We start from the raw sequence: 230686 nt of genomic DNA, 5'->3' as shown, positions 1-230686 counted from the left end.
TGTTCCTTTCTCTCTGTAAGAATGGTCATTAATTGAGCTATTGTTCTCTTAGTAATTCCTATTAAGCTGGTATTTCTAAGAGCTCCTTGAGATAGTTGGAATCTATACTCAACTAACTTAATTTTCAATTTAAATAGCATCTCCTTTAGCTTTTCAGTTTCTAAAGCTCTTAGTTCTGTAAGCATTATCTAGGAAGTTCCTTGAATATAACCTCTGTTTTTATAGGAAGCTTAGCTCCCGCCTTATAAAAGGTACTGGAAACTGTCTCTCTATCTAATCCCTCTACCTCAAATAAGATAGTTCCTATCTTAACTGTAGCTACATAGTGATCTGGAGCTCCCTTTCCTGAACCCATCCGAACTTCTAGAGGTTTTTTAGTTAAAGAAAGATGTGGAAAGACTCTAATTCACATTTTGCCGGTCTTACCAAGTCTCTTGGAGATAGCAATTCTAGCAGCCTCTAATTGTCTTTCAGTGATTCAAGCTCCTTCTAGGGCTCTTAATCCAGCAGAACCAAATGAAAGATATTTATTTCCCTTAGCTTTTCCTTCGTAGCTTACTTTATGTGGCTTTCTCCACTTAGTTTTCTTTGGGTGCATAGTCTAGACAATCTAAGTTAGTTTATATTTTCCAGCATTAATTTCTTCAAACAAGTCATCTACAACATCTGTAGTTCCTGCAGGTCAGTACTCTCTCCCTTCCATCATAGCCTCTACTTCTTCAAGAGTGAAACTCCAACCATACTCTTCTAATCTATCCTTTATTGCTCTTCTTAGTTGAGAGTGTTCCTTATCCCCTTTCTGAATCAATCTATAACCATCATCTGAGCTAAACATCTTAATTTCCCTGAGAAATTAGATATCTACCAGTTTCATCTCTATATACTCTTACTTTTTCTGGCATAGGAGTAAAGTAATTTCCGAAGTATAGCCCTCTATTAATTCATACCTTAACTCCTAGTACTCCGTAAGTAGTTCTAGCTATCTTATAGTAGTACTCTATATTAGCTCTTAGAGTAGAACAAGGTATTTCTCCCTCTGTACAACTCTCAGATCTAGCCATATCAGCCCCATTAATTCTCCCAGAGATTTTAATTCTGATACCTCTAGCCCCAGAGAACATAGCTTTCTTAATAGTTCTCTTCATAGTTAATCTAATAGGAGCTCTGTCTTCTAGTTGTTCAACTACTTCATTCGCAATAACTATTGCACTAACTCCGGGATTCTTTAACTCTAAGAACTCTAGTATGATCTCTCACTTTCTATAAGTTAGTTTTCTCAGTAATCTCTCTAGTCTTTCCTTTTCTTCTGGTAGGTTATAGAGTCCTATTTCTATTAAGTGAGCTGTGACTCTTATAGTTCAAACTCCATTTGGATCTATAAATCTATCTATCTCTACTTGAGCTAGTACTCCATCTCTGCATTCTTTTTCTATGAACTTCCTTATCTTTTCATCTTCTAGTATTCACTTAGCTGCACTCTTTTTATCTGGAGCATTTCATCTAGAGTTTCAGTTCTTATTGAAACCTAGTCTTACTGAGTTTGGATTACACTTTTGACCCATAGCTAAATACCTCCTTTTTCTTCTTCCTTCATATACTCTTCTATCTTTTTAGTACTTAATTCAGCTCCCTCTTTTACTTTAGCTGAAGAGACTTTATCCTTCTTAGGAGTCTTACTCTTTCCTTTAGTTTCTTCTACTAAGGTTACAGAGAGATTAGTTAGTCTTCGAACTCTTAAGTCTGTTCTTCCCTTTGCTCTATAAAAGGTTCTCTTTAACATAGTACCTTTAGTGGCAGTACATTCTTCTACTCTAAGACTATCTCCACTCATAGCAAAGTTATTAACTGCATTAGCAGCAGCTTCTAGTAATAACTTAAATAGCATCTTTGTAACCTTTTGCTTATCTATAGAGTGAAGTATCTTATAGGCTTCTGCTAAAGGTTTTCTATGTATTAGTCTGCAAACATGTATTGCCTTAGAAGGAGAAACTCTTAGATTTCTATGTCTGACTTTTACTTGTTGTTGCATAACTATTTCTTAGTCTTAGCTAGAGTGTGTTGTTTAAAGACTCTAGTGGGCGCAAACTCTCCTAATTTATGTCCCAACATATATTCATTGCATTGAACTGGTACAAAGTTTCTACCATTGTGAACTAAGAAAGTAAGAGATAGAAACTCTGGATAGATAGCACTATTTCTTGATCAAGTCTTAATTGCTTTCTTTTTTTCTTGTTGTTGCATCTTAATAGCTTTCTTAAGTAAGCTAGGAGAAACATATAACCCTTTCTTAGAGCTTCTACTCATTATTTCTTAGCATTTCTAGACTGAACAATAAATCTATTAGAGTATCTCTTTTTTGATCTAGTCTTAACTCCTAAGTGTCTCTTTCCCCAAGGAGTTCTAGGAGCATCTCTACCAATAGAACATCTTCCTTCTCCTCCCCCATGTATGTGATCATTAGGGTTCATTGCTACACCTCTAACAGTCGGTCTAACTCCTAGCTTTCTATTAGAACCTGCTTTTCCTAGTCTTACTAAGTTGTGATCAATAGCTGAGAGTTGTCCAAGAGTAGCTCTTGCTTCATTAATAACCTTTCTTATTTCCTTAGAAGGTAACTTAATAATGGTATATTTACCAGTTAAGTCTTTTCCTAGTATTTGAGCTTGAGCTCCTGCAGATCTAACCATCTTACCCCCTTCTCCGGGTTTTATCTCTACATTGTGTACCATCATACCTTCAGGGATTATACCTATAGGCATAGAGTCTCCTATCTTTAAGCTAGTTCTACTATTGCTAGATAGAACTCTATCCCCTTCTTTAATACCTTCTGGAGCTAATATATATCTCTTTTCTCCATCTGCATAGTGAACTAAAGAGATAAAGCAAGTTCTATTGGGATCATACTCAACTGTAGCTACTCTACCTAATATATCTAACTTATCTCTCTTTAGATCTATGATTCTGTACTTTCTTTTGTTCTCTCCCCCTCTGTGTCTTACAGTAATCTTTCCTGTATTATTTCTTCCTCCATGTTTCTTTAGTGGAGTTAATAAAGGTTTATATGGCTTATAGTTTGGAGTTAAACACTTGTTGTAGTCAATAGTTAAGATAACTCTTTTTCCTGAGCTTCTTGGAATTGTTTGCTTGATGGGCATTTTATTATTTTGCTTCCTTTTTTAATGCCTCAACTAAGTGTTTGTAGCAGTTTTCTAGATTGTTTATATTTACTCGACCTTGACTATCAGATGACACACTTTCTGCGTTCGCTTCAAATGCTGGCTCAAAGAAACCAAATCCACAGTAGTCGTTATCTTTCTTCTTTAAAAATTCTTTTCATTGTTGTTTTAGTCTTTCAAGCACCTGCCCTTTAACATATTTGGTTTCTTTCGGTTCCTCTCCATCTGACTCTTCATCTTGCTTAAATTCCTTTACATTCATAAAGTCACAGGTCTCTTGACTTAGTAAGCAAGTCTCTCCAAAACCTATTGTTTCGTTCTTTTCTTTAACAAGAGCTGGCGCAGGTAATTGAGTTGCAATTAAATAGGGACCAGAACCAATAGAGCCTCCAAGCAGTAAAGAAGAAACTATTTTCTTAATCATTTCTTAGTTAGTTTAAGAATTATTCTTTAGGCTCTTCTGCCTTCTCTTCAACTACTGGTTGTTCTTCTTCAATCTTTTCTTCTTTGATTTCCTCAACAACAGTTTCTTCTTTGTCCTCTACCTTGATTTCTTCTTCTACTATTGTTTCAGTTTCCCCTTCAGTCTTAACTTCTTCAACAGATTCTTCCACTACTTCTTTAATTTCTTCTTGAACATCAACACTCTTAGGTTCTGAAGATTGAGCTTCAGCTTCCTTCATAGCCTCCTCCAGTTCTTTTTCTAGTAATTCTGTATCTCCCTCTAGTGATCTCTTTAGATTCAAGAAGTCCTCTCTTAAGAGTGATACATAAGCTATCTTCTTAGCTTTAGTAAAGTTCTTTCTACTCTTTTGAGTCATTCTTGCAGGCTTAGGCTTCTTTACTAAGGTATTAACTGCTAAAGCTTTTACTCCAAAGAAAGATTGAAAGGCTTTCTTAATCATTACCTTATTAGCCTTTCTATCTACTAAGAAAGTCAAAACAAACTTATTAGTAGAGGGAGAACCTCTCTTCTTATTTAGATAGGGTTCTCTTATTACGTCTATTAACTCCATTTGGAGAGATAGTTTTCTCTAAAAGATTGAAATCCATCACTGCTAAAAGCTATTAGATCAGCTTTCATTAGTTGTCTAATAGATAAAGCAGAGACTCTTGCAACCTCTAAGTTATTAATATTTCTAGCTCCTAGAGCTAGTTGTTCTGTTTTATCTTTAACTAATAACAATAACTTTTTAGACTTAAATTTCTCTATCTTTTTAGAAGTACCTACTGAGGAGAAAAATGAATAAACAATCTTTGTTTTATTTTCTGGATGGCTCTCTAATTTCTTTTCTGAGATAGCTATTACCTTACTGTTGTTGAATGCATCTGTTCAACAAGATCTAACAGCTAAAGCTTTAACTCTTTTATTTACCTTTTTGTAGTGGTTGACATTATTTCTAGGTCCAAAGGTGGTACCACCACCTACAAACTGTGGATTTCTTCTAGAACCTTGTCTAGCTCTACCAGTATGTTTTTGTCTATAAGGTTTCTTACCGCCACCAGAGACTTCCCCTTTAGTCTTGGTGTGTGGTCTAGCTAATCTACTGGAAGAGGCTTCACTTACAACTGTTTGAAAGATTGCATCTGGATAGTAGAACTCTGCACTTCAAGTAGATACAAGTTCTGAAAGAGCAAGTGATTGATCTACTGAACCATCCAGTAGATAGATATCAACTGAGGGAGTTGTAGACATTATTTAGTGTTCTTAACTAATAGCTTCTCTGGAACTATAGCTTTTGCTTTGTGTAGAGATCTAACTCTCACTAAAGATTTCTTTCTTCCGGGTATAGATCCTTTAATAGCTATTAGAGATTTCTCTGTATCTATATAGAGAATTCTTAGATTTCTTATAGTGCAAGTTTCATTACCCATATGTCCTGACATCTTCTTTCCTTTTCACACTTTTTGCGGAGATCTACCTCCTCTCCCTGTTTCTAGAGATCCTTGGAATCTGTGGGGATAACCTGCTCCGTGAGTCTTTGGGCTAGTGGCAAAGTTCCATCTCTTAATTGCTCCAGTGAAACCCATACCTCTAGAAATTCCCTGTACCTTAATCTTTTCTCCCTCTTGAAAAAGATTTTGGAACTCTACAAACTCTCCTACCTTATATTCTTTTTCTCCATCTCACTTAAGTTCAGTAATCTTTCTTCTTAGTGGAAGAGAGTGTTTTGTGAATTGACCCTGTACTGGTTTAATTAACTTTTTAGCTGGACACTCTTCTCCTACTCCAACTACTAAAGAGTTGTATCCGAATTTATCTTTAGTCTTTATCTCTAAAACCTGTAAAGCTACAGGTTTTAAGAAAGTTACAGGTAAGTTACTTCCAGACTCACTAAAGATACTACTCATCCCAATCTTTTGACATATAACTTCTCTGTACATTGTCTATTCAACTAACTACTAATTAAAGAGAGTCTTAAGTCTAGAGAGGCTGGAAGACTCATTCTTTGAAAGTAAGAGAATAGTCTATTGTCATACTCAGAGATCAAAATAAGTCTTCTGTGTTCTTTCTTTTGAAAGTGTTCCATAGAAGGCTTATTAACGTGTGGAGACTTTAAGACTGTATACAACTTAGTCTTAGTAGGTAAAGGAATAGGACCTTTAATAGTAGAGTCATACTTTAAAGCTAACTCTACTATCTTCTTTACTCATTGATCTAATAGTCTGTAGTCAAAAGAGATTAGTTTGATCTTTAGAGTAGTAGGCATAAAGTATTATTGAAATTGGTAGCTAAGCCGGATTAGTTTAGTGGTAAAACGGCTCAATGGTAATGAGCTGAGAAGTGTTCGATTCACTTATTCGGCACCAATATATCTCTTGTAAGACTCTTAAAGAACTAGGATGGCAATTTAAATTCCACACTAGCCCCCACAGCTTCAAACTTAGCTTTTAGTTCATCAAATTGTGAAGCAGGAATATCTGCTTTCACTAATCCAGGTGCACTATCAACTATCTTCTTAGCTTCCATTAGTCCTAAAGCGGTTAACTCTCTAACTAACTTAATAACTCCAATCTTGTTACCTCCTGCAGAAACTAAGTGTAGGTCTTTATTTACATCTGCTTTGTCTTCAGCTGAATCATCTGACTTAGCAGTTGCTGGTCCTGCAGAGAAATTAGCTGCACTAACCTTAAATTCACTTTCTAGACCTCTAATTAATTCATTTAGTTCTAATACAGTAAACCCCTTAATTTGTTCTATTAAGTTTTGAGTTTTTTCAGTTAGATTAGACTTACTTTCTTCTGACATACAAATAAAAAGTTAATACTGAAAATAAATTTTATTGTTTCTCGGAGATACTCTTCAATAAGAATAACAAAGAAAGTATAGGAGAAAGCAGTAAATAGGCTAATTTAGCATATGCATCTTCTTTCTCTGATCAAGAAGGAAGATACTCTTTTTGTTCTTCAGTTAGTAGTTGCTTATCACAATAAACAACTCCTATTTTTAGTAACTTGTATTTCCTAACTAACTCTCCAAATAGCTTTAAAGGAGCAATCTTCTCTGAATTAACTATTAAGACTAGATTCTGTCCACTTAACTTAATAGGAGAGTCAACAACAGTACTAAGTGCTCTTCTTAGTACATTATTGGAGACAAACTTAATCTCTCCATCAAACTTCTTTACCTCTTTTCTTAGTCAGTGGGAAGATTTGACTCCTAGTGTGCTGTAGTTAAGACTTGCAAAGGAGTTAGAAGACTTTAACTTTTGAGAAAGCTCTTTTACTTGCTCAGACTTAATAGAGTGATATTTTCTAACACTCATGGTTTAAATATTTATGGGATACTGAGGGTTAACCTTAACCCTTTATATAGATATTTGAGTGAAGTGGTAGGTAGCTTCTTAACTAACTATCTTATTGTAGTTTAGTTAAGTGAGAGGAAAGTCCATGCTTGCATAGTCTGAGATGACTGTAGTGTTTGTGTAAGTACATAAAAAATAAAACTTAACGGCTAGTAATAGACTAGTTGATGGCGGAGAACCTTTCTAAATAAGTGAATAACTTACAAGAGTAATTCTCTGTAAAGTGCCACAGAGACGAGCTCTATAGAAATATAGAGTGTGAAACGAGGCAAACCCCTCAAGCAAGAAACCTAAATATTGGTAAGGGAACTTGAGCTAAGGAAGTGAACGAAGCTTAGGAATCAAATTGATTAGATTAATTACCTACTTTTATCTAACTCTAGATAAAAACAGAACATGGCTTATTATTTTGCTCAATTATCTTGGGTTGGAGTTAGCTCTTTAGTATCCTAACTATTTATTAAAGAAATACTTTTGGAATAAAGTCATCTCTTCAACTAAGTCCTACATCTCCTCCAATCTTTATTGAACATGGTTTTCTGCTATCATTCGTATCACAGTTTTCTAAAGTAAGTGGGATGTTTTTTAGTTCTTTCGATACACCTTTAGAGGAGCTTGATGAAATTGCTTGTGCTTGTCCTTCTGTAACTTTAAAGACGAGAGGTTTGCAAGTAAGAGTCTCGTATAAGCTACTGCTACTATCTGTTCCTACTTCTAGCCTGCTGTTTCCGCTGGGATCAAAAACTGTTAATTTATATGTTTTTTGATTTGAGGTACTAATGTCACTTAAATTAATTAGGCCGGCTGCCCCTTCTCTTGTGTTTTCGTCGCCTCAAAATTCTATTTGCTGACTATCTCGTAAATGACTTACACCATTTTTGAGTTTCAGATAAATAGATATCTCTGAACCAGAAGCTCTACAGGTAAATAAAGGAAAAGTTGGATTAGTGCTTACTCTTCAAATATCCCGAGTATCCCCCCCCCGCAAGAGAAGATAGAGAGACTAAGCCACCTATTCCCGCTGTACTGGCTAATCCAAGAAATAATTTAGGAATCAACATATTATCTAACTATTTACTTGAATTCTAGAAAAATAAGCATATATTTAAAGTTTTCAGTTGTTATATAGTTACTAATTCTTGTAAGTATTAATTAAATTTTTTTGCTATCTAATACTCTAAAGAATTACTTTTGGTTTAAAGTCATCTGCCCATTCCAAGCCAACTTGATCACCAACCTTTATTGAGCATTCTTTTTTGTTATCTTTTGAGCAACCTTCTTCTAAAGTAAGTGAAATATCTTTTAGTTCTTTTAATATACCTTGAGAGGCGCTTCCATGAATTGTTGTTGCTCGCCCTTCTATAACTTTAAAAACATTAGTATCGCATCAAAGAGTCTCGCCTAAGCCACTACTGCCATCTCCCCCTACTTCTAACTGACTTTTTCCACGAGATTTAAAAACTGTTAATTTATATGTTTTTTGGCTTGAAGGGCTAGTCTCACTTAAGTTGATTGGGCCGATTTTTCCATCACCTCAAAATTCTACCTGCTTATTGTCTTGTAATTGACCTATGCCTTCCTTAAGTTTTAGGGAAACAGATATTTTAGAACCAGAGAGGCTACAAGTAAATAGTGGAAAAGATGTTTGAGAATTTACTCTTCAGACATTGCGGGCGTCGCCCCCCCCGCAATAGAAGATAGTGAGACTACACCCCCAATCCCTGCCGAACCAACTAATCCAAGAAATAATTTAGGAATCAACATATTATCTAACTATTTACTTGAATTCTAGAAAAGTACTATATATCTCTTTTTGGGTTAAATAATTACTTTTGGTTGGAAATCATCTTTTCACTTAAGTCCAACATCACTACCGATATTTATAGAACATTCTTTTCTGCCGTTTTTATCGCAATCATTTAGATTCATTTTGATTTGATCAAAATTCTTTGATCAGGATGTAGAATTGCTACCCGAAACTCGACTCATTTCTCCTGTAACTTTAAAAACATTGGTACTACATCAGATTACCGTGCCATAGTCGCTACTATTCTCTTTTACTTCTAAATTACTGCTTCCCGAAGAAAAAACACTTAATTTGTATTTTTTTGTATTTGAAGATCCAGCAACTCTTGAGCTTATTGTTTGTTCTTCTGAGTTATTTTCGCGCCCAACAAGGATAATCTCGCCGTTATTCGATAACTTGAGCGGACTTTCTTTATTTTTTAATTCCAGTGAAATTCAAACCTTTACTGAACCTTGCTTACAGGTAAATAAAGGAAAAGTTGGATTAGTGCTTACTCTTCAAATATCCCGAGTATCCCCCCCGCGACGGAAGATAATGAGACCAAACCACTTATTCCGGTTACGCTAACTAATCCAAGAAATAATTTAGGAATCAACATATTATCTAACTATTTACTTGAATTCTAGAGAAGTCTAAATATATATTTAGTGCTTATGGGCTGTAATTCAGTAACTAATTCTCTGCAACTAAATAATCACCTTTGGCTTAAAGTCATCTCTTCAGCTAAACCCGGAACTCCCTTCGATTTTTATTGAACACTCTTGCTTTTTGCCTTCTCCTCGCGGAGCACAACTTTCAAGAGTTAAAGAGATACTTTCAAATGTTTTAGGAGAATTGTTAGAGGAGTCGGAAGTGTCAGATGTTACTTTAAAGGAGGTAGGGTAACATCAAAGATCTGTACCATATTTTTTATTAATTTCAAAATTATCTGTTGTTAATTTGCCATTACCACTTCCGTCCTTAAAAACAGTTAATTTGTATGGTTGTGTGTTGTCTGCACCTGAAGAACTACCATATAAACTAATTTCTTCGCCGGTGTATTTTTCGCTACCGTGGAATTTTATTTTCTTACCATTTGTGGGTGGAGTCAATGGAGTTTCTTCAAATTTCAGGGAAATTAATATCTGACTTTTGTAGTTACTACAAGAAAACAGGGGGAAAGGGGAGTTTGAAGAGTCTACTTTTCAAACTGTTGGATCGCCCCCCCCAGACACAGAAGAAGACACAGAAACTACACCGCCTATTCCTACTGCACTAGCAAGTCCAGTAAAAAGTACTCTTGCAACTAGCATAAATTATTGGAAACTTATTTCTCTATTCTAAATAAGCTTTCTATCTACCGCTTGCTTTACTAAAAGTTAGTTGTTTTTCTAATTCAGGGTTTCATTGAAGTCCAACATCTGAATTAATAGTTATTTTGCAACCTTCATTGGTAAGATCATCATTGCAATCTTTTGCTTCTAATGTAATCTTTGAAACACTATTAGTTCATTCTGTTCCACTCGTATATGTTGGTTTAGTAACTCTCCATTTATTGCCTTCACAAGGCGCATCATGTTGACTATATAAATGTCCTTCAGCTCCAGATAATGTTTCTAATTTTGTTGCACCAGTGGAATATACTTGCAACTGTCAAAATTTATCGTAGTTGTTTGACCCTACCAGTTCATTCCAATCAAGCTCTTTATTGTTTTTAAAATCTCAACCCCTTAAATAAAGTCTCTCTTTCTTCTTTTTTGTCGCCCCCTCTTCTTTTTTAAAAGCTAGTCCGAGTTGATAATGATTGCCTCCACCTCTACAGGTAAATAAAGGAAAGACATCGTTCTCTCCTATTTCTCAAAAAGAGATTGGCTTAAGAGAATTGTTTATTACAGGCATAGAGGCAGAGTAAATACAACTGCCTATTAATCCAGCAGTACCTGCAAAAAGTAACTTTAGACCTAACAAAAGAAATTTAAATAATTCACAATAGTTAAATAATTACTTTTGGTTTAAAGTCATTTTTTCACTCTAGATCAACTCCACTTCCGATATTTATAGAACATTCTTTCCTTCCACTTTTATCCTCACAGCCAACTAAAGAAAGTGAAATTGCCTTAAATTCTTTTTCTCATTGCTGTTCGCCTCCATAATCTTGAAATTTGGTTACATGAAAAACATTTCTATCGCAAATAAGATTTCCACCATATTTGTGGCTATATTCTCAATTTCCTGTTTCATCCAACCTAACTGTTCCTGTTCCAAAAATAGTTAATCTAAATGGCGCTACTCCAGCTTGGTCATCATCATGTAAACTAATCTCTTCTTTGCTATTTTCGTTATGGCCCTTAAAAACAATTTCTTTTCTCTCGCTTAAATCATGTGTATTTTCCTTAAAAGCTAAAGAAACCTTTATATTATGACTATTGTTTGAACAAGTGAATAAAGGAAAAGAATCTTTAGATTTAACTATTCAAACTGTTGGATCGCCCCCCCCGCTATAAGAGAAGATAGAGGAACTAAACCACCTATTCCTACTGAACTAGCAATTCCAGTAAAAAGTACTCTTGCTATGAACATTATTTTTCAATTTTAGGTGTATTAATTACTAAATTCGAGAAGAGCAAAAGATTTCTTTAGGCTTTAATGGTACCCCTCACTTTAACTTAACTCCTTCTTTAATTTGAATTTCGCAACTCTCTCCGACTATTCCCTTTTCACAACCCTTTAACTCAAACTCTATATTCTTAATTGCTTTTTCTCATAATATTCCCGTTCTATCTCAAGAGCTGTCTTTCTCAGTAACTTGCAATTCACCTAGATTGCAATAAGCATCTTCAGAGCCATACAAATTTCCTTCCGCCCCAGTAAGTGTTGAGATCTTTATTTTGTCGCTGAACACTTGAAGTTGTCATTGATAGTTTGGAGTTCCTTCTATCTTTTCTTGAAAGTTCATTTTTTCACCTTTCTTGACATCATAACCTTCTAAGAATACTTTGTGTTCAGGTTTTCCTGAAGATTGAGGAGTACTTTTTAATACCAAATAAAAACGATACTTTTCTTGTTTGTTGTGTGAACAGCTAAATAATGGATATTCATATTCAACTGTTTTTGTTAAGTTCTCTTGATCCTTAAGAAAAGTACATCCTTTTTTGGAAGAAAGGGCTACAGCTCCACTTAATGCAACTCCAAGAGTAAATAAAGAAGCGAGCTTAAATCCTACAAGCATTTTTTTAACCTTTGGATTTTATGAGCTACTGTAACTGTTATTGGAGCTCTCTGCAACTAAATAATTACTTTTGGTTTAAAGTCATTTGCTCACTCCAAGCCAACTTGATCACCAATCTTTATTGAACACCCTCTTCTTCCATTTCCATCGCAATCACTTAGAGTCAGCTTGATTTGATCAAATCCATTCTCTCATGCCTGAGAAATTCCTGATGTTATTGTCTCTTTTGTAACTTTAAAAACATTGGTATCACACCAGAGAGTCTCACTTAAGCTACTGCCTCTATCTGTTTTTACTTCTAACTTGCTTCTTCCAGATGTTTTAAAAATAGTTAACTTATATTCTTTTAAATTTGTAGTTGCAGAACTACTTAAATTAACTGAATTTATTGTTTCTCCTTCTGCGTTTCCGTCGCCTCAAAATTCTACCTGCTTATTGTCTTGTAATTGACCTATGCCTTCCTTAAGTTTTAGGGAAACAGATATTTTAGAACCAGAGAGGCTACAAGTAAATAGTGGAAAAGATGTTTGAGAATTTACTCTTCAGATATTGCGATCGTCTCCCCCCCCTGCAATCGAAGACAAGGAGACTAAACCACCTATTCCCGCTGTACTGGCTAATCCAAGAAATAATTTAGGAATCAACATCCCTATTTAACTGTTTATTTGAATTCTAGAAAAGTACTATATATCTTTAGTGTTTGTGGACTTTAATTCAGTAACTGCTTCTCTGAAATTAAATAATTGCTTTTGGTGTAAATTCTGTTTTTCACTTCAATCCAACTTGATCTCCAATATTTATTAGACATTCTTTGCTTCCATCTTTATCAACACAATCACCTAAAGTAAGTGCGATATCTTTGAATTCTTTTTCCCATTGCTTATCGCTAAGTTCATGCCCGTAATTTCCGTTGTACTTGGTAACTTCAAAAATATTTGGTTTACAAGACAGCCCACTTGAGGGAAGTTGATAGCTATCCATTCCTGATCCTGCGTCAACCAACTTTACAGTACCTGTTCCATAAATGATTAATTTAACGGGAGCTAAATTTGCTTGTTCTGTGTCATATAGACCAAATGATTTTCGTTGAATCTCATCATAGCCTTCAAAAATAATCTTTTTATTATTTGTTCCTGCGGAATTGTTTTCGAACTTTAAAGAAATCTTTATCTTATGACTACCGCTATCGCTTGAACAAGTAAATAAAGGAAAAGAATCTCTAGAATTAACTATTCAGGCTGTTGGATCATCTCCCTTCGCCGTAAGAGAAGATAATGGCACCAGACTACCTATCCCTACTGAACTTGCTAAACCAAGGAAAAAAACCTTTGGAATAAGCATATCTACCTGTAACGATTAATTTGAACTAAATAATTACTCTTGGCTTAAATTCTTCTTTTCACTTAAGACCAACATCTCCTCCAAACACAATAGAACATTCTTGTCTTCCATTTTTACTGTCACATTGACCTAAAGTCAAATTGATTTTTTCAAATCCTTTTGATCATTGTTTATCTTCCCCAAAATTTTGGTTGTAAGTTTCAACCTTAAACACATTTCCTTCACAATAAAGATCTCCGCCATATTTGTAACTGTCCATTCCCGATCCTGCTTCAGTTAACTTGCTTGTGCCAGATTGAAAAATGATTAATTCAAATGGTGATAATCCAGCAAAATCTCTATCATACAACTCAACTGATCTTTTATTCTTTTCGTCATATCCCTTAAAAACAATTTCTTTTCCAGTTGTTAAATTGTTTTTGCCGCCCTTGGGAGTTAAAGAGATCTTTATATTATGACTATTGTTTGAACAAGTGAATAAAGGAAAAGAATCTCTAGAATTAACTATTCAGGCTGTTGGATCGCCCCCCCCACAAGAGAAGATAGAGGAACTAAACCACCTATTCCTACTGAACTAGCAATTCCAGTAAAAAGTACTCTTGCAATGAACATTGTTTTCTAATATTCTAAAAACCTATTTATTAGAAAACAATTCCTTATATAACTCTGAATAATGTCTTATAGGTTTTAGTCGGATCTTACTTAGTATCTCTTCTGGAATATCTTCTAGATGTCTTTCACTTTCTTTTGGATAAAAGATAGTATCCACTCCCCCTCTAACAGCAGAGATAACTTTTTCCTTAAGCCCTCCTATTGGTAATACCTTACCTCTAAGAGTCATCTCCCCAGTCATAGCTATATTGCTTGGAATAGGTACCTTTCTAAAGGCAGACAAAATAGCTGTAGTAATGGTAATACCTGCTGAAGGACCATCTTTTGGAACTCCTCCAGTTGGTACATGTAAGTTGATATCTATATCAGATCACTTAGTGTCTCCTAACTTAAATTCACTTTCATTGGCTTTTATGTAAGAGAGTGCAACACTAGCGGATTCTTTCATAGTATCTCTTAGATTTCCAGTAAGTATTAAGTTACCTTTTCCAGAGTAGTAATTAATTTCTACAGGAAGAAGATCTCCCCCATATTCTGTATAGGCCATTCCATTAACCACTCCAGGTATTGAGAGTTCGTCCTTAACTGTGTGTTCATATTTTTCCTTTGAAAGATACTCTCTAACTACCTCAACTTCAACCTTCAATTCCTTTAACTCTTTATCTAACTCTTGTCTTTGAATGAACTTTCTAGCTATTTGAGATAAACACTGTCTTAGATTTCTAACTCCAGCCTCTCTTGTATATCTCTGAATGATGTAGGTAATTGCTTCATCTGAGAAGATAAGCTCCTCTTCCTTTAATCCATGTTCTTCTAATACCTCATTAATTAGTCCATTCTTTGCAATAGCTAATTTCTCTTTTTCTGTGTAGGAGGTTAGTCTAATAATCTCTAATCTATCTAACAAAGCCTCAGGGATATTATCTTCATAGTTAGCTGTAGCTATGAACATAATCTTTGAGAGATCTACCTCTTCTTCTATGTAGTTATCTACAAACTTATCGTTTTGCTTAGGATCTAATACCTCTAGTAAGGCTGATAGAGGATCTCCATGTCCACTACTTACTATCTTGTCTATCTCATCAAGTATTAATACAGGATTATTTACCTTTGCTTGCTTTAATCCCTTAATAATTCTTCCAGGCATAGCTCCAATATAAGTTTTTCTGTGACCTCTTATCTCAGCTTCATCACTTAAACCTCCTAGTGAGATCTTTACACACTCTCTCTTAAGTCCTTTAGCTATAGATTGAGCTAAAGAGGTCTTACCTACTCCTGGAGGTCCAGATAAGCAAATAATTGTTCCATGAAGATTCTTAGTTTTCTTCTGTACAGCCACAAACTCTAATATTCTCTCTTTAGCTTTATCTAATCCATAGTGGTTCTTATCCAATTCTTTTTGAACTTTTGAGATAACCTTTTGGTCTTTAGAGCTCTTATCTCAAGGAAGAGAGATTAGTCAAGTTAAGTAAGTGTGAGTAATCAAACTTTCATTGGAGGAAATAACACTTGAATACTCTAATTTCTTTATCTCTTCCTTTACTCTCTCTTTAATGTGTTCTGGGGCTTTCTCTTTCTTTAATCAATCTCTGAACTTTTGTAGCTCTCCATCTCTAGAGATACCTTCTCCTAACTCTTCCTTAATAACCTTTATTCTCTCTCTAAGATAGAACTCTCTCTGTTGCTTAGAGATATTTCTATTTACCTTCTTAGAGATAGAGCTATTAATTTCATCTTTCTCTGCCTCTGATAAATATTCATAATCTAGCATCAGAGTTATTCTTCTGGAAACACTTAACTCTTCTAGTCACTTTTGCTTAATCTCTACTCCATCTCTTTCTCCTTGTGGTCAAAAACTACATAATTTATCTATTAACTTACAACAGGAGTCTTTATTAGATCCTTCTGTTTTTTCTGCTGTAAATAGTTGTTTGATCTCTTCGTAATCACTTCCTTTTACATCAAACAGCTCTTCAAAGTACTTAAATAGTTGTTCTATATCTGATTTGTTTTTCAGGAAAGAGGTATTTCTTTCCTTAAGTAATTCATAGTTAGCAAATCACATAGAACCAAGTATTTCATATCCTGTTTTTCTGGTGATCTTTGGGTGATCAATCTTTACTCTTTGAAGCCCCTCTACCTTAACTGTTAAAGAACCATCTTTGTGTTCTTTAAGCACACTAACCTTTGAAAGTGTTCCAACTCTATATAGATCTACTGGTAAGGGGAAATCAATATCATAGTCTTTTTGTGCTAGTATTATTAGCTCTCCCTTACATTCAGAGAGTGAATACTTAATAGAAGCTAGAGAACATTCTCTACCAACCTCAATAACACTCTTGGTAAAGGGGAATACTACTAGATTTCTAGAAATTAAAAGTGGTAAGGCATTGTTGAATGCTTGTAGATTGGAACTATCAGTCATTAACAGCTGTCTTGTAAGAACTTTCTACTCATTTTAGCAGATTAAGGCTTTGATTGCTAAAAATCTAAGCAGAAATTGTGAACACTCAGTGCTCCTTTAAAATTAAGGAACAAAAGACAAAATTTTAAGTTTAATTCTGAAAAATAAAATTAAAAGTGGTGTTCTGTTTATTTAATTAGTGACTTTTTGCTTGTCACAATTGAAAAACTAAGTTTAATCGATTGAAAATAAAATAAATCTTTCTCTCTAATGAATACAGAAGTTAGAGCATTCTCTAAGAGAAAAAAGAGTAGAGTAAATATTATTCTCACTCAATTACCTAAATCAGAAAGCAAACAAGAACATGAATTACTTATATATACCAAGAGAGATGGAGAATACAAGATAAGTAGTCCTGTGGATTACTTTAAAAATGAATACCTTACTCCTATTCTCTTAAGTCCTTTCTCATTCCTTCCTGCTAGATTACTAGGAGAAAAGTATTCTGTAAAGGCATTTCCTAAGGGTGGAGGGAATAGTGCACAAGCTCAAGCTATTGTATTAGCTATTGCTAGAGCTCTATTAAAGTACTATCCTGAAATGAGAAGCTCTCTTAAGAAAGCAAAGTTACTAACTCAAGATCACAGAGTTAAGGAAAGAAAGAAAATAGGTAAATACAAAGCTAGAAGATCTCCTCAATTCACTAAGAGATAATGTCTGCAAATACCAAATACACTCCAAAGGTTGGTTTTGGTACTGAGTCTCTGAGAATTATTGAGATATTAGCTCCTTATCTAAAAGCTGCTAATGAACACAACTATGACTTTGTGGACTGCGGTTGAAAGTATGGTAATGAAGCTATTATTGGGCTAGCACTTAAGAGTCTAAAAAGATCAGAAAGTAAGTTTGAATTTATTCCCTACTTTCAATCTAAGGTTTGACCTTCTCAATTCACTGGAGGAATTATTAAATCTCTTAAGTTCTCTTTAAGCAAAATAGGTGCAGACACTATTATGCATACTTATTTCCTACACAGACCTTCTAATAATATGGAGCAGAACCTATCTGCTTACAAACAACTAGTTTCCTGTAAGAATAACTCTTTAACCAAGAGAATAGGGTTGTGTAACTTTGATAAAGATATGATTGTTTGGTTTCACCAACAAACTGGGGTATTGCCAGATGTTGTTCAATATGAGTGTTCTGTGAACAATATGAGATGAGACAGAATTCACTATTGTAAAGAAAACAATATTGAGTTACATGGACACACTCCTTTTGGTAACTATGCTAAGAATGAAAAGAATACTGTATTACTAGATATGGCGAAAAAGTATGAAGTCTCTCTTAAGACCTTATTAGCTGCTTATCTAGTGAATCATGAGATCACTCCTATTGTTGTTCCTAGCTCTGAAGAAGAAATAGGAGAGCTAATTAAAGCTAGAGACATTAAATTAGATAAGAAAGACTTAGAGACTCTAGATAAATTGAATGAATATGATAGTCAGACATCTGAGTCATTTGTGTTTGAATAATCTTTAACCTTAAATAATGAGTAAGAAAATGGAATTATGTTTTGAGATTAAGAACAAACAATATCTTTGTAATATAGGAGATAAGATAGTGTCTGATTTTCTTAGAGATACTAATGTAGGTGATGAACTTAGTTTCTCTAATGTATTACTCTATAAAAAGAAAATAGGGAAGCCTTATATTCCTAACTTAGAAGTTAAATGTAAGGTAATAAAACAAATTAAAAATAAGAAGTTACACATCTTGCATTTAATTTCTCAGAAGAGACATAGAAAGAGAATGGGATTCAGAGCAAAACATACTTTACTTGAGATTACTGAAGTAAAGAAACTTTCTTAGTTCTTTAAATAAAAGTATCTATGTTACTCAAAAAAGAAGACAAGGCGGTTCCAACTAAAGGTAATCCAATCTATAGATATTTCTTTTCTGGTACCTTCGTAGAAAGAATTGATGACAAGAATAGAGTAACTATCCCTTTAGCTTGAAGACACTTACTGGGAGATAGAGTAATTATTACTAAGAATGAAGTGGGTTGTTTGGTTATGTGAACTCCAGGTTTCTTTCAGTGATTTTCTAGTAATAGAGTAGAGAATTGCGCCACTGAGAAAGAAAGACAAATAGTTAAGAGATTATTTATTGGAGCTGCAAGAACTTTTGAAATAGACCCAAAATCCAGAATAACTATCTCAGAAGATTTGCTATCTATGTTAGCTCTAAAGGATCAATTCCTATATCTTGTAGGTACTGGAGACTATATAGAGATTTGATCTAAGAGATTATTTGAGAGTTGAAAGGCAAAGCAAATGCCTAAGGATACAAAACCAGAGGAGCTTTAGTTAAGTCTTTATTTCCTACTCCTTCAGGAGTGGGAATGAGACTACCTTAGAGAGATTGACTGAAAAGGAGGTTGTTCACTTTCCTGTCTTAAAGGAAGAGGTTTTAACTCACTGAGTAAGTTCTAAGTCAGGGTTCTATATAGACTGTACTTTTGGGCAAGGAGGTCACTCAAAGGCTTTATTGGAATTACTTGACTCTAAAGGCTCTTTACTAGGAATTGATATAGATCCTAGTTGTGTTGAATGCGGTTCAGAACTAGAAGGGAGAGACTCTAGATTCAAGTTTGAGAATATTAACTACAGCTCTCTGTATAGTTATTGAGTAAAAAATAAACTTCCTAAAGTCTCTGGAATACTCTTAGATCTAGGATTTTCAACTGCACAACTACAAGATCCTAGTAGATCTTTTAGCTATAATTCCACCTCCTCTTCTTTAGAGCTCAGATATGGTCTAGATGGAAAGAGTGTCTATGAAATACTAAATGAATATCCAGAACACAAACTCAACTGAATATTCAAACACTACGGGAATCTCAGAGAATCTAAAGATTTAGCTCAAGCAATACTCAAAGAGAGAAAGAAAGAGCCTATTACTAATATCGAACAATTAAAGGCAATTATTACTAATAACAGGCTCTTTCAGAAAACTAGATATAACAAGAACCAAATTAAGTTACTCTTTCAAGCTTTGAGAATAGAAGCTAATAATGAGTTAGATAACTTAAAGCAAACTCTAGAAAAAGTAAAGGATATTCTAGAGGTAGGTGGAAAACTCCTCATTATTACCTTTCAATCTCTAGAGGATGAACTGATAGAAGACTGAAAGAGAAAGTATTCTTATCCAATTAAGATTCCTGACTTAGGGGAGACTATCCCTCCCTTATTTCAATTACATCCAGACTCTCCAATTCTTCCTAGTAGAGAGGAAATAGAACTTAACTGAGCCTCTAGAAGTTCTAAGTTATGAGTCTTTACTAAGTTGAGGGAATAACTAAAAATTCATCTTTTTTCCATTTTTCACTAATAAAAGGGGTGAGAAAGTTATTAATTTATGAGATTGGGAAAAGGAGAAGAGTTGGAAGAGAATTTTCTTGTCACACAAATTCCTCCTTTACTTCCTGAAAAAGGAGAAAAGACAGTCAATGATTGCTTTAAAGAAGAGATCAAAAAAGCAGATAGGGTTGAAATATTTGTTGCTTATTGTTCCGGAGATTCCATCACAGAAATAAATGAATGAGTAGAGTCCGGGGATATTAAAAGTATTTGTTTAATTCTGGGAGTGTACTTCTTTATTGGATTCCGAAAATCGCTGTATACATTGGTTATACAAATTCACACAAAGTGACAAAAGATGGGGTTGGGGGAAATAAGGCTGGTGGATTTTTTTCCACATCACGGAAAACTTTATTGTTTTTATAAAGATGGGAAAATCTTTTCTTCAATAATAGGTTCAGCTAACTTAAGTTTTTTAATTACAAAGAAAATGAAAAAACCTAGACAATATGAAATTGGGCAACTAACTAAAGAGCCCCGTTTACTAAGAAATCATAAAAACCACATAAAACAGCTGCAGTCAGATAGGTTATCAAAAACTGTATCTTTTTTAGAGAGATATAAAATTGTCAACACCATCGAGGAAATGAACCGAGAGGGAAAGAAAGTTACAAAAACTAAAATTACCTACACAAAAAATTACTAGAGATGATAAATCTTGAGGAACTAGAAAAATCTGAGATTTTAAGAACTATTACTATTCCTTTAGTTGTCCCAACAGAACAAGAAATGGCTGACAACGCTAATTTAGATTTATCCTTCTCACCTCTAAATGCTTGTTACAGCAAACCAATCATTAATGAAAAGACTGGAAAAAAACAAAGTTGATGGGAAGTGAAATTTACCATAGAGGGAGAAAAAAATTTGCCCTCTAGAAAAAATTGGTTTTATTTAGTTGCTGGTGAAGGACGATTAGAAAAAGCTTGCTTTTCAGGAAGAGGAAAGAAAGTTAAGTGGCTAAATACTTTTACAAATGAAATCGTGATAGGCAATTGAATCAAAGATATACTAGCTGGATGAGACTTAATAGAAGAATTTTGATATCCATATGAAGATACAAGAAAAACTGGAGTAATTACTAAAGAAATGTTAGAGATCTACGGCAGAGAAGAAATATATCTTAAGAAAACTGCTAAGAAACTCAAAGATGAAAAAGGGATTGAAAGAGATGTGTGAATAGTTTCTTTTCCTTGCTATCTTTTTGATCCTTAGATAGATATTTCCAGTATCTGTAACTTTTCCAATTCTTCTAAATAAGCTAATTACTTCTAATTCAATCTCGAGATAGAGATTGGAAAGTTTGAAAAACTCAAATAATTAATGTTTGTTATTTAACTTTCTTTTCTTCACTTATTTAGTTTTTTCACCTATATACACTTAAAATCCTTAGAAATTATCACAGATTATTTTCCTTTCTAAGGGTTGTTCAGAGCTCTAACTTTAGGTAAAGGATTAATTACTTTAGGTAGTCTAGGCGGCCCTTCTTTCTTATTTAGTTCTAATTACTTAACGCTCGGGGGGGGCAGTCAGATAGATTAATAGAAGTAACAAATAACGAAGTAGGGACTAACTGACAAACAGGTTACATTTCTCCAGTTTTCAATTCCAGATGATTATCCAATGCATTTGACAAACCAACTAATTATTCATATGGTTATGTAGCAAGAGCGAAAGAAACAAACTACTTCGATCACACAGAAAAAAGCAAGAGAGTAAAGAGAAACTTAAAAGATGCAGAAGGAGAGCTTAGATTAGTTGAACAAGTGGGAGATAGACAATTTTCAAAAGAGACTGATACGCAATCACGTAATGGTTTAACTCCCAAAAAATTCCTTTTAATGGGAGTCAATGTAAACACTAAAGATGTTGAAGTTACAGGTCTAGTTTCTTTAGTGAAAGATAAGCATAGGGGAATAAAAGCTAAATGCACAGACGATCATGGTCCAACCACAATACAAAATGGTTACTGTGACGATAAAGTTTTTTTTAAGGAGTTTGAATCTTTAGAGAATCAACCGGGCCTTATTGAAACTGAATTAAAAAACAAAGAAGATAAACGAGTTGCAGTTTTAGGTTTTGAAAGAGGTCTGACATTAACTGCTACTTTCGGAAAAAGACAAATAAATGATGGCAAAAATGTAACCAAATTATCGAGAAGTGCTCCAATAAAAGTGTGAAATAGTAAAACAAGCAAACATGAAAATCTTTACACTGGGAAACCCAGAAGTGACAACAGACCTTATGTGGTAGTTCATGATTTTATGTTTATGAATGGAACGTTAAAGAGTAAGTGAGAAGAGATGGCAAACAAAGGTAAAAATTTCAAAAGCTTAATAGAGTTAGGGGCGACCAATCAAGGCAAGGAATCAAAAGTCCCTCTAAACAAGAACAGACAATACTATCTCTGAGATCCTAGCTATACAGAGATAAAAGAGGGGACATTAAAGACTAAAGAAGGTCACAAACTACCTTGAAATGTGAGCTTCTCTCTTCCCTACACTATCAGCCTAATTAAGTAACAACTACTTTAATCTTTCTAAATTTCCTTATCAATTAATCTACATTTCTTTCCCTTTCTCTCTCGTTTATTCTTAAATAGATATATTTAATAAGTAGTTTCCATAATGTCTGTAGGTATTCTGGCTTTAAAAGTTGGGGTGGTTGCGACAGTTACTGGAGTTTCTGTAGCTACTCCAATTCTTCTGAAGAGAAGTTCTGGGGTTTCTTCTGAGCCAGTTACAAGTAATGTTGTTTCTGATACTGGTTCTGAGAGAGAGGGTGCAGGGGTTCAAAGAGTGCAAGCTACTGAAGAAACTTTAAGTCGATCTTCTTCATTGACAGGTGAAACCTCTAATCCTTCTGTAGTAGTAACTGAAAGTTTTGATAAAAAGTGCTTTATTATTCCTGCGAGATCCAGTGATGGTGTTGAATTATTAACTTGCTATGAAGACAAAAAAATTAGAGAAGATGCTGACTCTAATGAAGAGGAATATGACAGTATCTTTCATATATATGACAAAAGCAAACCAAGTAATCCTGTAGAGATAGATAAAAGTCTTTTGTGAAATCCGACAGCTAAACAGCTTACTGCCAGCTTAACTCAAAAATCTGATTACTCATCTGAATATACCTTTACAGCTACTGGGGATGAATGGGGTGGAATTTCAAATGATTCGATAAATTTATTAACTCCGAGGGAATGTGCAGTCTTTCAAGTGGGCTCTGATACTTCAAAATATGTACTCACTTGCGGAAATGATTCTTCTGCTGATGAGACCAAGGGGATTCCTTTAACCGCTTGACAAAAAGGTTTCAGTAAATAGTTAGTTATTCTAGGAACTTAATTAGTTAAAAGAAGTCTTAAAGGTTCGTTATTTTTTTGAATTATTTAAAACTCTTAAGAATGCTTTTGGATTTGAATTTTTAGAGGAAGTCTTACAAGTAATTTCTTTGCTTTCTCCGTCTTCTACATTACCTCATTCAACTTGACAATTTTGTTTCAAGCTAAATCCACTGTAATTATTTCAAGTTGCTAGATATGCTCTATAAGTTTCCTTTGTTTTTTGAGTGTTGTTATTAAAGAGAGTGAATGTAACTTTTCCCGCGGAATCTATGGAATAAACAAGCTCATCTACTTCCTTATGAGGTATTTCTTTTAAGTCATATAGATAAAACACAGCTTGGCTTGAATTCTTATCAACCGGACAAACAATTAATTTTGCTTTTGCGCCTTCTCCCTCTCTTGAGACGCCATCAGAGTCAATGGCAGTCAACTCTTGTTGAAACTCTCTACAGAATTTTTCGTAATCGCTTATAGAAGAATACTTAATTGTTTCAGATGTGCTTGAAGTAGATAAAATTGTTGGGACAGCCACAACAGTAGATGCCGCTCCAGCCACTAAAATACCAGCACCTAATTTAGCTAAAGTGGTTACTAGCACTTATTTTTTAGTAACTTCTCTGCTACACAGGTTTTCATCATAAGAAAACTCCAAGAAAGATCCATATTTAGAAGGGCTATATTCTTTACTATTTACCCACTCAGTTCCACCGTTGCCATCATTAATTAGAAACTTAAGATTTTCTCTTTGACACTCATCAAATGCTAAATCTTTTTCTATTTGTTCTTTTGGGGTGGCCTCTCTTTCTACTTGATTAGTGTTTCTTGTGGTCTGTAGTCTAGATTGAGAGGCGGCTTGTTCTAAAGAGTTTTGAGATACAACAGCCCCCCCCCGATACCCCCTGAGTGAGAAGTATTGGTAAAGCTATTGTCGTTCCGACTGTTAACGCACCAAAACAAGATTTTGTAAGAAAGATGGAAAACATTATTTAACTAAGTGACTCCATATTATTCTTACAAATTAATTGTTGTTGATAATCAAGCTTTTGGTAAATATTAAAAACTCTATTTAATAATTCTCTTTGATTATTGATTTATATCACTTGGAAAAGTACTTTGTAAGAGAGTTAACCTAAGTTACTAGTTTTTGTGGCGTTTATTGAGGGTTTTGAATGTCCCCTGAAAAAACAATAAGTTTTTACTGTCTTGAGGCTTGGTTAGTAAATTTAAATTCACGTCATATAAGAGGCGGCTGCCCTTCTCCCAAAGAACACTGTATGTGTGATTGATTACCATAAGCACCTAAATTTCAACTTGTTAATTCAGTTTTTTGACAAAATTTTTCATTTTTATCTTTTAGCAAGAAAGTTGCAAAAGGGACTTCTTCTCCTTCCTTATTAACTCAAGGAATTTTCTCAATATCTCTATTCCCTCTCATGGTGACTCTGTTTTCGAAAAAACCAAAGTTTTTTCAAAATAACTTAATAGTTATTACTCCATCCCCATAAACACTCATTTGCACTGTGCTGATGGGGAAGATATGATCACTAAATTCTTTAGAGTTGTAGTAGTAAAAATCAAAATCATCTTCAATCGCTACACTCTGTCCTACTGTACTACTTGATTGTTTTTTTAAACAAGTCAGTACATATGCCGAGGTTCCTCTCGATCGTTGCGTGTTAGAGGCTTCATCTTCCTTCTCAACCTCATTTCCTGAAATAACCTGAAAACACTGTATACCTTCTTTACTTAAATTGGTAGTTGTCTTAGAAAGAGTTCTGTGAAGATTTTGAACCAAGGGGGGGGGCAACGAAGTAGGACATACTACTCACAGTAGGTACCATAGCGGCTGCGCTACCAAAGAGCATATAAGCTATAGTTGCCACAGGTTATTTAAAGATTAATTATTCTAGATCTATTTATCAAATGTACTGCTTGTTTAAGTAAGTGCAGGTCAAGTTTCTTGTTGACCGCTCTGTTCTCCTCAAACACAAACCAAAGATTTTGCTTGTGAACCCTGAAAAGTAGAAAGTTTGGTTGTTTTGCAGAAACCAGTTAGATCAAAAATCTTTCCTCCTTCTTTTACTCATGGATTACTTTCCAGAGTTCATCTATTTACTTTCAAAGCGGCACGACCACCAAATAAGAATTTGACAGAAAAATCCCTTTCTGAGTTTCTTAGATCTTCATCTATAGGTTTAACTTCCAAAGTTTTCACCAAAGAAATTGATGTACTGGGGGTAGCGGAATACAAATAGAAGTGAAGTGTTGAATTATCCGATTTTCAACCGCAAGCGAGCAACTTATTGTTAGTAACTCTAGCGTCAAGCGCGACATAGCAATCTCTTGTTGCTTTTAATTGAGCAATATCCCTAATCCAGAGGGGGGGGCCAATAAAGTAAGCAATGCTTCCACCTCAAGGTCCAAGAGAGGCCATACTTCCTATCATCATCAACTTATATAACATTTCTTACTCTTTTGGAGAAAGGAGAAAGGCCGTTAAACTCTTGTCTTTTATTTTCTTCAAAAAGAATTCTTATTTTTTGTAATTAGACTAAGTGTGCATATTCATTTTCACCACTTTAATCCTTACACAATTAAGCAAAAAAGAATCTAAACTTTAATTGATTTTTTTATGTTTTTAAAGTCAATATCTTTTTTGACTTTTTCTGGAATAAGTATTGCAGGACTTGTATCTCCCGTATCTTATCTCTCATATACTGGAACTTTCTTTAAAAAGATGTGAAGAAGAGATCTTAGTTTAAAAACTCCTGTACTTAAGTGCAAGAATGGAACTCAGAAAAGTCTAGGCTTTTATCTGCACTTGAGTGACTCGGGAGGGGGCATGGATAAATCTGATAATTCAATTCTTTTAAAGATTGTTGGAGGGGAAAAAGGGGAAAAGGTATTAAGTAAAGAGAAAAATAAATTTTTTATCGAATACAACAAAGATGGAGCTGGAAAGATGTATCTGAAACCAAAAGGAAGTTCAGGAACAACTTCCTTTGTTGGCTTAGAATGCACCGAATCAATCATTTCGAGTCTTGCAAATGAAACTGAAACTGGTGATATTTGAATTAATGAGGACAGTATTTATGGTATGTTTACTGAACAAAGTAAAGGAAACTGCAAAAGAGGGATTGGGAGAATTGAATGTGATATTGAACTAAAAGAAAATAGCAATCTCAAGTGAAACACAAATGAAAAACCTAAAGTAATATATACGGCTTTCTAAAGTTATTAAGAAAACATATTTTTATTTAGTTGTGGGGTACTGGGCGAAGAAAATATTAATCTTAGAAATATAGACGGAGACAAAGATCTTCGCGGAATTAACAATCAAAAACTCTTAACTTGATAGGTTTAGGTGCAAAGTTTCTTGTAACTTCTATTGTTGGGGCTGGTAGTGTAGTTGGGTGAGCTTCTTTTTCTACTCCAAACTGAGACCCTCCAAATATATGAAGAATAAAGTCTGGCAGTAAGTTCTATTTATCTTCTTGTTTTAATAATCCATACGACAGAGACGGTCAAACAACTTATTCAGATTTATGAATCTATCTAACTGTTAAGGACTCAGTAAGTGATATACAAGAAAATGCCGAGCTTGAATTGCGGGCCCAAGGATATTTTAAAAAAATGAAAGGAACGAAACTTCATGTTCCTACACAATACACCGACAAGAGTTTGCAAGGTTCGGTAAGAGGCACAGGAGGAACTTCGACCGATTATGAAATAAGAAAGCAAACTCGAATTCAACTAGGAGAAACTGGTGGGGGCGAGGACAGTGAAATATTTGGATCTAACATAGATTGTCACAGTAAAATTTTTGATTTGTCTGGTAGTGAAGATGGAATGATAACACTTCCATTAAACAAAGTTACTTTTAAATTAGAAAGTGATGTTGATGGTCAATTAAAAAATAAATACACAAGTAAGGGTCAAAAAGTTTATTCAATAAAAATAGAAACTCAGGGAGGCACTAATAAATTACAGTGAGCAAATGGCTTTAAACCTATAGTGATTATTTAGGGTCTAATTAACTGTTACTTATTTAATTGAAAATTAGTTAATTCAATAAAGCCATTTCAAGATTTTGGAGAGTTGGTACTGCAAGAAAGTATCATTCCTTGATCTGCTGTCCCAGTATTACAGTTATTATAGAAATCTAGATTTTCTGGGCTGTTCTTTAGTTGCTCACTTAAAAGAGTCAAAGTCTTAGTTTCTTCTTCTCCATCTAAAGTAATGGTTATTTGTTTATTTGTTGGGCCTGATATTTGTTTGATTTTTGTGAAAGCTTTGTTGTTATCTGAATTACTGGAATCATACAAATAGTATTTGTCTTGGTTAGCGCAAACTAAAAACTTAAGGAAATCTTGAGGAGTTATTGGAATTTCTCAACACTCACCTCTACTTGCCATTCCTTGCACACTTAAATCTTCATAATTTACTACTGGTGTTGTTGTTGGTGTTGAAGTTAAAGGAGTTTGAGTTGTTGTAGAAGAAGATTTTCTTGCATTCAGAGCTAAAGGAGTAGCAATGGCAGTTCCTGTAACTACAACTACAGAAACAACTTTAGCTAGGAGAGTGAGAAAAGACACTCTTGATTTTGAGTTACTTTATGTCCTACTCTAAAGTAAAAGGAGTCTAACTAAAAGATTGAAAATCGATAAACAGAGTGACTATTTTCTTTTCCTTCTCATCCTTGTAATACACATCTAAGATCATTTCCTCCTGCCCCTTTAGAACTAATTGTGCATTGCTTACTTAGATTCACATTGCTGAAATGCTTTCATCCACTACCAACAGCTACTTTTCAATCTTTTCTTGATCCATCTTCCAAAGTTAATTCCAACTTAGCAGTTTTTGAACTATCAACACCTTCTTCTACGTAATTAACTCTTGAAACTTTCTTTACAAAACCATCTTCAGCTCTAGAAACAAAATCATTTCTTGCACTTACATACTTAAATTCCACTTCTCCTTTGCTATTTTCATTGCAAGCATAAAGAGCATTTAGTCAATATTCTGGATTTTCAGGATTTTGAAGTAATTTGCAATTAGCAACTTGACCTAAAGCCTTACTAATTTTTTGATGAGAAGCTTCTCTAGCTCTTACTTCAAATAAAGCATTTCCAAAATTAGAAATTGTCTTTCCAAAAGTAGAACCAAGCTCTTGTGCGATACTTCCTTCTTTTCTTTCTATAGCAGTGTTGGTTTGTTGAGAAAGTGCAATAGGAGCGACAACACCTCCTCCAACTGCACCAATTCCTAATAGTGCTTTAAGAAGGAAAACCATATCTTTTTATTTGAGTAGTTGATTTAAATTATACATTCTTTTCCTTAACCAACCTGTTCTGAAGTGAAAGTTAACTCAGAATTTATTTTTCAAGGCAATATTGAATTACTTTCTGTGTACATCTTTTTACCTTTTATTTTTGTCTTAGTTGGATCTCATATATAGTAGTTTCTGTTTGAAGAAAGAGGAATATCAATTACTTTTCCACATTCTTTACTACTACTTTTTGCTTTGCAATAAGAGGCTGGTCTTTCTTTTCCTCCCAGAATAGTCCCATATTTTTCATATCTATATCTTCAATCGTCCTTTAGTGTTTCTCGGATGAACTTTAAGTCGTGAACTACAAAAAATCCAGCAGTGCCATTTTTATCAAGTCTTGTCCAAGCCTTTTTCTTTTTACTGTTAGTTGAATTTATATACAGATAGCCAGTTCTAGACCATTTTCTGGTTTGTTTACTTGTACCAATTCCCTTAGATCCTCAAATAATACCTAAATTTCCACTTTTTAGATTTAGTCCCATATATGTAACAGCCTCATCAGTGATTGGATTTTTTAATTTAGTTCCTATAAATTTAGGTCTTTCTTCAGAACTCTTATAAGTTTTAAAAATACTATTATCACACCATCCATTTTGAATTGCTCCTTTCTCTTCTTCTATTCCGCATTTTTCTTTAATACCTAGGTGTTTGTATTGAATTAAACTAACTAGGCCAGTCAATTCAACTTCTCCTGTTCTTCTATTACTTCCTATAAGAACAAACTTTTTAGGAGTTAATCCAATTTGTTCCTCTGCTTCAGTTGATTTAATAATTCCTTCACTCCCTACCTTTTCTATTAATCAAAGCTTTCCCTCGGGATCTTTAGGACTTAAATCTTTGACTCTCTTGTTATCTTTAGTAAAGCTTGCACCAGAATCAACTGCTCTTACAACATACCCATAAGAATACTTAGTTTGTTTTTCAAATGCCCCCCCCAGTCATCCTGAGTCAAATGATGGAAGAATAAACCCTTTACCTCAATCATTTCACTCCTCAGTTACAGAGATTTGTATCTTTCTAGCTACATCCAATAGAGAATCTATGGGAGTGAAGAATGAACAAATACCTCCTAAACTACCAGTAGCTACTAATCCTTTTCCTACACTTATTGGACCCTTTAATAAACCAATCAATATTTGACCTTACTAACAATAAATCCCCTTTCCCCTAATATTCTTATTAATTTGTTATTTTATTTTTCAATAATTTCTATTTATTAATAGAAATTGGGTTTCTTTACTAAGTTCTTTCTATTACCTTCTTCAGCTTCATTAGTAATACCAGTATCTGTAGTAACTACTAATACTAACTTAAGTAATGAATTAGTATTAGCTACTTATCAGTCTTATATCCTAGACACTATTGCTGATGAAGCTTACAACGATTACAACTTAAAAACCATTTATTTCGAGAATGACAAGGAAGTATTCAATGGTTTTGCCTCTGGAGCCTTTGATTTAGCTGTTTTAAGCTCTTCTACTCTCGAAGAAGCTATAGATAAGGGGTTAGTGCGTCAAATTGATTGAAAGAGATTTAATGGTGAAGTCAAAAGTAAATTAGGTCTGAATGTAGAAAATCGAGTCGGGCAAGAAAACGGACAATTAGTTACAAAGCTGGGGGAACTATATTCCCCAGTAATTAAGGAATTCTTTAGTAAAAACAACAAACTAGCAACACACGGAGTTCCATACTTTTTAAGTTATTTAGCTTTTGCATATAGCGGGGATAAAAAGTTAGGGAATGGAGATGGCGCGTCTGAAGAAAGTAACAGCACGACAATGAAACCCATGGGCTGAAAAGAGTTAATTCAAAAAATAACTCAAGACGAAAGATTTAAAACACAAGGCGACAGACCCAGACTAGGAATGGTCGAGGATGAATTAACTCTTTTTTCTCTTTCTAAATTAAGTAGTCAAGACAGTCAAGAAGGGGAAGTGACAGAAATAACAAATTTATTCAAAGATAAAGAAAATAAGAAATCAGAAAAAGAGTTCTTTGATTCTTTCATGAAAATAAATGCTGCTGGGATTAAAAAGGGAGGGGAAATGGGCTCTAGACCTATATTCTTCAGTCCCGATTCAGTTGTACTTTCTGATGCATTAAATGACGGAACTTTAAATGGGGTTTTCTTTTACAATGGAGATGCACTATATGCTCATACACTAACACAAGAGGATTCTGAGGATGAAGATGAAAAAGAAGAGGAGGAAGAAGAGAGTGATAGCGAAGAAAAACAAATCCATATTGTTCCACTAAATCCAGCTCTTTGATTGCTAGATAGTATTGCTATCTCTGCAAAGGCGAGCGAAGAGAAGCTTGACACAATATATAAATTCCTTGAAAAAATATCTTTCGGAGATTTAGACAAATTAAACGAACTGCAAGTACAAAAGACATTAGAGGCTGATGATGAGGAGGGGCAAGAGGAGGAACGGGAAGTTCCACGAGAAGAAGCTAAAAATAAAAAAGCTGGATGACTAATTAAAAACTACAAGGAGATTTTGTATACTCCCGCACTAAAAACTTTCAATCAATGAATTAAAGGAAAATTGCGAACCAGTGAAGGTGGAGGGGGCGGTGGTTCTAGTTCAAACGGTGAAGAATTCTACAAAAAAGAAAAAGAATTCCTCTATGGTAATCCGGACATAGAAGAATGCTTAGAGAAGCAAACACAAACAAGAGTTAAAAGATCACCTGAAAGTCAACAATGTAATATCTCCATAGTCTTTGAAAGAGGACTATCAGATGCTCAAAACTTAAATCTAACTATGGCTTTCGAGAGATGAAAGAATGGTTTCTAGGTCATAGAAAAACTAATACTGGGAATTGAATGTACTTGTGATGATAGCTCAATAGCTATCTATTCAGTTACTCAGAAAAGAATACTAGGAGAAGCTCACTATTCTTCCAGTAAAGAACACACACAATATGGAGGAATAGTTCCAGAAATAGCTGCAAGAGCTCACCAAAAACACCTAGTAAGACTCATAGAGGCTTGTTTAATAAAGACCAAACTACAACTCTCAGATATTAGTCATATAGCCTATTCTGCTCTTCCAGGTCTAGATTCTTCTCTTTTGGTAGGAAAGATGATAGCCACTACTTTAGCTATCTCTTTGAAAAAAGAATTAGTGCCTATAGATCACTTAGAGGCACATGTATTCTCTATAGGGCTAAGTAGAGAGATAAAGTTTCCTTCTTTAGCGCTATTGATCTCTGGAAAAAACACTATTATCTTTCTTCTAAGAGACAAAGAGAATATAGAGGAGTTAGAGAGAAGTCAAGATTGTGCTGTAGGAGAGGCCTTTGACAAAATAGCTAGGATAATGGGTTTTGAATATCCAGGGGGGCCTCAACTAGAGAAATACTATAGAAAGGAATTAAATCTAGAAGGTTTTTATCTAACTAATAGAAGTAGAAATATCTCCAAGCTGAGTTTGAACTTTTCAGGACTAATTACTTCTGCCTCTAGGATCTGAAAAAAATTAGAGGGAATTCCTTCTTACTCTCTAGAAGAAAAGAAAGAGATCTTAAGTACTTCTTTTCAAGAAGAGACACTACTTATTCTCTACTTGAAACTAAAGTATTGAGCTAAAAAATACAAAATATCAGAGATATATTGTTCTGGGGGAGTTAGTAGGAACTTAGTATTAAAAGAGCATTTAACTAATAAATTATCCTCAGAGGGAATAAAGCTTTATTTTGTGGATGAAAGATACTCTGAAGATAATGGGGCTATGATAGCCTATAGGGCTAGCTTATTAATTTAATGCCTAAGTTACTAAGAAGTGCAGAAACAGTAGGTAGAGGACATCCAGATAAGATAGCTGATTTAATAGCAGATAGTATCTTAGATGCACTTATAGAGAAACTAGGAAGAGAAAAGACAAGACTCTCTGCGGAGGTATTAGTAAGTAATAAGAAAGTATTAATTGCTGGAGAGGGTAGTTCTCATTCAGAAGTTAGTTTCGAAGAGATAGCTAAAAAGATACTTTATCTATCTGGATATGAACCAGATAAGTTTGAGATACTACTGGACTACAAAGAGCAATCTAAAGAGCTTTCTCAATTAGTTACTGGTTGTAACTTTAGTAATGACCAAGGGATAGTCTTTGGTTTTGCTACCAAGGAATCCAAAGAGTTACTCCCTTTAGAACATCTATTAGTTAAGAAATTAGCTCTAAAAACATTAGAGCTAAGAGAAGATGAAACTCTCTGATGAGCCAAAGAAGACTTTAAGGTTTTAGCTCAACTAGAGCTAACTTATAGTGATACAGATAGATTCCAATCTGCAAGACTTAATACACTAGTTTTCTCTATTCAACACTTAGATTTAGTTCCACAATCACAAATAGAAACAGAACTAAAGTTAAGAGTTATCTTCCCAATACTAGAAGAACTAAATATCTCTTATGACTCCAATACCGCTTGACTTATTAATCCTTCAGGTAGTTTTCTTATTGGAGGATTAGAGGCTGATAGTGGTCTAACTAATAGAAAACAAATAGCTGATTCTTTTGGTCCAGTAGCTCACCATGGTGGTGGAGGGCTTAGTGGAAAAGATCTAACTAAGATAGACAGACTAGGAGCATACTATGCTCGTTGAGTGACAAAGAATATTGTTGCTGTGGGATTAGCACAAGAATTAGAGCTGAAGATTGTGTATGCAATTGGTCAACCAGAAGCACTGTCTTATACACTAACTCACTCCAAAGGGCTTAAATTTAAACCAGAAAAGCTAACTGATTTAATTCAGTCTTGCTTCCCAACCAAAGTTAAAGAGATCTTTAATTACTTCAATTCATTTGAGTTCTCTTTTTCGGAGTTAGCAGAAAAGTCCCACTTCGGACTCAATACTGACTTACCTTGAGAGCAATTAAATAGAGCAAAAGAGCTTTATGACTGAATTAGAAATACTTAAAGAACTAGAGCTTAAGTTCAAAGAGTCTTCCTCTAGAGAGGAACTAGACTCTGTATTCAAAGCCTGAAGAGCTCAACACACTCTTCCAATAAGAGAGCAAATAAAGAAAACTAACTCTAAAGAAGAAAAGAAAGAGTTAGGATTAAAGCTCAAAGAGTTAACAGAAAAGTCACAAACACTCTATGAGGCTAGAAAGCTAGATTTTTCTAGCTGAAATACTCCCTTCTTTGAGGTTAGAGGGGGAGAAGAAACAACTGAGTTTAAAGCTAACTATTCTTCTAGAAACTTACTCTCTGAAGTCTTTGAAAGTGTCTACCAATTCCTAGAAAGTAATAACTTTTATTTTTTTGAAACCAGTGAAATAGTTCAAGTAAAAGAGAACTTTGATCGTTTATTAATTCCAGAGTCACATCCAGCAAGAGCAGAAAGCGATAGTTACTTTCTCTCTAAAGCTCAATCAGGTTCTTGATTTCATAGATATAGATTCTTAAGTTCTGAACCTTTAATGCTTAGAACTCACACAACTACTAGTACCTTAAAGCTACTAAGAAAATACAAGAGTAAAAAGTTCTTAGGAGCCTCTATGGGAAATGTATACAGAAAAGAAGATAATGACTCTACACACTTATCTCAATTCAACCAACTAGATTTAGTGTGAGTAGATAAGAAGTTAGATCTAACTAATCTAAGAGAGTTAATAGAGAAGCTTATAAGCTCTCTATTGTTTGGGAAAGACTCTGAGATTAAATCTAACTACAGACTAAGACCTTCTTATTTCCCTTTTACCTCTCCCTCTTATGAAGTGGATCTAGAGTGTAACTGCAAAAAGTCTAAGGATTGTTCTCTTTGTAAAGGTACTGGTTGAATAGAACTCTTAGGGTGTGGTTTTTTAAGACAAGAGATCTTAGATAAAACACACTCTAGTTATGTTGCAATAGCTTTAGGAATAGGAATAGAGAGATTAACTATCCTAAAGTATGGAGTTAAAGATGTTAGAGAGTTATATAGAAATAATCTCTCTAATTTAGTAACTCCTATGTCTTAGTGCTTCTCTCCGATAGTCTCTTACACTTCTTTCTTCCTGACTTAAAAAAAGCTAATCTAGAAGAATTAGAGGCTTATTTAACTAGTATTCAACTAGAGATAGTTGAAAGTTGAGAGTCTCCAATAAAGTCTCCACATCCCATAAAGGTATTAAGTGCTTCTCTTGCAGATGAACAGAAATATAGATATGAATTGTGTAGTCTCAGAACGGGCAATATCTTTTATACCTACTCCAATCTATCTGAGCTAGATATAAACAAAGTTGTTTTTATCTCTAAACAGTCAATACCAGATGGCTCTGTTATTGAAGATAGAGAATTTCTTGCTTTCTCAGATATCTTTAGGGAGAAAGGTTCTAGATCCCCGAAAGTAACTCCTATCTCTATTGACTCTACAGACCCTCACTTCAAAGAGTGATTGGAATTCAATTTCTTTTTCCCAACTAAGTTCTATAGATTAAAGCAAATATATAAATATTGTGATTTTTCTACTAGTTGAGCAGTTTCACAAGAACTATCTTTGCCAGCTAATATAGTTCCTAAGAAATTTGAGAATCAAACAATAGAAGAGCTATTTCCAGAGAGCTCTTCTAGTAACCTATTAGTCTCTATATTCCTGCAAGTTCTACAACTAAAAACAGCTCCTTCTTATAAAGAGAAGCTCACTCTCTTGCTACCTTACTTATTCGGAGAGTATCAAAATTACATCTTTACCCCTGCAGGCTCTAAGCCTAGATCAAAATTAACTACTCAAATTAAGCTAAGAAAGCTATTACCTATCTTTTCTGAACTAAAAGAAGACTGAGAAGAAAAGGTAGTTAAGAGACTCTCTCAATCTCATTTCACTCTTAAACTTTCAAGTTTTTCAGTCAAAAAAAAAGATGAGTGAGAGGTATTTTGACCTCCTTGATACTCTACAAACACTCTTCCTCCAATCTCTGAATTATTAGTTAAGTTGATTCCTCTAGATCAATCCCCTAAAAAACTAGGTTCTAGTAGTTCAGATAATTCTTTAAGGGAATGTAATTCAGTTGAGCTAGCTTCAGAAACAAGACAACTAACTAAGTTACTAACTCAATTAAGAACTTACTTAAGAGAGAAAGGGTTTGTTGAATGTAACTCTGTTAAGTTCACAGAAAGAGAGTCAAACTTCAAAAGTCCTTCTATAGTACTAACTAGTAATAAAGAAGTTAGCTTAAGAGATAACTTACATCTCTCTTTAACTAAGGTACTACTAGAAAACCTAAATCAATCTAATGAGTTATATCCAATATTTGAACTCTCTTATTGCCCTTGAACTAGTGTTTGAAAGTTAGGTTTAGCTGTAATAACTAACTTTGTAAAAAAAGAGGAGAATTCTTATAACCTCTTTTCTCTAAAGAAATTAGTTTCAGAGTTAGTCTCTCAGTTGTTAGGTAAGGAAATCACATTCAAGGAAATACCTTTAGAGGAGAGATATATGCCTAGCTGAAAGGCTTCAAAGATATATAGCTTAGTTCATATCTTTGAAACTCAAGAGATAAATGTGGGAGAATTCTTAGTCTTTAGAGATGAACAATTGGAGTTAAGAAAAAAAGAATTACTTTCTTTAAACTTAAATATTTGGATAGAAAAGACTGAAAAATAAAATTGAGTTCTGTGAGGAGTTATGCCAATTAATAAGGAGTTACTAGAGTTATCAATTAAAGAATGTTATTCAAATTTCTTAGACTATCTCAGATTAGTTAATAGCTTCATAAAGAGCTCTCTCTCTTTTTGGGAAGGAGAATTGGAGTGAGATGATATAGAGAAAATAGAAGCTAAATCTAATAACTATTACTGCAAGCACTTATTAGATTTAGAGTGACACTGTACTAAAAACACACCATCTAATACCAAACTCAGATTCTTTCTAGCTGTATTACTTTCTATTAAGGATTTAGAGAGATGTTGTGATTATCTCTATTCAATCTCAAAGATAGCACTCCAAGATGAAGAAAAGAAATTAAAAGATATTGTTTTGAATTCAGAGCTTTGAAAGTTAATACTTAGTTACTTTCAAAATATCTATTTTTTATTTAGAGACTCTGAGGGGAAGATACACCAAGAAGTCTTTCAAAAGATACTAGTTGAAAAGGCTGACTTACAAGAAAAGATATTCTCTCTTTCTAAACAACTAAATAAAGAATTACTTTATGTGTGAGGAAGTAATGTTCTTCAAAGTGTTACAACTAAACCAATGAGTGACTTAGCTCAATTGGAATTAATGGAAGAATTACTAACTACTTCTAAGCTATTGCAACACATAATAGTGAAGACAGATAGATTTTTGGATCATGCATTCAATATAGTAGAAAACTTTTACTATATTAAGAATCAAGAGATACAGTTAAATTGCAATAACTTATCTTTATTAGGAGAAAGAGTTATAGAGTAGAGTAACTTAGCTGAAATATAACAACTATCTAGGAACTAAATTAAAAGCACCCTTCGCGGTTGCTTTTGAGCAAAATAATGTTCCAGTTGCACTGCAATCTAATAAAAGAGTGCAGGAAACCTTTACAAGAGTTGTTTTCTTGAAATCACAACTATTCAATAAGTGCAGTGAAATAGTTCTAGATATAGCTGAGAGATACAAGAGTCTCTTTTGAATCACAGAAGATACTCATCAGAAGATACTTAACTTTATTGAAGAACCTTTAGATACTAATCCTGCAACCTTAGTAGGTTACAAGAGAAAGGAGTATAAGAGATATCAAAAGTTCTTAACTAAGAAACACAAGCCTTCAAAACCTCTTGTAACTCCTTTGATTCCCAGTATCTTTCTTCCTAAATCAAGTACCTTTAACTATCAAGAGATTATTGACTACTTCAAAGGAATATATGATTCAGAAAATAACTAGAAGCTCTTATTCTTTCTCAGTTAGTTCACAAACTCTTTAAACACTCAGGGAGTTGTTGTGCAGGCTGTCAATGTAAGAGATGAGAAGAGCTAAAACCACTTAGTTATGATGACTGAAATGAGAAAGAAAATAAAGAATTCAAACAACTAAAAAAGAACTTTACTAAGCAAACTGTTAGTAGAGTTTCTAAGTTAAATAAAGCTCACAAAGGTTCTATTGTGAGCGAGAATAGACCTAACTATGTTATTGAGTGCAAAAACTTAGAAAAGTGATATGTAAATACAAAGACCGGAGAATATACCAGAGTACTTAAGAATCTCAATCTAAGTGTTAAATATGGAGAGTTAGTAGTTATTCTGGGAGAATCTGGTTCTGGAAAGACTACTTTACTAAATATTCTTTCCGGAATGGAAAGAGCTTCTAATGGAGAGTCTATAGTCTTTTCTCACTCTTTAATAACTATGGATCAACAACAAATGACTTGATTTAGAGCTAAGTATCTCTCTATTATCTTCCAGAACTATGCCTTAATTCCTGAACTAACTGTTAGAGAGAATATACAAGTTGGTCAAAGAATTCAAACCAATGTTAGAAAGAGACTAGATATAGACCAAATAGCAGAACATCTAAAGATTTCTGCTCAACTCTCTAAGGTACCAAAAGCTCTTTCTGGGGGACAACAACAAAGAGTATCTATTGCTAGAGCTCTAGCAAAAAACCCAGAACTAATCTTTGCTGATGAGCCTACAGGAGCTGTTGATGCTGATACTTGTAGAGACATTCTGAATATCTTTGTAGATATCAATAAGAGATATGGAACAACTATCTTATTGATTACTCACAATAGATTAATTGCAAAGATAGCACATAAGGTAATAAGAATAGATAAGGGAATGATAGTCTCTACAGTCTCTCAAATGCCTATGCATCCTAATCAAATAGACTGACACAGTTAGATGTTTTTTAGTACTAGAGTTCAGTTATTTGGAAGAAGAACCTTTGAGAATAGAAAGTCTAGACCAATAAGAGAGGTTAGAGTTCCTAATCAAGCAGCTCTAGTAGATTCACTAAAGCAGTTTGAGTTAAAGAGAGCTAGATTTAGAAGTGACTTTCCTCTTAAGTACTGGCTCACTAACTACAACTTTCTAATTAATGTTTTCTTTTGGTCTTTCTTTATATGAGGCTTTTGAATTGTGACTTCTATGTTATTTCCAACTAGCTCAGTACCTATAGTCCATCCACACAGTCTAGTAATTATTTTTGAGACAGCCTTTTCATATGTATTTAGAAGACACAATCTACCTTCTATTAGCAATAGCTATAAATTAGAACAACCTGGATGACACAATGATGCCTATTACTTTATCTCTTTAGCTGTATTCCTTTTAGTACTAGGTATTTATCTCTTATTTATTCTGAAGGATTTCTTTGTTGAAATTGAGAGCATGTTGTCCAGAAACAGAATAGGAATACTTATGGAAAAAAATAAGAGATTTATGAAAAGAACTTACAAGCTTGCATTTTTGCAATTAGCTAATATAGCTTGAACTTCTTTTGCCTCTGTAATGATCTTTGGTAAAGGGTTTTATGGGAATACAACTGAAAATATTAAAGCTTATCACTTGTTATTTGGGGAGAGTAGTCCAAAACAAGAAGGGAAAACAGAAAGTCTTCCATTCACCCCTCAAGGTCATATAACCTTTTGATTCAATCTTCTTTCTTTCTTTGCTTCTATTTGGATTTATAGAAGATATCTAAAGGAGTTCTTTGCAGGAAATCCTTTTATCCTACCTTGTTTAAGAAATATCTTTATACAACTTCAAGCCTCTTTGAAAGCTGTTCAGCCTGCAAAACAAAAGCTTCAAAAGAGAAGAACAAAACCACAAAAGATCTCTAAGAAAGAATTAGAGAAGCTAGAAAAAGAGAATGAAAATCTTCCATTCATTCACTTAAAGGATGTAAATAAGAAATTCGGGAATTTCTTAGCTCTAAAGGATATCAACCTAAGTATTAATAAGGGTGAATTTATCTCTATTCTTGGTCCCTCTGGATCAGGAAAGACCACTCTTATTAACTTATTGGCTGGGATTGATATCCCAACTTCAGGCTCTATGGTAATAGATAAATGTAATACTTCATTCTTTTCAGATCATGAGCTGACAGCCTTCAGAAGAGAAAAGATAGGATATATCTTTCAAAACTATGCTTTAATTCCTTATCTAACGGCTAGAGGGAATATAGAACTTTCTACAGCTCTAAGAGAAAAAATGAAGAATTTTAGAGAGACTCTAGTCTCTTTATTCAAAAGATTTAAGTCTTTTAGAGTAAAGGGATGTAACTACCTAACTGCTATTAAAGAAGTCATTAAGACTATCTTTTTAGCTCCAGATTGTAGTGATATCTCTTATTTACTTAATATCTTTGGATTACTCCCTCATGAAAATAAATATCCTAATCAACTATCTGGGGGACAACAACAAAGAGTATCTATTGCTAGATCTTTAATTAAAAGACCTTCTATTCTCTTTGCAGATGAGGCCACTGGAGCCCTAGACCATGCCACTGCTAAGATCATTCTTCAATTCTTTAAGTTAATTAATAAGTATGCAAAGACCACAATCATTATGATTACTCACAACCCAGCAATAGCAACTATTACTGATAGAGTAATAAGAATTGATTCAGGAAGAATAGTTGAAGACTACAGAAATCCTAATCCTGTTGATATAGAGAGCCTAACTAACCTTTAAGACAATATCTTTAATATCTCCTGTGCAATCTCTCTAATAACTGGAACAGCTACAAAGTTACCAAATTGTTTATAGGCTTGAGTATCACTAACAGGAATTAAGAAGTTAGAAGGAAATCCCTGTAGATTAGCAGCTTCTCTAGGTGTTAACTTTCTTGGATTCTTTCCTTCTTGTTTAATGAGTATCTCACTCCCATCTTTGTAATACCTAGCAGAGATAGTATTGGTATATTCACTATCTACATCAAATAAAGAGAAGCCAAACCTTTACCTTCTAAAGTATTCTTTTTCTTTCTCTCTTTTGTGGGACTCCAAAGTCTTTGGAATTAAAGAGAAAGACATAAGTGTGATAGTTTAAGTCTTCTAGGTGTTGAATAATGGTCTTTAGTGTTTGACCTTTATTGTGATTTCTTAAATTCTTTACATTCTCTAGTAAAAAAGCCTTAGGCTTTTTATCTCTTAGTGCTCTTACTATCTCAAAGAAGATAGAACCTCTTTGATCTTGAAAGCCTTGTTTTTGACCAGCTTGACTAAATGCTTGACAGGGGAATCCTGCTACTAGGATATCGTGATTAGGAATTACAGAAGAGTCAATGTTTTGAATATCTCCACTTGGCTCTTCTCCAAAGTTTGCAAAATAAGTCTATTTTGCAAATTTATCTATTTCACTACTAAATACTGTTTGACATTGACCTGTTAAGTGAAAGCCTAGTCTAGTTTCCTCTATCCCAGCAAACAAATCAATAATTTTGTATTTAGCTTTTGGATTGTTGGGGAATGGAGGAAAGGTGGTGGAGAAAAGAGGGCTGAAAAGCGGGAAGTTAGTGATGAAGTGGTAAATTGGGAAAAATGGATGAAAAGGCAATATGGAATTGAGATTGGATATTTAATTAAAAATGCTGGAGTGTTAGGTTTTACTCAAACAGAAAGTGGGACAGTAAAGTGTAGTGATGTAGAACACTACTTCCCTATAGATTTTGCGCAACTTCCTATCCCGTGTATTAAAGATTTAAGGAAAAACTAACTATTGCTTATCTAAGTTCCAAGAATACAAAACTAATCAACATAATTTACTTGGACTGACTCATCAATTTCTATCTTGTCTGCTGAATAAGCAATAAGTGGTTTTTTACTTAATTGTTGTGCTGCAAAAACACCAGCAAAGCCAGATATTATCATAGGGAAAAAATACTTAATAGGTAACATCATAAGCTTTAGTAAAAGTTTAAGAGTACTTTACAAAACTATTTAGTTGTGAAATCAAAGATCATAGAGGAGAGCGGTCCTTCTTTGGGTCCAGTACACTTAAACATCTTCTTTTGGGTTGAAGTAGTAACTAACTTACACTCAGCATCTTGTTTTTGTTTTGTGGGTGGAGGAAGATCTAAAGAGTAAGGACTCCAATCCTTTACTTCTCTTTTCCGTCTCACTTTTCCCCTAGATTCTCCAAACAACTCTTTTTCTATCTTTGCTTGTAATACTTTTGTGTAATCTTTAGTTTCTCTCTTTTTTCTCATTGGATTAGAGTTAATGTTTGATTCCATTGGATTCAAATAAAAAGATACTTTTAAGTCTGAAGAGTTAGAGAAATAGTTATTAATTAATGTAGAAATAACTGGTGCAATAGTGGATACTAAAGCCGTTAAGAGACTAACTAATTTCTTGACTGAGAATGACATATCAATACACTAAACAACTTATACATATCTAATTGCTAATCTAGACTCCAAATATTTTAATTATTTGAGTCTAGGGGGTTAAGAGAGGGAGAGAGTTGTTGGTCTGTGGAAATCATGTTTATTTATTTTTTGGGTGAAAGGTTCTTGTCCGCTTGGAGGGCAAGTTAGGGTGTAAGAATCATTGGAGCCTTTTGTGAAATTACAACTCATTTTTGGAACAAATGATTGATTTTTTCAGCCACTCAATCAATCGGGAATTTCAATAAGAAGTGATAGTTTTCCGTTGTTTCCATCCTTGAATTGAATTATTACATTTCTACTTCCTTTATAAGACATGCTTGTAACTTGGTTTACTCTTTTTGCTGTCTTTGGTTTGTTGCTTCAGTTGTAATGGAATCAGAAGGCCGCTGGATTAGATGAAGCGAGATCAGCACAAACATATAATGCTGGTCTAGTTAAGGTCATTCTTTTTCCATTTACTGCAAAGCAACCTACTTCTACTTGATGAGAATCTAACCCTAATTCTTGCTTAACAATTTCTGCCATCTCTTCCATTTGATTATTTGATGGCTGTACTGGCTTAACTACTTCGGGGGGGGCTTTTCTAACTCAAGACTTAAAGTTAATTGTTTCGTTATGAAAAGCAAATGATAGTGGTACAGTAGAAGCTACTCCTAATCCAGAGAAACCTTTAACAAGAATAGAAATAAGAGACAAGGCTAAAATCCTAAATTTTTACTGAAATTTTAAGTATCGGTTTCTCTATATAAATCAGTTGGAATAGTTATTTCAATATTTAACTTACCAAAGTTTGTTTAAGGATTCTTTTTTCTTAAAAAAGAAACTAAAAACTATTCAATAATCTCAGTTACTGTTCCAGCTCCTATAGTCTTACCTCCTTCTCTAATTGAGAACTTAAATCCTTGTTCAACAGCTACAGCACTAATTAAAGAAACAATAATTGGAGAGTGGTCTCCCGGAAGAACCATTTCAACTCCTTCTGGTAGTGAAATCTCTCCAGTAACATCAGTGGTTCTGAAATAGAACTGAGGCTTGTATCCTTGTCCGAAAGCAGTATGTCTTCCCCCTTCTTCTTTCTTCAAGGCATAAACTTCTGCTTTGAACTTGGAGTGGGGAGTAATAGATTTAGGCTTTGCAAGAACTTGACCTCTAGTTACTTCATTCTTTTCCACCCCTCTAAGTAGAATACCAGCATTGTCTCCTGGTAGTACTTCTTCTAGTGGCTTTCTAAACATTTCAATTCCAGTTACAACTGCTTTAGAGGTATCTCCAAATCCAACTATCTCAACTTCTTCACCTACCTTTAACTTACCTCTTTCACATCTACCAGTAACTACAGTTCCTCTACCAGTAATGGTTAGAACATCTTCTATTGAGAGTAAGAATGGCTTATCAATATCTCTGGTTGGAACTGGAATATAAGTATCTAGTTGGTCTAGTAAAGCTTGAATTCCCTTTTCAAATTCAGCATCTCCTTCAAGAGCTTTAAGAGCTGATCCTCTAATAACAGGAGTATTGTCTCCATCGTAGTCATAAGAAGTTAATAGTTCTTTGATTTCCATTTCAACAAGATCTAACATTTCTGGGTCTGTGAAGGTATCACATTTGTTTAAGAAAACAACTATCTTTTGAACACCTACTTGCTTTGCTAAAAGAATGTGTTCTCTTGTTTGAGGCATGGGTCCATCAGTTGCAGAAACAACAAGAATAGCGCCATCTACTTGTGCAGCTCCAATAATCATGTTCTTAATGTAGTCAGAGTGACCTGGACAGTCAACGTGAGCATAGTGTCTTGTTTTTGTTTCATACTCTACGTGAGTAGTGTTAATGGTGATTCCTCTTTCTCTTTCCTCTGGAGCTCTGTCAATAGAGGCATAGTCTCTAGCTTCTCCAAGTCCTAACTTTGCACAATAAGTACAGATAGCTGCAGTTAATGTAGTCTTACCATGGTCAATGTGACCAATAGTACCTACATTAATGTGTTCCTTTTCTCTACTGAACTTAACTTTTGACATAAGACTAACTGGTTAGACTCTTAATTTCAATTAAGTATTTTATTTAAATTGTCTGAGTTTCTTTTTTTAACTCTGAAGTCCTTTATTGATCGGGATTGCGGGGGAAAAGATTTTAAGTTTTCAGGCAATTAATTAGGGAGACAAAAATATTAGAAGATTATTTGTCTTTGTGAAAAAATATAGTTAAAAGTTACTGTCATGCTAGGTGCTAAGTTTCTTTTAATTACTACTATTGGTGGTGTCGGTAGTGTAATAGGCTGTACTTCTCTTTCTGGTCAAGATTGAGATCCTCCGCACTTGTGAAGAATAGGAACTAATAATAAGTTCTACCTATCCAACTGTTTCAATAATCCGACAGACAAACAAAATAAATGAGTTAAATCAGATTTACGAATTTATTTAACTGTTAAAGAGTCGATAAATGATGGTATAAAACAAGATACCAAACTTGAATTATGGGCTGAAGGGTATGGTGGTAAAAAAATTGAAAAAGGAGAAATTATCAACTATGCAAGATATGGTGATAAGAGTTTGCAAAACACATTAAGTGGGGAAGATGCGCGTTTAGGCACTTCAACAGGCCATGACTCCTCTGAGTATGCATTTTGAAAATGATCAGTAGGAATTGTGCTAGGCGAAGCTAGTGCAGGAGAGGACAGTCAATTTTTTGGAGACACCATACAGTGTAAAAAACAATTTTTTGATTTGAGTGAATTGCGACAGGATGAACATTATAGATTAGATAAAGTGACTTTTAAATTAACAAAGGATGAGGGGAGCGAAAATGCTGAATTAAAAGAAAAATACAAGGGTCGCGAAATTTATTCAATAAAAATAGAAACTAGCGAATCAGGCAAAAAGCCGATAAAGTGAGCAGATAACTTTAAACCTTTAGTAATTATTTAAGGTTTATTAACTGTTATCAGTCTTTAACTTAATAGATTTAGTTTCACTCTTAAGAATTATTAAAGCCTTAAAGATTATTTGTCTTTGTGAAAAAATATAGTTAAAAGTTACTGTCATGCTAGGTGCTAAGTTTCTTTTAATTACTGCTGTTGGTGGTGTTGGTAGTGTAATAGGCTGTACTTCTCTTTCTGGTCAAGATTGAGATCCTGAATATGTGTGAAGAGTGGGATCTAAAAGGGAGTTCTATTTAACTACTTGCACACAAAGAAGAGAAGATGACCAAAAGGGGGCAGGAAACAGATGAATTTACTCAGATTTGCATGTTTACTTGACATTTGATGAAAATGTCCCTCAAGCAAAAAACAACGTCAAACTTAAATTAATTGGCAAGGGGAATTATCAAAAATTCGTTGGTACAAATCCTGAGACTTCAATAACATATAAAAACTCTGAAGATTTACACCAAACAATTGAAAATGAAAATAAAGACTCCCGATTCTCTTTAACAGTCAGCGCAAGCTCTGGAAATAGTTGACTAGGAGAGGCAGGGGGTGGTGAAGAGTCTAGCTCTTGGGGGCTCATTATAAGGTGTGATATCAACAGAAAGATATTTACATTTAGTGATTTGACTGGGACACAAAAATCCGCACATCTCTCACAAATTACTTTTTCTTTGGATAACTGCGATACAAAAAATTACAAGGGAATTAAAGGTTGCTCAATAAAAATTGAAGATAAAGTGATTAGCGAGGCAGTGGGGCATAACACAGGCTTAAAGTGAGCTGAAGGATTTAATCCTTTAGTAATTATTTAAGGTTTATTAACTGTTATAGTCTTTGACTTAATGGATTTAGTTTCCGCGCTTAGGAATTATTAATCCGATTACCTAGATTTTTTTAAAGCCTTAAATTTAAGTTATTTTCCATTAACAGCAAACATTATTAAGATAGCCACAATTAATCCATAAATTGCTACTGATTCACAAACAGCAGCTCCTACTATAAATTGTTTGAAAATCAAGGCCTCTACTTCTGGGTTTCTAGCCAGTGACTCTACAGCCTTTCCTCCGATATACCCCTGAGCTAAAGCGGCACCTAAACCAGCAAGTATTGCAACTCCCGAACCAATCCCTTTTCCAATATATTTATGCATATCATCTTCAAACAAAATCAATGAACTGCCCCCCCCAATTTGAAGTAAACCACTAATAAAGTCTTTCAAGCTCATTAGCTAAATCTAATTATTTATTTGAATTCTTTGTTTCAGTAGTCTCTAATAGATTTAAAGGGTTAATGAACAAAACTAATTGATTTTATTTTTGATCTAGCATTCAATAAGCTTTAATGGTTGTAAATCTTAGAGTCTTTCTTGTCAAAATCTTTTTTAGAAAGTAACCTGACAAGTTAAATAATCTAAATAAACGACTAATAAATATTGTTTTCTTTGGTTGGAGGTTCAATTCACAAAACCAAAATAGCTTATGGTTGTGTGTTGTTATTAGGTTCAGCATCGGTTGCTGGAGTTGCTGTAGGGGATAGTAAGGGAAATTGATTTAATTCATTAAGTCAAAAGATTTCAGGAGTTTTTGCTGGGGGGGGGCAGTGGATCTGCTGGTTCTACTGTTTCAGATCGAGAAAATGGACTTGTGGTGGCTTGAAAATGAGTTGCTGAAACAGGAAAAAGTGTTTTTGATTTAGCTATTAAACCGACTGCAGTAGCTTTCACGCGAATTCACAAAACTTATACAAACTGATGAACTGGTCTAAAGACTTTCTTTGGTTCTTTAGTTAATCGGGAAATTTACACAATGTTGTTTCAAAATCTTCACACCAAGATTTACAATACGCTTTCTTTCTTTTTGGCGGGAGGACAAAACAGAAAAACTTTTATAGATTTGTTTAAATCGGACAAAATACAAAATACTCTAAAGGCTGGGAAGTTTCTATTGAGAACAGAAAAAGTAAAAGGGCTTGAAGTGGAACAAAATGTATTTAACTTTCTACTTTTTAACTGACTAGAAAATCCGACAAAAGTTACAGGTAAGTTTCAAAGATTATCTGACTATGTTAATAGAATTAATGGCAAGAGTTGAGGTAGTAATGGTGGAAGTGGTGGGGGCGGAGGAGGCTCTGGAAGTTCATCTAGTTCAGGAAATGGAATCTATACATTAACTACTAATACCGTTAAGGAATATCTAGACGTTCAAGGGGACACATTAGAAAAAATATGATTATTCTTCTTGTATTGAAAAGTTAAGTCAACAATTGAAAATAAAGGAAAATCTAGCACAACTTCATGATCTTCTCTCTTGAATTTTTTTGACCGGGGGGGGGCGCACGCTAGCCTAGAGAGATAGTTTGGCTAACCCATTCTTGCAATTGATATAAAGAACAAACTGAGAACTAAAAGAAAAGGAATAAAAAGAAAAACTTAAATTAAAAACTTTATTTATATTAGTTAGTGCAAATACTAGAAAGTCCTCTTCTTAAAAACAGAATTGCACTTGGTTGTATAGGTTTACTGGGATTATCTACTTTTTCAGGATTAATTCATACCTCAGTAAGTAGTGGTTTTTCTGAACAACTTTCACAGCTCTTTAGTAGATTTGGAGCTAGAGATACGGTCGCTCAAGCTGGTCCTACGGGAACTGAAGGAAAAATCTCTCCTATCCAATGAGTAACCGAACAAAGCAAAGAGGCATGAAGTGGATACATAACTCCATTTGTTAAAAATGCTTACGCGTGAGCGAAAGACAAAGATAAAAGGAATTCGGTCTGAGGAGTCCTTAAACAGTTCTGAAATTATAAGTTTTTTAAAGGAGTGATTTCTAATTCTCCTTGAATAATTGCAGGTTGAATGAGCATTATTGCAGATGGGCAGGCAAGATCAAAACTTGCTTTAGCCTGAAAATACTCATTAGGTTTCTTTGATCATGTAACTAAAAATACAGGCTTGAAAGATTTTTCTTCATATTTTGGATCAATTTTTGCAGAATTGTTATTTATGCCTGCTCGTGCAATCAAAAACTTTAAAGAAAGGGAACAATTAAAAACACAACAAGATCCGTGCTCTAACCCCAGTTCTTTTCGAAAAGAAGGAGAAACCTCTATATGTATAAGTGTTCGATCTAAGCTGGCAGAAGAATAATGAAACTTTTTAACTAAATCTACTTTTCCGTTGATTAACTTTACTAATAATTAAGGGCCCTTCCAGTTATTAAAGATTATTTAATTTCGTATCTTGCATCTATTTGAGACTTAGGGACAAGTCTTCCGCCCCCCTCCTTCAGCTTACATTTATCCCAATTAATACCTCATTTATTTGTGTTAGTTTCTTGTTTTGTTGCTTCAAAAACACAACTAGAGACGTAGATGGTATCTATTCCTGCTGAATATGAATTTCTAGCTTGATAGTGGTTAAGACCTTTTAATGCAATGGTTTTACTTTCATCTTTTCTGATGTGTTCTGGAAAATGATGTCAATTACAACTTGGAATTGTTCCAGCGTGTTCATATCCTTGAATTTTGTATTGTGGAAGACTAGCTTGTCTATTTGATACTTCCTTTAATACATAGAACTTTCCATCTTGTTTTGGACTACATAATATATCTCCTTCCTTTAACTTGTAACCATCAAAACTAATATTTGCGTCTTTAAAGGTAACAGGCTTACCAACTTGCCCCGCCCCCTTGAAGAAACTATCATAAGCGAAGCTCAGTTCTGAGCCAGTGTTACTTGTTTTTGCCATTACAAATCTCGGATTACTTGCCTTACCGCCACCAGATACGGAAGTAGAAGGGAGTAAGAAATAAAGAGTACCTACTACTGGACCACCAACTAATACAGCAGAACCGGTAAATGTAACTAACTTAGCTACCGCCCCTCCCCGCATAGTTTATTTTTTGAAAAAACTATTTATTTAATTTAATTGTTTTCTTTTAATTTAGTTCTCTCTGTTACAGGTTTTGGTTAAGCATTGCAAAACACAGGACTTTTCTTAAATTCTTCTTTTCAATCAAACTTGCTACTTTGAGATAGTGATATGTTGCCTCCACTAACACTAAGTTTCATTTTTGTTCCCAATAAGTAATGTCCTGCACATCCAGCAATACCTTCTCTGCTCTTCTTTAGTTGTAATTGAGTAGTTTGACAAAGAACGGATACTGTATGTCATTTTTGTCACTTATTTCCACTCTTCAAAACTCTTATCGAAGTTTTTTCCTTTTTGTGATCATTGTTATCTTGAAATATTTCTATTGCTCAATCTTGTCAATGGTTTGTACCAGAATTGTTCGATCCTTCTCATTTTGTTTCTTTAGTTTTGTTATCCACTACCTTCAGAAAAGGAACATTTTGATTTCTAGAATCAGAGCCATTCTTAATAGCTAAAAATACTGAGTAATCTCTTTCTCAATCAGCGCATTTCAATATTGGCTCTGCAACACTTAACTTTTCTCTCAGCAGAACATCTGAGCTCATTGGATAGCATCGAACTCTAAAAGCGAAATAAGCGTGTGGAGAAACTATTCCAACTAAAGTAACTATTCCAATTGCTAAAGCAGACTTTAGTCCTAACAGCACTGTTGTTTTGTTTGTAAATGCAAATCGAATATATTACTTAGATTCTTTGATATCTAATTTATTCTTGTCACAAATCTAAACAGCTCTATTGCATTGACCAGAAGTATAGATTGCTTCTTTTACAGTTCATTCAGAGCTAGGATACTCTGCACTTCCTCTTTCAGTTAACAAAATAATCTTCTCTTCTCCGCGACTATTCTGCACTTTTACTTTTAAATTTCGATCTAAACAATTATCAAATTGATTATCTTTTTGTAACTGTGTTGAAGGGGTAGCAACTCTAGAACCTTCTGCGGGAGCATTAGAACCTTCTTGATTAGTTAATTTGTTGTTTTGTTGCTTCAGAGAATAAGGAATCACTAAAGCGGAAACAGTCGCGGTGGCGACAAAAGGAAAGATTCCCGTTACTAATGTTTTGAATAATGGAAATAACATATCAAATTGACTTTAAGGGATTGCAAAGAATTTAACAATCATTTATCACTTTTTTCATTTATTGTTTCGCGAATTCAGTCAATTTAAAATTCTTGGAATTTGTAACTTTTCTAAACCTTGTTTGGATTATTAAGAAATTCAATTCTTGGGAAGGGGTTAACAATTACAGGTAGCTTAGGAGGTATTTTTTCATTCTTTGGACTTAATAAAAATTCAGAAAGAATATTTGAAGTAACTTCGAAAGTTACAAACACAGATTGAAGTGCTGGTCTTGTTACTCCACTATTTAATTCTTCGTGGCTGGGGGGGGCTTTGAAAAAAAGACTGAATACTCTTTTGGTTATATTGCAAGAGTTAAAAACACAAATTTTTTCAAAGAAGATAAATCTTTAAGTAGAGTAAAGAGAGGTTTAGAGGGCGAAAAACAAGAAGATCCAGAAGGCCAACTATTTTTAGTAGAAAAAGTAGGCAATAAGACAATTATTGGAGATTCAACTAACAACAAAGAACAAAAGGGGTTAACTCCGAAAAAGTTTTTGCTTATAGGAAGCAATAGACAAACTAAAGAAGTTGAAGTAACAGGCTTAGTTAGCTTAATTCAACATAAGCACAATGGAATAAACGTAAAATGCACAATCAAAAATGACGAAAGCAGGACCATTCAAAATGGTCACTGTGACCAAGCACTCTTCAAAGAATATAGTGGTGAAGAGGGAAACACTCCTCCCACATTTATAAAGACAGGATTGAAAAGTAAAGATGGAACAAGAGATGTATCAATTATTGGTCTATCTCAAGAAAAAGGTACATTAGGAATTGTTTGGGGATCTCGTTTGCAAAAAAAGAGTTCTAATGGCGATTCCGGAACTGCAAAATGATCCAGAACGGGATTTTTATATGGGAATAAGTCTCGAGGGTCAGGATCAACAACAAAACAACGTATATGAACTTCTTTAGGCAATACCACAACCGCAAAAGGATTCTTTGTGGTTCACGATCTAGTTTTCAGTGAAACAGGTCTAAATAGAGAATGAAGAAGAAAGTATGAGGCAAATGGAACTATTCTCGGATCAGAAGCGAAGGTTGCGAGTTGTAAAAAAACTAGTTCGCAACAAAACGGTTGTTTAAAAGTAGTAGATATTCCTCTTTCTTCCGGCAGAGACTATTACATTTGAGATCCTTCTAAAACACAAATAAAGAATGGAGAATTTGTTACAGATGATGGAATAAAGTTACCTTTTAAATTGAAGTTCGACACTAATTGAAATTCCTTACTAATCAAATAATTCTTGATTTTGAAAAAGAGATAAAATCTAGATTATTAATTTATAGATATTAGATATGTTGTTTATTGTTAAAGCTTTATTAGGAGCTGCAACTATTGGGGGAGGGGTTGTTCTTCCAGTTGCAATGTCACAATCTGGTTCCTCTAAAAATCTACAAGAAAGTGCAAGAGAATCTGCACAAGCACTTGGTGGAACTATTAATAGACTGGTTGGTTCATTAGTAGAAACTGGAAGAAGAGAACGAGCTAAGTATCAAGAAAATAGTAATTTCTCAGCAGTATTTAAGGAATTAGATGATAAGAATTGTCAATTAGTTCAAAATCCTGCAGGTTCAAGAGATGACTTCCATGCATTATATGCTTGCAAGAAAAATAAGAAAGATAAAAATGAAAAGACTAGTTTTTACTACCTAGGCGCGAGAGATTCTGTAAAAGAAATGGGAAGAGGTTCTCTTAAAGAAATTACTACTGCTGAATATAGTGATGATGGGCAAGTGTTTTTTAACTTTAAAGATGGTAGTGGCAGAATCTCTATAAGTGTTGCAAAGGGTGAAGAAAAAGGTGGATGAACTTACTTTAATAATGTAAATCTTTCTGACAAGTGTCAAATTGAAACCAAAATGCTAGGTGGAGATGATCTTAGATGTGAATTAGTTGACAGCAGTAACAACAAGGCTTTCTACTACAACTTTGCAATTTTTTAATTAGTTTTTTAAGTAATTAAATTAATAGTTTTTAAGTAGCTTTTTAATATTTTGACGGCAGGATTGAAGATTCTGATTTCTTCTCTTGGGGTTGTTGGCGTTGGTGGTGCTGTAGCTACCCCTTTAACTCTTTGACAAACTGGATATTTAACAATTGAGGGAAGTAACAGTACAGTTACAACATCTTCTCAAGAAAGTAGTTCATTAGCTTCACCTGTCTCCTCTCCGCGAGAAGGTAATTGTGTAATAGTAGATGAAGAATCAGTAAAAGATATTCTTACTGGCTTATCAAAACAAGAAAACAGTTACATTGCGATTTCCTGTAACAAGACCGGTGAAAAACTAAATAATTGAACAGGTTTCTTTCCGAGCAATATGCTAGTTGATGAATTTACAAGTGGTGCGAATATTTCTATTACAACGGAAACACTAAATGCAGACGATGTAGAAGGAGGTCTTGTGGGGGAGGCTAATTATAGAACTACCTTCAAAGGATATTCATTTACTGAGGAGACTGTCATTGGTGATTGAGGAGACGAAGTTAAAACAATAGGTCAAAAAGCTCTAACAGTTGTTAAAGTGGTGAAAAAAGATAAGGAATGTGGTCCTTTCTACCTTTTATTCAATAATCAAGTAAGTAAATAATTACCTTTCTTTAAAAAGAACAGAAATTAATTATCGATCCCTAAAGTTTTGATTATTTGTAATCAAGCGAAAAGGGGAAAGATATCAATCAAACATCTCTGTCAATTCCCTTTTCATCTTTATGTGTCTTAGTAGTTTTCTTAAGGTATATTGTTTCTCCGCCATAATCTTCTAAGACTTCTTTAGTGACTATTCCATATTTCTCTTTATCTTCATACGGATATCAATACTCTTCAACTAAGTCCAAGTCAACCAATTTAGTTTTGATTCAGCCACCAATCATTCCTATATTTTGAAAAGTATTCAACCACTTAACTTGCTTCCCTCTACCAGAAAAACAAGCTTTACCTAATCATCCATTGTCTGTCATTAAATAGAATCAATTTTTCCTAGAGAGCAAATCTACTTCTCCTTCGATAGTTAATCTAACTTCAAACCAACTTTGCTTCTTTCCAGTCTTTTCATCGATAATTGGCTTGCTATAACAAGCGTTCAGAGGGGAGAAAGATAAATCTAAATCTTCATTGTCAGTAATTTCTTGCTCTGTCAGCACAATCAGAGGAATAGTAATAGTTCTTAAAACTTCAGATTGCTTTAATTCTTCAAGATTTATCATGGTTTTAGTAATTTTTGGTGTAAGTAATTTTAGTTTTTTTGACTATTCTCTTTTCTTTATCTACCTCTTCTATAACAACAACATTTTTATACCCTTCTAGAAAAGTCATATTCTTTGAGAATCTATCTGATCTCAACTTTTCCACATGTCTTTGATGGCGTTTCAAAGAAGAGGGCTTGTTAATTAGCTCCCCTGATTCATGTTGTCTAGGCTTTTGCTTTTTATTATTTTTGGTTAAGAAGCTTAAGTTAGGAGATCCAATTATTGTCGCAAAGATTCCCCCATCTTTATAAAAACAATAAAGTTTGTCGTGATATTTAAAAAAATCCACTAGTCTTATTTCTCCTACTCTTTTCTTTTGTCACTTTGTGTGAATTTGCATAACCAATTTATAAAACGTCGCTTGAAGACCAATAAAGTAATACATTCCAAGAATTAAACAAATTTATTTAATATTTCCTTTCTTTACTAATCTGTCTATTTCTTGTAGAGAGTTGTAGCCACAATATGCCACAAACATCTCAACTCTATCTATTTTTGCCATTTCCTCTCTAAAACATTCATCAATCGCTCTTTCCCCTTCTTCCGCAAACTCACTGTCAATATAAGTAACTAGAAAAGTATTTTCTTCCACAGAGAATAACTCCCCCCCCCGAACAAATAATTCTTTATATGTCTATTAACTAAAAATGACAAAAATAATGAATTTTTAATTTTTTATTACTTAGAAACCACAATAAAAACCCCATGTAACAGCTAAAAATAGTTAATCTAAACTTTCCACTCAACATTTTTGTAATCTCATAAGTTTCTGAATAATCTGTTCATTACTTTTTTGTAACTCAAAAATAGGCTCACAGAAATTATTGAATTTATCTATAAGGGTTTGCGTAGGAAACTGAATAGGATATTCAAGTAATGCACTTCTTCTAATGGTTTCAGTTTTTGTAGAGGCTGTACATTTTCTCAATAAAACTTCAACATTTTGTTTCAGAGAATAAAAAAGAAAAGGAAGTCCAACATTTTCTTTTGGCTTAAGTCCCATGATTTCTCCGGTGAAACACAATTTTGCTGAATTAATGGTGATGTTTTTAATTTGTTGTTCGTGTGCGTGATGTATGAAAATGATGTGCCCCCCCCGATCAAAGTACATCGCCCCTTCTTAAATCCTTCTTCAGTTAATTGTTCTTCGGATGAATTAACAAATTTATATTCTTGAGAGATATCTCCAACTTTTAATCAAGGAATTCCTCCCTCTTTACAAAAATAAAGCTCCTCCAATCACCTGTTTGATCTAGGAGGTCTTCCCCCTCGAATGATTGTGAACAGCTCACCAAAACTCTTAATCTCACAATCCTTTAAATCATCAAACAATATATGGAAGTAAGCTTTCATCTTTCTTTCAAGTAATTCATTAATTCTTTTCTTAACTTCTATATATTTAGTTACTGTTTGATATCTATCAACTATTCTCTCCTGAACCTTTATGTCTGGAAATAAAAAAGAAAATTTGACAAAATCCTTTCAGGCCAACTCACCTCTGATGCCTCCGAAACAGCGATATAAAAGCTTTAAATCTGTGACAGTCTTTTTAAAAATAAGCATTAAATAGTGATTATTCAACAGAGAGCTGGTGACTCGAAAGACGTGATATTGCGAAGATACAGCAACTCTTTCTTTTCCCTCATACAAAAAAATAGCTAATTTTTTTGTTTTTTCAATATCCATCAAACGAACTACAAAATCACCAACTTCAATAATTTGACAAATTTTTAAATTGGTGTTTCTACCCTGCAACGGAGAAGGAATGACTGCTCTATCTGCGCTGACCCCCACCAATTTAGTAACTTCTAAATTCTTATTCTTTCTGGAAACTAAAGTAACAAAATCTCCTAAAACACCAGCAATCTTTTCCGATCCCATTTAAAAAATACGTTTACAGTTACCTACTTAAAATTTTCAGAATTTAATATCAAATACTTGTGATTAGTTTGCTCAAGGGGCCAATCACTCTCGGTAAAGGATTAACCATTACTGGAAGTCTAGGAGGTGTTTTTTCATTCTTTGGGTTGAAGGGGGATGCAGAAAGAGAGTGGCAATTCAATTCAACTGTTTCAGGTGTTAATTGAGAAAGTGGATTGGTTACACCTCTCTTTAACTCTAGATGGCTGGGGGGGGCTTTGAAAAAAATACTGAATACTCTTTTGGTTATATTGCAAGAGTTAAAGGAACAGATTTTTTTAAAGAAGACAAATCTTCAAGTAAAGTAAAGAGAGGTTTAGAGGACAAAAAACAAGAAGATCCGGAAGGTCAACTATTTTTAGTAGAAAAAGTAGGCAGTAGGACAATTATTGGAGATTCAGCCAACAAAGAACAAAAGGGATTAACTCCGAAAAAGTTTCTTCTTGTAGGAAGTAATAAGGATTCTCGAGAAATAGAGGTTACTGGGTTGGTAAGTTTAGTTCAGTTTGGGCACAATGGTATCAATACAAAATGTAGCAAAAAAGAAGAAGCCGGTGCAATTCTTGATGGTTCTTGCGACAAAGTCTTTTTCAAGTCATACGGCGAAGAAAATCCCCCTTCTTTTATAAAGAAAAGGTTAGTCAAAGAAGATAGTAATTCAAGTGCTTCAATTATGCAACTGACTCCGAAAGGCAAAAGTCTAGGTGTGGTTTGAGGGCAAAAAAAAGAAGCGACAAATGGTAATGAAAATAAATGATCTAGAACTGGTTATCTATATTTATCTGGCAAAGAGGGCGCTGGGGAGGTGGTTAGAAAAGTTTGAACTGACATAGAAAAATCTAAAAATGTTAAAGGATTCTTCGTTGTTCACGATCTAATCTTCAGCAAAAATGGAATGGGAGGGGAATGGACGAAAGAACAAGAAAGATGAGGAACTATCTTGGTGAAGGGAGTTAAAAAGAGAGAAGAATTGACAGGCAACAATAAACAGAAAGATATTAGAGCTCTTAAGGGGCAGAGTGTAGGAGAAAAAGTGATAGATATTCCTTTATCCTCTAACAGAAATTACTACATTTGAGACCCCTCAAAAACACAAATAAAGAATGGAGAATTTGTTACAGATGATGGAATAAAGTTACCTTTTAAGTTGAGTGTTAATACTACTTGAAATTCTTTATTAGTTAAATAACACTCAGTTAAGGAACGGAGATAGAAGGGTTTTAAGTTTCTTTTCTAGATAGATATAAATTCAGTTACTTTATTTTGAAATTTTTTTAGCCCCCCCTAATTAACTCTGTTTATTCCCTACCATCTAGAAACATTGAAGCTTCTATTGAAAACTGCAATTATCAATCTCTTAAAGATAATGAATATTCCTAATCCCAGAACACATAGGATAATAGTGCTGATGATCTTATTTCTCTTATTCAACCTGAATACCTTTTCTTTCAGTTCTGGGTGCATATTTGACTCATCAGTCTTAAATACACTCAAAGATCTCTTAATTAGTTGTCTACTTAAGAAGTTAGAAACAAAGATAATTACTAGTCCAAATACAAATACACCAAGGGTTACCCTAAGTGCTTTGTCTTCTTTACCATCATTTCATTCAAACAATTTCTTATAAAGGTTCTCTCATACTACTTTTCAACCTTCTGATCCTGTACCCCCAAATCCTTTAACTAAATATGTATAAACCGCTGCAATCACTGCAAGTCCAGAGATAGTAAAGCCCGTTCAGTAACAATTAATTCTTCAGCCGAATAGAGAGAAAATACTTTGACAAAGTCCCGGAGTTAAAGTGGAAGGATGTCTCCCAGATTGACAAAGTTCACACTCCCACTTGACTTGTTTTCTCTTCTTTACTAATCTACCTACATTGGTTACACAACCTCAAAGGAGTGCACCTAGACCAGTTGTGGTAGGAATTTGAGCTCATAAACTTCCACCTTTAATGGTTGCAGGAAATTTCATATCTACTATTCAAGAACCACCATTCTGATCCTTTCATATCCCATAAATAGTGTTGAAAGTGAACCATGCAAATCCCATAAGAAATAGTTGGGCAAATATTATAGAGAAAGTTAAATTTCTCTTTAGCTTTAAGTAATACTTCTTTAAGTCATTGTGACTAGCTCTTAAAGTAATTGGAGGTCCAGCATATGCCTCTGAATTGTAAGTCTCAGTGACAGGTAAAGAGAAACTCTGAGTATCTAAAGGAATAGGTTGCAAGGAAGCTTGAACTAACATAGAAAATTAATAATTTAATTTCACAGTTAGTATTAACTTATTAAACTTTATTTTTCTATCAGTAATACCTTTAATTAAATCTTTTACTTTATCAAACTTAGAGAAATAAAGAGAATTTGTTTCTTTAGAAAGATAACTTACTAATAATATCCATGTTCAAGTTCAAAGCCACAAGGAAAGATAATTAACCAAACATCTCTTTCAATTCCGTTTTCATCTTTTTTAGTTTGAATAGTTTTCTTGAGGTATATTTGATCTCCACCATAACGTTCTAATACTTCTTTAGTAATTATTCCGGTTCCATCTTCATCCTCGTTAGGGGTTCAAAACCCCTCAATCAATTCTCATTCAACTAATATGGTTTTGATTCAATCACCTATTGCATCTGCATCTTCAAAAGTATTTAGCCACTTAACTTGCTTACCTCTACCCGAAAAGCAAGCTTTGTACATGCGTCCACAGCATGTCACTAAATAAAACCAATCTTTTCTGGCAGGAAGATTGTTTTCACCTTCTATGGTTAATCTAACTTCCCATCAACTTTGCTGTTTACCATTTTTTTCATTAATTGCAGGCTTACTATAGCAAGCATTTAAGGGCGAAAAGGATAGATCTAATTTTTTGTCAAGAATTTCTTCCTCTGTTGGGACAATTAAAGGAAAAACAATAGTTCGAAGAATTTCAGATTTTTCTAATCTTTCTAATTCTTCAAGATTTATCATCGAGCTAGTAATTTTTTAGTGTAAGTGATTTTAGTTATCTCCTTTGCCTTTCCATTGACAATGATTTCCTTAGTATCAATAGATTTATATTGTTCTAAATCAGCTACATTTTTTGAGAATCTATATGATTTCAATTTCTTTATATGTTTTTGATAATTCATAAGTCAAGAATGCTCATGAACTAGTTGTGCTATCTCATATTGTCTTGGTTTTTTCAAAAAACTTAAATTAGGAGAACCTATTATTGCCGAAAAGAGCCGATCATTCTTATAAAAGCAATAAAGCTTTCCATGGTGTGGAAAATAATTTACTAACCTTTTTTCCCCTATTCCCTTCTTCTTTCACTCGTCATTCATTTTCACAACCACTGTATGCAATTTCGGATTCAACCCAATAAAGTAGTACATTCCAAGAATTAAACAAATGTTTTGAATTTTCTCTTTCTTCACCGAGTCATCCACTTCTTGAAGGGAATCACCTGCACAAAAAGCTACAGATATTTCCACTCTATCTGCTTTTGCCATTTCTTCCCTAAAACATTCATTAATTGCTTTCTCTCCCTCTTCCGAAAATAAAGGAGAAATGTCAGTTACAAGAAAACCTTCCTGACCACTTCTTTTCTTCAAGGCCATAACTCAAACTTATGTCTTATACATTTATTGACAAAAAATGACAAAAAGTATGAATTTTTATTAAGAATTAGTTGGGAGAGTTTAAGTCTGTGTTAAAAGTCCTAAACAAAAATAACTAAAAAATTTAACAAGTATTTAAAATTTCTATCTGAGTGTTTCTAGCAATTAGAGATTTTTCTCTCCTTGCTGAGACTAGTTATGTGCACTGATCTTAACTAATACAACTATTTAAGATGTGCTAGATATTTGACAATTTCTAGGAAATAACAAGACCGAGTAAGAAAACAGAAGTAAGTAAACAAAAGATTCTTAGTTAAATTACTAAGGGCTAGTAACGGATTCCTTGGAAATGATAGGCGATGAAGGACGTGCTAATCTGCGATAAGTATCGGGTAGTCGATAAGAGACCTTGATCCGGTAATCTCCGAATGTAGAAATACAGTAGAAACTAATCTTTCTACTATTATTACCTGAATCCATAGGGTAATAAGGCGAACTTGGCGAAGTGAAACATCTCAGTAGCCAAAGGAAAAGAAAACGAAGTGATTCCCTCAGTAGTGGTGAGCGGAAGGGGAAGAGGCTAAACCAGCACAATAGAATTGAGCTGGGGTTGTAGGACCTTATACGGTATCTCCGCGCATAGCAGAAATTTATTGGAATGTAGTGCTATAAAGGGTGAAAGCCCCGTATGCGAAATGCAAGGAGAACCAAAGGTATCCTGAGTAGGGCGGGACATGTGAACCCTGTTTGAATCTGCCCGGACCATCGGGTAAGCCTAAATACTAATCATTTACCGATAGTGAACAAGTACTGTGAAGGAAAGGTGAAAAGAACCCAGATATGGGAGTGAAATAGAACATGAAATTACTAGCCTACAAAGTGTCAGAGCGCGATTAAAGCGTAATGGCGTGCGTTTTGAAGTATGAGCCGGAGAGTTATTGCAAGTTGCAAAGTTAAACTGTGGAACAGTGGAGCTGGAGCGAAAGCGAGTCTTAATAGGGCGTTTTAGTAGGTTGCAATAGACCCGAAAGGGGACGAGCTAGCCATGAGCAGGTTGAAATTTGAATAACATCAGATGAAGGACTGAACCGACTGTCGTTGAAATGATAGCGGATGACTTGTGGCTAGAGGTGAAATTCCAATCGAGTTCCCTGATAGCTGGTTTTTGTCGATATAGTTTTAGGACTAGCGTCAAGTAAATTTGCAGTTGGAGGTAAAGCACTGAATCTATAAGGGCGGTTCGCGCTGTACCAAATAGAATCAAACTCTGAATTCCAGCTGTCTTACCTTGGCAGTGAGACTATTTGGGATAAGCTTTATAGTCGTGAGGGAAAGAGCCCAGACCAACAAATAAGGTCCCTAAATTAAGCTAAGTGGAAAAGGAAGTCAAAATTCATAAACAACTAGGATGTTGGCTTAGAAGCAGCCATCATTTAAAGAGTGCGTAACAGCTCACTAGTCTAGTTTTTTGGCGCCGCAAGTACAACGGGTCTAAGCTTAATACCGAATTTTTGGATTTTTGAACTAGAAGTTCATTAATGGTAGACAAATGTTGTATAGGGATTGAAGCCTGAGCGTGAGCACGGGTGGACTCTATACAAGTAAGAATTCCGGCGTGAGTAACGAATGAAAGTGAGAATCTTTTTAGCCGATTGATCAAGGTTTCTGGGGCTAGGTTCGTCCTCCTCAGGTTAGTCGATCCTAAGGTGAGGCCGAAAGGCGTAGCTGATGGACAATGGGTTAATATTCCCATACTACCTTGTATATTCGATGGGTTGACAGAATAGGTTAAACTGGGAGGATTATTGGATTTCCTTTTAAGATTTCGAGCTTGTTGGGCATGAAAATCAACTCAACACAAGAGTGAGAATCGAATACGATCTCAGTCAGCGATGGCTGAGAGAGCCAGACTTAATCACGTTCTCCAGAAAAGACTCTAGGAATATATACAAGGTACTCGTACCGATAACGAACACACGTGATCAAGGAGAATATCCTAAGGCTAGCGAGCTAACTACAGTTAAGGAACTCTGCAAAATAACTCTGTAACTTCGGGAGAAAGAGTGCCCTCATGGAATGAGGGTCACAGTAAAGAATGAGGGCGGACTGTTTAACAAAAACACAGCTATATGCAAAATTCAAACATGAAGTATATGTGGCGACACCTGCCCGGTGCCAGAAGGTCAAAGAAGGAGGTCAGGCTAGCTTGCTAGCTGAAGCTTTTAACTTAAGCCCTGGTGAACGGCGGCCGTAACTATAACGGTCCTAAGGTAGCGAAATTCCTTGTCAGGTAAATTCTGTCCCGCTTGAATGGTGTAACCAGCTCTTAACTGTCTCGACTGTAGGCTCGGTGAAATCCTGGTGAGAGTGAAGACACTCTCTTGCCGCTATGGGACGGAAAGACCCTATGAAGCTTTACTGTAACTTGATATTGTGAAGATTTGTTGTTATTAGAGAATATGTGGGAGGCTGGGAAGATGGCGCGCTAGCGCTGTTGGAGCCAACAGTGGAATACCACAATTTCAATAAGTTTTTACTTACATATCTCCGTGTATCCGGAGTATGGACAGTGTTAGGTGGGCAGTTTGACTGGGGCGGTTGCCTCCTAAAAAGTAACGGAGGCGCGCAAAGGTACACTTAGTACGCATGGAAATCGTACAGTAAGGGTAATACTATATGTGTGCTTGATTGTGAGACAGACAAGTCGACCAAGTAAGAAATTAGGCTATAGTGATCCGGTGGTTCTGAATGGAAGGGCCATCGCTCAACGGATAAAAGCTACTCTAGGGATAACAGGGTAATAATCTCCAAGAGTTCATATCGACGAGATTGTTTGCTACCTCGATGTCGACTCATCTTATCCTGGGGGTGAAGCAGCTCCCAAGGGTTCGGCTGTTCGCCGATTAAAAAGATACGTGAGTTGGGTTCAAACCGTCGTGAGACAGGTTGGTCCCTATCTGTAGTGGCTGTAGGAAAGTTGAGGGGATTCATTCCTAGTACGAGAGGACCGGAATGAACACACCGCTGTTGTATCAGTTGTCACGCCAGTGGCATTGCTGAATAGATAAGTGTGGATTAGATAAACGCTGAAAGCATCTAAGTGTGAAACTAGCCTCAAAAAACTTTCCCGTCCGCGCTGAAAGTGCGGGCATAAACATGGTAGAAGACTACTACCTTGATAGGCTACAAGTGTAAGTACAGTAATGTATTCAGCTAAGTAGTACTAATTATGTGAAAGATTTAGTTAGAATCTTTTGTTTAAAGGATTTACTTTTGATTAGGTTTTGTTATTCCTAAAATTGTTCCTTGCGCAGTCAGGATACTATGGTGGAAATACTTATTCCCATCCCGAACATAACAGTCAAGCACTATAGGCTCTTATAGGCCTCTAGAAGAGAGCCTACTTGAGTTGACTGCGCTACTTTACTGAACTTCTTTCTCCTTTTAGATAGAAATAAATAGTTTTAAAAAGAGGGGCTAAAGCCACACAGCTATTACCGCTTGAGCTAGATACATTAGCTATGTCTAGGTGAATAAAGTCTTTGTTATCTCTAAATTCAGCAAGGAATGTTGCTGCTCGAGAGGCTCCTCCAACTCCTGTTGTTGCAGAGTTCTTTAGTTCTGCAATGCTACTCTTTAGTTTTTCTAGGTAGTACTTATCTAATGGGAGTCTTCAAACATGTTCACCTGTATAGTCAGCAAGAAAATTAAATCTTTTTCAGTTCTCTTCTGAACTAGATCATGCTCCTGCATATTTCTTTCCTAGTGCATATCCTACAGCCCCTGTAAGAGTTGCAACAGTAATAATTTCAGAAGCTTCTAGATCTTTTGCAGCATAAGAGATTGCCTCTGCCAACAACAACCTACCTTCCGCATCAGTATTAGAGATCTCAATGAACTTACCTCCATAAGATTGAATAACGCTGTCTACCTTAATAGAGTCAGAACCTATTAGATTTTCTGAGATAGGCAATACAGCTATTACTTCGTGCTTATCTGAGAACTTATTTTTAGCTAAAGCGAAGAAAATGGCTGCAACCAATCCTGCCCCAGTCATATCAAATTTCATTCCAACCATATTTCCACCAGTCTTAATACTTAATCCACCAGTATCAAAACAAATGCCTTTACCAATAATTACTATTCTCTTTCTGTCTTTCTTTTTTTCTCTCCTCTCCTTACTTTCTCTGAGAGTGACTAAATAAGAGTTTCTCTTGTTTTGTCCTACTGCACAGGTTAAATTGAAACCTTTTAGATTAAGTTCATCTCAATTAAGTACTTCATAGTCTATATTTAGCTCTCTTGAGCAAGAGATAATCTCAGCAACAAACTTTTCCGCATCAAGGATATTAGGTGGTAGTTCACTTCAATCTTTGATCTGATTCTCACAACTCAAGATATTAGTGATTTCTTTTGATGCACTCTTTAAGCCAATTAATTGAATCTGTCTGCAAGTTTTTTTTGGTTTTTGTTTTTTTGCATGCAGATATTTCTTAGGAGTTCTAAGAATTGAATCAATTAATCCTCTTAGACAAAGTTCAAGCTCAAAAGACTTTAGTCCTGTCTTCGTGGCCTCTACAAAAGAAAGATAGTCAATATCCCAAGAATAAGCAGACTCCAAACAACCTCTTAAGGCTGGTAGAAACTCTTTGGTCTTAACTTTTTTGGGATCTACAAAAAATTGTGCACTTGCATTTTCATAATCTATTCGATAATCTAAATGTTTTATCTCACAGTCGATGATTTTTGAGGCAACTAGTCTAAAAACTCTTGTATCTTTCTTAGGTTGAACTACCAAGGTTACAGAAACGCCCCTCCCGATTAATTTAAGTCTATTGCAGACTAATTGAGATTGATTTTAAGAACTTTAGGGGCTAATAAGCTATTTAATTGCTCTGGTCATAAAAACAAAGTTACTAGACTCTCTTTTGACTCCCCAAATATCTTCTTCTGAATCTTTCCCCAAGTATTTAACTTTGCATTAATTGCTCTTGATTGTAATAAGCCATTAGAAAGATCTAACTCGAAGCAATAGTCTTTTCCTTCTTCTCTTACTATCTCTGTCTTTTTTATCTTTCTAGAGATTCAGTCTAGCTTAAAAAGATTCTCTTTTCAAAGATAGTTGTGTTCCTCTCACCACTCAACTCAAGTCTTGCTATTCTTGTCAAAAAAGACTACCTGACTCTCTGGTAGCTCTCTAGAGATTAATTCAGAGAACTCAGAAAAAGAGAATCAAAAGTGAGAATGCTTAGCTAACTCAAAATTAGGAGTTGCAAGTGAAGAATAAATCAAGTTACTCTTTATCTCTTTTTCCGAACACTCCAAAATCTCTCTTAGTACTTGATAGTTAGAGTTATTTTTCGGGAATAAATATATGGTTGGATCAATAACTAAGTAATTGAGCTCTAATTGAAATTCCAATAACTTATTCAAGAAATCCTGTATCTTTGCACTTCTTAAGCTAGAGTTACTCTCTTCAAACCATACTTCTAGACTGTAAACAGAATTACCTTCTAAAACCTCTTTAATCTCTGGTAGGCTATTTAACTGAGTTAGATTGGAGTATCTCTTTTTTCTCTTTGGGGCTAAGTAATCTAATCCGAAAATAAAAGAGTTATTAGAACAGTGAATAACAAATATTTGATTATTAAAGAAACCAAATCTAGATATAAGCTCTAATGCTCTTCTTTCAAGAAAGTGTTCCTTCTCTCTCTTAGTTGTAGTTAGGTTGTATACACAAGAGCCAGAGTTGGAAATTAAATAACCTAGATTTAATTTCTGTTCTCTTATACAACTACTAGCTAGCTCTAAAGAGTTGTGAGTAAACAAAAATAAGTTATTGTAAATACTTAATTCTTTGAATAAGCTAAAGAGTTTAGTTAACTCTTGTTCTGAGTAGTCTTGTTTGAGTTGAAAGAAATCTAACTCAAAAGCTATTATTTTTTCTTGTTCAAGTCCCACAAATTAAAGTTGAGCTTCAGAATTTAACTCTTTAAGGTAATCAATAAACTCTTGGAGCTTAAAGTGCTTAGGCTCTTTAATTCCTAATTGTCTAACTTGAAGACTCTCAAGTGATTGGGCTTCCTTCTCTCCAATTAGTATTTGGAAGGGAATCTTAGCCTTACTAGAAAGTAATAACTTCTTAGTAAATCTCTCTTTTCCTAGTACTACTTGAGCTCTAAATCCTTCTTTTGAGAGTTTCTCTGAGAGTGCTTGAGAGGCTACTTCGAACTTCTCAACATCTATAGGAATAATTGAGATTTGAGTAGGACAGAGTCAAAAAGGTAACTTACCTTGATATCTCTCAATTAGATAGGCAATAAATCTCTCTAGAGTGCCAATTAGTCCTAAGTGAATAATTCAAGGATTTAGAGAATCTAACTCAAACTCTAATCTCTTAGTCATAAAGCAATCTAGTTGTAGAGTCGAGATTGTGTAGGTTTGATTTTGCTTATCTACAGCATTAAAGTCAATCTTTGGACCATAGAAAGCTGCATCTCCAGCTCTTTTAACTAGTAGACTAGAGAGATTATTCTCTTTAGCTCAACTGTTGGTTGAATTGAATAACAAACTCTCTACTTGTTCTCATTCTTCTTCTCCAGAGATGTACTTATTTTGTGTAGCCTTAGTTGCTAAGACTATCTCTTTTAGTTCAATCTCAAACTTCTTTAGTAACTTTCAGATTCAAGAGAGTACTTTAGGAATTAACTCTCCAGCTTGCTCTGGGAGTAAAAAGATATGAGTATCTATTAATTCCATAGCTCTAACTCTCTTTAAACCTAGTAACCCGCCAGAGTATTCATCTCTGTGTAACAAAGAGTTTTCTCCCATAAAGTAAGGTAGTTGAGACTTACTAGTAATTAGTTCTTTGGCTAGTAGGATGTGGTGTGGACAAGTCATAGGTCTTAGTATTAACTCCTCTTCATCTTTCTTTATCTCTGAGAAGATATTCTCAGAGTAAAGAGGTAAGTGACCAGTCTTAAGAAATAATTCTTTCTTGGCTAATACAGGGGTTTTAACTAGTTGGATTCCACAGACCTCTCTCTGGAAGGCATTTATATAGTTTCTTATTAACTCTTTAAGTCTGTAACCTTGTGGCCCTCAAGAGAGAAAGCCTGGAGCAGTATTAGAGAAAAACCAATCTTGCTCTGTTCCGAAAGTTCGATGATCGAAACTTTCTTCTTTTTCTTTCTTCCCTTCTATGTCTTGCAAGTGTAGGTGTAAGAAATTCTACTCTGCACCCCATATAGTTCTTGTCCTAGTCTTTCATATTCACTTAATCACTTCTTAAAGATTTGGTGAATTCTTCTGTAATCAGCGGCAATTAAGAAGTTGACAGAGAGAGACTTTAATAACTCTAGATTAGAAAGAGAATCTCCAGCGGATAAGAAATTGAAATAATCTGAAAGAGCTTTCTCTCTTTCTGACTCATTCATTATTCTTTCTGCTAACAATACAGAAGTTAACATCCCTACTGCATATTTGTATACATAGAGTATTCCACTATAAAAGTGAGGAATAGAGAATATTCTATAGAGTGACTTTCTTCTTAATTCAGGATGTTCAGTTGGACTTTCTCCCACATAACTCTTAACTATCTCAGAGTATGCTTGTGCAGACTCTTCTAGCTCTCAATATTGATTCTTGGCTATTCTCTCATTAAAGTTATATTCTCACTCACTGTAACCTAGTTGTACTGAAGAAGTACTTACAAAGGTACTTAGTAAATGATCTAGGATATAGAACTGTTTGAACTTATCTCCTTCTTTCTTGTATTTCTCTAGTAAGTGATATTGAACTAGTATCTCATTCAAGATAGAAGGAATCTCTGCAACAAAGATAGTAGGAGAGTAGTAATAGGTATCTGTCTTATCTATTTCAATATCATGAACTGCATGTCCTAGTTCATGTGCAACAGTTAATAGATCATCAAAGTAACCATTGTAGTTAAGTAAGACATACTTCCCTTTTAATCTATATGCTCCTCCAGTAAAGTAAGCTCCGCTTATCTTATGTGGCGGGTTAGGCATTCAATCTATTCAATTACTGTTGAACATTAGATTTAAAGAGTCAATATATCTAGGGCCTAGTACCTTCAAAGCAGTTAAGACTATGTTCTTAGTCTCTTCTATCTCGAAAGTGAGTTGTTTTCCAGAAGGAGCTTTTAACTCTAGATAACCATCTCACTCTTGAAACTTATCTAGATTTCAAACTTTCTCTATTACTGCTCTTCTGATATTTCTGAACTTTTGTATATCAGGTTGAAATTCTTTCATATATTTATAAAGATTGAGTAATAACTTATTAGGAACTTCATCTGCATATAAAGCACTTTCTGTATATCCATCTTTAAAAGAGATATTCTTAGAACCTATATTTCAAGCAAGGAATTGGTAATACAGTAGTTTATGTAGACTTTCTTTCTTTTGATCTAAAAACTCTACATAACTAGTAAATAGGTTCTTTCTGAAGATTGAATCTTCTTTTTTCATGTGTTTAATGTATTCTGCATAATTCCCTATAGTAAAGGTATTTCCCTCTGAATCAGGAATATCTTTTAGTAAGAAATCTTTTTCTGAGAGAATATTGAATATCTCATAGAAGGCTGAGGAGAGGGGGGCTTTGGTAGCTTCATACTTAGCTACTATAGCTGGTAGTCTTCTAGATTGATATCTAAAGAGGGATTCATACTCTCTTTTTAAATGGGCAAACTTAGGATCTGAGTAGAAAGAGAGAATTGTCTTTTTATTTTGAATTGCATAGTTTTGAAAGCTTGAAAGTGCTTGACTAAAGGGGATTGTTTTGTATACAAACTCTTGTTCTTTTATGAATCACTCTGGATTAGTTAAGTCAGTGTTTTTGTTATTGCTTAGATAACTTCCTATTCTGCTGGAGACAATATCTAACTCTCTAAATAGTCTGTGGAACTCTATTAATTCATTTAGGTTCTTAAAGAGATCTGCAGAATATTTTTTGAGAATTTCAGCTTGAAGTCTCTCCAGCTCACTAGTTCATTCTTCTAAACTCTTTCCCTCTAATGCCTCATTTAGATCTCATTTCATAGTACCCATACTTAATTTACTTTAGAAACAAATTTATAAGTCAAGATTTTCAATAGTTGAGTGTGTAACTATTGATTGAAAAAGAAACTTAATTTTTTCTATATATAGAAACACAAGCCTTTATTCATGCGGGTATCGTAATTCAAATTTTCAAAAAATGAAATCGTAAAAAAACTTAAAAAATTAAGGTTTTATTTATCTAAACTCACAGAAACATTTTCTTGTAATCTTGTTCATTTTCCGTCTTCTTTTTCCTCATATCCAATTCCCTTATTTTTTACTTCAAATTTACACTTTTCCCCCCTCACTTCCCCTTTAAATCATCTTCATTTACCTCTTTTATTCCCTTCTGTCCCTACCACCAAACCTCAGCAATTATTGTCCTTTTTTCCCAATCATATGTGTTTTTGTGCATCTCCATTAATCTTTTTTCACTGCCAATTACCATCAAACTCCATTTTCAGCCCTCCTGTTCTCCATTTTTTATCACTACTGTTTCTTGTCCCCGCAATTCCAACAATTTGTGTTAGTTGAGTATCTTGCGCTTTTTTGTATAATTCTTTTCCTCACCCAGCCTTTACATTTACAGACCTACTCTCTTTGCCCCCCCCCCGCACAATTCACTTAAACTTCCTATTCCAATCCCACTTCCGCTAGCAATCATTGCAATTACTTTCCCTAAAACATCCCCCCTTAAACCCCACATTCTACCTAAGTTTCTCTATATTTTAGTTCTCTATAAGCTGAATTATGTCTCTCCTATTGACCGCTTTTCAAGCAACAATTAGGACTCATGCGTTTTTTTTTGGGGGGGGTGAAATAATTTACAAAATTAATTTCGCGAAAGGAAGAGAAAGAGATATTTGATCAATAGATTTTCCTTGAGATCTATGCTTTTCGAAAGAACTGCATGAAAGAATTCGAGAGTCGCACGATAGTTCTCTTTTCTTCCCGCTCTTATTTCCGGAAGGGCAGATACGATTAGTCAAGCTTGAGAAAAAATGATTTAGGGGGCTATAAATTCGCAAAAGTAGAAATAACTCCAAATTCAGAGAATTTTTTTAATTCTGGCTGTCAAAAACACAGTTAAGTTGCTAATTATTTATTGAAGTTTTAAATAATGAATTTATTAATTAGAAATTTTCTATATAAATGCACACATTTATTCATGCAGTCATCGTAATTCAAATTTTCAAAAAAGTGAAATTCCCAAAAAAACTTAAAAAATAAGGTTTTATTTCAAGAGCTCCCTAGTTCAAGAAGGTCTACTTACATTCTCCCAATCGATTTCACTTCCTTTCCCGTTTCCGATTGTAGTTTCGCTAATTATTACTTGATTTAGTTTGATTCCTATAACTTCAGAGATATTATCACTAATTTTTAGTTCTTGCTTGTTGTAACCCTTTCCTGGGGACCTTCCCTTTCTCCCTTTCTGCTCGTTTAGTTTATTCTTTCCCAGAACTTTGATATCTAAAGGGAAATATCTTATTTCTGAATTATTAGAATTATTGCAAACTTCACCCCCTAACTCTCAACCTAAAATTCCAGCATTTCTATAAACGATGGGCCCCGCATATTCTTGTCCCGTCTGATTTTTAGCCAAACTATTAACATCACTTCCTTTCCCGTTCATGCCTCCCCTTATTCCTCGTTCTCCAAAAGCCGAACCGCCCCTTCTAATAAAAAACCCGCTACTCATCTTCTCTTTTAATTTCCTCAACTCATCTTCATCAAAAACGTCTCCTTTGCCATTTCCATCTCCTCATTCCTTAAGATCTTTTATTCCACTTTTTCACACATCCGCCACATCTCTTCAACAGCTTTCACTTAGCTGCCAAGACCTTTTACTTTGATGATGTGTAACAACACTTCTAATAACCGGAATCAAATAAACGGACTCTTGACTTTTTGCAATAATTAACCAAACATTCTTAATCTCATCTTCCCTAACTTCTTCCATTTTTAAATTCTTTAAATCACTCAAACCCAAATTAACTTTGTATAAACCAAGTGCACTCTTAACTGAACTATTTCTCTTCAACTCTTGTGCGTCTTGTGTGAATTCTTTCTTAAAAAATAATTTATAAAGTGTTCCCCTGTTCCTTGTTTCTACTTTTTTCCACTCTTCAATCTCTAATCCTTGTCACTTATTTCTATCGACTACTAAACCACTGCTAGCTTCTCCACTTAATTCTTTTTCTTCGTCTCCATCATTAATCTTCAGTGTTCATTTAATCTTTCTTGTTTTTTCGGAAATGGAATCTTCTGGGAAACCGAAATAAAAAAATGAACCTCCGCCACCACTCGAAAGAATTAAAATTTTCTTTAGGAGTTGGGGGCTATTTTCTAGTAATTTTGAAAAAAACAAACCCAATACAACTCTCCCTAAAGATTTTAAATAACTCTACCTATTTCCGATAAACACTATTAACCGCCTCAATTAATACTCAACCTGAGACAATATGAATTCAATATAAACATCCCCCGGTTCCTCCGCAAAATCCCCCTACATTCAAATAACTCCAACACCCTCGGAAACATACTCCCGACCCTTCTCTCCCAGAACTTTGATATCTAACGAGAAATATCTTATTTCCTTATTCTTTAATGTTTATTGAATTTTTGTTTTTCCGGGGGGGGCGAAGAATAAGAAGGGTTAAGGGAAAAGGTTACAACGAGCAAGAACCAAAAATTAGTTATAGTATCTCTGAAATTATAGGTGTCTAAATAAGCCCAAACAGGTTTAGAAGCTTAAAGACTAAAGGCTTATTGTTGTAATTCTGAAGAAATAGTTGTGCTAAGTGTGACTCCCCATCTTAGAGCAATTTCTTCTTTGTCTCCTATGCCTTCGTGTGTTATTACCGCTTTATTCATATCTATTATTAGTACCCTAGCATTTCCATTTATATCTTTTGCTTCTCATTTGTGCTTGTATCATACCGTTCCTCTAACATTTCCTCCTCCGATTTTCTCCCATTCATTCTTCCCGAAGGAAACAACATCTAATACTTTGTATTTTTTATTCTCAAGAGTTAATTTTCCAAAAGACTCATAAACATTTTTTAAATTTCCTGTTCTATCAATTTCACATTTCCACCCCCGCCCCTGAGTCTTAAGTTGATGTTTAACTTCTCTCTCTATTTCTAATCTTTCAATTTTCTCTCTAAGTATTTTCTTCGTTTCGCTCGCGGTAATCTCGTTTCAATCTGATGTTTCAAGGTTTTGCTCGATCTTCCCAAGATTTCCTTTTACATTTCCTTCTTCAATTGCGGCAATTCAGTGTAACGACCTATCAGTTTGAACAATTATGAGCTTGACTCCATTCAATTTATCTCCAAGTAATGCTTGGCTACTTTCTCATTTGGGACTGTAACCTCCATTTTTAACTTTCAATTTCATTAGCCCCACAGATCCCTGAATCTTATCCCTTCCATCTTGTATATTTCCATCTTTCTGACCTTCTCCGCCTACAAATATGAGTTTGTAAATCGGTTCCAATTTATCTAATGATTCATTACAAATTGTTGATAAATCTACACCTTGATATAAGTATTTATTTCTGTTTTCATATTTATATTCTTGTTCCTCTCATCCAAAAGTTCAATCAACCTTTCTATTTTTTAAAGGTTTTACAAATGGTTTTCCATAGTAGATGAGAGGGCCTGCACTTCCCCCGATAATGGAAAAAATGGTTCCTAATAACTTAAAAAATGCCATAAAAGTTAATATCTCTCATGAACTGTTTATTTGTAACTCAATTATTCAATTACTATCGGATTAAATCCTTCTGCTCACTTTAAGTCTTTAGAGTGACATGCACCAACTGTATCATCAGACTTAATTTTTATTGAGCAACCCTTAACCCCTCTGTAATGTCTTTGGCCATTACAGTCTCCTAAAGAAAAGCTAATTTTTGAGAGGTGTGAATCTTTTTGATCTGAGACGCCTGCATCTTCAAAGTTTGCAAATGTAAATAGTCTTTTGTCACACCTCATCAAAAGGCCTCATCGACTAGAGTCTTCACCACCTCCAGTCTCTCCCAATCAATTATTTTTACTTGTTCTGCCAACAGATAATGTGAATCAGGTTTGTTTAGAGTCGATTGTTTTATGCAAATCTGCTTTGGTTTCATATTGCTTGTCATAGATGGGTCGTGTGTTCTGGAAACTTTGATAATGCCCTTCACCCACTAATTGAAGTTCTGCTCCCTCTGTAACTTTTGAAACACCTCCCTTTTTAAATGTCAAGTAAACAGATAAATCAGAATAAATCCATTTTTTGTCTCCCTCGTCGTCTTTTTCCTTTCTCTGTCTACAGGTAAATAAATAGAATCTATCTTTTGCCCCCGCCCTTCAAACATGTTCAGGATCTCATTCTAAGGAAGAAAGAGATGTGAAACTGACAATGCCGGTGCCCCCTCCCAAGATCGCTAAAACAAACTTTAAGAAAAGCATAAAAGCAGAATATTAGCTGATTTTAATTTTTATATCCTGTCTGACAGGGCTTTTAAGAGTTTTAAAAAACTAAAAATCTTATCTCTCTAATGTCGTAGCAATAGTAGGTTTAATAGAAGAGTTTCACTTTATTTGACTTCCCTTTCCATCTTTGATTCCTTCATTGTCTATTGTTGCCTCACTCAATTTCATGATTAAGGCATTTTTAGGTGCTTGTTTTGCCCAGAATCAACTCTTACCACTAAGAACTTTCTTTGTGCTTTTTTGAAATCTAGATTGCCCAAGATACTTATCCAGATTCATTTCTCCTCAAATAACTCAATCTAGAACTTTAAAAGGCCAAGGAGATCCATTGACAATTAAATTTCCATAATTTTGGAATAATTGGTTATTGCTATCAATCTTTTGTTTTGAACACTGTTTGCTTTCATCTCGCTTCACTCAAAACCCTACAATTTCTCTACTTACACTCACTCTTTGTCCAACAACTTCTGTGTTTTCCTTTAGAGACCCAGTCCAACTTTTTCCCTTGTCTTTCACATTTAAAGGTTGTCTGTCAGAAACTCCTGCATGACCTCCAGTAGAACTTTCTGTTTCCACAACTAACAAAAAGTGAATAGAGTTCTCAAACTCTAAGGCAATAAGTCCAAATTTATCTAAGTCTGAGCCATTTATAACTTCTCCCTGAGAGCCATTCTTATATACTCTAAAGGCTCCTGTAATCTGATAATCCTTTGAATTACTACTCTTAACTCTCCCAGATTTAAGCATTAATTCATATCCATTTCCAACAACAGATGTATTGGTTACACATACTCCTGAAGTTGGCATTCCTTGATAGTATTTCTTTCCTTTAGTTGCTTCTTTGTTGTTTTCAGTCTTGTATTCAACAGTTAATAAAACATCTCTGTTTTTCTCTGAATCAAGAGGTGATCCAAAAAGAAAACAAGAACTACCTCCTGTTCCAATAAAAGCTAATAGTTTTCCTAAAAGAGATGATTTCAAGGAGCCTTAAAGACTACCTCCTCTAAACCCTAAATTTAAAAAATATTAATTGCGAGGAAGAAAAATATCTAAGTAGGCTTTATTTGAACTGAATTGACACTGAAAGGATATTCCTTCCTCCCCTCACCTACAACTCTTATTTGGATCTATAAAGTTATCTTCTAATTCCTTAAATTCTTCCGGAAACTCTCTTATTCTTGCCTTTTGTTCTCCAAAAAACTTAACTACTAATTCCTCAGTTGTATTGTCATAATTCAATCTTTGGAGTGGAGTGAAAAGAATAGAAGAAGGAGTCTCTTTATTTCTTTCTTCATATCTAAACCTAGCATAAAAGAAAAGAGGACTTTTATCACCCCTAGAGCTTGGTTTACAAATAAATATTGTCTCAGGAGAGTCACTAAAGGAAATACATTCTCTTTGTAAGTGTTGTTTTCGGAGAGGGATACTCTTTTCTTTTTGTGACTTAATTTTTTCTTTCGGGAGGTAAGGTGTTGTTTTGAAACTATTTTGTAAAAAAGGAATAAAAGCAAAGGGGATTAGAGCTGGAAGAATAATTAGTCTTTTAAGTGTCACTCATTAATAATAGTTATCTTTGAACTTGAACCGCAGAATCTAATTGTTCTTGTGCCTTACCTTTCAAATGATTTCATATTTTGTTTTTAGTTTCCTCTGAGAGTCCAAACTTATATACAGGAAAAGAAATACAACCTGTTCCTACTGCTACCCCAAGAGCAATTAAGAACTTAAAGAGAAAAGACATCTACTCAAACACTCAACTCTTTTCTCCCTTTCCTAAATAATTAAGTATTTGAAATTCAAATAATTGTGAATATCTTTGATCTTCTCCTTGTCCTCCCCTCACACTATGACTGTTGCTTTTCTTAAGTAGGAGTCAATCCTTTAATAGAGGAGTTTCTCCTTGAGTTATCTTCATTACCTTTAGATTATCTGACTTAGAGCCAGTAATTAAGTTAAATGACTTACTCTCATCTAACTTAATTGATTGAATAAAGGATTTAGGTACTAATATCTGTCAGTCATACTCTTGTTCTTTATAACAATGAATTATCTGGAAAAAAGGTGAGTTAGGTATTATGTTCTCCAAGTGTTGTTTGTCAAATTTCTTAATTTGACAATCTCAAGCTCTTTCATCAGCTAACTCTGTTTTTTTCTCACTCTTCCTTAATCCCTTATCAATAAAATAGGATAATGGAGCTATCCCTCCAGCTCCAATAACTAAGAAGTAGATTAAGTTCTTTAAAGCCAAAACTAACTAAGTTGTTTTAAGGCCTTCTCTAGTCTCTCCTTAGACTTCTCTGGTCCTAATAAGAAAAAGATAGAGAAGAGTGGAAGACCTTCAGCTTCTCCAGTCAAAACTAGTCTCAAGTTGGTATAAAAGTCATGTTTCTTTATCTCTAGTTTTGCACAAAGTATCTTTAAGAACTTTTGTATCTCCTTCTCTTCTTTAAAGTCTTCAGGACTTGTTTCACTTAAGCACTCTAAAGTCTTTTGAATTAAAGAGGTAACTCCCTCAAAACTCTTTAACTGATCTATAACCTCTTTAGTTAGATAGTTAGTTGAGTAAAAAGCACTAGCTAACTCATCTAAGAAAGAGGCATACTTAACTCTTGATCTGAATCTAATTGCAAACTCTGTCTTTTGTTCTTTAGTTAACTGATAGTCTTTCAGTTCACCCTTAAAGAAAGGTAGTACAAAGTTCAGATATTGATGTAAATCTAATTGATTCAAATAAGACTGACTCATTCACTCTAACTTCTTGAAATCAAAAGTAGAGGGAGAGCCACTTAAACCACTAGTAGAAAAGTGTTCTATTGCTTCTTTTAACTTAAAGAATTCTCTCTCTCCTTCTGATCATCCTAGTGTCAATAAGTAATTAAGTATTGCCTCTGGATAATATCCTTGATTCAAGAAATAATCCACAAAATATCTATCTGAATCTTCATCTCTCTTAGAGATCTTTCTACCTGCCTCAGAGAGAATTAAGGAGAGATGTCCAAATCTAGGAAGTGAGTCTCCCCAGCCAAAAGCTTCATATAAAGCTATTTGGTAAGGAGTATTAGAGATGTGTTCTTCTCCCCTGAAAACATCTGTTATCTTCATCTCATAATCATCAACTACAACAGCAAAGTTATAGGTAGGTAATCCACTACTCCTCATTAGAATAATGTCTCCTAATGCAGTAGCAGAGATGAACATCTTTCCCCTCACATAGTCTGTTCAACTATATACCTTTGACTGATCTACCTTTAACCTGACACAGTGAGAAAGTCCTTGTTCCAACTTCTCCTTTATCTCTTCCTTAGATAAGTTGCGACACTTACCAGAATAAAAGTGAGTCTTTGTTTCTTCTGAGTTATCCCCCTCACAAAAACATCTATAGGCCTTACCAGCCTTTAATAGCTGGTTTATTCTATATATGTATCTATCTAGTCTCTCAGACTGAAGATAAGGCCCAACATCTCCGGGCGATTCTGGAGATTCATCGGGAGTGACAGACATAGAAACTAAACTATCTCAGATCTTCTTAACTTGTTCTTCTTGATGTCTTTCCCTATCTGTATCTTCTATTCGTAAGATGAATCCTCCATTGTGTTGCTTGGCAAATAAATAATTAATAAGAGCTGTTCTTAATCCACCAATGTGTAAAGAGCCAGTTGGTGATGGAGCAAATCTAGTTCTTACTACTCTTTGGTTCTCTTCAGCCATTAGTACCTAAATAATCTTTTAATGTTATCGACCATAGAACTTAAGATAGATGATTCTAGGTGAGAGAACTATAACCTCTGAAAATACATTAAACTGGTCCTTCCACACTACACTAAGTTACTAGTTATTAAGGAATTAAGACTTAAGAAGATACTAGTTAATAACCAAACTAGTTTTTTTCAATACAAGTTACAGCTAGGGGATGTTATCTCTATTATTCCCGTTTCAGAGAGAGAAAATACTAATCCTAAACCAATACTAAAGAGCTCTAAACCAGACTCAATAGAAGAACAGATTGTATTTGAGAACTCAGAGCTATTAGTTCTAGCTAAGAAAGCTGGTCAAATAGTTCAACCTTCTTCTAAACTAAGTTGTTATTCACTGGAAGAGCTATTGCAACTCTATCTAAGCTCTAAAGAGAAAGTTAGCTCTGGTCTAGAATACCCTGCCAAGTTCATTCACAGAATTGATCATCCAGTTTCAGGACTTCTTATAGGAGCGAAGACTGCAACCTCTCATAACCTATTAAGTAATTCACTTAAACACAGAGAGCTTAAGAAGGTCTACAGAGCAATAGTATTTGGCTCTTTTCCCCAAGAGTTTCTAAGACTAAGAAATTGAATAGTTGATAAACATTCAAAGGTAAAGGTACTGAAAGAACCAACTAATGAGTCCAAATTAGCTATTCTAGAGATCAAAAGACTAAAAAAGAATTCTAAGTATAGCTATTTAGAGCTCAATTTAGTTACTGGAAGAAAGAATCAAATAAGAGCTCAATTAGCTGATCTAGGTTTTCCTATACTAGGAGACAGGAAATATTACTCTGAACTCTTTAAGTCATCTATTAAGCTATCTGAGATTAAAAAACTACCTTTTAACTCTAAAGAAATAGCTCTTGTTTCCTATAAGGTAATCTTTCCAGATTCTCTCTTAAAAGAGTTAAAGCTATCTACTAACAGCATTACCTTACCTCCTAAAAAGAATGTATTAGAACAACATCTAACTAGATTTTTCTAATAACATACTTGTCTAGTCTACTTAATATCTCAGTTACTTTATTCTCTTTCTTTAACTCCAGAAAGTCAAGTGTTTTGGGCTTAAACTCTTCTTTTTTAACCCCAACCTTTTCAATAATCTCAGCAGCTTTTCCTCAAAGCTTATTCATATGTTGTCTCCCTCCAAATCAACTTAGTATGCTCTCTTTAGAACAAACTAACTGAAAATAACCAATTACTAGGAGAGAGAATATACAACCAAATACAGGAAAACAAAGAGCATAGCAAGATAGTCTAAGCTCTCTTAGATTTGTTTGTCAAGAGAGATTAATAGTAGATAGATTGAACACTAAAGAGATAAAGGAGACTATTAGTGTTCCTAGATTAATAAAGATAAAGGCAGTCTCTCCTGAGTTGTGTGCTCTCCTGAAACCATCAAATAGTCCTTTAGTGACATAGTTTTGTCAAACCTTCGGGCTCATAAAGTAGAATATCTTTTCTGCTCAATTTGCATCTTTAATCTGAGCTGATAAGTGAATTGCAGATAGTCCAACTATATATAGGAGAAAAGAGCCTATAGAGAGATAAAGAGAGGCTCCAAATAACCAACTAAGCTTTACCTTAGTTTTTTCAAGATCTATAGATTCCTTTTCCCCCTCCAGAGAGGAGAGAGAAACTAAAAAGAAATCTCTAAATCAAGTCCCGAATTGTCTCAATATTGTCTTTTAGTATCTTTGCAGAATTTTCTAACTTACTTCTTTCTTTGTCTTTTAGAGGGATTGATACTATTTGTTCTATTCCCTCAGAACCAACAATAGTAGGAAGACTAATAGCTACTTCAGATAGACCATATTCTCCGTGTAGTACTGAGCTAACTGGAAGTATTTCTTTAGTGTTGTATATAACTGCTTGTAGTATCTTAGTCATGGCTACTCCTATACCATAGTGAGTTGCTCTCTTTCTGCTAATGATTTCATAAGCCTTTCTGTAAACAACCTTTTCCAGTTTTTCTTCATAGTCAGAACAGCAGAAAGGAGAGTTAGGATAGTGAACTTCTTCACATCTATTAATACTTAGTCCAGATACTTTCATTTGTGAGAAAGTAACTAAAGAGCTATCTCCATGTTCACCTAGTACAAAAGCTCCTTCTAGACTAGCAGGAGCAATATCTAATGCTTTTATTACCTCTACCTTTAGTCTATTGGTATCTAGAACTGTTCCAGAACCAATAACTTTCTTATCTTCAAAACCTGTTACTTGTTTGTATACATAAGTAAGAACATCAACCGGATTAGAACAAATAAGAGTTATTCCGGAGAATCCAGAATTCTTAACTTGTTCTGCAATTCCCTTCATAATAACTGCATTATCTCTAATCATTTGTAATCTGGTTTCTCCTTCTTTTTGTGCTCTTCCTGCAGTAATTACTATGTATTGATAGTTCTTTAACTCTGAATAACTCTTAATTACATTAATTCTCGGTCTAAATGCAAAGTGCGGAATAGCATCTTCTAGATCCAATGCTTGTCCAGTAGCAAATTCAACATTGTAGTCTAGTAAGCCATACTCAGAAGCTAATCCTTGGTGAATAGCGGAATATAGGAAAGAGGAACCTACTGCTCCACAACCAATAACTGCTATCTTAGTAGTTTCCATTTTCTAAATTATTTTAGAGTTTTTCTATTACCTTAACTCTCTTCTTATTTCCCTTAAAGCTTTGATAACTAACTATTCCAGAGATCTTGGCATAGAGTGTATGATCTTTTCCGAATCCCACATTCTCTCCTGGATGAATCTTGAATCCCCTTTGTCTATAAATGATTTGTCCAGCTTTTGCAAACTGACCATCACTTAATTTGGCTCCTAAAAATTTAGGAGCTGAATCTCTCCCGTTCTTAGTAGATCCTACCCCCTTCTTTGAAGCCATAAAAATATCTAAATTTATATTAATTATTAGCTAAATGTCCCTCAAGTTATTTGATACTCTCTCTCAAACTAATAAATATCTTCCAGAAAAACAACTTATTTCCATATATGTGTGTGGTCCCACTCTCTATAACTACTTACATCTAGGAAATCTAAGACCTATAGTTATCTTTGATTTCTTGATTAGATATCTGAGATATAAGGAGTTAGATTACAAATATGTTCAAAATCTAACAGATATTGATGAAAAGATATTCATTAGCTCTCAAGAAAAGGAGATAACTGCTTCAGAGCTAACTTCTCAGTTTTCTCTCTCTTTTTTCAATATCTACAAAAAACTCAACTTAATACAACCTGATCTATTACCTAGAGTAAGTGAACACTTATCAGAAATTAAGTGAATTATTAGTAGTCTTATCTCTAGAAATCAAGCCTATTGAGATAAGTCTTCTCAAACAGTTAAGTTCTTGCAACCCCCAAAAGATAAGAGTCTTAACTACTTCACTTCTTATGAAGAAGAGCTATCAGAAGAGACTAACTTTGCTCTCTGAAAAGAGAATGTAAATAGCAAAGAAGACTATGAATCCCCTTGATTTAGGGGAATACCGGGTTGACACATAGAATGTTTTGCTATGTTACACAAATACTTTGAGTTACCTATAACCATTCACGGAGGGGGAGTAGATCTTAAGTTCCCTCACCACGAGAATGTAAATCTATTGAGTAGAACTGCTTGCAATTGTGAAATTGCAGATATATGAGTTCATATAGGGCAAGTACTTAATGAAGAGGGGAAACTATCTAAATCCTCTAACTTTAGTTGAAAGGTAGAGGAATGTGCTAGTCTTTACTCTTGAGAGCTCTTAAGATATTTGTTCTTAAAGGCTAGATATAACAAACCACAGACTATTACTAAAGCTAATTTAGATAATTACTGAGCTGAGTGAAAGAGTTTTATTAGTGCTTTAAATTACGCACAGATAATTCTCTCAAGAGAGGGTTTGGCAGAAGAGTTTCACCAAGATATTCAAGAGCTAGATGAGAGATTTATCTCTTGCTTAGAAAATGATCTCAATCTTCCTGAGGTTTTATCTTGTTTAGAGAATTGAAAGCAACTTCTTTTAAATGCAATCAAGTCACAAAAAAACAGTGAGATTGCTTTATATAGAAAAACACTAAGCTTTCACCTGAGTTGATTGGGATTTACCTTTCCTAAGCTCTCTCAGACAGAACTAAATGAAGCTAAAACTTGATTTGATTTAGTTGAATCAAAGGAATATCAACAAGCAGATTTAATTAGATCTAAGTTACAAGAAAAACTAATAATTCCTTAGTTGATTGAGAAAAAGTTAGTACTTAATGGGAGAAAGAGTGTCTTAGAGCTTTTAAGTAATGAATCTTTAAGAGAGTTAATACAAAATATCTATCTCTCTTCTTCTCAACAACAAATCATCTCTGAGTGTCAAAGACTCTCAGTACCTTACTCCATCAAACCAAAGAATTGGCTCAAGAATCTACAAAAAGAGATGAATTCAAAATACAGTGATGTATTTGCCTCTCTTAAATCCAAAGAGCAACTAACTTTTTCAGAGATACTAGAAGAGCTCTCTAGAACTGATTCACCTGAGTGTATTGTGATGTTAGATAAATTACAAGATCCCTATAACTTTGGAGCTATCATAAGAACCTGTGTAGCTTGCGGAATTAAATACATAATTTATTCCTCCACTAATAATGTCAGACTAAATAGCTCAGTCTTAAAAACCTCTCAAGGTTATGCACTTAAGTTGAACTTAGTGATGGTTCCTAATTTAGCTAATGCTTTAGAGAAACTCAAAAAACTAGGTTTTTGAAGTTATGGGGCTTCTTTAAGTTCTGACTCTAAGACATACTATAAAGCTGAATTCAGTTCTAGAAGTGTTATCTTGATGGGCAATGAAGGAGATGGTATCTCTAAACTCTTAGAGTCTTTAGTTGACTGAAAGATAAAAATACCTCTAGAGAATAATGTAGATTCCTTAAATGTCTCTGTAGCTACAGGAATACTACTTTATGAATGAATAAGACAGAGAGCTAGCTAGAGAGTTCTACTTCTTTACACTCTCCATCCTCTGTTTCAGTTTTCTCTTGTTTAGTTACAACATTTTGAGCATCTTCTCCCATTCTTGTATCTGTCTGAATACTAATTTCTGTAACTGTTGTTACTTTGCCTTTGGAACAAGTAGAGCTACTGTGTCTGGTTTTAGTAACAGTATGTTCTTTAATCTCTTCAGAATACTTTATTAAAGCAGGAATAGAAGCACCTCCTGCAATAACAGTTCCTCCTGTTAATAGATAAGCAACTGTTTTCCAAGGAAATGTACTCATTACTTAATTACTTTAGATTTTTTTTGCTAAGCCTTAGAAACCATTTTTTCATCTCTCGAAAGCCATAGTTAGATTTAAGTTTTGAGCATCTGATAGTCCTCCTTCAAAGACTATGGAGATATTACATTGTTGTTCTCCAGTGTCTCGTTTTTTTCTACTTTTAGATTTCTTTTCCAAACAATCTTCTATATCTGGGTTACCATAGAGAAACTCCATTTCTTTTTTGTAGAAATCTTCGGAGCCGGAAGAGCTAGAACCACTTCCACCGCCCCCCCCACCTTCACTGGATGGCAATTTTCCTTTAATTCATTGATTGAAAGTTTTTAGTGCAGGAGTATACATGATCTCGTTGTAATTGTCAATTAATCAACCTGTTGTTTGTTCCTCCTCTCCCTCTTCTTCTTCTGTCTCTTTGGCTCCTTCGCCTTCTTCATCTTCCGCCAACACTTTTTCCCTTTTCAATGTTTGCAATTTGTCTAAATTGTCAAAAGATATTTTTTCAAGAAATTCATATATTTTTGTAAGTTTTTCTTCACTTACTTTTGCAGAAATAGCAATGCTATCTAATAGCCAAAGAGCTGGATTGAGAGGAACAATATTGATTTGTTTTTCATCATCACCCTCTTCCTGACCTTCTTCTTGTCCCTCCTCCATTTTTAATTCTTCTAGCAGCGTATGAGCATATAGCGCATCCCCGTTGTAAAAGAAAATACCATTTAGCTCTCCTTTACTTAAGGCATTAGAAAGTACAACTGAATCGGGACTGAAGAACACAGGTCTAGAGCCCATTTGATCCCCCTTTTTAATTCCAGCAGCATTTATTTTCATGAAGGAATCGAAAAAATCTTTTTCTGATTTCTTATTTTCTTTATCTTTGAATAAATTTGTTATTTCTGTCACTTCCCCTCCTTGACTGTCTTGACTACTTAATTTAGAAAGAGAAAAAAGAGTTAATTCATCTTCTACCATTCCTAGTTTGGGTCTGTCATCAACTGTTTTAAAGCGTTTATCTTCAGTTATTTTTTGAATTAACTCTTTTCAGCCCATGGGCTTCATTGTTGTGCTGCCACTTTCTCCATCAGACACGCCATCTCCATCCCCTAACTCTTTCTTCCCGCTATATGCAAAAGCTAAATAACTTAAGAAATAGGGAACTCCGTGTGTTGCTAGTTTGCTGTTTTTAGTGAAGAATTCCTTAATTACTGGGGAATATAATTCTCCAAGTTTGTTAGCTACTTGTGAGCCATCAGTCCCATGACCATTGATTCCTTTCAACTGAGACCTGACTGAACCATTAAAACTCATTCAATCAATTTGACGTACTAAACCCTTATCTATAGCTTCTTCGAGAGTAGAAGAACTTAAAACAGCTAAATCAAAGGCTCCAGAGGCAAAGCCATTAAATACTTCTTTGTCATTCTCGAAATAAATGGTTTTTAAGTTGTAATCGTTGTAAGCTTCATCAGCAATACTATCTAGGATATAAGACTGATAAGTAGCTAATACTAATTCATTACTTAAGTTAGTATTAGTGGTTACTACAGATACTGGTATTACTAATGAAGCTGAAGAAGGTAATAGAAAGAACTTAGTAAAGAAACCCAATTTCTATTAATAAATAGAAATTATTGAAAAATAAAATAACAAATTAATAAGAATATTAGGGGAAAGGGGATTTATTTTTAGTAAGGTCAAGTATTGATTGGTTTATTAAAGGGTTCAATAAACATAGGAAAAGGATTAGTAACTACTGGTAGTTTAGGAGGCATTTGCTCTTTCTTCACTCCTATAGATTCTCTATTGGATGTAGCTAGAAAGATACAAATTACTTCTACAGCGGAATGGAATGATTGAGGTAAAGGATTTATTACCCCAACCTTTAACTCTCGTTGGCTCGGGGGGGGCTTTGAAAAACCAACTACATACTCTTTTAGCTATATTGCAAGACTATCTAGTGAAAATCCACAAAATAAATCTGTAGCTAAAAGAGCAAAGAGAAGCTTAAGTTCGAGCGAAGCTGAGGGGGAGTTTAGGTTAGTAGAAAAAGTAGGAGATACAGGAATAATAAGAAAATCAGAAGCTAATGGTCATAATGGACTAACTCCCAAGAAATTCTTATTAGTCGGGGTCAATAATACTAATAAAGAAGTAGAGGTATGAGGTTTGGTGTCTTTCGTACAACAGGATCATGGAGGAATAAAAGTTAAATGCAAAATAACTGAAAAAGATGGAGCCATACAGAATGGATATTGTGATAAAGAATTCTTCAAGGCAAATGAAAACACTAGTTCAATGCCAGGTTTTATTAAGTCAGAACTTAAAGATACAACTGGAACTAAAACAGTTGGAATTAAGGGATTAAAGGGAAGTCTTGGAATTATTTTTGGTTCCAGAAAAAACAATAACTCTTGAAGATGATCTAGAAGTGGTTACTTATATGGAAAGAAAAACGGAGAGGATAAAAAACTAAAAGTATTCTCAAAAACCTCTGACAAAGCGAGTGGGTTTTATGTAGTTCATGACTTGATTTTTAAAGAAGGTATTTTGACGGGAAATTGAAGACAAAAACATTTAACCTATGGAACTATACTAGAAGGAACAGCTACGGTGGCCAAGAAATGCAAATCTAGTAGTAATGGTTGTGGAAAAGTAGTTGATATTCCCCTATCTACTCGTAGAAGTTATTACATATGAGATCCTTCCAAGACCAAAATAAAACAAGAAAAGATAGTTACAGAAGAAGGAACAATACTACCTTGAAAGATGAATTTTGAATCAACCTTTAATTCCGTTTTGATTGGTTAAGTAAAAAGAATGTATAATTTAAATCAACTACTCAAATAAAAAGATATGGTTTTCCTTCTTAAGGCACTATTAGGAATTAGTGCAATCGGAGGAGGTGTTGTTGCTCCTGTTGCGCTTTCTCGACAAACTAATGCTGTTATAGAAAGAAGAGAAGGAAGTATCGCACAAAAACTTGGTTCTACTCTTGGAAAGACAATTTCTAATTTTGGAAATACTTTATTTGAAGTAAGAGCTAGAGAAGCTTCTCATCAAAAAATTAGTAAGGCTTTAGGACAAGTGGCTAATTGCAAATTACTTCAAAATCCTGAAAATCCAGAATATTGACTAAATGCTCTTTATGCTTGCAATGAAAATAGCAAAGGGGAAGTGGAATTTAAGTATGTAAGTGCAAGAAATAATTTTGTTTCTAGAGCTGAAGATGGTTTTGTAAAGAAAGTTTCAACAGTTAATTACGTAGAAGAAGGTGTTGATACTTCAAAAACTGCTAAGTTGGAATTAACTTTTGAAAATGGTTCAAGAAAAGATTGAAAAGTAGCTGTTGGTAGTGGATGAAAGCATTTCAGCAATGTGAATCTAAGTGAGCAATGCACAATTAGTTCTAAAGGGGCAGGAGGAAATGATCTTAGATGTGTATTGCAAGGATGAGAAGGAAATAACAGCAGTCACTCTGTTTATCGATTTTCAATCTTTTAATTAGAGACTCCTTTCACTTTAGAGTAAGATAAGAAGCAATTCAGAATTAAGAGTGTCTTTAAAATCGTTTCCTATCTTTTAAACGCTTAATTGGCCAGTAACAGTCAATAGACCTTAAAGAATTACTATAGGTTCAAACTCTTTTCACTTTAGTCACGTATTATTTCCAACTTTAATTTCTGTTGAACAACTTCTAACTCCATTCTCGGTACATTAACCAAAGACCAATTCAAAAAATTTCTCTATTTTCTTGAGTCACCTTTAAGATTGTTGAAAAAATTATTTTTTTAGTATTTATAAGACCAAATTGATTTAATCAATTTATTTTGTTAATGAATAAGTATTTATCGATTAAAAATAAAAGTAATTCACAACAATAAAGTATTGATTAAAAAACTATTATTGTTAATATTTACAACATCAACTATTTCTACAGGTATTTATTTTGGAACTAAAAAATCCAACAATTTAACTTCCCACTCTCTTCCCGAACGAGAAAGTACAGGGCCAAATTTAATTAAAGATTCTAAAAAATATTGTAGGGTTCTTTTAAGTAGTGAAAATTTTGTCTATGAAGTTTTATTGTGTTTTGACTTTGATAAAGCAAATAGCTTAAACAAAAGTACTTACGATTTAGAACATAGAAATATGGAACAATATACTGGTGCACTTTTTCTATTAGATAAGACATATGAAAGATATTTAATAAGTAAAATCGATGGTTTATCTTCTGAAAGAAAAGTCAAAGGCTATAAGGAATATCAATTGCGAGAAACTAGTTGAAAAGCATTTCGTTATAAAAAACAAATTGCAATGGAACTAACTTGAGAAGCGAAAAGAGAGCTAGTTGGTAATTCATTTACTATTAAAGCTCGCCCATATTTCTCGCAAGAAATAGAAGAAGGGTTTTTATTCCCTTCAGATAATACTGATACTATGCAGTATATGTTCCAAAGCAATGATTATGCAATATTTTCTGATCGAGACTTAATAACCGGATCTTTAACAAAAAATCCATGAGGCGCTTATGGCGAAAGTAAAAAAAGTTTTAAAATTGTTGCACCTCTTGTTACAGACCCCTATGACACTCGATTAACCGAACACAAACAAAAATCTAAATATCAAATTATTTCAGAAAGCCTTTGAGCTAGTGACAGTTTCTCTTGCGACCCGCCAGCGCAACAAGAAAAAATTGTACTTTCTTGTCACTAAGACACTAATTCATCGTTATTTTCAGTAATAAATTTTTTTAAATAAAACAAGCAAAAAACGGTATAAATAAAAATTAATTTTTTAATAAAAACTTTTTATTAGATCAATCAGTAAATATTAGTTAATCAGTTAATTAATTCAATAGTTTTTGAAATTTTTATTTAAGTAATATACTGGTTCAAGTAGGTTTTTTCACACTTCCCCACTTCACTTCCTTCCCTGAATCTCTACCGATTCCAGTTTCTGTAATTACAACTTGGTCTAACTTAACTGCCACAATCTCAGAAATCTTTTCATTAACTTGAACTTCTTGTATTAATTTTTTCTTGCCCTTATTTGTTTCTTCTAATTTATTTGATTCGCCCACAACCTTAATATCTAGCGGAAAAAAGTCTTCTACTTTAGAATTCCATTCTTCCACTTCTCCTGTAACAGCTGTTCAACCCCAAACTAGCTGTGGCATTCTTCTTGTTGTTCCTTTCTTCCCTAAAACTATACCTGCATTGTTATAAAGAATGTTTAATTGCGCTTCTTGATGTAACTCAATCGAATGACTCATGCCCGTTTCTTTGCCCTTTTTTCAAAAATCTAAGTATTCCTCTACTACTTCCCCTCCCCCAACTCCTTTTATAGTGTTTCTTCCACCTCTCACTACAGCAAACCCCTCCTTTAATGATTGCTTAAGTACCTCATCTTCTAACTGTGAATTTCCGATTCAATCGTCAATTGATTTAACTCCTTCTTTCCAAATTTTTGTTTCGTTGCGACTACCATCACAAAACACAGAAGGCATTAAATATATTGACTTTGTTTCCTCTCCCTTCGCGATGATTAATCAAATTTTTTCTGCCTCTTCTTTACTTATTTCTTCAAGCTTTATTTGTGATTCACTTTCTCCTTTTGAACTAATCTTTGCTAATGTAATAGCTCCTTTTATGCCTTTACCATTGTTTTCTTCCCCCTCATTTTGTATTACTTCGCTCTTGAAAAATAACTTATAAATATTTGTGTCTTTGGAATTAGTTAGTACTTTTCCTAATTCTTCTTGTGTATTTAATCCCTGTCATTTTCTTATTTCGTCAGTAGAAAAATAATTGTCAGACTCTTTAGTTAATTCTTTTTTTGTTATCTCCCCCCCCCGCTCAATTTAATAATCACTTAAATTTTCTGTTTTCTCTTGTGATAGTGTCAGATGGAACTCTAAAATAGATTAAGGGACTTCCTCCTGTTGCCAAAGCAATAAATAGCTTTATTAAGTTTGGGTCTGCAAACATAAACTAAAAAGCCTTAACTCTTACTAACTAATTATTACTATTGGTTGAAAGTTATCTGCTCACTTTAAATTTTTGTTGTGACCCGCTGCTGTAGTATCGTCATCAACAATTGTTATTGAACAGCCTTTAACTCCCTTGTAATTTTTTTCTTCACATTGGTCTAATTGAAATTTCACTCTTGATAGCTCTGCAGATTTCACTGTTTTTTGTCCTTCGTGTGCAAATGTAAATAAATTTTTATCGCAATACATCTGAAGACCTCATGTGCTAGATTCTTCACCTGCACCACCCTCTCCTAATCAATTTTTTCCAGTTTCTTCTCCAACCGATAAAGAGAATCGATTGTCTTTTTGTTGATTGCTAATTTTTTGTTGTAAATCTTCTTCTGCATATTTATAGATTGAGTTATTTCAAGGTTTTACATCTTGGAATTTTTGATGATATCCTTTGCCCATTAATTTAAGTTCAGTGTTGTTTGCGGCTGTTGAACCTTCTTGAAAAACTAAATAAATTGATAAGTCTGAGTAAATTCATTTTGCTCCCGAATGATCACCTTCTTCTCTTCTACTTCTACAGGTAGTTAAATAAAATTCCTTTTTATTTTTTATTCTTCAAACGTGCGCAGGATCTCAATTCGGAGCAGAAAAAGCAGCTCAGCCAACTACACTACCAAAACCCACAATAGGGGTTAAGAGAAACTTTGCACCTAGACCTATCACTTTAAGAGGTTATTAATTCCGAAAGATCTTTCTTCTCTTTCTATATTTTTACCCAACTACGCCGAAAGAGAGCTAAATTCCATAATTTGAACATTTTGTTCAGAAAGTGTTTTTATTCATCCAAGCAGGAATTTGAATTATTTTTAAATAAGTTTGAAATCTAATTAGATAAGAATAGTCCTTTACTTCGAATAAACATAATCTTTTGTCATTTACCTGATGATTAAATCATGGATCCATAATTTCTTGACAAATTTTCCTTCGTAACTGATTTCCTGGTGCTGACCACACATAAAGCCAACTAACTTCCTTCTCACAACCCTCAATAATTATTGGTGATTTTTCAATTTGGCTCTCATTCACAATTGTTTTCTCTTCGTTCGACTCTAATTTCGCCATATTTGGCCACCCATCTCGCTCGCCTTTAATTGATGCAGTTAGCTTTCCATTGTGCACCAAAGCACTTTTAATTACATTCTTTAATTTCACCCCTTCTCCGAGTGATTGACTTGCTGCACACTCCGGAAAAGCTTTCTCATTCCTACTTTCTGAGCTATCACACTTGTAACCAACTTCTCCTTCCCCAGTAATTAAATCCACAATGATTTTGAAGATGTTTTTCTCTGCTAACCCTCTCAATTTACTTTCTTCGCCCCACAAGTATTTTTTCAAGTAGTTGAATCCAACATCTTCAACATTCCCGAGCAATCTAACTAGCTTCAAGTTTGGATTATTGAATAACTGACCGTAATTTCAACTTTCTGTTTTTAATTGTTCTTCTGTTTTTCCGAGCATTTTTTTCAAACCTACTATGTTAATAGTCAAATCTACTAATTTTTGTGACCCAGTAGTTCCGAAATTTTTTACTCACCAATCTCTTCCGTTGTACAGTCCAAAGATATCTTCCTCTAACTCTTTATTTCTTTTAGTTCAAACCTTTTGAATTCCCTCTACATCCTTATCTTCTATAAACTTTCCAGCTTCTTGAATTTTCTCTCAATAGCTCTTTTCTGACTGAGAAGACTTCTCTTTTGCTTTTTCTAAATCATCTAATATAGCACTATTTCTTCTTGGGCCGAACCAACTATTACTATGAGTTACTTTCTTTCCACCTCACAGCTCTCTCTCGGCTTGAGAGTGTTTTTTGCTTTCAATGACCTTGTGCTTCCCTGCCCGTCTCCAGCCCCCAACAAAGAGAATATCTTCGTTTACTCCCTCACTTTTCCATCTATGGGATCCTAGAGCTGTGTAATTTAAATCTTGAACTAATCCTGCTTTTTTATTTATGTCTTTACTTACCGCTTGTTTTACCTGTAAGGAACTCTTAGTCTTAAAAAGTAAAGAATCTTTATCTTCTTCTACTTGAATGCCCCCCCCTGAGTGACTAAATCAACCTCCTATTCCTCCACCTAAACCGCTAAAAGCAACTAGCTCTAGCAGTAACTTTTTTCAGATCATTTAAATAAATTATTCACTTAAATACCGTAATTAGAGCACTTGGTTCAGAAAGTGTTCTTATTCATTCAAGCTGGAATATCAACTACTTTTAGATAGGTTTGTAATCTCAGGTAGTATTTATGGTCAGTTATCTCCATTAAACAAAGCCTTTTATCTGGAACTACATCTCCGAATCAGGGTCTGATAATTAAGTCACAAACTTCTCTTCTTATCTCTCTGCCACTATCAGTTAAATATTCATATCATGCTGCCTGTAACTCACACTTCTCTTCAATTAAAGCGGAAGATTCAACACTATCCATTGTGTTCATTTTTTTCCATTCCCCTGCATTCGCCGAGATCTGTTCGTGCCATCTTCATTTCTGTGTAATTTGTTCCGTTTTGGCTTTAGATACATATCTTCCTATATGTGTTACTGCAGCTTTCATAACTCTTTTGACCTTAGCTCCCTCCAACCTCGAACCATCATCACACTCCTTAAAGAATTTGCTTTTTATGTCAGTCTCTGAACTTGAACAGTCAAAACCATATTCTGTTCCGGCAATAAGGCCTAAAGCTACTTTGGCAATGTTTTTCTCTTTAAGTTGTTTGACTGAACTAGCCTCTGGTCATGCAACCTTCTTTAAGTAGTTAAAGGCAGTCCCTTCAACATCACCAATCAATCTAACTACAGCTAGTTTTGGATTTTGAAATATCTTTCCATAACTTCACTTTTGATCTCTTAGTTGATCTTCTGTTTTTCCTAGCATATCTTTAATTTTTGAGAGATCAAACTCCAGATCTACTAACTCTCTATCTTTCTTTTTTCCAAACTTATCTGCCCATCAATCTCAACCATGATATAGACCAAAGATATCTTCTTCTAACTCTTTACCTCTTCTTTCTCAAAATTCCTGTAATCCATCTAAATCTCTTTGATCTATATATCCACCTGAATCTTTTATTCTTGGCCAATAACTCAAATTTTTATGTGTTTCTTTAACTTGCTCTATCTCTTCTAACTCTTGAGTGACTTTTCTGGGACCAAATCAACCCATACTCGGGCTAATTTCAAGCCCACCATATAAATCTCTTATTGCCTGAGAGTGAGTTTCAGAAGAAATTAATTTATGAGCTCCAGCTTTATCTCATCCTTCAACAAAAAGAAATTCTTCTCCAACACCTTCACTCTTTCATCTTCAGGATCTAAGTGAGGTTTTATCTAGTGATTTAGTCTTTTGCTTTACTTCCTTAGATCTTGGCTCTTTTTTCTTTATTCCTGTATTAGCTCCAAAGAAAATAGATTCATCACTTGTTCCTTCTTGTATGCCCCCCCCTGAGTGACTAAATCAACTTCCTATTCCTCCACTAAAGCCTCCTAAAGCTGTTAGTTCTAAAAATAATTTCTTTCAAATCACTTATGGAAGTGTCTCTTCAGAAAATTAAAGAAATTTAATTAACTTTAACTATCTATTAGTTCCTTCTAGTAATTCAGGTATTAATCCAGTTCCTGCAGGAATTAAGTTACCAACAATTATGTTTTCCTTCAGAGATACTAAATCGTCTACTTGAGCTCTTACTGAGGCATCAATCAAGATCTTCTTAGTGTCTTGGAATGAAGCAGCAGCTAAGAAGGAGTTGGACTTAGCAGGTACTTCTTCTAGTCCTAGTAATATTGGGAATGCAATAGGAGCTTTCTTCTTATCTAATAGAAGTTTGGTTGTTTCTTTGTAGTAATCACTTACATCTATTACTTCCCCAACACTCCACTTAGAGTCTCCTTCATAGTTAACTCTTCACTTTGAGGTTAATTGACTAACAATTAACTCTATGTACTTGTCAGAGATATCAATACCTTGTAGTCAGTAAACCTCTAGTATTTGTTCAACCATGTAGTCTCTAACTCTATCTAGTCCTGCAACTTCTAGTAACTTCTTCAAATCTACATTTCCTTCAGTTAGTCTATCCCCAAAGGAGATAGTGTCTCCTTCTTTTACTAATAGAGGCATATCTAGCTCTACTTCATATAGTCTTGTAGAGTATTGGTTTTGAACCTTAATTATCTTCTTGTCTTCTTTGTTTGTGATTGAGGAAACAGTTCCACTAATTTCACTTAGAGTTGCTGACTCTCAACGACCTGGTGCAACTATATCAAACAATTGTTTTAGTCTTTCGAAACCTTGAGCAATATTTTGTTCCCCTGCAACCCCACCAAGGTGGAAGGTTCTCATAGTTAGCTGAGTAGCTGGTTCCCCGACTGACTGAGCGGCAATAATTCCAATAGCTGTTCCAATCTCTATAGGTTTCTTAGTGGTTAGGTGATAACCGAAACACTTTTGACACACTCCTTGTTTTTGTAGACAGTGGAATGCACTTCTAATTTCTAGAGAGGTAAATCCAGCTTCAACTATCTTCTTAGCTATCTCTGCAGTAATGAACTCTCCGGCAGGACAAATCAGAGTTCCATCTACTGGAGAAACTACATCCTTAAATGCAACTCTATACTTAATTCTTTCCTCAAAAGACTTAACTTCCTTATTAGACTTACCTGTTCTAATTGCCTTAACTACCAAGCCTTTGTGAGCCTTACAGTCTAGAGACTTAACAATAACTTCTTGTGAGGTGTCTACTAGTTTTCTGGTCATATATCCAGATTTTGCAGTCTTAACCGCGGTGTCTGCCATACTCTTTCTAGAACCATAAGAGGAGTTAAAGTACTCAATCATATTCAATCCCTCTACGAATGAGTGTTTAATAGGTACTTCAATTATGTCTTTAATAATCTTTGAGTCTGTAACTTGACCATAGTTATAGGATCTGTTCATTAACCCTCTCATACCTGACAGCTGTACGAAGTTAGATAAGCTTCCTCTTGCTCCAGATCTTTCCATAATTGCCATCGGATTATCTTTGTAATCCTCTCCTCTGAATCATTCTTTAACTTTTTCAGATACTTGATCCTTTACATCTGATCACAAGGAAATAACTCTCTTATATCTTTCATCTTCTGTAATCATTCCTAATTCACAGTATTCCTTTTGAGCTCTAACCTTTTCTTCTGTTTGTTCTATTAATTCAGCTTTGTAGGAATCAGTAAATCTAGGGATATCAAATGGAGAGATAGTAATACATGACTTAGTTGAGAACTCAAATCCAAGACTCTTAATTCAGTCTAGAACTACAGAAGTTTCATCTATTGTGTATCTTTCATAGACTTCTTCAATTACTGTTTGAATTACTCTCTTACTGAATGGAGCTTTCTCTGGTTTGCTTGCAATAATTTCTCTGTAGTTTTCAGTGGTATCTAGAATATCTTCCTCTTGCAAGAAGTTCTTGGAGGAGTCATTGATATATCTGTAGTCTTTAGGAAGAATAGAGTTAAAGATTATCTTTCCTGCAGTAGTAATTAGTAATCCTTCTTTAGGTCACTTCTTATCTGGGAATACAGAAGTTGGAATAGCAATTAATGCATTCAGATTCAACTCTCCTGAGTCATATAGATATCTAGTTTCTTCAGCAGAAGAGGCTAGTCTTCCTTCTCCCTTAACTCCCTTTCTGCTATTAGTTAGGTAGTAAAGACCCAAAATCATGTCTTGAGAAGGCATTAAGATTGCTTGACCATTCTTTGGAGCTAATACATGTCAGTGAGAAAGCAAGATTTGTCTTGCTTCTTTAACTGCTTCATCTGAGAGTGGTAAGTGCACTGCCATTTGGTCACCGTCAAAGTCTGCATTGAAAGCTGTAGTTACTAGAGGGTGAAGACAAATAGCCTTTCCTTCTACTATTACAGGTTCAAAGGCTTGAATACCCAAGCTGTGAAGAGTAGGTGCTCTGTTTAGTAATACAGGTCTTTCTTGTATTACTTTGTGAACTATTGGTCACAGTATGTCTTCTTGGTTATCAATTATTTGTTCAGCTAACTTAATGTTTTGAGCAATTTGAGTTCTTAGACCTGTAGTTTCATCTATATAGCTTCTAATTAACTCTCTAATAATGAATGGTTTGAAGAGCTTCAGAACTATTAGAATAGGTAGTCCAACTTGATGAAGTTTTAGTTCAGGACCTACAACTACTACAGATCTACCTGAGTAGTCAACTCTCTTACCTAATAGGTTTTGTCTGAATAGACCTTGCTTACCTTTTAGGTGATCAGTTAGAGACTTAAGTAGGTGCTTATCTTTAGCTACTAATGGCTTCTTTCTACTTGCATTGTCGATTAAAGAGTCTACAGCTTCTTGTAACATTCTCTTTTCATTGTTAGCGATGATAGAAGTAACATTCAAGCTCAGTATCTTCTTCAATCTTTCATTTCTAATAATGATTCTTCTATAGAAGATATTTAGGTCACTAGTTGTAAATCTACCAGCTTCTAGTTGAACAATAGGTCTTAGGTTAGGAGGAAGAACTAATAAATTCTTTAGAATCATTCATTCAGGTTTGTTTCCAGAAGCCTTAAATCATCTAACAACCTCTAATCTAACTAAGAGTCTCTTGGTCTTTACATCTGAATGATTAAGTCCATCTTTCTTCAATTGTTTTTGAATTGAGTGCTCTAGAGAGTCTAGATCTACCTTCTTAAGTAGTTCATATATTGCTTCAGCTCCAGTACCTATCTTGATACCGCTGTATTTGTATACAAACTCAAATACATCAAATAGAGAGAATGGAAGGTTAGAGGAAGAAAGAGCTTTGTAATAGGCTTTACCTTGTTGATAAGCAAGTGACTCTTTTCCTTCTGGATCCTTCTTCTCTATATCTGCACAAATTAATCTAATAAGCTTTCTTAGCTTAACTAGAGACTTTAGTGGGCTTGCTTGATCAGATACATTAACAATCTCTAATTTCTTAAATAATCCTTGGTGATCAAATCCAATGTCATTTACCTCAGTAACTATGTAGTTAACGAAGTAAACTACTTCTTCAACACTCTTGTACTTAATCTCCAGTATCAAAGAGATCTTGGATGGAAGAGGTAACTCTTTGATCATTCAGATGTGAGCAATAGGACAAGCTAAAGCAATATGTCCCATTCATTCTCTTCTAACTATTGATTCTGTGATGCAAACTCCACACTTTTCACAGTACTTACCTCTATATCTAACTCTCTTGTACTTACCACAGAAACACTCATAGTCTCTTACTGGGCCGAAGATAGCTTCACAGAATAATCCACCTTTTTCTGGCTTGAAGGTTTTATAGTTAATGGTTTCTGCAGACTTAACCTCTCCTCTAGAAAGTGAAAGTAGGTATTCAGGTGAGGTAATACTTACTTGAATTCCATTAATAGTTAGATCTTCATCTTCTTGTGAGCCTGCACTAAAGTTCTCTCATCTTCTGTTCTTTTCACTATCTTCTTTCTTATTAGCTTGATTGCTTCAAGTTAAGAATTGAATCTTTTCATTTAACTTAGTTCTCTTAGCTAAGTAGTTATCAAAGCTAATTAATTGTTTCTTAGGTCCATATTGAACATTCACTCTTAGTCCTAGAGCTTGTAACTTCTTAACTAGTAACTTAAAGGATTCAGAGATTCCCGGAGTTGGAAGCATTTGACCCTTAATAACTGAGTAATAAATAAGATTTCTTGCTTGAATGTCATCAGACTTAAGAGTTAGTAACTCTCTTAGGTTGTAAGCGGCACCATAAGCTTCCATAGCTCAAACCTCCATTTCCCCAAATCTTTGACCCCCATTTTGACACTTACCACCTAATGGTTGTTGAGTGATCTTGGAGTAAGGCCCAACTGCTCTGGCATAAATCTTGTCATCGACCATGTGATCCAATTTCAACATATAGATAACTCCAACTGAGATAGGATCTTTGAACTTTTCTCCAGTTCTTCCATCATATAGAGTGAATCTACCGTTATGTGAAGAGTGGTCAATTCCTGCATCTTTCATAATCTCAATTAAGTCAGTGTTCTTGCATCCAGCAAAGATAGGAGTTAATACCTTAATTTCTAGCTCGTCATATCTAAATCCAGACTTAGATAGTATGATTGAGAAGTCTAATTGAGTTAGCTTTTCCTTAGCATCCGCAAGACTCTTAATTCCCTTTTCTTGTAGATAACTTTCAAGAACTCTTTCTAGAGAGTAAAGAGAGGATCTAGATCTAGAGAATAGAGTAGCTACTTGATCTAACTTCTTCTCAAAATAAGCAGTTAGTAACTTATTGAATACTAGCTTTCTAGCTGAGAAAGCAAGATAGCTCTCTAATATCTGTCCAATATTCATTCTTGAAGGAACACCCAAAGGATTCAAGAGAATATCCACAGGAGTTCCATCTTCTAGATAAGGCATATCTTCTACTGGAGCAACCTTTGAAACAATACCCTTATTTCCATGTCTACCTACCATCTTGTCTCCAATTTGGATATTTCTCTTAGAGGTGACATAAACCTTAATGGTCTCTAGAACATCATCTCCTAGTCTGTCTCCCTTGAATGTGGAGTATCTTAGTATTTTGGTTACTATTCCTTCAGCTCCTGCAGGTAGTCTTAGTGAGCTATCCTTTACACTCTTCGCTTTTTCAGCAAAGATTGCTTGTAATAGTTTTTCTTCTGCACTAACTTCTCCAGTGGCCTTTGGAGAAGTCTTACCTACTAAGATATCTCCTTCCTTAACTGCAGCCCCTATTAGTACAATTCCATCTTCATCTAGATATTTCTTTTCTTCAGGGGCACAACCTGGAATAAATCTAGTAATCTCTTCATCTCCTATCTTGGTTCTCATACAGTCAATGGTGTATTCCTGAATGTGTAATGAGGTATATACATTCTCTTGAACTAATCTAGAGGAAAGAATGATAGCGTCCTCATAGTTGTATCCATATCAAGTAGTGAATGCAACTAAGATGTTTTGTCCAAGAGCTAACTCTCCATTTTGAATTGCATGTCCATCAACTAAGATCTCTCCTTTCTTTACCTTTCTACTATCTCTAGGGACTATTAGTTGGTTTCTACAGGTATTTTGATTAGTTCTTCCAAACTTTTGAAGTTGATAAGTCTTTTCTGTAACCTCAGTACCTGTGTACTTAACAACTAACTTAGAGCTGTCTAAGTAAGTAATCTCTCCATCTTCTTCTGCGAATATAACAATACCTGAGTCTCTCGCTATTCTGCTTTCAGCACCTGTAGCAACAATAGGAGATCTAGGAGATAACAGAGGTACAGCTTGTCTTTGCATATTTGCTCCCATTAATACTCTGTTGGCATCATCGTGTTCCAAGAAAGGAATTAGAGAGGCAGAGATAGAAGTTATTTGAGAGCAATCTACATCAATGAAGTGAACATCTTCAGGAGAGACAGACTCCACTTCTTCATTTCTTCTTACAGTTACTGGCCCAATTAACTCTGCATCTTTAGTTCTAGGAGTTGTAGCTTCTGCAATATAGAAGTTTCTCTCTTGGATAGAGTTCAGTCAGATTAACTCTTTAGTTATCTTTCCATCCTTTACCTTGTAGTAAGGAGTATTAAGGAATCCATATTCATCCACTCTAGCTAAAGCGGCTAGGGCCATGATCAATCCAATATTCATACCTTCTGGAGTTTCAATAGGACACACTCTTCCGTAGTAGGAATAGTGAACGTCTCTAATATTTAGGTTTGGGTCTTCTCTCTTAATTCCCCCTGGACCCATAGCAGAGATCTTTCTCTTATTGGTTATTTCAGAAAGAGTATTTTGTTGGTCTAGGAATTGAACTAATTGGTGAGAGTTAAAGAACTCTTTAATAACTATTTGGAAGGGTTTTGTATTGATAATTGTGCTTAAAGAGAAGTAGTCTTCTAGCTCTCCATCCTTTAAAGAGAGATAGTTCATCTTTGCTTCCAAGCTGTTCATCTTGTCTATTGAGAACTTTTGTATTCTCGCTAGAGCCAATACAATTCTGTTTTCTAGTAACTCATCTACTAGCTTTAGTCTCTTATTTCCTAGGTTTTCTATGTCATCGTATTCTCCAACCTTGTGTTTCAGTTGAATGATGTAAGAAAGTATTGCAAGTACATCTGATTGATTAAAGGGAGTTGAGTCTGGAAGATAAGGTGTTCCTATTACTTGAACTACAGCAGAATCAATTCCTGAAACATAGATTGAAACTTTTTCATATTGAATTTCATCAAACTCTTTATATCTTCCCTTAAAGTCTTCAAATACCTTAACTGGCTTAATACTTTCTCTAATCTTTAACTTATTTGCAATAGCAGCCTCTCTAAAGGCAGTTAAGTTTTCAAAGTCCATAAAGGTATCTTTTTTGAACCAAACCTTTCCATCATTTCCATAAATATCTTCAGCAAGATATCTATTCTTCATTCTTTCTCATACTGAAAGTTTGTGATTCAGTTTGTATCTCCCTGCAGGTAGTATTCCATAGTAGTACTTATCAAAGAGATAGGATCACAGTAACTCTTGGAAAGAGGTAATCTCTCTTCTAGCAACCTCTGGACTAATAGATAGAGAGGCAGTAATACTTCTAGCTGCTAGCTCTATATATATCTTTTCTAGTAACTCTTTCTTCTTTGCTTTATTAGTTGATCTTTCTGACTCATAGTATTCAACACAGAGAGCATAAAGAGTTTGTTTGATCCAACCTTTAGATGTTTCTCTTAGCTTTTGGGTATTTTTAGCCAAAGAAAGTTCATTAATAATTGAGGAGAAAATAGGATCTGCCTTTAACTCATCTGCATTAAAGACTTCTTGTTCTAGAGAAGATAGAACTTCAGTTTGATCTGCAAAGAGTGTTTGAATCATCTCTTGAGTGAAACCAAAGGCTTTAAGGAATACAGTAACTGGTAGAGAGATTGCATTATTACCAGAAGTATTTCTAGCTAGTAACTTAATGGAAGGCTTTCCAGACTTATCGTTAGGTAAGTGAAAGAGTATTAAAGCTCCTTTAACTGGAAGTAACTCACAAACTATTCCTTCTAGAGTTCTCTTTCTAGAGTTAGAAAGTCTTATTTGAGCTTTATTAAGAACATATAGTCCTGGGGATCTAACTATTTGGCTAATTACGAACTTTTCAGTTCCGTTAATAATGAAGTTGCAAGCAGAAGAGAATATAGGCATATGTCCAAAGAAGAGTTGAGAGACCTTTCCTTCTGATCCCTCTTGATGAAAGTTAGAAATTAGTCTTAGCTTTAAATAGAGAGCAACTTGATAGCTAGAAGATCTATTTATAGCTTCTTCTTCGGATTGATTAATCTCTTTAGCAACAATTCCCTCTAGAAGTATCTTTATATTTCCAGAAGAAGAAACAATTGGGAAGTACTTAGAAACTAATTCTTCTAGTCCTGTCTTTAAGAATTTGTTATAGGCTCCTATTTGAATTCCCCTTAGATTCGGAGGAGTGAAATCCCCCGAGGAGAATTTAGAAAAGTCTATCCGTGTGACAAGTGAGTTAACATCCTTGAATTTGTAATTCAACTAGAGAGTTACTAATTTAAGATCTTTTGACTTGTATACTCCAAACAAATTATTTGATCCTGAGTAACCGCAAAGATTTAAGAAGGCTCTAGCACAATCTTCAAGAGATTCATCTGTAGAACCCACTAAAGCAATCTTATATATACCTCTATTTAGAGCACTGCACTTTAACTCAAAATCTTGTTCAGCTTCTAGGTAATTAGTCTTTCTATAAAAGACTACAAATGGGAAAGGTAATTTCAAAGAAGATAGTTGATTCAACTCTTCTTCTAGTAGTTCATCTGCAAACAAGAAACAGGAAACAACTGAATTAAATTTATCACTTTCTAGAAATAATTGATTACCTAAACTATAAAGTCTGTCAGATTTATTGTCTTTAGTGAAGTATTTAAAGAGTTTCTCATAATTAACTTTCTTTTCTGCAGCCTTAATAATCTCAGACATAGTTGAAAGAGCAATTAGGGGGAATAGTCCTTGAGCAGTTTCTCCAGACAACATAGTGCAGTCAGAAGTTAATTCTGCAGCTCTATAAACATCTGATACTTCTGCTCTAGTAGGAACTACAGTTCTTTCTAGAGAGTCAAGCATTTGAGTAGCAACAATTGCTGGCTTCTTTTCCTTAGCTGTTTTTCTCAATATCTCTTTAGTTCAAAAGGGAACATTGTAGTAAGGACTTTCTAGAGCAAGATCTCCTCTGGCAATCATAATTCCATCAGACTCAGAGATAACTGAATCTATATTCTTTAGGCATTGAGTAGTTTCTATCTTAGAGATAATTAATGGTTTATCCTTTCCTTCTCCATTATCTTGAACTAACTTCTTAACTTCTAAAATGTCTTCTAACTTATTAACAAAAGAAAGAGCTATAAATTGAAAGCCTTGTTCTAGAGAGAATAGAATATCTTCTTTATCTTTGTCACTAACGAAAGGAAGAGAGTAATCAGCATTTGGTAGATTAACTCTCTTATTGGCTTTTAGATAGTGATCATTCTCTGCAATAGCCTCTACAATTCCAGAGTCTACATCTACTGATTGAATCAAGAAAGAAAGCTTTCCATCATCAACTAAGATCTTTTCTCCAACAGAGCAGTCAAGAGCCATATTGTACTTAGAAGTAGAGTCTGTAACTGAAAAACAGGTTTGATCTCCTGTTTTCTTATCTTTACAATAGACTCTTACAACATCTCCTCTCTTATATAGTTGACCTTTATCTTTGTCCAACATCTCTCATACTCTAATCTCGGGACCTTTAGTGTCAGCTAACTCAGCAATAGGGAATAAGAATCTAGTTTTATAAGGTGAATTTCCATCTTCATCTATTCTGTTGAATACTCTATAGAACTCAGTTTTAGCTTCTCTTCAAAGTTGTAATCTAAATAATCTCTCTTCATTGTTAGAGTGAGAGAAATTAAATCTGATACAAGTTAAGCCCTTAAAAAATAACTCAGTAAATAGATTAAGTACTTCTAGATATTCTGGATTAGACTTATTTCTCTCTGAGTTAGTTTGTAACTTAAGAGTAATTGCAGGTCCAATAGTTGCAACTATCTTTGTACAACCTAACTTAAAGATAGGCATACTAGAATCTATCCTTGGATTCAATTAAAGAGATTCTATCTCCTTTACTTTTATCAACAACTTCTGATAGTTTAGTTCTATAGAAATTATCTCCATCAAAACCTATAGCTACATCAAACTCTCTGGCCTCAAAAGAGTTAAAAGCTTCTCTTCCAAAAGAAGAAGCAACAAACATCTCTCAAGTGGTTGGAGTAGCTCCTCTTTGAGTGTGTCCCAAAGAACAACCTCTAACTGTAAATCCAAGATCTTCCTCTAACTTCTTTGTTAACTCAGACATAGAAGGTAGTTGAGAAACTCCCAAAACCTTTTCAACTACAACAATCACTAATCCCTTATTGCCTCTAAATTCTCTAATCTTTCTAACCTTCTCTCTTAGCTCTTCATAACTAGGTACATTTTGTTGAGTAATAACTAACTCCACTAAAGGAGAGGAATAAGAGGCAAATACTCCTAAATCAGAGCAATCTCTCCCCATAACCTCAACAATGGTTAATTGTGAATGTGAGTTCGCAGTGTATCAAATTTTCTTAATTGCTTGTCCTATTTCTTCTAGGGCTGAAAAGAAACCAATGGTGTATTTAGTTGAACTGACATCATTATCAATAGTTGCAGGAAGAAGAATAACTGGAAGTCCTAATTGAGAGATTAACTTAGATCCTTCATAGGAGCCATTTCCTCCCAATACCACTAAAGCTTCAACTCCTTGATCTTTAAGAGCCTTTACTCCTTCTGCTCTTAACTCAGGAGAAGCTCTGAACTGAGAAGATCTACTAGAACCTATTACAGTTCCTGCATTGTAAGTTCTTCCTCTCAAGCAATTAAGTTTGTATGGGATATATCTCTTTTCAATTAAGCCTTGATAACCATTCTCTATATATACAACTTCATAGCCCTTAGAAAGAGCTAATTCACTAAAGGAATAAAGGGCACTGTTCATTCCTGGAGAATCTCCTCCAGAAGTTAAAACAGCTACCTTTCTCACCTAACTAGTTAGACAAAGAATTGATTGAATTTCAGTTTCTATACCTTTACCTCTGCTTTATCTTGCTTGTCGGGAGATACAGCTTTCTTTGCAGATGCTAACTGTTCTGGAGTTATTTCTTCAGTCTTAACTTCTCCTGATTCATTCACTAGATATCTCTTAGGTTTGAATAGTTCAGTGTTATTGAAATCTAGACTGAACAAGCTGTAAAGACCATAGAAAGTTGAACTAGAGGTAGTCAATTCTATTTCTATTTCAGCTAATCTGTTGTACTTAGCTGTTCTTTCAGATCTTGAGAATGAACCAGTCTTAATTTGTCCTGCAGAAGTACCTACTGCTATATCTGCAATAGTAGTGTCTTCAGTTTCTCCTGATCTGTGAGATACTATGCAAGATCATCCAGCACCTTTAGCTAATTGCATAGTCTTAAGAGTTTCAGTTAAGGTACCAATTTGGTTTACCTTAATCAAAACAGCATTTGAAAGTCCCTTTTCAATTCCCATTTGAGTTAATTCTGGGTTAGTACAGTAAAGGTCATCCCCAACAATTTGAACTTGTTTTCCTATCTTCTTTTGTAGAAGTGAGAAACCTTCAAAGTCTCCTTCTGCTAATGGGTCTTCTATAGAAATAATTGGATATTTATTTACTAGTTCAACATAGTAATCAACCATTTGTTCACTAGTTCTAGTTCCAGCTTCACTAGACAACAATCCAGCCTTAATTGCTTTCTTGAATCTATATAGCTTAGTTTCTCTGTCATATAGCTCACTAGCTGCACAGTCTAGTGCAATAGCAACATGTCCATGAACAACTCCAGGTCTATATCCTGCCTTTTCAATAGAAACCAAAAGAGCATTCAAAGCTTCTTCAGTTGAGTTCAGGTTAGGTGCAAATCCCCCTTCATCACCTTTAGCTGTACTCAAACCTTTTTCTTTTAGGTACTTAGCTAGAGAGTGGAAACACTCTGCAGATATTCTTATAGCTTCATGCATAGAAGAAGCTCCAACTGGAACTATCATAAATTCTTGGAAGTCTAGAGTATTGTCTGAGTGAGCTCCACCATTAATTACATTCACCATCGGTAGAGGAAGAGTGAACTTACTAATTCCTACATTTCCAGCAAGTTCAGAAACATATTGGTAGTAAGGAATTCCTTTTGCCTTTGCAATTGCCTTGGAGATAGAAAGTGAAACAGCAAGTATGCTATTTGCACCATACTTAGACTTATTGTCTGTTCCATCTAGATCAATTAGGAATTGGTCTAGTTCAGCTTGATTTGCTGGGTTTACATTGTTTTCAATTAGTGAAGGTCCTAGAACATAGTTAATGTAGTGAACAGCTTTCTTAACTCCTTTCCCTCCAAATCTAGAAGGATCTTCATCTCTTAGTTCTAGGGCTTCTCTAGCTCCAGTTGAAGCTCCTGAAGGAACTAGAACTTTTGCTGTATAGGACTTCTTACCTACAAACTTACCTTTAGAAACTTTTGCAATGCAAGCAACTGTAGGATTACCTCTAGAGTCAATTAGTTCGTATGCAAATAGATTTTCTATATTGAAACTCATTAGGACTTATTAGCTGGAACTTCTCTTACCTCAAAGTGGCTTCCAAAAGCATTCATAATTCTTTCAGTAATCATTTGTTCTAGTAGATTTTCCTTTACAGAAGACATCTTCTCTGGATCAGTAAGGTATTCTCTTATAGACTTACCTGTTTGTCTATAGTGGTTTTCAAGCACTTCTTTAGCCAACTCATCAGTAACTACCAATTCTCAGTCTCTAGCTAGATCTTGGAAGATCAACTGCTTAAAGATAGTAATTTTTGCGTGACTCTTTAACTGTTCCTCATTAAAGTTTACATTAGTTTGCTTTAAACTCTCTTCTCTTTCAGCTATTTCAGAGTCATCAAAGTCCACTGTGTAAGCTGAAGAAATCTCATCCATAGCAGCATTAAAGAGATTGTCTCTCATAATCATTTGTCTCTTTTCTTGTTCTATTTCTTCTTCTGTGATATTTGGTCTATTTCTCTTTAAATTTTCCGCAAACTCTTTAATTACTGCTTCATTAAAGTAAAGTCTTTCTATTCTGAGGATCTTCCCCCATTTAACTGGTTTTTTTGAAACTATTTTTGATCTTAGTTGAAGTGTAAGAAGGCTCTCGCTCACTCTAAGCTCTTTCTAAAGTATTATCTTTTATTATTCCGTTTATTAATTTTAAATATTCAGAGTGAAATTCCTTTAATTCCTTCAAACTTCTATTCATTCTTTCCTCTACCTTTGGATAGTCAATCTTAGGTATAGTGTTTAGTTGAATTAAAGATTCATATTCCACTTTGTCTCTCTGTAGATTCACATTTCTAAAGATATTTGAATAACTATCAAGTAAGTTAGCACACTTTTCATAGAACTTGCCTTCTGGAGAGAACTCTTTGAGAGAAGAACCTATTCTCCTTAGATACTCAAGATTCAGTTTGAGCTTCAAATATTCTTGCATTCAACCTTCTTCCCCCTCCCTCCAACTATTGATATAAGGTGAATATTCATAATAGAGCTTTACAAAGTACTCTCTAGAGGCTGAGTTGAATTCAGCATTGTATTTAGCTCAAAAGTATTGATTCTCTCTCAATAAATCACAACAGATAGTGTTGCATTCATCTCTTAGCTCCTCAACTATTGCATTCACATCAGTAGTTACCTTCTCTTCTAAGTTCACTAATATTTGCTCCTTTTCAGCCACTATCTCTTCTAGTCTTTTCTTTTCTTGTTCAAACTTTTTAACTAAAACCTCAACAGACTTATTCTTTAAGTTCTTAAGAGCTGTATATCTTCTCTCAGAGTGATTCAAATTGAAACAATGTTGTCCTTCCATACTCTCTATCTCTGAGTCAAAAGAGCTTATAAGTGGAACTAATACCTTGGAGTATTTCACTTTTAACTCTTGTAATTGTCACTCTAATCTCTCTTTTTCTAGAGCAAAGATTATCTCTAATTCAGACGGCTCTAAGGGAGTTTGCTTAGTCTTGAGATATCCTTTAGCTTCAGAGAGTTTAGTGAACACTATATTGATTAAGTTAAGATAGTTTTCTTTTAAGTAGGTAATTAATTTCTCTAACTCAAAACTAAAGAAAGTTTGATATTTAACTACTCTAGTTTTGTAGAAATTAACTATCGCAGAACACTCTCTAAGACTTAAGAGATATTGTCTCTTTAGCTCACTACAGTTATTCTCTAAGGCACTTAATTGATAGTTAATTGTGTTAGAGGCTTGTAATTTAAGGAATTGAGCTTCATACATTCTAGATTCCAATTTCTTTTGAATGAATAGTCTGAAGTTAAGCAACTTATTGGAAGGAAGAGAAAAATGTCTCATAATGTCATAGTATTCTTCCACCAAATCTTCTCTTAGTTTTTCTAACTCAGTTAAGAATTCTTCTCTGGATTGCTCAATAATGGTGTGAAGATCTACATATTTTTGAGTTAGAAAGTAGATTAGTTTTTTATTCTCAGCTCCAATAACAGTATTTCTGAGTTCAAAATTGACATCTAAGAGTCTTAGGTAACACTCAAAGGCATCTTCTTCTATCTTTTTTAAAGCTGCAATATTCAGCTTTAAAGTAGAGACTGGTAGTTCTAGCAAGCCCTCTTTTCTCTTGTCATAGTAGTAAAGAAGTTGCTTTAAGAAGTTAATTTGTTCTTCTCCTTCTTTTAGCTCAACTACATCTTTTTGATTAATGAAGCTAATGTGTCTCTTTAGATCTATAGAAGAATTAATTTTTGCTTGTTTTAAGAGCTCATAGATATGAGAAATATTACTTCCATATCTATTCTTTAGCTTTTCAGCTATCTCTACAATCTTTAGAGCAATAAAGGATTTAGCTTCAGATCTAAGAAGGTAGTAAGAGAATAGCTTATAGAGAGCAAATATTCTTTTGCTTTGTCTAGGGGCTTCTGAGGTAAGTCCTAACTCACTAGTTAACTTAGCTTTGTAAAGCTCTGCTGGGGTAGGTTCGTGAGTAGGTGGATTAAAAAAAGGTGTGCTTTTACTTTCTCTTACTTCTGTGTGAGACACTTTATTTAGTACTTGGAGCCTCTAATATCTCAACTATATTTGCATCAATTAAAGAGAATTTAGAAACTCTCTTTTTCTTAAATTGAGGCTCTAACTCTTCAAACTTGACATAGTTACCAGACTTTGCTCCATTTAAGTTCTTTTTGTGAACAAAGTGAGAAGACTTCTTGTATTTTTCATCACCCTTTTTTACAGTAATGAAACCATTACCTTGTTCATTTATATCTAGATAACCATATCCGAATCTACCACTAGGTTTGTAATCTAGATAGTCTATATATCACTTTCCAAATTGATTCTCTCCTATGAGATATCTTTGCTTTAGGGAATTAAGAGCTTTAAAAAATAGCTCTTCAGAAATAAATTCTTTGGGATGGTGAAATCTAACATATCTGAAGAACTTGGACTTTAAAACATCAGAAGGTACTGGCTTTGGATCTACTATCAATAACTTGATAACTATATCTTCTATGTGCTTGTCAGATAAGTTAGTTGTATGACTCTCTTGTTCTGTCATTAATTACTAGTTCTATAAGCGGAATAACACTTCTTTTAATTTAAAGCAAAGTTATATTCCTATCGCTGAAAAATTAATGTTATGACTTACTCTTGTCTGATTCAACTTCAACTTCTTTAGCTCCATCTTCAGAACCAGCTTGAGCTTTGCTTTCAGCTTCTTTCTTGTAAACATCTTGCATAATTTGTTGACTCATATCTCTTATTTGTGACATCTTTTCCTTTAATTCATCAATCTTTCTCTCTTGAATTAAAGTTCTAAATTCTTCAATTGTTTTTGTGGCACTTTCCTTTTGTTCAGGAGAGATTAACTCAGATTTTTCTTCAGTTTGCTTTTGAAGCATAGAGATCCAAGATTCAGCTTCATTAATAACCTCTATTTCTTCTTTAGCCTTCTTGTCCTTTTCTAGGTTTTCTTCCGCTTCTTTAATGATCTTGTTTATTTCTTCTTCAGTTAAGCCTGAAGATTGGTTAATGGTTATATTGTTGCTTTTTCCTGTACCTTTATCTTCAGCCTTTACAGTAAGTATTCCATTTGCATCAATTGAAAAAGAAACTTCAATTTGTGGAACTCCTTTAGGTGCAAGTTGAATATCTCCTAAGGTGAAGGTTCCTAGAGATTTATTATCTCTCGCTAAAGGTCTTTCTCCTTGCACTACATGAATATCTACTGCAGGTTGATTATCTACAGCTGTAGAAAAGATTTGCTTCTTTTCGATAGGCACTGTACTATTTCTTGGAATTAAAGGAGTAGCGACACCACCTAAAGTTTCAATACTCAAAGTCAAAGGAGTTACATCCAGCAGCAGAATATCTTTAATATCTCCAGCTAAGATACCAGCTTGAACTGAAGCTCCTAAGGCCACAACCTCATCAGGATTAATAGATAGGTTTGGTTTTTTCTTAGTTAATCTTTCAACTAATCCTTGAACTGCTGGCATTCTGGTTGAACCCCCAACCAAAAGAACTTCATCAATTTGGTTTAACTCAATCTTTGATTCTCTAATTGCATCCAGAACAGGCTTTTCAGTTCTATCTAGTAAATCTTTAGTTAATAACTCAAATTGTGATCTAGAGAGAGTTAAGTCAACATTTAGAGGCTCTCCATTAATCATTGTTAAGAAAGGCAACATAATTTGAGTTTGTTGAACTGAAGAAAGTTCAATCTTTGCCTTTTCTGCAGACTCTTTCAATCTTTGCATTACTAAGTTATCTTTTGAAAGATCTACATTGTTTTCCTTCTTGATAGTTTCAAGTAATCAATTAATAATTCTTTTGTCTCAGTCATCACCACCTAAGTTGTTGTCCCCAGAAGTAGCTAATACTTGGAAGGTACCATCTGATACATCCAACATAGAAACATCAAAAGTACCACCCCCTAGGTCATAAACTAATATCTTTTGTTCTTTATCTTTCTTATCTAGTCCATAAGCCAAGGCCGCTGCAGTAGGTTCATTAACAATTCTTACTACATCTAACTTTGCAATCTTTCCAGCATTCTTGGTGGATTGTCTTTGAGAGTCATTGAAGTAAGCAGGAACAGTAATAACTGCTTTACTTACTGGAGAACCTATTCTCTTTTCCGCATAGTCTTTTATGTATGAAAGAATGTAAGCAGAGATTTCTTCTGGACTATAAGACTTACCTTGTGCCTCTACTTTTTCATTAGTACCAATAAGTCTCTTGATGGAGATAATAGTGTTTTTGTTTGTAACCATTTGTCTTTTGGCGCTATCTCCAACAATAATTTGTTCACCTTTGAAAGAAACAACAGAGGGGACTGTTCTCTTTCCTTCCGGAGTTTCTAGAACTTTAGGTTGACCTCCTTCTATAACAGCAACACAAGAGTTAGTTGTACCTAGGTCAATACCTAGAATTATTTCCTTCTTAGACATATTCAAGAACTATTTTAGCACATTAAACCTTAGAGTGCTAAAAAACTTACTGTATAGACTTATTTCTTTCTTGAAAATAAATTAAAGGATATAAATCTAGCTTAAAAATTTATCTAGAAAATGATTAAGAGATACCAACTCTCTGAACTGGAACCTCTATTTTCTGAAGAGGCTAAATATAAGAGATGAAGTCTCTTGGAGAGAGAAGTTCTCTATGCCCTCAAGAACAATAACATTCTCAATCTTGATGAAGGAAAAATCAAAGAGTTAGAGAAATCTTGATCTTCAGTAGAGATCAATGAAGAAGAAGTGCAAGCTGAAGAAGAAAATACTAAACACGACTTTGTTGCCTTTTTAAACGTACTAGAAAAGAAACTGTGTTCTTCTCCTATCTTCAAATATCTTCACTATGGTCTAACTAGCTCTGACATTATTGATAGCGCTACATCTCTATTTCTCAGAGAGGCCAATAACAAGTTAGTTAAGTGAATAGAAGAGTTACAAACTACTCTATTTGAGCTCTCTACTAGATACTTATATGTTCCTCAGATAGGTAGAACACATGGAAGACACGCAGAACCTATCTCTTTTGGGCACAAATTTGCTATTTGTTACCAAGAGTTAGAAAATGCACTAGAACAACTCTATCTGGCAAGAAGAAATATAGAGGTAATAACTATTAAAGGGGCAACTGGCTCTTTTGCTCATATAAGTAGTGAGATACAAGAAAATTTAGCTCACAGACTAGGATTATTTACTATCCTTGGAACCACTCAAGCTTTACCTAGAAATAGACATTCTGCTTACCTATTTGCTCTATCTCAATTAGGAAAGATAATTAACACTCTAGCTATTAATCTAAGAACTCTAGCAAGAGAAGAGATATCTGAAATATCTCTTATTCCTTCTAAATCTCAAGTTGGCTCTTCTGCTATGCCCCACAAGACCAATCCAGTAACTCTTGAGAATATCTCTGGTCTTACTAGATGATTAACTAGCTTATCTGATCTTGCTAACCAGAATATAGAGTTGTGAGATGAAAGAGATATCTCTCATTCATCTAATGAAAGAGCTAGTCTAATGGATGCACCTACTCTTTTGGGAAATATAGTCTTGAAAATGAATGACTTCCTAAAGAAATTAAGAATAGATGAGTCAAGACTAAAGGAGAATCTTGATTTAACTAAGGGCTTAATTCACTCTCAAATAGTCTCATTGGCTTTGCTAGAAGATCCAAATGTTGGCTCTAGACAAGAGGCTAGAGGTATTATCTCCCAGATGACACAAGATATTAGAGCTGGAAAGGCTAATTCCCTACAGTCAGCTCTTTCTGACTCTAATTACAAAGATTCAAAGGCTTTATCTACCTTATCTAAGGTTGAAAACTTAAATCACTATCTTCAATACTTTCCTAGACTACACCAACAAATATTCAAGAAAGAAGATAAGTTAGGAGACTTATTTAACAAATATGAGATAGACAATACAACTTATTACCTAGCTCAAAGACTTAATTGAAGATATAGCTCACAGTCATTTAAGAGTGATGAAAAAGTTATTGTTGTTTCTCTCTTAAAAGAAATTTCTAGCTTTAATGGGAGACTTCTTTCTCTCTTAACCTTTCCATTAACTGTTGTATTTGTGCCTTATTCTGATGAAAGTTTCTTTTTGAAATTTGAAGAATCTAAGGCTTATAAAAAAGTATTGGAGCTCTCTAAAAGTTACTCAAAGATACTGGTAGTGAAGGAAAGAATAGAAGGAAGAAAGATACTTGAGAACTTATACAGTAAGTTAGAGAAGATAGAAGGTATTGAAGAAATAAAAAGTGTCTCTCTATTTCTTGAACTTGCTAGCTCAACAGAAAAGTCTATCTTTAGCTCTGAATATTACAAACCTACATCTGCACTACTAGATTTTTCAAGTAGTGAAACAGATATGGAAACTAGAGAGTTTAACTTTAAGAATTGAACCCCTGAAAGTAAAGTTCAACTAGTAAATTGGTTTGGTTTCTTAGTGACTGACAATGAAGGATTAAATTTAAATCAGAATATCAGCCCTCTGTAATTACCTTTAGTTAATTAATTGAGTTTTCCAGACCTTAAGAATTTTTTAGGAGAATTAGTTACTAACCTAGCTGGGGGGGGGCTCTGAATTATTTTTATTTAACAATCATCAAAAGGTGATTGGGCAAGGTATTGGTGCGGGAGTTGCAATATTAGCCGGTTTAGGAGCGGCTTTAGCACAAGGTTACATTGGTGGCAAAGCAGTTGAATCGCTCGCGAGAAACCCAGAAGTTGAAGCTTTGATATTCAAGCAATTTATAGTAGGAGCTGCTGTATGTGAGTCAGTTGCTATCTATGGATTAATTGTTGCAATATTGATAATGTTTGCCATTAAATAACTTCTAAGACACTCACTTAACACTTAAAGAAAAAGTCTTATTGAGCATAAAAATAATTGAGAATGCTCCTGAAGTTATTTGGGTTTGCAACTATTTGTAAATGAGTAGGGAGGAAGAGCAAATGAAAACAACCAGAAAAACAAAAAACACAAGAGATAAAGAAATATCTAAAGATTGAATATGGCTTGAATGAATGATTCTTGCTGTGGAATGGAATACTCAGGTGATTTAAATTTTTAAAGCTTTTTCAAAGGTTTTTTTGTGTACAGGCTAGTGTAACTCTACCTATTGGGATTTGTATGTCTCCTTCTACTTCTTGATGAGGGTATGGTTTTTTTGGAGCAGGAACTTTTGTAACTTATCTAATCTATTACTTTTACTTTGCAAAATCTAAAAAACTATTGAAGTATCAATCCAAGGTAAAAGAAAGCTTACATCTTCAAAAATGCAAATCTACTGTTAAGTGAGCTTTACTTATTAATCTTTTTCCTTTGGTTTCTATTTTTAGATATAAACCTTTTGAGTCTATAAACTACTCTCTTTCGGATTTAGTAGATACAGTAACCTTAGAACACATGAATCCTGTTCTATTTGCAAAAAAACTAACTAAGTTAAATAAAAAACCAGAGGAGTTGCAAGGTTTATCTGTAGATTTAGAGGAATTTCAGCAACCTATTGACTTGATTTAAAGGCACATAAGATTAATTATTAAATGGTCACAATGCGGGGGGGGGCAATTAGATATTTAGATGTATTCCTTACCTGTTTTTCAAAGGTTACTTGTAGTATTGAATGAACAACTATATAAAGGAATTGGTGCTGGTATCGCTATACTTGCGGGGCTTGGGGCCGCTATTGCACAAGGTTATATTGGTGGCAAAGCAGTTGAGTCCTTAGCGAGAAATCCTGAAGTTGAAGCTTTGATATTCAAGCAATTTATAGTAGGAGCTGCTGTATGTGAATCAGTAGCTATCTATGGATTAATTGTTGCAATTTTGATAATGTTCGCCTTGCAAGTGCCATCAGATCAAAACTAATAAATAAAATCAGATTTAATTTCAAGAGCCCTTTAAAGGCTTTATTGGCCACACAATAAGCCCACTAAATAACTAATTAATGGGTATTAAAGAATTATTAAGTGAATTAACTCTAGCTGGGGGGGGGCAATCTCTTTTTTTTAAAAAATGGTGAGGAAGTGATGGGGAGAGGTATCGGGGCTGGAGTGGCTATTCTGGCGGGCTTAGGGGCGGCATTGGCTCAAGGATTTATTGGTGGAAAGGCAGTAGAGTCTTTGGCAAGAAACCCAGAAGTTGAAGCTTTGATATTCAAGCAATTCATAGTCGGAGCCGCTGTATGTGAGTCTGTAGCTATCTATGGATTAATAGTTGCTATCTTAATAATGTTTGCTCAACTCAAATAGTTATTTTTAAATTAAAGGTTTTTAGATTATTTATTAATTAATGGGTCTGAAAGATTTATTAAATGAGTTACTTGGGGGGGGATATTCTTTTTATTTACTTCAAGGACAGGAGAAATATATTGGTAAAGGAATTGGTGCGGGAGTTGCAATATTAGCCGGTTTAGGGGCGGCTTTAGCTCAGGGATATATCGGGGGTAAAGCAGTTGAGTCCTTGGCAAGAAATCCTGAGGTTGAAGCTCTAATTTTTAAGCAATTCATAGTTGGAGCTGCTGTATGTGAGTCAGTTGCTATCTATGGATTAATTGTTGCGATATTGATAATGTTTGCTGTTAATGGTTAATTAGTTGCTTGTTGATCCAAAGCTTATTTTTGGGACAGTTGCGGCGGTTGGGATCACTGTGCCTTGGTATTTTATTTTGAAAAAGCAATGTTCTCTAGAACGGACCTCATATTTCTTTAAAGCTTCTATTGATGCGAACGAATCCATATTAGAGTGCTCAGGTAATGGGAAAAGTTATTCAGTATTTTTAGTTAATAAGGATAGTTCTTTAGGCCGTCCAGAAAATAACTCTTTTTCTTTTAAAGTTGTGGACAACAATGAAAACAAAGTAAAGTGAGGTCCTGATGTTAACTCCAATGACAAATGGGAAGATTGGGGTGTACAGATAGTTAAAAAGAGTGGGGAAGTTGGAAATGATAAAGTGGGCATGAAAGTTCCAAAAATAGGAAAATCGTTTGCCAACTGATCGAGGGCGGAAATTCCTTGTCAAAAAAGTTTGTTGAAATTAAAGAAGAGTGATTGTGCCGGTAGTTTTTTTACAGCAAATAAAACTCAATTTACTGTTTCTCCTGATTTAAAAGTTATAAGTATTCAAAATGAAAAATTTGATTGAGAAGAAAGATTTAAGCCCAAACAAATTTTTTGTTCTAGATAAGAAAGGGAATTTAATGGCTTTTGATGAAAAAACTTATACAGTTGTTAAATTATCAAGTTACAAAAAAATTAGTAGTAAAGTGATAAATCTTGAAGAGTTAAAGCAATCAGAGGTTCTAAGAACCATCACTATTCCTTTGGTAGTTCCTTCAGAGTAAGAAATAATTGATGATATTAATTTAGATTTATATAACTCACCTTTAAATGCCTGCTATAGCAAGCCTGTAATTAATGAAAAAGATGGTAAGAAACAAAGTTGACGGGATGTAAAGTTGACAGTTGAGGGGGAGGAAAACTTAACCAAAAGAAAAAATTGTTCTGTTTAATAACAGACAATGGACGCTTTGGAAAAGCTTGCTTTTCGGGAAGAGGAAAGAAGATTAAGTGACTAAATACTTTTAAAGATGAAGACATGATAGATGGCTGAATCAAAAACAGATTAATAGGATGTGATTTGATTGAAGAGTTCTGATATTCATATGAGGATACAGAGAAATTTGGAGTAGTTACTAAATAGGTTTGGGAAGATTATGGTTGTGACAAGATATATCTAAAGAAAACTACTAAGACACATAAAGATTAAAAGGGGATTGAAAGGGATGTTTGGTTAATTTCTTTTCCTCTTTCACTCACTAATTCTTAGTGAATTTCTTTTTATTGAAGGGTTAATAGTTAAAAAGTTGTTGCCCCCTTAAATCATCAAGTTTATTTTTCGAAATAATAGAAAAGTGTCGAAGGGAAGTTTAGATTAAAAAAAGAAATTAACAACTACTAAATTAACTCTTTAAGAAACTAATTAAAGATTGCAAAATTGTAGAAAAAGGTCTTACTGCTATTTTTATCTACTAATTCACATCTAAGATCATCTCCCTCTAACATCTTGGTTTCGATTCGACACTTTTCAGAAAGATTTACATTATTGAAATAAGTTCATCCTCCTTTTCTCGGCCTTTTGCAATGCTTATATAGATTCTGTTATTACTATCTTTCAAGCCAAAAATTACTTGTCCATCATTTCTATATTCAGCAGTAGTAATTTCTTTAAGAGATTCTCTTCCCATCTCTTTTACAGAATCCCTCGCGCCTAGGTAGTAAAAACTAGTTTTTTCATTTTTATCTTTCTTATTTTTCTTGCAAGCATATAGAGCATGGAAGTCATCCTTTGAACCTGCAGGATTTTGAACTAATTGACAATTCTTATAATCTAATTCCTTAATACTTCTGAAAAATTACTGTTTTCTTGATACTTAGCTCGCCCTCTTCTTCCAGTTTCTACAAATGAACCAACAAGTCTATTAATGGTTCCAACAATAGCTTGTGCAGATTCTCTTGCGTGTTTTTGCAGATCTTTAGAAGAACAAGATTGTGACATATCGCGACAGGAAGAACAACTCCACCCCCTATAGTTACAACTCCTAATAGCGTTTTAACAATAAACAACATATCTCTTTTTTAAATTGTTGATAAAAATTCTAGATTTTTATCCACAATAAAGAATTATTTGAGAAGTAAAGAGTTTCAATTAGCTTCAAATTTCAGCTTAAAAGGTAGTTTGATTCCTTCTGTGGTTACAAACTCACCATTCTTTATTTGTGTCTTAGAGGGGTCTCAAATGTAATAGTCTCTACTAGAAGAAAGGGGAATATCTACTACCTTTAAACAACCTTTTTGTGACGGACTAGATTTTTTACAACTCGCAACTTTCGTTTCTGATCCAAGAATAGTCCCATGTGTTTCATACTTTCTTTTTCACATTCCATTTAGACCTGTCTTGCTGAAGATTAGATCGTGCACTACAAAAAAAACCTTTAGCTTTTGTGTCGTTCCCTAAAGAAGTTCATATGCGTTGTTTGGTCGCTGGCCCTGTTTCTTTCTTTTCTCCATATAAAAATCCTGTTCTGGATCATCTTGCAGTTCCGGAATCGCCACTAGAATTCTTTTTTTGCAAGCGAGATCCCCAAACAATTCCCAATGTTCCTTTTTCTCGAGATAGACCAATAATTGATACTTCTCTCGCCCCATCTTTACTTTTCAATCCTGTTTTTATAAATGTGGGAGGCGTGTTTTCCCCCTCTCTACTATATTCTTTGAAAAGCGCTTGGTCACAGTGACCATTTTGAATGGTCCTGCTTTCGTCATTCTTGATTTTGCAATGTTTATCTATTCCTCCATGTTTATTTTGAATTAAGCTAACTAAACCTGTTACTTCAACTTCTTTAGTGTTTCTATTACTTCCTATAAGTAGAAACTTTTTTGGAGTTAATCCTTTTTGTTCTTTATTGGTGGAATCTCCAATAATTGTCTTATTGCCTACTTTTTCTACTAAAAATAGTTGACCCTCTGCTTCTTGTTGTTGTCTGTTCTCTAAACCTCTTCTTAACCTCTTTAGAGCCTTATCTTCTTTGAAAAAGTCTGTTCCATTAACTCTTGCAATATAACCAAAAGAGTATTCTGTTTTCTCTTCAAAGCCCCCCCCAGCCACGAAGAATTAAAGAAGGGGGTAACAAGGCCAGTCTTTCAGTCAGTGTTTGTGACTGTTGAAGCTACTTGAAATACTCTTTCTGAATCTTTATTAAATCCAAAGAATGAAAAAATGCCTAATAAACTGCCGGTGGCAACTAATCCTTTACTTATGGTGATTGGACTTTTAAGCAATCTAGTTAAAACAGCTAAATATTAAATTCTGGAAATTTTAAAGTTATGTCTTTCTTCTCTTAGGTATTCAGGGATTGAAAAAGTCTACTCTTTTGCAAAATAAAGTACCTAATAATTAATGTTTAAGTTGGATTTATATAAAGAAAAAACATTAAATTAATACATCCATGTTATCTTTTTTGGTTAAAGTCGGTGGTGCAATATTAGCAACAGGTGCAACTATTTCTATTCCTTTAGTAATTATTTATGGAAAAGAAAATTCTAATTTTGAGACAAAAAGATTTAAAGAAGGTCAAAAATGTTTTGAAATGGGAATAGAAAAGAATATAGAGGAATCAAAGCTTGTTATATGTGCAGATGCTAAATACTATCTCTATGGTCAAGATAAGGAATTTAAAGAAATTAAAAGTATTAAAAGAACAGACGCAGACAAGCAAATAACAGTTACTTTAGGAGAGATAAAAAACTCTAAAACCTTAACCCTGTCTGACAGTCAATGGAATAGTCTTTCAAGTGGTTTAAATCTGCAAAGAAGTTGTAATTTAACGGGAATAGATGGCGAGCAACCTTTCTTATCCTGTTCTCTTTCTTCTCGAAGAAAATGAGAAGCAACTATTAAATTAACTTCTTTAAATTACCTATCAGGTATCTCTTCTTAAATCCCGATATGTTATTTCCATTATTTAAGACATTGACAATTGGAATCTTTTCTATTGCAACAATTGCGACTGCTTTCGTTTTAGTAATTTCTCGATCTCCGCGATAACAAGATAGCAAATTAAATAATCAAACAAGTTCTAATGTTTCTATTGGGGGTTCTAGAGTAACTACATCTTCAACACAGTTACAAAGAGATAGTCAATTTGATAGTTGTTTGGATCAAAACTTAAAAGTGAAAATACAAAATAGTCGGTAAGAGGGAAGAATTATTTTGCTAACTGAAAAAGGAAGTTCAAAATATCCTAGCTCAGAATGAACTGTAAAAGAAGCAATCTATACTTCTGGTCAGTGCAATAGAGCTGTTTAACTGCATTAGGAGGGTAAATAATATTTCCGAATACCTAATAAAATCTCTGTTACATTTCCAGCAGAATAAAAAGTTGTTGCGAGATGCGCAAGACATTACTCTTGAAAGTAAAAATTTCTCACTATCTTAAGGTAGTAAGTTTGATTGAAAAAAGAATTTAAACAAAGTCCTGTGTTCTGTACCAATTAACCAAAACCGGTGACTTAGAGGGCTAAATTAAAAGAAAACAATTAAATTAAATAAATAGTTTTTTCAAAAAATAAACTATGCGGGGAGGGGCTGTAGCTAAGTTAGCTACATTTACCGGTTCTGCTGTATTAGTCGGCGGTCCAGTTGCAGGTACACTTTATTTCTTACTTCCCTCTACTTCCGTTTCTGGCAGTGGAAGGGCAAATAATCCTAGATTTGTAATGGCGAGAGTTAAAGAAACTGATCCAGAATTAAGTTTTGCTTATGATAGTTTCTTCAAAGGGGGCGGGGCAGCAGTTGGCAAGCCAGTTCCCTTTAAAGATGCAAATATTAGTTTTGATGGTTACAAGCTAAAAGAAGGAGATATATTATGTAGTCCGCAACAAAACGGAAAGTTCTACATGTTAGAGGAAGTAACTGGTAGAGGAAAAGCTGTTTCCACTTACAAAATTAAGGGGTATGATCACTCAGGAACGATTACAAGATGTAATTTACATGATTTTCCGGCTCACATCAGAAAAGATGAAAGTAAAACCATTGAATTAAAGGGGCTTAGAAACTACCAAGCTAGAAATTCATATTCAGCTGGAATAGATACCATCTACGTCTCTAGTTGTTCTTTTGAGTTAAAGAAAAAAGATAATCAATTTAGTTCAGACGCAAATTGAGGTATTGCTTGAAATCATTGCAAACAAAATGAGTATGGAAAAAATCCTTGAGATTTTGTCCCAACGACGCAATTAGGAGTAAATTATGAAATTAAATAGTTTTTTTAAATAACGGAAAGGATTTTTAATTTAGTTACATTACTAGTAGTTCAGATTAGTAATAACTAAAGAAAAAATGGCGGGTTAGTTAAGAAGTTTTTTCTTACTCAGGAGTAGAGCTAACACTTATACATATAGAAGTTTCTCCGGGCTTTCGACTGGTGTTTGTTTCTGAACATGGTTCTTGTCCCCCTCTTCGCTCTTCTCTTCCTTTAAATTTCTTGATTGCTCGTGCAGGCATGAATAATAATTCCGCAAAAATTTCTCCGAAATGTGAAGAGAAAGATTTAAGAGTTTCTCTTTTAGTTACAAAATCAAAGAAAGCTAATACATATTTTCAGGATGAGAAAAGTTTTGTTCTCGTCTCTCCGTTTGTCAATATGTATACCCAATCAGAAATTATTCAAGGCGACCTAGACATCACTCCTTTAAAAAACTTATAGTTTCAGAACTGCTTTAAAACTCCTCAAACTGAGTCTCTTTTGTCTTTTTCCTTAACTCATGTATAGGCTGTTTTTGCGAAAGGAGTTATATATTCACTTCAGACTTCTTGACTTTGCTTGCTCACTCATTGGGCTGGAGAAATTTTTCCTCCTGTTCCCTGTTCCTGAGCAGACACACTTTGCCCTCTTGCCCCAAATCTACTAAAGAGACTTGCTAGTGTTGAAGAAAAGCCGCTACTTACTGAAGTGTGAATTAATCCTGAAAAAGTAGATAGTCCCAATAAACCTATACAACCAAGTGCAATTCTGTTTTTGAGAAGAGGACTTTCTAGTATTCTCATTACTAATTAATCCAAATAAAACCTTTTTAATTTTCTTTTTTATTCTCTTTCTGTTGGTACTTGTCTGTGTCTTATATCACTGAAAAAGAATAAGTTAGATGTTTCTCGTACTAATGCCCCCCCCCCAACACAAAGAATTCATAAGTTTATTTTTTAACTTCAAAAAAGATTACCAAAAAGAGAGAATAGAGTTCTAGATTCTTTAAAGTTCTTTCCAGTTTTTATTTTGGCTGCAACTTCCAGCATTCATCCAGATATTCATCAATCATCTAAAGTATCCTTCAAATCTAAATATTCTCTCAAAGTGTCCTTTTCTAAGGTGTAGACTGTTTCTTCAGGTTTTGTACTGCTTGTACTACCGCTTGATGTTGAGTTCTGGCTTGCATTCTTGATTGCACTTGTTTGACTGGCGATCCTATCAGATAACTTTTTAAATTTCTTTGTGACCTTCTCTGGTTCATTTAGTCAATTGAAAAGAAGATAGTTAAATACATCTTGACCTGCTTTAAATTTTCCTTTCCACTCTGGATCGCTTGTGCCTAACAAAAACTTCCCAACCTTAAGTGTGTTTTGTAACGACTCTGTCTTAAACAAATCTATAAATGTTTGTCTGCTTTGTCCTCCAGACAAAAAGAAAGAAAGTGTGTTGTAAATCTTGGTGTGAAATTTCTCAAAGAACAATGTATACATTTCCCTCTTAACCAGAGAGCTAAAGAAAGTCTTTAGACCAGTTCACCAGTTTGTATAAGTTTGGGGAATTTGTGTAAAAGCCTGTGCGGCTGGCTTAATAGCTCAATCAAAGACACTCTGTCCTGCCTGTGAAACTCATCCTCAAGCCGCGACAAGCCCATTTGTTTGCCCCGAAGAAGAACTTGAAGATCCACTTCCACCGCCCCCCCCAGAAAAAATTTCTTGAAATTTAGTACCTATTGAGTTAAACCAACTTCCTTTGTTATCTCCTACAGCTACTCCAGCGACTGAAGCTGAACCTAATAACAACAAACAACCATAAGCTACTTTGGTTTTATGAATCGAGCCCCCTGTTAAAGAAAACAATGCTTGTAGTTGGTTGTTTGCTTAGATTAACTAACTTTTAAGATTTCAAGACTTACTTTTTAGGTAGGTATTCAAGTTAGGATTGTGTCTTAATAGTTGAGACTTGTAAGAGATTGCTTGATTTTCAGTTCCAGTTAGTAAGTCAAATCCTGGAAGAATAATCTTTCCTTTTTCATCAACCACTCAACTAGCTCTTAAAGGTTCAACAAACCCAAAGTTGAAGGATTCATTGTACATTCTGTAAAGACCCAACAGCTCTCCATGTTGATTTAGTACCATAGAACCTGAAGCTCCTCTGCCTAAGAAGGTGTTGTCTATTAGGTAGTTGTATCCCCAACCATTCAATTGCTTACCATTTCACATAATCTTTGAGTCATTAGTGATACTGTCTACCTTGTTTATATCTGCGTGTCCAGGTATTACTTGACCTCTACTGTTTAGTAAGTTGTATGTGATTAAGTCATCATTTCCTCTAACTTTCTTAAAGTAAGTCAACTTACTATTAGTTAGTTCAGTATCGTAGTTAGGGTAATAGTAGTCATAATGACTTCATCTATTTTGTTGTATAAGCTTCAGCTTCGCATTGATATTGAATGACAAGTTATCTGAAACTGAACCTGGATAACCACCAATATAGTATCTATCTTCTGAGTTTGCTAACTCATGTGCATCATAGGTACTCATTAACTCAGGAGCAAAGAAATCAACTGCTGGTCTTTGTCTTTCTACCTTTGTCTTGTAATACTTGTCATATGTTCCATTAGTCATAATTCTTGCTTGATCTTCATTAGCGAAATCTACCTCCATAACACCAAAGTCCTTGAAGTAACTCTCTTTACTATTTTTGTGACCAGAAACTGTATATCTTGGTCCTAGGAAATCTATAGCTGCATAGACTAACTTCGGATTGGAGATAGTTGTGGTGTATATAGTTTGTCTTTCAGAAAGATTTCAGTAACTATAAGAGTTTCTGAAACTATTAACTCTTGTTGTGTCTTGAGGATAGATATTTCTGTCATATTCATCCTTTTCGGTGTATAGTTGCAGTTCTGACTTGTTATTAAGAATTGCATCTTCACAACTATTTAGATATCTACCATAGCTTGCAAGTCTAAGGTTACTTAGATATTCACTAGCTATAGGTAGGCTTACGTTATAAGGATTGCTCTTGAATCTAAACATATTAATTACGTGTAGATTAGTTGCAATAAATCACTTAGTTGGATATTTGCCATCTTTTGGCATTTCAAAGTCTAGTAATCAGCCAGTTCCAGCAGAACAAGGCATTCCTAGCTTCAAAGTATGATCCTTTATTACCTTGTATACAGAGGCTCTATCTCCAAATCCGTTGTAGTAAAGAGTATTTAACTTATCTCTAACTTTTGCATTAGCTTTAAAGCCTACGTGATAGCTATTTCTATAGCTATTAGCTATGTCCTTTCTAGTTAGATACTCATCTGATTTAGAGATAGCTGATCAAGAGTTGTAAACCTTATTCTTTTTTAGAAAGTCTTTATTAGGCAAAAACATCTTGTCAGCAAAGTAAAAGAAACCATCATCTACATAATTACCTGCTAACTTTCAATAGATTTGATGACCTCCTAATCCAACCCCTAATACTAAAAGTACTTTTAGTCCATTAAGTACTGAGGAAGTAAGAAAAGCCACAGCTTAAAAAGAACTAAAGATTAAATAATAACTGAAATCTTATTTTAATTATCTTATGGTGCCAATAAATAAGGTAATAGTAATTAATAATAACTAGTTTATGTCCTTTTCTTGACCAAGATTATTTGGTTTTTCTCTACCTATTCTTGCACTAGGCTCTCCAATTGCAATCACAATACCTAAGCAACTGTTTTCTGAGACTCCCTCAATATATCACTACTTCTTTAGAGTACCTTTTGCTAATGGAGATAATCACAAGCAAGATCAAAAACTCTCTGAAGATAGTAATAGACTAGCTGGTTACTACAAGAAATACCTAAATCACCAAACTCACATAAACAAACTCTCTGATTTTGGTACTTCTTCAATGGAGGGTAGTAGTCAACCTAATCTCTTCATTCAAGTACAGAGAAAAGAAAACATCAAGAATAGAGAGTGAGAGTGACTACAAACAGTTAAGTTCAATCAACTAACTGTTGATAGATGAATTGAAAAAAATCCTAATGATACAGAGATAATAAGTGATTCAGATCTATTTAAAGAATTAATAAAGGTAGAACATTTATTGCAAGAAAATGCAAAGCTAACTAGAAATGCTCTAAACCAAGATGCTATTGATATCTATTTCAAGACTGCTTATATAGATAAAGATGAAATAAGAAAGTTAGTCTATGTACCTACAAGTAAAACCAGTCAAAAGAGCTGGTTCGTCTGATTAGATAAAGAATTACTTAGACTAAAGCTAAACTTTGGATTTCATATTTGATTCTTTAACCAACCAGAGCTAACTAAATATGGTTTTGTAAAGAGTTACTTTAATACAAGAGAAAAGAGTCAACGCAAAGAACAATTAACTGCTCTCTATGAATCTCTATCACAAGATGAAAAAGACTTCTTTGAGCTTTATTTCCAAACCTGAGTAAATAAAGGAACTAATAAAGACTATGAGAGAGCAACATTGAAACCAATGGAGCTTGAATCTAAAGATCTAAATATTGCTTATCACTGACTATCAGATAAATCCAAGAGTCTAGGTCTATTTAAAGGTCACTTAGTTCAAGTGTTAAAGGGGGGAGACAAAGAAGCCTTCGAGTCTTTCTTTCCTAACCACATTAACTATGCAGGAGGTCCAGATGCTCTTTATGAACTAAAGGGAAATAATGAATATCAATCAAATGTCAAACTAACCATTACTCCTAATAAACAAATAGATAAAGACTGGAATGTACCAATCATGCTGGACTGAATTAAACATTACAGTGTAAAAAATTTCACTCTAAGAACACAAGATGACCTAAAAGATCAATGACCAGCTCTATTATTAGATTCCAAAGATTCTTCTAATAGTTTCCCTGTAATAAGAAGTAACTATCTATCTCAACCCATTTCTACTTAATGCTTTAGGTAGAAAAACTCCAAGATGGATAGTTATCTATCCCTTGTAGCCTTTTTCTTTTTTCTATTTGCGGTAGTTACTTATAAGTACAGACTTCCGGGACTTTTCTCTTGTCTCTTTCTAACTATAGGTTGTGGTTCTATATATAGTATCTTCTTACTTTCTGGCCTAACAAGAGATAAGTCAACTTTATTCGCCCTCTTAGCTCTTTTATTCTTTTCAATCTCTAACTCTCTACATTTCTTTAGCTGAATTAAGAGATATCTAAGAACCAATAACTATACAGTGAGAATGGCTATCTATCTAGCTAATAAGAAACACAATGTCTATCTTTATGAGCTAGCTCTTATGCTCTTAATTCCTTCTTCTTTATTTATCTTCTTACTACCTCCATCACTAAAAGAGATGGGAATAGTACTAGCTCTAGGAGCTTTATTTATATTTGCCGTTTGATTCCTATTCTCTAATTTCTATCTCCCTAGACTAGGTTATCTAGGAGAAAAGAAACAATCCTATTTATTTTCTGACTATGTAGCTGAGGCAGATAAAGAAAGAGCTACACTAACCTATTCAAACCTAATAAGAGAGTTAAGATCCGCGGGAAAACAGTCTACTCTCAAAGACGAAATAAAGAAGAGAAAAGCAAGTATAGCCCCATTAGACTTCGCTCCTCTTGTCTTTCTTCTAGGAACTATTGGTTTCATACTTTGACTCTCTAAGTGTGGTCTTAACTACCCTAGTTTTTTTAAAAACAATAAGTTACTTTCTTTTGATAAAGGAGTTCAAGAAAAAATAAAAAGCTCTATGGATGGCCTGAAAGAACAAATTAAAGAACTAAAAAATAATGTTTCTGAAACTGTCAAAGGTAAGTTAGCCTCTTCTTCTAGTTGATTTCACTACTTAATACCAGAAAGTGTGGATATCTCAAAGATACTTGCAGCCTTTAAAGGTGAAAATGGAAAAACAACTTTAGGAGACAAAACAAATTGACATATTCAGGAGACAGAGGCCTTTTCGGTCATGCCTTCCCTAGAAAAGACTATTAGCTTAATATTCTTTTCTTTAATTCCTTTAACTATTTACAACCTATTTAGATTTGGAACTTCTAGTGCTATCTCTTTGACTCTCTCGACTGTATTATTCCTAGGGTCTGGTTATTTATCTCTTTTATCTGGTTATTTCTTAAAAGTACCAGAGTTATTCCCTCAATTAATTCTCGCCACTTTCTTTGTTCTTTTGGGCTTTTGAACTATGACAATACTAAATGCCAAAGAAGAGTCAAAGTACTCTCAATCAGAAGAAAAAGATAGAAGATTAGTATTCCAATATCAAGCTAGAGGTATTAAAGCAGAATTAAAGAGAGAGATAGGATTCTACTCTTTGGCTTTCTCGGGAGTTGCTATTTTCGCTCTTGCCGCTCCAGAATATGACTTAGTGTATGCTTTTGTTTTCTTTCTCTTCTTAGTACTTTGTATCTCTCTATTCTTTGTTCCTATGACAACCTGTTTGTGATCTAACTTAAGACTACTAAAGGATAGATACTACTATCACCTAGTTGGTTTCTTTGTAAGAGAGAAGAATAGATTGCAAGAATATGGAACAGAAGAAGAGAATGTAATGGGAATTAATTACTAATGGGAGCTATAGTTTCGAAATTCTTGTAATTTAAATCATTCTTCATGAGCGGCTGGAGAGTCTGAGGAATAAGGTAAGGCGGGAGCAATTTTAGGAGGTTCTGGAGTATTTGCACTTGCTCCTCCTCAATATCTCTGCAGTATGTCCAGTATTAAGTTCAATATACTGGTGACAGTTAAAACTCCTGTGGAAAGGCTCATGGCTGTAATTCCTCCTTGAGTTTCTTGTTTTTCGAGAGTGGTTAGCTTTTTCATCTAAACCAATCAAGGTAATCCAAAGTTAATTGAATTTCTTGATGGATAAGGGGTTAGTTTCAAAGAAGGTCTATAGGCCTCTGAGGCATAAGCAAAGAAATCTCTTTTATTGCTTTGATAGTTATTGGAACCATAAGAGGAATATCCACCTCTATAAGGGAAAGAAAAATTATTGGTTGGTCTCTTAGTAGAAAGAGAGATTATTCCCTCAATAATCATTCAGATGCTTGGAATAGATGAAAGAGCTACAAGTGACAAGTTAGAAGTATTTCACTTAAATTTGTTGCTGGTTGTTTTTGAAACTCCTTTTTTAGCGAAACCAGCTAGTATTTCTTGCTTTTCTGCTAGAGATAACTTTTCCATTCTCGAGAATTGACTAACTGGTTCACTATATTTATTAGTCGATTTTCTAAAAAAGGATGAAAAAGACTATAAATATCACATATATTTCCCTTCATAGATGTACTTTAGATGCTTGAATAGATCGTATCTAAAGACAGCAGCTGCACTGGAATTTTCTGCTTCAGCGTGTTGTAGTGTTTTTATTTGTTCCCCTGACTTCTTCTTTTCTTCTTCTATCTCTTCTATCTTGTCTGAACCATATACAAAAGGAGTCCCATCTTTGTAAATGATGATGGTAGGAATTCCTGAGATCTTACTTCCAAAGTAATAGGTTAGGAGAGAATGTAACTTTCTGAAAGATACAGCAGACTTATCATTTCTCATATTGTCTCCTTTTATTCTTCCTTGATTAGTTAAGGTATTTGGTCACTTGTTTCAGGGAATGGTATATAGTTCATCATTATTTCTAATTCCCATTTCTGGTACCTCATCGCTGAAAAAGATGAATTCTATTTTTTTTAGTCCATCAGGATTGTTTTTATTTTCGTGTTTAGCTAGTGAGTAAGTCTCGAAGAAGATTCCATTCTTATAAATATTCTTTAAATCAGCTCCTAATCAGGTCTTTGGAGATTCATTTTCGCTGTAAAGCATATTGTTACAGTTTGGACAGGCCTCGGATCCAAAATAAAGTACATAATTTCCATGATTGTATTTTTTAGTTCCTCTAATTAGTTCTGAATTGGAGGCTTCCTTTACTTCTGGAAATTTCTCAAACTTGGATTGATCACAGGTGTAAGTTCCATTACTGCTATTATTTTCATCATTACAAGTTCGACTGTTACCTGAACTAGCTTGCTGTAAAGCCTGTTGATCTACAACTGCATACTTTGCTGGCTCAGGATTAAATTTTCTAAATAAATATTCTTCATATCTATCTCCAGTAACTAATACTGGTACAGCAATAGTTCCTCCACCTAATGCACTACCACCTACAATAGTTAAGAGTTTTGCTTTTTTAAAAAGAATGGAAAGAAGTCAATGCATAATAAATAAAATTAAGGACTTTTTTATTTTTTAATACTTTTTAAAATCAGTTAGAAAAATATGAGTAACAACATAGTTGAATGTTTCATTGAAATTTCTAAACATTCAAATATCAAATATGAACTAACTGAGAATAAGTTAAAGCTAGATAGAGTATTATTTGGCTCTTTGGTATATCCGCATAACTATGGATTTATAGTTAATACTCTTTCAGAAGATAATGACCCTTTAGATGTTCTTTTGATCTCTAACTTTTCTTTAACTCCAGGTACTTATGCAGAAGGAAGAGTGTTAGGAGCTCTAGAGATGGTAGATGCTGGAGAAGAAGATTTAAAGATAATAGCAGTTATGGATAAAGATCCTAGACTAGCTCATATCAACTCTTTATCTGAGTTACCTAACTTCTGATTCGAAGAATTAAAGAACTTCTTTGAAGAGTACAAGAAACTAGAAAAGAAAGAAGTGAAGATAGGTAATCTAGTTCCTTTGAGTGAAGCTCTTGAATTTATTAATAAGGCGAGAGATAAATACAACTCTAAACTTTAAATACTGGCACACCCAATAGGACTTGAACCCATACTCTCTTGATCCGAAGTCAAGTGCTTTATCCAATTAAGCTATAGGTGCAGAGCTTAATGACTTCTTCAAAGAAAACCTTATTTCCTGATCCCTTCTCCTTTGTTCAGGAGGATCTGGATGAATTCTTTGGAAAAATCAATAATGAATTTAACCTCTCTCTCAAGACAGCCTTGAGAGAATTTACAGAATATCATACCCACAAATGCAATTACACTGGATTTATCTCTGATCCAAAAGATCTAACTATCTATTATCAATTCAACTTTGATCCAAATAAAAATCTAGCTACCTTAGAGAAGTGTTTCTTTGTCTCTCCTGAAGCAAGACACATACTAACACATAACTATCTATTGGAGTTAGATTCTTATACCAAATCCAACATAAAAAAATATGTAAATAAGGTGAAATCAGCTAATGTAGGTAGAGAGTTATTTGGCTATGAAGATAAGTTCAAGGGATTAACCTTCTTTGCTGATTTCAATAGACTAGAAAAACATCAAGCAAAAAAGATGTTACTTGACTACTCTTACTTAAGAGATAAGAATCAACAATTATTAATTCTTAGAAATCTAAATAACAACTATGACTATGATGTCCTAAAAGAAGTGGTAGTTAAGTTTGATCTTTCTTTCCTTAAAGAGTGTTCATTCTTTGAGAATGAAAGATATGCTAGCTTTAAGCAAATACTTCCTCCTAACTTAATTATTGAGTTACCAATAGCTCTAGATTATGAGTTGAATCTTATACCAGAGAAGTTAAAGAAAGAACAACTAATAGACTTAAATTCTCTTAAGATGGATATTTCTTAATGCCAGAGGTAAAGAGTCTAACTAGTCAAGAGGAACTACAAGAGCTTTTACAAGGCTCTCACGATCTCTTGTTAGACTTCTATGCTGACTTCTGTCCCCCTTGCAGACAACTAATGCCTATATTGTTTAGTCTTTCTCTGCAAGAGAAATATCAAGATATTAAGTTCATTAAGATTGATGTTTCTAGTTTTCCCAAACTAGCCAGAAAGTATGAAGTCTCTTCCATTCCTACCCTGATACTTATCTCTAAAGATAGTGTTAAGCCTATTGAGAAGCGTGTGGGGTTCATGAATATAGATGAACTGAGTTCTTTACTAGATAGTTACTTTTTTTAGCTAAATATGGCCAATGGCCATATAAATAGCGAAAAGATTCTGCTTTATGCGGGGATTACTCTAGCTGCTTTTCTAGTTCTACTCTTTGTAAAAAAGATCTTCTTTAGGTTTTGGCTACAACAGAACTTCTTGATGTTTCCAAGCCTAAACATAAACACTATCTCAAGCATTGCAATGATTATTGCAACAAATACTGCAATAATCTTCACTATTACCTTTTTGACCCATAACTTACTAGGAATAGTCTTTCAGATCTATCCAGGTAGTAGGTTATTAATTGAAACTATTCTGATCAAGATAGGGGGCGGTTTATATGGTCCTGTTATTGGTATTTTGATTGGACTATTAACAGACCTATTAACTGTGGTCTTAACCTCTTCAGTCTTTAACTATGGTTACTTGTTGGCTGCTGTATTTAATGGATTCTTAGGTGGCTTTATATATATGTTTGGAGAGAGCGTTTCTAAGAAGAGATGAAAGAATGGACAAAATGCTATTTGCGTAGTTGCTTTAACTGCGCTTACAGCAACTGCTTATTACTTTTTCCATAAGGCTACATTCATTGATGGAAGTTCTGTTTCCTTAAATATCTTCTCCAAATCTCTTGAGTTCCCTAAATTATTTTTCACTGGCTTTTTGGGTGTTATAGGAGGTCTTTTATTGTTGGGTATGATAGCTTGTCTTTGTCTTTCTTCTGATAAGTTATTTCCTTCTTTATCAGAAAAGGCTGAGAAGTGAGGTGTTATTTTGAGACTAACAATACTAAACTTTCTAGCCTATGTATTAGTAGATATAATTACACTTCCTTTATTTGATATAAAGATCTCTACCTTGCCTTTTGAACAATTCTTTATTATGAGAAATTTCTTCCTAATACCTTCTGTGGTGTTTTCTTCCTTGATTATTTGAAAAATATTTAAGTTAAATAAAAAGCTGCAGTTTACAACCATTAAAGATAAGTTGCCCCTACCAAAGAAGAAAAAGGCCCCTAAATTCTGTGCTAAATTGCATCCAAATTTAATTTTTTAATCCAAATTGGCTTAATTTGCTAATAAATGTATAAAAATTATTTGCTTTGAGTAAAGTAGAGAAGTTTTTAATAGAGAATAGGTTCATATATCCCTCTAGCTCCATTTATGGAGGGATGGAAAATAGTTGAGACTATGGTCACTTAGGAGTTCTTCTAAAGGAAAACCTAAAGAAAGCTTGAATCAAACACTTTGTAAGTACTCAAAAGAATACTTTGTTGTATGACGGAAACATACTAACTAATAAAGAGATCTGAGAGGCGACAGGTCATATCAAACATTTTGAAAGACAATTAGTAGAGTGCAAAGATTGCAATACTAGATTTGAAGAAATAACTGAGTCTTGTTCTTCCTGTGGATCTAAGAACTTAACTGAACCAAAGAGTTTCAATCAAGTATTTAAGGTAGATAACTTCTACTTAAGACCTGAAACAGCACAAACAATCTTTGTTAATGCAAAGTTGATCTCTCTGAGTCCTAGATTGAAATTTCCTTTCAAAGTGGCTCAAATGGGTAAAGCCTTTAGAAATGAGGTCACAACTGGTAGAACTATCTTCAGAACTAAAGAGTTTGAACAATTAGAGTTAGAGGAATTTACCTTTCCAGAAGAAAACGAAAAGGCTCTACAGTCCCAAAAGGAACAAATAACTTCTTTCTTGATTTATCAGCTGGGATTCTCTCCTGACTCTTTCCACTTCAAAACTATAGAAGGGGATGAACTCCCCCACTACTCTAAGAAAAACTTAGATCTCTACTACAAGTTTGAATTTGGCGAGGAAGAGCTCTGGGGAATAGCTAATAGAGGAGAGTTTGATCTAGATTCTCACCAAAGACACTCTAAAACTAAGCTTCACATTCAAGCCAACAATAATCAAACTACCTTATTACCACACATAGTAGAACACTCAGTTGGACTAAATAGATTGATGTTGGCAACAATTACTGAGTTTCTACAAACTAGAGATAACAGGGCTTGAGAGATATTGGCCCTTCCTTTCTCTTTAGCTCCATTTAAATTTGCTGTTTTACCTCTGAGTGCACAACAAGAAATGGGGGCTCATAGATTAAATCAATGGCTCCAAAGATTTCCTATTACCTCCATTATCTCTAGTGGGGGTTCAATAGGTAAGAGATATAGAGAACAAGATCAATGAGGAACTCCATATTGTTTAACAGTTGATTATGAGAGTGGTTCATTCCAAGGTGAGAATTTCTCTTTCACTATTAGAGATAGAGATTCTGGTATACAAACAAGAATTAATCTAGATACATTGAAGAGCTACATCTTAAGAAGTCTGGGACTAGAACAACTATTAGAAAGATAGGTGGCAGACAGGAGTCAGATAAGTATTAAGGGAGTTATAGAACACTATTTAAAGCTTGAAAAGAAAGGGAGAAACTATTGAGCTTTGTGTCCCTTTCACGAAGATAGCAGGGCCTCTCTATCTATCTCAGAAGAAAAAAATATATTCAAGTGTTTTGCCTGTGGTGTTGCTGGAGATGCAGTTTCTTTCATTATGAGAAAAGAGAAGGCTAACTTTCACAATGCTTTGTTGCAAGCTCACAAAATACTGAAACTACCAATGGAAAATGTGATTGATCCAAGAATTTCTCACGAATTACAACAGAGAAATCAACTACTTAAATTCAATGAGTTTGTCTCGCAGTTCTATGAGAAACATTTGCATTCCGACTCTGGTAAGCAAGCTTTAGCTTACTTAACTCAGGAAAGAAAGCTAACTCTTGAGTTAATTAAGAAATTCAGAATAGGTTATGCTCCTGCTGGGAAAGAGTTGTTACTTGCCCTAGAGAGAGTAAAGAAGGCAGATAAAGAATATCAATTCATTGACAATGAATTTCTCTTAAGAACTGGAATATTTTCTCAAGAAAGGGGGAAGAAAGATTCTGTTCTGCCTTTATTTCATGACAGAATAGTTATTCCGGTTTTTTCTCTAACCAATGAATTAATTGGTTTTAGCTCTAGAGTTGCTCCCAGCTCTAAAAGTGAGATTAAGTACATGCACTCTAAAGAGACTATTTTGTTTAGAAAAGCACAATTGCTGTACAACATGCCTGCTTTAGAGGGAATAAATAGCTCTTCAGACATCTATCTCTTTGAGGGTTGTTTTGATCTTTATTCTTTGTTATTGGTAAATCCCGAATATAAAGCTGTTGCTTTAATGGGTAGGGAGCTTAGTGCAGATACTCTTGCCTTAATACAAAAGCATGGAATAAAAAAGATAGTCTTGTTACTTGACACTGACAGAGCTGGAATTAGTGCTTCGCTCAAGATCATTCAGCAACTATTGAAAGTAGGAATAACACCTTATTCTTTAGGGATTGACTTTCAAGGCTCTAAGGACTTTTCAGAACTTTATTGCTCTAATCCCAACTTAACTCTCTCTGATCCTATCTACTTCGTAGATTGAATAAAAGCTAGCTGAAAGAGTTCAATAAATCAATCAAGTCCAGAGACAGAATTACTTTCTCTGAATCAAGTAGTGAATGCTCTTCTGAATTCTTTATTTTTGGGAGATCCTGCAAGAGCCTTTCAACTTCAACCTAATTTAGATGCTCAATTTGCTATTAGCACTTTGAATTCTATATTTAGTCTCTATGGGCTGGTTAGTATGTCCCAGAGGGAACAGGAATTAATTTCTGCTAAACAAAAGAGCTATCTAGAGGCAATAAATTTATATGTCTTAGCTCAAAGTGAGAATTCACCAAGAAGAATTCCTTATCCCCCAAAAGAGAAAGGTAAGCCAACAACTATTATTTCTGATTACTCAACTATCTTAGCCTTGTGAACCGCTCTGCTTAAGTGCAAGAAGATACATGAAATGCTCAAAAGGCAACTAAAGGATTGACAATCTACTTCCTTAGAGAACTACTATGAACTATTTCAGTGAATACTTCTACCTGAAGAAAAGCTTTTTTTAACTCAATTGCAAGAGAATCTCTCTGCAATATCTAAACATGTTTTTTTTCCTAAGAATGTTCAGACTCCAGAAATCTCTTTTGAGAAGGTATGAGACTTCTTTGAACTCTACTACTCTTTAATTCACTTACTACTAGATAAATCAGAAGAATATCTAAAGTCTGATAATCTAACCAGCCTATCTATTAAGTTAGATTGACTAAAGAAGATAGAGAATGATAGAGAGTCACTTCGCGATAAAAGTTCAGTGATTTTTAACAAACTTTTGGAGCTAGAAAAAAAATAAATTCCGCTTTTTTGAAAAATTTGCTAATTAATGAATAACAAGAATGTATTACTTAAAGGGTAAAGTTGTTGAACTCCAAAGAGACTACATTATCGTTGAGTCTCAAAGCATTGGATACAAAATACATTTTTTAAATACTTCAGTTCTTAAGGAAGGAGAAGAACGCTTAATCTATATCTTTCAGGAGTCTAGATTAGATCCAAATGGTCAGTTAAATACTCAACTGTTTGGATTCTTAACAAAACAAGATTATGAAATCTTTAGATTCTTAATTTCTATTAAAGGTATTGGTTCTAAAACAGCTCAGAAGATCCTAACCAATAACTGACAAAATATCTTAGCTCTCGCTGAACAAGAAGAAAGTATTGAGCTAGCTAGTCTTAAGGGGCTGAACTTAAAACTTGCTAATTCTCTAATAACTACTCTTAGAAGTTCAAAAAACATTAAACAGAATTTCTTGAAATTACCAGCCTCAGAAACAACTAATGGAATTTGAGATGAGAAACAAATAATTTCATCTTTAACTGAGATAGGCTACAAGTGAAAAGAAATTAGAAAAACTATAGAACTAATTAAGCCTAGAAAGGATGAGTTTGTTGATCTGAACTCAATAATTAGTGAATGTTTAAAGACTATCTCAAGAGAAACAAATTGCATGTAATGATTGATTCAGAAACTCTAAAGGCTAGACCTAGCTTTCTCAGTGAATTTATTGGTAAAGCTGAGATTGTCAAGAGTCTGAAGATAGGTATTTCAATCTCTAAGAAATTAAATAAACCTTTAGAACATATTCTCTTTTATGGGCCTCCGGGAGTAGGAAAGACCTCTTTAGCGCAAATAATTGCTAATGAGCTAAAGGTAAATATAAAGATAGTTCCGGCCATTAATATTCAAACTCTGCCAGATCTAATTGGGGTACTCAATAACTTAAGAGACTTTGATGTTCTATTTATAGATGAAATTCACAGCTTAAAGCAAGAATATGCTGAAATGTTGTATTCTGCCCTAGAAGATAATGTCTTAGATCTATTGGTTGGAAAGAACTACAACTCTAAGGCTATAAGAATGCAACTACCTAGATTTACTCTTATTGCAGCTACTACCAATCTAGGAGCTTTACCAAAGGCTCTAGAAGAGAGATTTGGATATGTTTTCTTTATTGATTGCTATGAAGATTGAGAGATTGTGGCTCTTATTAAGTCTCTCTTGAAACAATGAGAGTTGACTCTCTCGGAAGAAGAGATAAATGTTATTGCAAATAATTCAAGGGGAATTCCTAGAAATGTCAAGAGAATACTTAGAAGAGTTGTTGACTACAAAACAATTAATAATTCTTGTGAGATTCAAGAAATTATTAAAGAGTGTGGTTTTATATTTCGAGGACTTACAGAAGTTGATCTGAAATATCTAATGTTCTTGAGTAAGGCTGAAAAAGAAACAGCCGGAATCAAAACCATTATTCAGGGAACTAATATAGATGAACAAACAATTATTAAGAAGATAGAGCCCTATCTAGTCTTTAAAGGTTATATAAATAAAGGATCGAAGGGAAGAGTCTTAACTTTGAAGGGTCAAAAGTTAATTAAAGAATTTAAGAAATTTAAAAAGGAGAAGAAGGGATAGAAAGGGAGATTTAGGGGGATAAATTTATATTTAAGTTTCCTTCTCGGGCTAAGGAAGAATGCCTGAAGGAAATAATGATAATTCCTTTTATCTCAATTGGAAAATGATCATTTATGACTTATATCGGCGTCTAAGAAATGAGAATCCAAATATGGAGGCGGATTATTTTGTTGATATTTGTAAAATAGGGGCTTTAAAGAGATGGGAAGCCAGTCAGGAGAAGTATGCAGAAAACTCTTATAGGCATTTCTTAGAAAGAACCAATAATCAAGATTTTCCGTTTCCAAAAGGAGTTAGAAAATTCTTTCAAAATGATGAAATTTTCACAACCAATACGCCATCTATTGCACAAATCAAATACATTTTTAAACATTTGCCTAATTTGCCAAGTAAGTTTGTTGAACTACTAGACAAATTTTTGGAGAAAAAAATTTCAATTGAAAAGGAAGAAGTGCGAAAAGAATTGATTCATTTATTTGGAACTTATTACGAATTTGTAATTGAATATCTAGATCAAATTAGGGAAAGAAAAATAGACTACAGACTCAACAACAAAACCAGAATTGAATTTTTAACAACGCTTTTTCTGGCCGAAAGGGAAATTACTTTGGAGTCGAGAGTTGTGAATGAGGTTGAGGGGGTAATTTGCTCTCCGAGTTGACATCATAAGGAAATTAATTATCGACAAGTTTTGTTCTTTTGTGTTCGAGCTAACTTAAGCATGAATGCCTTTGGCGGGGCACAAAAAAGAAGAGAAGTGCTAAAGGAATTATCTAAATTGGCAGAAACTAGACTTAATTGCTGTTACTTAATCACGCTAGAAGGGAGAATACCTAAGAAGTTTTTAAGAGCTTGTAAGGAAAACAATATTCAATTAGTAACTACTAAATCTATTAAGTTTGTTTGTTATTCAGAGAATGAAGAAGTAATAACTTTTGAAAAATTTCTAAACATTTGTGAAAGGAATAATGAATATTGAAAAGATTACCAATACTCTGATAAAGAAAGAAGACTATTAGAAACATGATTCCAAGCTCGTATTGATCATTATCTTTATTTTCCGTTACCAAGGAACTTATATCAAAAACAACTATGAGGGAAGTTGGAAGATGATGGGAAGTGTAAAGCGATTGCAGAAATTATTGATGGGGAGTAGTTAACAATTCGTGATTTGTTTGCTTAATTTGTGAAGAATAAATTAATAATTAAAAACCATCGAATTTGTCACAAAAGTTATCAAATTCTTGAAAATCTCTGCAAGAATTTATAAAGGATTGGCATGCCCGCAAAGGTCTCAACACCATTAAGTTAGCCTGCGAATTATTTGAAAAGTTGTATACAGAAGAATATCAAAAACAAAGTTTTTTAAAAACAGCCAGCGAATTTATTGAAAATTTCTGAAAACAATTAGATAGTGAATTCGAAAACAAATGCTTAATTGTCTTTAAAAAAGATTGTTATAACTTTGTTGAACAATTATTGAAGAAAAGGCAAGAAAGGCTTGCAGGGGGAGAAAAATTAAACGAAGAAGAAATTAAATGATTTTTTAAGTCCTTATCGCTATTACATATATAGAGAATTAGAAAATCTAAGGGGCGAGTGGGTTAGGTGAAAGTGACAAACCATACTTTGGGTTTTCAAGATAATGGGAGAAAAAGAAAAATTTTTAATTACTGATCATTATTTTCATCACATTAAGAGCTTTAAAGGGGTCCATTATTTGATTTCACCAAGTCACGTTCATTATTTAGCAAGAAGAAAGGAAGCAATTTTTTTATATATAAGAATTAGCCTTAGCAATTGAGAAGAATTTGTTAAGGATTTGCTACGAGACCATAAGCCTAAAACAGATGTGTTTTATGTTTTTACCAGAGATTGCTTTATTCCGGAATCTGTATTGCAAGACTGTGAGAATTATCGCATAAAGTTGGTGACAACTGCCGAAAGAAAGCAGGCAAAATATGCTGGGGATCCAATAGTAATTACTTTAGAAAAATTCTTTCAAATATGCAAGAAAAAATATCTTGATTGAAAGGATTATCGTTTCACTGTAACAGAAAAGGAATATCTCAATACTTTATTTTGGGAAAAATTTGAAAAATTTAGAGAATTTCCTATCTTGAAAAACTGGTACTGAGAGCAAATAAGCAATCTACGAGATTCAATTAATACAAAAAATAGTATTTAAGTTCATCTTTAGATTTCCAATAATTCTCTTTCCTGAAGCCATACTCTAACTTAGTTTATTCCCTACCATCTAGAAACATTGAAGCTTCTATTGAAAACTGCAATTATCAATCTCTTAAAGATAATGAATATTCCTAATCCAAGAACACATAGGATAATGGTACTGATTATCTTATCTCTCTTATTTAATCTGAATACCTTTTCTTTCAGTTCTGGGTGCATATTAGACTCATCAGTCTTGAATACACTCAAAGATCTCTTAATTAGTTGTCTACTTAGGAAATTAGAAATGAAGATAATTACTAATCCAAATAGAAATACAGCAAGAATTACTCTAAGAGCTTTGTCTTCTCCTTCTCCTTCTCACTCAAACATTTTTGAAGTCAAATTCTCTCATTTAACTTTTCAACTTTCTCCACTAGAACCTCTAAACCCCTTAGTCAAATATGTATAAACAGCCGCAATAACTGCAAGTCCGGAAATAGTAAAACCTGTTCAGTAGCAATTAATTCTTCATCCGAATAAAGAAAAAATACTTTGACAAAGTCCTGGAGTTAAAGTGGAAGGATGTCTTCCGGACTGACAAAGTTCACACTCCCACTTAACTTGTTTTCTTTTCTTTACTAATCTCCCTACATTAGTTACACAACCTCAAAGAAGTGCTCCAAAGCCGACAGTGGAGGGAATCTGTGCTCATAATTCTCCTTTTTTGATCTCTTGTGGGAACTTTATCTCTACAAGTCAACTTGATCCATTTTTTTCTTTTCATATCTGATAAATAGTGTTGAAAGTAAACCAAGCAAATCCCATAAGAAATAGTTGGGCAATTAATATAGAGAAAGTTAAATTTCTCTTTAGCTTTAAGTAATACTTCTTTAAGTCGTTGTAATTAGCCTTTAAGGAAGTTGCGGGGGGGGCCACATAAGTATCTGAATGATAAGTCTCGTTGGCTTGTAAAGAGAAACTTTGAGTATCTAAAGAGGCTGTTATCACAGAGGTCTAATAGTCACTAAAGTCATTTAAGATATCTTTTTTAAACCCAACGTATATGAAGTTTTTCAAATTTAATTTCACAATTAGTCTCAACTTATTGAATCAGTAATATCTTTGATTAATCCTTTACTTTATCAATCTTAGATGTGAGTTAAAAGAGGAAAGACAGGGAAATTCTAATTATTCATTATCAAGAGAAAAGGGAAAAGATATCAATCAAACATCCCTTTCAACCCCTCTTTCATCTTTATGTTTCTTAGTAGTTTTCTTTAGATATATCTTGTCTCCACCATAACTTCTCAAAACTTCTTTAGTAACCACTCCATATTTTTTTGTATCTTCATCTGGAGAAGAAAACTCGTCAATTAACTCCCGTCCTACCAATCTAACTTTGATTCAGCCACCTATCATATCTGAATTTTTAAAAGTATTCAACCACTTAACTCTCTTTCCTCTACCAGAAAAACAAGCTTTATCTAACCATCCATTATCAGTTATTAAGTAAAATCAATCTTTTCTGGAAGGTAAATTATCTTCTCCCTCAACAATTAACCTTACCTCAAATCAACTGTGTCCTTGTCCGTCAATTACTGGCTTACTATAGCAAGCATTTAAGGGCGAAAAAGATAAATCCAAATTGGCATTGTCAATAATTTCTTGTTCAGATGGCACAACCAGAGGAATTGTGATGGTTCTCAGGGCTTCGGAATTTTTCAACTCATCAAGATTTATCATCAAGAAAATAATTTTTTGGTGTAAGTAATTTTAGTTTTTTGAATTATCTTTCCTCACCTATTCAACTCCTCTTCAACAACAACAGATTTGTATTGTTCTAGATCAACTATATTTTTGGAAAAATTATTTGACTTCAATTTAGCTATGTGCCTTCGATAACGTCTCAAAGAAGAGGGCTTGTGAATTAGTTCTCCTAACTCATATTGTCTGGATGTTTTTCTTTCTTGTGTAATTAAAAAACTTAAGTTAGGTGAGCCTATTATTGCCGAAAAGAGATGGTCATTTTTATAAAAACAATAAAGTTTGTCGTGATGTGGAAAATAATCCACCAGTCTTATCTCTCCCATCCCCTTACTTCTTCACTTTTCATTAATTTCAATCGCAAGAAGATATAGATCTTCCCAAAGCCCAATAAATCAATGCATTCCAAAAATTACACAAATGTATTTAATATTTCCTTTCTCCACCAATCTGTCTATTTCTTTTAGTGAGTTGTAACCACAATATGCCACAGATATCTCCACTCTATCTGCTTTTGCCATTTCCTCTCTAAAACATTCATTAATGGTTCTCTCTCCTTCTTCTGAAAATAAAGGAGAAATATAAGTAACTAGAAAAGTATTTTCCTCCACAGCCAACAATTTTTTGTACATTTATTAGCGCAAAATGACAAAAAGGATGAATTTTTAAATTTTTTTATTGCTCAGAAGCCGCAATAAAAGCCCTCTGTAACAGTTAAAAAAGTTAATCTAAACTTTCAACTCAACACTTTTGTAATCTCAAAAATTTCTGAATAATTTGTTCATTGCTTTTTTGCAATTCAAAGATAGGTTCACAGAAGTTTTTGAATTGATCTATTAATTCTTTATTTTTTGGTATTTTGACTTTGAAAGCTTGAAACCTTCCCAAATCAAAAGCTGTAGTTGCCGTCGACATGTTAATTAATCTTTGTAGAATTCAAATATTTTCCTTGACCAAAAAATAAATAAAAGTTATGGGCAGACTACATTGATGCCCCCCCCGCAAGGAAGATTATTAGACAAAGCTCAAAAATTACTATTGATTGTTAAATAACAGGAATTCACATAAATATTCCCTAGTTGTTTGCTACTAGCGTTGTGTATAAAAATCAAGTCATTCGGAGAGACCATTGAACAATTACCTCTCTTAAAGCCTTGTTCTGTTAACTGTTCTGCAGTATTTCTGACAAACTTAAATTCTTTTTTCGTTATATCTCTGACTTGCAAAAAAGGTATTCCGCCTTCTTGGCAGTAATAAAGTTCTTCTAGTCATCTGTTAGATCTGGGAGGTCTTCCTCCTCGAATAATTGTGAACAACTCGCCAAAACTTCTCATTTCATAATCCTGTAAATCATCAAACAATATATGGAAGTAAGCTTTCATCTTTGTTTCAAGTAGCTCATTAATTCTTTTCTTAACTTCTATATATTTAGTTACTGTTTGATATTTATTGACAATCTTTTCTTGAAGTTCAAGAGAAGGAACAGAAATAGGTAATTTAATAAAGTCTTTTCAAGCTAATGCGCCCCTGATGCCTCCGAAACAGTTATATACAAACTCTAAATCTGTGACAGTCTTTTTAAAAATAAGCATTAAATAGTGATTATTCAACAGAGGGCTGGTGACTCGAAAAACATGATATTGAGAAGATACAATGGCTCTTTTTTCGTCTTCATGAAGCGCAATTGCTAGTTTTCTTGTCATCTCTACATTAAATAATCTGGCCACAAAGTCTCCTTTTTCAATAATTTGACAGATTTTTAAATTAGTTTTTCTCTTGTCATATGAAGATAAAACAATCTTTTTTTCTACAGTCACTCCAACTAACTTAGTGACTTCTAAATTCTTATTCTTTCTTGAGACTAAAGTGATGTAATCCCCTAGTTTTCCTTTCTCGGTCCCCACTACCCCCTAAGTAACTGAACTTGAGATTCTCTCTTTTCTCTCTTAAATAAGGAATAACCAAGAAATACTAAGAAAGCTATTAGTAGAGAAATAGCTCCAAAGCACATTGATCAAGCCTTAACACCTTTTTTCATGGTATAGAGTTGAGTAGTTAAGGTAGTTACTCTACCTTTAACTAAGTTAGTAATTATGAAATCATCCATTGAAAGAATGACTAAGACTAAAGAGCAAAAAAGAAGAGTTCCCTTTATTTGAGGGAATACTATCTTAAATAAAGTTTCAAATTCCCCACAATTCAGATCTTTTCCAGCCAACAATAACTTTTTATTTAACTTCTCTAACCTAGGATAAATAAGAATAATTCCATAGGGAACTAAAAAAGCTATATGAGAAAGAACTATGGTTGCGAAACCAAAGTTTGCTCCCAAAGGCAGAACAACAGCCATAAATAGCAACATGAAAGACAACCCTTGTATTAACTCTGGAGAAGAAATAGATAAGTTAGACAGGTTATAAACAATTGACTTATATCTCCCTCCCCTCTTCCACAATAAGAAAGCAGTTAATAAAGAAATCCAAAGAGCGGGAGCTAATGCACTAATAGCTATAGAACAAGAGTTTCTTAAGCTACTCCAGAAGAAATCATTATTCGCTCCTGTCTTGAAGAACTGAGAGTAGTTGTCCAAAGAAAACTTATCTCAAACTCCTCAAAGGTCAGTATCTACTTCTTCTTTGTCACCAGGCTTAACAAAAGATAAAAAGATAATTACTACTCAAGGCAGGTAGATAGCAAAGAAAAAGAGAATGGTTGATCCTTTTTTTGAAAACTGAATCCACTTAAAGCCATCTATAGGAAGAAATCTAAGAGAATACAGCAATTTAGATTGGATTTAAAGCAACTAATTGCATACTTTTTTGCTTGATATTTTCTCTCTTCGCCCTTAAATACAGTCAATTCTTAACTCTCTTAGTTTGGTAACCTACAAATTTATAGAAAGAGACTCAAAAAACCACAAAGAATACAGAGATAGTAAATAAGAGACTAACGAGAAATACAATGAAGGGTTTTGCCCCTTCAGCTCAGATGTTGTTAGAAAGACTAGTAATTACTTCCCCGACCATTCTAGTTCCTTGATCATGATTCAAAAACTCAGAGATAAAGGTAGTAAATAAAGAAGGAAGAAAGAATAATATTGATGAGCTTAAAAAAGTTGTCTTAGATCAAGGCAATAAAAGGTGAATAATCTCCCCTCAAGAAGTCTGACCCAAATCTCTAATAGCTCTTCTCTGAGCAACAGGAATAGAAAAGAAAGTATTTATGAAGTTGTAAGTAACTAATGGTAATGAAAGATAAACCAATCCAACTATGGTGTATTGAATACCATAAGTACTATTCTGACTTCCATTAAAAAAGTCAAAACAACTCTTTAACCCTATTAACTTAATAAAGTAATTAGTTACTAAAGGTAAGCAGAGAAGAAGAAGTAATCTCTTTCTTCACTTACTGCTAAATGAAGATCAAATTAAGAAAGCAAGTACAAAGCTAAGAAATAAGGTAACTACTAAAGCGACAGAAGCTGCCATTGTACTAATTCCAAAAGAAAAAAAGATATTAGAGGTTAAGGGAGCTTGTTGAATATCTGATAGAGATCTAAAGCTGTGAGTGCACATCAATACAGCAGGTAGTACAAGGGTTAAAAGAATGAATACTATAAATGGAACAAATAAGCCATCAATCTTCTTTAGCTTGAAAGAAGTCCAGTTAAGTATTAATTTCATTTCTCATCTCTCTCTATCTTGATTAAGTGCACATCTATAGGGTCTCAGAGTAGATCTATCTCTTCTCCCTTTTTGACTTGATTAAAGCTTTCTACTAAGAGAGTGATTTCTCGGAAGTTGCACTGTAGTTCCCATAATTGACCTTTATATATAGCATCTATTACCTTTACTGAGATAAATCCTTGTCCTAATGGAACAACATCATAGTCTTCTGGTCTAATCATTACCTTCACTCTTTCATGTGTACTAAATCCAGTAATGTTCTCAATTTGGAAAATAGAACCATTAACTTCTACCTCTTGCGGGGATAGATAAATCCCCTCAAAGATATTGGATTTACCTATAAAGTTAGCAACTCATTCATTACTAGGGGTGTCATAAACATCTGAAGGAGTTCCAAATTGTTCTACCTTTCCCTTATGCAATACCACTACCTTGTCAGAAAGAAGCAAAGCTTCTTTTTGATCGTGAGTAATTAAGAGAAAGGTCAATTTAAGTCTTTGATGTAATTTCTTTAACTCTATCTGCATCTTTTCTCTCATATCTTTGTCAATAGCTGATAGCGGTTCATCTAGTAGCACTATTTGTGGCTCCATAATAAGAGCTCTAGCTAGAGCTACTTTTTGCTTAGTACCTCCAGAAAGAGTATCTATAGCTGATTGTTCATAACCAGTAAGTCCTACTAGAGAAACTAACTTATTAACCTTTTCTGCTATTTCAGCAGAGCTAAAAGCTCTTGCTAGATATTTGTAACTAAGTTCTTGTTCTTTGAGTATGGGGAAATACTCTCATCAAGATTTTCAATATTCTAGATCTAGTAGCTTAGTCTTAATAATTCCTAGATAGAAAATAACTAGTTTTTGATATAGAGATTTATTCTTTCTTGAGAGCTCTTGATCCTCTCTTAGACCTAATTTATGAACTCACTTCTTAAGTAAGTCAGTGTATTTAGCAGTTTCTAGAATAACTTTCTCTAAATTTGAGTAACTCTTAAATTTAGCTTTCAGTAAGAGTCTCTCCATTTTTTCTTTCTTATGCCGGGGAGGGTTCTCTAAGATCTTCTTTTGTTTCTTAAGTCCAAAGGCTATATTCTCAAAGACATTTAAGTGAGGGAATAAGACATAATCCTGAAAGACTGTAGCTGTAGGTCTTTGGTTAGGAGGAATATCTTTTATATCTATACCTGAAAGTAAGATCTTTCCTTTGTCAGGCTTAATAAAGCCTGCAATTAGGTTAAGAATGGTTGTCTTTCCTGAGCCAGAGGGACCAATAATAGTAACAAAAGAACCTTTCTCGATTGTTAGATTGAAGTTCTGAAGTATGTACTTTCCTCTAGAGTCATATTTCTTTGAAACTGAAGAGAGTTGAAGAAGAGGGGCTCCCTTCTCCTGCATTCTCTGCTACAAAAACATAAAGTTATTTGAGTTCACCCAAATCCCCATTTAAGAGGATTTTTTAATGAACTATAGCTTCATTAGTTGGCTCCTCAGGTGCTTCTGGGGTTTTAGGTAACTCTATTTGACTCTTAAGACTTTCTTCATAGTTTCTTAGATCTTCTTGATAAAGATTAGTTTCTTTTTCAACTTGATCTATTTTTGTTTGAGTCTTTCTGTCATATTCATTGAATCTAGTGATTTGGGCATTCATTCTCTTTATATCTTCTTGTTTTAGAGTAATATCTGCAAGATATTTCTCTAATCTCTCATTAATTCTTTCTAGATATTGAATTAATTGTTTAGTTAGAGATTTATAGAGTAGGGTTTGATTATCAAGTAGATAAGATATTCTGTCTTGTATTCTGAAAGCGGTTACAAAGTCCTCTGGAGTGTGAGTGTCTTGTAACTTAACTAATAATCCAAAGTACTTAGAGTGAGTTTCTGCAAGTTGATTAATTAGTTCTGGTTCAGCAAGAGGGAAGTCTTTGAGAGCATAAGTGTGTTTTGTTCTTTCATCTTTTTTGTAACTCTCTTCTTGTACTCTTGAGAGTCTCTTGTGTTCTGCATCTTCTAATTCTTTTTCTGCATCTCTCTTAGCAGGTTTTGTATCTGGGAAGAGTTTGTTTAGCTCTTGATTGCTACTTATAGAAAGAGATTTAACAAGAGATTTAATGTCTGGAATGAACTTATCTCTGGTTTCTTTAGTACTCTTGCTGAAATCCAGTTTCTTTCTTTGTGGAGTAGGTTTAGCTGGAGCTTTAGGTACTGGTTTGGCAGGAGGAGGTACAGGCTTTGCCGGTTCAACCTTTTTTTCAGGAGCTTTAGGTGGAGTAACTGGTTTTAGTGCTTCTTTTTTTGGTTGTGGAGTGGGAGCTTTTGCAGCAGGAGGCTCTACTTTCTTTGGCTCAACAGCTTTAGGGGGTTCTACTTTTTTTACAGGTGGTTTGGCCGGTACAACTGTCTTTGCTTTAGGTGGAACAGCACTAGCTGGCTTAGCTTGTTCTGGTTTAGCTTTGACCTTCTCTTTCTTGGGTTGAGGAGACTCTACTTGTTCAAAGGTAGTTACTAAATCTCTAGTGGAGACAGTGTAATCTGCTTCATTGAACTCTATTCCTCAAAGAGCTCAATTTTCAAACTTATAGTCTCTCTCAGTAAAAGAATCTGTTTTAGGAGTAGTATTGATCTCTACCATTCTTCTTTAGGTCTATTTAATCTTTTAGCTCTAATACTAGAGTTTAGAGGTCTGGTTTCATTAAATACTCTTTCTCAAAATAGTCTAGAGAATGTAAAGGTAAAGTTCTTGCATTTATCAAACAATACATCTCTTTCAAAACAAGGACAAATCCCTGATAAATCTCAAGCTGTACTGTCTTGAATAAAGAAACAACTAAAGAGTTTCTTTAATAGTTTTCTCTTTATCTTGAATCTAGTATTAGGTTCATTAGTATTCTCTATTCTTGTTCAAACTAACTTAGTTTGAGTCTCTGAACCTTCCTCTATCTTTTCTTCTGCCTTGTCTAAAATAGTTTCTTTTTCAGTTTCCATTTACTAATAAATTAAAAGAATTTAGAACTCTTTATCTATTTGATTTAATAGCTCAGTAGAGCTAAATAGCTCAGAAACAGGTAGTTGAGAGAAGCCTTTTTCAGCAAATTCTCTCTTGGCATCTTCAGCAAACTGTTGAGCATAACTATCAATAGTAGCTTCAATTAACTCTAATTCTTCTCCTATTTTTCAAGGAGTTAATCCTTCACAACCATAGATAGGTCTGTCTTTAGAACCACTCACTAACTCAGTGATATCTACTTCTGTTAGTGGGAAGGTGTATTCTGGCTCTTCTCAAGTAGTTATAAGTGTTTTCTTATATCTCTCTCTGTATTTATCGAAGAAAAGAGTTATTAAAGGTTTGTAGTAATAGAATCACTTTTCCTCTGGATCTTGTCACTGAATATTTTGCTTAGTTAAAGTCTTTGGATCTAGGGGACTAAAGAGAGCTTTTGTTCTCTCTTCAGGAATATATCTAGAGATAGATCATCTCTTAGTTAAAGAAGTGAATTTCTTAACTCACTTAGGAGTGTCTTTTAGTGGAACTGAACTAGTTTTTGAGAAATCCTCAGAGTGAAAGAAAGCGAGAAACATAGAAGGTAAACAACGATCTAGAGGTATCTTGAATTCAGAAGATATTCCTCTTAAAGCATTGTGGAAAGTGGTATCAAACTCTAGTACAGTTGACTTAAGCTCTTCTATCTTTTCTCATGTCTTAGCTGACAACTCTTCATACTTTCTGGTGAGCTCTAAGTTATCTAATTCAGTTATGAGATTTTCTTCCTCTTGCTTTTTTCTATTACTTAGTGCTTCTTGTTTTAGCTCTAAGGGATTAAGTAGTTTTTTATATTGCTCTTGTCAACTATCTTCATATTTCTTGGTGGACTTATATCTCTCTAGATAGGTATCTAGCTTAGAGTAAGTGAGAAGAGAATGTTCTATCTCCTCTTCTATCTTTTTTAAGGAAGAGGAATAGAAATAAGAAGGTGAAGAGAAAAAAGATTTATCTCAGATCTTCCCTCAATTTGAATGTTTAGGGCTTAAGAGAAAGTCTTTTAAGACCTGTTCTATAGATCAGCTTTCTTTGGTTAAAGCAGGAGTTAATCTAGTTAAGCCTTCTTTGCTATCTTTAGAGTTAAGAGCTCAAGATTGATTAACTAACTCTTTTCTTTCTCTTAAGAACAGAGAATTCTTTTCAAATATTCAATGGTTACTTAACTCAGATCTGGGCATATTCCCAGATCCAAATTCCTTTACAGCCTCTCTAGTTTGGATTTAATTTTGAATATTGAACCAAAACCTCTAAACCTAATAAAAACATATCTCCTAGAGTTTGCTCTCTTTCTTGTCACTTCAGAGAAGACCATCCTGTATCAGTTCTAGTTTCATTTACAACAGTCAAGATAGTTAATGCTTTCTTCTTTAAATATCTTGAGTTAACTTCTAGTGCGTAGCTTTCCATTTCTACAGTGTCACAACCAGTATGTTCTCCTAATTCCATATGTGATAGGGGAATATAGAAGTTATCTTGAGATCAGTTAGTGGTGCTTTGCAAAGAAATATTTAAGTCTTTAGCGCACTTGTGTGCCAATTCAACTAATTGTGGATCCACTTGAACCGTTTCTCCTTTTCTATGCGGTATATGCAATAGCTCTCCATAATTAGAGTTAGTTCTTATCTTTTCTACCACAACTATGTCTCTAATTCTGGTTTTTTGATTTAGTCCTCCACAAGAACCTAATCTAATAACAAAGTCTGCATCGTAAAACATAGGAGCCATTAATTCATAGCTATATATACCCATTGAGCCTTGTCCCATTCCGTGACCCATAAAGGTAATTTCTACTCCCTTATAAGTTCCTGTATAGCAATAGATACCTCTAACTTGACTTAATAGTTTGCGGTTTTCAAGATACATCTCTGCAAATAGTTTGCATCTTTCTGGATCCCCTGTAACTATTACTAACTTTGCTATTGAACCCTTTGGTGCTGAGTTATGAACTGTTGCCATCTCTGAAATTACTTCTTAAGGATTATAAAAGTTAATTAGCAAGTAATAGAGATTCTCCTGTCATCTCTGCAGGCTTTTCTATTGACAATAGTTCTAGGATAGTAGGAGAAACATCTCCTAACTTTCCTCCATTCTTTAGTACCACTTCTTTATTGCAAACAATAAAAGGAACTGGAGAGAGTGTGTGAGCAGTATGTGGTTCTCCCTTTTCATCTCTCATAATGTCTGCATTTCCATGGTCTGCCATAACTACTAAGGTATATCCCTTTTCCTTAGTTAATTGATATATCTTTCCTAATACTAGATCTACTGCAGAACAAGCTTTAACAGTAGCTTCAAAATCTCCAGAGTGACCCACCATATCTGGATTAGCCAGATTAACTACTACTAAGTCGTAGTCAGTAGTCTTTACCTTACTTTCTATTTCTTCATATAACTGGTGAATAGACATCTCAGGAGCTTTATCGTAAGTACCTACTTTTGGAGAAGGAACTATAACTCTATCTGTTCTCTCAAATTTCTTTTCTACTCCTCCATCAAAGAAGTAAGTGACATGAGGATATTTTTCACTCTCAGCAGCTCTTAATTGTGCTTTTCCAACACTATTAATTACCTCTCCTAAAGTGTTCTCTAGCTTAATAGCTGGAAAGAATACTCCAGTTGCTGAAACACCTTCATAGTCCACCATAGTATATAAAGATAAATTCTTAGGAGTTAACTCAGACTTATAGGAATACAGTTTCTCTGAAGGAACTAATAAGTGAGAGATTTGCTTTGCTCTATCAGGTCTGAAATTCAGAAATACTACAACATCTCCTCCATTTAATTCTCCGGAAGAAAGATATTCTTCTGAGATCGCAGGGATTATGAATTCATCAGTAGTTCCTTTTTCATATTCAGAGTTCACATATTCCCTTGCATCTTTAAAAGAAACAAGCTCTCCATCTTTAACAAGTACCTTTAATACCTTCTCCAATCTATCTCAGTTTTTATCTCTATCCATTGCATAGTATCTTCCTGAAATAGAAGCCAAAACAGCTCCTGATTCCTTTATCTTTTCTTCTATTTCCTCTAAATCAGTTAGAAATTGCTTAGGAGCTACATCTCTTCCATCTCCAAAAAGGTGTACAAAAGGTTTAACTCCAGAAGCCTTTGCTACCTCTAGAAAAGCATATAAGTGACTAATGTGAGAGTGAACTCCTCCTCTGGAAGCAAGAATCATCACGTGAAGATTTGACTTAAGACCTTCAAATACCTTTTGAACATTCTCTAGATGTTCAAACTCTCCTAACTTAATAGCTTGGTTGATTCTATAGAGTCCTGTTTCTACTACTCTACCAGCCCCTATATTTAAGTGACCTACTTCTGAATTTCCCATTTGACCATCCGGCAATCCAACAGCTTCTCCGCAAGCAGTTAAAGAAGTTAAAGGATATTCCTTATTTAAGTAGTCAAAGTTCTTCGTATCTGCGTGAGCTATTGCATTTCATTCTTGTTCTTCTCTTACTCCTCAACCATCTAATATAGTTAGAAATACCTTTGCCATCTATCTATTCATTGCCATCTCTCACAGACTGTCAATATTTAGTGAAGCACTACCTACTAGTATTCCATCGCAAGTTGAGAGTGCCAAGAAAGACTTATAGTTAGTTTTTGAAACTGATCCTCCATACAGTAATGGAACCTTTCTTCCAGGCTCTCCTCACATTTCCATAACTAAAGACTTTATTTCTTCTAGTTGCTTTTCTACTAATTCAGGGGGCATAGCAGAACCAGATCCTATTGCACTCAAAGGTTCAAAAGCAATAGAAAGCTTATCTAGATTAGCAGAGTTAATAAAGAATAATTCTTTCTTTATCTCTGTTAAAGGAGATTTACCACAACAATAAACAACATTAAATCCATTTAGTATTGCTATTCTTACCTTTTCAGAGATAATCTCTGCTGTTTGACCTAGCGCTCTACATTCAGAGTGACCAATTAAAGTAGATCTAACATTTATGGAACTCAGTTGAGGAGCAGAAATTGAAGAGGTGTAAGCACCTTTTTCTAGGTGGTGTACATCTTGAGCCAATAATTGAATAGCTGATTCCAGTTGTTCAGCTGTCTTTTCTAGATAGATATAAGGTACAGCTAAACCTAAGCTATGTTCAGGTGTTTCATTTTGGAATTTCTTTTTTAATTCCAAAAAGTAGTAGTTGAGTTCATGTCTCATGAAGTTCATCTTTAGATTTCCAATAATTCTCTTTCCTGAAGCCATACTCTAACTTAGTTTATTCCCTACCACCTAGAAACATTGAAACTTCTATTGAAAACTGCAATTATTAATCTCTTAAAGATAATGAATATTCCTAATCCAAGAACACAAAGGATAATGGTGCTGATTATCTTATCTCTCTTATTTAATCTGAATACCTTTTCTTTCAGCTCTGGGTGCATATTAGATTCATCAGTCTTAAATACACTCAAAGATCTCTTAATTAGTTGTCTACTTAGGAAATTAGAAATGAAGATAATTACTAATCCAAATAGAAATACAGCAAGAATTACTCTAAGAGCTTTGTCTTCTTCTTTTCCGTCCCACTTAAACATTTCTTGAGTTCATTTTGTAAACTCGACTTTTCACCCGTTAGGCTCATTTCTAAACCCCTTAGTCAAATATGTATAAACAGCCGCAATAACTGCAAGTCCGGAAATAGTAAAACCTGTTCAGTAGCAGTTAATTCTTCAACCGAAGAGAGAAAAAATACTTTGACATAGTCCTGGAGTTAAAGAAGAAGGATGTCTTCCAGACTGACAAAGTTCACACTCTCACTTAACTTGCTTTCTCTTCTTAACTAATCTCCCTACATTAGTTACACAACCCCAAAGAAGTGCTCCAAGACCAACAGTGAAGGGAATCTTAGCTCAATTTCCCCCGACTCAGATACTTTTTTCAAATTTCATATCAACTAACCAAGAAGAAGAAGAAGAAGAAGAAGAAGAAGATCAAATCTTGTAACAAGCATTGAAGGTAAACCATGCAAATCCCATAAGAAATAGTTGGGCAAATATTATAGAGAAAGTTAAATTTCTCTTTAGCTTTAGATAGTACTTCTTTAAGTCGTTGTGACTAGCCTTTAAGGTAATTGCGGGGGGGGCCACATAAGTATCTGAATAAGTCTCGCTGACTGGTAAAGAGAAACCTTGAGTATCTAAAGGGATAGGCTGTAAGGCGGTTGCAAGCAAAGAGGTCTAATAATTACTTTTCTATGGAGTTGAGATCATTCAAGATATCTTTTTTAAATCCATCGTATATAAAGTTTTCTGGATTTAATTTCATAGTTAGTCTCAACTTATTGAACTTTGCTTCTCTATCAGTAATGTCCTTAATTAAACCTTCCACTTTATCAAACTTAGAGGAATAAAGGGAATCTACTTCTTCTCTTTTAGCTTCATTTAAGTTAGACAACATACGAGCTAAAGAAATTATTTGATAGTCTATTTGAGCCATCTGAACAGCAAAATTTCTATCTAATAATCTTTGAGAATCTAGTAATAAGGAAACAGAACTCTTTATTTTTAGTATTTCTTGTTGAAAAGTCATATTCTCACTATACAAAGCTAAGAATTGTCTGTATTCCTTAGATTTAGGTAAATGTTCTTGAGTTAAGTTATTAGGTAATAAATTATTAGTTCTTACTACATAAAGTAATTGATCCATGCTTCTTTCTAATTTAGAGCTCTTTAACTTTAGTTCAAATAGTTCTTCCAATTGATCTAATAGCTTGTTTTTTATTTCTGAAGACAAGATGTCATAAAGAGAAAGAATATTACTTTTTTGTAACTTCAAACCATTTAATAACTTTTCTATATTAGGTACCTCATCTATCTTAGAGAGATATAAGATGGTTTGAGTTATCTTTTCCTCTAAAGGTAATCTATCTGAATAACAACTTTCTGCGTTAAAGCTAGGATCCTCTAGTGGATTGAAATTAGATAATCTATTGTTCAAAGTAAAGTTAAATTCCTACTTAAAAAGCCTTACAAGCCGACAAAAATTGAATTTAATTTTATTAGTTGTGGCTAGAAATCAGGGTCTTAAAGAAGGAGTGGGGAAGCTTTAATTTAGACTCTTGCTTTAGTCTTTTTTTACCCTGAGCTTGCTTTTCTCATAATTTCTTCTTTCTAGTAATATCTCCCCCATAACACTTAGCTGCTACAGCTTTACCTATTGCCTTAAGAGTCTCTCTAGCAATAATCTTTCCATCTATTTTGGCCTGCAAAGCTAGTTCATATAGTTGAGCTGATAGACTACTTTTTAGTTTCAAGAGTATATCTCTGGCTTTAGTACTAGCCTCACCTCTCTCAGATAAGAAGCTTAACTCTGGATACTCTAGATTATTAATGCATATAGTTACCTTTACTAAGGCAAGAGGAACATAGTCAGCTAGAGAGTAACTGTAATCTATATATCCCTTAGTAATGGCAAACAAAGCATGTATTAGTGAAGAATTAAGTTCTGATAAAGGAAGAAAATATTGAGTTTCTACCTCTTTATCAGTTCTATTAATAGCTAGTAAACTAGCTGATCTTTTGGTAGAGATATAGCCCATAAACTCTTTTTCACAACTAGCAGGAAAAGAAAGATCTAGTTGAATATAAGGTTCTAGATATTGTGAGACAGTAGTTCTTTCTGGTAGATCTAGTGCAGAAGAGAAAAAAATCTCTCCTCCTTGTTTTAGTTCTGCTTTGTATTCAATAGTTGCTGGGCCACTGACTAACTGTAGTCTGTATTCTTTTTCCAGTCTAGAAACTAATACTTCTAGATGTAAAGGACCTAAAGCCCCTATATTAGCTCCAAATCCCAAAGCCGAAGACTTAACAAAGTTATAGGAAAAAGAAGTATCTGAGAGTTTCAAAGAAGAGAGACTATTAATAAACAGTTCTCTTTGAGCTTCTTCATATGGAGCTATGAAACTAAAAATCATAGCCTTAAAGGAGCTCATACTACTAGTCTCAGGCAGCAATTCAAGTTGATCCTTGGGGGGTGCTGGATAGTTACATATGTGTTCTCCTGACTCTAATTGCAAGTCTTTCGATAGAAAGAGATATATTCTTCCTACCTCTCCAGCAGAGATACTCTCTGCTTTTTCTACTTTAGGAACTAAGAACTCTATTCCCTTAACTCTGGTTTTTACCTTAGCTTTAACTAGATAGATCTCTTCACCTACAGATAGCTTTCCTGAGAATACTCTGATAGTTAAGATGGTCCCTCTTTGGTTACTGTATTCTGCTTCAAATACCAAGGCACAGAGCTTATTCTCTTGAATAAAGGGGATATTTAACTGAGAAAGATATCTGTGGTTTGATGGATCTGGAATAGTCTCTACAAGATAGTCAAGTAATTCTTTAACTCCTTGTCCAGTTTTGGCGGAGATGTATTTAAACTCTTCTTCTTTAAACCCAAAGGGTTCCTTCCCTAAGCTCTCAATTATCTGTGCAGTTTGAGCTTTAGTAACTAAAGGAGAGTCAATCTTATTAAGTACAGGAATAATCTTTAGATTCTCTCTTTTAGCTTTCTTAAATAATGAGATTGTTTGAGCTTGTACTCCCTTAGTAAGATCTACTAGCAATAAAGCTGACTCAGATACTTTTAGACTTCTAAATACTTCTGCAGAGAAATCTATATGTCCTGGAGTATCTATTAGATTGAGGTAACAATCCTTTCAACTTAACCTAATAGAAGCTAACTTAATAGTTATTCCTTTTTCTTTCTCTAATTCCATACTGTCTAGAAAGCAGCTGGAGATGGAGGAATGAGATAGACCTAAACAATGCTCTATTATTCTGTCAGATAGAGTTGACTTCCCGTGATCTATGTGTGCAATAATGCAGAAATTCTTTATTCTCTTAATAACTAAAAGGGATCTTTATTCTTTTTGATTCTTTTAGGCATCTTAGTAGTTCTCTCTAGTCTCTTATATATTCATCAAGAATAAGAACCTACGGAGAGACTCAGATAAGGTCATTCTCACACTAATACCTCTATTCCAAAGTGTGGAAACTTCTCTCAATCTATTAGAAAAGAGTGCATTATCTTTAGATGTCAACTCTTAGCTTTGCATTTAAAGGCCAATACATTCTTTCATCCCCCCAATACCTCTAGAAATAAGGCATATCTTTCTCCTTCTGGTTCAGACACATTGAAGGGAGAAACCTTTCATCTAAGAAAGGATGTTTTCTTAGCAAATCACTTATAGAACCTAACTACATGTCTTCAAACAAAGAAGTTAAATATCTTTCAGACAATGGTACAAGGTAAAAGAATGAATACATTGAATAAAGAAACAACAACACTCTTAATTGCATATACGAATCCAAGAATTCGTAATTGAAATAACTTAAATCTTTTAAGTATTCTTCTTTTAGTGGCTTTGAGTCTTAGAGCTAATCTCTTAAAAAACTTCATAACTTTTAACTATAGTTATTGAAATGCATATGGAAAATTATTCTATTTAAAGAATTATTTTTAAGTTATTAAGCCAAAGGGTAAAAGAGAAAGGTAAGGGAGTTGATTATTTCTAAGATGAATGATAAAAGTAGTTAAGTAATAGTAACAGATAAGAAGTTAATAGATATTAAAGAGAGGTTTGTAAAGATTTCTAGGAATTGTTAATTATTAAAAAGTTAAAGAGTTAGTTACGAAGGAACAATTACTATAGGATTAAAGTTTTTTGCTCACGTTACTTTTTGGCTCCCGCGGTTAGAATCTTCTATTTCTATTGAAAAAACTGTATAGCCCTTATAAGTATTATTGTTCCTGTCAGTTTTTAATGTAAAAGTGACTTTATTTAAATCAAGTTCTGTACTAGTTGATGTAATATCTCCCGATATATCAAAAACATTATTTTTACAATCTATATCTTCACCGAATCTTTCAGAGTCTGTTCCGCCACCAGTTTCCCCCAACTGAACCTTACCTGATGGAAATTTTCTTATTCTATAATCAGTTGTTTGGCCTCCATCACCACTTAATGTTGAATGCAAATTCTTTTTATAATTTTGAGTTTCAGTAACTACGCCATTGTTTATTTTTTTATAATGTCCTTCACCCCATAATTCAAGTTGGGTATTTTCTTCTATAGCGCCTTCTGAGCTTTTTCTAATTAAATAGATTGAAAAATCTGAGTAAGTTCATTTTATTCTGTTGCCATATGGGTTATTGAAACAAGAAGATAAATAGAACTTGTTATTCTTGGTTATTCTTCATAGATCTTTAGGATCTCAATCTATTGAAGAGAGGGAGGAGGCGCCACTTAAAGCGACAATGCTTCCCCCGATAGGAATAAAAAGAAGTTTTAGAGCTAGCATACAGACAGCCTATTAATTAAATTTAATTTTTTCTAGAAATGCAAATAAATTATTTGAGATATTAATTTGTCTTTACGCCCATTAATTTATTGTCGAAAGGTGCCGATCATCTTTATAAAAACAATAAAGTTTCCTGTGTTACTGAAAAGAATCTGTTAATCTTATTTCTACGGTTCTACTTTTTCTCCAGTTAACTAATAACTTAAATAATTGGATTTACCTAAATACTAAAAATTAAAAATTACAGATAAATAAAAAAGAAGTTTTAATTTATTCGTCATCAAGGAAAAAAGGGAAAGAAATAAATCAAACATCTCTTTCAATTCCCTTTTCATCTTTGTGTTTCTTAGTAGTTTTCTTTAGATATACCTTGTCTCCGCCATAATCATCTAGTGTTTCTTTAGTAATTACTCCAGATTTTTCCTTATCCTCATATGGATATCCATACTCTTCAATTAATTCACACTCTGCCAATCTAACTTTGATTCAGCCACCTATCATAATTTCATTTTTAAAAGTATTCAACCATTTAACTCGCTTTCCCCTGCCCGAAAAGCAAGCTTTTTCTAATCATCCACTATCAGTCATTAAATAAAACCAATCTTTCTTAGAAGGTAAATTATCTTCACCTTCAACAGTTAATCTCACTTCAAGCCAACTTTGCTTTTTTCCAGTTTTTTCATTAATGATTGGCTTACTATAACAAGCATTTAAGGGTGAGAATGATAAATCTAAATCAGCATTATCAGTAATTTCTTGTTCTGTTGGAACAATCAAAGGGATAGTAATGGTTCTTAAACCTTCTGATTGTTCTAATTGCTCTAATTCCTCAAAAGTGATCATGCTTTAGTAATTTTTGGTGTAAGTAATTTTAGTTTTTTTGACTATTTCATTTTTTTCATCTACCTCTTCTTTAACAACAACATTTTTATACCTTTCTAGAAAAGTCATATTTTTTGAAAATCTATCTGATTTCAACTTCTCCATGTACTCTTTATGACGTTTCAATGAAGAGGGTTTGTCAATTAATTCTCCTAATTCATGTTGTCTGGGTTTTCGATTTTTATTATTTTTGATTAAGAAGCTTAAATTGGGCGATCCAATTATTGTGGAAGAGATCTTTCCATCTTTATAAAAACAATAAATTTTGTCGTGATGTTTAAAAAAATCCACTAGTCTTATTTCTCCTACTCCTTTCTTTTGTCACTTTGTGTGAATTTGCATAACCAATTTATAAAACGTGTCCTGAAGACCAATAAAGTAGTACATTCCAAGAATTAAACAAATGTATTTAATATTTCCTTTCTTGACTAATCTGTCCATTTCTTTTAGTGAGTTGTAACCGCAATATGCCACAGATATCTCCACTCCATCTGCTTTTGCCATTTCTTTTCTAAAACATTCATTAATGGTTCTCTCTCCTTTTTCCGAAAATAAAGGAGAAATATAAGTAACTAGAAAAGTATTGTCCTCCATGGCCAACAATTGTTTATACATTTATTAGCGAAAAATGACAAAAAGGATGAATTTTTAAATTTTTTTATTACTCAGAAACCGAAATAAAGCTCTCTGTAACAGTTAAAAAAACAGTTAATCTAAACTTTCAACTCAACATTTTTGTAATCTCAAAAATTTTTGAATAATTTGTTCATTACTTTTTTGTAACTCAAAGATAGGTTCACAGAAATTATTGAATTTATCTATTAATTCTTTATTTTTTGGTATTTTGACTTTGAAAGCTTTAAATCTTTCCATACTAAAAGAGATTGAAGAAGTTGAGCTTGCAGTCTTCTTTTTTAATGTGACAATATTTTCCTGAACCAAAAAATAAGCAAAAGTTATAGGCAGTCTATATTGATGCCCCCCCCAACAAGTAGATTATTTGATAAAGTTCAAAAGCTTTCATTAATTGTTAAGTTATGCGAAATAATGTAGACATTTCCTGCCCTTTCTCTACCAGCACTACGAATGAAAATTAAATCTTTTGGAGTAATCAATTTACAACCCTCTTTTTTAAATCCTTCTTGCGTTAATTGCTCAGAAGTATGATTAACAAATTTGTATTCTGATATGTCTTCTACTTTTAGCCATGGAATCCCTCCCTCTTTACAAAAATAAAGTTCTTTTAAATATTTATTGAATTTCGGCGGCTGACCCCCTCGAATAATTGTGAACAGCTCTCCAAAACTTTTCATTTCATAATCCTTTAAATCATCAAACAATATATGGAAGTAAGCTTTCATCTTTCGCTCAAGTAATTCATTAATTCTTTTCTTGACTTCTATATATTTAGTTACTGTTTGATATTTGTTGACAATCTTTTCTTGAACCTCCAAGTTTGGAGCAACAATCGGAAATCTAAAAAAGCTCTCAAAAGATAAAGTCTCTCTAACAGTGCCTGTAGAGGCGTATCTAGCAATCTTGTCAATTCAAGATTGTTTAAAAAACAACTCTAAATAAAGACAATTCAATAGATCGGGTTTAATTACTTGAAAGACCATATAAGTAGTTGAGATTTGGATCTGTTCTCAACTGCTATTAAAAGCTAGTGAAAGTTTGTCTCCATTTCTAGAAGTGACTGGAGCGTAAGCAAACTGACCTTTCTTTACTAGTTGAAAGGGAACTACTATTCCATCTAAATTTGCAATATTAGTTTCTATAAATTTCTTGTCAACACTTAATCCCTTAACAGGTATTTCTTTGTTGTAAGGTATTACTTCTTTGACTCTTTCTATGTAATCTCCTAAAACACCAACAGTCTTTTCTGATCTCATCGACAAGTCTTTTTGGACAACCTTCTACTTCAAATTTTCAGAATTTAATCTCTAATTTTTAGATAGTTTTTACAAGTATCAATAATTTTTAATAAAGAATTAACTATTACTGGTAATTTGAAAGTCTTATTTATATTGAGTTTCAGTTGTGCAGGGGGGGAGAGAGCTTGTACGATCTAACTAAAAAATAAGTTCTTTAAAAACAATCAAACAATAAGTTAGTAACTAAATTAGCTAATTACTATCGGTTTAAACTCTTGTCTTCACTCTAATCCTTTATTGGATTCAATTTTTATTTGACACTCAAGGCGACCACTAGTTTTATTGTTTGCGCAGTTACTTAAAAAAAACTTGACATTTTTTAGGTGTTGCTCTGTTTGAGTGGTGTCTGGTCTTGAAAATGCAAACAAAGTTTTATTGCAATCAATTTCATCTCCGTATACATAACTATCATGTCCACCACCTAACTCCGATAGTCTAGTTTTGTTGGATGTGGTGAAAATGGTTAATACATATCTGGACTCGTCTCCAGTACCAACGCCACCTTCATGCAAATTTTCTTCTCTGCTCTTAAAGTTATGTTTGATTTGAGTCCCTCAGCTAGAAATAACAGAACCTATACCTTGTAATTCCAATTGCACATCGTCTTTTAAATTATGTCTATCACCATCATTTTTAAATTTCAAAGTAACTAATAATTCTGACTCAATTCATTGTGATTTTTCTGTTCTAGTGTCTATGTGTTTACAAGTAAATAAAGGAAAGTTAGATTTACTACTTGCTCTTCAAGTGTTTGGGAGATCTCAATCTAAGGAAGAAAAAGAAGAAACACCACTTAAAGCGACAATGCTTCCCCCGATAGGAATAAAAAGAAGTTTTAGAGCCAACATACAAACAGCCTATTAATTAAATTTTGCTTTGTTTTTTACAGAGAGTGATGTGTTGGGTTAGCGAGAATTCCTTCAACTTGTGACTTTAATTGACTCTCTTCTTTAAATAATTGAGTTAGTTGCTGAGCTAAATCTATTATCTCTGCATTTCAGTCATGAGTATTCTCTGGAGCTTTAAAGGGAATATAGGTGTTTGGAAATAAAGAATATTCTGGGCTAATACTCTTTAACTCTTCTAGAGAGATACTCTTGCAGAATCCATCTTTATCTTCATATTTCTCTGAATAGTTTTCATATCTCCAAGAGTGAAAGGTTTTAGTTATTAAAGCTATATCTTCTTCTGTAAATTCCACGAAGCTTTTTTCATACACAGAACCTAATTCTCTTGCATCTACAAAGAGTATTTGATTAGTTCTATCTCTTAACTTTCTATCTTCCTTTAACTCTCTGGCTTTTTTATTTCTATTAATTATTCAGAGAGTTACTGCAATATCTGTGTTATAGAAAGTCTTTCTGGGTAAGGTAATAATTGCTTCTATCAGATCACTTTCTATTAGCTTTTTTCTAATCTTTTCCTCTTTGCCTGTCGCATCTAAAGATTTATTAGCTAGTAGAACTCCTGCTACACCATTTTGAGAGAGCTTATCTAATATATGCAGTATCCAAGCATAATTGGCGTTAGATGCTGGTGGAACATCATATCCCACTCATCTAGGATCATCAACTAGACTATTTTCTTCTCTTCACTTACTTCAGTTAAAAGGTGGATTAGATAAGACATAATCAACCTTTACAGTTGGATGTTGATCATGTTTCAGGGTGCATTTTGGCTCTCCTAATTCTGCATCTATTATTCCTCTCATTGCAAGATTCATTTTGCAAAGACCATACGTGGACTTAGATAATTCTTGTCCATATATGCTTATCTTTTGTTTCCCAAATTGAATATTCTTAACCATCTCTGTAGTTTGAACAAACATACCTCCAGAACCACAACAAGGATCATAGATATTTCCTTCAAAAGGTTCTATTAAGGAAACCATCAACTTAACAATTGATTGTGGAGTATAGAACTCACTATTTCCATCTCCTTTAATAGCGAACTTATTTAATAAGTATTGATAGGCTTTACCTAAAAAGTCTCCTTCTCCAGCACTATCAGTATTAACAATTACATCCATTAATGACTTCACATTAATAGGATCTAGTCCTATATCTTTAGAGGTAAAGCAGTCTTTTTTAAATACATCCTTGAATGTTTTAAGATTGGCCTCCTCTATATATGCAAAAGCTTGATCTAAATTAACTAATATATTTCCCTCTTTTTCTCTTACCTCTTCCCATCTAGATTCTTTGTGGAGATAGGGAACTCCTTCTCCGGTATAGAAAGTTGGGTTGTCAATATGTCTAGACCCTATAGTTTCTTCTATTACCTTTCTTCTTTCGTGAAACTTATCATCCAAGTACTTTAAGAAGAAAAGGTATAGTACTGGTAATTTGTAGTTAATACTATCTGCTGAACCTCTAAGAGCTACAATTTCTTCTCACATTTGATCAAAGACTTGATTAATGGCTTTCTTATCAGTGGACATATTACTTATTGACAAAATTCCCTAAAATTTTAAAATTACTGAGCTAGTTATGGTTATTACAGGTTTATTGAAACAATTCTTAATTGCCGGTACCACTTTAGGAGTTACTGGTGGAATAACTGGAGGAATTGTTGCAGGAACCAGAACCTCATCCAGTTCAGTAGAACAATCTAAATCAGAGCCAGCAAAAACTACAGTAACTAAAAACTGTAAGGTTCTTCTAACTAGTCAAAATCAAACACAAAAAATTATTATTTGTCCTGATTCTGGCGAGGTAAAAGAGTCGATAGATCAAGAAATTTGATATCTATTTAAAGAAAATAACGAGTTACAAGAAATAGATGGATTAAGTACTTCTAACGAAAGTCGAAAATTGCCAGAAGATAACTCAAAATCTCACTGAGCTCAAAAGAAATGAAGAGGTTATAAGGGAGCTGAAGGAATTCAAGGAACTCAACCGAACTTTGTAGGAGAAGAAGATTTTGTCTTCAATACTTCAGGTTGAAGTGATCAATTCTCTTACTATGGAGCTTTACAGACCCCTTATAACTCCAAGTGCAAAGGAGATACTGGTAGTTCTATTTGCTCAAGTATTGAGCTATCAAAAAATACATTAGTTCTTTATTCAAGAAGCAGTGTTAATGCTGATAAAACAACTCCAATCTGCTTGGAACAACTAAGTGATTCTCCAGAAAAGTGAAAAAGTTGTGATTCTTCTTTAGGACATTAATAAGAGTTTTTCTTTACTGAGAAACTAGATCCTGTAGTTAGAACATTTAGTTCAGAAAGTATTCTTATTCATTCAAGTTGGAATTTGAATTACTTGTAGATAAGTCTGAAATCTTAGGTGGTAAGAAAAGTTGTCTACTTCTATTAGGCAAAGTCTTTTATCGTTTACTCGGTCTCCAAATCAAGGTCTGATGATTCTGTCGCAGACTTCTCGCCTTACAGGATTAGTTGTGTCACTTCAAGACATATACCAAGCAACCGCATCTTCGCATTTCTCATCCAATAATCCCGTACTAGAAACATTTTCCATATTTAATATTTGGGATTTATCTCTTGTTTTTAAGTTTTCTTGCGTGTTCCAGCCAGGACCACCTCCATGTTTTGGCACTCAAAAACCACCGCTATTTTGATAAGTGGATTTCAGCACTTTCTTAACTCTTCAACCTTCTTGACTCCTTTTATCTGATTGACACTCTCCAAAATATTTACTTTGATGAGATGTTTGAGAGCCACAAGTGAAACCAGTTTCTTCTCCGCCAGTAAGAAGAGCGAAGATTGCTGGGAGAATGTTTTTTTCTTTGAGATTCTTGACTGAATCGGCATTAGGCCAAACATATTTTTTAAGGTAATTGAAGGCTATTACTTCAACATCACCAGCCAGTCTAGCTAGTGCTAATTTAGGATTTTTAAAGAGTTTGCCATAATTTCAAGGATTATCTCTGAGTTCATTTTCAGATTTACCTAGCATCTCTTTGAGTTTTGAAAGATCAAATTCAAGATCCACTTTGCCATTCTTTTGTCCGAATCTCTCTGCTCACCAGTCTCATCCGTGATATAGCCCAAAGATATCTTCTTCTAGCCCTTTATCTCTTTTTTCTCAGAACTTTTGTAATTCAATGAGATCTTGTTGGGTTATAAACTCACCAGATCGTTGTATCTCAGTTCAATAATTTTTTTGACTTGTTTTAGTTGCTTCCTTAACCTTTTCTAAGTTATCTAGCTCTAAACTAGTTTTTCTTGGTCCGAACCAGCTATTGCTGTAAGTTACCTTTTTTCCACCCCACAATTCTCTCTCAGCTTGAGAATGTTTTTTGCTTTCAATAGTTCTATGTTTGCCTGCATGATCCCAGCCCTTAACAAAGAGAATATCTTCACTCACCCCTTCACTTTGTCATCTATAAATCCCTAAAGTGGTGTAGTCTAGTTCTTTGACTAAACCTGCTTTTTGATTTATGTCTTTACTTACTGTTTGTTTTACCTGTAAGGAACTCTTAGTCTTAAAAAGTAAAGAATCCTTATCTTCTTCTACTTCAATGCCCCCCCCGAGCGACTAAATCAACCTCCTATTCCTCCTCCAAAACCACTGAAAGCAACTAGTTCTAGTAGTAACTTTTTTCAGATCATTTAAATAAATTATTCACTTAAATCCCGTAATTTGAACACTTAGTTCAGAAGGTATTCTTATTCATTCAAGTTGGAATATTTATTACTTTTAGATAGGTTTGCAATCTAAGCAGGTAAGAATGGTCTTTTACTTCTATCAAACATAATCTTTTGTCTCTTACCGTATGCTCAAATCAAGGATCCATAATTTCTTGGCAAATTTTTCTTCGGATCTGATTTCCAGCCACTCTTCACATATAAAGCCAACTTACTTGTTTCTCGCAACCTTCAACAACTATTGACGAATTTTCAATTTGGTTCTCATTTACAAATTGTCGTTCTTCTCCTGAACTTAATGTCTCCATGTTCCTCCACCCGCCTTGTCTGCTTCAGACAGGCACAGGTAGTTTTCCACTGCTCTCTCAAGAACTTTTAATGACTTTCTTGAGTGTCACTCCATTTTCAAATTTTTTACTTTCCCCGCACTCTGGGAAAATCTTCTCATTGCCTCCAGTCTCACACTTGTAACCAACTTTTCCTTCCCCAGTGATTAAATCCTCAATGATTTTTAAGATGTTTTTCTCTTCTAATACCTTTAATCGCGGTTCCTCTCCCCACAAATATTTTTTCAAATAGTTAAATCCAACTTCCTCAACATTCCCAAGAGCTCTAACTATTCTGATCTTGGCATTATTAAATAACTCTCCATACTCTCATCTTCCCGTTTTTAATTCTTCTTCTGTTTTCCCGAGAATCTTTTTCAAACCTTCTATATTAATGGTCAAATCTACCAATTGTTCTTTTCCAGTGGTTCCAAAATTTTTTGCTCACCAACCTCTTCCGTTGTACAACCCAAAAAGATCTTCCTCAAAATACCGATCTCTTCTAGTTCAAAAATCCTGAATTCCCTTTATATCCTTCTCTTCAATAAACTTTCCTGCATCTTGTATTCTTTCTCAATGACTCTTTTCAGATGTTGAAAACTTCTCTCGAGTCTCTTCCAAACTTTCTAATATAGCGCTATTTTGTCTAGGTCCAAATCAACTGTTGCTATAAGTTACTTTCTTTCCTCCTCATAACTCCCTCTCTGCTTGGGAGTGTTTTTTACTGTCAATAACTTTGTGCCTTCCTGCACCCCCTCATCCTTGAACAAAGAGAATATCTTCGCTTACTCCCTCACTTTGTCACCTGTAAACTCCCAGAGCTGGATTTTTTAACTCTTTTACTAAACCTGAACTTTTATTTATATCCTTACTTACCGCTTGTTTTACCTGTAAGGAACTCTTAGTCTTAAAAAGTAAAGAATCCTTATCTTCTTCTACTTCAATGCCCCCCCCCGAGCGACTAAATCAACCTCCTATTCCTCCGCCAAAACCACTGAAAGCAACTAGTTCTAGTAGTAACTTTTTTCAGATCATCTAAATACGGAACATATATTAAAAAGGTAACTCAGAGCCAGAACTCAAACTATAGTGGCCTTCCAGAAACCCTTGATCAATTACTACAACCTCATCTAGATATTCTCTTATCTGTTCTATATCATGATGAATCATGATAATAGTTACACCTTTATTAGTTTGCAGGAATTTCAAGTAGTCTAGTACCATCAACCTACTCTTTATATCTAAGAAGTTAAGAGGTTCATCCAAGACAATAATGCTAGTTCCTTGAGCAATAGCTCTCGCTATTATTGCTTTTTGTCTATTACCTCCAGATAAAGAATGTAGGGGCTTTCCGGCCTCTTTCTCTAGCCCTAATTCTTTAATAATGGTGTAAATTCTTTTCTTTTTCTCTTCTTTAGAGAGTTTGGAACCTATTAACCCTTCACTAGGTGCAAATCCTATTGAAATGAAATCAACTAAAGAGATATCTTGATACATAATAGAGTGCTGAGGAATGTAAGCTACATTCCTAGCAAAAGACTTGACAGAGATATCTTGTAAGTTCTTTCCTATTCAATACACTTGACCCTCATAACTAGACAGTAAGTTAACAATTATCTTGGCTATAGTGCTCTTTCCAGAACCATTTCTTCCTACTATAGCAACGAATCTTTGAGACATCAAACTCAAGTTAATAGAGCTAAGTAACTTATCTTTCTCTTGGCTAGAGAGATATTTAGCTCATTGTCTAGAAAGTTGTTCTCTCTTTGAAAAGAGCTTGTAGGCTCTAAATACTAGAGAAGAAAAAGCTTTATAGGAGAAGGAGAGATTAGAGATTACTAGTAATTTTTTAGAGCTAGAAAGAGAAATATCGGGAAAGGCAGACTTTAGGAAAGGGGTCTTGAAGCTACTTAATAATGGATTGTTATCTGTTTCTTCTCAAGTCTTAATGGGTAGAGAAGAAATGGCATATTTCATTAAGACCAATCCCGCTGGATTTAATAACCCTTCTACTCAAAACCAAAACTTAAAGCTCTTGCTGACATTTAGGTTAGAGTGAGAGATCTTAGAAAGAAAGGAGAGCTTAAGACAAAAGAATAATCCAATAACTACTGCAAAGAAGATCTTTCATCTCTCTAAAAAGCCAAAAGAAGGTAGTTGTAAGTTACTTAAGAAGTAAAGAGAGAGTCAAACTCCAAGTAAACCAATAATGGTTCAGTGAGCTACAGTAGCCCACTTGAGACTTAATTTAAATGATATACCTTTTCAGTTGTTCCAGAGAAGAGAGAAATAGAGCTTAATAGCCAAGTAAGGAGGCATTTATTATTCTCTCTCACTTTTGCTCTGAAAGCTCAAGATCATATAGCTTATTTAAGAACTGAGACTCTAATACCTTATTAGTTTCAGAGAATCTCCTAACCACTCCATCTTTAATAGCAATTATCTTGGAAGATAATTGTGCTATCTCTGCAAAATTGTGTAGGTTAGCAATAACAATCTTTCTAGAGTCTTTTAACTCTTTAAAGAAAGAGATTAAAAAGAGTCTATTTTCTGTATCTAAGTGAGTTGTAGGTTCATCTAGAAGAATAAGCTCTGCATCTTTGACCATAATACTTGCCAGTATTACCTTTTGTCTTTGTCCTCCGGATAGCTCACCCATTCTAGAGTATCTAAAGTCTTCTAGACCACACTTCTTCATTGCCTCTAATACCTTTAAGTGATCTTCAGGAGTAGCTCTCTGAGTTCTCTTGAGAAAGATAAATCTTGAATAAAGAAGGAAATCATATACAGGAGTGTCTGGTTGTAACTCCAACTCTTGGGGGATATAAACAACTTTCTTTCAGAAATCCTTTCTAGAAATAGACTTAAGATGCTTTCCTCCTAGTACTATCTTTCCTCTACCACCCTCTAATATTCCCCCTATATTCTTTAACAAGGTAGTTTTTCCTGCTCCATTAGGCCCTATTATTGCATAGAACTCATTCTTTTGTAGTCTTAAATTAACTTCCTTTAGTATTTGGTAATTCCCTTGTGCGAAGCTAAAGTTAGATAAGACAATACCTCTATTAGGTCCAAGTAGTTGGTAACTATCTTCTTGTGCCTTCTTAGCTTTCTTTAGTAACTTATCTCTAATTAACCAACCTACTAAGTTAGTACATAAGTAGTAGAGAGTTCGCTTAATCTTTTCTTTTCTCTTTAGTTGTTTATCTAGAACTATCGCAACTAGTGAAGAGAGTAGAGAGAGTGTGAAAATAGCCTCTACTACTACTCCAATAACTCCTAGTTCTACTCAACTATTAAAGCTAAAGAACTTGGTTTTGAAGGATTGGAAATTCTTTGAAATGTCTTGATTTTGCGTTTGAACTGTCGCGGGAACATTCTCTGGAGTAACAAAATCCTTTCAACTTAATTTCTTAAAGAAAGTAACCATTCAATTCCTAATATTTGGGAGATAAGTCTCAGATGTTCACATCATCGCCCCAAAAGAATTGGTTGCTGGAACTTCATTAACTAATTTCCCAGCTTCAGAACTCAATCTAATTTGAGCTAGTAACTCCCTCAAAAAAGAAACACTTCCTGAGGAGTAGATCAAGCTCCAAGGGCCATAAGTAGGATAGCTACTAGACTCTTCTTTGGTTTTCACAAACTCATCTCCCTTTATCTCCTCAAACTTAGTAGATATCTGACTATTAATGTGATTAATTCCAATTCCAGAGGCTATACAGCCTAAGGTACAGATAGAAAGGGCTAGGAACTTCACTATAGGTTTTTATTCTTAAGTAATAAGAACAAAAATATTGGAGTTATTAGGGCTGTAGAGAATATTCCAATAGGAACATTCTGAGAGAGATTTACGGAGAAGAAAGTAGCCAAGACAACCAATAAAGCTCCAATAATAAAACTAGCTATTACATTGGAAGAGGCTTTATTTCCAAATAAGAACTTAGAAATATGTGGAGCTATTATTCCCAACAAAGAAATAGTTCCAACTAAAGCACTCTCTATTCCTGCCAATAAAGCAATAGCAGTAAAGAGAATAATTCTTAACTTCTTTACTTGGATACCCTGAGAAGTTGCATAATCCTCTCCTATCTCCATCAACTCTAACTCTCTTCTAAATACTCATATTGCTATTGCAATAACTGCAATAAGTAAGAAAGAAACTATAGTAGTTATTCTTCACTCCGGAAAGAGAGAGACTTCACTAATATTTGGAAACTTTCCATAGCTATAGTTAGAGATCTCAACAAATATTTGTTGAGCATTCTCTTTGTTACTCTTGATGAAGCTAAGAATAGAAACACTAATAGCCTCACAGAGAAACTGAAAGGCAATGCCAGAAATTACAAATGACTTAGAAGTTTTCTTTTTCTTAGTTAGTCAATAGACTATTGCCGTACCGGCTAAGGAAGCTAGTAAAGAGATTATTGGTAATACAGCTTTTAAGAATGGAAGGGAAGTTTTCTCTCCATCAAAACTTAGATATATAAAGATACTTATGGCAATAATGTTTAGAGAGCCTATTCCCAAAAGAGAGATATCTGCTAAAGGATTTTTGGTTAACTTCTGTAGCATTAATCCTGCAACCCCCAAAGCACCTCCACTGAATATTGCCAAGAAATACTGTCATAACCTAGGATTTAAGGCCTTGTAAGAGAAGTCATATCTCCAGTTAAAGGTAAAGAGAGTACAAAAAGAAGCAGATAGTAGAACAAGTGTTAAACATATTCATTTAGAGGGCTCATTTTGGGCCCTTATTTGCAGAGTATTAGCTCTGCTCAATTAGGCTGAGTAGAAAGAAAGGAAAAGAGAGTTCACTACTTTTTGTTCAAAAAGAGAAGAAAAGTGGCTCCTAAAGCAACTATTAAGTTAGAGCTAGAGATATAAGGAAGAAAAGAGTTAATAGTTATTGCTGAAAGCAATAAACAAATAGAGACCATGCAGGAAACAGGAATGATGCTCTCATACTTTCTTGTTCCTAGTACCTTTCTAGCTATATGGGTACTAATAAGACCTAGAAAGGCTATATTCCCGACTAAGTTAATAGTTAAGGTATTACAACACAAGATAATCAGATAGCCAAAAAACTGTAATAGCTTTATATTTACTCCCAGAGAGTGAGCTTGGTCAAAACCTAACTCTGCTAGATTTAAATTCTTTGCCAATAATCTCACTGAAAAGAGTAGAACTATTGCAATTGGAAAGGCTATTTGAATAAGAGAGAATTGATGGGGAAATAACTCATAAATGTTTTCAGCCCCTCCAATAGCTAAGGCGAATGAGGTCGTCAAAGACACCGCACTGTATTCCTTAATTAAGTGAATAGCTGTTCTGAAAAAGATATTCAGTACTAACCCAAAGAGTATTAGCGTTGCACAGAGATTGTGTCTCTCTCATGCAGGCTTTCTATTAAAGAGAAAGAGAATTAAAGAAAAAACAATAAAGGAAAAGAAGAAAGAGACTACAAAGTGAGTTCAGTAGAAATTCCCAATACTAGAACCTAAAAAAGCCTTTAAGGCAATTAAGCCAAAGGCAGCTCCATCCATCATTCCTAAGGTGGAACTGTCAGCTAGTGGGTTCTGTAATAAGGATTGAGAGATATTTCCTGAGATAGCTAAAAGAGTTGCTGCAATCAGAGAGGCAAGAATAATTCAGACAATTTTTTGGTAAGGTAGGAAAGATAATTCTTTTGTTGCCTCTCCTCCCTTAGCGGGAGCTCTAAATCCAAATAAAGGAGAAAGGAGTTGCTCTAGCTCTCCGCTTTCAGCTTTTCTATAGAGATTGAAGAATATGAGGGAGAGTGCGAAAAGGGAGAGAGTGGCTAGTAAAAACTTTTTATTAGAGAAAAGAGAGCTTAAGGGGATATCCTTGGGATTAGTGTTTGAAGAAAAATTGAAGTTATATATATAGTTAGCAGGCCTATTATAGGCCTGAATACTACTAGACATATTCTTGAATTTGGCTAATTAATTCCTCTACTTGAGATTCAGGAAGGAAATTAAAAAGAGTTACTTCAGTTGCCCCTAAAGATTCAAGAGTTCAAGTAATAATCTTTTTGAATTCTTCTTCTCTTGCTGAAGTTTGACTAACTCCTACTAGTATTAATCTCTTGGATTGAAATATTCGTCTAGAAGAAAGACTACATCAATCTAAGACATTCTTGAAAAAACCAGAAAAGTTGTAGTTGTACTGAGGAAATACAAGTATTAAGCTCTTTGTCTCTTGTATCTTCTCAACTAACCAATTAATGGTTGGGGGGAACTCACTGCTTGCAATTATTTCATTATTGAGTAAGGGAATCTCATCTGAAGAATTGAGATAAAAAGTGGGGATAGAAAGGCCTTCAGAGAGCTGTTTTGCTAAAGTGAGACTCTTGGACTCTTGACTATTACTTCCACAGACTATTAGCCCCTTGCTCTTCAAGGTAATTAAGTAAGGTGATTAATAACATTAGCTACCGCTAACCCATATTTATTAGTGGTATTGAAGTTAATGAGAGTGTTGTCATAGTTGAAGGTTGTGTGTTCAGGAGAGAAATCGACTGCAACCCCAAAACCACATTTTTCAATCATCATCAAATCATTGTGTTCATTCCCAATAGCACAACACTCTTCTAGCTCTCAACCTTCTATCTCATTAATTCTCTGAATAGCAAAGAATTTATTTACCTTTCTATCTATTACCTCTAAGAGTCAATCTCCATGAATAGAAACATAAAACTCAGAAAACTGAGTTTCAATTAAGATTCTCAACTTTGAGGAGTTCTTATGAAAGGTAAAGAATAATACCTTTTGAATACCTTCTCAACCATTCTTATAGTTCTCAGGAGTATTGAACTTAATAGTGGCATTGTATTTCTTTGCAAACTTTCTTGCAAATACTCTTGAGATCCAATTATTTTCTACAAATAATTGATTAGAAGAATCAACTATGAAATAGACCAGAAAGTAGTGTCTTCTCAGGAAACTAAGTAATTTAAGTAATTGAGAACACTTAAAGGTTTGAGTGTGTATTATCTTTCCTTCTCTGTTGTCAAAGAGTAACCCACCATTTAAACAGATAAGATAAGGTATTTTGTAACCACCTAACCTATTCTCTAATCAATTAGAGATAGATTTAGTTCTTGCAAGATTTCTACCGGTAGCTAATATGAAGTGGTTACTGGAATTCTCTAGAAAGACACTTAAGGTAGAGAGAGTATAGGTCTTTACTTTCTTTCAAGAATGTTTCTTGGGGGATAAGAGTGTTCCGTCTAGATCTGAATAGACCACTTTTATCTCTGGTGTCATACTACTTTTCTGCATTAAAAGCTAGTTATATCTAACTAAGAACTAACTAAAACTATCTATTTACTTTTCTACCAACCCTAGCTCTTTATTGAATATCCCAACCAGTTCAGAGAGACTTCTTTCAATAGAGTCATTTAAGACTTTGTATTGAAATTGGGAGATTTCCTCCATTTCTTTTTCTCCCTTCTCTAGTCTAGTTCTAATTTCTTGATCTTCCTCTGTTTCTCTCCCCTCCAGTCTAGTCTTTAGGTTATCCATAGATGGAGGATAGATGAAGATAGAGACAAAACCATTGAGTTTGCTCTTCAATTGATTGAAACCATCAGTTTCAATCTCTAGGATAACATTCTTTCCTTCATTTATTAAATTTTCTAAAGTTTGTGAGTGAGTTCCATAATATTGACCAAAGAAATAAGCATGTTCTAAGAAATCATCATTCTTAATTAATTCTTCAAACTTTTCTTTAGTTATGAAGTAATAGTCTTTACCATCTTCTTCTCCATCTCTAGGAGCTCTAGTGGTATGAGAAACATTAATGGCTAAGTTAAACTTTTGAATCTTAACTAATTCTGATAACAGTGTCTTTTTCCCTACACCACTAGGTCCACAAACAATAAATATCTTGTTATTGCTTTGTTGCAAGTAGAAAGCTTAGAGAATTAGAGCTATTTTAAGACTTTTATATTTAATTTAAAAAATCTTCCAGCCTTTCCTGCTTGTCTAGCCTCAAAAAAACTCTCAGACTCCCTCAAACTGACTTTCCAATGAAAGCTAATTTAGTTGAGAATCAAGCCAAGTACTCAAGTTTTTGACTAGAACAAAAAGTTTATGAAAAGAGACTACAAAAAAACTCCAATAAACCTTTATTTCTAGTTATTGATGGTCCGCCTTATGCCAATGGAGCTATACATATGGGACATGCACTTAACAAGATACTTAAAGATTTTGTTGTTAGGTGAAAGAATATCTCTGGTTTTCAGAGCCCTTTTCTACCGGGTTGAGATGTGCATGGTCTTCCAATAGAACACAAAGTAGAGTCAGAAAACAAAGACTTCAAGAATCTTTCTTTAGTAGAAAGAAGAGAAAAAGCCTTTAGTTATGCTAAGTCTCAATTGAAACTCCAACTCTCTCAACTAGAGAATCTACATTTAGTTCATCCCCTAAATAATTACTACTCAACATCTGATTCAGAGTTCATTAAGAGAGAATACTCTCTTTTTGAAAAGCTGTGAGAAAAAGGACTAATTGCGAGAGAATACAAGCCAGTCGCTTGGTCTTATTCCTCTCAAACTGCTTTAGCAGAGTCAGAGATTGAATATGAAGAGGAAGAATGTGAAAGTATCTACTTCTCTTGAGAGATTGTTGAATCTAATAACTTTCAATTACTAGGTTCAAAGATAATACTTTGAACTACAACTCCTTACAGTCTAGAAAGCAATTTAGCAATTGCTTTACATCCAGAGTTAAGGTATTGTCTAGCCAAAAAAAATGGATTTAACTACATAGCTTCTGAGAGTTTCTTTCTTAGAGAGAATGACTTTGAGTTAATTAAGGAACTCTCCGCAGAAGAACTACTAACAGCTAAATATCTAAATAACCTAACTGGAGAGGTTAATCCCATCTTCTCTGCGAGCTTTGTGCTAGAGAACACAGGAAGTGGTTTTGTTCACTTGGCTCCGGGGCTTGGACCAGAAGACTATTTAGTCTGTAAGAAACACAATCTTTCTCCCTATTGTTCTATAGATCAAAGAGGTTATTTCAATAAAGAAGTTAAGTTCTCTGAATTAGCTGAAAAGTTCTACAAAGATGCCTCTAAGATAGTTATTTCTTTCTTAGAGAAAAATAACTCTTTAATAGCTATTAAGAAGATAAGACACAAAGTAGGTAAAGATTGAAGAACTAAAAAACCAACTCTCTATAGAGCTACAGAACAGTGATTTCTTAACTTAAAAGATTTAAAGAGTCAGTTAACTCAAGCCTTTGAAAAAGAGACTTTCTCAAATCCAGAGTGATTATTTGGGAAATTAAGAGAAACCGTTCTCTCTAGAGAAGAATGATGTCTTTCTAGACAGAGAGCATGAGGACTTCCTATCCCAGTCATCTTTAAGAATGGAAAAGAGTTTGGGGGATTAGAGCAACTAAAAAAGAATATCTCTATTCTCTTGGAAGAAGGAGTTGACAGTTGGTATAAAAAGCCTATCTCTTACTTTGTAGGGGAACAAGAAGGGCTAGAGAGCTTTAGTAAATCCTTTGATGTCTTAGATGTTTGATTTGACTCTGGCTCTGTATTCACTAAAGATGAAGAGTTAAAAGAAGCTTCAATAGTTTATCTAGAGGGAGGGGATCAACTCAGAGGTTGATTTAACTCCTCTTCTATTCTTTCAGTCGCTAGTAGTTCTTCTTTACCCTTTACTCACTTAGTCTCTCATGGTTTTGTCTTAGATGCTTCCAAAGAAAAAATGTCCAAGTCTAAAGGGAATGTAGTAAATCCTGTTCAACTAATTAATAAATATGGTTCAGATATTTTTAGACTCTGAATTGCTAGTGTCAATTACTCTAAAGACATTAGCTTTAGTGAAGAAAAAATTAAAGCCACTCAACAAGAATACAGAAAGATCAGAAATATATTATTTAGATTCTCTTTGAGTGTTATTGGTAAAAAGAGCTGAAAAGAGATTGAGCTACTTAAACAAACTTGACACTTTCCAGAACACGAATATATCTACAATACCTTCACACAACTACTGAATAACTCTGAGAAAGCCTTAGATTCTCTTCTCTTCAGAAAAGTTACTAATTACTTCAGAGACTTTATAGAGCTTTACTCTAGTTGATATCTAGAGATAGTTAAACCGGCTTTGTATGCTAGAGACTCTAAAGATTTATACAGAGAAGAGGCGATTGAGGTAATCTCTGTAGTTTTTAAGTTTTCAAGCTTATTGCTTTCAGTAATTATTCCTCAAACCTCTGAAGAGGCCTATCAGAAAATGGAAGGCATAGAGTCTTCTATTCTCCTAGAAGAGTGAAGGGGAGTTGAATCTGAGGGCTTTGACTCCGAGAGATGAGAATATTTCTTTGAGCTAAGGGAAAGAGTGCTTAAAGAATGAGATAGTCAAATGGGAAATAAATCCTCTGGAGAGAAGTTACAACTCTTGAGAGAACAAAAACTATTTTTACCTAAGTCAAAAATCAAATACTTCAATATAGAAGACTTAACTAGATTGTTATTAGTAGCTGAGTTGGAAGAAACAGAGGGGAGCGAGATCTCTTTTGGTCCAACTACTAAGAGAGTGTGTGAAAGATGTTGTAAATATTGAAAGGAAAGAGAGCTAACTTCAGAATTTTTTGAGGAAAAAGAACATTTACTTTGCAGTTTCTGCGCCATCGCTCTTCAAGAATATAGGAAAGAGAATGAAAGAGCAAGTGAGATAGCAAAGCACTAAGACTCAATCTCAAGAAAGATTTCACTTCTCATATTTCAGATTCAGAATGTAATTACCTTTGCTATTCGTGTAAAAGGCAACTAAAAAGAGAAGGTTAAGTACAAGAGCCAAGCCTAACCAACAACTCAAAGAGGTTTGAGTATTAGTATCTGTACTTAATTGAGAGAGTATTCAACCACCTTGTATTGACTGAGTTAAAGAGGGCAAGAAGAGATTAAATAGAGCAGAGCCAAATATTCCTGCACTAGCTAGTCCAAAGTGTCTGGACTTAAACAAAAAGAAGAAAGAAGAGAACTCAGGAAAAGAGGTTACAAGACTTAATATGGTTCCTAGTCCTATATTTCTAGGAATACTAAAACTCTTTTCAAACTTAGTAACAATATTGAAATTAAGAAAAGAAAGACCAGAGAAACAGATAAATATAAGTCCAAAGACACCTAAGAACTTATTCTTACTTAATTTGTCAAATATATTGGAGTAACTCTTTATTTCTTCTTTTTCTTTTTTGGAAAAGACTAGGTAACAAATTCAAACTAAGCAGAATAAGAAGGGAAGTGGACTAATCTGTCCAATATTCAGCTTGGTTGAGAAGGTAGGAAAAGAGACAGCAACTAAGAGAAGAGCTAGTTCAAAGGTAAAAAGAAATCACAAGAGTGTTTTCTTGTGAAAGGTAGAGCCAATAAAGCTTTGATACTCTTCTGAGGTGAATCTTTTTTTCTTAGTTAGGTGATAGAGTGCAATTCCTAATCCAGCAAGAAAGATTATCTGAATTAAACTAGCTCCAGTCAGGTTATAGAAAGAGTCAATGGAATACTTGAATTTGGAATCAGCTCTATCATAAAACCCAGCAGTAATAGCATTTATAACTTCTGGGAAAGAGGTACCAGTAGCTAGTAAGCTAGAACCTACAAATCTTTCAGATAGTTGAAATCTATTAAGAACACCCTTAATAGATTCAGAGAATAAAAAAGATAGTGTAAGTACTCCTGCACTAGTTACTAAAAAGGAAAAGAATAGTAAATAAGGATTCTCTAAAAGAGACGAGGCCAGTTTAAGGTATTATGGCGGGGGTGGCAGGACTCGAACCCACAACACGCAGTTTTGAAGACTGCTGTTCTGCCATTGAACTACACCCCCAATAAGGGAGATTCCCAACTAATTTAAATGCTAAATATACTGGCGGAATAGAGAGGATTCAAACCTCCGCATAGAGAAAGACTCTATCTAACAGCTCTCCAAGCTGCCCTCTTAAATCACTTGAGTACTATTCCAGACTCACTATTTTATGTTAAGACTCTCTAAAGCCCTTTCACCACTTATATCAAGAGAGTAATTTAGAGACTCCAAGTTGACCATAATCTGAACAACCTGAGAAACCATATTTAACTAAGTAGTTATCTAATACAAGTAGAAGAGGTCAGAATTCCCTTCTACTTTTGAATAGGGTAGAGGCAATTAGTTTGTGTCCTCCCCCGCCAAATTGAGTAGCTATCTTATCTATCTGTAATTTCTTAGATCTAAGAGAACACTTTCACTTCTTAAGTAACTTATCTTGAATAAAGATCACTCAGATCTCTATTCCAGCTATATTCTCTAGATTAGAGATAGCAGAGACATAGTCTTTAATAGAGTATTTCTTTAGTAACTTAGCACTAACTATAGAGAAAGCTAGTCCATTAGGAGTTACCTTTATATTCCTAACTACTTCTTGATCAAATAGCTTTTTATTTAAGCTATTTTCAGAAATTAGCTCATTAATTGCCTTTCTCTTAATACCTTTACTTAAGAGCTTTCAGAGATAGTAAAAGGTTGAGGGAGAAATATGAGCCTTTAAGTGATTAGTGTCTGTGAGAATGCCTGCATAGAGATATTGAGCCATTTGAGTAGTAAAGGTATAGCCATAGTTGGTTTCAAAGAAGAGCAGTAACTCAACTAACATCTCTGCAGTTGAGGAATATAAGTGATTAATAAATTCCAGTTGAGCAAAAGAGTCTATCTTTGGGTGATGGTCTAGAATAACTAACTCTTGGCAGAAGACATGTTTTTGAGTTAAGATTCTCCCTTCATTAGGAGTGTCTAAAACTATTCCAAGACTTTGCTTTAGTTCTGATAACTCTAACTTAGTTTTGATCTCTTTATTTCAGTCAAATAGGCTTTTTTCATTAGGGGCTAAGCTTTCAGGAATAATTCAAGCAATAACTTCTTTTGAGGGGAAGTTAAGAGTTATTCAGTGGTAGAGAGTGAAAACAGAAGCATAGGCATCAAAGTCTGGTTTTAGATGTAAGAAAAGAGAAATATATTGGTATTGTTGGAGCTTTTGGAGAAATCTCTCTCCAAACTCTTTTAATACCTTACTATTACTTTTTTCTTCTATGGATTGAGTAATAGTTAAAGAGCAGGAAAACCAAATCTAATTCAATTTAAGTCTTGAGGGGACAAGATAGGGCTGACTCCACCCATAATGTATTTGTGATATCACTCAGTAGCATAGTTGATGACTGGCTCAAAAGACTTTAAGTCAATTTTCATTTCATCTAAAACAATCATCTGTGGATTCTCTTTACTTCACTCTTCTTTTGCATAGGGATCAAAACTCTCTGGTTTTAAGTAGTGATTCTTATTTAAGAAGGCAATGCAGAAATAACCTTTCTCTATCCCCCTCAGATAAAGATACAGAGCTAATTGGTATTGATACTCTTCTGGTATTTTTAATTCTCTATTTTCTAAAGAGAATCACTTGTGTATATTCCCTTTAAGCTCTTTGATTATTGGCTTACCAAAACTATCTCTAACTAGTCTTAGCTCATTGTCTTCAAAGGTATAACAGTATTTATCTAAGGGAGTGGTTTTGATTTCTAGAATTGACTTAACTGTTTCTCCCGCAAACTCTTCACCGTCTGGTATACCTCCAAATACCTCTGCATCGGGAAAGAGATCATACCCCACTTCCTTACTGTTATATGAAACAAATCTCTTATTTAACTCTTTTTCTGCATACTTAAGTAAGGTTTTTTCTATAACCACTCCTGCTTCTGCAAAGAAGGGTTCAATCTCTGTTTCTACAAAACCTAATATCTCACATCAGCACTGAAAAGGAGATTTATATTTATTCCTACCTATCACAGCTGCCATTCTAGAACCAGTAATCTTTCTTCTATATCTAGAAGATTTCTGTCTTCCTAGCTTAGTTAGATATATTTGGTTATTTGCAAAGTAGAAGTCCTCTGGATAGGAATAGTTCTTGAATCTCATTAAGAAGACTTGAAGGTAATTAGATTAATTACCTTTCTTGGAATAACTACATATTTTTCTAATTTATTTTCCTTTAAGAGTTGAGGGTATTCTGGTAGGGAACTAAAGTGATTAAATAGCTCTTGTTCTGTTTTGAGCGAAGAAGGGAGTTGAATCATTAATTTATGTTTTCCATTAAGTTGAATTGAGTAGTTAAGAGTTTCTTCTTCAAAAGAAGTTGAAAAGCTTGGTCAACTAGAGTTAAAGAGAGAGGTTTCTTGTTTCAATAGCTCTCTTCAAAGCTCTTCTGCGATACAAGGAGCAACAAGGCTGAGGGATTGAATAAAAAGGGAGTGTTCTAGTCAGTTCTTATTTAAAGCTTTCTGTAGGTATTTAAAGAAAACCATTAACTCTGAGACTAGAACATTGAACTTAAAGGCTTGAATGCTGTATTCAAGCTTGGATAAGAAAGTAACGAGCTCTTTAGTAGGACTAGATTTTTTGGGGTTCAGAGAATCTTTAACTTCTGAAAAATATCTATAGAGTTTTTCAATTCACTGTTGAAAGACTGGAAGTTGTCTACTATCCCAATATTGTGTTAGCTCTAAAGGTCCAAGAAAAGCAACACTGAGTCTAATTACATCTCCACCAAACTCTTGGAGTAGAGAGGAAATGGAAACAAAGTTGTTTTTAGACTTTGACATCTTCTTTCCATTCTCTCCTAGTATCATTCCTTGATTTTTGAGGGTATAGAAAGGCTCATCTCCAGCCTCAATTTGTAATCCTAGGGTGGAATACAAAACTTTGTATCAAAACCTAGCATAGAGTAAGTGCATAGTTGCATGCTCTTGACCTCCTATATAGAGATCTACAGGCATTCATCTCTCTATTCTTCTCTTAGCTTCAGAGCTATCTAAAGGAAGATAACCTTCCTTTTGCTTTATTAGATAAGCTAGATAATACCAAGAGGAAGCAGCTCAGTTGGGCATAGTATTTGCATCTCTTCTGAAACCTTCTTTTTCAAAGAGTCACTCCTCATAGTACTCTAAAGGTGTTGTTTTCTCAGAAGTTTTAGTAGTTATTGGTTTATATTCTGGGAGCTTTAGAGGTAAGCTCTCTTCTATATAGAAGTTATTTTCTGAGTCATAGTAGATAGGGATTGGTTCTCCTCAGTATCTTTGTCTAGAAAAGACTCAGTCTTGTAACTTAAATCTCTTGACTTTAGGAAGTAACTTTCAATTGAAGAATGAAGGAAGTCTTTTATTTCCAATGAGCTCTTCATAAATTGGCTCTAAGGGATTACCAGAAGTGAGCTTGGAAACAGAGAACTTGAATGGAAGTTTCTGGAGAGTTTTAGAGTCGCTGTAGTAGAAAAGTATCTCTCCATCTTTGGGCTCTTGTTCTAGTTCTAATAAGCTATAAATCTCAGACTCTTTATCTATTAGAAAACCAGAAATGGATCTGATTTTGTCTAGCTCTGACTCATAGTGATAGAAGACTCTATCTTTGATCTTTAGTTCAAGTTGATAGACTTCCTGCTCTCCTATTCACTCTGACTGAATAGTTTTGATCTTTTCTGGTCAGTGAAGATGAGCTAAAGAGGCATTAAGTTCTTCTGCATATTCAGTAATCTTTAAGACTCACTGGGTTAATTTCCTCTTTTGAACTAAGTGATCTCCTCTTTCAGAATAGAAAAGACCATCTTCTCCCTGATAGATCTCTTCATTTGCTAGTACAGTTTGTAGTTCATCAACTCAATTAACCTCTCTCTTCTCTAGGCTCGCTAAGCCTCGCTTATATAGTTGGATGAATATTCACTGAGTTTGTTTGTAGTATTCCGGATCTGTACTATTTATCTCTAGCTCTGGGTCATAACTAAAAAAGAGAGCATTTAACTCTCTTCTGAAGTTATTGATATTTTGTTGAGTGAACTCTTGTGGTGGTTTTTTATTTAGATTTGCAAATTGTTCTGCTGGAAGACCGAAAGCATCTCAACCTATTGGATGTAGTACAGAGAATCCCTTCATCTTTTTATATCTAGCAATAATGTCTGTTGCTAGATAACCTTTTACGTGACCAACATGTAACCCTGCCCCGGAAGGATAGGGAAACATATCTAGTATGTAGTATTTGGGTTTAGTTAGATCATCTTTGAAGGCATAAGTTTGTTCTTGAGATCATCTTTGAATTCATTTGGCTTCTATTTGGGCGAAAAAAGGGCTTTTTTCTTCTGGAGAAAGAACAGTAGGATCTGCTAGTTTAGTAATGAGTGCTTAAAGAGATGACATAGAACAACTACCATGAGAGTTCTTTGGGAAGGCAATTACATCTCTAATGCTCTGTAGATCAAGCAATTCTTTTATCAGTCTCTCTCAACCGATAGCAATTCCTAAGTGGGGAGGAACTCCAAATTCTAGGGCTTGAAGAAATCAACCAAAGTCTTTTTCAATTGATTCATCTGAGTAATCTAATAATTTAAATATCTCTCTTTGGAGTTGTGGGTCTGTAATTCTCATAGAGCCAGAAGCAATCTCTGCCCCATTGAGAACTAAGTCATAGCCAGTAGATTTCCAGCTGAAGATATCTTCAGAAGTCTTAATAGGCAGGGTAAAGGGGTGGTGAGAGGTTACTAGTTCACCTTCTTTATTTCTTTCAAAGTAATGTCAATCAGTGATTCAAACAAATCTATAAGGTTTACTTTCATCTCACTTAACCAAACCTAACCTAAATAACTCATTTCTTAAAGAGCCAAAGAGATAAATAGACTTTTTATCTACTTTTTCTGAACTCTTTCTATAGAACACAAAAGAGTTAGGTTGTAATTCTAGAGAATTAACAAACTCATCTATTAAATCTTCTAATTCCCCTTCTAGTTCATCTTCACCTTTGAATATGTATTGAAACTTATTGCCTAACAAGGTAGAAAGTTGAGCCACTTCTGCTTTAGTTGCTGGCAAGACTATATAGTAGATTGAAATACTTTTAGAGTTTCACTTTTGAATGACTAAGGGATTTCTTAGATCTGGTTTGTCTGTTCCATAGTTAGACAAAGCCTCTTGAAAGCTCATTAATTGAAAATCCTTTGGTTCTAATTGAACTCTTAGGAGTTTATTAATTAAGAGTATCAATAGATTTTCAATAAGCTCGAATAGCTTTTGAGGGGTTGAGAAAGAGAGCTCAATATCTAGTTGAGTGAACTCATATTGTCTGTCTTCCCTTAATTTTTCAGCTCTGAAATTTCTAGAAAACTGAAAGTAAGACTCAAAGCCAGAGATCATTAGTAATTGTTTATAGAGTTGGGGAGACTGAGCTAAAGTAAAGCTCTCTTTAACTTGATCACTAACTAAAGTGGAGAAGGTGGCTGCTCCTTCTTTAGTTGGAAAAGAAAGAATGGGTGTATTAATCTCAGTGAAATTCAGTGAATTGAGATATTCAGTAACTAATAGTTTTGATTTAGAGTAGAAAGCCAGATTATATTGAAGAGACTTTCTTCTGAGATCTAGATATCTATAACGCATTCTGTATTTCTCTTCACTAACCCTTTCTTCAACTAGATCAATAGGAATAGCTTTAGCTTTAGAAAGTAACTCTAGTCTTTCTCCTTCTATCTCTAACTGTTGTCTTTCTTCTAGGAACTTAGTTGTTCCTTCAACTAGTACTACACTTTCTCTAGTTATTGAGCTAGGATCTAACTTATCTAGAGAGAAATTAACTGAGATGGAGCCGCTGCAGTCTCTAAGAACTAATACAGTTAAGTTCTTGAATTTCTTAATTCTCTGAATAAATCCAGCAAGTATTACTCTTTCTTGACCTCGTCCAGAAAGACTAGAAATTAAAACTCTTTCAGAAAACACCTAAGTCATTAATTTATTTAGCTCTTTAACTAATTCTTCTGGATTCTCTAACTCAAATGAGCTTTGAGACTTTTGATTCTGTTCCTTAAGTATTACCTTATTTTCACTTTGTTCCTTTGCTCCATAAATTAAAAGTCACTTAATATTTAGTCTCTCAGAGAATCTAAAGTGAGACTTAAGCTCTTGTAACTCTCAATTAGATTCAAGTTCTATTCCACTATCTCTTAATTTCTTAGCTAATCTAAGTATTCTAGGCTCTACTTCGGAAAGTAAGTTACAAAAGTAAACCCTTTTGTCTAACTTCTTTGGTCAATTAAATCCACTTTCTTCTAGTGTGTTTAATAGTCTTTCAATTCCAATTGCTAATCCAACACAAGGAATATCTTTTAGTCCAAACTTATTAAATAATTCATCATATCTCCCTCCCCCAGCAATTCCTAATCCTTTGTAATTTCACTCAAATACAGTTCCAGTATAGTAATCTAACCCTCTAACTAAGCTTTCATCTCAGTGATAGTTAAGGCCTAATTCACTTAAAAGAGTCTTTATCTTAGAGCTCTTTTCTCTCTCTTCTTCACTAAGAAATTGTTCTATCTTAGGTGCTTTTTGAACTATCTCCAGAGAAGAGTCTCTCTCGTCATCCAATATTCTTATTGGATTAGTCTTTATTCTCTTTAGAGAGTTGGAACTTAAACCTTCATTGTTCTCAGAGAAATAAGCAGTAAGTGCCTTAGTTCACTTAGACCTAGTTTCTTTATTAGAGAGATAGTTAACTCTTAGTTTGAGACTATCTAGCTGGAATTTCTCTCTAAACAAAGAGTCAAGCATATAAATTAACTCAACTTCGTAGACTCAAGAACTAGCCTTTATTATCTCTAATCCAAATTGTGTGAACTCTCTGAATCTTTGTTTCTGTGGTCTTTCATGTCTAAAGCACTGGGAGGAATAAAAAAACTTAAGAGGAGTTGGATTAGAAAAAAGTAATTTCCCAGAAGTAACCGCTCTTGCGACTGAAGCAGTTTCTTCGGGCTTTAAGGCTAGACTTTCATCTCTTAGGAAGAACAACTCTTTTTTGAGTATTTCATTCTCAGGCGCTGATTGATCAATATACAAAGAGCTATTCTCGAATGTAGGAGTTTGAATCTTACTAAATCCTAAAGAGCTTGCTCAAGAACTTAATTCCTTAACTAAACCCTCTCTCTTATTTAGCTCTTCAGAGAATAAAGTTCTTGTTCCTCTAGGCTCTTTTATCACTTAGCTCTGAAGTAGATCCCGCTAATCAGAGGTTGTTAATCAATAATTACTCTAGGAATAAATTCTTTTCACTCTAATTGTTCAGAGGGGGAAGAGCCTTTTGTTAATTCAACTTTTATTGAACATTCTTTAGTTCCTTTGCGCTCACTGCCATCCTTGCAGTTATCTAAAGAAAATTTGAATTCATTTAATCCTTTCTCTTTTCTTCCGCTTCCGGAAAATTGGAATAACTTATCGGGACATCTTATGTAAGAGCCAAACGTTTCATTCTCTTCACCTCCGCCTACCTCTCCTAGTCTGGTGACTCTTCCTTCTCCATCAATTCCATCGTCGTTAATTCAATTAAATCTACCTTGTGTACCAAAACTTCCTCTTACTAATTCCTGTAAGCTTTCAGCTCTTCATGTGGGTGGTTGTGTAACTTTTGCTCCATCACCTCTCCAATGATATCCTTCTCCCCATAATTCAAGCTTGGTATTTGTATCTATATTGTCTGTAACTTTGTCTTTGATCGTTAAGTAGATTCATAAATCTGATGCAACTCAGTTTCCCGACTTTTCTCCTCTATAACTACAAAGAGATAAATAGAACTTGTTGTTACTCTTTATTCTTCACACATTTTTAGGATCTCAATTTGGAATAGAAAGAGAAGTGTAACCAACTAGACCACTAACACCACTAATAACAGAAGTTAAGAGAATCTTTGTACCTAACATAAAAACGTTATTAATTTAAATCTCATGCTCTTAGCACTATTCCTATATCTAATAGTTTTGCTCAATAGTTTTTTCAATTAGAGCTAAGAATAACTTCTCTGGATCATTTGGTCTTGAGTTGAACTCTGGATGATATTGAACTCCTATAAAGAAAGGATGGTTCTTAAGCTCAATAGCCTCAACAATCTCACCTTCTGAGGCTGAGAATATTAACTCAGAATCTGAAGCTAATTTCTCTTTAGCTAACTCTAGATTCAAAACATATTTATTTCTGTGTCTTGTTACTTTTTCAGAGATTTCATAAATTTGAGCTATTTTGCTTGCTGGATCAAAAGTAATAGTTCTATTTCCTAATCTCATCTCTTGCTTTTCACTTCAAGAGGTAAAGATAGGACAAGAGGTGTTTGGGTTCAACTCAACACTATCAGCCTCTAGACCCAAAACATTTCTAAAGTATTCAATTACAGCTAATTGCATTCCAAAACAAATACCTAAGAAAGGAATCTTTTTCTCTCTTGCATACTTAATAGCTAAGAAGATACCGTTTAGTGACTTATTTCCAAATCCGGGAGGAACACAAATGGCTTGAAATCCTTCTAGTTGCTCTTCTGAAGTTAATTCAGCAGACTGAATTAACTCAATAGAAAGCTCTGCAGATAGTTTGTATCCTGCAAACTTAAGTGACTGAATTATAGAGTAGTAAGACTCAGGAGAGTTAGAGTACTTCCCTACAATAGCAACTCTTAGTTGATATTTCTTGGGGGCTTTAATTTGTTCATTGAAGTCAATTCACTCTTTGAGATATTGTTTCCCTTTTTCTACATCTCTGGAAACAGAATCTAGCTTGAGAATAGGAGAGATCTTCTCAAATAACTTCTCAGTTTGATAGAGTTGTAGGGGAATCTCATATATATCTAGGAGATAAGGGGCTGAGAGAATATTTTCTTCTGGAATTGCAGGAAAGTTAAAGCTTATCTTAGAGAGCTCAGCCTCACTAATCTCTTTATCTCCCTTAAGTATCAGTAGATCTGGAACTATTCCTAGTTGCGCTAGTAGAGCAAGTGAGTGTTGAATAGGTTTTGTTTTCTTCTCATTATTGTGACTTAAGTGAAGTAAAGGGGCTAAGTGAACAAAAGTTAGTTCATCTCCCTTTCTCTTTTTCATTTGAGAAGCTGCAAGTATAAAAGGCTTTTGTTCTAGATCAAATACAGTACCTCCTAACTCAATTAAGAGAATCTCAGTACCAGATTCTCTAAAGTGTTCTAGGGTTAAGAGAATCTCATTGACTAAGTGTGGGGCTACCTGAACAGTCTTGCCATCATATTCCCCTCTTCTTTCTTTATCCAGTAGTCTTTGGAATATTTTTCCTGTGGTGTAACAGGAATGAGAATCTAGCTCTATTCCTAAGAATCTCTCATAGTGACCTAGATCTAAGTCTGTTTCCTCTCCGTCTTTAGTAACAAAGACTTCTCCGTGTTGTAAGGGAGAAAGAAATTTAGAGTTGTAGTTTAAATATGGATCAAACTTAAGAACATTGCACTTATATCCCTCAAACTGTAAGACTTTACCAATTGAAGAGAGAATGACTCCTTTTCCTAAGGAAGAATAAACCCCTCCAGTGAGAAAGATAATTTTCATCTCTATTTAGATTAAATTAATTGATTTTGAGATTGTTTTGTCGCCTCTTCTGTGGCTCTTAAATCTTGTAAATTGTCATTCTTCAACTCTGATTCTTATTAATTAATTTTGAGACTTAATTTATTGGTGTATTATTTTTCCGTAAGTTCAGTGAAATCTGATTCTCTGGCCACATTTAAATCCAATATCTTCAAGTAATCTGAGTAGTTATTTATCTTTATTAGGTCAGTAGTATTTTTTAGATAGGATTTATTCACAAATTTAGTTAGGGTTGGTGATCAATAAACCTCTCTTGAGTTAGCTAATCTTGTTTCAAGACTTAAATTAGCTTTATCAGGAAAGTAAACTAACTCAGATTCAGAATCTAACAAAATTACTGGATTAGTATAGCAATTAGATTGAACTTCTTTATTCTTTCCTATTTGCTCTCTTGGTAATTTTGTTCAATTAACGAATTTATCGTAAACATCTCATTCTTGTCACCAAAAGGTAGTTCAAGCTTTGCATTGATCACTTTCTCTTGTTTGTTTGATGTGACTAGACAAAACGGTAAAGTTATTCCTTAAGACAATAAAGGAAGCTGAATCATTGTTTCATAGACCCAGATCTTTAGGTAATTGTTTGAAACACATACAATCCGAATCTCACTGAACTATCTTGAAATAATAGTTGTCATATTTCACAACAATAGTTAATGGATTAACTTTGTCGTTAATTGATGCATTTGCATAAAAGCTTGAGAGATACTCTTGGGGTGAAATAGGTTTTGGTTCTATCTTGTCTCTTCTTGGTTGAGAGACTTGTTTAATTTCTCTTCGAACTCTCTTCCTATCGCTACTTTCTACTCTTAAATAATTACTAGGTTGTGAAGCAGAAAACCTGAAGGCTGTTGGAGTAACTTCGATTCGACTGTCTGAAAGAATTGATGAATTCGACTTAACCTTAACTAGATTTGATTTTTCTCTTTGTTTATTCTGCCGGGGGGGGGCACTAAATCCTGTAGAAGATAGATAGAAAGGAGATAGGGTAATAGCCCCTAAGAGGCCGAATACACTGACTACTAATGGTGTGATCAAACTATCCTAAATTTAAAGTTCCATTTTCCTTTTAGTAAATATTCGTAGTGTAATTACATATCCTAAGTGTCTCTCCCTTTATCCCTCCGGACTTTTTAATTTGTTTAATAATCTCCTCTACTCTTAATTTAGTTTTCAATCTCTCTATATTATGTAAGGTGGTTTGGGGAATTCTAGTGCTTCAATAGTTGAGTCTCTTGGAACTAACTTCTCAACCTCCTGGAACCTTAACTATCTTGTAGTCTTCTTTATCTGGAAGGAGTTCATCAGAGTATTCTATATAGTCATCTTCAATAACTCCCTTGGGCTTAAAACAAGGTAGTTGAGAGACTTTCTTTAAGTCTTTGGTTAATTGGTTGTAAATGTGTTTAAGCTCTGAGTTTTTTCAAGAGCAAGGAGTTAGTTCTTTATCTTGAGGGATGAGTTGAGAGTTTTCAGAGACAAAGATGGTTCTATAGGAATAAAAACCTAGTCTCCTGAGAGTTTTATCTAGCTGCTTTTGTTCTTGTTTTCAATTCTCACTTGGATATTCTATGGCTAGTAAAAGAGTCTTACAAAGTTCTAACTCTTTTAGATAGAAGTGTTTAATTGGCTCTTTTTCAAAGATAGCAAAAGGGAAAGAACAAAAGATAATTTGATCTTTCTCGGAAGTAAGTTCTTGTAATTTCTCAATTAATTCTTTAGAGAGGCTCTCTCCGGATAAAGAGATAATTCCCACATAATTAACTTCTTCTTTTATTAGTAAGAGATTGAGTTTCTCCCCCTCTTCTCCTAGTTCATAAAGTCAAGGGGCTTGAAATTGAGCATTCTTGAAGGAAGAATTACCTTTTCCCCCTCTTCCGCCCTTACAAATAAGAAGCTTTGCTTCTTTTTTCTTAAGTGGTAACTTTCTTATTTTTCTGTCTAGATCGTATATCTCTGTGTTTTCAGGTATTTTCAGATAGATATCTGAACCGGCACTACCTGATTTGTTGTCTTTTTGTCCATTAGACCCATTTGGTGCTTTTTTCTCTGCATTCTTTAGGTGAGAGAAATCAGAGTACTTAGAGTCAACTACTAGATAAATATTTCCACCATCTCCCCCATTACCACCTGCAGGACCTAATCTTGAGTTGTATCTAGTCTTAGCTCAAGAGATAATTCCATCTCCTCCTCTACCAGCCTTTAACTCTAACCTAATATAGTTCACTATTTTTTAGTCATATCTAACTTGAGATTCACTATTCCCCAACCACCTCATATTTGAGCTACTTGAAACATTAAGAAGGTGCAAAGTGCAACTGCAAACAATACACCTGCCAAAAAAGTACAAGCCAATAAGAAATAGTGAAAGTACTTCGTTTGATAAAGATAGTTGATATTAATGAAGTAGAGTATCCCTAGAACTATATAGGGAAATACTACTGCTATACAAGAAATAGAGCAAATAACAACAATTGAGCTAATTCAATCTGCGAAGAACTTAGTATGGTGACTTAAATAGTAGTGACTATCTCAGTTGTGTAGAAATAACCTTGCTACTAAAAGAAAGAGTGAGAGTCCAAGCAGAATTCCTGCACTCTTTAACTCAAACTTCTTTAATTTAGCGAAGTTACCTGGGGCTTTAATGAGTATCTCCATAAAGCTATTGAACTCACTTCAAGCAGTCTTTATAGATTTCTTGTAGTTAGCTAAATAGGTATAGAAATATCTATAGTCAGCACCTAAGAATGGAATATTCATTCTCATTAACTCTCCTCTCTTTCTGACTCTTAAACTAAAGATTTCAGCTAACTTCTTTAGAAATTCTTTTCTCTTGTGATAGCCTTGAATGACCTTTTCAATACTTGCTGTGATAGCTGTATCAGGACTTTCTTGTTCAAGTCTGGCTCGTAATTCTGGAGCAGGAGCTGGATTATTTCTAAAGAATTCTTCTCTAGAACTAACAAAGATATCAGAAATTGAGACTCTATTACTTCCTTGAGCTTCTTGGTTTTTATAGAGGAATAACTTAGCTAACTCATTGTCTTCTATTTGTTCTAGTGTTCTCTTTTCCTCTTCCATTAGCTAGAACTCAAAGAACTATTAATTAATTCTTCAACTCTTTTAGCCTTTTGAATAAATAGATCTTCTCTGAAACTAAGTTTTAGGTGTGGAGGGAGATTTAACTTGTGAACTAACTGCCTCTTAAAAAAAGGAGTGAGTTTCTCTAATTTAGCAAATATATCTTGTTTCGGATAATCCTTTTTGAGTAACTCTAACTCAATAAAAACAGTTATATTAGTTAGATTCTTACTAAGTCTTATGTGGTTAATTCCTATAAAAGAATAGAACTGTTCATCTAACTCTTCCAGTCAGATTCTTTTTAAGACCACATAGATTTCTTTTGAAAGTCTTTCATTTAGGATAGACATTTCATTAGAGCTTTCTTTCTATAACTTCATAACTCTCTATAACATCATCAATCTCTATATTGTTTCAGTTATTTAGCACAATACCACATTCTTTTCCTTCTTCGGCTACTTTAATCTCAAAGTTTTCTGTCTTGAAGGACTTAATAGTTGTCTTAGTAAGGAGGTTTCCCTCCCTAATTAGCTTGATTTTATTTTCTATCTTTATAGAACCATAAATGACTGAACAACCTGCAATAGTACCAATCTTTGAGTGAGTTCAGAGTCTAATAACCTTACATCTACCAACAACTTTTTCAACTCTCTCAATAATCCTATTTTTCTCTATGTGTTCTTCTATTCTCTCTTCTAGCTCATAAACAGATCTAATAGACCAAATAGGAATATTTAAGAACTCTATTTGTGGTTCTAACTTCTTAGGTATCTTTTGCTCAAAGTTAATAATTATTGCCTTCTTAACTGTAGCTTCTTTTAAGTCAGCTTCAGTTAACTCCCCTGAACCTATAGAGAGTATTGAATATTTGAACTTAGAGAGAAAGGACTTAATAGCTTCAGAAGAGCCTAAAACCTTACTTTTAATAATGAAAGAAAAGTGAGTTGGGTTATCTGACTCTGCAATAGAGAGAGCATCTTTGAAGTCATAACCTTCTTGTAACTTTTTAGTTTGAGTTTGGTAGTGCTCTTGCGCTTCGTTCTTATTTGCGAAAGAAAAGAATCTAGTTCCTGGGATTGGTAATTGATCAAAGCCTGCAATAGTTGCTGGAGTTGCTGGAACTAACTTAGTTATCTTTTCCTTCTTCTCTCCTTGAATAGTTTTGAGCTTGCAGAAGAGCTTTTCTCCTGCTATATAGTCTCCAGAGTTTAGAGTACCTCTAATAGTGATAATCTCAGCAACAGGACCTAATCCCTTTTCTATTCGAGATTCCAAGATTATTCCTATAGCTGGAGGACTCAAGGTTGTGCAGTAATTCTCAACCTCTGAGATAACTGTAATTGTCTCTAGTAGTTCTGGAATACCTAATCCTGATCTAGCAGAACCTTTAACTAGAATAACCTCTCCTCCATATTCTTCTAGTTCTACTCCCTCTTGAGTTAGAGATTCCTTAAGTGCACCTAGGGCAGATTCACCTCTATCAATCTTGTTAACAAAAATGATTAGCTTTAAGTTATTTTGCTTAAAGTATTTAATTACCTCTTTTGTTTGGGATTGAACTCCATCTTCTATGGAGATAACTAGAACAATAATGTCTGCAATAACTCCACCTAGCTCTCTCAGCTTTTGAAAGATCTCGTGACCCGGAGTATCTAAAAAGGTAATGAGATTGTCTTGGAACTTAACTTGATAAGAAGAGATATGTTGAGTGATATTGGAATACTCATGTTCTGCAACATTAGTCTTTCTTATTTGGTCTAGTAAGGTAGTTTTTCCGTGGTTTACATGACCCATTACTGCAACCACTGGATATTTCTTAACTCACTCTTCTTCTGCTCCTTCTTTAGCTAAAAGCTCTTCTGAGTAGAGATTCTTTCTTTGAGCCTGCTCTGCTTTTAAGAACTTAAGTCCAAATTCTTCACAAAGCTCTCTGCAATATCTTTCATCTAATCAAGAGTTAATCTTCATCTCAACCCCCCTGAGAAAGAAATATTTAATGATTTCAACAACAGGTATTTGAGTTTGACTAGCAAAGAACTTAACTGAAACTGCCCTGTTATTGTATTGAAAGCTATCCATTAACTAAAGAAAAGTAAGATATTAAGCTAGCTATTTCTTAGAGTTTGTTTCTTCTTCAAATTTGAATTTATGGAATTTATATAGTCTTCCTGAAACATCTGAGGTCTTAGAGTCTCAATTTTCATCTATAGGTGTATATTCAATTCTTTCTGCTTTTGCTTCTTGAATAGTCTTCAAGAATATCTTTCAACCAGTAAGCATTGAAACAAGCTTTACATTAATACCTCTTCTACCAATAGCTAGTAGTAAGTTCTCTAGGGTAGTAATAAGAAGAATGGAGTTTTCTTCTTCCCCTTCTACCTTATCTAGTACCTTGTAACCAAGTATTTGTGCTCCTGCAAATCCATTAACAATATTTCTTATTGGATCTTCATTTCAGAGAATTACATCTATTCTCTCATTTAAGAGTTGAGAGGAAACAATCTTTAGTCTATTACCTTTAGGGCCTATACAACAACCTACAGGGTCTATATTGTTATTCTTGGTACTAACTAATAACTTACTCTTAATACCAGAAACTCTAGAGATTGCCTTAATCTCTACTAGACCATCATGAATTTCTGAGATGTGTTTTTTCATTAGATACTTAACTATCTCTGGACTAGTTCTGGATAGTAAGATAGGGTGTTGCCCTGAAGCCTCTTCCAATACATCTTTAATTTGGAATTGATAGATCTTTCCTGGAACTAGACTCTCATATATTCTGTAACCAGCATTTGAGAGAGTTTGAACAAAGTCAATTCTGTGTACTACCCCCCTAGTACTATCTAGTTCATTATTTGGATCAATTAGAGAGACTATAGCTTCTTTAGGGAGTTTTTCTTTGGTTTCAAAGACTTTTTCAACCATTCCCTCAAAGACCTCTCCCTTTCTCTCTATTCACTTGTCATATATCTTTTTGTTAGCAGTTTCTAAAGTTAGTTTTTGAAACTGAAAGAGAATATTTTTTACTATTCTGGTATCTAGTTGGTTTAAGTGAATATCTTCTAGATAGATATCTCCTTCTTTATATTCTTTTTTTTCCTTAGTGGTTAATGCTGAAGTGGGAATAAAACAACCAGAGTCTTCCATCCCTTCTCCATAAAAGTATTTTTCACTGACTACTTTGAGCTCTCTTCACAGTTTTATGTAACACTTTTCTAGGTCAATCTCTATCTTTAACTTACTATCTGCATTCTCTCTCTCAAATACAGTCTTAAAGGCTTCTTCTAAGAATGAAGCAATCTTAGAAGTACTAAGAGAATATTGAACAGATAGCTTAGAAACAGCATCTAAGAAATGTTTGTGATTAATTGCTACTCTCTCCTTTGCCATTTAATTAATCATTAACTATTTTTAATTTCTTGCCCGAAACTCTTTCTAAGAAATTATGAACCAATTGCTCTTTATTTTTACTATAGAGTACATCAAAAGAGACGCAGAACTCATATATAGATAGATAGATAATGGTTGCTAGTCCAAAGACCATTGTTCCAGCTAGAGCGCCATATATACAACCTTCTTTTTGGGTTTTAAAAGCGATTAATCAAAGAATTAGGTAAAGACTAAAGAGTATAAAAGCACAAACTAAACCAGATTGAAAGTATTTCATTCTAGTTGGTTTAATGCATTCCCTGCAGGGAGCATTCTCCTTAAAAGACTTGTATACATATGCAAAGAAAGCGGTTAAGAAGATTGGTGCACTAATGCTTAGAGTGGCTCAAGAGCCTGTTTGGTGATAATTCGAAAGTGATGATTTCGCTTTCAAAGCAATTACAACCGCCAGAGTAATAGCTGGACCAAAAATACTAAATAGTAAGTAGTATCAGTATTTATGTTTTCAGCGAAGAACTAATTGTTGTGGCTTAGAGGTTTCAGATTGTTGTTCTTCTGGTTGTTGAATTTCTTAAGGTAGTTATCTAATAAGGCATGAACCAACTTGTAGTCATCTTCACCATACTTTTTAGCTAACTCTACTGCTTGGTGAATTAAGACTGCGGGAGCTGTCTTAAATACTTCATATTCAGTAAATATAGCTAAGAGAACAGCAAGTATGCTGAGATTAAGTCTATCAACATCTCAACCAGACTTTAATAATTGATTAATTTCAGAGAGATATATCTCTTTTTGTTCAATATATCTTTGGTATATCTTTCTCTCAAAACCACTTTCTAAATACTTAGTACTATTTGAGTTTAAAGAGCTTAGTACTAAGTTAGAATAGATAGCCTCACAAATAGAAATACGCTTTCTATGTCTGGAGAGTTTTTTTGCCTCTCCCACAGAGACACTTAAGTAGATCTTTGAGTAGAAGAGTTAAGAATCTCTAGATGCTCTGGAAGAGTAATAAGACTATCTTCTTTGTAGGCAATTAGAGTTTCTTGCCCTACAGCCTCTGCAATAGCATCACAAAGTAAGTTAGCTAATAGATATACAGACTTAGGGGAGTAATTGTTAGCAGGAATAGAGAAATTAATTAGATCTGGATTGTTATTACTATTAACTATTCCTACTACTGGAATGTTCATTTTGTGAGCCTCTTGAATAGGAATTAGATCATTAATAGGATTAAAGACTATTAATACATTGGGTAACTTAGTTAAACCTTTGATACCATCGTAGTTCTTTTCTATCTTGGCTTTCTTTTTCTTCAATTGAGAGATTTCTTTCTTAGTTAATTGTTGATTTATATTGTCTTGTTCTAGCATCTCATCTAGTTGAGAGAGTATCTTTAGAGTTTTGTTTACTTGCTTAAAGTTAGTTAACAAACCTCCTAGTCATCTTTGAGTTATATAGAAGGCATTGACTCTTCTAGCGGACTCTTTAACTATCTCAGAGATCACTTTATTCTTGGAGCAAACAAACATTATTTCTAGTCCAGATCTAGAAAGATCAAAGAGATAAGAGTAAACATTCTTGAGGTGTTCGGAGGTCCTTTCTAGATTTATTACATGTCTTCTTTTGTATCCTTCCTTTATTAAGTAAGGAGACATCTTAGGATTTCAAAGTCTAGTATTAGCCCCTAAGTGAAGATCAAATTCCACCATTTTTTCTAGTGAAACTAATTCCTTCTCTTCCATAGAAAAGTCCCGTCCAATAAGAGTTCTAGACCAATTTTATATTCAAACTTAAATTAGTATGTCCGACACTCCCGGTTATGTTGCCCTAGGTTTAGTTTGTTTCTTAGCTGTATATGTCAGTACTCACTTATTTCTAAAGAGTAGAGAGGAAAGAAGAGCTAAAGAGAGCAAAGACTCAGAACTAAACCAGAAGATTGATAGTCTCTTAAAAATCATTGATGAATATAAGAGTAGAGAATCAGAGCTATTAATTAAACATGAGGGAGATAGACAAAAACTCCAACTATTAGAAGAAGAGAAACAAAAACAACTAGATCAAGTTGAAGAAGAAAATCAAGAGCTTAAACGATTACAAGAAGAAAACCAAAATCTATTAATTGAATCTGAAGGTAATAAACAGAGAATCCAACAGTTAGAACTAGAACTTCAGAGGCAACTCTCAGAGCTCTCTAGTTACAAACAAAAACAAGAAAGTTTAGAGAGTATTAACAGGGAACTCTCAGTTAAATCAGGGAAAGACAATGAAAGACTACAAGCTTTAGAAAACTCTAACCAAGATCTAAGAACAAGAACAGAGAGTTATCAGAACAAGTTACAAGAACTAGAGGCTAATAACAAAAATCTTTCCGTTGAAGTAGCCACAAAGAACCAAAAAACTCAACAGCTAGAAGAAGAAAAGATAAATCGAATAAATGAAGAAGAAAGTCTTAAGAGAAAAATAAAGGAACTTGAAGAAAATAACCAAAAACTCCTAATTGAATCTGAAGGGGCAAAGAAATTACAAGAAATCTCTATCTCTTCTTCGAGGTTCTATGAAGACTTTTTAGAGAAGGGATTAGATAAAGATCTAACTAACTTAGTCAGATATCAAGAGTTTTATAGAGAATACTCTCAGATAATTGAAGACTGAAAGCAACAGGCAGATCTAGAGAAGAACAGAGTAAAGGCTGGAAAGATTTATGAAGGTAACTGGGGAGAAAGAATAATTGAACTATTTAGTCCAGAAGAGCTTGACTACATAGATTTAGAAGAACAACCTGCTAGCTCACAAGGGGGCAAAGCAGACTTTAAGTTAGTTTTTAGGAATAGTAGAAATAAACAGAGCTCCACAAACAGCATCAGAATTATGGTGGAACTTAAATATTCCTTTGGGGAAATAAGTCTGAATCAACAATTTAGTACCACTAAATCTGACTTAAGAAAGGCTTTAGAGGTGGCAAAATATAGCCCTGAACCTTATAGATTCATATTCCTAGTAACTAATAGAGAGTTTGAGATAGAAGAATACAAGAAGAGTGAAACTATCTGAGTAGTCTCAGATAGAGACTATGAAAAGTTTGGACTAGGGAGAAGTAGAACTGAAGGAGAACCTATTCTAGCTATTATGACTCCTGAGGCTTCTTTTAGGTGAGTAAGAATGCTCTATCTGCTATTCTGATTAGCACCTACAACTAGAAAGGTAGATGTAATGCCTCAAGCAGAAAGTATTGAGAAATTAGATCAAAAAATAGCAGACTTTATAAGAGATTGTCATAGTATGACTGAAGAAGCTCAAGGAGCTTCTTTTGCCATTCTTAAATTAGTTGAACAATTCTTTGAAGATTTAGAGAAGAAATTTAAACAAGCAAAGAACAAACTACTTAAATCTGAGAAGGCACTTAATAATGTGAAAGAGAAGAACACTACTTTATGGGGAGAGTATAAAAATCTAAGTCTTAGTTTCTCTGACGCTATTTCACAAGAACCAATTGCCTTAGAAGTTATTGAGGAGGAAGAGAGTTAATGTATCCAGCTAAGAAGTGAAAGATAGGCTTATTTGGAGGCTCTTTTAATCCTCCACATATGGCTCACACACTATTAGCTCAGTTTGCAATTAAACAATTAAAGTTAGATCTCTTAATCTTTATTCCTAGCTTTAAGTCTGTTGATAAGGTAGAACAAGAGTATTTAGAGGGGGAGAAGAGAGCTTATATGCTCTCTCTTTCCAAGACTAAATACTTATCTGTTATTTCTAACTTTGAGTTGAATCTAAGAAAACCTGTAGAGTCTGTAGTTACTGTTAGACACTTTAAAGAGAGATTTCCTGAGGATGAACTTTATTTCTTATTAGGGTCGGATCACTGTGCAACTCTAAATGGTTGAGATGGTATAGAAGAAATTTTTCAACTAACTACTCCAGTGATATTTAAGAGAAAAGGTAGTTCAACTGAGTTAGATTCTTTGAAACACTTAGATAGAAAGTTACTGGAGAAAGTTATATTTCTGCCTAATCGTTTCTTTCCTCATTCCTCAACAGCAGTTAGGGAGCAAAAGAAATATAGTTTGTTACACAAAAAAGTGAAAAGCTATCTAAAGTCTCAACTAAGCTAGTCTAGCCAAAGAAGCTCTTCTGGAGAATAAGTTCATTGCGATTCACTTCCTGAATTCCATATATTCTGGCTTAGACTCTCTTATTCTTCTAACCATCACATAGTAAAGAATTAATAGCATAGTTATGAAGACAAGGGAGGCAATACCACCTACTCCACCTTTGCTGTTGCTAGTTGTTTGGCCGGAGGAAGGAAAAATCTTATTTCCAAGCTGATTAATTACAGAAGCAATCACGTTGTAACCGGTTAGGATAATGTATCCAATTCCTCAAAGACAGCTAAAGAAGATAGAAGTTTTCTTTGGGTTGTAGTCTTTGTATTCTAGAGGAATATAAAGAAAGACTGATTGTATTCCTAATCCAAAGAAAGCTAGTAAGAAAGCAGAGATAAAGATTAAGACCGTTGCCAGTATTTGAGCCCAAGTGTGTTCTTTCATCAGGTGAGTCATTAAAGTCATTGAGCAAATAACTACTCAAGTGAATAGAACGATTGCAATGGAGAATCTAACTATACTTGTTCTCTTTATTTCTTTAGGATTCAGTTTTCCTAGGAAATAAAGCCCTCCGAAAGTTCCTATGAAGAAAACAACTGTATAAAGACTCTTTCAATCAACTTTTTCGGCTAAAGGTTTTTTAATATTCTCAACTAATTCAGTTATTCTTGCAGGAACAAAGTTAGAGCAGAGAATGGAAACTACCAATAATCCACTGTAAGCAATAATTCAAGTTCAAGCTTCTTTATCTCTTAATAGAGTTGAATAGTTGTCAGGCATTTCAACTCTCAACTTGTCATTTAGTGAAACTATCTCAAAGTTTTCACCATAGAAATAAAAGAGAATTAAAGGTAAGAAAGAGAATACAGCTACTGCAGAGGCTACATATTTTCAGTGTTTAACTAAGAATTGAGAGACGGGTTGAATAATGAACAATACATTAACAATTAGTCCTGAAATGGCATAGGTAAAGCCGTTGAGAGTGGCTAGTTTTTGTTTTTTTGCAGGTAAGGCTAGTTTGGCGAGTAGAGGAGAAATATAGATAATGGTTAATGTTCCTCCGGCGGCCATAACAAATCTACCTAGAATCAAGACTGTTCAGTGGGGGCTAAATATAAGTGGCAGAGCAACTGTTGTTAGAGCGAAAGCTAACAAACAAGCTCTTCTGTAGCCTAACTTAACAAGAATTAGAGAGGCTGGGATAGTAAAAATCCCTCTAGCTAAAGTAATTGAGTAGTTAACTGTTTCTGCAGGAACTCCCTCTGCAATTGTCCCGAAGGTTTCATATCAACCTCCGCCACCTCCGTTTCCTCCTCCGTCAGCGGACTTACTCCCCTTTAACTTAGAGAAAATCAATCAGTTTGCACAGAAAAGACAATATCCAAGGAAAAGAGAGAGTCACATTAGAAAGACCCTCGGATAGAGGGCTTCTAATCCTAGACTAAGATCTAACTCACGTTTTTTAGCTTTAAAGGGAAGGAAAAACCTAATATTTGTTATTTAGTTTTCTAATTAAATATTTATTAAATATTTCTTTCCTTCAATAGAGAAATTGAATTAGTTATTTCACTCTCTATCTACTATAAGCAAATTTAATAACTCCTTCACATTTTTAGATAAAGAAAACAACTCCTCAAGCCAAGGAAAATTTAAGCTCTGAGAGTTACAACTATTCTTTTTACTCCCTTATTTTTTTGAAGTCTTTTTATTAATTTGTTCAACTATTGATTTTTTTAGTAATTGAGGAAACAATGGTGCGAGTGTTCAGTCAACTCAGGCTCAAGCGGCGACCTCAGCAGTTGCAAATACTTTCATCAACACTTTAGTACAAACTCAACAGCAACAAGTTCAACAACAAACCACTGATTCTAAATGATTTCAAAGTTCCCCTTGTAGCTATATCAATATAGGTTGAAGATTTGTTGTTGGAGCTTTTTTTCTTTTTTATCTAAAGTACTTTAAGTCTCCTACAAGTCTCGAAAAGGGACAACAAGAATCAAAAATTGAACCAGAGTACAAGCTGTGATTCATCAACTCAATTCTGATTGCATCCTTAAATCCTATTCTTGATTTTTTTAGAAAAAATGATGATTCAAAAGAGCTGGATGCAATAGCTCTAATTGCTCTAGGTATTCAAATAGTTTATTTTGCCTCTAACTACTTCTATATCAAGAACTCAATGTCTACTCTGGGACCTCACTTTAAGTTAATTTTTTGGAATGATAGAGGGGTGTTCTCTTGAGAAAGAGTTAAGTTCTTTGGTTCAAGAATATGACTAATCCTTATAGCAGAACTTGCTGTTTCAATTGCTTTTGCTCATTTATTACAGACTATCTTTCCAACAAGTGGGGCGGCAAATACAGAAAACCAAAAGAGAATTACGACTTCACTAAAAGATGCCAGAATAATCATGATTGTTATTTCTGTCTTAATCTTTGCTCCTGTATTTGAAGAGCTAATCTATAGAAGGTCTATATTAAAGACAGCTAATTTTCATACCTCCACTCTATTCTCTTCTGCACTTATATTTGGACTAATTCACTTAAATAGTTCAAAAGAAACTATCTTTCACCTATTGCCTTATTTCTGTGGGGGGTTAGTGTTTGCTTGAAGCTATAAGAAATATAGGAATATCTGGATTAGTATATTTGTTCACTTCTTACATAACCTAACTGCATTGCTAAGTGCAGTAGCACATTCAAACAGTGTCTTTATAAATATCTTTCCCCCCTGGAGTTAGTTTTTTGAAGTATTCAGCTCTGATCAGAGTCAATATTTGTTCGACTAACAGAAAACTTATCTTCTCCCGAACATAACTTAAATGGCCTTTGTCTTTCTGAGATAAAAGAAGATGAACATTAGAAGTGAAATTTTCTAATTAATAGTTATTTTTGCTTAATTAAGGTAGTGTTTGTATCTTTATTAAGTTACTAACACTCTTTTCTCTTAATCTGTCTCAGCCTTCCTCTTCATTTTCTATTGGAAAAGAAAATATCCAAATATCTCTTTTGTTTCCTCTGCCGTCTGTTTTGGTCTTGTTAGTCTTTCTCAAAGTAACTTTTGAGCCCATACGTTTTTCCAACATTTCTTTAGTAATAATTCCATAGCCCTCTGGATCATAGAAACAATAACTCAATTCAGTGAATAATTCCCATTCCACCAACATGCTCTTAATGAAATAACCAATAATATTTCTATCTTCGAGAGAAACTAATTTCTTAGTCTTTTTGCCTGTAAAGTGTGCTTTGAAACAATCACCATATCTAGTAACTACATAAAATCATTCCTTCTTTGGTGGTAAATCATGTTCTCCTTCAACAGTTAGAGTTACATCAAATCAACTTCTCTCTTGCCCACTTCTTTCATTTATTTCTGGTTTACTATAGCAAGCATTTAAGTTGGATTTGGATAAATCTAGTTTTTCTCAACCACCCTCTACCTCTTTATCAGTAGGTGCTGTTAACGGAAAAACAATGGTTTGTAAAACTTTTGCATTAAGTACTTCTTCTAGGGATATTTCGTAGTAGGAATACATACTAAAAATCTTTTGTAAGTGACATTTTTATTAAGTTACTTAATATTCTTCTCTCCACTCTTCATCGAGAAGGTCAGGCATTAAGGGGAAAGAGAATATCCAAATGTCTCTTTTATTTCCTTTACCGTCTGTTTTGGTCTTATTTGTTTTTTTCAAGATTACTTCTGCACTTCCATATGAATCCAACATTTCTTTAGTGATCACTCCGTACTTATAAGGATCATCAAAGCAGTATTCAAAATCTTTCACCAACCTTCTATCAAAAAACATACTCTTAATACAGTGACCTATGAGACTTGTGTCTTCAAAGGTAACTAATTTTTTAGTCTTTTTTCCGGAAAAATGAGCCTTAAATATATTTCCATCTTCCATGACCACATAAAACCATTCTTTTCTTGGTGGTAAGTTGTGTTCACCAACAACAGTTAACTTAACCTCGAATCAACTTTGTTCTTGTCCGTTTCTGGAATTTATTGGTGGCTTGGAATAACAGGCATTTAAGTCTGATTTAGAGAAATCAAATTTTTTTATCTCCTGTGAGGTGGGTACCACTAATGGAAAAACAATAGTTTGTAAAACTTTTGCATTAAATAGCTCTTTTAGAGACATTTCACCGTAAGAACTCATATTAGAAATTTGTTGTGCAATTCATTTTAGAAATTGTGTTTATTTCTTTTTTTTGGACTTTTTTCCCCGAGAAGATGATTTTCTCATAATTTTGGATACGTTTTCGGAGACATCCTTAGAAAGCAATTTATTGACTTGATTCAAAATGACTTGAAGAGCCTCTGGCTCTTCTACTAGAACGCCCTCTTCATATTGAGATTGATTTCTAGAGTCTAAAAAGCTTAAATTTGCAGAGCCGACAATAGCAGAAAAGATTTGATTGTCTTTTAAGAAACAATATTTTTTGCCGTGGTATCACAATTTCTTGGTCATCTTTATCTCTCCCATTCCCGCCTTTTTTCATTTTCTATTTATCTTTTTTGCTGTTGTTCATCGAGAGGCCGGAAAATTACTACTTCTATACATTCCTAAAACTACATTCACTTTTTTAATCTCGTATAAGTCAACTAATCTCTCTAGTTCCCACAAAGAGTCTTCTGAACAATAAGCAACAGAGATTTTTATTTCATCTGCTTTAGCTAATTCCATCTTGAAGCGATCATGAATTATTTCTTGACCTTTTTCAATCCCTAGGGGTTCTATGTCAGAACAAAGGAATTTGATTATCAACTTTTGTGTCAAGTAATTTCTTATTCATTAATTAGCGGAAAAGGGGAAAAAGACGGAATTTTTCTACTCACCATCTAGTTCAAATATGTTGCCTAAGTAATTGTTTTTTTTGTGTCTGAGGGAATAAATTTAATATGGGAGTAGTTCTAAGATAGACGAAGAGGCTCGACCTACTCTGCGACGGGCCTAGCAGTGCCTTTAAACTGTTAAAAAAATCCAAAAAGAAACATAAATCTTTTAGTCGGTAGAGGTCAACAACTAGGCGCGTTAGCGTTTTAGTCTTTTAATTAACTTTTAGGCAGAGGGATTTAGTCGCGCTTAAGGAGTAGGGAAAATAGGAGTCTCTAACGGAGATGGGAGCATAACCCATTACTTCCACCAATTTATCTATGGATAACAACAGAATAGTAAGAATAGGAATATTGGTTGCAAACCGAATTGAGGATATGGAATTTGTTATTCCCTTTGATATCTGAAGAAGAGCTAAGTATGTAGTAGAAACAATCTCATGTGAAGTAAAGAATTCAATAACTCTTAACTACACAGATATAAAGTTCTCTGCTAGCTCTAACTTACAACTAACTAACTTAGATCAATATGACTTATTGTTCTTTCCTGGTGGACCTGGATTTAGGTCTTATTTCTCTCCTCCGGCAACAGCGAAAGAGGTGGGAGAATCCAAGCTACACCTAGCTGTTAGAAAGTTTTATAAAAGTGAAGACAAGTGATTAGTAGCTATATGTGCAGCTCCTGTAGCAGTTATATCTATAGTAGAAAGAGATTGAGAGCCAGATATCAAGTTCACTTGCTATAAAGATCCTAAGCTAATTGGAGAATACTCTAAGTTATGAGTAGATACTCCAGTTCATATAGATCTAAAAAAGAAGCTCATTACAGCACAAGCTGCAGCTTGTTCTTTACAACTAGCTTTTTTAGTAGTAGAGATATTTAGTGGAATAGAAGAAGCTACTAGACTGGCAAAAGCGATGCTTTATGACTATGTATCTCCTTAAAGACTTAGCTGTCTAATAATCTCACTTTCATATATTCAGTCTCTAATTTCTCTATTAGAAGCTAATAGCGTTATTAGAGTGTTTAGAGTGTTTTCAGAAAGATTTTCTTTTAGTTTTTTAATTCCTTCTGAATCAAAGTCAAATCTATTGACTTGATATACAAACCCAACGTAGTACTTTTCTTCTTTTTCTCCTTCTTTCTTTTCGGTAAATACATAAGGAGATTTTTGATCACCTTTGGAAGAATAAATGTAACCAGAGAATCTATTGAAGAGTTTGTAAAGATCTTTGATTGCGGTACTTTGTGAGCTTGTTGGGGCTTCAGCAACTTGTGCGGTGTCACTAGACTTTAAAGCTTTAGATAACTCTTCTTTTAATTCTTCAAGAGTTAGTTCACTTACTTCCTCAGATTTTTCAGATTGACTTAGGGCAATTAGAAGAGAATTGGAAGTTTCTTTATCAAGATATCTCAGTAAACTGGTTTTCTTTTTAGCTTCTTTTAATAGATCGAGTAAATCACTGTTTTTTGTCAAGTTTCTCTTGTGATTATCTGAAAAGAAGGCACCTTCTACAATGCCTTTTGCTCCACCTTCAGCTTGTGGGCCTGCACCTTCAATAGAATAATTTTTATTTTCTGTAGAGTTAAATTTCAAGAAGTCACCAAAAATATAGTTTTTTAGAGCAGGAGGAACATCTCTGGTAGAAAAGGATTCTGTAACTAAACCGAGAAAACCACCCAATTTAGTTTTTTGTCCGTCACCAGTCTGTCCATTTTTATAAGCATCTGTTTCATAAAGTGAGTTTTTGGAAGAGAAATTCTTAGTTTGTGCTTTGCCACCTCCACCATCTTCTCCCACGGAACCAGCCATTGTATTTTCTCCACTTAACAATGGATTAGAAAGTTCTTTAGAAATAGTTTCTTTGAAGAATTCTTTTAATTTAGATTCAGGTTGGGCTTCTTGTTCTTGTTGCTCTTGTTGACCCCCTTCCCCCTCTAATTTCTTCTTTTCCTCTGAAGTAATCTCTTGAGTTCAAACCAAATAAGCATTTTTGTTCTTGTTCTTACTAAATATGTGATTTATTAGTTTTTCGAAATTAGAATGATTATTTTCTGTTAATCACTTAATAGATAGAAGAAAAGCTAATAACTCTTTATAGCTAGTTGCTGAACTTTCATATCCTGAATCACTGAAATAGAAATTATCTAGCATTCAGTCGTTCTTAGATTTATTGGTAATTTCTTTTGTACTTGTGCCACTACTTCCTTCTGGGGCTACTTGTTCGCTTGAAGAAAAAGATCCATACAAAAGTTTTTTCTCGATAGGACTGTTTAAGAAGGGTTCTAGGAAAAGACCTTTATTGATTAAGTCTTCTCAGGTGTTGTTGTCTTGAGTTTGTCCTTCTCCTCCAGTACCCTTTATAGTCTTTGCAAATTCTTGTAAGAGTTTTGAGAAATCTTTACTTGTTTCTCCACTTGCGCCTTTGTTTGGAAACAATATTTCTTCAGCTTTAAGGGCAAAGATAGTATCAATGGCCTTTAATTTGTTTCCTGATATTGCCTCTAGCTGAGCTCTGAAATAAGAATTCTCTAAGAATAGTTTTCTTAAAGAATCTTCACTAAAAGGCTTTTGTCCATTTTTATTTGTTATTAATTTCTTTAGTTCCTCAGCTTTGCTCTTTAGAGAAATTTTTTGTGCCCGTGAATCTTGTTGTTTGGTTGGCAAAAGTTTCAGTAAATCTTCAAAGAATTCATGTTTTTGTGAATTAGTTGTGCCACTACTTTCGGCTAAAGGGAGTTCTAGTTTTTTGGTAGTTTCCTCACCATTACTTCTCTTGAAGGGTAGAGGGGCAAAAAGTCCAGATTCTTTTTTTAATGAAATATTGTTTTTTTGTCCAGAAGTTTGTCTTTTTATTTGAATATTTTGCGGAGTGTGTTTGTAAACACTTAATAATATGTTTTGCAAAACTTTGATTTTTTCAGTTCAATAGAGATCTTCAAGATAAGCGACAGAAGCATCAATTACACCTGAATTTTTCTTAAAGAATTCAGTAAAGTCAAAAGTTTGACTCTTATCTGAACTAGTAGTATTAATTGACTTGATAGTGAATGGTGTGTAATTTTGGTCTCCATTTTTTCCTTTCTTTGAAACTAAAAACTTAGCAAATATAGTTTCAAAATTATCAGTTAGATATTGTTTAACTTTTTCAATAACTTCTGGTTCTTGCTGGTTGAGGGTTTTTTGTTGACCGTTTTCTGCCTTTAACTTTGAATCTTCTGCTGAATAATAAAAACTAATTCCATCCATTTCTCTGGAGACAAGTATTTTGGGTTTGTTTGGGGCGGAAGAGCCGCTGCCTCCTCCCCCTCCACCACCATTTTCTCATTGATTTATTCATCTAACTCCATAAATACAAAGATCTTTTCCCTTAAATTCTTTCTTTATTTCTTCTTTAAAGAGGGAAGAATCGATGGTTAAACACTTTCCACTCTCAGAACCTTGTCCTGCGCCACTTGATTCGCTACCGCCAGCAAAGATATATAGAGGATTCTTAAGAGGGTCGGGAGTATTTTGTTGTTGCGATCCCTTCTTTAACCCTAGAGTGGTGACTTGATCTGTGTTTGGGGCGGGTGCTGAAGTTGTTTGTGGTCTAGTACTTTGCTGTGCATACATGTGTAACAAAGCCCCTAGAGCATAACCATCAGTGATTTTTGATAAATCTGAGATAGTTACTCATTTTTTCTTAAAGAGATTGAGTTCAATCTCATTCTTGTGAGTTAGTCTAGAGATTAGAGTTGAGTATTCTTTATTTCCCTCTATTTCTGGAAATAGATAGGGAACTCTAGTCTTTAAGCTCTCTAAAACAGCTGAGTCATAAAGTTTGGATTTTTTTGATTCTGGGGAACTACTCTCTTCTCCAGCATTGGAATAAGATATCTTTCACTCATACAACTTCATAGGTCTTTCTTTTTCTTCTCATTCCTTTAGAACAAAAGAGCTAAAGTCACCAAATTGAGATAAAAGAAATCAACCTTTTTCATTGAAGAAGAAGTCAATAAAGAACTTCTTTATTAACTCTCAAGATAGTTCTTCTACTTCATTTTTTGTTTTTCAGTGGTAAATGTGATGATAGAAAAAGAACTTATTTAGTCTTTGAGAAATAGGAAAGAAATCTTCTTGATTCTCTCAGATCTTGATAGCTCACCCCATTAAGAGTTGTTTGACTGCATTAATTAGTGCAAACCTAGAAAAAGTAGTTAGGTTTTTGGCAAATATCTTTGATAGTTTTTCCATTTCTGAATCTCCGGAAATCTTTTCTAATAATCTGTTTCATTTCTTAAGGGTTGAATCTAGCTCTAATCTTTCAAGAGCCTCTTGTTGTCTGGTAAGAGTTACTGAAGGTGCAATAACACTGGTACCAAGGATAGTAGTGAATAAGAGCTTTTTAATTCAAAGCATTATTCCACATGCTTACTATCTACATGGCTCTTGAACTTCATATCTCTTGCTTTTACTCTAGAAGTGCCATCAAAGAAGCTCTTCTGTGCTTTGTCTTTGTTTAAAGGCTTATCTGCCTCTAGAGCAAGAAATTCTGCTAATAGCTCTATAGGTAGTAAGTTAAAGAATTCACAAGTAGAGCTTTCATCTTCAAAGTCTTTTGAAGACACTTGAATGAAGTAACCACCATCTTTAGTTGTTCCTTTTTCTCTATTGAAGTACTTTGAATTTAGGTGTTTTTTTTCTGTTCCGCCACTACCACCTGAAGTGGTTTGAACAGCTACTGCAGTTGTGCCGCTATTCTCACTAAGTTTTGCCTCTTGTGCAATTTTGTCAATATCTTTGGACAATATTTCATTTTCTTTCTCTATTTCAGAAGAGGAATAGAAAGGTCCTTGATCGGTGTGTAATAATTGATAAACTAATAGTTTTTTCTTTTCTTCTAAATAAATCTTTTTTTCTTTTTTCTCTTTAGTGAATAACTTATCTCCTCTGTAGAAATCAGGTATTACTTTGGTATGTACTTTGGAAATTAGAGTTACTAATTTATCAAAGTCAGAGGGACTAGAGATATTTTTAATTCGATCTATTAATCCTTTTAGATCTTTGAAATTAAAGAGATTGTTTTTGTCTGTTTTGCTTGGTAGACTAGGTTTTTCAGTTATTAATTGTTTGTATATTGCATCTTTTGTTTCTCCGGTAGTTTGGGGAATTGTTGGAGGATTTGAGAGGCTTAATTTTCCAACAGTTCTTCAATTTTCTCGGATGTGCTGTCTTGCTTTTTCTCGACTCTCAAAGAAGTTTTGTTCTGAACTATCTTCCGCTTCTCCATTCTTTTTGCCTAAGAAGGGGTGAATCGGCTTTTTGTTTTGTTCCCCTTCTGTTGTCTTATTTGAAGTAGCTTCGAAAAGTAGATAATGATAGTCAGTGCTTGAAACTAATTCAACTTTCATAGCTTCTCTTAAACCTTCAAAGTTCTTTTTTGATAAATAACTGAGAGTTATTAAGAAATCTAAAAAGTTATTTCTTTCTTTGATATCTGAAAGATAACTCTTTCTTCACTTTTCAAACAATTCATCAGTTAGAAAGTCAAATTTAGTGGTGTTTGTTAATTGAACTTGACTTTCTTGTTGTTGCTCTACGCCTGCTCCATTTTTTCTTTGTCCGGAGGGAAAGTCAGATAAGAAATCAAAGTAATCTTCTTTAACAGTTTTTAGGTAATTTTTGAAAAAATAAATCTTTAGGAGTTTGTTAAGAAGGGATTCAAGACTGCTTTTGTTTGTTTCTTCATTTTTTCCGGATTGAAAAGATTCACATTTTCAACATCCATTATTCTGAGCCCCAGTTGCTGGTTGTTGTGCGTTGGCTTGAGTTAATTTCGGTGGAACTTGTAAAAATTCAGATAAGTTCTTTTCTACATTAAGAGGTGCTAACCAAGGAAGATTGGTTTCATTTTGATGATTGTCTTTTTTGTCCTTAAGTAAACTATTTCCTCGAAAAAACCCACTATTTAATAACTTTCCTTCTTTTACTTGATAGTTCAATAAATCTTTATTGGCAAATAACTTATCTTGCAGATAGTCAAAGATTGAGTCATTAACAAATAATCTTTGGCTACTTTGGAAATCAAAACCTTTACTTCTGATTTTTAGATCAATCTTGTTACCATCCAATAACTCTTGTATGGATTTGTGATATTCAATAAATTTTTTTGCAGTTGCAGAATCTTGAGGATTTGGTGATTCGGCTTCTACCGGATCAGAAACTTTTACGGCAACTACAGATTGAGTCGCTTGTTCCTTCGGTTTTAGAAATTCATTGAATACATTCTCTTGGCTTTTGAATCTTTCTTTTTTGCTATCTGAAAAATCAGTTGCAAAGGGAAATGGAGAAGATAAACCTTGTTTAGTTACTACTTTGATATTTGAATTTCCATAACCTTCTTTCTTTCAATCTATAGAGCTGTATCTTCCAATGATTTTTTGTCTTAGTCCAAATATCTTTGAATTTCACTCATTAGTACTTCAAAGACCAAATATCTTAGTTAATACATCTTTATATTTGTTGAAGTAGCTTTTATCTTCTTCTTTTAAAAGTTCAAATAATTCCTTGTTGCCATTATTGTCTCTAACAAAATATTCTGCCAGTAATTTATCAAAGTTGGTATTTAGATAGTCAGAGAACTTAGAGAACCAATTATCTGTTTCAGAAAGATTTAAGAATTTCTTTCCAGAAGATCAATTTCTTCTAGTTTCACTAGATTGAAGATTTCTGAAATTAAACCAATTAAATAATTTGTTTTTGGCATCTTCATTTTGTTCACTAGTGCCACTCTTTCTTTCTAAATAACGATGACCATCTAAAGCTAAGGCATGGGCTCCATCGGCATCCCTGAAAAAAATTCATCCAGCATCAGTTTCTCTGACATCATGAACATATTTATGTTTTTTAGATTCTGTTTTTTTCGTGAGAATTTCAGAATCAAAAGAGATGTTGGTATTGTTATTTTTGCCAGTTCCTCCATTCTCATCAAAAAAGATTGAGATTGGATCATTAAGATCTCCGTTTTTTGTTTTTATGGTTTGTCCTTCTAACTTATTTATTTGGGAGTCATTTTGTCCTACGCGGTCGCCAGCCCCTGCAGTTGAGTTACCACTTAGTACCTTATTAACTAAATAAGAAGCTACAGAGGCATACTCCGGAGTTGCTCCTTCAAAAGAATTAAGTATCTCAAGTAAGGTGGCTGGGGAAGATTGATCCCCCTTTCAGTTGTCAATATAGTATTTCTCAAGTTCTAGTTTTTCTTGACCAACACTGCTGCTACCGGAACTTTCCGCGTTACTTTCCGAAACATTCTTAATAAATGACTTAAATTTCTCAATAGTCTTTTTAGAGAAAACAGGGAAAGAATAATTTGCTTTTGAGGGAAAGTGCTCTTTTAAATGTTTTTTGCTGTACTCTTTCTCTATCTCTGAATTAGTTGCATTTTTGTCATAGTATCAACTAATTTTTCAGAAATACATAGGAAGAGTTCGATCAAATCACTTCTTGTAACTTCAATTAATAAAGTCAAACTTTCCCTGAATAAATTTCTTTCACTTTTCATCTTTGAAATGCTCTCTAGATTTAGAGGGGAAGAAGCCAATCTTTTTTCAACTATCTGGTTTTTCTAATTCTTCATCGCTCGCAAAAACTTTTCTTTTAAAGAGTTCTCCGTTGCTATTGCTATTTCCTCCACTCTTATGTCACTCTCAAGATTCACTTAAAGCAAAATCAGATTTCTTGACATCAGTTAAGAAAGACTTAACTAGTTTGTAACTATTGTGTCTTAGTCAAAAAGACTCCATACTTTCTCTGGAGCCTCAGTAGTTATCTCAGAAGTCTCTTTGGTGATTTTTAGGATTAATACTCTTTCAAGCATCTTCAAATTGTTTTTTTTGTAGTTCTTTTCAATTGGATCTCTGCTCTTCAGTTCAATTAGAAGGTTGAGAGAAATATCATCTTTTAGCTAGTTCTTGAGCAAAGGATTCAACTAAACCTTCTTGACCCTCCTTAAAGATCAGGGCTTGTTTAAGGAAGGCGGGAATGCTTACATTGTCATATATATTTACATTGGCTAAGTCAAAAATACCTTCCTTTAAGGGAGAGATATCTGAACCGCCTCAAGTAAACTCTCTTATTACTGGAGAGGTACCAATAATAGGGCCTAAGACACCTGTTCCTATAGCCCCAAAAAATAAAATTTTTTTGATCGTGAAGAGGGTTAGCATTACCTCTTAAGTTGCAAGAAAGAAAGTTAAATGACCAAGAAGAGGTTAGAAGAAAAAAATTATTAGAGCTTAAAACCCTAGGGGAAGATGGTTACTCTTCCGGGGGCTTAACTCCTAATTACTCCATAGAGGAGGTTACAAGTTGTCCAGATAACTACCTAAATAAGTCATTAATACTTGGAGGAAGGGTTCTTACAGTTAGAGGACCTTTCTTTGTATTTAAAGAGAATAATAGTAAATTACAAGCCTACATAGATTTAAAAGAAGAAAGTATTAAGGAAATACACCAATACTTTGAAAAGTATGTAGATATAGGAGATTATGTTTTAGTTTCAGGACCTTTATTTACTACTCATAAGGGAACTTTAAGTATTAGAGTTCAACAACTAAAGATAATCTCTAAGGCTTTAAAACCGCTGCCGGAAAAATGAGCAGGAATACAAAGCCCTGAACTAGCTGTTAGGAATAGAGTAGGGAACTTAATACTCAATGAAGAGTTATTTAATAAATTAACTCTTCGTGCACAAATAATTAGTGAACTAAGAAAGTATTTAAGTGAGTTAGGTTACTTAGAGTTTGAAACTCCTATATTACATAAGATTCCTGGAGGAGCTTCAGCCAGACCCTTTAAGACTCACCACAATACCCTAAAGGAAGATTTATATTTAAGAATTGCTCCTGAGCTATATCTAAAGAGACTAATAGTTTCAGGTTGAACAAAGGTTTATGAAATAGGTAAGTCTTTCAGAAATGAAGGAGTAGATAACTTCCATAATCCTGAATTCAGTTCTATAGAGATCTATAGTACTTATTTAGGACTAGAAAAGACTATGGAACTAACTGAAAAGTTAATTCAACACCTACTAAATAAGTTCTTAGTTGGGGAGAGAGAGATAAAGAGATTTGAAAGAAAAGCAATGTGAGAGTTAGTTAAGGAGAAAACAGAATTGGATTTCTATTCCAATCCTCCAACTCTCTCTGAAGCTATTCAAAAAGCCAATGAGTTAGGAATAGAGTTGACAGAAGAAGAAAAGAAGAGCTTATCAAGAATATATGAGAAATTCTTTGAAGAGCTTATCTCGGAGAAATTAGACTATCCAACCTTTGTATATGGATTTAGCTCAGAGTGTTCTCCTCTAGCGAAAGAAGATAAGTCCAATAATTTCTTTTCTAAGAGATTTGAACTGTACATAGGAGGAAAAGAGATAGCTAATGGTTTTGCAGAACAAAATGATCCCTTTGTCCAAGAGGAACAATTTAAGAAACAAATAGCTTCTGAATCAGAGTTTGAACTGAAGTTAGACTATGATTATCTATCTGCTTTAGAGTATGGGCTGCCACCAACTGGAGGAGTAGGAATAGGTTTAGATAGATTAATAATGTTCTTGCTAGATAGTAAATCTATCAAAGAAGTTATTTCCTTTCCATACCTCAAGGGCTAATCTAAAGAAATAAAGAGATTAAGACTTCCGCAACTTTTTGTTAGAGCGAGTAACTCTATCTTTGAGTCAACAATCTCAATAGATGAGATCATTGAGTTTAGTCTAGCTAATAATCACAAACACTCTGTTTTTTCTGAGTCACAGATTGTAAAACACTTTCCTTCTTTTCACTCCAAAGCCAGTAAGAAAGGATTAGTCCCAGTTTTATCTCTTCATTACATATATAAGGACAGCTCGGAGTGACTCTTAATACCTAAGAACTTTAAAGGTTACAAGTCTTTAGTTAATTTCACAAGCCAAAAAGAAATAAAGAAAGAAGAGTGAAAGAACATTTTCAAGATCTTTCTTTCTGGAGATAAAAATGAATTACCTTGAGGGGATCAAGAGTACTATCTCTCCAATTCTGAACTAGAGAATGGAATATATATCAGAGAGAATCTCTTTTTAAATCCAGAAGATTATGAAGCCTTCTCTTTAGTCTCTTCCTTAAGAAATGATTCTTTGTTTGAGTCAGAGTTAGAGCTTAACTCACACTTAAGAGTTAATTATTTGAATCAAGAAGATAATCTTTTAAGCTTTCACAAACATTGAGTTAAAAACCTACTAGTAATACTTAAAAATTGTGAGTACTATCCAGTAAGTGAAGTAACTCCTTCTGGAGATCAAAAGGAACAAGCTAAGGAGATTATTCAGTTTTGTAAGTCTAGATTAAGTAAATATCTCAAGAATATAGAGAATAAGGCTCAATATCTAGAAAGACTTAAGTTAGAGATAGAGTTATTTGAGCTAAAGGAATACTGGAATTATCTATTCATTTTCTTTAAGTTACTTCAATACATAAAAGAAAAAGAGATACTTACTAGCGCAGGAAGAGGTTCCGCTTCTAGTAGTCTAATTATCTTTTTGCTTGGAATAACTCAAGTTGATCCCTTGAAATATGGTTTGTTACTAGATAGATTCTTGAATCTATCTTCTGAGAGAGTTCCAGACTTAGATCTAGATATTGAGAGTCTTAGAAAGCAAGAAACACTAGATTATCTAGCTGAAAGCTTTGGAAGAACTAACTTTGTAATTCCCTTAATTCAGAAGCAAATAAGGAATATTAATTTGATTAGTTCTCCTTTAGCAAAAGCTTTTCCAAACTATCAAGAACCTTCTAATCAGCAATTACTAAATAAATTAATTAATTTACCCTTTCTCTATCAACCACACCCCTCTTCTTTAATACCTATAGATTCAAACAATCCACCTTTATTGCATATCTCTGAAGAGTTTTCTCTATCTTTTCCAGTAGCCTATCTAGAATACAATCTCTCTTCTTACTTCTCCCTACAGAAGTTTGATATCCTATCCTCTCCCTATCTTGATTTCATTTCAGAGATCTTAAGAAAGATTCAAGTCTCTAAAAATAAAAAGTTGCAACTATCTGAACTAGACTTACAAGACCAAAAAACTTTACAGCTAATTAACTCTGGTTGTACTTATTACCTTTTTCACCTAGATAATGTTTTGATCAAAAAGGTTTTGAACAGCTTTCAAGTGAAATCAGTTTCTGATCTCGCTCAATTAATTTCAGTCATAAGACCTGGAATTAATAAACACATCTCTAAGTTCCTTAACTACAACCCCAATAAAAAACAATTCTCTCGCCCAGAGATCCAAAAGATTCTCTCTGATACTAGAGGGATAATACTCTATCAAGAGCAAATAATGTCAATTATCTCTCTTGCTTTAAATATTCCTCTCTATCAAACAGATAAATATAGACTAGCCTTGCAAAAGAAAGATCTTTCTAAGTTAGAAAAGCTAAAAGAAGAGTTCTTTAGCATCATCTCTAACTCTTCTTATTCAAGGGCAGAACAGATTAACTTATGAGAATTCATTAAATCCTTCGGGGAATATAGCTTCAATAAGGCTCATGCAATTGGATATGCTCTATCTGCCTATCAAGCAGCTTATTTGAAAGCAAATTACAGTGAAGAATTCTTTCTTACTCTATTAGAAAAAGAGGGAGTGACTGAACAGATTTTGAAAGAATTAGTCAAAATGGACTATCAATTAGAGTTGCCTAGCGTACTCTCTCGTACAGAATATCTTGGTAGTTTCTCTAAAGATAAAAAAGTCTTTCAACTGGGGCTAAATGTTCTAAAGAGTAGCACCTCAGAATTAACTAACAGACTGCAAAACGCTTGCTTAAAGATTGAGTCTAAAAACTTAAAAGAAGTTATCTTTTTACTTCTAGAGGAGGGTTTCACAAAAGAAGAGATACTCTCCCTTAACTATCTGAATTGATTTAGAAAGTTATTTTGTGAGACAGAGTCGCAACTCTTTCTTCACTACAACTTAGATAGTTTGTGAAATGAGTGATTGTTTGGCTCAGAACAAGAAGATAACTCTTTAAGAAATTCCTTCAATGAAGAGGAAGTGAAGCTCTTTGAAAAAAACAAAGTAGATTCTCTAAAAATTAACTTGAAAGACTTTAATTTCTGTGAATAAGAGATTCTTATTAATAGATGGAAATTCCATAATATATCGATGTTTTCATGCTGTTTATCCTAAAGACCCAAATGTGTTGCCTGCAAAGATTAAAGAGAATTTCTTTGACTTATTCACTTCGCAACTTAGAAAGTGACTTAAGTTAAATAGCTATGGTTATGGACTATTAGCTTTGGATGTTGATAGAAAGAGCTTTAGAACAGAAATACTACCTATCTATAAAGCAAATAGAGAACCTATGCCTCAAGAGTTAGTTGATTGATTTCCTGAAATCATACTAAAGGCAAGGGAAGAGGGAATAAATGCTCTTTATGCCCCTAGAGGTTATGAGGCAGATGATTTAATAGGTACTCTCTCTAGACAACTCTCAGAGGCAGACTATAGAGTAGACATTATTACTATTGATAAAGATTTACTTCAATTAGTTAACCACTTGGTTTCAGTAATTAGAATAAAGATCTCTTCTGGCTTAGAGATAAATAATCATCAAAACTTCTCAGAGTTAAATGAAGGTTTATCTCCTTTTCAAATACCTTTATTAAAGGCATTGGCTGGAGATTCTAGTGATAACTACTCTGGAATACCAGGTATTGGTCCTAAGAATGCAACTAAGCTAATAACAGACTATCAAACTAAAGAGAGACTATTGTCTTCTTTAGATAACTTACCTGAAAGTAGGATAAAAAGATCACTTCAAGCAAATCTAGAAACTTTAGAGAAGTGCTTGCAATTGGCCACTATTCAAACGAAAATTAGATTTAAATATAGCCTGTCAGACTTCACCATAAAAAGTGAAAATAATAGTCGGACTAGGAAATCCAACTAAAGAATACGAGAACACTAGACACAATCTAGGTTTTCAAGTAATAGATCAAATACAAGCTAAGTTGGGGTGTTCCCCATTTAGCTTAGTTAATGGTTCTATGGTTTCAAAAAATAACTCTTTAAAAGGAAACTCTTTTATTCTTTGTAAGCCTTATGAGTATATGAATAGCTCTGGACAGTCTTTAAAGAAAACCTTAAGAGAGTTAAAGCTGGATTTCGAGAATGTCCTACTAATCTATGATGAACTAGATATTTCTATTGGAAATTACAAGTTAATTAAGAGAAAGGAAGAGAAGATAAAACACTTAGGGGTTAGAAATGTAGAAACTTCTTTTCCCCTCTCTCAGTGTCTTAAGTTAAAGGTTGGGATAAGACCAACAGTTACTAACGAGAGCTTAGTAATAAGAAATTATGTAATGGAAAACTTTACTCTTGATGAAAGAAATATATTAGATCAGTTGCAAGATTCAATTTTTCAGTTAGTAAAGAGGTTTATCTTACTGAGCGAGAAGGAGTTGAAAGACCCAATTAACTATTTAAAAAAATAAATTTTCATCCTTTTTTCACTTTTCGACTAATAAATGTAGTGAAAAGACCTTGGGGATATGAGTCTAAAAACTTTATATGGTTTGCAATCTGCTCTTCTTGCAACAAGTAGACCTGCTGGGGAGCTCTGACTAGACTATAGCAAGATTGTTGAAGATAGTCAAGCCAAAAATAAGACACATCTTGAGACTTACAAAGATTTAGTTAATTCCGCCACATCAGAACCTAATCTAAGAAAAGAGTTAGTATTACCAGTTAACTTAATCATTTATGACAAGTATTATGAAAAGATCTCTGAGTGGAAATATCTAGATAAATACCAATATGACCAAGAGATATTAGTTTTTGATAAGAAAGGATATGATCCGCAAAAAATAAATCAAATAGGTGCCTATAAAAAGAATTGACTAAATAATCTAACTCACTTAAAAAACTATCACTATCTTTGAACCTCAGTCTATAAGTTTCCGCAAAAAGATGATGCTCAAAACATTAATTGAATTGATGGAGAGGCTTCTGGTCAGACTCTAAAGAATTTATTGAGTCTAAATCTCCCAAAACCAGAAGATATAAAGGGGTCATTTGAGATACACAAAAAGATCATTGAGCTAGACCAATCTTTCTTAATGAGTCCTATTATCTCCCTTTTCTCTGGTTATTGGAAAAAAGGAGAGTTGAATAAGGCAAATAATGTTATTTCCAAGGTTAATTATGGAAAGTTGAAGCCTGATTCAGTTCTATGAAGTGATTTATATCACTATGAAAGAAATAAAAAGAGAGATTGCTCGGAGCTAGAACACAATGAGGATGATGAATTGAGAGTGATTAGAAAGGAGATGTCGGAGGGATTTGATTCTCAATGTGGTCGAATTAGCTTACTAAATTACAATTCCTTCTTCAAGAGACACCAAAATAGAAGAATTTATTCCTCTGGTGTTGTTGGATATAAAAGACTACATCCAGCATATTGAACTACTCACACTTACTTCTATTCCTTGGGAGATTGAAATTTAGATAAGCCTTCTAAATATCAAGTAAATAGAGAAGGAACAGATCAAAGCTTGTGATATGTTGACTTTGACAAGTTGTTTGTTCCGGAAATACAGTTAGTTAAGGAACCAGTAAAAGGTAATTTTGAGAAAAAACAATTTCAACTCTCCTTCTATCTAGACTACAAAAAGATAGATAATGTTGAAGCCTTCCTAAAAATCAGCACCAAACTAAAGTTCAAGCTGAAATTCAAATACAGAGCTAAGGATTATGAACAACTATTCACAATTAGTGAAGTACTTAATGACAAGAAATTCTACTTTGAGGATCACTGAAAGTATTGAAAGAGCAATACTGGTGCATTCTCAAACTTTGAGCTATTAGTCTTTTCTGATAATCCAAACATCAAATTACAAACTCCAGAGAATAAGAAAGAATTTAGCTACAAACTAAATCTATCTATAGTTGAGTCGAGATTCAATATTCTTTATGGTCTTTTGCTGGACCAAGAAGAATTGAAAGATATGTATTACTCAGAGTTGAAGAATAAAGAAAAGTTACAAAAATTCTTCTACCTAATTAACAAAAGTGTCAGAGAGCCTAGAGTTAGATTGATAAATCTTTCTTCAGAATGGACTGAGTCATTAAAGGTAAAGCTCATAGGAATGGACTATAGTAGCTCAGCGACTCTAGAATACTATGACTTTTTTGAAGGAAGAACAAAGAAGGTGGAACTATCAAATCTCTTGATGTTACCTTCTTTTGATCGAGAGAAATATGTAAAGAAAGATCATTCAACTTCTATTGAAAAACTAATTGGTGAGCAAAATTCTCACAAAATAGGAAGTTATTTCTGAAGCAAAATGAAACTGCAACTAAAAGAAAAAGATTTATTTAATGGAATTGAAAAATACACACTTCAACCTAAAAACCAAAGAGATCCAGATATTGAAGATTTAAAAGACTACTACAAAGATATAGAGATAGTGGTTCAAGGAGAAAACACTCACTATCTAGTTAGAAATGAAGCTCAATCATTTGATAAATCTATTAACTCCTCAACTTATCACAGACTATTTTCTATTTCTGATAATGGAAAAGAAGAGGTAGGAATTAATCTCTCTGACTTTAATTTCAGAAAGGTATTTGAAGACAATAATGAAATAGAAATTGAAGTTGAATACAAGGGAAATAGGGGAACAAAACTAGTTAATGTTCAAAATATGGTCTATGAGGGAGTTGTACTAACTGGAAAGACTAACTTTAAGTTCAATAAGAATCAAATAAGTCCTGAATCAGAAGATTTTTGAAATAAAAGATCCTCTAGTAGATATTCTTCCTATTCGAATAAAAGCTCAGGAAGTAGTTGAGGTGAAACTAGCTCTTTTCTACCAGCACTTATTGGAGGTACAGGGATCGGTGCTGGATTATTAGCTGGTGCAGGTTCTTTATTATTAAAGAAATTTAAAATAGCTTTATCATAGACAATGGCAGTATCACCCAGAAGAGTTTCCAAATCAAGAAAGGGAATGAGAAATTCTCATTTAGGAATTCATTCCTTAGCCCCTTTGACTAGATGTCCTAAATGTGCTGAACAAGTTAGATTGCACAGAGTATGTAAGTGTGGTCAATATAGAAATAAAAAGATTTTTTAGTACTATATAGCAGAAGATAAGCTTAAGAAGTTCTTTCCTTTATTTGAGAAATATAAAGTAGATTCCTATTTATCTAGAAAAGTAGTAGATAAGAAGGGAGCTAAAGATCTTTACAAGATTTGAGCAACAATCTTTATTTCAGTTGGAGTGGCTGTATTTTTTATATTCGCAATATTTAGGTAGGTTTATTTTTTAGACTTACTCCGGGTTCTACAACAAGATTTCCAGAAATATCTCTTGTTCAGGCAGGATTCTTGATTTTTGCTTGTTCTGGGCTTGGGTTATTGCAAATTAATTGGTAGTCTTTTACTTTATGTCGATTAATAATACAGTGTTCACTAGGCTTGAAAGGATTTTCATTAGATCATTTTTGAGTTCAGCTCAACAAAGATTGCAATTTTCTATTTATTGGTTTTTGAGACCCTCCCTCTTTAAAGTGCAACGTTGTGGGCTTTTCAATGCTTTGAACTCAACTTACTGTTTTATCTTTAGGCCCTTTTCAGTGAAATAAGGTAGGTGACTTTGGGTTATTTTGGTCGAAACAGAAAAATAGTTCTAGTCCTTGAAAATCTGGGTATCAAAAACAACCTCATTTCATCTCACCAGAAGATCCGTGCGCTTCATTTAATTGTTGTGTGGCTTTTTCCATCGCTGTTTGTTCTTTTTGTATCTCAACAACTCTAGTATCCCCCCCCGCTTGTCGTAAGAAAGTTATACGCTTTAACCGATCTTTAGCGAATACGGTTGTAAGTGGAACAGATGCTCCAACTCCAAAAACTGAAAAGATTTGTGCAATCCTAGTTATTGCAGACAAGGCTTAAAACAGGATTGTCGAATTTACAGCAATTTTAAGTAGAAAAGAAGTGAAAAATTTAAGCGGTTTCCATTAATTGTGGTTTTGCAACTTCTACTTGGCCTTTAGGAACTTCTCTTCACGGGCGCAAATTAGTTGAATTGTCTGGAGAGCAAGTTAAAAGATAGGTACCTCCACCCTCTTTCTTAGTTACTCTGCAATATTTGCTTGGTTCAAAAATAGAGTCTTTTCACTTACTTCGTATCCATTGCAGGTGTATTTGCAGAGGTTTAGATATTTTTACGGTTTTATCACCTCTAAGTTTTGCTTCTGTTACGGTCATACTCAAAACTTTTTGCAATCTGTCATTTACTGTCCCTCTCCCTTTATAGGAATAGTGAAATAAATAGGGAGAAATCCCAGAATCTTCTCTATCGAAACAGAAGAATAATTCTGTTCCGGGCAGATTTGGAATTCAAAAACATCCCAATCCAGTAACTGGCTTTCCTCCATTTTCCTCAACCACTTCTTTCATGGCTTGTTTAAATACTGGGGTGCTCTTTTCTTCTGTCTTGGGTGTTGTTGGTGGTAAAGGTTCAGGTTTAGGAATTACATCGGGAATGGTTGGTGTAGGTTCTGAAACTTCGCCCCCCCCGCAACTACTGAAACTAACTCAGCAACTGCCTTCTCTTCTGTAAGAGCAGGAATTAAAGGGGCAGAAGAGACTGCTCCTATTATTGAACCGAATTGAAGAAGTTTTGATCCGACAGACAACTAAAGCTACTTACCCTTAACTCCAGAAATTAATAGAGTTTAATTGCTATTATGTGGTAATTCTGGATTCACTTTTTTTGTAAATTCCCTGCCTCCAGATTTTTTCAAATTATCACAAGTCAAAGTATGTGTTTTAGTATCTCTATCTTTAGAAATATTGCAATGATTTTGAAAAAACAAACCAGTTCCCCATTGCCTCAATCACGCAAAAGACAAGGATAAATAACGAGGCATCTCTATAGTTCTGTTATTGCTAAATGTCATTTTCAAAGTGGAGGTACCGTTATAAGTTATCTCACTAACTTCATTTAATTTTTCTTTTTGAGATAAATTCCTTTCCCTTCGAGCATAGTGAAACAAAGTTGGAGAACCAAGTGTTTTCATATCTACACATATAAATAGCTCCAATCATCTTCTTTCTTCAAATAATCAAAAACACCCTTTTTCTCCAGTTTTTCCCGATTCTTCCATTCTTTTTGTTGCGCTCAACATGACATTTTCTGTAACCTCTTTGACTTCTTGTGTTTCTTCTTGCTTATCGTTAGAGACTGTTCTATCATCGCCTCTAGGTAACTTAATTTCTTCTGTTCTTCCAGAAATTGAAGACATAAAAGGTATAGTCGAGCCAACACTTAAACCTGCAAATATTTGCAAAGTTCTTTTAACTAAAGAAATCATGCGTGTAGGGTAACTATTTAGTTATGTGATTAATTCAAGCAAAATACTAAGTTTTTATTTTTTCTTGAAATTCTGGTATGTGAACTTCAATATGAGAAACATGTTTTTCTCAAGGATCTTTATTTCCGGCTCCTTGTACGACATCACAGATTAATTTGTAATCTTGTTTATTAGCTTGCTTTTCTATTCGACATTTACTGTTTGGCGCAAAAGTCGATTCTTTCAACATCCAAGCGAGAGGCGCTCTTAAGCGAGGATTTAAGGACTTATTCTTATTTCCAGAAAAATGCAAAATGGTTGGGCGGGCTGTAGTGATGCTTTCTATTCGATTTAATCTTTCTTCTCAAGTATTTCCAGCCTTCTTGTCAAAGTGAAATAAGAATAATGAATTTAGTTTGTCGATATTGAAGCAGAAAAATAATTCCATTGGAAACACAGAAGGCATTCAGAAACATCCTTTTCGACCTGCATTATTTTCATCATCTCCGTCTTGTGTCATCATTTTGACTGCCTTATCCATAGCATTTTCATTGTCTTGTTTAATTGGTTCCACCTCTCCGTCAGTAATTTTTCTTGCAACATTTCCAAAATTAGTTATTCCTTGCTTACTCACAAATTTCATCACAAAGGGAGTGGTTGCCACAGAGCCTAATCCTGCGAATGTTTGCAAAATTCTTATTACTGAGAAGGCAGCCATATTTGGCTATTTTAGAAATAATCACACTGTATAACTCCCTTTAATTAATTTCGTGAATTGAAATTATTTAGTTAGTACAGTGTGATTATTTTGGTGTAATTTGTCTAATTCAACTTCTCCTAGATTCTTATCAGAACAAATTAATTGGTAATTTTTGGAACTCTTCTCGATCTTACAGTTACTTTCTGGAATTAAAATACTGTGTTTTTTTAACAATTGAGTTGTAAGGTAAAGCCTTGCTGTTCTCGGAACATCAACCAATTCTCCATTTTTAAATTTCATTTTTGTTGGACTATTAGAGAAAGTAATACTCTCTATTCGTCTTACTTGCCTGCTATTTCCCAAACTCTTTCTTACGTCATAGTGAAATAGAATTGGTGCATTTAATTCCCCCATATATGCACACATTAGAAATTCCAATCCTATTCTTTGATTTTGTTTTGGCATTCAGAAACATCTTAGATCTTCTTTTCCGCCACCCTTCTCCAAAATTTTCTTAACTTCTTGCAAGACTTCTTTTTGTTGTAGATCTTTTTGTTCTTCTAGTCTAGGATCACTTACTTCTTGCTCTTGAACTGGTTCATTTATCACTCTTATGTCTTTTTCCAAATTTTTTAATGCTCGATTTTTTGTGAAGGGGGTGGTAAAGGGAATTGTTGCTCCGACTCCAAAAACTGAAAAAATTTGAGTGGTTCTGGCTAAAAGAGACAAAGATGATTTTGACCTAAGTTTTTATTGCCATTTTATGTAAGGCAATTAAAAGCCTTTTGATTGATTAATAAGGTGGTTTAAGAGATATTTTTAAGAGACTAACTTTTGGGTTGTAGAGATATTGTTGGCTTTACAACTTGACCTTGAGAAACATTTTTAGTTCATACAGGATTTGTATGTGTTCTTTGTGGAGTATCGCAAATTAACTTGTAATCTCCTTGTTGGCCGACATTAATAATCTTGCAATGTTTACTTGGCATAAATTTTTCTGGTTGAAATTTTCAAACTCAAGAAAAATGAGTTCTTGATTGTAGGGATATATCTTCAGAACCTCCATTTTTAAATTGCACTGTTCGTGAAGTTGGCATGACATCTACCATTTTTAATCTTTCTTCCACTTTTCTTCTAGCACCATTTTTTCAAGAGAAATGGAATAAAAATGGGGAGGTCTCTTCTAATTCCGTGTCAAAGCAGAAAAGAAATTCCAATATAGAAAAGGCTCAAAAACATCCAAATCCCCTTCCTCCTTTCTTCGCCCCCTCTCCTGCTTCTGTTATTTTTTCTATAGCTTTTTCTATTATGCTTTCTCCTTCATTGCTTGGTTTTTTCGGAACTGTAATTGGTGCTTGAGGGGTTGGTATTTCCTGTTCCCTCCTAAAGTCATCAGACATTAATCTTGTGTCTTCTCTGAGACTAATCTTTGACTGTTTATTTGCAAATTGTGTTGCGAAGGGTACAACCGCTATAGTTCCGGAGCCAGAAAAAATTTGAAAAGCTCTAACAAAGTGAGATGTTGCCATATTAGGGTTTTAGGGTGAAAAGGCTCTAAACACTATATTTAATTATTTGTAAAGAGATAAGCAAAACCAAATGTCTTTAATAATAGGAAAGCTTGCATTATTGACTTTGGTTCCAGTAGTTGGTGCAGGAATAGCTTATCCTACTATGACTACCAAGTTCGGGGGGGGCGAAGGACAAATTAGATTGACATCAATTGGTGATTTTGAAAACAATTGTTGAGTTTCAGTTCAAGGAACACTTTCAAAGGGCGGTGAAGAAACGGCAAAACTATTAGCTTGTCGAGTTAAGAAAGATTCTGAGGTTGCAAGATTTTACTTTTTTGTAAAAACAGCAGATTCAGTTAACTTACCTAAAGAAGTAAAAAATGTCACATATCAAAATGGCGATGGTCATGGACATAAATTTCTTGTAACCTTCTCTGATGGCGAAAGTAAGACAATTAATGCGAGCAATACAATCTGAAATTCTGTATTCGGAGATGAAATTAACAGGAATTGCAAAATAACAGGTGATGTAACAACTTCCAGAAGATTAGGTTGTAATGGGCAATATCCACAAAATATGGAATTCTTCAAAAGTAATTCTCAGTAGTTAAAAAGTTAACAGGAAAGATATAGAGGGTGAGAACTTTTAATTGCTGAAGGGTGAAAAGAAAAATTAATTTGTTTTGGGGGAAAAAAAATACTTATTTATTGGAAAGACTTTTAAAAATTAATTAATAGATTTCTATGTTTTTCTTAAAGCCTATATTGTTTGTTTTGAGTGGAACCGCAGGTATTGCGGGCTTCTCCTCACTTTCTTCCTTAAATTGAGATCCTTCAAATGTTTGAAGAGTAGGAGCTAATGATAAGTTCTATTTATCTAATTGCTTTAATAACCCATATGACAAAAAGGAAAAATGAACTAACTCAAATTTATGAATCTATTTAACTATTAAAGGCCCAAAAAGTAATGGTATATCAGAAAATACTGATCTTGAATTGTGAGCTGAAGGATATGGCGAAAGGAGACAAGGCAACAAAATTATTATTCCTAGATGATATAAAGATATTAGTTTTCAGAGCTCAGCAATAGATGGCGGAGACAGCGATTATGTATTAACAAAAAGTAGCCATGGTATCAAAATAGGTGAAACTGGTTCTGGGGAGGATTCTCAAGTTTTTGGAGACACCATAAAGTGTGGTAATCAAATTTTTGATGTGGATGGACATGCTTCGAGTTTGGGTTTCTTAGATATTCCATTAAACAAAGTTACTTTTAAATTAAAAAAGTCAGAGTACAGAGAATACAAGGGCCGTGAAGCTTTTGAAATAGTAATTAACACTAATCAAAGAGACAAACAATTAAAGTGAGCAGATGGATTTAAGCCTATAGTAATTTAGTATTTGTAAAAAGAAAAGTCAGTTATGTTGGGCTTAAAAGGAATGCTGGGAAAAGTGATTGTAATGATTGTTAGTGGGGGTGGTATTGGAGTTGGAGGTTTAAGTGAATTGTTGGTACGCGGGGGGGGCAATCAAAAGATAAAAGAGTTGCTGAAGTAAAAGCTGGGTGAGGTAAAGAAATATATCAAAAAGTAAAAGGGATTAAAGCAAGTGAAGTTACCAACGGAACAGGAAGTGGAGGTTGAACGTGGAATGACGGTAGTAGTTCTGGGGGCGGGAATGGGCAAGCGAAATATAAATGAAGTGGTAATTGAAAATATCTAGGTAAAACTGGGGGAGAGAAATATTGGTTATTAAAGAATAGTAGTGAATGTTGGGGGTTGGTAGTGTCATCGAAAAAAGGTGAACAAGAAAAAGTTAAATGAAGAAGAATTAAAGGAAGTATTGAAGGGGAAGAGTGTAGATTAGAAGTCGGGAAGAAAAGAAAAATATTTGAAGATTGCAAGTGAAAAAATGAAGAAAATTCTGTATCTTTAAATAGATAAAGTTTTTCTTTAACTATGCTGTTTACCCTGATGCAGAAACTCTATCTAATTTGTTATCTGTTCTAGCTTTAAGAAATAGATCCTCTCTAGTATCGGCAAAACTAATACAACTTACTAAAAACTAATAAAAATCTAAAGATTTAGATTCTGTAATTAGAACACTTAGTTCAAAAGGTATTCTTGCTTAGTCAAGCAGGCACTTGCAATACTTCTAAGTAAGTTTGAAGTCTTAAGTGATAAGAATAATCTTTAACTTCAATTAAGCAAAGTCTTTTGTCATTAACTGTATCTCCAAACCAAGGTCTTATGATTTGGTCACAGACTTCACGACGAATTCCATTGGTAGGATCACTTCAGCTTGGTACTCCCCATCAAGAAGTATCTTTTTCACATTTCTCATCTAAAAGTCCTGTTTCTTGAACAGAATCCATTTTTAATACTTGATCTTTTTCTCTGTCTTCTAGTTTTTGTTGGCCATTTCAACCCCCTCCGCGCCCTTTTTGAGGTACTCAAAACCCATTGTTATTTTTATAGGCCGATTTAAGTACCTTCTTAACTTTTCAGTCTCCATTGTTTCTTGTATTTCACACACATTCTCCAAAGAATTTGCTTTGAAGTGAATTATCGGTTGCTGTTGGTTCTTGGCAATTTCAACCAGTATTGTCTCCTCCAAACAAAAGTTCCACAATAGCAGGAAGGATATTCTTTTCTGACAATGATTGAACTTTTGGAGAGGTTGGTCAAATGTATTTCTTTAGATAATTAAAGGCTGTAGCTTCAACATCCCCAAAAAATCTAACTTTAGCTAGTTTAGGGTTTTGAAATACTTGTCCATAATTTCAAGGACTATCTCTAAGTTCTGCCTCAGTCTTACCCAACATATCTTTAAGTTTTGAAAGATCAAACTCTAGGTCTACTAACTTTCCATCTTTTTTCTTTCCAAACTTATCAGCCCATCATTCTCAACCATGATATAGACCAAAGATATCTTCCTCCAGAGCTTTGTTTCTCTTTTTTCAATATTCTTGTAATCCTTCTAGATCTTCTTTGGTTACATACTTTCCTGATTTTTGTATCTCAGTTCAGTAATTCTTTTGACTATTCTTTGTAGCTTCTCCAGCCCTCTCTAAGTTGTCTAACTCTATACTAGTGCTTCTTGGTCCAAATCAACTATTACCGTAAGTTATGTCTCTACCTCCTCATAACTCTCTTTCCGCCTGAGAATGTTTTTTGCTCTCAATGGTTTTGTGTTGTCCTGCATTATCTCATCCTTCAACAAAGAGAATGTCTTCGCTAACCCCTTCACTTTGTCATCTATAGACTCCTAGAGATGTACGGTTGAGATCTTTAACTAAACCTGAGTTTCTTTTTATATCTTTACTTACTGCTTTTTTGACATTTAAGGAATTGTTGGAATTGAAAAGAAAAGAATCTTTATCCCTCTCTACTTGAATGTCCCCCCCCCGAGTGATTAAAGTAACCACCTATTCCTCCACCAAAACCACCCAATGCAACAATTTCTAATAATAACTTTTTTCAAATCATTGAAAACCTTAAGAAAATTAAATTCTTTTAATAATTTTGTTGTCTTTGTGTAGTTGTCGGTTGCACAAAAGAAGAAGAAAAAGATTAGAAAAATAAAAACAAGAAGGGAAGAGCTTTTAATTTAATTAACAGACCTTTATGTTGGGGGGGGGCAAAGGTTCTTTTTGCGATTGTTGGAGGTTTTGTCGGTATAAGTGGTGTTTCTTCCCTCTCTTCTTTGGAGTTAGATCCTTCAAATGTTTGGAGAGTAGGAGTTAATAATAAGTTCTATTTATTTACTTGTAGTCAAAGACCAAAACTAGAAAACAAAATCGGCAATGAACAATGATTTGATTCAGATTTATCAGTTTACTTGACATTCAAAGAAAATATTTCCACAATTACAGAAGGTGCTGAACTTCAATTAAAAGGTAGGGGGTCTTATATAAAAGGTAGAGGAAAAAATATTACAGAGCGCGAAAGATATAGGGAAGAGAATTTACACGAAAATATTGACATTGGTGTTGGAACAAGAGAGTCTAGATTTGTTTTAACAGTTAATAGATTAACTACCAACAATAGATTAGGGGAGGCGGGTGGTGGAGATGATGCTTATAAATATGGTGATATGGTAATGTGCGATAAATCTTTATTTACGTTTGAAGAATATACACAAGCAAGAAATGAAGAAGAAAGTGTGGGTCTTGAAGGTGTTAAGTTCTCTTTAAAAGGTTGTCAAGATGAAACAAATAAATATCATGGTAAACAAGGTTGCGAAATAGAAATTATTGACTCTAAAGGCAAAAAAATAAAGTGAAATGAGAAATTTAAACCAATAGTAATTAGATAATTAAGATCTATTAACTCTGATTAGTTGTTATTCCCGAAAGAATTAATCCAAATTATTCTTGATTTGTAGAAAGCTATTAAGTAGTTAAAAATGCAATTTAGATTTGGAGGGTTATTTTGTGGGCCTGAGGGGGGTTAGCTTGAGGAACGATAAATGCAGGCATGCAAGACTCGAATTTAAAAATTGTTCATCAATGAGCTGGCGACTATGACAAAGATACCTGCGAAATATATAGAAACAATATCTGTCATCATTCCCGAACAACTTTGTATATAGAGAGGATATACAGGACTCGCATTTAAGTCAATTAGTCCCTATAGATGTTTTGACTTTTGTATTTCCCTGAAATGATTACAGCCAAATAGAAAAAAGATTAGAAGCTGAAAAAGTTTAGAAATCTTTACACTTATGCCGTAAAAACTTTAAGGAACTTTAAGCTAAATAATTTGTAGCAAAAAATGTTCCTAAGTGAATCAATCTAAAGGGAGAAAGCTCTTTAGACAAACAATTTGGCTATTCTTTAGTTTCACCATGTGTTCAAATTTAAGGAATATGACATTCCTCAAAACAGAAATAGATTAATTTTTTGCGGGAATTAAATATGACTCAATTTCAGCCTCCTTGAATATTTAATTAGTAGTTTTGGAGGAGAATTATCTCTTATTTACTGCCCTTAAGCAAATATCAATTGGTGAAAATCAGAAAACAATTGTTGATTGTTTTCTTGAACAAATTAAAGAGTCAGACAGACTAGATATAGTAGTAGGTTATTGTTCCAAAGCTTCTTTAGAAAAACTAGATGAATTAATTAACCAAACAGGTATTAAAAATGTTTGTTTGATTTTGGGAATGTATTACTTAGAAGGATTTCCAAAAACAATATATGAAAAAGTGGTGGAACTGAATGAAAAGTGAATAAAAGAAGGAGTTGGAGAGATTAGATTAACTCATTCATTTAAAGATCACAATAAGCTCTACTGTTTCTACAAGGACGAACAACCTATATCTGCCATTCTAGGAACAGCTAATTTGAGTTTTTTAGAGGGACAAGGAATGAAACAGAAACAATTTGAAATGGCTACTTTATTTAAAAACAAAGCCATTCTAGAGCAAATATCTTTCCATATCTCTCAGATGAAAACATCATCTTTTTCAGAAAACATCATCTTTTTCAGAAAACATCTCTTATTTATTAGAGAAATTACAGATAGTGGAAGATGAGCAAGAGATATTGGGGGATGAAGAGGAAATTAATGAAATCGAAGAAAAGGATTTAGAAGGCATAGAGTCAATAAAAGAAGAGACTAAGACTAAACAAATCTACAAATTTAAACCTAAAAATCGTTTTCTTATTCCCTTAAAAGTTCCTTCAGAAAAAAATAAATTTAATGACCGAAGGGGGAACTACACTAAATCCAACTTAAATGCCTGTTATGGCTTGCCACCGAGAAAAGGGGAGAAAGCAAGAAGCTGATGAGAAATTCAAATAATGGTAAGTAAGAAGGTTACTAATCAAAGAGGTTATCCGAGGGCAGGAAAGTGGTTTTATGTATTAACTGATGATGGAAAAGAATTTAAGGCTTGTGTTGCGGGAGATAATGGAAAACAATTTGTTGCGCTCGGGGATGAACAGTTTTTAGGAAGATGAATTAAAGGTAGATTGGTGTCCAAAGGTTTAATTAAGCCTATTGAAGATGTTTCTTTAGATGAGAAGAGAGAGGGGATGATAACTAAAGAAATGCTTGAGAAATATGGGATGGATAAGTTGGTTCTGATGAATACCGGATGGAAAGAAAAAGATAAAGAGGGAATTCTTAGAAATGTTTGATATTTGTCATTTCCTAAAAAAGAAAACTTTTAACTTTAGTTAGATGGAAAAGAAAGTTAAGTGAGTTGAGTTGGGGGAGATATGTGAGTTCGTAAAAGGATTAACTGTCTCAGAAAAAATGCAATTTAAAGAAAATATTGATGGTAAATTATTGCCAATATTAAAAATTGGAAATATACAAAATACACAAATAATAAATAAGGATGACAGTTGACTTAATCCACAACAATTTTCAAAAATTGAGCGTTTTTATGTCTTGCCTGGAGAAATTGTTTTAGCAAACACAGGGTTTACATCTGGGAAGGTTGGTTACAACAATACCAATAAAACATATGTTTTTTATAGTGGCCTTTTAAAACTGAAACCGAAACCAGAAGCTATTAATCAAAGGTATTTACTGCACGCTCTATTAAAAAATCAAACAAAAATTAAATCACTCATATTTATGGGGGTTAGACCAGCTCTAGATACTGAAAGAGTTAAGCAGTTAAAAATTCCTCTTCCTTCTTTGGAGCGGCAAGAGAAGATTGCTAAGTGGCTTGACACCTTCTCGTCATTAGAAAGGCAATTAGAAAGGCAATTAGAAAGGCAATTAGAAAGGCAATTAGAAAGGCAATTAGAAAGGCAATTAGAAAGGCAATTAGAAAGGCAATTAGAAAGGCACAAAACTCAGTATAGGTACTATCTGGAGCAGTTGATGAGGGGGGGGCGAATGGTGGAACTGGGTAATGTTTGTGATATTCAGGTCGGATTACCGGCCCTAGAAAAAGAAATTTTTAAAGAAAATGTTGATAATTCTTATCTTCCTTTAATAAAAATAGGAAACTTTAGCGGTTCCGGAATAAATACTCAAGAATTGTTCTGAATTGATCCAAATAATTTTCGTAACATAAATAGATTTATTGCAAAACACAATGAGATTTTGATGGCGAAAGATGGATGTACTGTTGGAAAAATAACTTTAAACGATTCTCAAGAAGAAATTTGTTTTTCTTCGACAATATGCAAATTAATTCCAAAAGAGATAATTCAACAGAGATATTTTTTCTATGCTCTATCTTCAAAATCAAAGCAAATTAGTAAATGCAGAACCCATGGCCCAATACCGCACTTAGAACAACAATCTTTCAAAAATCTAAACATCCCTCTCCCTCCCCTAGAAAAACAAAAACAAATTGCCAATTGGTTAGATAAATTTAGGGAGTTAACAAATAGTATTACTAAGGGTTTACCAAGAGAAATATTTTTATTAAAGCAACAATCTAAGTACTATAGAGAAAGATTGATTGGTTAATGACTGAACTGGAATTAAGGGAGAACATTTCCAAAAAAAAATTGAGATATTGCAAATGAACTAAGAAATAGAGTAGATAATTGAGACTTTAAAGAGTATGTTTTAGGTTTTTTGTTTTATAGATGTATTTCTGAGAAATTAAGAAATGAAATTAATGAGAACGAAAGAAAAAACAATCCTAATTTCAATTATGCAAGCTTAAAAGATGAGGAAGTTCCTGAGGGAATGAAGGAATTACTGAGAACTGAGAAAGGGTACTTTATATTACCGAGCGATTTGTTTGAAAATGTTTTAGAGTCTTTTAAAAAATCAAGAGATAACGCACAAGAAAGATTAAAAAAAGCCTTTGACAACATTTCTTATTCCGCGAGAGGAGGCTCGAATGAAAGTAATTTTCAAGGATTATTTTCGATTATTCAATTGAATAACAACTGAAAATTAGGCGAGACAGTAGATCAAAAAAATAAAACAATCGCAAAAATACTAGAAGGAATTAATGATATGAGGGCCCCGAAAGGAGATCAGGAAGATTTTGATTTATTCGGAGTTGCTTATGAAGACTTAATACATAACTATGCTTCTGATGCGAAAAAGAAAGGAGGAGATTTTTTTACGCCAGCAGAAGTCTCTGAGCTATTAGCAGAATTAGCCTTAAATAATAGAACCAAAATAAATAAGGTTTATGATCCCGCTTGCGGATCGGGAGCTTTATTACTTAAGTTTTTAGAAGCGATTAAGAAGAGAGGGGGACATCTAAAGAAAATATGCGGTCAAGAAGTGAATGCCACAACTCATAAATTATGTGTAATGAATATGTTTTTGCGAAATATTAATTACAGCAATTTCAATATTATTTTTGGAGACACTTTGCTTTCTCCAGTCGCGAAAGAACATATGGATACAGATGCAATAATTTCCAATCCTCCTTATTCTGCGGGATGAAAGGGGAGTGATGATCCGGAAATTATAGCTGACCGAAGATATGCAGTAGCCGGCGCACTTGCACCGAGGAGCAAATCCGACCTAGCATTTGTTATGCATTCCTGCCATTGTTTAAGAAATTCAGGAGGGATTGCAGCTATAGTTTTATTTCCTGGTGTGTTTTATAGACAAGGTTCTGAACAAAAAATTAGACAATATCTTTTAGACAATAACTTTGTTGACTCTATTATCGCCTTGGCTGGTAACCTGTTTTACGGAACATCAATTGAAACTTGTATTCTCGTTTTAAAAAAGGGGAGACAAGAGACAGACGTATTATTTATTGACGCAAGAAATGAATTCTTAAAGGTAAAAAAGAAAAATAGATTAACTTCCGAAAATATTAAAAAAATCTTGAATGTTTATTTCAAGAGGGAGGAAATCCCTCTTTTTTCTAGATTAGTAAGTTATGAAGAAATTAAAGAGCAAGAATATAACCTCTCTATCAATAAATATATTTTTCCTGAAGAAGAGAAAGAAGGAATAAATATTGCAAAAGTAAATCAAGAAATGGCGTTTGCAGAAGAAGAAATTAGAGTGTTAAAGGAAAATTTAAACAAAGTAATAACAGAAATTAAAGAATATTTGCAAAATAATGACCAAAGCGAAAAAGATGTTGAAATACCAGAGTTTTAGCCTAGTCAGAAAAATGAAAGATAAATAATACTGGGTGAAAGAAAATATTGTTCCCGCGGTTTACGAGGCTCCTGAAGACAATATTGAACATTTCACAACGTATCATGACAAAGTAGAAAGATTATTTGAATTACTGGAACAACAAGGATATGAACTCATAAAAATAAAAGATAGATTTGAGTTAAAAGATAATCTTCGCAGACAAATAGAAAGACTCAATAGCTTAAGAAGAAACAAAGAATTTAGATTTTCTGACTCCGAGTGAAACTGATTCTTTGAGGAATATTTTGAAAACAAAACAATTGAAGAAAATACTGAAACAATTCAAAAAAACTACGTTAAGTCTTTAAAGACAGATGATGAAGATGAACAGAATATCTACTTAATAGATAAAGAGCATGTATATAAGAATCATTTACAAGTCTTTCAGCCTCTAGGAGATCAACGTAATCTAATCATCTTAGTAAATGGATTGCCTTTGGTTTTCATTGAACTTTTTGAGGTTGGGGAGAGATTAGAAAATAGATTTGGTTATTTAGATAGATATGACAAATACGATTATTTATCTGGCTTTTACAGGCTGTTCTGATTTATCCAATTATTTGTTTTTTCCAATCACCTAGAAACTAAATATTGCTCTAACACTTCAAATTTAGCTTGAATAAGGAGAGCAAGAATAAGTAAAGCAGAAGACACGAATTTTAGATTAACGAGCTACTGAACAGATAGCCAAAACAAAAGAATTTTAGGATTAATAGATTTCACCAAATACTTCCTTAATAAGAACGCTTTACTCAATATTTTGACTAAATATTGTGTATTTACCACAGATAAGAAGTTATTGGTTATGAGACCTTATCAAATTAACGCAGTTGAAAAGATGGTCAAGAAAGTGAAAATTGGAATCGAAAAGAAATTAGAGGGAACTCCAGAGGCTAGAGGCTATATTTGACACGCAACGGGTAGCGGTAAAACTTTAACTTCTTGGAAGGCAGTAGAGTTGATTTCCAATATAGAAGGAATTTCAAAAGTTATTTTTGTGGTAGACAGAAAGGTATTAGATTCACAAACTCAAAGAGAATTTCACAAGTTTGGTGATACTGACAAAGAAACTCAAACCAACAATACTTATGAGTTAATTCAAAAGCTAAACAAGTCTAGTTGTCGAATAATAAGCACTACTTTTCAAAAACTAAATAAAGCTTGCAAACATGAAAATTTCTCAGAATTACCAATATTGCAAGAGAGGGTGGTTTTTATATTTGATGAGTGTCACAGATCACAGGGTAGCGATGATGAAATGGGGCAAATGAGGAGAATTACAGAAGATAGATTTAAAAAATGTTTTATTTTTGGGGTCAGCGGAACTCCAATCTTGCCTCAAAAATCAAAAGACGAGCAGGAAAAAGACAAGGCAGGAACCAACAAATACTTCACCAAGTCCCTATGCTCTTATAACCTCTTACACGCCCTACAAGACAATAATGTGCTTTCCTGAAGATATGATGAGGTCAGATTTAAGAAATCAGAATCAACTGAACGCGAAGTTCAGCTCCCTTATCAGAAATTAGAAAAAAAGAGAAAGATAGTTGATTGGGTATTAAACAACTTTGAAAGAAAAACAAAAGGATCTTCTTTCAAAAAACATTTCAACTCTATTTTTGTTGCAGAGTCAATTGCAGATTTGTTGGAATATTATGAAATATTCAAAGAAAAATCCAAAGACACTGGAATTGTCATTTCTGCAATATTTTCCATAAGTTCTGATGAAGCGGGGAATGTTAAGGGACACATAGATGCTATATCAAAAATAATTGAAGACTATAACCAAACCTTTAAAACGGGGTTTGATTTGAAATTTGATATCGGGAAGGGTTATGAAACTTGAAGAGAAGATTTAACGAAAAGATTAAGAAATGTTGAAATAGACATCTTAATAGTTGTTGCTATGTTTTTGACTGGTTTTGATTCCCCCGCCCTAATACTCTTTGAATCGATAAAAAAATTAATAGCCCGCACGATCTTATTCAAATATTTTCACGTACTAACAGAATACACAGCGAACTTAAGGATGTAGGGAATATTGTTTCTTTTGTGCCTTTAGCTGAAAAAAGAGATGAAGCGTTAAGTATGTATGCTAGTTCCACAGGAGATGTTAACACCCCTTGCATGTTATTTGAGGCAAATTTTGACAAACAATATGCTAGCGCAAAAGAATTAATAGATGAATTTAGACAAATCTATCCAAATACACAATCAAACATTAAAGACAAAGATATTGGGGATTTTATGAATAGATATTGTCAAGTCTTAAAAACTCACAAAAAACTATCTTGTTATTCTGAATACAAAAATAAGGAATTGCTTTCTGCGGATGAGAAAGTAAATTACAACATCAAGTATTTAGGTTGCAGAGACAAAATAATAGCCCAAAGGAAAGCAAGTCAAGAAGTTTTTGAAACAGAAATGCCAATAGACATTGATGAATCAGCGCTTGAATTAATTAGATCTGAAAATGTAGATATTAATTACATACTGTGGCTTATTTCTAAAGGAGAGGAAAAGAAAAAGATTATGCAAAAGGTTTATTGCAATACCAGAATAAGATCTTGTGCTCCATTAATAGATGAATTCATTGATAAATGAGAAGGGACTGAAAAGCGTGAAGATCTTTCTGTAGATAAGGAATGGAAGGGTTTTATATCAAACAAGCAAAACGAAGAATTAGATGAAATAATTTCAGAATTTAACTTCAAAATTGAAGAAAGGGAGAATATTAAAGAAGTATTACTAGAGGAAGAAAAAGACAAAATATTGCAAGGTAATTGATTGAGAAATATACTTCCTCATTCGTCTTATTTTGATACCGCAAGTCAAGAACAAATAAAAAAAGCCAAAAGTGCTCTTCTTGAACTTATGAATCGATGAGAGCAATACAGAATTTAAAGTTTTTGTAACTGTACAGTATTGAGACTACTGCTCAAGAAATATCGAAGCAAAAATAAAATCAAAGAAATAATAGATATTAAATAGTTACTTATGCCTATTACCTGAAAGAGTGGAACTGTTTTATTCTCCGCCATTGTTGGTTCAATTGTTGGAGCAAAGAAGTTAATCTATGGGAGTGGTAATTCAATCACCTCCCCCAACTCAGAAAAAGTAACACTAGCAAGAAGTGATAGTTCTGTAGAGCATGCCGAACCCACAGAAGAAAACAAAGAGAGTTTCCGAGAAGCACAAAAATTTTTAGCGACTGAGCCCTATAGTTCTGCTACTTATGCAGACCTTCCTGAAAGCACTTATTCCAATAACAATCTAATTTCAGAAGAAGAAAGACAAAAGAGAATAGCGCAGGCTGAAAAGATTCATAAAGTGTTAAATGACTATACCTTTAAATTAGTTCACCCATGTAGTTTTGGAACTGGTTGGATTTTAGATTACGAACTTCCTAAGGAAGGTGAAAAATACCCAACTACCTGATATTTTGGAACTGCTGCTCATGTTGTCGATAAGTGAAGATTTGTTGAAAATCCTTATGGACAAATTTTGCCTGTCTCTGAGGAGGCAACCAAAAGCTTAAGAGCACTTAAACATAAACGCCAATTTAATTGATCGGGAGTTGGCTTATTGAGCATG

236 protein-coding genes, 4 tRNA genes, 2 rRNA genes, 1 other RNA gene and 1 pseudogene (2 of these 244 cut by a window edge) are annotated in these 230686 nt (G+C 34.0%); 88 read left to right on the top strand and 156 right to left on the bottom strand.

Annotated elements, in window-relative coordinates:
- The 12 genes in view from rpmC to rpsJ are tightly spaced (at most 19 nt apart) and all read right to left on the bottom strand, a layout consistent with a single transcriptional unit that may run on beyond the window.
- On the bottom strand, window positions 1-185 hold the 5' portion of the coding sequence (gene rpmC, locus WEN_RS01770) for a 50S ribosomal protein L29 (RefSeq protein WP_014849848.1). It extends 82 nt beyond the left edge of the window; 185 of the gene's 267 nt are visible here — the first part of the coding sequence; it begins with the start codon at window positions 183-185; its stop codon lies off the left edge, out of view.
- Complete coding sequence (gene rplP / locus WEN_RS01765) at window positions 185-598, bottom strand: 50S ribosomal protein L16 (RefSeq protein WP_014849847.1); 414 nt, start codon at window positions 596-598, stop codon at window positions 185-187. Before rplP ends, rpmC begins: the two co-directional genes overlap by 1 nt.
- 12 nt (window positions 599-610) lie before the next feature.
- Window positions 611-835: a hypothetical protein gene (locus tag WEN_RS01760; protein ID WP_014849846.1), complete on the bottom strand. Its 225-nt coding sequence runs from the start codon at window positions 833-835 to the stop codon at window positions 611-613.
- 1 nt (window position 836) lies between these two features.
- Window positions 837-1562 (bottom strand): 30S ribosomal protein S3, encoded by a 726-nt coding sequence (gene rpsC / locus WEN_RS01755; RefSeq protein ID WP_014849845.1) that lies wholly within the window; start codon window positions 1560-1562, stop codon window positions 837-839.
- A gap of 2 nt (window positions 1563-1564) precedes the next feature.
- Window positions 1565-2029 carry an uL22m family ribosomal protein gene (locus WEN_RS01750; RefSeq protein WP_014849844.1) on the bottom strand — a complete coding sequence of 155 codons (465 nt, stop codon included), beginning with the start codon at window positions 2027-2029 and terminating at the stop codon, window positions 1565-1567.
- A 2-nt stretch (window positions 2030-2031) separates the two neighbouring features.
- Window positions 2032-2304, bottom strand: coding sequence for a 30S ribosomal protein S19 (gene rpsS / locus WEN_RS01745; protein ID WP_014849843.1), 273 nt, complete (start codon window positions 2302-2304; stop codon window positions 2032-2034).
- Window positions 2304-3155 (bottom strand): 50S ribosomal protein L2, encoded by an 852-nt coding sequence (gene rplB / locus WEN_RS01740; RefSeq protein WP_014849842.1) that lies wholly within the window; start codon window positions 3153-3155, stop codon window positions 2304-2306. The genes rpsS and rplB overlap by 1 nt, the downstream gene beginning before the upstream one ends.
- Before the next feature lie 4 nt (window positions 3156-3159).
- Entirely contained in the window at window positions 3160-3600 is a 441-nt protein-coding gene (locus tag WEN_RS01735) for a hypothetical protein (RefSeq protein ID WP_014849841.1), read from the bottom strand.
- Between the two features lie 19 nt (window positions 3601-3619).
- Window positions 3620-4192, bottom strand: coding sequence for a 50S ribosomal protein L23 (gene rplW, locus WEN_RS01730; protein ID WP_014849840.1), 573 nt, complete (start codon window positions 4190-4192; stop codon window positions 3620-3622).
- Window positions 4183-4872 carry a 50S ribosomal protein L4 gene (gene rplD, locus WEN_RS01725; RefSeq protein ID WP_014849839.1) on the bottom strand — a complete coding sequence of 230 codons (690 nt, stop codon included), beginning with the start codon at window positions 4870-4872 and terminating at the stop codon, window positions 4183-4185. Before rplD ends, rplW begins: the two co-directional genes overlap by 10 nt.
- Window positions 4872-5561, bottom strand: coding sequence for a 50S ribosomal protein L3 (gene rplC, locus WEN_RS01720; protein ID WP_014849838.1), 690 nt, complete (start codon window positions 5559-5561; stop codon window positions 4872-4874). Before rplC ends, rplD begins: the two co-directional genes overlap by 1 nt.
- A gap of 11 nt (window positions 5562-5572) precedes the next feature.
- Window positions 5573-5887: a 30S ribosomal protein S10 gene (rpsJ, locus tag WEN_RS01715; protein WP_014849837.1), complete on the bottom strand. Its 315-nt coding sequence runs from the start codon at window positions 5885-5887 to the stop codon at window positions 5573-5575.
- A 26-nt stretch (window positions 5888-5913) separates the two neighbouring features.
- Between rpsJ and WEN_RS01710 the strand changes: the two genes are divergently transcribed.
- A tRNA-Thr gene (locus WEN_RS01710) sits at window positions 5914-5987 on the top strand.
- Window positions 5988-6015: 28 nt separating this feature from the next.
- Here WEN_RS01710 and rplL read toward each other — a convergent pair.
- On the bottom strand, window positions 6016-6426 hold the full coding sequence (gene rplL, locus WEN_RS01705; protein ID WP_014849836.1) for a 50S ribosomal protein L7/L12: 411 nt from the start codon (window positions 6424-6426) through the stop codon (window positions 6016-6018).
- A gap of 31 nt (window positions 6427-6457) precedes the next feature.
- Window positions 6458-6943, bottom strand: coding sequence for a 50S ribosomal protein L10 (gene rplJ / locus WEN_RS01700; RefSeq protein WP_014849835.1), 486 nt, complete (start codon window positions 6941-6943; stop codon window positions 6458-6460).
- A gap of 62 nt (window positions 6944-7005) precedes the next feature.
- Here rplJ and rnpB point away from each other — a divergent pair.
- Window positions 7006-7391, top strand: an RNA gene (gene rnpB, locus WEN_RS03640) — RNase P RNA component class B.
- A gap of 51 nt (window positions 7392-7442) precedes the next feature.
- On the opposite strand, the gene WEN_RS01695 is transcribed toward rnpB, so the two are convergent.
- From WEN_RS01695 to lon, 10 genes are all read right to left on the bottom strand, one after another.
- The gene (locus tag WEN_RS01695) at window positions 7443-7970 is read right to left on the bottom strand and encodes a hypothetical protein (RefSeq protein ID WP_014849834.1); all 528 of its coding nucleotides are present in this window, start codon (window positions 7968-7970) and stop codon (window positions 7443-7445) included.
- 830 nt (window positions 7971-8800) lie between these two features.
- Entirely contained in the window at window positions 8801-8971 is a 171-nt protein-coding gene (locus WEN_RS03860; protein ID WP_158308821.1) for a hypothetical protein, read from the bottom strand.
- Between the two features lie 504 nt (window positions 8972-9475).
- Window positions 9476-10081, bottom strand: a complete 606-nt coding sequence (locus WEN_RS01690) for a hypothetical protein (RefSeq protein WP_014849833.1) — start codon at window positions 10079-10081, stop codon at window positions 9476-9478.
- A gap of 40 nt (window positions 10082-10121) precedes the next feature.
- Window positions 10122-10736, bottom strand: coding sequence for a hypothetical protein (locus WEN_RS01685; protein WP_014849832.1), 615 nt, complete (start codon window positions 10734-10736; stop codon window positions 10122-10124).
- 25 nt (window positions 10737-10761) lie between these two features.
- On the bottom strand, window positions 10762-11013 hold the full coding sequence (locus WEN_RS01680; protein ID WP_014849831.1) for a hypothetical protein: 252 nt from the start codon (window positions 11011-11013) through the stop codon (window positions 10762-10764).
- 363 nt (window positions 11014-11376) lie between these two features.
- Window positions 11377-11997, bottom strand: coding sequence for a hypothetical protein (locus WEN_RS01675; RefSeq protein WP_014849830.1), 621 nt, complete (start codon window positions 11995-11997; stop codon window positions 11377-11379).
- 56 nt (window positions 11998-12053) lie between these two features.
- Window positions 12054-12644, bottom strand: a complete 591-nt coding sequence (locus WEN_RS01670) for a hypothetical protein (RefSeq protein WP_014849829.1) — start codon at window positions 12642-12644, stop codon at window positions 12054-12056.
- 88 nt (window positions 12645-12732) lie between these two features.
- Entirely contained in the window at window positions 12733-13338 is a 606-nt protein-coding gene (locus tag WEN_RS01665; RefSeq protein WP_014849828.1) for a hypothetical protein, read from the bottom strand.
- Between the two features lie 25 nt (window positions 13339-13363).
- Window positions 13364-13687 (bottom strand): hypothetical protein, encoded by a 324-nt coding sequence (locus WEN_RS01660; RefSeq protein ID WP_014849827.1) that lies wholly within the window; start codon window positions 13685-13687, stop codon window positions 13364-13366.
- 285 nt (window positions 13688-13972) lie between these two features.
- Window positions 13973-16375, bottom strand: a complete 2403-nt coding sequence (gene lon / locus WEN_RS01655; protein ID WP_014849826.1) for an endopeptidase La — start codon at window positions 16373-16375, stop codon at window positions 13973-13975.
- Window positions 16376-16624: 249 nt separating this feature from the next.
- On the opposite strand from lon, the gene rpsI reads away from it, so the two are divergent.
- The 9 genes from rpsI to WEN_RS01610 all read left to right on the top strand — a co-directional run bounded on the left by rpsI (window position 16625) and on the right by WEN_RS01610 (window position 23099).
- On the top strand, window positions 16625-17068 hold the full coding sequence (gene rpsI / locus WEN_RS01650) for a 30S ribosomal protein S9 (RefSeq protein ID WP_014849825.1): 444 nt from the start codon (window positions 16625-16627) through the stop codon (window positions 17066-17068).
- Complete coding sequence (locus WEN_RS01645; RefSeq protein ID WP_014849824.1) at window positions 17068-17889, top strand: aldo/keto reductase; 822 nt, start codon at window positions 17068-17070, stop codon at window positions 17887-17889. Before rpsI ends, WEN_RS01645 begins: the two co-directional genes overlap by 1 nt.
- A 16-nt stretch (window positions 17890-17905) precedes the next feature.
- Window positions 17906-18226: a 50S ribosomal protein L21 gene (rplU, locus tag WEN_RS01640; RefSeq protein ID WP_043911316.1), complete on the top strand. Its 321-nt coding sequence runs from the start codon at window positions 17906-17908 to the stop codon at window positions 18224-18226.
- Window positions 18227-18246: 20 nt separating this feature from the next.
- Complete coding sequence (locus tag WEN_RS01635) at window positions 18247-18723, top strand: division/cell wall cluster transcriptional repressor MraZ (protein WP_014849822.1); 477 nt, start codon at window positions 18247-18249, stop codon at window positions 18721-18723.
- Between the two features lie 55 nt (window positions 18724-18778).
- Entirely contained in the window at window positions 18779-19714 is a 936-nt protein-coding gene (rsmH, locus tag WEN_RS01630; protein WP_014849821.1) for a 16S rRNA (cytosine(1402)-N(4))-methyltransferase RsmH, read from the top strand.
- A 60-nt stretch (window positions 19715-19774) separates the two neighbouring features.
- A complete protein-coding gene (locus WEN_RS01625) occupies window positions 19775-20422 on the top strand; it encodes a restriction endonuclease PLD domain-containing protein (protein WP_052304249.1) in 648 nt (215 codons plus the stop codon).
- A 2-nt stretch (window positions 20423-20424) separates the two neighbouring features.
- Window positions 20425-20988, top strand: coding sequence for a hypothetical protein (locus WEN_RS01620; RefSeq protein ID WP_043911313.1), 564 nt, complete (start codon window positions 20425-20427; stop codon window positions 20986-20988).
- Between the two features lie 551 nt (window positions 20989-21539).
- Window positions 21540-22295: a hypothetical protein gene (locus WEN_RS01615; protein ID WP_014849820.1), complete on the top strand. Its 756-nt coding sequence runs from the start codon at window positions 21540-21542 to the stop codon at window positions 22293-22295.
- 105 nt (window positions 22296-22400) lie between these two features.
- Window positions 22401-23099, top strand: coding sequence for a hypothetical protein (locus WEN_RS01610; RefSeq protein WP_014849819.1), 699 nt, complete (start codon window positions 22401-22403; stop codon window positions 23097-23099).
- Between the two features lie 48 nt (window positions 23100-23147).
- Here WEN_RS01610 and WEN_RS01605 read toward each other — a convergent pair whose 3' ends face one another.
- From WEN_RS01605 to WEN_RS01595, 3 genes are all read right to left on the bottom strand, one after another.
- The gene (locus WEN_RS01605; RefSeq protein ID WP_014849818.1) at window positions 23148-23717 is read right to left on the bottom strand and encodes a hypothetical protein; all 570 of its coding nucleotides are present in this window, start codon (window positions 23715-23717) and stop codon (window positions 23148-23150) included.
- A gap of 597 nt (window positions 23718-24314) precedes the next feature.
- The gene (locus WEN_RS01600) at window positions 24315-24926 is read right to left on the bottom strand and encodes a hypothetical protein (protein WP_014849817.1); all 612 of its coding nucleotides are present in this window, start codon (window positions 24924-24926) and stop codon (window positions 24315-24317) included.
- Between the two features lie 129 nt (window positions 24927-25055).
- On the bottom strand, window positions 25056-25583 hold the full coding sequence (locus tag WEN_RS01595; RefSeq protein ID WP_238530706.1) for a hypothetical protein: 528 nt from the start codon (window positions 25581-25583) through the stop codon (window positions 25056-25058).
- Window positions 25584-25751: 168 nt separating this feature from the next.
- Here WEN_RS01595 and WEN_RS01590 point away from each other — a divergent pair, with 168 nt between their 5' ends.
- Together WEN_RS01590 and WEN_RS01585 are read left to right on the top strand one after the other, a co-directional pair.
- Window positions 25752-26351, top strand: a complete 600-nt coding sequence (locus WEN_RS01590; RefSeq protein WP_043911305.1) for a hypothetical protein — start codon at window positions 25752-25754, stop codon at window positions 26349-26351.
- Window positions 26352-26470: 119 nt separating this feature from the next.
- A complete protein-coding gene (locus WEN_RS01585; protein WP_014849814.1) occupies window positions 26471-27145 on the top strand; it encodes a hypothetical protein in 675 nt (224 codons plus the stop codon).
- Window positions 27146-27159: 14 nt separating this feature from the next.
- Here WEN_RS01585 and WEN_RS01580 read toward each other — a convergent pair whose 3' ends face one another.
- The 3 genes from WEN_RS01580 to WEN_RS01570 are packed head-to-tail and all read right to left on the bottom strand — an operon-like array spanning window position 27160 to window position 29584.
- Entirely contained in the window at window positions 27160-27714 is a 555-nt protein-coding gene (locus tag WEN_RS01580) for a hypothetical protein (RefSeq protein ID WP_014849813.1), read from the bottom strand.
- Window positions 27715-27764: 50 nt separating this feature from the next.
- Window positions 27765-28412, bottom strand: coding sequence for a hypothetical protein (locus WEN_RS01575; protein WP_014849812.1), 648 nt, complete (start codon window positions 28410-28412; stop codon window positions 27765-27767).
- A gap of 44 nt (window positions 28413-28456) precedes the next feature.
- Window positions 28457-29584, bottom strand: a complete 1128-nt coding sequence (locus tag WEN_RS01570; protein ID WP_014849811.1) for a hypothetical protein — start codon at window positions 29582-29584, stop codon at window positions 28457-28459.
- Between the two features lie 93 nt (window positions 29585-29677).
- Between WEN_RS01570 and WEN_RS01565 the strand changes: the two genes are divergently transcribed.
- From WEN_RS01565 to WEN_RS01525, 9 genes are all read left to right on the top strand, one after another.
- A complete protein-coding gene (locus tag WEN_RS01565; RefSeq protein ID WP_014849810.1) occupies window positions 29678-31252 on the top strand; it encodes a type 2 periplasmic-binding domain-containing protein in 1575 nt (524 codons plus the stop codon).
- Window positions 31253-31255: 3 nt separating this feature from the next.
- Window positions 31256-32221, top strand: coding sequence for a tRNA (adenosine(37)-N6)-threonylcarbamoyltransferase complex transferase subunit TsaD (gene tsaD, locus WEN_RS01560; protein WP_043911302.1), 966 nt, complete (start codon window positions 31256-31258; stop codon window positions 32219-32221).
- Window positions 32221-33372 (top strand): methionine adenosyltransferase, encoded by a 1152-nt coding sequence (locus tag WEN_RS01555; protein WP_014849807.1) that lies wholly within the window; start codon window positions 32221-32223, stop codon window positions 33370-33372. Before tsaD ends, WEN_RS01555 begins: the two co-directional genes overlap by 1 nt.
- Window positions 33350-34417, top strand: a complete 1068-nt coding sequence (locus WEN_RS01550; RefSeq protein WP_014849806.1) for a tRNA ligase subunit PheS family protein — start codon at window positions 33350-33352, stop codon at window positions 34415-34417. The genes WEN_RS01555 and WEN_RS01550 overlap by 23 nt, the downstream gene beginning before the upstream one ends.
- Window positions 34417-36042, top strand: a complete 1626-nt coding sequence (locus WEN_RS01545) for a class-II aminoacyl-tRNA synthetase family protein (RefSeq protein ID WP_014849805.1) — start codon at window positions 34417-34419, stop codon at window positions 36040-36042. Before WEN_RS01550 ends, WEN_RS01545 begins: the two co-directional genes overlap by 1 nt.
- A gap of 21 nt (window positions 36043-36063) precedes the next feature.
- A complete protein-coding gene (locus WEN_RS01540; RefSeq protein WP_014849804.1) occupies window positions 36064-36831 on the top strand; it encodes a phosphate signaling complex PhoU family protein in 768 nt (255 codons plus the stop codon).
- A gap of 109 nt (window positions 36832-36940) precedes the next feature.
- On the top strand, window positions 36941-37297 hold the full coding sequence (locus WEN_RS01535; RefSeq protein WP_014849803.1) for a hypothetical protein: 357 nt from the start codon (window positions 36941-36943) through the stop codon (window positions 37295-37297).
- Window positions 37298-37515: 218 nt separating this feature from the next.
- Window positions 37516-38253: an ABC transporter ATP-binding protein gene (locus WEN_RS01530; protein WP_014849802.1), complete on the top strand. Its 738-nt coding sequence runs from the start codon at window positions 37516-37518 to the stop codon at window positions 38251-38253.
- Entirely contained in the window at window positions 38254-40047 is a 1794-nt protein-coding gene (locus WEN_RS01525) for an ABC transporter ATP-binding protein (RefSeq protein WP_014849801.1), read from the top strand. It begins immediately after the preceding gene.
- Here WEN_RS01525 and WEN_RS03855 read toward each other — a convergent pair.
- Both WEN_RS03855 and dcm read right to left on the bottom strand, forming a co-directional pair.
- On the bottom strand, window positions 40044-40226 hold the full coding sequence (locus WEN_RS03855; RefSeq protein ID WP_338009579.1) for a DNA cytosine methyltransferase: 183 nt from the start codon (window positions 40224-40226) through the stop codon (window positions 40044-40046). The two genes, WEN_RS01525 and WEN_RS03855, sit on opposite strands and share 4 nt — an antisense overlap.
- A gap of 94 nt (window positions 40227-40320) precedes the next feature.
- A pseudogene (gene dcm, locus WEN_RS03850) lies at window positions 40321-40785 on the bottom strand (DNA (cytosine-5-)-methyltransferase).
- A 114-nt stretch (window positions 40786-40899) separates the two neighbouring features.
- Here dcm and WEN_RS03745 point away from each other — a divergent pair.
- The gene (locus WEN_RS03745) at window positions 40900-41070 is read left to right on the top strand and encodes a hypothetical protein (protein ID WP_158308820.1); all 171 of its coding nucleotides are present in this window, start codon (window positions 40900-40902) and stop codon (window positions 41068-41070) included.
- A 32-nt stretch (window positions 41071-41102) separates the two neighbouring features.
- On the opposite strand, the gene WEN_RS03935 is transcribed toward WEN_RS03745, so the two are convergent.
- The 4 genes from WEN_RS03935 to tuf all read right to left on the bottom strand — a co-directional run bounded on the left by WEN_RS03935 (window position 41103) and on the right by tuf (window position 43761).
- The gene (locus tag WEN_RS03935; protein ID WP_274506151.1) at window positions 41103-41225 is read right to left on the bottom strand and encodes a hypothetical protein; all 123 of its coding nucleotides are present in this window, start codon (window positions 41223-41225) and stop codon (window positions 41103-41105) included.
- A gap of 65 nt (window positions 41226-41290) precedes the next feature.
- The gene (locus WEN_RS01515) at window positions 41291-41725 is read right to left on the bottom strand and encodes a hypothetical protein (protein ID WP_014849798.1); all 435 of its coding nucleotides are present in this window, start codon (window positions 41723-41725) and stop codon (window positions 41291-41293) included.
- A gap of 78 nt (window positions 41726-41803) precedes the next feature.
- Window positions 41804-42442, bottom strand: a complete 639-nt coding sequence (locus WEN_RS01510) for a hypothetical protein (protein WP_014849797.1) — start codon at window positions 42440-42442, stop codon at window positions 41804-41806.
- A 134-nt stretch (window positions 42443-42576) separates the two neighbouring features.
- Complete coding sequence (gene tuf, locus WEN_RS01505; RefSeq protein WP_014849796.1) at window positions 42577-43761, bottom strand: elongation factor Tu; 1185 nt, start codon at window positions 43759-43761, stop codon at window positions 42577-42579.
- 198 nt (window positions 43762-43959) lie between these two features.
- On the opposite strand from tuf, the gene WEN_RS01500 reads away from it, so the two are divergent.
- On the top strand, window positions 43960-44667 hold the full coding sequence (locus tag WEN_RS01500; protein ID WP_014849795.1) for a hypothetical protein: 708 nt from the start codon (window positions 43960-43962) through the stop codon (window positions 44665-44667).
- A 115-nt stretch (window positions 44668-44782) separates the two neighbouring features.
- Window positions 44783-45481 (top strand): hypothetical protein, encoded by a 699-nt coding sequence (locus WEN_RS01495; protein WP_014849794.1) that lies wholly within the window; start codon window positions 44783-44785, stop codon window positions 45479-45481.
- 101 nt (window positions 45482-45582) lie between these two features.
- On the opposite strand, the gene atpE (WEN_RS01490) is transcribed toward WEN_RS01495, so the two are convergent.
- The gene (atpE, locus tag WEN_RS01490) at window positions 45583-45894 is read right to left on the bottom strand and encodes an ATP synthase F0 subunit C (RefSeq protein ID WP_014849793.1); all 312 of its coding nucleotides are present in this window, start codon (window positions 45892-45894) and stop codon (window positions 45583-45585) included.
- 358 nt (window positions 45895-46252) lie between these two features.
- Between atpE (WEN_RS01490) and WEN_RS01485 the strand changes: the two genes are divergently transcribed.
- The gene (locus WEN_RS01485) at window positions 46253-47023 is read left to right on the top strand and encodes a hypothetical protein (RefSeq protein WP_014849792.1); all 771 of its coding nucleotides are present in this window, start codon (window positions 46253-46255) and stop codon (window positions 47021-47023) included.
- Between the two features lie 104 nt (window positions 47024-47127).
- Entirely contained in the window at window positions 47128-47814 is a 687-nt protein-coding gene (locus WEN_RS01480) for a hypothetical protein (protein WP_014849791.1), read from the top strand.
- Window positions 47815-47890: 76 nt separating this feature from the next.
- On the opposite strand, the gene WEN_RS01475 is transcribed toward WEN_RS01480, so the two are convergent.
- The 3 genes from WEN_RS01475 to WEN_RS01465 form a co-directional block, all read right to left on the bottom strand.
- Complete coding sequence (locus WEN_RS01475) at window positions 47891-48559, bottom strand: hypothetical protein (protein WP_014849790.1); 669 nt, start codon at window positions 48557-48559, stop codon at window positions 47891-47893.
- A gap of 77 nt (window positions 48560-48636) precedes the next feature.
- Window positions 48637-49248, bottom strand: a complete 612-nt coding sequence (locus WEN_RS01470) for a hypothetical protein (RefSeq protein ID WP_014849789.1) — start codon at window positions 49246-49248, stop codon at window positions 48637-48639.
- 75 nt (window positions 49249-49323) lie between these two features.
- Complete coding sequence (locus WEN_RS01465) at window positions 49324-49683, bottom strand: hypothetical protein (protein ID WP_014849788.1); 360 nt, start codon at window positions 49681-49683, stop codon at window positions 49324-49326.
- Window positions 49684-49979: 296 nt separating this feature from the next.
- On the opposite strand from WEN_RS01465, the gene WEN_RS01460 reads away from it, so the two are divergent.
- From WEN_RS01460 to WEN_RS01450, 3 genes are read left to right on the top strand one after another with little or no spacing between them, the layout of a single operon-like run.
- Window positions 49980-50969: a hypothetical protein gene (locus tag WEN_RS01460; RefSeq protein ID WP_014849787.1), complete on the top strand. Its 990-nt coding sequence runs from the start codon at window positions 49980-49982 to the stop codon at window positions 50967-50969.
- Between the two features lie 55 nt (window positions 50970-51024).
- Window positions 51025-51672, top strand: a complete 648-nt coding sequence (locus tag WEN_RS01455; protein ID WP_014849786.1) for a hypothetical protein — start codon at window positions 51025-51027, stop codon at window positions 51670-51672.
- Window positions 51673-51723: 51 nt separating this feature from the next.
- Window positions 51724-52317, top strand: coding sequence for a hypothetical protein (locus WEN_RS01450; protein ID WP_014849785.1), 594 nt, complete (start codon window positions 51724-51726; stop codon window positions 52315-52317).
- A 52-nt stretch (window positions 52318-52369) separates the two neighbouring features.
- Here WEN_RS01450 and WEN_RS01445 read toward each other — a convergent pair whose 3' ends face one another.
- The 4 genes from WEN_RS01445 to WEN_RS01430 all read right to left on the bottom strand — a co-directional run bounded on the left by WEN_RS01445 (window position 52370) and on the right by WEN_RS01430 (window position 54856).
- Window positions 52370-52933: a hypothetical protein gene (locus WEN_RS01445; protein ID WP_043911297.1), complete on the bottom strand. Its 564-nt coding sequence runs from the start codon at window positions 52931-52933 to the stop codon at window positions 52370-52372.
- A 4-nt stretch (window positions 52934-52937) separates the two neighbouring features.
- Window positions 52938-53369: a restriction endonuclease PLD domain-containing protein gene (locus tag WEN_RS01440; protein ID WP_274506158.1), complete on the bottom strand. Its 432-nt coding sequence runs from the start codon at window positions 53367-53369 to the stop codon at window positions 52938-52940.
- Between the two features lie 9 nt (window positions 53370-53378).
- The gene (locus WEN_RS01435) at window positions 53379-53567 is read right to left on the bottom strand and encodes a phospholipase D-like domain-containing protein (RefSeq protein ID WP_014849784.1); all 189 of its coding nucleotides are present in this window, start codon (window positions 53565-53567) and stop codon (window positions 53379-53381) included.
- 242 nt (window positions 53568-53809) lie between these two features.
- On the bottom strand, window positions 53810-54856 hold the full coding sequence (locus tag WEN_RS01430) for a restriction endonuclease subunit S (RefSeq protein WP_014849783.1): 1047 nt from the start codon (window positions 54854-54856) through the stop codon (window positions 53810-53812).
- A 241-nt stretch (window positions 54857-55097) separates the two neighbouring features.
- Here WEN_RS01430 and WEN_RS01425 point away from each other — a divergent pair, with 241 nt between their 5' ends.
- Window positions 55098-56084: a hypothetical protein gene (locus WEN_RS01425; RefSeq protein ID WP_014849782.1), complete on the top strand. Its 987-nt coding sequence runs from the start codon at window positions 55098-55100 to the stop codon at window positions 56082-56084.
- A 116-nt stretch (window positions 56085-56200) separates the two neighbouring features.
- Here the strand turns inward: WEN_RS01425 and WEN_RS01420 are convergent, their stop codons facing one another.
- The 3 genes from WEN_RS01420 to WEN_RS01410 all read right to left on the bottom strand — a co-directional run bounded on the left by WEN_RS01420 (window position 56201) and on the right by WEN_RS01410 (window position 58499).
- Window positions 56201-57145 carry a hypothetical protein gene (locus WEN_RS01420; protein ID WP_014849781.1) on the bottom strand — a complete coding sequence of 315 codons (945 nt, stop codon included), beginning with the start codon at window positions 57143-57145 and terminating at the stop codon, window positions 56201-56203.
- A 140-nt stretch (window positions 57146-57285) separates the two neighbouring features.
- The gene (locus WEN_RS01415) at window positions 57286-57867 is read right to left on the bottom strand and encodes a hypothetical protein (protein WP_043911293.1); all 582 of its coding nucleotides are present in this window, start codon (window positions 57865-57867) and stop codon (window positions 57286-57288) included.
- The gene (locus WEN_RS01410) at window positions 57861-58499 is read right to left on the bottom strand and encodes a restriction endonuclease PLD domain-containing protein (protein ID WP_052304248.1); all 639 of its coding nucleotides are present in this window, start codon (window positions 58497-58499) and stop codon (window positions 57861-57863) included. Before WEN_RS01410 ends, WEN_RS01415 begins: the two co-directional genes overlap by 7 nt.
- Before the next feature lie 311 nt (window positions 58500-58810).
- Between WEN_RS01410 and WEN_RS01405 the strand changes: the two genes are divergently transcribed.
- Both WEN_RS01405 and rrf read left to right on the top strand, forming a co-directional pair.
- Window positions 58811-61747, top strand: a 23S ribosomal RNA gene (locus tag WEN_RS01405).
- A 61-nt stretch (window positions 61748-61808) separates the two neighbouring features.
- Window positions 61809-61918: ribosomal RNA gene (gene rrf, locus WEN_RS01400) — 5S ribosomal RNA — on the top strand.
- Here rrf and WEN_RS01395 read toward each other — a convergent pair.
- From WEN_RS01395 to gltX, 14 genes are all read right to left on the bottom strand, one after another.
- On the bottom strand, window positions 61918-63297 hold the full coding sequence (locus tag WEN_RS01395; protein WP_014849780.1) for a M17 family metallopeptidase: 1380 nt from the start codon (window positions 63295-63297) through the stop codon (window positions 61918-61920). The two genes, rrf and WEN_RS01395, sit on opposite strands and share 1 nt — an antisense overlap.
- Window positions 63298-63341: 44 nt before the next feature.
- Window positions 63342-64460, bottom strand: a complete 1119-nt coding sequence (locus tag WEN_RS01390; RefSeq protein WP_014849779.1) for a hypothetical protein — start codon at window positions 64458-64460, stop codon at window positions 63342-63344.
- A gap of 3 nt (window positions 64461-64463) precedes the next feature.
- On the bottom strand, window positions 64464-65711 hold the full coding sequence (locus WEN_RS01385) for an aminoacyl--tRNA ligase-related protein (protein ID WP_014849778.1): 1248 nt from the start codon (window positions 65709-65711) through the stop codon (window positions 64464-64466).
- Complete coding sequence (locus WEN_RS01380) at window positions 65699-67570, bottom strand: M3 family metallopeptidase (RefSeq protein ID WP_014849777.1); 1872 nt, start codon at window positions 67568-67570, stop codon at window positions 65699-65701. The genes WEN_RS01385 and WEN_RS01380 overlap by 13 nt, the downstream gene beginning before the upstream one ends.
- A gap of 182 nt (window positions 67571-67752) precedes the next feature.
- A complete protein-coding gene (locus WEN_RS01375; RefSeq protein ID WP_014849776.1) occupies window positions 67753-68178 on the bottom strand; it encodes a hypothetical protein in 426 nt (141 codons plus the stop codon).
- A complete protein-coding gene (locus WEN_RS03930) occupies window positions 68145-68267 on the bottom strand; it encodes a hypothetical protein (RefSeq protein WP_274506149.1) in 123 nt (40 codons plus the stop codon). The genes WEN_RS01375 and WEN_RS03930 overlap by 34 nt, the downstream gene beginning before the upstream one ends.
- Before the next feature lie 528 nt (window positions 68268-68795).
- Window positions 68796-69929, bottom strand: a complete 1134-nt coding sequence (locus tag WEN_RS01365; protein WP_148267993.1) for a hypothetical protein — start codon at window positions 69927-69929, stop codon at window positions 68796-68798.
- Between the two features lie 398 nt (window positions 69930-70327).
- The gene (locus WEN_RS01360; protein WP_014849773.1) at window positions 70328-71278 is read right to left on the bottom strand and encodes a hypothetical protein; all 951 of its coding nucleotides are present in this window, start codon (window positions 71276-71278) and stop codon (window positions 70328-70330) included.
- A gap of 41 nt (window positions 71279-71319) precedes the next feature.
- On the bottom strand, window positions 71320-72015 hold the full coding sequence (locus WEN_RS01355) for a hypothetical protein (protein WP_014849772.1): 696 nt from the start codon (window positions 72013-72015) through the stop codon (window positions 71320-71322).
- A gap of 78 nt (window positions 72016-72093) precedes the next feature.
- Entirely contained in the window at window positions 72094-73020 is a 927-nt protein-coding gene (locus tag WEN_RS01350; protein ID WP_014849771.1) for a hypothetical protein, read from the bottom strand.
- Between the two features lie 45 nt (window positions 73021-73065).
- Window positions 73066-73593, bottom strand: coding sequence for a hypothetical protein (locus WEN_RS01345; RefSeq protein ID WP_014849770.1), 528 nt, complete (start codon window positions 73591-73593; stop codon window positions 73066-73068).
- Between the two features lie 13 nt (window positions 73594-73606).
- A complete protein-coding gene (locus tag WEN_RS03740; RefSeq protein WP_158308819.1) occupies window positions 73607-73780 on the bottom strand; it encodes a hypothetical protein in 174 nt (57 codons plus the stop codon).
- A complete protein-coding gene (locus tag WEN_RS01340) occupies window positions 73781-74287 on the bottom strand; it encodes a hypothetical protein (RefSeq protein ID WP_014849769.1) in 507 nt (168 codons plus the stop codon).
- Between the two features lie 2 nt (window positions 74288-74289).
- Window positions 74290-75747 carry a glutamate--tRNA ligase gene (gene gltX, locus WEN_RS01335; protein WP_014849768.1) on the bottom strand — a complete coding sequence of 486 codons (1458 nt, stop codon included), beginning with the start codon at window positions 75745-75747 and terminating at the stop codon, window positions 74290-74292.
- 21 nt (window positions 75748-75768) lie between these two features.
- Between gltX and WEN_RS01330 the strand changes: the two genes are divergently transcribed.
- Window positions 75769-76764: a pseudouridine synthase family protein gene (locus WEN_RS01330; RefSeq protein ID WP_014849767.1), complete on the top strand. Its 996-nt coding sequence runs from the start codon at window positions 75769-75771 to the stop codon at window positions 76762-76764.
- Here WEN_RS01330 and WEN_RS01325 read toward each other — a convergent pair.
- From WEN_RS01325 to rpmA, 3 genes are read right to left on the bottom strand one after another with little or no spacing between them, the layout of a single operon-like run.
- Window positions 76751-77458, bottom strand: coding sequence for a hypothetical protein (locus WEN_RS01325; RefSeq protein WP_014849766.1), 708 nt, complete (start codon window positions 77456-77458; stop codon window positions 76751-76753). The two genes, WEN_RS01330 and WEN_RS01325, sit on opposite strands and share 14 nt — an antisense overlap.
- Window positions 77433-78398 (bottom strand): L-lactate dehydrogenase, encoded by a 966-nt coding sequence (locus tag WEN_RS01320; RefSeq protein WP_014849765.1) that lies wholly within the window; start codon window positions 78396-78398, stop codon window positions 77433-77435. Before WEN_RS01320 ends, WEN_RS01325 begins: the two co-directional genes overlap by 26 nt.
- Before the next feature lie 13 nt (window positions 78399-78411).
- The gene (gene rpmA / locus WEN_RS01315) at window positions 78412-78669 is read right to left on the bottom strand and encodes a 50S ribosomal protein L27 (protein WP_014849764.1); all 258 of its coding nucleotides are present in this window, start codon (window positions 78667-78669) and stop codon (window positions 78412-78414) included.
- Between the two features lie 34 nt (window positions 78670-78703).
- On the opposite strand from rpmA, the gene WEN_RS03690 reads away from it, so the two are divergent.
- Together WEN_RS03690 and rlmB are read left to right on the top strand one after the other, a co-directional pair.
- Window positions 78704-80002 carry a class I tRNA ligase family protein gene (locus tag WEN_RS03690; protein WP_014849763.1) on the top strand — a complete coding sequence of 433 codons (1299 nt, stop codon included), beginning with the start codon at window positions 78704-78706 and terminating at the stop codon, window positions 80000-80002.
- Entirely contained in the window at window positions 80003-80749 is a 747-nt protein-coding gene (gene rlmB / locus WEN_RS03685) for a 23S rRNA (guanosine(2251)-2'-O)-methyltransferase RlmB (protein WP_014849762.1), read from the top strand.
- Here rlmB and WEN_RS01300 read toward each other — a convergent pair.
- Both WEN_RS01300 and WEN_RS01295 read right to left on the bottom strand, forming a co-directional pair.
- On the bottom strand, window positions 80742-81035 hold the full coding sequence (locus tag WEN_RS01300; RefSeq protein WP_014849761.1) for a hypothetical protein: 294 nt from the start codon (window positions 81033-81035) through the stop codon (window positions 80742-80744). The genes rlmB and WEN_RS01300 overlap by 8 nt on opposite strands.
- 33 nt (window positions 81036-81068) lie before the next feature.
- Window positions 81069-82640 carry a type 2 periplasmic-binding domain-containing protein gene (locus WEN_RS01295; protein ID WP_014849760.1) on the bottom strand — a complete coding sequence of 524 codons (1572 nt, stop codon included), beginning with the start codon at window positions 82638-82640 and terminating at the stop codon, window positions 81069-81071.
- A gap of 93 nt (window positions 82641-82733) precedes the next feature.
- On the opposite strand from WEN_RS01295, the gene WEN_RS01290 reads away from it, so the two are divergent.
- The 3 genes from WEN_RS01290 (at window position 82734) to WEN_RS01280 (ending at window position 85745) form a co-directional block, all read left to right on the top strand.
- The gene (locus WEN_RS01290) at window positions 82734-83840 is read left to right on the top strand and encodes a hypothetical protein (RefSeq protein ID WP_014849759.1); all 1107 of its coding nucleotides are present in this window, start codon (window positions 82734-82736) and stop codon (window positions 83838-83840) included.
- A 45-nt stretch (window positions 83841-83885) separates the two neighbouring features.
- A complete protein-coding gene (locus WEN_RS01285) occupies window positions 83886-84533 on the top strand; it encodes a hypothetical protein (protein ID WP_014849758.1) in 648 nt (215 codons plus the stop codon).
- A 384-nt stretch (window positions 84534-84917) separates the two neighbouring features.
- Window positions 84918-85745 (top strand): hypothetical protein, encoded by an 828-nt coding sequence (locus tag WEN_RS01280; protein WP_014849757.1) that lies wholly within the window; start codon window positions 84918-84920, stop codon window positions 85743-85745.
- A 157-nt stretch (window positions 85746-85902) separates the two neighbouring features.
- Here the strand turns inward: WEN_RS01280 and WEN_RS01275 are convergent, their stop codons facing one another.
- The 13 genes from WEN_RS01275 to dnaK all read right to left on the bottom strand — a co-directional run bounded on the left by WEN_RS01275 (window position 85903) and on the right by dnaK (window position 107623).
- On the bottom strand, window positions 85903-86538 hold the full coding sequence (locus WEN_RS01275; protein WP_014849756.1) for a hypothetical protein: 636 nt from the start codon (window positions 86536-86538) through the stop codon (window positions 85903-85905).
- A 313-nt stretch (window positions 86539-86851) separates the two neighbouring features.
- A complete protein-coding gene (locus WEN_RS03735; protein ID WP_158308818.1) occupies window positions 86852-87019 on the bottom strand; it encodes a hypothetical protein in 168 nt (55 codons plus the stop codon).
- A gap of 23 nt (window positions 87020-87042) precedes the next feature.
- The gene (locus WEN_RS01270) at window positions 87043-87738 is read right to left on the bottom strand and encodes a hypothetical protein (RefSeq protein ID WP_014849755.1); all 696 of its coding nucleotides are present in this window, start codon (window positions 87736-87738) and stop codon (window positions 87043-87045) included.
- Window positions 87739-87810: 72 nt separating this feature from the next.
- Window positions 87811-89196: a hypothetical protein gene (locus WEN_RS01265; RefSeq protein ID WP_014849754.1), complete on the bottom strand. Its 1386-nt coding sequence runs from the start codon at window positions 89194-89196 to the stop codon at window positions 87811-87813.
- 17 nt (window positions 89197-89213) lie between these two features.
- Entirely contained in the window at window positions 89214-90593 is a 1380-nt protein-coding gene (locus WEN_RS01260) for a hypothetical protein (RefSeq protein ID WP_014849753.1), read from the bottom strand.
- 48 nt (window positions 90594-90641) lie between these two features.
- Window positions 90642-98588, bottom strand: a complete 7947-nt coding sequence (gene rpoC / locus WEN_RS01255; protein WP_014849752.1) for a DNA-directed RNA polymerase subunit beta' — start codon at window positions 98586-98588, stop codon at window positions 90642-90644.
- Window positions 98589-100166, bottom strand: coding sequence for a pyruvate kinase (pyk, locus tag WEN_RS01250; protein ID WP_043911290.1), 1578 nt, complete (start codon window positions 100164-100166; stop codon window positions 98589-98591).
- Between the two features lies 1 nt (window position 100167).
- A complete protein-coding gene (locus WEN_RS01245; RefSeq protein ID WP_014849750.1) occupies window positions 100168-101148 on the bottom strand; it encodes an ATP-dependent 6-phosphofructokinase in 981 nt (326 codons plus the stop codon).
- Window positions 101149-101186: 38 nt separating this feature from the next.
- Window positions 101187-102710, bottom strand: a complete 1524-nt coding sequence (gene eno, locus WEN_RS01240; RefSeq protein ID WP_014849749.1) for a phosphopyruvate hydratase — start codon at window positions 102708-102710, stop codon at window positions 101187-101189.
- Window positions 102710-103309 (bottom strand): MPN555 family protein chaperone, encoded by a 600-nt coding sequence (locus tag WEN_RS01235; protein ID WP_014849748.1) that lies wholly within the window; start codon window positions 103307-103309, stop codon window positions 102710-102712. Before WEN_RS01235 ends, eno begins: the two co-directional genes overlap by 1 nt.
- Before the next feature lies 1 nt (window position 103310).
- On the bottom strand, window positions 103311-105212 hold the full coding sequence (locus WEN_RS01230; RefSeq protein ID WP_014849747.1) for a hypothetical protein: 1902 nt from the start codon (window positions 105210-105212) through the stop codon (window positions 103311-103313).
- A 1-nt stretch (window position 105213) separates the two neighbouring features.
- Window positions 105214-105729: a hypothetical protein gene (locus WEN_RS01225; protein ID WP_014849746.1), complete on the bottom strand. Its 516-nt coding sequence runs from the start codon at window positions 105727-105729 to the stop codon at window positions 105214-105216.
- A 79-nt stretch (window positions 105730-105808) separates the two neighbouring features.
- The gene (dnaK, locus tag WEN_RS01220; protein ID WP_014849745.1) at window positions 105809-107623 is read right to left on the bottom strand and encodes a molecular chaperone DnaK; all 1815 of its coding nucleotides are present in this window, start codon (window positions 107621-107623) and stop codon (window positions 105809-105811) included.
- A 120-nt stretch (window positions 107624-107743) separates the two neighbouring features.
- On the opposite strand from dnaK, the gene WEN_RS01215 reads away from it, so the two are divergent.
- From WEN_RS01215 to WEN_RS01175, 9 genes are all read left to right on the top strand, one after another.
- Window positions 107744-109687, top strand: coding sequence for a lyase family protein (locus WEN_RS01215; protein WP_014849744.1), 1944 nt, complete (start codon window positions 107744-107746; stop codon window positions 109685-109687).
- A 70-nt stretch (window positions 109688-109757) separates the two neighbouring features.
- On the top strand, window positions 109758-110024 hold the full coding sequence (gene atpE / locus WEN_RS01210; protein ID WP_043911288.1) for an ATP synthase F0 subunit C: 267 nt from the start codon (window positions 109758-109760) through the stop codon (window positions 110022-110024).
- Window positions 110025-110086: 62 nt separating this feature from the next.
- Complete coding sequence (locus WEN_RS01205; protein WP_014849742.1) at window positions 110087-110713, top strand: hypothetical protein; 627 nt, start codon at window positions 110087-110089, stop codon at window positions 110711-110713.
- A 60-nt stretch (window positions 110714-110773) separates the two neighbouring features.
- A complete protein-coding gene (gene atpE, locus WEN_RS01200) occupies window positions 110774-111061 on the top strand; it encodes an ATP synthase F0 subunit C (protein WP_014849741.1) in 288 nt (95 codons plus the stop codon).
- 161 nt (window positions 111062-111222) lie between these two features.
- A complete protein-coding gene (gene atpE, locus WEN_RS01195; RefSeq protein ID WP_014849740.1) occupies window positions 111223-111444 on the top strand; it encodes an ATP synthase F0 subunit C in 222 nt (73 codons plus the stop codon).
- Window positions 111445-111484: 40 nt separating this feature from the next.
- On the top strand, window positions 111485-111784 hold the full coding sequence (gene atpE, locus WEN_RS01190) for an ATP synthase F0 subunit C (protein ID WP_014849739.1): 300 nt from the start codon (window positions 111485-111487) through the stop codon (window positions 111782-111784).
- Window positions 111785-111788: 4 nt separating this feature from the next.
- Entirely contained in the window at window positions 111789-112379 is a 591-nt protein-coding gene (locus tag WEN_RS01185; protein ID WP_014849738.1) for a hypothetical protein, read from the top strand.
- A gap of 13 nt (window positions 112380-112392) precedes the next feature.
- Window positions 112393-112536 (top strand): hypothetical protein, encoded by a 144-nt coding sequence (locus WEN_RS03730; protein WP_158308817.1) that lies wholly within the window; start codon window positions 112393-112395, stop codon window positions 112534-112536.
- Window positions 112537-112634: 98 nt separating this feature from the next.
- Window positions 112635-112895 carry a hypothetical protein gene (locus WEN_RS01175; RefSeq protein ID WP_014849736.1) on the top strand — a complete coding sequence of 87 codons (261 nt, stop codon included), beginning with the start codon at window positions 112635-112637 and terminating at the stop codon, window positions 112893-112895.
- Between the two features lie 394 nt (window positions 112896-113289).
- Here WEN_RS01175 and WEN_RS03845 read toward each other — a convergent pair whose 3' ends face one another.
- From WEN_RS03845 to WEN_RS01170, 3 genes are all read right to left on the bottom strand, one after another.
- The gene (locus WEN_RS03845; protein WP_238530705.1) at window positions 113290-113439 is read right to left on the bottom strand and encodes a hypothetical protein; all 150 of its coding nucleotides are present in this window, start codon (window positions 113437-113439) and stop codon (window positions 113290-113292) included.
- A gap of 143 nt (window positions 113440-113582) precedes the next feature.
- A complete protein-coding gene (locus tag WEN_RS03840; RefSeq protein WP_238530704.1) occupies window positions 113583-113750 on the bottom strand; it encodes a hypothetical protein in 168 nt (55 codons plus the stop codon).
- Between the two features lie 315 nt (window positions 113751-114065).
- Window positions 114066-114860: a hypothetical protein gene (locus WEN_RS01170; RefSeq protein ID WP_014849734.1), complete on the bottom strand. Its 795-nt coding sequence runs from the start codon at window positions 114858-114860 to the stop codon at window positions 114066-114068.
- Between the two features lie 48 nt (window positions 114861-114908).
- On the opposite strand from WEN_RS01170, the gene WEN_RS03725 reads away from it, so the two are divergent.
- The 3 genes from WEN_RS03725 to WEN_RS01160 all read left to right on the top strand — a co-directional run bounded on the left by WEN_RS03725 (window position 114909) and on the right by WEN_RS01160 (window position 117016).
- Window positions 114909-115058 (top strand): hypothetical protein, encoded by a 150-nt coding sequence (locus WEN_RS03725; protein WP_158308816.1) that lies wholly within the window; start codon window positions 114909-114911, stop codon window positions 115056-115058.
- A gap of 142 nt (window positions 115059-115200) precedes the next feature.
- Entirely contained in the window at window positions 115201-115692 is a 492-nt protein-coding gene (locus WEN_RS01165; RefSeq protein ID WP_014849733.1) for a hypothetical protein, read from the top strand.
- A gap of 634 nt (window positions 115693-116326) precedes the next feature.
- Window positions 116327-117016 (top strand): hypothetical protein, encoded by a 690-nt coding sequence (locus WEN_RS01160; RefSeq protein WP_014849732.1) that lies wholly within the window; start codon window positions 116327-116329, stop codon window positions 117014-117016.
- A 103-nt stretch (window positions 117017-117119) separates the two neighbouring features.
- On the opposite strand, the gene WEN_RS01155 is transcribed toward WEN_RS01160, so the two are convergent.
- The 3 genes from WEN_RS01155 to WEN_RS01145 form a co-directional block, all read right to left on the bottom strand.
- Complete coding sequence (locus WEN_RS01155; RefSeq protein ID WP_014849731.1) at window positions 117120-117800, bottom strand: hypothetical protein; 681 nt, start codon at window positions 117798-117800, stop codon at window positions 117120-117122.
- Between the two features lie 153 nt (window positions 117801-117953).
- On the bottom strand, window positions 117954-118856 hold the full coding sequence (locus WEN_RS01150; RefSeq protein ID WP_043911284.1) for a hypothetical protein: 903 nt from the start codon (window positions 118854-118856) through the stop codon (window positions 117954-117956).
- Window positions 118857-118886: 30 nt separating this feature from the next.
- Window positions 118887-120524 carry an MIP family Ig-specific serine endopeptidase gene (locus WEN_RS01145; RefSeq protein ID WP_014849729.1) on the bottom strand — a complete coding sequence of 546 codons (1638 nt, stop codon included), beginning with the start codon at window positions 120522-120524 and terminating at the stop codon, window positions 118887-118889.
- Window positions 120525-120624: 100 nt separating this feature from the next.
- On the opposite strand from WEN_RS01145, the gene WEN_RS01140 reads away from it, so the two are divergent.
- A complete protein-coding gene (locus tag WEN_RS01140; RefSeq protein ID WP_014849728.1) occupies window positions 120625-121920 on the top strand; it encodes a hypothetical protein in 1296 nt (431 codons plus the stop codon).
- Between the two features lie 24 nt (window positions 121921-121944).
- On the top strand, window positions 121945-123555 hold the full coding sequence (locus tag WEN_RS01135; protein WP_014849727.1) for a hypothetical protein: 1611 nt from the start codon (window positions 121945-121947) through the stop codon (window positions 123553-123555).
- Here WEN_RS01135 and WEN_RS01130 read toward each other — a convergent pair.
- From WEN_RS01130 to WEN_RS01120, 3 genes are all read right to left on the bottom strand, one after another.
- Entirely contained in the window at window positions 123552-123809 is a 258-nt protein-coding gene (locus WEN_RS01130; RefSeq protein WP_014849726.1) for a hypothetical protein, read from the bottom strand. The two genes, WEN_RS01135 and WEN_RS01130, sit on opposite strands and share 4 nt — an antisense overlap.
- A complete protein-coding gene (locus WEN_RS01125; protein ID WP_014849725.1) occupies window positions 123810-124172 on the bottom strand; it encodes a hypothetical protein in 363 nt (120 codons plus the stop codon).
- Window positions 124173-124238: 66 nt separating this feature from the next.
- Window positions 124239-125195 carry a DUF6856 family protein gene (locus WEN_RS01120; protein ID WP_014849724.1) on the bottom strand — a complete coding sequence of 319 codons (957 nt, stop codon included), beginning with the start codon at window positions 125193-125195 and terminating at the stop codon, window positions 124239-124241.
- Window positions 125196-125255: 60 nt separating this feature from the next.
- Here WEN_RS01120 and WEN_RS01115 point away from each other — a divergent pair, with 60 nt between their 5' ends.
- Window positions 125256-125741 (top strand): inorganic diphosphatase, encoded by a 486-nt coding sequence (locus tag WEN_RS01115; RefSeq protein ID WP_014849723.1) that lies wholly within the window; start codon window positions 125256-125258, stop codon window positions 125739-125741.
- Between the two features lie 4 nt (window positions 125742-125745).
- Here the strand turns inward: WEN_RS01115 and WEN_RS01110 are convergent.
- A tRNA-Arg gene (locus WEN_RS01110) sits at window positions 125746-125822 on the bottom strand.
- On the opposite strand from WEN_RS01110, the gene WEN_RS01105 reads away from it, so the two are divergent.
- The 10 genes from WEN_RS01105 (at window position 125819) to WEN_RS01060 (ending at window position 134981) form a co-directional block, all read left to right on the top strand.
- Entirely contained in the window at window positions 125819-126583 is a 765-nt protein-coding gene (locus WEN_RS01105; RefSeq protein ID WP_238530703.1) for a hypothetical protein, read from the top strand. The two genes, WEN_RS01110 and WEN_RS01105, sit on opposite strands and share 4 nt — an antisense overlap.
- Window positions 126583-126918, top strand: coding sequence for a thioredoxin family protein (locus WEN_RS01100; RefSeq protein WP_014849721.1), 336 nt, complete (start codon window positions 126583-126585; stop codon window positions 126916-126918). The genes WEN_RS01105 and WEN_RS01100 overlap by 1 nt, the downstream gene beginning before the upstream one ends.
- Window positions 126919-127050: 132 nt before the next feature.
- Window positions 127051-127947, top strand: coding sequence for a glutamyl-tRNA amidotransferase (locus tag WEN_RS01095; RefSeq protein WP_238530702.1), 897 nt, complete (start codon window positions 127051-127053; stop codon window positions 127945-127947).
- A 115-nt stretch (window positions 127948-128062) separates the two neighbouring features.
- A complete protein-coding gene (locus WEN_RS01090) occupies window positions 128063-129271 on the top strand; it encodes an aminoacyl--tRNA ligase-related protein (RefSeq protein WP_148267992.1) in 1209 nt (402 codons plus the stop codon).
- Window positions 129272-131170, top strand: coding sequence for a CHC2 zinc finger domain-containing protein (locus WEN_RS03580; RefSeq protein ID WP_014849718.1), 1899 nt, complete (start codon window positions 129272-129274; stop codon window positions 131168-131170).
- A gap of 43 nt (window positions 131171-131213) precedes the next feature.
- Window positions 131214-131831, top strand: a complete 618-nt coding sequence (gene ruvA, locus WEN_RS01080; RefSeq protein WP_014849717.1) for a Holliday junction branch migration protein RuvA — start codon at window positions 131214-131216, stop codon at window positions 131829-131831.
- Window positions 131792-132793, top strand: a complete 1002-nt coding sequence (gene ruvB, locus WEN_RS01075) for a Holliday junction branch migration DNA helicase RuvB (RefSeq protein WP_014849716.1) — start codon at window positions 131792-131794, stop codon at window positions 132791-132793. The genes ruvA and ruvB overlap by 40 nt, the downstream gene beginning before the upstream one ends.
- A 58-nt stretch (window positions 132794-132851) precedes the next feature.
- A complete protein-coding gene (locus tag WEN_RS01070) occupies window positions 132852-133949 on the top strand; it encodes a PDDEXK family nuclease (protein ID WP_148267991.1) in 1098 nt (365 codons plus the stop codon).
- A 65-nt stretch (window positions 133950-134014) separates the two neighbouring features.
- Window positions 134015-134368, top strand: a complete 354-nt coding sequence (locus WEN_RS01065) for a hypothetical protein (RefSeq protein ID WP_014849714.1) — start codon at window positions 134015-134017, stop codon at window positions 134366-134368.
- Window positions 134369-134438: 70 nt separating this feature from the next.
- Complete coding sequence (locus tag WEN_RS01060; RefSeq protein ID WP_014849713.1) at window positions 134439-134981, top strand: PDDEXK family nuclease; 543 nt, start codon at window positions 134439-134441, stop codon at window positions 134979-134981.
- Window positions 134982-135043: 62 nt separating this feature from the next.
- Here the strand turns inward: WEN_RS01060 and WEN_RS01055 are convergent, their stop codons facing one another.
- From WEN_RS01055 to WEN_RS00940, 25 genes are all read right to left on the bottom strand, one after another.
- Entirely contained in the window at window positions 135044-135973 is a 930-nt protein-coding gene (locus tag WEN_RS01055) for a hypothetical protein (RefSeq protein ID WP_014849712.1), read from the bottom strand.
- Between the two features lie 180 nt (window positions 135974-136153).
- The gene (locus tag WEN_RS01050; protein ID WP_043911279.1) at window positions 136154-136708 is read right to left on the bottom strand and encodes a phospholipase D-like domain-containing protein; all 555 of its coding nucleotides are present in this window, start codon (window positions 136706-136708) and stop codon (window positions 136154-136156) included.
- Window positions 136702-137361, bottom strand: coding sequence for a restriction endonuclease PLD domain-containing protein (locus WEN_RS01045; RefSeq protein WP_083838592.1), 660 nt, complete (start codon window positions 137359-137361; stop codon window positions 136702-136704). Before WEN_RS01045 ends, WEN_RS01050 begins: the two co-directional genes overlap by 7 nt.
- A 91-nt stretch (window positions 137362-137452) precedes the next feature.
- A complete protein-coding gene (locus WEN_RS03615) occupies window positions 137453-137644 on the bottom strand; it encodes a restriction endonuclease subunit S domain-containing protein (RefSeq protein ID WP_014849711.1) in 192 nt (63 codons plus the stop codon).
- Window positions 137645-137700: 56 nt separating this feature from the next.
- Window positions 137701-138633, bottom strand: coding sequence for a restriction endonuclease subunit S (locus WEN_RS01040; RefSeq protein ID WP_014849710.1), 933 nt, complete (start codon window positions 138631-138633; stop codon window positions 137701-137703).
- Window positions 138633-139511 carry an ABC transporter permease gene (locus WEN_RS01035; RefSeq protein ID WP_014849709.1) on the bottom strand — a complete coding sequence of 293 codons (879 nt, stop codon included), beginning with the start codon at window positions 139509-139511 and terminating at the stop codon, window positions 138633-138635. Before WEN_RS01035 ends, WEN_RS01040 begins: the two co-directional genes overlap by 1 nt.
- A 1-nt stretch (window position 139512) precedes the next feature.
- Entirely contained in the window at window positions 139513-140412 is a 900-nt protein-coding gene (locus WEN_RS01030) for a spermidine/putrescine ABC transporter permease (RefSeq protein WP_014849708.1), read from the bottom strand.
- Window positions 140403-141806, bottom strand: coding sequence for an ABC transporter ATP-binding protein (locus WEN_RS01025; protein ID WP_014849707.1), 1404 nt, complete (start codon window positions 141804-141806; stop codon window positions 140403-140405). Before WEN_RS01025 ends, WEN_RS01030 begins: the two co-directional genes overlap by 10 nt.
- Window positions 141807-141867: 61 nt before the next feature.
- Window positions 141868-143040: a hypothetical protein gene (locus WEN_RS03925; RefSeq protein ID WP_014849706.1), complete on the bottom strand. Its 1173-nt coding sequence runs from the start codon at window positions 143038-143040 to the stop codon at window positions 141868-141870.
- On the bottom strand, window positions 143034-143393 hold the full coding sequence (locus tag WEN_RS01015; protein ID WP_014849705.1) for a hypothetical protein: 360 nt from the start codon (window positions 143391-143393) through the stop codon (window positions 143034-143036). Before WEN_RS01015 ends, WEN_RS03925 begins: the two co-directional genes overlap by 7 nt.
- Before the next feature lie 21 nt (window positions 143394-143414).
- Window positions 143415-144626, bottom strand: a complete 1212-nt coding sequence (locus WEN_RS01010; RefSeq protein ID WP_014849704.1) for a hypothetical protein — start codon at window positions 144624-144626, stop codon at window positions 143415-143417.
- A gap of 31 nt (window positions 144627-144657) precedes the next feature.
- Window positions 144658-145404 (bottom strand): phosphorylase family protein, encoded by a 747-nt coding sequence (locus WEN_RS01005; protein WP_014849703.1) that lies wholly within the window; start codon window positions 145402-145404, stop codon window positions 144658-144660.
- 31 nt (window positions 145405-145435) lie between these two features.
- A complete protein-coding gene (gene gpmI, locus WEN_RS01000; RefSeq protein WP_014849702.1) occupies window positions 145436-146950 on the bottom strand; it encodes a 2,3-bisphosphoglycerate-independent phosphoglycerate mutase in 1515 nt (504 codons plus the stop codon).
- Window positions 146951-147664 (bottom strand): triose-phosphate isomerase, encoded by a 714-nt coding sequence (locus tag WEN_RS00995; RefSeq protein WP_014849701.1) that lies wholly within the window; start codon window positions 147662-147664, stop codon window positions 146951-146953.
- 20 nt (window positions 147665-147684) lie between these two features.
- Window positions 147685-148632 carry a hypothetical protein gene (locus WEN_RS00990; RefSeq protein WP_014849700.1) on the bottom strand — a complete coding sequence of 316 codons (948 nt, stop codon included), beginning with the start codon at window positions 148630-148632 and terminating at the stop codon, window positions 147685-147687.
- Window positions 148633-148645: 13 nt separating this feature from the next.
- The gene (locus tag WEN_RS00985; protein ID WP_014849699.1) at window positions 148646-149398 is read right to left on the bottom strand and encodes a hypothetical protein; all 753 of its coding nucleotides are present in this window, start codon (window positions 149396-149398) and stop codon (window positions 148646-148648) included.
- Between the two features lie 61 nt (window positions 149399-149459).
- Window positions 149460-151301, bottom strand: a complete 1842-nt coding sequence (locus tag WEN_RS00980) for a GTP-binding protein (protein WP_043911276.1) — start codon at window positions 151299-151301, stop codon at window positions 149460-149462.
- Between the two features lie 2 nt (window positions 151302-151303).
- Window positions 151304-151855 carry a hypothetical protein gene (locus WEN_RS00975; RefSeq protein WP_014849697.1) on the bottom strand — a complete coding sequence of 184 codons (552 nt, stop codon included), beginning with the start codon at window positions 151853-151855 and terminating at the stop codon, window positions 151304-151306.
- A gap of 230 nt (window positions 151856-152085) precedes the next feature.
- Window positions 152086-152757 (bottom strand): hypothetical protein, encoded by a 672-nt coding sequence (locus WEN_RS00970; protein WP_014849696.1) that lies wholly within the window; start codon window positions 152755-152757, stop codon window positions 152086-152088.
- A 270-nt stretch (window positions 152758-153027) separates the two neighbouring features.
- Window positions 153028-153600, bottom strand: a complete 573-nt coding sequence (locus tag WEN_RS00965; RefSeq protein ID WP_043911274.1) for an NgoFVII family restriction endonuclease — start codon at window positions 153598-153600, stop codon at window positions 153028-153030.
- Window positions 153601-153603: 3 nt separating this feature from the next.
- Window positions 153604-154254 (bottom strand): restriction endonuclease PLD domain-containing protein, encoded by a 651-nt coding sequence (locus WEN_RS00960; protein WP_083838591.1) that lies wholly within the window; start codon window positions 154252-154254, stop codon window positions 153604-153606.
- Window positions 154255-154347: 93 nt separating this feature from the next.
- Entirely contained in the window at window positions 154348-154512 is a 165-nt protein-coding gene (locus WEN_RS00955) for a restriction endonuclease subunit S domain-containing protein (RefSeq protein WP_238530701.1), read from the bottom strand.
- An 83-nt stretch (window positions 154513-154595) separates the two neighbouring features.
- On the bottom strand, window positions 154596-155531 hold the full coding sequence (locus WEN_RS03575; protein WP_014849694.1) for a restriction endonuclease subunit S: 936 nt from the start codon (window positions 155529-155531) through the stop codon (window positions 154596-154598).
- Window positions 155532-155761: 230 nt separating this feature from the next.
- Window positions 155762-156421, bottom strand: a complete 660-nt coding sequence (locus tag WEN_RS00945) for a hypothetical protein (protein WP_014849693.1) — start codon at window positions 156419-156421, stop codon at window positions 155762-155764.
- Window positions 156422-156456: 35 nt separating this feature from the next.
- Window positions 156457-158013 carry a type I restriction-modification system subunit M gene (locus WEN_RS00940; protein WP_014849692.1) on the bottom strand — a complete coding sequence of 519 codons (1557 nt, stop codon included), beginning with the start codon at window positions 158011-158013 and terminating at the stop codon, window positions 156457-156459.
- Window positions 158014-158062: 49 nt separating this feature from the next.
- On the opposite strand from WEN_RS00940, the gene WEN_RS00935 reads away from it, so the two are divergent.
- Window positions 158063-158743, top strand: a complete 681-nt coding sequence (locus WEN_RS00935; protein WP_014849691.1) for a hypothetical protein — start codon at window positions 158063-158065, stop codon at window positions 158741-158743.
- A gap of 24 nt (window positions 158744-158767) precedes the next feature.
- Here the strand turns inward: WEN_RS00935 and WEN_RS00930 are convergent, their stop codons facing one another.
- The 9 genes from WEN_RS00930 to gmk all read right to left on the bottom strand — a co-directional run bounded on the left by WEN_RS00930 (window position 158768) and on the right by gmk (window position 168439).
- Complete coding sequence (locus WEN_RS00930) at window positions 158768-159901, bottom strand: hypothetical protein (protein WP_014849690.1); 1134 nt, start codon at window positions 159899-159901, stop codon at window positions 158768-158770.
- 262 nt (window positions 159902-160163) lie between these two features.
- The gene (locus WEN_RS00925; protein WP_014849689.1) at window positions 160164-161543 is read right to left on the bottom strand and encodes a hypothetical protein; all 1380 of its coding nucleotides are present in this window, start codon (window positions 161541-161543) and stop codon (window positions 160164-160166) included.
- 18 nt (window positions 161544-161561) lie between these two features.
- Window positions 161562-162827, bottom strand: a complete 1266-nt coding sequence (locus WEN_RS00920) for an ABC transporter ATP-binding protein (protein ID WP_014849688.1) — start codon at window positions 162825-162827, stop codon at window positions 161562-161564.
- Window positions 162805-164268, bottom strand: a complete 1464-nt coding sequence (locus tag WEN_RS00915) for an ABC transporter ATP-binding protein (protein ID WP_014849687.1) — start codon at window positions 164266-164268, stop codon at window positions 162805-162807. The genes WEN_RS00920 and WEN_RS00915 overlap by 23 nt, the downstream gene beginning before the upstream one ends.
- Complete coding sequence (locus WEN_RS00910; protein WP_238530700.1) at window positions 164268-165125, bottom strand: iron ABC transporter permease; 858 nt, start codon at window positions 165123-165125, stop codon at window positions 164268-164270. Before WEN_RS00910 ends, WEN_RS00915 begins: the two co-directional genes overlap by 1 nt.
- A gap of 200 nt (window positions 165126-165325) precedes the next feature.
- A complete protein-coding gene (locus WEN_RS00905; protein ID WP_014849685.1) occupies window positions 165326-166456 on the bottom strand; it encodes an iron chelate uptake ABC transporter family permease subunit in 1131 nt (376 codons plus the stop codon).
- Window positions 166449-166931 carry an NAD(P)H-dependent oxidoreductase gene (locus tag WEN_RS00900; RefSeq protein WP_014849684.1) on the bottom strand — a complete coding sequence of 161 codons (483 nt, stop codon included), beginning with the start codon at window positions 166929-166931 and terminating at the stop codon, window positions 166449-166451. Before WEN_RS00900 ends, WEN_RS00905 begins: the two co-directional genes overlap by 8 nt.
- A 5-nt stretch (window positions 166932-166936) precedes the next feature.
- The gene (locus WEN_RS00895; protein WP_043911269.1) at window positions 166937-167812 is read right to left on the bottom strand and encodes an HAD-IIB family hydrolase; all 876 of its coding nucleotides are present in this window, start codon (window positions 167810-167812) and stop codon (window positions 166937-166939) included.
- Between the two features lie 45 nt (window positions 167813-167857).
- Entirely contained in the window at window positions 167858-168439 is a 582-nt protein-coding gene (gmk, locus tag WEN_RS00890; RefSeq protein ID WP_014849682.1) for a guanylate kinase, read from the bottom strand.
- Window positions 168440-168561: 122 nt separating this feature from the next.
- Here gmk and ileS point away from each other — a divergent pair, with 122 nt between their 5' ends.
- A complete protein-coding gene (gene ileS, locus WEN_RS00885) occupies window positions 168562-171240 on the top strand; it encodes an isoleucine--tRNA ligase (protein WP_014849681.1) in 2679 nt (892 codons plus the stop codon).
- Here ileS and WEN_RS00880 read toward each other — a convergent pair.
- From WEN_RS00880 to rpsB, 19 genes are all read right to left on the bottom strand, one after another.
- Window positions 171160-172260: a sodium/calcium exchanger protein gene (locus WEN_RS00880; protein WP_274506155.1), complete on the bottom strand. Its 1101-nt coding sequence runs from the start codon at window positions 172258-172260 to the stop codon at window positions 171160-171162. The genes ileS and WEN_RS00880 overlap by 81 nt on opposite strands.
- A 42-nt stretch (window positions 172261-172302) precedes the next feature.
- Window positions 172303-172377, bottom strand: a tRNA-Trp gene (locus WEN_RS00875).
- Between the two features lie 40 nt (window positions 172378-172417).
- Window positions 172418-172511: transfer RNA gene (locus WEN_RS03680), tRNA-Ser, on the bottom strand.
- A gap of 17 nt (window positions 172512-172528) precedes the next feature.
- Window positions 172529-173524, bottom strand: a complete 996-nt coding sequence (locus WEN_RS00870; RefSeq protein ID WP_238530708.1) for a DHH family phosphoesterase — start codon at window positions 173522-173524, stop codon at window positions 172529-172531.
- Window positions 173525-173628: 104 nt separating this feature from the next.
- Window positions 173629-174492 (bottom strand): MPN551 family DNA-binding protein, encoded by an 864-nt coding sequence (locus WEN_RS00865; protein ID WP_014849677.1) that lies wholly within the window; start codon window positions 174490-174492, stop codon window positions 173629-173631.
- The gene (locus WEN_RS00860) at window positions 174492-176585 is read right to left on the bottom strand and encodes a class I tRNA ligase family protein (protein WP_014849676.1); all 2094 of its coding nucleotides are present in this window, start codon (window positions 176583-176585) and stop codon (window positions 174492-174494) included. Before WEN_RS00860 ends, WEN_RS00865 begins: the two co-directional genes overlap by 1 nt.
- Before the next feature lie 159 nt (window positions 176586-176744).
- On the bottom strand, window positions 176745-178325 hold the full coding sequence (locus WEN_RS00855; RefSeq protein WP_014849675.1) for an amino acid--tRNA ligase-related protein: 1581 nt from the start codon (window positions 178323-178325) through the stop codon (window positions 176745-176747).
- Window positions 178326-179579: a histidine--tRNA ligase gene (hisS, locus tag WEN_RS00850; protein ID WP_014849674.1), complete on the bottom strand. Its 1254-nt coding sequence runs from the start codon at window positions 179577-179579 to the stop codon at window positions 178326-178328. It abuts the gene before it with no gap.
- A gap of 35 nt (window positions 179580-179614) precedes the next feature.
- Window positions 179615-180295, bottom strand: a complete 681-nt coding sequence (locus tag WEN_RS00845) for a hypothetical protein (RefSeq protein WP_014849673.1) — start codon at window positions 180293-180295, stop codon at window positions 179615-179617.
- Between the two features lie 48 nt (window positions 180296-180343).
- Complete coding sequence (locus WEN_RS00840; protein ID WP_014849672.1) at window positions 180344-181933, bottom strand: CTP synthase; 1590 nt, start codon at window positions 181931-181933, stop codon at window positions 180344-180346.
- A gap of 131 nt (window positions 181934-182064) precedes the next feature.
- Window positions 182065-183009 carry a hypothetical protein gene (locus WEN_RS00835; protein WP_014849671.1) on the bottom strand — a complete coding sequence of 315 codons (945 nt, stop codon included), beginning with the start codon at window positions 183007-183009 and terminating at the stop codon, window positions 182065-182067.
- Window positions 183010-183040: 31 nt separating this feature from the next.
- The gene (locus WEN_RS00830; RefSeq protein WP_014849670.1) at window positions 183041-184198 is read right to left on the bottom strand and encodes a DUF1967 domain-containing protein; all 1158 of its coding nucleotides are present in this window, start codon (window positions 184196-184198) and stop codon (window positions 183041-183043) included.
- Window positions 184198-185052, bottom strand: a complete 855-nt coding sequence (locus WEN_RS00825) for a hypothetical protein (RefSeq protein WP_014849669.1) — start codon at window positions 185050-185052, stop codon at window positions 184198-184200. Before WEN_RS00825 ends, WEN_RS00830 begins: the two co-directional genes overlap by 1 nt.
- The gene (gene rbfA, locus WEN_RS00820; protein WP_014849668.1) at window positions 185052-185402 is read right to left on the bottom strand and encodes a 30S ribosome-binding factor RbfA; all 351 of its coding nucleotides are present in this window, start codon (window positions 185400-185402) and stop codon (window positions 185052-185054) included. The genes WEN_RS00825 and rbfA overlap by 1 nt, the downstream gene beginning before the upstream one ends.
- Window positions 185403-185406: 4 nt before the next feature.
- A complete protein-coding gene (infB, locus tag WEN_RS00815; protein ID WP_014849667.1) occupies window positions 185407-187131 on the bottom strand; it encodes a translation initiation factor IF-2 in 1725 nt (574 codons plus the stop codon).
- Window positions 187132-187161: 30 nt separating this feature from the next.
- Window positions 187162-188445, bottom strand: a complete 1284-nt coding sequence (locus tag WEN_RS00810) for a NusA N-terminal domain-containing protein (RefSeq protein ID WP_014849666.1) — start codon at window positions 188443-188445, stop codon at window positions 187162-187164.
- A gap of 4 nt (window positions 188446-188449) precedes the next feature.
- Window positions 188450-188878, bottom strand: coding sequence for a hypothetical protein (locus tag WEN_RS00805; RefSeq protein WP_238530699.1), 429 nt, complete (start codon window positions 188876-188878; stop codon window positions 188450-188452).
- Between the two features lie 83 nt (window positions 188879-188961).
- Complete coding sequence (locus WEN_RS00800) at window positions 188962-189393, bottom strand: transcription antitermination factor NusB (RefSeq protein WP_014849664.1); 432 nt, start codon at window positions 189391-189393, stop codon at window positions 188962-188964.
- Between the two features lie 8 nt (window positions 189394-189401).
- Window positions 189402-190190: a 30S ribosomal protein S2 gene (gene rpsB / locus WEN_RS00795; protein WP_014849663.1), complete on the bottom strand. Its 789-nt coding sequence runs from the start codon at window positions 190188-190190 to the stop codon at window positions 189402-189404.
- 58 nt (window positions 190191-190248) lie between these two features.
- On the opposite strand from rpsB, the gene WEN_RS00790 reads away from it, so the two are divergent.
- Together WEN_RS00790 and nadD are read left to right on the top strand one after the other, a co-directional pair.
- On the top strand, window positions 190249-191973 hold the full coding sequence (locus tag WEN_RS00790) for a coiled-coil domain-containing protein (RefSeq protein WP_014849662.1): 1725 nt from the start codon (window positions 190249-190251) through the stop codon (window positions 191971-191973).
- Entirely contained in the window at window positions 191973-192560 is a 588-nt protein-coding gene (nadD, locus tag WEN_RS00785; RefSeq protein WP_014849661.1) for a nicotinate (nicotinamide) nucleotide adenylyltransferase, read from the top strand. The genes WEN_RS00790 and nadD overlap by 1 nt, the downstream gene beginning before the upstream one ends.
- Here nadD and WEN_RS00780 read toward each other — a convergent pair.
- Window positions 192552-193955: an MFS transporter gene (locus WEN_RS00780; RefSeq protein WP_043911252.1), complete on the bottom strand. Its 1404-nt coding sequence runs from the start codon at window positions 193953-193955 to the stop codon at window positions 192552-192554. The two genes, nadD and WEN_RS00780, sit on opposite strands and share 9 nt — an antisense overlap.
- Before the next feature lie 775 nt (window positions 193956-194730).
- Here WEN_RS00780 and WEN_RS00775 point away from each other — a divergent pair.
- Window positions 194731-195291 (top strand): CPBP family intramembrane glutamic endopeptidase, encoded by a 561-nt coding sequence (locus WEN_RS00775; protein ID WP_014849659.1) that lies wholly within the window; start codon window positions 194731-194733, stop codon window positions 195289-195291.
- Between the two features lie 159 nt (window positions 195292-195450).
- Here WEN_RS00775 and WEN_RS00770 read toward each other — a convergent pair whose 3' ends face one another.
- The 3 genes from WEN_RS00770 to WEN_RS00760 are packed head-to-tail and all read right to left on the bottom strand — an operon-like array spanning window position 195451 to window position 197322.
- A complete protein-coding gene (locus tag WEN_RS00770; protein WP_014849658.1) occupies window positions 195451-196086 on the bottom strand; it encodes an NgoFVII family restriction endonuclease in 636 nt (211 codons plus the stop codon).
- Between the two features lie 39 nt (window positions 196087-196125).
- Complete coding sequence (locus WEN_RS00765) at window positions 196126-196713, bottom strand: restriction endonuclease PLD domain-containing protein (protein WP_043911251.1); 588 nt, start codon at window positions 196711-196713, stop codon at window positions 196126-196128.
- Window positions 196714-196752: 39 nt separating this feature from the next.
- A complete protein-coding gene (locus tag WEN_RS00760; RefSeq protein ID WP_158308815.1) occupies window positions 196753-197322 on the bottom strand; it encodes a restriction endonuclease PLD domain-containing protein in 570 nt (189 codons plus the stop codon).
- A 389-nt stretch (window positions 197323-197711) separates the two neighbouring features.
- Here WEN_RS00760 and WEN_RS00755 point away from each other — a divergent pair, with 389 nt between their 5' ends.
- Window positions 197712-198335 (top strand): DJ-1/PfpI family protein, encoded by a 624-nt coding sequence (locus tag WEN_RS00755; protein WP_014849657.1) that lies wholly within the window; start codon window positions 197712-197714, stop codon window positions 198333-198335.
- Here WEN_RS00755 and WEN_RS00750 read toward each other — a convergent pair.
- Entirely contained in the window at window positions 198332-201793 is a 3462-nt protein-coding gene (locus tag WEN_RS00750) for a DUF3713 domain-containing protein (protein ID WP_014849656.1), read from the bottom strand. The two genes, WEN_RS00755 and WEN_RS00750, sit on opposite strands and share 4 nt — an antisense overlap.
- Entirely contained in the window at window positions 201793-205602 is a 3810-nt protein-coding gene (locus WEN_RS00745; protein ID WP_014849655.1) for a DUF3713 domain-containing protein, read from the bottom strand. Before WEN_RS00745 ends, WEN_RS00750 begins: the two co-directional genes overlap by 1 nt.
- 11 nt (window positions 205603-205613) lie before the next feature.
- On the opposite strand from WEN_RS00745, the gene lysS reads away from it, so the two are divergent.
- From lysS to rpmF, 6 genes are all read left to right on the top strand, one after another.
- Window positions 205614-207044, top strand: coding sequence for a lysine--tRNA ligase (lysS, locus tag WEN_RS00740; RefSeq protein WP_014849654.1), 1431 nt, complete (start codon window positions 205614-205616; stop codon window positions 207042-207044).
- A 501-nt stretch (window positions 207045-207545) separates the two neighbouring features.
- Window positions 207546-209540 carry a DNA polymerase III subunit alpha gene (locus tag WEN_RS00735; protein WP_014849653.1) on the top strand — a complete coding sequence of 665 codons (1995 nt, stop codon included), beginning with the start codon at window positions 207546-207548 and terminating at the stop codon, window positions 209538-209540.
- Complete coding sequence (locus WEN_RS00730; RefSeq protein WP_014849652.1) at window positions 209533-210366, top strand: 5'-3' exonuclease; 834 nt, start codon at window positions 209533-209535, stop codon at window positions 210364-210366. The genes WEN_RS00735 and WEN_RS00730 overlap by 8 nt, the downstream gene beginning before the upstream one ends.
- The gene (gene pth / locus WEN_RS00725) at window positions 210332-210913 is read left to right on the top strand and encodes an aminoacyl-tRNA hydrolase (protein ID WP_014849651.1); all 582 of its coding nucleotides are present in this window, start codon (window positions 210332-210334) and stop codon (window positions 210911-210913) included. Before WEN_RS00730 ends, pth begins: the two co-directional genes overlap by 35 nt.
- Before the next feature lie 57 nt (window positions 210914-210970).
- The gene (locus tag WEN_RS00720) at window positions 210971-213385 is read left to right on the top strand and encodes a hypothetical protein (protein ID WP_014849650.1); all 2415 of its coding nucleotides are present in this window, start codon (window positions 210971-210973) and stop codon (window positions 213383-213385) included.
- Window positions 213386-213388: 3 nt separating this feature from the next.
- Window positions 213389-213556 carry a 50S ribosomal protein L32 gene (gene rpmF, locus WEN_RS00715; RefSeq protein WP_014849649.1) on the top strand — a complete coding sequence of 56 codons (168 nt, stop codon included), beginning with the start codon at window positions 213389-213391 and terminating at the stop codon, window positions 213554-213556.
- Between the two features lie 175 nt (window positions 213557-213731).
- On the opposite strand, the gene WEN_RS00710 is transcribed toward rpmF, so the two are convergent.
- From WEN_RS00710 to WEN_RS00685, 7 genes are all read right to left on the bottom strand, one after another.
- Entirely contained in the window at window positions 213732-214370 is a 639-nt protein-coding gene (locus WEN_RS00710; protein ID WP_014849648.1) for a hypothetical protein, read from the bottom strand.
- 58 nt (window positions 214371-214428) lie between these two features.
- Window positions 214429-214884 (bottom strand): hypothetical protein, encoded by a 456-nt coding sequence (locus WEN_RS00705; protein ID WP_014849647.1) that lies wholly within the window; start codon window positions 214882-214884, stop codon window positions 214429-214431.
- 74 nt (window positions 214885-214958) lie between these two features.
- A complete protein-coding gene (locus WEN_RS03720) occupies window positions 214959-215123 on the bottom strand; it encodes a hypothetical protein (RefSeq protein WP_158308814.1) in 165 nt (54 codons plus the stop codon).
- 39 nt (window positions 215124-215162) lie between these two features.
- Window positions 215163-215801 (bottom strand): hypothetical protein, encoded by a 639-nt coding sequence (locus WEN_RS00700; protein ID WP_014849646.1) that lies wholly within the window; start codon window positions 215799-215801, stop codon window positions 215163-215165.
- A 46-nt stretch (window positions 215802-215847) separates the two neighbouring features.
- Window positions 215848-216498 carry a hypothetical protein gene (locus WEN_RS00695; protein WP_014849645.1) on the bottom strand — a complete coding sequence of 217 codons (651 nt, stop codon included), beginning with the start codon at window positions 216496-216498 and terminating at the stop codon, window positions 215848-215850.
- Window positions 216499-216561: 63 nt separating this feature from the next.
- Window positions 216562-217209, bottom strand: coding sequence for a hypothetical protein (locus WEN_RS00690; RefSeq protein ID WP_014849644.1), 648 nt, complete (start codon window positions 217207-217209; stop codon window positions 216562-216564).
- 98 nt (window positions 217210-217307) lie between these two features.
- Window positions 217308-218009 carry a hypothetical protein gene (locus tag WEN_RS00685; protein ID WP_014849643.1) on the bottom strand — a complete coding sequence of 234 codons (702 nt, stop codon included), beginning with the start codon at window positions 218007-218009 and terminating at the stop codon, window positions 217308-217310.
- A 70-nt stretch (window positions 218010-218079) separates the two neighbouring features.
- Here WEN_RS00685 and WEN_RS00680 point away from each other — a divergent pair, with 70 nt between their 5' ends.
- The 4 genes from WEN_RS00680 to WEN_RS03715 all read left to right on the top strand — a co-directional run bounded on the left by WEN_RS00680 (window position 218080) and on the right by WEN_RS03715 (window position 219937).
- Complete coding sequence (locus tag WEN_RS00680) at window positions 218080-218601, top strand: hypothetical protein (protein WP_014849642.1); 522 nt, start codon at window positions 218080-218082, stop codon at window positions 218599-218601.
- 137 nt (window positions 218602-218738) lie between these two features.
- Complete coding sequence (locus WEN_RS00675) at window positions 218739-219392, top strand: hypothetical protein (protein ID WP_014849641.1); 654 nt, start codon at window positions 218739-218741, stop codon at window positions 219390-219392.
- A 24-nt stretch (window positions 219393-219416) separates the two neighbouring features.
- The gene (locus tag WEN_RS03920) at window positions 219417-219551 is read left to right on the top strand and encodes a hypothetical protein (RefSeq protein ID WP_274506148.1); all 135 of its coding nucleotides are present in this window, start codon (window positions 219417-219419) and stop codon (window positions 219549-219551) included.
- A gap of 227 nt (window positions 219552-219778) precedes the next feature.
- Complete coding sequence (locus WEN_RS03715) at window positions 219779-219937, top strand: hypothetical protein (protein WP_158308813.1); 159 nt, start codon at window positions 219779-219781, stop codon at window positions 219935-219937.
- A gap of 140 nt (window positions 219938-220077) precedes the next feature.
- On the opposite strand, the gene WEN_RS00670 is transcribed toward WEN_RS03715, so the two are convergent.
- Window positions 220078-221421: a hypothetical protein gene (locus tag WEN_RS00670; protein WP_014849640.1), complete on the bottom strand. Its 1344-nt coding sequence runs from the start codon at window positions 221419-221421 to the stop codon at window positions 220078-220080.
- Between the two features lie 278 nt (window positions 221422-221699).
- On the opposite strand from WEN_RS00670, the gene WEN_RS00665 reads away from it, so the two are divergent.
- The 8 genes from WEN_RS00665 to WEN_RS00630 all read left to right on the top strand — a co-directional run.
- The gene (locus tag WEN_RS00665; protein WP_014849639.1) at window positions 221700-222311 is read left to right on the top strand and encodes a hypothetical protein; all 612 of its coding nucleotides are present in this window, start codon (window positions 221700-221702) and stop codon (window positions 222309-222311) included.
- 642 nt (window positions 222312-222953) lie between these two features.
- Complete coding sequence (locus tag WEN_RS00660; RefSeq protein ID WP_043911245.1) at window positions 222954-223565, top strand: restriction endonuclease PLD domain-containing protein; 612 nt, start codon at window positions 222954-222956, stop codon at window positions 223563-223565.
- Window positions 223522-224172: a phospholipase D-like domain-containing protein gene (locus WEN_RS00655; RefSeq protein WP_052304243.1), complete on the top strand. Its 651-nt coding sequence runs from the start codon at window positions 223522-223524 to the stop codon at window positions 224170-224172. Before WEN_RS00660 ends, WEN_RS00655 begins: the two co-directional genes overlap by 44 nt.
- A gap of 10 nt (window positions 224173-224182) precedes the next feature.
- The gene (locus WEN_RS00650) at window positions 224183-225433 is read left to right on the top strand and encodes a restriction endonuclease subunit S (RefSeq protein WP_014849638.1); all 1251 of its coding nucleotides are present in this window, start codon (window positions 224183-224185) and stop codon (window positions 225431-225433) included.
- A 48-nt stretch (window positions 225434-225481) separates the two neighbouring features.
- Window positions 225482-227050, top strand: a complete 1569-nt coding sequence (locus WEN_RS00645; RefSeq protein WP_043911242.1) for a type I restriction-modification system subunit M — start codon at window positions 225482-225484, stop codon at window positions 227048-227050.
- Between the two features lie 34 nt (window positions 227051-227084).
- Window positions 227085-229127: an HsdR family type I site-specific deoxyribonuclease gene (locus tag WEN_RS00640; protein WP_014849636.1), complete on the top strand. Its 2043-nt coding sequence runs from the start codon at window positions 227085-227087 to the stop codon at window positions 229125-229127.
- Window positions 229043-229996 carry a type I restriction endonuclease subunit R, EcoR124 family gene (locus WEN_RS00635; protein WP_420794730.1) on the top strand — a complete coding sequence of 318 codons (954 nt, stop codon included), beginning with the start codon at window positions 229043-229045 and terminating at the stop codon, window positions 229994-229996. The genes WEN_RS00640 and WEN_RS00635 overlap by 85 nt, the downstream gene beginning before the upstream one ends.
- Before the next feature lie 93 nt (window positions 229997-230089).
- Window positions 230090-230686, top strand: the 5' end (the start) of a protein-coding gene (locus WEN_RS00630) for an MIP family Ig-specific serine endopeptidase (protein WP_014849634.1). It continues 882 nt past the right edge of the window; only the first 597 of its 1479 coding nucleotides appear in the window; the start codon lies at window positions 230090-230092; its stop codon lies beyond the right edge, outside the window.

This window comes from Mycoplasma wenyonii str. Massachusetts (genome assembly GCF_000277795.1).
Taxonomy (GTDB): Bacteria; Bacillota_I; Bacilli_A; order Mycoplasmatales; family Mycoplasmoidaceae; genus Eperythrozoon_A; species Eperythrozoon_A wenyonii.
Note: the sequence above shows the minus strand (reverse complement) of the source record. Positions and strands in the feature narration are given on the sequence as shown.